The organism is Bacillus sp. TH50, from assembly GCF_016650565.1.
GTDB lineage: Bacteria > Bacillota > Bacilli > Bacillales > Bacillaceae_G > Bacillus_A > Bacillus_A mycoides.
Genome location: NZ_JAEKFM010000008.1, coordinates 57,672 through 288,357, shown reverse-complemented (window position 1 = coordinate 288,357; position 230,686 = coordinate 57,672). Strand labels below are relative to the sequence as shown.

The 230,686-nt window shown below is 32.2% G+C and carries 191 protein-coding genes, 39 pseudogenes and 1 riboswitch (1 of these 231 running past the window's edge); of the genes and pseudogenes, 161 read left to right on the top strand and 69 right to left on the bottom strand.

Translation table 11 applies throughout. The annotated features are described in order from the left end of the window. Positions 1-115 precede the first annotated feature (115 nt). A complete protein-coding gene (locus JFU23_RS29440) occupies positions 116-763 on the top strand; it encodes a lysozyme family protein (protein ID WP_002144315.1) in 648 nt (215 codons plus the stop codon). An 82-nt stretch (positions 764-845) separates the two neighbouring features. Here JFU23_RS29440 and JFU23_RS29435 read toward each other — a convergent pair whose 3' ends face one another. The 3 genes from JFU23_RS29435 to JFU23_RS29425 all read right to left on the bottom strand — a co-directional run bounded on the left by JFU23_RS29435 (position 846) and on the right by JFU23_RS29425 (position 4,316). After that, on the bottom strand, positions 846-1,553 hold the full coding sequence (locus tag JFU23_RS29435; RefSeq protein ID WP_201033464.1) for an IS6 family transposase: 708 nt from the start codon (positions 1,551-1,553) through the stop codon (positions 846-848). Then, positions 1,510-1,662: a hypothetical protein gene (locus JFU23_RS29430; RefSeq protein ID WP_193339773.1), complete on the bottom strand. Its 153-nt coding sequence runs from the start codon at positions 1,660-1,662 to the stop codon at positions 1,510-1,512. Before JFU23_RS29430 ends, JFU23_RS29435 begins: the two co-directional genes overlap by 44 nt. A gap of 944 nt (positions 1,663-2,606) precedes the next feature. Next, positions 2,607-4,316 (bottom strand): hypothetical protein, encoded by a 1,710-nt coding sequence (locus tag JFU23_RS29425; protein WP_201033463.1) that lies wholly within the window; start codon positions 4,314-4,316, stop codon positions 2,607-2,609. Between the two features lie 1,277 nt (positions 4,317-5,593). Between JFU23_RS29425 and JFU23_RS29420 the strand changes: the two genes are divergently transcribed. Continuing rightward, positions 5,594-7,291 (top strand): helix-turn-helix domain-containing protein, encoded by a 1,698-nt coding sequence (locus tag JFU23_RS29420; RefSeq protein ID WP_201033462.1) that lies wholly within the window; start codon positions 5,594-5,596, stop codon positions 7,289-7,291. A gap of 205 nt (positions 7,292-7,496) precedes the next feature. Here the strand turns inward: JFU23_RS29420 and JFU23_RS29415 are convergent. Beyond that, positions 7,497-7,637 (bottom strand): annotated as a pseudogene (locus JFU23_RS29415) (transposase); the annotation flags it as partial. Here JFU23_RS29415 and JFU23_RS29410 point away from each other — a divergent pair. After that, positions 7,615-8,934 (top strand): M28 family metallopeptidase, encoded by a 1,320-nt coding sequence (locus JFU23_RS29410; RefSeq protein WP_374101408.1) that lies wholly within the window; start codon positions 7,615-7,617, stop codon positions 8,932-8,934. The pseudogene JFU23_RS29415 and the gene JFU23_RS29410 overlap by 23 nt on opposite strands. Before the next feature lie 108 nt (positions 8,935-9,042). Then, positions 9,043-10,317: an MDR family MFS transporter gene (locus JFU23_RS29405; protein WP_201033460.1), complete on the top strand. Its 1,275-nt coding sequence runs from the start codon at positions 9,043-9,045 to the stop codon at positions 10,315-10,317. A gap of 182 nt (positions 10,318-10,499) precedes the next feature. Here the strand turns inward: JFU23_RS29405 and JFU23_RS29400 are convergent, their stop codons facing one another. After that, on the bottom strand, positions 10,500-10,967 hold the full coding sequence (locus tag JFU23_RS29400) for an RsfA family transcriptional regulator (RefSeq protein WP_201033459.1): 468 nt from the start codon (positions 10,965-10,967) through the stop codon (positions 10,500-10,502). A 425-nt stretch (positions 10,968-11,392) separates the two neighbouring features. On the opposite strand from JFU23_RS29400, the gene JFU23_RS29395 reads away from it, so the two are divergent. The 9 genes and pseudogenes from JFU23_RS29395 to JFU23_RS29360 all read left to right on the top strand — a co-directional run bounded on the left by JFU23_RS29395 (position 11,393) and on the right by JFU23_RS29360 (position 19,150). Further along, positions 11,393-13,033: a S8 family peptidase gene (locus tag JFU23_RS29395; protein WP_201033458.1), complete on the top strand. Its 1,641-nt coding sequence runs from the start codon at positions 11,393-11,395 to the stop codon at positions 13,031-13,033. Positions 13,034-13,391: 358 nt separating this feature from the next. Then, positions 13,392-13,715: a YxeA family protein gene (locus JFU23_RS29390; protein WP_241139209.1), complete on the top strand. Its 324-nt coding sequence runs from the start codon at positions 13,392-13,394 to the stop codon at positions 13,713-13,715. An 88-nt stretch (positions 13,716-13,803) separates the two neighbouring features. Continuing rightward, entirely contained in the window at positions 13,804-14,205 is a 402-nt protein-coding gene (tnpA, locus tag JFU23_RS29385) for an IS200/IS605 family transposase (RefSeq protein WP_201033457.1), read from the top strand. A gap of 5 nt (positions 14,206-14,210) precedes the next feature. After that, positions 14,211-15,290, top strand: a complete 1,080-nt coding sequence (locus tag JFU23_RS29380) for an RNA-guided endonuclease TnpB family protein (protein WP_201033456.1) — start codon at positions 14,211-14,213, stop codon at positions 15,288-15,290. Positions 15,291-15,445: 155 nt separating this feature from the next. Continuing rightward, positions 15,446-15,532 (top strand): annotated as a pseudogene (locus tag JFU23_RS31375) (YxeA family protein); the annotation flags it as partial. Between the two features lie 199 nt (positions 15,533-15,731). After that, complete coding sequence (mntA, locus tag JFU23_RS29375) at positions 15,732-16,139, top strand: type VII toxin-antitoxin system MntA family adenylyltransferase antitoxin (protein WP_201033455.1); 408 nt, start codon at positions 15,732-15,734, stop codon at positions 16,137-16,139. After that, on the top strand, positions 16,129-16,542 hold the full coding sequence (hepT, locus tag JFU23_RS29370) for a type VII toxin-antitoxin system HepT family RNase toxin (protein ID WP_201033454.1): 414 nt from the start codon (positions 16,129-16,131) through the stop codon (positions 16,540-16,542). The genes mntA and hepT overlap by 11 nt, the downstream gene beginning before the upstream one ends. A gap of 511 nt (positions 16,543-17,053) precedes the next feature. Beyond that, positions 17,054-18,790 (top strand): methyl-accepting chemotaxis protein, encoded by a 1,737-nt coding sequence (locus tag JFU23_RS29365; RefSeq protein WP_201033453.1) that lies wholly within the window; start codon positions 17,054-17,056, stop codon positions 18,788-18,790. Positions 18,791-18,948: 158 nt separating this feature from the next. Further along, positions 18,949-19,150, top strand: a pseudogene (locus JFU23_RS29360) (alpha/beta-type small acid-soluble spore protein). Between the two features lie 148 nt (positions 19,151-19,298). Here JFU23_RS29360 and JFU23_RS29355 read toward each other — a convergent pair. After that, positions 19,299-19,691, bottom strand: coding sequence for a hypothetical protein (locus JFU23_RS29355; protein ID WP_002204072.1), 393 nt, complete (start codon positions 19,689-19,691; stop codon positions 19,299-19,301). 1,392 nt (positions 19,692-21,083) lie between these two features. On the opposite strand from JFU23_RS29355, the gene JFU23_RS29350 reads away from it, so the two are divergent. Together JFU23_RS29350 and JFU23_RS29345 are read left to right on the top strand one after the other, a co-directional pair. Next, positions 21,084-23,453 carry a putative mucin/carbohydrate-binding domain-containing protein gene (locus tag JFU23_RS29350; protein WP_201033452.1) on the top strand — a complete coding sequence of 790 codons (2,370 nt, stop codon included), beginning with the start codon at positions 21,084-21,086 and terminating at the stop codon, positions 23,451-23,453. Positions 23,454-24,314: 861 nt separating this feature from the next. Continuing rightward, complete coding sequence (locus JFU23_RS29345; RefSeq protein ID WP_201033451.1) at positions 24,315-24,788, top strand: hypothetical protein; 474 nt, start codon at positions 24,315-24,317, stop codon at positions 24,786-24,788. Between the two features lie 329 nt (positions 24,789-25,117). Here JFU23_RS29345 and JFU23_RS29340 read toward each other — a convergent pair whose 3' ends face one another. Continuing rightward, entirely contained in the window at positions 25,118-25,330 is a 213-nt protein-coding gene (locus JFU23_RS29340) for a hypothetical protein (RefSeq protein ID WP_137058563.1), read from the bottom strand. A 101-nt stretch (positions 25,331-25,431) separates the two neighbouring features. On the opposite strand from JFU23_RS29340, the gene JFU23_RS29335 reads away from it, so the two are divergent. Further along, entirely contained in the window at positions 25,432-25,620 is a 189-nt protein-coding gene (locus tag JFU23_RS29335) for a hypothetical protein (protein WP_201033450.1), read from the top strand. 314 nt (positions 25,621-25,934) lie between these two features. Here the strand turns inward: JFU23_RS29335 and JFU23_RS29330 are convergent, their stop codons facing one another. Together JFU23_RS29330 and JFU23_RS29325 are read right to left on the bottom strand one after the other, a co-directional pair. Then, positions 25,935-26,348: a hypothetical protein gene (locus tag JFU23_RS29330; RefSeq protein ID WP_137058565.1), complete on the bottom strand. Its 414-nt coding sequence runs from the start codon at positions 26,346-26,348 to the stop codon at positions 25,935-25,937. Between the two features lie 656 nt (positions 26,349-27,004). Then, positions 27,005-28,099 (bottom strand): response regulator aspartate phosphatase, encoded by a 1,095-nt coding sequence (locus JFU23_RS29325; protein ID WP_201033449.1) that lies wholly within the window; start codon positions 28,097-28,099, stop codon positions 27,005-27,007. Between the two features lie 300 nt (positions 28,100-28,399). Here JFU23_RS29325 and JFU23_RS29320 point away from each other — a divergent pair, with 300 nt between their 5' ends. After that, positions 28,400-28,693 carry an ArsR/SmtB family transcription factor gene (locus JFU23_RS29320; RefSeq protein WP_201033448.1) on the top strand — a complete coding sequence of 98 codons (294 nt, stop codon included), beginning with the start codon at positions 28,400-28,402 and terminating at the stop codon, positions 28,691-28,693. Positions 28,694-28,962: 269 nt separating this feature from the next. Here the strand turns inward: JFU23_RS29320 and JFU23_RS29315 are convergent, their stop codons facing one another. From JFU23_RS29315 to JFU23_RS29305, 3 genes are all read right to left on the bottom strand, one after another. Beyond that, entirely contained in the window at positions 28,963-29,229 is a 267-nt protein-coding gene (locus JFU23_RS29315) for a hypothetical protein (protein ID WP_000404246.1), read from the bottom strand. A 71-nt stretch (positions 29,230-29,300) separates the two neighbouring features. Continuing rightward, positions 29,301-30,662 carry a YncE family protein gene (locus tag JFU23_RS29310; protein ID WP_201033447.1) on the bottom strand — a complete coding sequence of 454 codons (1,362 nt, stop codon included), beginning with the start codon at positions 30,660-30,662 and terminating at the stop codon, positions 29,301-29,303. 459 nt (positions 30,663-31,121) lie between these two features. Beyond that, positions 31,122-31,796: a hypothetical protein gene (locus tag JFU23_RS29305; RefSeq protein WP_201033446.1), complete on the bottom strand. Its 675-nt coding sequence runs from the start codon at positions 31,794-31,796 to the stop codon at positions 31,122-31,124. A 469-nt stretch (positions 31,797-32,265) separates the two neighbouring features. Here JFU23_RS29305 and JFU23_RS31295 point away from each other — a divergent pair, with 469 nt between their 5' ends. Both JFU23_RS31295 and JFU23_RS29295 read left to right on the top strand, forming a co-directional pair. Further along, positions 32,266-32,421: a hypothetical protein gene (locus tag JFU23_RS31295; protein WP_201033445.1), complete on the top strand. Its 156-nt coding sequence runs from the start codon at positions 32,266-32,268 to the stop codon at positions 32,419-32,421. Then, positions 32,421-32,599 (top strand): annotated as a pseudogene (locus tag JFU23_RS29295) (IS3 family transposase); the annotation flags it as partial. The gene JFU23_RS31295 and the pseudogene JFU23_RS29295, both read left to right, overlap by 1 nt. Before the next feature lie 62 nt (positions 32,600-32,661). On the opposite strand, the pseudogene JFU23_RS30775 reads toward JFU23_RS29295, so the two are convergent. Then, positions 32,662-32,959 (bottom strand): annotated as a pseudogene (locus JFU23_RS30775) (hypothetical protein). A gap of 681 nt (positions 32,960-33,640) precedes the next feature. Here JFU23_RS30775 and JFU23_RS30770 point away from each other — a divergent pair. Then, positions 33,641-34,366: a hypothetical protein gene (locus JFU23_RS30770; RefSeq protein WP_242483562.1), complete on the top strand. Its 726-nt coding sequence runs from the start codon at positions 33,641-33,643 to the stop codon at positions 34,364-34,366. Positions 34,367-34,445: 79 nt separating this feature from the next. Next, positions 34,446-34,699 (top strand): annotated as a pseudogene (locus JFU23_RS29275) (hypothetical protein). A 148-nt stretch (positions 34,700-34,847) separates the two neighbouring features. On the opposite strand, the gene JFU23_RS29270 reads toward JFU23_RS29275, so the two are convergent. Further along, positions 34,848-35,252 carry a DUF3221 domain-containing protein gene (locus JFU23_RS29270; RefSeq protein ID WP_201033443.1) on the bottom strand — a complete coding sequence of 135 codons (405 nt, stop codon included), beginning with the start codon at positions 35,250-35,252 and terminating at the stop codon, positions 34,848-34,850. A gap of 1,158 nt (positions 35,253-36,410) precedes the next feature. Between JFU23_RS29270 and JFU23_RS29265 the strand changes: the two genes are divergently transcribed. The 6 genes and pseudogenes from JFU23_RS29265 (at position 36,411) to JFU23_RS29240 (ending at position 42,385) form a co-directional block, all read left to right on the top strand. Further along, positions 36,411-37,031 carry a DsbA family protein gene (locus JFU23_RS29265; RefSeq protein ID WP_201033442.1) on the top strand — a complete coding sequence of 207 codons (621 nt, stop codon included), beginning with the start codon at positions 36,411-36,413 and terminating at the stop codon, positions 37,029-37,031. Positions 37,032-37,323: 292 nt separating this feature from the next. Continuing rightward, complete coding sequence (locus tag JFU23_RS29260; protein ID WP_201033441.1) at positions 37,324-38,145, top strand: MBL fold metallo-hydrolase; 822 nt, start codon at positions 37,324-37,326, stop codon at positions 38,143-38,145. Positions 38,146-38,149: 4 nt separating this feature from the next. Beyond that, positions 38,150-38,542: a nuclear transport factor 2 family protein gene (locus JFU23_RS29255; RefSeq protein ID WP_042889832.1), complete on the top strand. Its 393-nt coding sequence runs from the start codon at positions 38,150-38,152 to the stop codon at positions 38,540-38,542. 154 nt (positions 38,543-38,696) lie between these two features. Beyond that, positions 38,697-39,224: a nuclear transport factor 2 family protein gene (locus JFU23_RS29250; protein ID WP_201033440.1), complete on the top strand. Its 528-nt coding sequence runs from the start codon at positions 38,697-38,699 to the stop codon at positions 39,222-39,224. Between the two features lie 1,654 nt (positions 39,225-40,878). Continuing rightward, complete coding sequence (gene tnpA / locus JFU23_RS29245) at positions 40,879-41,277, top strand: IS200/IS605 family transposase (RefSeq protein WP_113937393.1); 399 nt, start codon at positions 40,879-40,881, stop codon at positions 41,275-41,277. A gap of 11 nt (positions 41,278-41,288) precedes the next feature. Further along, a pseudogene (locus tag JFU23_RS29240) lies at positions 41,289-42,385 on the top strand (RNA-guided endonuclease TnpB family protein). A 120-nt stretch (positions 42,386-42,505) separates the two neighbouring features. Here JFU23_RS29240 and JFU23_RS29235 read toward each other — a convergent pair. Further along, a complete protein-coding gene (locus JFU23_RS29235) occupies positions 42,506-43,084 on the bottom strand; it encodes a TetR/AcrR family transcriptional regulator (protein WP_016096849.1) in 579 nt (192 codons plus the stop codon). Positions 43,085-43,485: 401 nt separating this feature from the next. Here JFU23_RS29235 and asnB point away from each other — a divergent pair, with 401 nt between their 5' ends. Beyond that, entirely contained in the window at positions 43,486-45,309 is a 1,824-nt protein-coding gene (gene asnB / locus JFU23_RS29230) for an asparagine synthase (glutamine-hydrolyzing) (RefSeq protein WP_016096848.1), read from the top strand. A 218-nt stretch (positions 45,310-45,527) separates the two neighbouring features. After that, positions 45,528-45,956 (top strand): annotated as a pseudogene (satA, locus tag JFU23_RS29225) (streptothricin N-acetyltransferase SatA); the annotation flags it as partial. Between the two features lie 31 nt (positions 45,957-45,987). Here satA and JFU23_RS29220 read toward each other — a convergent pair. Then, positions 45,988-46,695 (bottom strand): IS6 family transposase, encoded by a 708-nt coding sequence (locus JFU23_RS29220; RefSeq protein WP_201033439.1) that lies wholly within the window; start codon positions 46,693-46,695, stop codon positions 45,988-45,990. Between the two features lie 657 nt (positions 46,696-47,352). Here JFU23_RS29220 and JFU23_RS29215 point away from each other — a divergent pair. Continuing rightward, positions 47,353-48,513, top strand: coding sequence for an HNH endonuclease (locus JFU23_RS29215; RefSeq protein ID WP_201033438.1), 1,161 nt, complete (start codon positions 47,353-47,355; stop codon positions 48,511-48,513). Between the two features lie 463 nt (positions 48,514-48,976). Next, positions 48,977-49,168 (top strand): annotated as a pseudogene (locus JFU23_RS29210) (tyrosine-type recombinase/integrase); the annotation flags it as partial. Between the two features lie 103 nt (positions 49,169-49,271). Here JFU23_RS29210 and JFU23_RS29205 read toward each other — a convergent pair. Beyond that, a complete protein-coding gene (locus JFU23_RS29205; protein WP_047387797.1) occupies positions 49,272-49,631 on the bottom strand; it encodes a helix-turn-helix domain-containing protein in 360 nt (119 codons plus the stop codon). Positions 49,632-49,783: 152 nt separating this feature from the next. Between JFU23_RS29205 and JFU23_RS29200 the strand changes: the two genes are divergently transcribed. Together JFU23_RS29200 and JFU23_RS29195 are read left to right on the top strand one after the other, a co-directional pair. After that, positions 49,784-49,981: a helix-turn-helix transcriptional regulator gene (locus JFU23_RS29200; protein WP_201033437.1), complete on the top strand. Its 198-nt coding sequence runs from the start codon at positions 49,784-49,786 to the stop codon at positions 49,979-49,981. A gap of 104 nt (positions 49,982-50,085) precedes the next feature. Continuing rightward, on the top strand, positions 50,086-50,496 hold the full coding sequence (locus tag JFU23_RS29195) for a hypothetical protein (protein ID WP_201033436.1): 411 nt from the start codon (positions 50,086-50,088) through the stop codon (positions 50,494-50,496). A gap of 842 nt (positions 50,497-51,338) precedes the next feature. Here the strand turns inward: JFU23_RS29195 and JFU23_RS29190 are convergent. The 3 genes and pseudogenes from JFU23_RS29190 to JFU23_RS29180 form a co-directional block, all read right to left on the bottom strand. Continuing rightward, positions 51,339-51,983 (bottom strand): hypothetical protein, encoded by a 645-nt coding sequence (locus tag JFU23_RS29190; RefSeq protein ID WP_201033435.1) that lies wholly within the window; start codon positions 51,981-51,983, stop codon positions 51,339-51,341. A gap of 103 nt (positions 51,984-52,086) precedes the next feature. Continuing rightward, positions 52,087-53,739 carry a pyridoxal phosphate-dependent decarboxylase family protein gene (locus tag JFU23_RS29185; protein WP_201033434.1) on the bottom strand — a complete coding sequence of 551 codons (1,653 nt, stop codon included), beginning with the start codon at positions 53,737-53,739 and terminating at the stop codon, positions 52,087-52,089. Between the two features lie 484 nt (positions 53,740-54,223). Beyond that, positions 54,224-54,601, bottom strand: a pseudogene (locus tag JFU23_RS29180) (aldo/keto reductase); the annotation flags it as partial. Positions 54,602-54,937: 336 nt separating this feature from the next. On the opposite strand from JFU23_RS29180, the pseudogene JFU23_RS29175 reads away from it, so the two are divergent. Then, a pseudogene (locus tag JFU23_RS29175) lies at positions 54,938-62,536 on the top strand (non-ribosomal peptide synthetase). Positions 62,537-62,645: 109 nt separating this feature from the next. Here the strand turns inward: JFU23_RS29175 and JFU23_RS29170 are convergent. Then, a pseudogene (locus JFU23_RS29170) lies at positions 62,646-62,867 on the bottom strand (DDE-type integrase/transposase/recombinase); the annotation flags it as partial. A 161-nt stretch (positions 62,868-63,028) separates the two neighbouring features. Between JFU23_RS29170 and JFU23_RS29165 the strand changes: the two are divergent. From JFU23_RS29165 to JFU23_RS29155, 3 genes and pseudogenes are all read left to right on the top strand, one after another. After that, positions 63,029-63,282: pseudogene (locus tag JFU23_RS29165) on the top strand (LacI family DNA-binding transcriptional regulator); the annotation flags it as partial. Positions 63,283-63,496: 214 nt separating this feature from the next. Next, complete coding sequence (locus JFU23_RS29160) at positions 63,497-64,582, top strand: RNA-guided endonuclease TnpB family protein (protein ID WP_201033433.1); 1,086 nt, start codon at positions 63,497-63,499, stop codon at positions 64,580-64,582. Next, positions 64,552-64,880, top strand: a pseudogene (locus JFU23_RS29155) (Rpn family recombination-promoting nuclease/putative transposase); the annotation flags it as partial. The gene JFU23_RS29160 and the pseudogene JFU23_RS29155, both read left to right, overlap by 31 nt. A 291-nt stretch (positions 64,881-65,171) precedes the next feature. Here the strand turns inward: JFU23_RS29155 and JFU23_RS29150 are convergent. Both JFU23_RS29150 and JFU23_RS29145 read right to left on the bottom strand, forming a co-directional pair. Continuing rightward, the gene (locus JFU23_RS29150; RefSeq protein ID WP_000721406.1) at positions 65,172-65,330 is read right to left on the bottom strand and encodes a Phr family secreted Rap phosphatase inhibitor; all 159 of its coding nucleotides are present in this window, start codon (positions 65,328-65,330) and stop codon (positions 65,172-65,174) included. Beyond that, positions 65,330-66,430, bottom strand: a complete 1,101-nt coding sequence (locus JFU23_RS29145) for a response regulator aspartate phosphatase (protein WP_002191475.1) — start codon at positions 66,428-66,430, stop codon at positions 65,330-65,332. Before JFU23_RS29145 ends, JFU23_RS29150 begins: the two co-directional genes overlap by 1 nt. A 364-nt stretch (positions 66,431-66,794) precedes the next feature. On the opposite strand from JFU23_RS29145, the gene JFU23_RS29140 reads away from it, so the two are divergent. The 5 genes from JFU23_RS29140 (at position 66,795) to JFU23_RS29120 (ending at position 69,530) form a co-directional block, all read left to right on the top strand. Beyond that, positions 66,795-67,013 (top strand): hypothetical protein, encoded by a 219-nt coding sequence (locus JFU23_RS29140; RefSeq protein WP_201033432.1) that lies wholly within the window; start codon positions 66,795-66,797, stop codon positions 67,011-67,013. A 414-nt stretch (positions 67,014-67,427) separates the two neighbouring features. Further along, positions 67,428-68,027 carry a hypothetical protein gene (locus tag JFU23_RS29135; RefSeq protein WP_002016593.1) on the top strand — a complete coding sequence of 200 codons (600 nt, stop codon included), beginning with the start codon at positions 67,428-67,430 and terminating at the stop codon, positions 68,025-68,027. Between the two features lie 161 nt (positions 68,028-68,188). Then, on the top strand, positions 68,189-68,416 hold the full coding sequence (locus tag JFU23_RS29130) for a hypothetical protein (RefSeq protein ID WP_002191478.1): 228 nt from the start codon (positions 68,189-68,191) through the stop codon (positions 68,414-68,416). Positions 68,417-68,689: 273 nt separating this feature from the next. Continuing rightward, on the top strand, positions 68,690-69,004 hold the full coding sequence (locus tag JFU23_RS29125; RefSeq protein ID WP_033713531.1) for a PadR family transcriptional regulator: 315 nt from the start codon (positions 68,690-68,692) through the stop codon (positions 69,002-69,004). Position 69,005: 1 nt separating this feature from the next. Beyond that, the gene (locus tag JFU23_RS29120; RefSeq protein ID WP_201033431.1) at positions 69,006-69,530 is read left to right on the top strand and encodes a DUF2812 domain-containing protein; all 525 of its coding nucleotides are present in this window, start codon (positions 69,006-69,008) and stop codon (positions 69,528-69,530) included. A gap of 361 nt (positions 69,531-69,891) precedes the next feature. Here the strand turns inward: JFU23_RS29120 and JFU23_RS29115 are convergent, their stop codons facing one another. Then, complete coding sequence (locus JFU23_RS29115; protein WP_201033430.1) at positions 69,892-71,148, bottom strand: ATP-binding protein; 1,257 nt, start codon at positions 71,146-71,148, stop codon at positions 69,892-69,894. Between the two features lie 1,292 nt (positions 71,149-72,440). Between JFU23_RS29115 and JFU23_RS29110 the strand changes: the two genes are divergently transcribed. Continuing rightward, positions 72,441-75,722 (top strand): VaFE repeat-containing surface-anchored protein, encoded by a 3,282-nt coding sequence (locus JFU23_RS29110; RefSeq protein ID WP_201033429.1) that lies wholly within the window; start codon positions 72,441-72,443, stop codon positions 75,720-75,722. Positions 75,723-75,776: 54 nt separating this feature from the next. Here the strand turns inward: JFU23_RS29110 and JFU23_RS30350 are convergent, their stop codons facing one another. Then, the gene (locus JFU23_RS30350) at positions 75,777-75,926 is read right to left on the bottom strand and encodes a hypothetical protein (RefSeq protein WP_207200026.1); all 150 of its coding nucleotides are present in this window, start codon (positions 75,924-75,926) and stop codon (positions 75,777-75,779) included. Between the two features lie 426 nt (positions 75,927-76,352). On the opposite strand from JFU23_RS30350, the pseudogene JFU23_RS29105 reads away from it, so the two are divergent. Further along, positions 76,353-77,000, top strand: a pseudogene (locus tag JFU23_RS29105) (IS6 family transposase). Between the two features lie 178 nt (positions 77,001-77,178). On the opposite strand, the pseudogene JFU23_RS29100 reads toward JFU23_RS29105, so the two are convergent. Then, positions 77,179-77,256, bottom strand: a pseudogene (locus JFU23_RS29100) (VOC family protein); the annotation flags it as partial. Positions 77,257-77,417: 161 nt separating this feature from the next. Continuing rightward, positions 77,418-77,488: riboswitch (cyclic di-GMP riboswitch) on the top strand. Between the two features lie 130 nt (positions 77,489-77,618). Between JFU23_RS29100 and JFU23_RS29095 the strand changes: the two are divergent. The 4 genes and pseudogenes from JFU23_RS29095 (at position 77,619) to JFU23_RS29085 (ending at position 82,479) form a co-directional block, all read left to right on the top strand. Then, complete coding sequence (locus JFU23_RS29095) at positions 77,619-79,871, top strand: putative mucin/carbohydrate-binding domain-containing protein (RefSeq protein WP_201033428.1); 2,253 nt, start codon at positions 77,619-77,621, stop codon at positions 79,869-79,871. 141 nt (positions 79,872-80,012) lie between these two features. Then, positions 80,013-81,995, top strand: a complete 1,983-nt coding sequence (locus JFU23_RS29090; RefSeq protein WP_201033427.1) for a DUF3472 domain-containing protein — start codon at positions 80,013-80,015, stop codon at positions 81,993-81,995. Positions 81,996-82,135: 140 nt separating this feature from the next. Beyond that, positions 82,136-82,267: pseudogene (locus JFU23_RS31290) on the top strand (recombinase family protein); the annotation flags it as partial. Then, the gene (locus JFU23_RS29085; protein WP_201033544.1) at positions 82,264-82,479 is read left to right on the top strand and encodes a DUF2187 family protein; all 216 of its coding nucleotides are present in this window, start codon (positions 82,264-82,266) and stop codon (positions 82,477-82,479) included. The pseudogene JFU23_RS31290 and the gene JFU23_RS29085, both read left to right, overlap by 4 nt. 775 nt (positions 82,480-83,254) lie before the next feature. Here JFU23_RS29085 and hfq (JFU23_RS29080) read toward each other — a convergent pair. After that, entirely contained in the window at positions 83,255-83,443 is a 189-nt protein-coding gene (gene hfq / locus JFU23_RS29080) for an RNA chaperone Hfq (protein ID WP_002144450.1), read from the bottom strand. An 838-nt stretch (positions 83,444-84,281) separates the two neighbouring features. Between hfq (JFU23_RS29080) and JFU23_RS29075 the strand changes: the two genes are divergently transcribed. Continuing rightward, a complete protein-coding gene (locus JFU23_RS29075; protein ID WP_201033426.1) occupies positions 84,282-84,476 on the top strand; it encodes a helix-turn-helix domain-containing protein in 195 nt (64 codons plus the stop codon). Between the two features lie 101 nt (positions 84,477-84,577). Further along, the gene (locus tag JFU23_RS30995) at positions 84,578-84,709 is read left to right on the top strand and encodes a hypothetical protein (RefSeq protein ID WP_274606758.1); all 132 of its coding nucleotides are present in this window, start codon (positions 84,578-84,580) and stop codon (positions 84,707-84,709) included. Here the strand turns inward: JFU23_RS30995 and JFU23_RS29065 are convergent. Continuing rightward, positions 84,697-85,284, bottom strand: a complete 588-nt coding sequence (locus tag JFU23_RS29065; protein ID WP_201033425.1) for a TetR/AcrR family transcriptional regulator — start codon at positions 85,282-85,284, stop codon at positions 84,697-84,699. The genes JFU23_RS30995 and JFU23_RS29065 overlap by 13 nt on opposite strands. A 434-nt stretch (positions 85,285-85,718) precedes the next feature. Here JFU23_RS29065 and JFU23_RS29060 point away from each other — a divergent pair. The 6 genes and pseudogenes from JFU23_RS29060 to JFU23_RS29040 all read left to right on the top strand — a co-directional run. Continuing rightward, a pseudogene (locus tag JFU23_RS29060) lies at positions 85,719-86,261 on the top strand (transposase); the annotation flags it as partial. Next, complete coding sequence (locus JFU23_RS31135; protein ID WP_151304230.1) at positions 86,204-86,386, top strand: CGEA protein; 183 nt, start codon at positions 86,204-86,206, stop codon at positions 86,384-86,386. The pseudogene JFU23_RS29060 and the gene JFU23_RS31135, both read left to right, overlap by 58 nt. Positions 86,387-86,605: 219 nt before the next feature. Next, complete coding sequence (locus JFU23_RS30990; RefSeq protein WP_201033424.1) at positions 86,606-87,916, top strand: collagen-like repeat preface domain-containing protein; 1,311 nt, start codon at positions 86,606-86,608, stop codon at positions 87,914-87,916. 529 nt (positions 87,917-88,445) lie between these two features. After that, a complete protein-coding gene (locus JFU23_RS29050) occupies positions 88,446-89,678 on the top strand; it encodes a glycoside hydrolase family 5 protein (RefSeq protein WP_201033423.1) in 1,233 nt (410 codons plus the stop codon). A 250-nt stretch (positions 89,679-89,928) separates the two neighbouring features. Further along, a pseudogene (locus JFU23_RS29045) lies at positions 89,929-90,129 on the top strand (SH3 domain-containing protein); the annotation flags it as partial. A gap of 93 nt (positions 90,130-90,222) precedes the next feature. Beyond that, positions 90,223-90,930 (top strand): annotated as a pseudogene (locus JFU23_RS29040) (IS6 family transposase). Between the two features lie 63 nt (positions 90,931-90,993). Here JFU23_RS29040 and JFU23_RS31285 read toward each other — a convergent pair. Next, positions 90,994-91,122, bottom strand: a pseudogene (locus tag JFU23_RS31285) (DDE-type integrase/transposase/recombinase); the annotation flags it as partial. 755 nt (positions 91,123-91,877) lie between these two features. Here JFU23_RS31285 and JFU23_RS29030 point away from each other — a divergent pair. Together JFU23_RS29030 and JFU23_RS29025 are read left to right on the top strand one after the other, a co-directional pair. Continuing rightward, on the top strand, positions 91,878-92,156 hold the full coding sequence (locus tag JFU23_RS29030; protein ID WP_201033422.1) for a hypothetical protein: 279 nt from the start codon (positions 91,878-91,880) through the stop codon (positions 92,154-92,156). 475 nt (positions 92,157-92,631) lie between these two features. Beyond that, the gene (locus tag JFU23_RS29025) at positions 92,632-92,793 is read left to right on the top strand and encodes an aspartyl-phosphate phosphatase Spo0E family protein (RefSeq protein ID WP_201033421.1); all 162 of its coding nucleotides are present in this window, start codon (positions 92,632-92,634) and stop codon (positions 92,791-92,793) included. 105 nt (positions 92,794-92,898) lie between these two features. On the opposite strand, the gene JFU23_RS29020 is transcribed toward JFU23_RS29025, so the two are convergent. After that, a complete protein-coding gene (locus JFU23_RS29020; protein WP_242483561.1) occupies positions 92,899-93,231 on the bottom strand; it encodes a hypothetical protein in 333 nt (110 codons plus the stop codon). A 312-nt stretch (positions 93,232-93,543) separates the two neighbouring features. Between JFU23_RS29020 and JFU23_RS29015 the strand changes: the two genes are divergently transcribed. From JFU23_RS29015 to JFU23_RS28995, 5 genes are all read left to right on the top strand, one after another. After that, positions 93,544-93,795, top strand: coding sequence for a hypothetical protein (locus JFU23_RS29015; protein WP_201033420.1), 252 nt, complete (start codon positions 93,544-93,546; stop codon positions 93,793-93,795). 26 nt (positions 93,796-93,821) lie between these two features. Beyond that, a complete protein-coding gene (locus tag JFU23_RS29010) occupies positions 93,822-94,958 on the top strand; it encodes a homing endonuclease associated repeat-containing protein (protein ID WP_201033419.1) in 1,137 nt (378 codons plus the stop codon). Continuing rightward, positions 94,933-95,166 carry a hypothetical protein gene (locus JFU23_RS29005; protein WP_149191295.1) on the top strand — a complete coding sequence of 78 codons (234 nt, stop codon included), beginning with the start codon at positions 94,933-94,935 and terminating at the stop codon, positions 95,164-95,166. Before JFU23_RS29010 ends, JFU23_RS29005 begins: the two co-directional genes overlap by 26 nt. Before the next feature lie 50 nt (positions 95,167-95,216). Continuing rightward, the gene (locus JFU23_RS29000) at positions 95,217-95,495 is read left to right on the top strand and encodes an AbrB/MazE/SpoVT family DNA-binding domain-containing protein (RefSeq protein WP_201033418.1); all 279 of its coding nucleotides are present in this window, start codon (positions 95,217-95,219) and stop codon (positions 95,493-95,495) included. 218 nt (positions 95,496-95,713) lie between these two features. Further along, positions 95,714-95,881: a hypothetical protein gene (locus tag JFU23_RS28995; RefSeq protein WP_187770561.1), complete on the top strand. Its 168-nt coding sequence runs from the start codon at positions 95,714-95,716 to the stop codon at positions 95,879-95,881. Positions 95,882-95,940: 59 nt separating this feature from the next. Here JFU23_RS28995 and JFU23_RS28990 read toward each other — a convergent pair whose 3' ends face one another. Both JFU23_RS28990 and JFU23_RS28985 read right to left on the bottom strand, forming a co-directional pair. Then, entirely contained in the window at positions 95,941-96,213 is a 273-nt protein-coding gene (locus JFU23_RS28990) for an HU family DNA-binding protein (protein WP_201033417.1), read from the bottom strand. A gap of 241 nt (positions 96,214-96,454) precedes the next feature. Beyond that, on the bottom strand, positions 96,455-96,634 hold the full coding sequence (locus JFU23_RS28985) for a hypothetical protein (RefSeq protein ID WP_201033554.1): 180 nt from the start codon (positions 96,632-96,634) through the stop codon (positions 96,455-96,457). Positions 96,635-97,089: 455 nt separating this feature from the next. On the opposite strand from JFU23_RS28985, the gene JFU23_RS28980 reads away from it, so the two are divergent. From JFU23_RS28980 to JFU23_RS28970, 3 genes and pseudogenes are all read left to right on the top strand, one after another. Then, entirely contained in the window at positions 97,090-97,797 is a 708-nt protein-coding gene (locus tag JFU23_RS28980) for an IS6 family transposase (protein ID WP_201033416.1), read from the top strand. 331 nt (positions 97,798-98,128) lie between these two features. Next, positions 98,129-99,254: pseudogene (locus JFU23_RS28975) on the top strand (IS3 family transposase). A gap of 336 nt (positions 99,255-99,590) precedes the next feature. Next, a complete protein-coding gene (locus tag JFU23_RS28970; RefSeq protein ID WP_149191289.1) occupies positions 99,591-101,273 on the top strand; it encodes a helix-turn-helix domain-containing protein in 1,683 nt (560 codons plus the stop codon). A 111-nt stretch (positions 101,274-101,384) separates the two neighbouring features. Here JFU23_RS28970 and JFU23_RS28965 read toward each other — a convergent pair. Together JFU23_RS28965 and JFU23_RS28960 are read right to left on the bottom strand one after the other, a co-directional pair. Next, positions 101,385-101,510, bottom strand: a pseudogene (locus tag JFU23_RS28965) (zinc ribbon domain-containing protein); the annotation flags it as partial. 226 nt (positions 101,511-101,736) lie between these two features. Further along, positions 101,737-102,690, bottom strand: coding sequence for a helix-turn-helix transcriptional regulator (locus tag JFU23_RS28960; RefSeq protein ID WP_088031227.1), 954 nt, complete (start codon positions 102,688-102,690; stop codon positions 101,737-101,739). Between the two features lie 102 nt (positions 102,691-102,792). On the opposite strand from JFU23_RS28960, the gene JFU23_RS28955 reads away from it, so the two are divergent. The 27 genes from JFU23_RS28955 (at position 102,793) to JFU23_RS28825 (ending at position 129,904) form a co-directional block, all read left to right on the top strand. After that, the gene (locus tag JFU23_RS28955) at positions 102,793-103,581 is read left to right on the top strand and encodes an ABC transporter permease (RefSeq protein ID WP_201033415.1); all 789 of its coding nucleotides are present in this window, start codon (positions 102,793-102,795) and stop codon (positions 103,579-103,581) included. 16 nt (positions 103,582-103,597) lie between these two features. Next, complete coding sequence (locus JFU23_RS28950) at positions 103,598-104,392, top strand: ABC transporter permease (protein WP_088031225.1); 795 nt, start codon at positions 103,598-103,600, stop codon at positions 104,390-104,392. A gap of 28 nt (positions 104,393-104,420) precedes the next feature. After that, positions 104,421-104,828 carry an ATP-binding cassette domain-containing protein gene (locus tag JFU23_RS30985; protein WP_201033414.1) on the top strand — a complete coding sequence of 136 codons (408 nt, stop codon included), beginning with the start codon at positions 104,421-104,423 and terminating at the stop codon, positions 104,826-104,828. A 23-nt stretch (positions 104,829-104,851) separates the two neighbouring features. Then, complete coding sequence (locus JFU23_RS28940) at positions 104,852-105,406, top strand: hypothetical protein (RefSeq protein WP_201033413.1); 555 nt, start codon at positions 104,852-104,854, stop codon at positions 105,404-105,406. A gap of 1,463 nt (positions 105,407-106,869) precedes the next feature. Further along, a complete protein-coding gene (gene sbnA / locus JFU23_RS28935) occupies positions 106,870-107,850 on the top strand; it encodes a 2,3-diaminopropionate biosynthesis protein SbnA (RefSeq protein ID WP_176280902.1) in 981 nt (326 codons plus the stop codon). Between the two features lie 19 nt (positions 107,851-107,869). Continuing rightward, positions 107,870-108,823: a PLP-dependent cysteine synthase family protein gene (locus JFU23_RS28930; protein ID WP_088031222.1), complete on the top strand. Its 954-nt coding sequence runs from the start codon at positions 107,870-107,872 to the stop codon at positions 108,821-108,823. Positions 108,824-108,840: 17 nt separating this feature from the next. Beyond that, positions 108,841-109,608, top strand: a complete 768-nt coding sequence (locus JFU23_RS28925; RefSeq protein WP_088031221.1) for an acyl-CoA dehydrogenase family protein — start codon at positions 108,841-108,843, stop codon at positions 109,606-109,608. Positions 109,609-109,627: 19 nt separating this feature from the next. Continuing rightward, positions 109,628-111,022 carry a class I adenylate-forming enzyme family protein gene (locus JFU23_RS28920; RefSeq protein WP_201033412.1) on the top strand — a complete coding sequence of 465 codons (1,395 nt, stop codon included), beginning with the start codon at positions 109,628-109,630 and terminating at the stop codon, positions 111,020-111,022. Next, on the top strand, positions 111,022-112,353 hold the full coding sequence (locus tag JFU23_RS28915; protein ID WP_088031219.1) for a nucleotide sugar dehydrogenase: 1,332 nt from the start codon (positions 111,022-111,024) through the stop codon (positions 112,351-112,353). The genes JFU23_RS28920 and JFU23_RS28915 overlap by 1 nt, the downstream gene beginning before the upstream one ends. Continuing rightward, entirely contained in the window at positions 112,346-113,329 is a 984-nt protein-coding gene (locus JFU23_RS28910) for an NAD-dependent epimerase/dehydratase family protein (protein ID WP_201033411.1), read from the top strand. The genes JFU23_RS28915 and JFU23_RS28910 overlap by 8 nt, the downstream gene beginning before the upstream one ends. Further along, positions 113,283-114,434 (top strand): glycosyltransferase family 4 protein, encoded by a 1,152-nt coding sequence (locus JFU23_RS28905; protein WP_088031217.1) that lies wholly within the window; start codon positions 113,283-113,285, stop codon positions 114,432-114,434. Before JFU23_RS28910 ends, JFU23_RS28905 begins: the two co-directional genes overlap by 47 nt. Further along, positions 114,397-115,140, top strand: coding sequence for a sugar phosphate nucleotidyltransferase (locus JFU23_RS28900; protein ID WP_201033409.1), 744 nt, complete (start codon positions 114,397-114,399; stop codon positions 115,138-115,140). Before JFU23_RS28905 ends, JFU23_RS28900 begins: the two co-directional genes overlap by 38 nt. A gap of 3 nt (positions 115,141-115,143) precedes the next feature. Then, positions 115,144-116,295, top strand: a complete 1,152-nt coding sequence (locus JFU23_RS28895) for a DegT/DnrJ/EryC1/StrS family aminotransferase (protein WP_088031215.1) — start codon at positions 115,144-115,146, stop codon at positions 116,293-116,295. A 3-nt stretch (positions 116,296-116,298) separates the two neighbouring features. Then, positions 116,299-118,119, top strand: a complete 1,821-nt coding sequence (locus JFU23_RS28890) for a beta-galactosidase trimerization domain-containing protein (RefSeq protein WP_201033408.1) — start codon at positions 116,299-116,301, stop codon at positions 118,117-118,119. Beyond that, positions 118,091-119,140, top strand: a complete 1,050-nt coding sequence (locus JFU23_RS28885) for an alcohol dehydrogenase catalytic domain-containing protein (RefSeq protein ID WP_201033407.1) — start codon at positions 118,091-118,093, stop codon at positions 119,138-119,140. Before JFU23_RS28890 ends, JFU23_RS28885 begins: the two co-directional genes overlap by 29 nt. 3 nt (positions 119,141-119,143) lie before the next feature. Continuing rightward, positions 119,144-119,395 carry an acyl carrier protein gene (locus JFU23_RS28880; RefSeq protein WP_201033406.1) on the top strand — a complete coding sequence of 84 codons (252 nt, stop codon included), beginning with the start codon at positions 119,144-119,146 and terminating at the stop codon, positions 119,393-119,395. Further along, a complete protein-coding gene (locus JFU23_RS28875) occupies positions 119,392-120,027 on the top strand; it encodes a nucleotidyltransferase family protein (RefSeq protein ID WP_201033405.1) in 636 nt (211 codons plus the stop codon). Before JFU23_RS28880 ends, JFU23_RS28875 begins: the two co-directional genes overlap by 4 nt. Continuing rightward, on the top strand, positions 120,017-120,487 hold the full coding sequence (locus JFU23_RS28870) for a (2Fe-2S)-binding protein (protein WP_088031210.1): 471 nt from the start codon (positions 120,017-120,019) through the stop codon (positions 120,485-120,487). The genes JFU23_RS28875 and JFU23_RS28870 overlap by 11 nt, the downstream gene beginning before the upstream one ends. A gap of 226 nt (positions 120,488-120,713) precedes the next feature. Further along, a complete protein-coding gene (locus JFU23_RS28865; RefSeq protein WP_201033404.1) occupies positions 120,714-121,760 on the top strand; it encodes an XdhC family protein in 1,047 nt (348 codons plus the stop codon). 4 nt (positions 121,761-121,764) lie between these two features. Further along, complete coding sequence (locus JFU23_RS28860; RefSeq protein ID WP_201033403.1) at positions 121,765-122,031, top strand: phosphopantetheine-binding protein; 267 nt, start codon at positions 121,765-121,767, stop codon at positions 122,029-122,031. A 2-nt stretch (positions 122,032-122,033) separates the two neighbouring features. Continuing rightward, a complete protein-coding gene (locus JFU23_RS28855; RefSeq protein ID WP_201033402.1) occupies positions 122,034-122,501 on the top strand; it encodes a peroxiredoxin in 468 nt (155 codons plus the stop codon). 58 nt (positions 122,502-122,559) lie between these two features. Then, on the top strand, positions 122,560-124,899 hold the full coding sequence (locus tag JFU23_RS28850; protein ID WP_201033401.1) for a xanthine dehydrogenase family protein molybdopterin-binding subunit: 2,340 nt from the start codon (positions 122,560-122,562) through the stop codon (positions 124,897-124,899). Next, a complete protein-coding gene (locus JFU23_RS28845) occupies positions 124,877-125,638 on the top strand; it encodes an FAD binding domain-containing protein (protein WP_088031205.1) in 762 nt (253 codons plus the stop codon). The genes JFU23_RS28850 and JFU23_RS28845 overlap by 23 nt, the downstream gene beginning before the upstream one ends. After that, positions 125,619-126,770, top strand: coding sequence for an acyl-CoA dehydrogenase family protein (locus JFU23_RS28840; protein ID WP_201033400.1), 1,152 nt, complete (start codon positions 125,619-125,621; stop codon positions 126,768-126,770). The genes JFU23_RS28845 and JFU23_RS28840 overlap by 20 nt, the downstream gene beginning before the upstream one ends. Before the next feature lie 4 nt (positions 126,771-126,774). Then, entirely contained in the window at positions 126,775-127,731 is a 957-nt protein-coding gene (locus JFU23_RS28835; protein ID WP_176280901.1) for a 3-oxoacyl-[acyl-carrier-protein] synthase III C-terminal domain-containing protein, read from the top strand. A gap of 12 nt (positions 127,732-127,743) precedes the next feature. After that, positions 127,744-128,712 (top strand): beta-ketoacyl-[acyl-carrier-protein] synthase family protein, encoded by a 969-nt coding sequence (locus JFU23_RS28830; protein ID WP_201033399.1) that lies wholly within the window; start codon positions 127,744-127,746, stop codon positions 128,710-128,712. 25 nt (positions 128,713-128,737) lie between these two features. Continuing rightward, positions 128,738-129,904, top strand: coding sequence for an AAA family ATPase (locus JFU23_RS28825; protein WP_088031201.1), 1,167 nt, complete (start codon positions 128,738-128,740; stop codon positions 129,902-129,904). Between the two features lie 160 nt (positions 129,905-130,064). Here JFU23_RS28825 and JFU23_RS28820 read toward each other — a convergent pair whose 3' ends face one another. The 8 genes from JFU23_RS28820 to JFU23_RS28785 all read right to left on the bottom strand — a co-directional run bounded on the left by JFU23_RS28820 (position 130,065) and on the right by JFU23_RS28785 (position 137,894). Further along, a complete protein-coding gene (locus JFU23_RS28820) occupies positions 130,065-131,249 on the bottom strand; it encodes a hypothetical protein (protein WP_201033398.1) in 1,185 nt (394 codons plus the stop codon). Continuing rightward, positions 131,246-131,485 (bottom strand): acyl carrier protein, encoded by a 240-nt coding sequence (locus tag JFU23_RS28815; RefSeq protein ID WP_088031199.1) that lies wholly within the window; start codon positions 131,483-131,485, stop codon positions 131,246-131,248. The genes JFU23_RS28820 and JFU23_RS28815 overlap by 4 nt, the downstream gene beginning before the upstream one ends. Positions 131,486-131,503: 18 nt before the next feature. Then, positions 131,504-132,484 (bottom strand): YpdA family putative bacillithiol disulfide reductase, encoded by a 981-nt coding sequence (locus JFU23_RS28810; RefSeq protein WP_149191271.1) that lies wholly within the window; start codon positions 132,482-132,484, stop codon positions 131,504-131,506. A 6-nt stretch (positions 132,485-132,490) separates the two neighbouring features. Next, the gene (locus tag JFU23_RS28805; protein WP_201033397.1) at positions 132,491-133,450 is read right to left on the bottom strand and encodes a cysteine peptidase family C39 domain-containing protein; all 960 of its coding nucleotides are present in this window, start codon (positions 133,448-133,450) and stop codon (positions 132,491-132,493) included. Between the two features lie 81 nt (positions 133,451-133,531). Then, a complete protein-coding gene (locus tag JFU23_RS28800) occupies positions 133,532-134,533 on the bottom strand; it encodes a BtrH N-terminal domain-containing protein (RefSeq protein ID WP_088031196.1) in 1,002 nt (333 codons plus the stop codon). Beyond that, positions 134,526-135,092, bottom strand: coding sequence for a hypothetical protein (locus tag JFU23_RS28795; protein ID WP_193657802.1), 567 nt, complete (start codon positions 135,090-135,092; stop codon positions 134,526-134,528). The genes JFU23_RS28800 and JFU23_RS28795 overlap by 8 nt, the downstream gene beginning before the upstream one ends. A gap of 126 nt (positions 135,093-135,218) precedes the next feature. Continuing rightward, positions 135,219-136,943 carry a ParB N-terminal domain-containing protein gene (locus JFU23_RS28790; RefSeq protein WP_201033396.1) on the bottom strand — a complete coding sequence of 575 codons (1,725 nt, stop codon included), beginning with the start codon at positions 136,941-136,943 and terminating at the stop codon, positions 135,219-135,221. Between the two features lie 69 nt (positions 136,944-137,012). Further along, a complete protein-coding gene (locus JFU23_RS28785; protein WP_201033395.1) occupies positions 137,013-137,894 on the bottom strand; it encodes a beta-ketoacyl-[acyl-carrier-protein] synthase family protein in 882 nt (293 codons plus the stop codon). A gap of 166 nt (positions 137,895-138,060) precedes the next feature. Between JFU23_RS28785 and JFU23_RS28780 the strand changes: the two genes are divergently transcribed. From JFU23_RS28780 to JFU23_RS28710, 15 genes are all read left to right on the top strand, one after another. After that, positions 138,061-138,984, top strand: a complete 924-nt coding sequence (locus tag JFU23_RS28780) for a 3-oxoacyl-[acyl-carrier-protein] synthase III C-terminal domain-containing protein (RefSeq protein WP_201033394.1) — start codon at positions 138,061-138,063, stop codon at positions 138,982-138,984. Between the two features lie 114 nt (positions 138,985-139,098). Beyond that, positions 139,099-140,274 (top strand): LL-diaminopimelate aminotransferase, encoded by a 1,176-nt coding sequence (locus tag JFU23_RS28775; RefSeq protein WP_201033393.1) that lies wholly within the window; start codon positions 139,099-139,101, stop codon positions 140,272-140,274. 93 nt (positions 140,275-140,367) lie between these two features. Continuing rightward, a complete protein-coding gene (locus tag JFU23_RS28770) occupies positions 140,368-140,742 on the top strand; it encodes a carboxymuconolactone decarboxylase family protein (RefSeq protein ID WP_088031189.1) in 375 nt (124 codons plus the stop codon). Positions 140,743-140,755: 13 nt separating this feature from the next. Then, positions 140,756-141,700 carry a hypothetical protein gene (locus JFU23_RS28765; RefSeq protein ID WP_088031188.1) on the top strand — a complete coding sequence of 315 codons (945 nt, stop codon included), beginning with the start codon at positions 140,756-140,758 and terminating at the stop codon, positions 141,698-141,700. Between the two features lie 29 nt (positions 141,701-141,729). Further along, on the top strand, positions 141,730-143,184 hold the full coding sequence (locus tag JFU23_RS28760) for a class I adenylate-forming enzyme family protein (protein ID WP_088031187.1): 1,455 nt from the start codon (positions 141,730-141,732) through the stop codon (positions 143,182-143,184). Positions 143,185-143,193: 9 nt separating this feature from the next. After that, positions 143,194-144,537, top strand: coding sequence for an ATP-binding protein (locus JFU23_RS28755; RefSeq protein ID WP_201033392.1), 1,344 nt, complete (start codon positions 143,194-143,196; stop codon positions 144,535-144,537). Between the two features lie 24 nt (positions 144,538-144,561). Beyond that, positions 144,562-146,397, top strand: coding sequence for an excinuclease ABC subunit UvrB (uvrB, locus tag JFU23_RS28750; RefSeq protein WP_149191262.1), 1,836 nt, complete (start codon positions 144,562-144,564; stop codon positions 146,395-146,397). Positions 146,398-146,420: 23 nt separating this feature from the next. Further along, positions 146,421-149,264 (top strand): excinuclease ABC subunit UvrA, encoded by a 2,844-nt coding sequence (gene uvrA, locus JFU23_RS28745; RefSeq protein WP_201033391.1) that lies wholly within the window; start codon positions 146,421-146,423, stop codon positions 149,262-149,264. Positions 149,265-149,292: 28 nt separating this feature from the next. Next, positions 149,293-150,159: an amidohydrolase family protein gene (locus JFU23_RS28740; protein ID WP_201033390.1), complete on the top strand. Its 867-nt coding sequence runs from the start codon at positions 149,293-149,295 to the stop codon at positions 150,157-150,159. A gap of 5 nt (positions 150,160-150,164) precedes the next feature. Continuing rightward, positions 150,165-151,430, top strand: coding sequence for a diaminopimelate decarboxylase (gene lysA / locus JFU23_RS28735; RefSeq protein ID WP_201033389.1), 1,266 nt, complete (start codon positions 150,165-150,167; stop codon positions 151,428-151,430). Between the two features lie 17 nt (positions 151,431-151,447). Further along, positions 151,448-152,182: an acyl-CoA dehydrogenase family protein gene (locus tag JFU23_RS28730; RefSeq protein ID WP_201033388.1), complete on the top strand. Its 735-nt coding sequence runs from the start codon at positions 151,448-151,450 to the stop codon at positions 152,180-152,182. Positions 152,183-152,187: 5 nt separating this feature from the next. Next, on the top strand, positions 152,188-153,339 hold the full coding sequence (locus JFU23_RS28725) for an acyl-CoA dehydrogenase family protein (RefSeq protein ID WP_088031180.1): 1,152 nt from the start codon (positions 152,188-152,190) through the stop codon (positions 153,337-153,339). Positions 153,340-153,370: 31 nt separating this feature from the next. After that, positions 153,371-153,625, top strand: a complete 255-nt coding sequence (locus JFU23_RS28720) for an acyl carrier protein (protein WP_088031179.1) — start codon at positions 153,371-153,373, stop codon at positions 153,623-153,625. 37 nt (positions 153,626-153,662) lie between these two features. Continuing rightward, entirely contained in the window at positions 153,663-154,082 is a 420-nt protein-coding gene (gene acpS, locus JFU23_RS28715) for a holo-ACP synthase (protein ID WP_187770560.1), read from the top strand. Positions 154,083-154,105: 23 nt separating this feature from the next. Beyond that, positions 154,106-154,828 (top strand): winged helix-turn-helix domain-containing protein, encoded by a 723-nt coding sequence (locus JFU23_RS28710; protein ID WP_176280899.1) that lies wholly within the window; start codon positions 154,106-154,108, stop codon positions 154,826-154,828. An 875-nt stretch (positions 154,829-155,703) separates the two neighbouring features. On the opposite strand, the gene JFU23_RS28705 is transcribed toward JFU23_RS28710, so the two are convergent. Further along, the gene (locus JFU23_RS28705) at positions 155,704-156,090 is read right to left on the bottom strand and encodes a RidA family protein (RefSeq protein ID WP_201033387.1); all 387 of its coding nucleotides are present in this window, start codon (positions 156,088-156,090) and stop codon (positions 155,704-155,706) included. Between the two features lie 212 nt (positions 156,091-156,302). Here JFU23_RS28705 and JFU23_RS28700 point away from each other — a divergent pair, with 212 nt between their 5' ends. Genes JFU23_RS28700 through sbnB form a run of 7 tightly spaced genes read left to right on the top strand, consistent with a single transcriptional unit; the run spans position 156,303 to position 163,658 of the window. Beyond that, complete coding sequence (locus JFU23_RS28700; protein ID WP_201033386.1) at positions 156,303-157,811, top strand: AMP-binding protein; 1,509 nt, start codon at positions 156,303-156,305, stop codon at positions 157,809-157,811. A gap of 5 nt (positions 157,812-157,816) precedes the next feature. Further along, on the top strand, positions 157,817-158,053 hold the full coding sequence (locus JFU23_RS28695) for a hypothetical protein (protein ID WP_149191255.1): 237 nt from the start codon (positions 157,817-157,819) through the stop codon (positions 158,051-158,053). 3 nt (positions 158,054-158,056) lie between these two features. After that, positions 158,057-159,322: a DUF6421 family protein gene (locus tag JFU23_RS28690; RefSeq protein ID WP_201033385.1), complete on the top strand. Its 1,266-nt coding sequence runs from the start codon at positions 158,057-158,059 to the stop codon at positions 159,320-159,322. Then, a complete protein-coding gene (locus tag JFU23_RS28685; RefSeq protein ID WP_201033384.1) occupies positions 159,315-160,538 on the top strand; it encodes an argininosuccinate synthase domain-containing protein in 1,224 nt (407 codons plus the stop codon). Before JFU23_RS28690 ends, JFU23_RS28685 begins: the two co-directional genes overlap by 8 nt. Beyond that, positions 160,531-161,556: a TauD/TfdA family dioxygenase gene (locus JFU23_RS28680; RefSeq protein ID WP_242483560.1), complete on the top strand. Its 1,026-nt coding sequence runs from the start codon at positions 160,531-160,533 to the stop codon at positions 161,554-161,556. Before JFU23_RS28685 ends, JFU23_RS28680 begins: the two co-directional genes overlap by 8 nt. A gap of 1 nt (position 161,557) precedes the next feature. Beyond that, a complete protein-coding gene (locus JFU23_RS28675) occupies positions 161,558-162,583 on the top strand; it encodes a hypothetical protein (RefSeq protein WP_088031170.1) in 1,026 nt (341 codons plus the stop codon). 52 nt (positions 162,584-162,635) lie between these two features. After that, positions 162,636-163,658 carry a 2,3-diaminopropionate biosynthesis protein SbnB gene (gene sbnB, locus JFU23_RS28670; protein ID WP_201033382.1) on the top strand — a complete coding sequence of 341 codons (1,023 nt, stop codon included), beginning with the start codon at positions 162,636-162,638 and terminating at the stop codon, positions 163,656-163,658. Between the two features lie 221 nt (positions 163,659-163,879). On the opposite strand, the pseudogene tnpB reads toward sbnB, so the two are convergent. After that, positions 163,880-164,962, bottom strand: a pseudogene (tnpB, locus tag JFU23_RS30750) (IS200/IS605 family element RNA-guided endonuclease TnpB); the annotation flags it as partial. 583 nt (positions 164,963-165,545) lie between these two features. Here tnpB and JFU23_RS30745 point away from each other — a divergent pair. Together JFU23_RS30745 and JFU23_RS30980 are read left to right on the top strand one after the other, a co-directional pair. Beyond that, entirely contained in the window at positions 165,546-165,686 is a 141-nt protein-coding gene (locus JFU23_RS30745) for a hypothetical protein (protein ID WP_242483559.1), read from the top strand. Next, complete coding sequence (locus JFU23_RS30980; protein WP_274606757.1) at positions 165,683-165,814, top strand: hypothetical protein; 132 nt, start codon at positions 165,683-165,685, stop codon at positions 165,812-165,814. The genes JFU23_RS30745 and JFU23_RS30980 overlap by 4 nt, the downstream gene beginning before the upstream one ends. A 491-nt stretch (positions 165,815-166,305) precedes the next feature. Here JFU23_RS30980 and JFU23_RS28650 read toward each other — a convergent pair whose 3' ends face one another. Beyond that, the gene (locus JFU23_RS28650) at positions 166,306-166,548 is read right to left on the bottom strand and encodes a DUF3937 family protein (protein ID WP_242483558.1); all 243 of its coding nucleotides are present in this window, start codon (positions 166,546-166,548) and stop codon (positions 166,306-166,308) included. Between the two features lie 590 nt (positions 166,549-167,138). Between JFU23_RS28650 and JFU23_RS28645 the strand changes: the two genes are divergently transcribed. Beyond that, positions 167,139-167,363 carry a hemolysin XhlA family protein gene (locus JFU23_RS28645; RefSeq protein WP_201033381.1) on the top strand — a complete coding sequence of 75 codons (225 nt, stop codon included), beginning with the start codon at positions 167,139-167,141 and terminating at the stop codon, positions 167,361-167,363. 149 nt (positions 167,364-167,512) lie between these two features. Here the strand turns inward: JFU23_RS28645 and JFU23_RS28640 are convergent. After that, positions 167,513-167,830, bottom strand: a pseudogene (locus tag JFU23_RS28640) (RNA-guided endonuclease TnpB family protein); the annotation flags it as partial. A 5-nt stretch (positions 167,831-167,835) separates the two neighbouring features. Continuing rightward, the gene (tnpA, locus tag JFU23_RS28635; RefSeq protein WP_201033380.1) at positions 167,836-168,237 is read right to left on the bottom strand and encodes an IS200/IS605 family transposase; all 402 of its coding nucleotides are present in this window, start codon (positions 168,235-168,237) and stop codon (positions 167,836-167,838) included. Positions 168,238-168,560: 323 nt separating this feature from the next. Here tnpA (JFU23_RS28635) and JFU23_RS28630 point away from each other — a divergent pair. Continuing rightward, positions 168,561-169,317, top strand: a pseudogene (locus JFU23_RS28630) (SDR family oxidoreductase). Positions 169,318-169,364: 47 nt separating this feature from the next. Here JFU23_RS28630 and JFU23_RS28625 read toward each other — a convergent pair. Next, positions 169,365-169,577, bottom strand: a complete 213-nt coding sequence (locus tag JFU23_RS28625) for a DUF3006 domain-containing protein (protein ID WP_088031164.1) — start codon at positions 169,575-169,577, stop codon at positions 169,365-169,367. A 2-nt stretch (positions 169,578-169,579) separates the two neighbouring features. After that, positions 169,580-170,452: pseudogene (locus tag JFU23_RS28620) on the bottom strand (ComEC/Rec2 family competence protein); the annotation flags it as partial. A gap of 583 nt (positions 170,453-171,035) precedes the next feature. On the opposite strand from JFU23_RS28620, the gene JFU23_RS28615 reads away from it, so the two are divergent. The 3 genes from JFU23_RS28615 (at position 171,036) to hfq (JFU23_RS28605) (ending at position 172,039) form a co-directional block, all read left to right on the top strand. Next, on the top strand, positions 171,036-171,314 hold the full coding sequence (locus JFU23_RS28615; RefSeq protein WP_201033379.1) for an AbrB/MazE/SpoVT family DNA-binding domain-containing protein: 279 nt from the start codon (positions 171,036-171,038) through the stop codon (positions 171,312-171,314). A gap of 173 nt (positions 171,315-171,487) precedes the next feature. Continuing rightward, positions 171,488-171,823: a transposase gene (locus JFU23_RS28610; RefSeq protein ID WP_201033542.1), complete on the top strand. Its 336-nt coding sequence runs from the start codon at positions 171,488-171,490 to the stop codon at positions 171,821-171,823. Positions 171,824-171,850: 27 nt separating this feature from the next. Beyond that, positions 171,851-172,039: an RNA chaperone Hfq gene (gene hfq / locus JFU23_RS28605; RefSeq protein ID WP_201033378.1), complete on the top strand. Its 189-nt coding sequence runs from the start codon at positions 171,851-171,853 to the stop codon at positions 172,037-172,039. A 257-nt stretch (positions 172,040-172,296) separates the two neighbouring features. Here the strand turns inward: hfq (JFU23_RS28605) and JFU23_RS28600 are convergent, their stop codons facing one another. Both JFU23_RS28600 and JFU23_RS28595 read right to left on the bottom strand, forming a co-directional pair. Next, positions 172,297-172,479: a hypothetical protein gene (locus JFU23_RS28600; protein ID WP_201033377.1), complete on the bottom strand. Its 183-nt coding sequence runs from the start codon at positions 172,477-172,479 to the stop codon at positions 172,297-172,299. Positions 172,480-172,579: 100 nt separating this feature from the next. Next, positions 172,580-172,780 (bottom strand): cold-shock protein, encoded by a 201-nt coding sequence (locus JFU23_RS28595; protein ID WP_012261563.1) that lies wholly within the window; start codon positions 172,778-172,780, stop codon positions 172,580-172,582. A 334-nt stretch (positions 172,781-173,114) separates the two neighbouring features. Here JFU23_RS28595 and JFU23_RS28590 point away from each other — a divergent pair, with 334 nt between their 5' ends. After that, positions 173,115-173,822, top strand: coding sequence for an IS6 family transposase (locus JFU23_RS28590; RefSeq protein WP_201033376.1), 708 nt, complete (start codon positions 173,115-173,117; stop codon positions 173,820-173,822). Positions 173,823-173,887: 65 nt separating this feature from the next. On the opposite strand, the pseudogene JFU23_RS28585 reads toward JFU23_RS28590, so the two are convergent. Next, a pseudogene (locus JFU23_RS28585) lies at positions 173,888-174,154 on the bottom strand (DUF5065 family protein); the annotation flags it as partial. 342 nt (positions 174,155-174,496) lie between these two features. On the opposite strand from JFU23_RS28585, the gene JFU23_RS28580 reads away from it, so the two are divergent. The 3 genes from JFU23_RS28580 to JFU23_RS28570 all read left to right on the top strand — a co-directional run bounded on the left by JFU23_RS28580 (position 174,497) and on the right by JFU23_RS28570 (position 176,317). Then, complete coding sequence (locus JFU23_RS28580) at positions 174,497-175,195, top strand: DUF1963 domain-containing protein (RefSeq protein ID WP_201033375.1); 699 nt, start codon at positions 174,497-174,499, stop codon at positions 175,193-175,195. A 278-nt stretch (positions 175,196-175,473) separates the two neighbouring features. Then, on the top strand, positions 175,474-175,836 hold the full coding sequence (locus JFU23_RS30740; protein ID WP_374191765.1) for a DUF6262 family protein: 363 nt from the start codon (positions 175,474-175,476) through the stop codon (positions 175,834-175,836). A gap of 253 nt (positions 175,837-176,089) precedes the next feature. Further along, positions 176,090-176,317, top strand: a complete 228-nt coding sequence (locus JFU23_RS28570) for a hypothetical protein (RefSeq protein WP_002136379.1) — start codon at positions 176,090-176,092, stop codon at positions 176,315-176,317. 616 nt (positions 176,318-176,933) lie between these two features. Here the strand turns inward: JFU23_RS28570 and JFU23_RS28565 are convergent. Next, complete coding sequence (locus tag JFU23_RS28565) at positions 176,934-177,044, bottom strand: YjcZ family sporulation protein (RefSeq protein ID WP_000540371.1); 111 nt, start codon at positions 177,042-177,044, stop codon at positions 176,934-176,936. Between the two features lie 394 nt (positions 177,045-177,438). Here JFU23_RS28565 and JFU23_RS28560 point away from each other — a divergent pair, with 394 nt between their 5' ends. The 6 genes and pseudogenes from JFU23_RS28560 to JFU23_RS28535 all read left to right on the top strand — a co-directional run. Then, positions 177,439-177,720, top strand: a complete 282-nt coding sequence (locus JFU23_RS28560; protein ID WP_088037994.1) for an LCI fold-containing protein — start codon at positions 177,439-177,441, stop codon at positions 177,718-177,720. Between the two features lie 494 nt (positions 177,721-178,214). Further along, positions 178,215-178,412 carry a hypothetical protein gene (locus JFU23_RS28555; protein WP_201033374.1) on the top strand — a complete coding sequence of 66 codons (198 nt, stop codon included), beginning with the start codon at positions 178,215-178,217 and terminating at the stop codon, positions 178,410-178,412. Positions 178,413-179,546: 1,134 nt separating this feature from the next. Next, positions 179,547-180,176, top strand: a complete 630-nt coding sequence (locus JFU23_RS28550) for a Holliday junction resolvase RecU (protein WP_201033373.1) — start codon at positions 179,547-179,549, stop codon at positions 180,174-180,176. 139 nt (positions 180,177-180,315) lie between these two features. Next, positions 180,316-180,687 (top strand): ArpU family phage packaging/lysis transcriptional regulator, encoded by a 372-nt coding sequence (locus JFU23_RS28545; protein ID WP_201033372.1) that lies wholly within the window; start codon positions 180,316-180,318, stop codon positions 180,685-180,687. A gap of 993 nt (positions 180,688-181,680) precedes the next feature. Then, a complete protein-coding gene (locus JFU23_RS28540; protein ID WP_085313165.1) occupies positions 181,681-181,980 on the top strand; it encodes an ArsR/SmtB family transcription factor in 300 nt (99 codons plus the stop codon). 808 nt (positions 181,981-182,788) lie between these two features. Further along, positions 182,789-183,406, top strand: a pseudogene (locus JFU23_RS28535) (IS6 family transposase); the annotation flags it as partial. Between the two features lie 207 nt (positions 183,407-183,613). On the opposite strand, the gene JFU23_RS28530 reads toward JFU23_RS28535, so the two are convergent. Genes JFU23_RS28530 through JFU23_RS28520 form a run of 3 tightly spaced genes read right to left on the bottom strand, consistent with a single transcriptional unit; the run spans position 183,614 to position 186,038 of the window. Then, positions 183,614-184,024, bottom strand: a complete 411-nt coding sequence (locus JFU23_RS28530) for a YvaD family protein (RefSeq protein ID WP_201033371.1) — start codon at positions 184,022-184,024, stop codon at positions 183,614-183,616. Positions 184,025-184,076: 52 nt separating this feature from the next. Next, complete coding sequence (locus tag JFU23_RS28525; RefSeq protein ID WP_201033370.1) at positions 184,077-185,141, bottom strand: acyltransferase family protein; 1,065 nt, start codon at positions 185,139-185,141, stop codon at positions 184,077-184,079. Between the two features lie 18 nt (positions 185,142-185,159). After that, positions 185,160-186,038 (bottom strand): class I SAM-dependent methyltransferase, encoded by an 879-nt coding sequence (locus JFU23_RS28520; protein WP_201033369.1) that lies wholly within the window; start codon positions 186,036-186,038, stop codon positions 185,160-185,162. Positions 186,039-186,454: 416 nt separating this feature from the next. Between JFU23_RS28520 and JFU23_RS28515 the strand changes: the two genes are divergently transcribed. Continuing rightward, entirely contained in the window at positions 186,455-187,657 is a 1,203-nt protein-coding gene (locus JFU23_RS28515; protein ID WP_201033368.1) for an MFS transporter, read from the top strand. A 95-nt stretch (positions 187,658-187,752) separates the two neighbouring features. After that, entirely contained in the window at positions 187,753-188,964 is a 1,212-nt protein-coding gene (locus JFU23_RS28510) for an aminotransferase class I/II-fold pyridoxal phosphate-dependent enzyme (RefSeq protein ID WP_201033367.1), read from the top strand. A gap of 246 nt (positions 188,965-189,210) precedes the next feature. Here the strand turns inward: JFU23_RS28510 and JFU23_RS28505 are convergent, their stop codons facing one another. Next, positions 189,211-189,918 (bottom strand): IS6 family transposase, encoded by a 708-nt coding sequence (locus JFU23_RS28505; RefSeq protein WP_201033366.1) that lies wholly within the window; start codon positions 189,916-189,918, stop codon positions 189,211-189,213. Between the two features lie 179 nt (positions 189,919-190,097). Between JFU23_RS28505 and JFU23_RS28500 the strand changes: the two genes are divergently transcribed. From JFU23_RS28500 to JFU23_RS30340, 6 genes and pseudogenes are all read left to right on the top strand, one after another. Then, the gene (locus JFU23_RS28500; RefSeq protein ID WP_201033365.1) at positions 190,098-191,483 is read left to right on the top strand and encodes an S-layer homology domain-containing protein; all 1,386 of its coding nucleotides are present in this window, start codon (positions 190,098-190,100) and stop codon (positions 191,481-191,483) included. Between the two features lie 2 nt (positions 191,484-191,485). Then, complete coding sequence (locus JFU23_RS28495; RefSeq protein ID WP_088030770.1) at positions 191,486-191,698, top strand: DUF3006 domain-containing protein; 213 nt, start codon at positions 191,486-191,488, stop codon at positions 191,696-191,698. A gap of 823 nt (positions 191,699-192,521) precedes the next feature. Continuing rightward, a pseudogene (locus JFU23_RS28490) lies at positions 192,522-192,961 on the top strand (hypothetical protein). 25 nt (positions 192,962-192,986) lie between these two features. Then, positions 192,987-193,214 carry a hypothetical protein gene (locus JFU23_RS31130; RefSeq protein WP_002187128.1) on the top strand — a complete coding sequence of 76 codons (228 nt, stop codon included), beginning with the start codon at positions 192,987-192,989 and terminating at the stop codon, positions 193,212-193,214. Between the two features lie 71 nt (positions 193,215-193,285). Further along, on the top strand, positions 193,286-193,564 hold the full coding sequence (locus JFU23_RS28485) for an AbrB/MazE/SpoVT family DNA-binding domain-containing protein (protein ID WP_201033364.1): 279 nt from the start codon (positions 193,286-193,288) through the stop codon (positions 193,562-193,564). A gap of 57 nt (positions 193,565-193,621) precedes the next feature. Further along, a complete protein-coding gene (locus tag JFU23_RS30340) occupies positions 193,622-193,801 on the top strand; it encodes a hypothetical protein (RefSeq protein ID WP_242483557.1) in 180 nt (59 codons plus the stop codon). Between the two features lie 273 nt (positions 193,802-194,074). Here the strand turns inward: JFU23_RS30340 and JFU23_RS31125 are convergent. Further along, positions 194,075-194,411, bottom strand: a pseudogene (locus JFU23_RS31125) (helix-turn-helix domain-containing protein). Between the two features lie 211 nt (positions 194,412-194,622). Next, positions 194,623-195,666, bottom strand: a complete 1,044-nt coding sequence (locus JFU23_RS28475; protein WP_201033363.1) for a tyrosine-type recombinase/integrase — start codon at positions 195,664-195,666, stop codon at positions 194,623-194,625. Positions 195,667-195,899: 233 nt separating this feature from the next. On the opposite strand from JFU23_RS28475, the gene JFU23_RS28470 reads away from it, so the two are divergent. From JFU23_RS28470 to JFU23_RS28455, 4 genes are all read left to right on the top strand, one after another. Continuing rightward, complete coding sequence (locus JFU23_RS28470) at positions 195,900-196,250, top strand: zinc-finger domain-containing protein (protein WP_201033362.1); 351 nt, start codon at positions 195,900-195,902, stop codon at positions 196,248-196,250. A 21-nt stretch (positions 196,251-196,271) separates the two neighbouring features. Further along, positions 196,272-196,784, top strand: a complete 513-nt coding sequence (locus tag JFU23_RS28465) for a helix-turn-helix domain-containing protein (RefSeq protein ID WP_201033361.1) — start codon at positions 196,272-196,274, stop codon at positions 196,782-196,784. Between the two features lie 528 nt (positions 196,785-197,312). Then, entirely contained in the window at positions 197,313-197,516 is a 204-nt protein-coding gene (locus JFU23_RS28460; protein ID WP_374191764.1) for an HNH endonuclease, read from the top strand. A gap of 2 nt (positions 197,517-197,518) precedes the next feature. Then, positions 197,519-197,962, top strand: a complete 444-nt coding sequence (locus JFU23_RS28455; RefSeq protein WP_201033360.1) for an SMI1/KNR4 family protein — start codon at positions 197,519-197,521, stop codon at positions 197,960-197,962. Between the two features lie 47 nt (positions 197,963-198,009). Here JFU23_RS28455 and JFU23_RS28450 read toward each other — a convergent pair whose 3' ends face one another. Continuing rightward, a complete protein-coding gene (locus JFU23_RS28450) occupies positions 198,010-198,390 on the bottom strand; it encodes a nuclear transport factor 2 family protein (protein WP_201033359.1) in 381 nt (126 codons plus the stop codon). A 565-nt stretch (positions 198,391-198,955) separates the two neighbouring features. Between JFU23_RS28450 and JFU23_RS28445 the strand changes: the two genes are divergently transcribed. Next, positions 198,956-199,255, top strand: a complete 300-nt coding sequence (locus tag JFU23_RS28445; protein ID WP_201033358.1) for an ArsR/SmtB family transcription factor — start codon at positions 198,956-198,958, stop codon at positions 199,253-199,255. Between the two features lie 186 nt (positions 199,256-199,441). Here the strand turns inward: JFU23_RS28445 and JFU23_RS28440 are convergent. Together JFU23_RS28440 and JFU23_RS28435 are read right to left on the bottom strand one after the other, a co-directional pair. Then, positions 199,442-200,623 (bottom strand): annotated as a pseudogene (locus JFU23_RS28440) (response regulator); the annotation flags it as partial. 48 nt (positions 200,624-200,671) lie between these two features. Next, positions 200,672-201,199 (bottom strand): hypothetical protein, encoded by a 528-nt coding sequence (locus JFU23_RS28435; RefSeq protein WP_201033357.1) that lies wholly within the window; start codon positions 201,197-201,199, stop codon positions 200,672-200,674. A gap of 939 nt (positions 201,200-202,138) precedes the next feature. On the opposite strand from JFU23_RS28435, the gene JFU23_RS28430 reads away from it, so the two are divergent. The 4 genes from JFU23_RS28430 to JFU23_RS28415 all read left to right on the top strand — a co-directional run bounded on the left by JFU23_RS28430 (position 202,139) and on the right by JFU23_RS28415 (position 206,790). Beyond that, the gene (locus tag JFU23_RS28430) at positions 202,139-202,825 is read left to right on the top strand and encodes a response regulator transcription factor (protein WP_201031345.1); all 687 of its coding nucleotides are present in this window, start codon (positions 202,139-202,141) and stop codon (positions 202,823-202,825) included. Then, positions 202,822-203,898: a HAMP domain-containing sensor histidine kinase gene (locus tag JFU23_RS28425; protein ID WP_201031346.1), complete on the top strand. Its 1,077-nt coding sequence runs from the start codon at positions 202,822-202,824 to the stop codon at positions 203,896-203,898. The genes JFU23_RS28430 and JFU23_RS28425 overlap by 4 nt, the downstream gene beginning before the upstream one ends. A 284-nt stretch (positions 203,899-204,182) precedes the next feature. After that, positions 204,183-204,944 carry an ABC transporter ATP-binding protein gene (locus JFU23_RS28420; protein WP_201031347.1) on the top strand — a complete coding sequence of 254 codons (762 nt, stop codon included), beginning with the start codon at positions 204,183-204,185 and terminating at the stop codon, positions 204,942-204,944. A 16-nt stretch (positions 204,945-204,960) separates the two neighbouring features. Continuing rightward, the gene (locus JFU23_RS28415; RefSeq protein ID WP_201033356.1) at positions 204,961-206,790 is read left to right on the top strand and encodes an FtsX-like permease family protein; all 1,830 of its coding nucleotides are present in this window, start codon (positions 204,961-204,963) and stop codon (positions 206,788-206,790) included. A gap of 376 nt (positions 206,791-207,166) precedes the next feature. Here the strand turns inward: JFU23_RS28415 and JFU23_RS28410 are convergent. Continuing rightward, a pseudogene (locus JFU23_RS28410) lies at positions 207,167-208,606 on the bottom strand (IS4 family transposase). 145 nt (positions 208,607-208,751) lie between these two features. Beyond that, on the bottom strand, positions 208,752-209,267 hold the full coding sequence (locus JFU23_RS28405) for a GrpB family protein (RefSeq protein WP_201033355.1): 516 nt from the start codon (positions 209,265-209,267) through the stop codon (positions 208,752-208,754). A 751-nt stretch (positions 209,268-210,018) separates the two neighbouring features. Between JFU23_RS28405 and JFU23_RS28400 the strand changes: the two genes are divergently transcribed. From JFU23_RS28400 to JFU23_RS28390, 3 genes are all read left to right on the top strand, one after another. Next, complete coding sequence (locus JFU23_RS28400) at positions 210,019-210,759, top strand: 2OG-Fe dioxygenase family protein (protein WP_201033354.1); 741 nt, start codon at positions 210,019-210,021, stop codon at positions 210,757-210,759. After that, positions 210,756-211,502: an SDR family NAD(P)-dependent oxidoreductase gene (locus JFU23_RS28395; RefSeq protein WP_201033353.1), complete on the top strand. Its 747-nt coding sequence runs from the start codon at positions 210,756-210,758 to the stop codon at positions 211,500-211,502. The genes JFU23_RS28400 and JFU23_RS28395 overlap by 4 nt, the downstream gene beginning before the upstream one ends. A gap of 144 nt (positions 211,503-211,646) precedes the next feature. Beyond that, the gene (locus JFU23_RS28390) at positions 211,647-212,534 is read left to right on the top strand and encodes a DMT family transporter (RefSeq protein WP_374191763.1); all 888 of its coding nucleotides are present in this window, start codon (positions 211,647-211,649) and stop codon (positions 212,532-212,534) included. A gap of 160 nt (positions 212,535-212,694) precedes the next feature. Here the strand turns inward: JFU23_RS28390 and JFU23_RS30335 are convergent. Beyond that, a pseudogene (locus tag JFU23_RS30335) lies at positions 212,695-213,267 on the bottom strand (serine hydrolase); the annotation flags it as partial. Positions 213,268-213,591: 324 nt separating this feature from the next. Here JFU23_RS30335 and JFU23_RS31120 point away from each other — a divergent pair. After that, complete coding sequence (locus tag JFU23_RS31120) at positions 213,592-214,353, top strand: hypothetical protein (RefSeq protein WP_201033350.1); 762 nt, start codon at positions 213,592-213,594, stop codon at positions 214,351-214,353. 363 nt (positions 214,354-214,716) lie between these two features. Here JFU23_RS31120 and JFU23_RS28370 read toward each other — a convergent pair. Together JFU23_RS28370 and JFU23_RS28365 are read right to left on the bottom strand one after the other, a co-directional pair. Then, positions 214,717-214,914: pseudogene (locus tag JFU23_RS28370) on the bottom strand (condensation domain-containing protein); the annotation flags it as partial. 80 nt (positions 214,915-214,994) lie between these two features. After that, positions 214,995-215,567 (bottom strand): recombinase family protein, encoded by a 573-nt coding sequence (locus tag JFU23_RS28365; protein WP_201033349.1) that lies wholly within the window; start codon positions 215,565-215,567, stop codon positions 214,995-214,997. Between the two features lie 312 nt (positions 215,568-215,879). Between JFU23_RS28365 and JFU23_RS28360 the strand changes: the two genes are divergently transcribed. The 5 genes and pseudogenes from JFU23_RS28360 (at position 215,880) to JFU23_RS28340 (ending at position 221,550) form a co-directional block, all read left to right on the top strand. Beyond that, complete coding sequence (locus JFU23_RS28360; protein WP_002187778.1) at positions 215,880-216,941, top strand: alpha-xenorhabdolysin family binary toxin subunit A; 1,062 nt, start codon at positions 215,880-215,882, stop codon at positions 216,939-216,941. Between the two features lie 173 nt (positions 216,942-217,114). Next, positions 217,115-219,412, top strand: a complete 2,298-nt coding sequence (locus tag JFU23_RS28355; RefSeq protein WP_201033540.1) for a hypothetical protein — start codon at positions 217,115-217,117, stop codon at positions 219,410-219,412. Between the two features lie 70 nt (positions 219,413-219,482). Then, positions 219,483-220,346 carry a hypothetical protein gene (locus tag JFU23_RS28350; RefSeq protein WP_201033348.1) on the top strand — a complete coding sequence of 288 codons (864 nt, stop codon included), beginning with the start codon at positions 219,483-219,485 and terminating at the stop codon, positions 220,344-220,346. 16 nt (positions 220,347-220,362) lie between these two features. After that, positions 220,363-220,605, top strand: a pseudogene (locus JFU23_RS28345) (hypothetical protein); the annotation flags it as partial. A 72-nt stretch (positions 220,606-220,677) separates the two neighbouring features. Continuing rightward, positions 220,678-221,550 carry a hypothetical protein gene (locus tag JFU23_RS28340; RefSeq protein WP_098785382.1) on the top strand — a complete coding sequence of 291 codons (873 nt, stop codon included), beginning with the start codon at positions 220,678-220,680 and terminating at the stop codon, positions 221,548-221,550. A 170-nt stretch (positions 221,551-221,720) separates the two neighbouring features. Here the strand turns inward: JFU23_RS28340 and JFU23_RS28335 are convergent. Together JFU23_RS28335 and JFU23_RS28330 are read right to left on the bottom strand one after the other, a co-directional pair. Beyond that, positions 221,721-224,703: pseudogene (locus JFU23_RS28335) on the bottom strand (Tn3 family transposase). Between the two features lie 131 nt (positions 224,704-224,834). Beyond that, a pseudogene (locus tag JFU23_RS28330) lies at positions 224,835-225,954 on the bottom strand (condensation domain-containing protein); the annotation flags it as partial. Positions 225,955-226,448: 494 nt separating this feature from the next. Between JFU23_RS28330 and JFU23_RS28325 the strand changes: the two are divergent. From JFU23_RS28325 to JFU23_RS28315, 3 genes and pseudogenes are all read left to right on the top strand, one after another. Beyond that, positions 226,449-226,721: pseudogene (locus JFU23_RS28325) on the top strand (alpha/beta fold hydrolase); the annotation flags it as partial. A 544-nt stretch (positions 226,722-227,265) separates the two neighbouring features. Further along, positions 227,266-228,855 carry a bifunctional metallophosphatase/5'-nucleotidase gene (locus JFU23_RS28320; RefSeq protein WP_201033347.1) on the top strand — a complete coding sequence of 530 codons (1,590 nt, stop codon included), beginning with the start codon at positions 227,266-227,268 and terminating at the stop codon, positions 228,853-228,855. Between the two features lie 622 nt (positions 228,856-229,477). Further along, a protein-coding gene (locus JFU23_RS28315) for an alpha/beta hydrolase (protein ID WP_201033539.1) crosses the window boundary here: on the top strand, positions 229,478-230,686 show its 5' portion. Its footprint extends 306 nt past the window's final position; only the first 1,209 of its 1,515 coding nucleotides appear in the window; it begins with the start codon at positions 229,478-229,480; its stop codon lies beyond the right edge, outside the window.

Genomic DNA, 230,686 nt, shown 5'->3' with positions numbered 1-230,686 from the left:
CCTAAAGGAAATGAATTTGAGTCTAAAAAGGGGCAGGGAAATAGATGATTATTACATCTTTTGTAAATAACCAACCACCATTGAAAAATGGAATTTCTTATACGAGGAGGAATATATGAAGAATACGAGTAAAAAACAAATTATTATATTATTCTTTATTAGTATTTTAGGTTTAGGAACAATGCTTGGAATACTATATTTTAATCATAAAACTAATATTCAACAAAATAAAGCGCTCGCTACCGAAAAACGTGTATTGCAATATGAGCCTACCTTGAAAAAAGAATTAGAAAAATATAATTTAGGAGGGAAAACAGCAGTTTTATTAGGAATTATGTACCAAGAGAGTAGAGGTGAGGGAAACGACCCTATGCAGTCATCTGAATCACTTGGATTAAAGCCAAATGAAATTCAAGAGACAAGCTTGAGCATTAAACAAGGGGTAAAACACTTTGCTAAAATGTACAAATATGGAACGGAAAAAGATGTTAGCATGGATACAATTATTCAAAGCTATAATATGGGGCCAGGGTATATTGATTTTATTGCTAGTCAAGAAGTTAAACAACACTCGGAAGATTCGGCCAAAAAGTTTTCTAAGATGAAAGTTAATCAAAACCCAGCGATGTACACTTGTGGTGGAAATAAAAATAATTTTAGGTATCCATATTGTTATGGTGATTTCACATATGCCACAAAGGTGAATGAAAAAACAATACTTATTGAAGAACTTCTTCGAAATGTACATGACTCTTCTAAATAAGCTGTATAATGATACCGTCGGTTTTGGTGCAAAAATAGAATAAAAGATAATAAAGCGCATAGATTCCTAACGGAATCGTATCTTATGCCGCAAGCCCAAACAATTGATGGATGAATTCTTTTTGATTTTGGACAGACTGGTCCCGTAAATCAACCTGTTCTTTTTTAATCATATGCATGACTTCTACTCCAGAAAGAATGGATGTAGCTGTGTCAAAACATTTGAACCCTAGCATAGAACGAATTCGCTTCTTTATAAAACGATGATCTTGTTCTACTATGTTATTCAAGTACTTTTGTTGTCTAAGTCGCATACCACCAGGTATGCTTTTTTCTTTTTTCAACTGTTCAATTGCAATAGGATAAGCTGGATTTTTATCGACTGTTATAACAGGAGGTTTTGAAACATGAAAAGACTGCAAGGCCTTCTTGAAAAAGTGCTTTGCAGCCTTCTGGTCTCTTGTTTTGCTTAGGTAAAAATCGATTGTATTTCCTTTTGAATCAACAGCACGATACAGGTACATCCATTGCCCTTTTACTTTGATATATGTTTCATCGACTCTCCAGGAGTCATTTGTTTGTTTAAGGTGACGTCGGATTCGTTTGTCCAATTCAGGACCGTACTGATGAACCCAACGCATAATCGTTGTATGAGAAATGGATAAGCCCCGTTCCTCCATCATTTCCACTAAATCACGAAAACTGAGGTTGTACCGTAGGTACCCTCTTACCGTTAACAAAATAATATCAGGCTGATAATGTTTCCATTTGAATACATATTCCTTTTCCATACCAATCACGCACCTTCTTTAGATTAGTAGTATCAGTATGTCCAAGATTTGTAGATTTATTGCAATTGTCCTGAAGTTTTTGCACCAGAACCTCTTTTAAGGCAGCCATGTTGAATCCTCCAATTATTAATTGTTTAATATAATGAAAAAAGGACAAACCTAGTCCTGTTAGGGATATATAGGTTTGTCCTTTAGTATGTGGGGTAATGATATGTTTAATTACCATTATTATAACTGAATTTACAAATATTTTCAATTAGGTCTGACATCGTATTAACAGGCATACTAGTAATATTAAAATCTATTATAAATATATATCTTATATATTAAAAAGAAATAAAGATAAAACTTTTATAGGTTATCAAAAATAGGGAATAGACTTACTCCCACAAGGGAAAATTTGATATAAGAGCATAAAAAATCATAAATTGTAGAAAATGTTTCCGTAGATTCAAGGATTAATAGACTTTCAATTCTACAAAAAAGCATAAAGAAAATTATATGTTTCTACATGAAATCGGAAAGAAATTGATACAGATTACATTATATTTATTCAACCATGTAAACAGGGCGGATTTTCATTATTTTGGTAAATGGAGTAGTATTCATCGAAGAAATATCCACAATTTGTCCAGATAAAGCTGCTATTTGTTAACATTATTCAGTATTTACACATAATCCACACTATTATTGATGATTTTTATTAGATGGATTGAACGGCACTAGTATTTTCAAGGCTATTGGGAAAATATTATTCACATTTGATCATATTTGTCCTCATATCCACTGTTTTTTATAATTTTCCTTCCGATTTTTTGTAGGTATAGTAGGATAGGTTTTACTTCAGAAGAAGAATACTCCCTAGTGTTATGTGGAGAGTTATGTATAGATAGAAGAAAATTTGTATAGAAGTGCATAAAAAAAGACTCCATTTTACATGAAGTCCTTCTGATTTGGTATTTATAAATAGAGTATTAGAAAAGGGTTACTAATAAAACAAACACGAATAGCCCTCTACTTTCGATTTTTTCAAAAATAGAGAGCTCGTTGCTATTATTTTATTTCCATTGCGGTTAGCACCTGATCTGGAGCTGTTATTGTTACATCAGCACGTACTAAACGTTCGAATGTCCGCATAAACTCTAGTAAATTAAACTGTTTTGGTAGCTCAATAACACGAAGTTTTTCTTGTGGCAGCTTATCAATTGCCTCGATAAACCATTCACGTACATCACTTGGAATCGTGCGTTCTTTATGGCCACGAACTTTTAATTTTTCACGCATTTCAATTTCTAAAGCGATATATGCATGGAGATTCACTCCCTGATCATATGCATATTTTCTAAATAACGTTTCTTCCTGGTATTTTAGGTAATTACGGTGATAAGATTCTTCCGTCACTGGTACCGCAAACTTCTGCTTTAGTAGTGCATGCACATTTTTAAACATCTTCTTAATGTTGCGAAGAGAGTACATGGAATAATGTAGACCAAAATTAAAGACAGCTTGTTCACGGTCACTATTTCTCTCTTTTGGTACATGTTGCACAATAAGAGGGTAGATGCCTTCTTTCGCCGCAGTATCAAGAATTTGATATTGAGATGTTTGATGCAATAATTTTTTCAATGTATATACAATTTTCGTTGGATATCCTTCTTTTCGATCAACCATGTCACGAAGTCCACGAATCACACCACGAATTTGACGATGACAAGTATGCTTTAAAACATGAACGAATTTATTCATGTCTGAAGACAGTTCACCGATATTCATTTCTTGTAGGACCGATTCAATAAATTTCGCTTTACGAGCATAGGTAGCTTTTGGTGTAAATGGATCCCTGTGTTGCTCTTCTCCAGATTCTTTCGTACATAAGAAGTCTGAATGGATAGATAGATATAAGGTTGTATATCGTTTTGTATGCTTTACACCTTTTTGCATTTTGCAAATTTTGAATAGGGGATTCTCCGTACACGGTAATGCAGTTGTTAATTCTTCGATAACCGCACGGATCTGGTGCGGATATTTTTTATGTAAGAAACGATACATCCCACCAAAGTGAGTTTTGTTACCTCTTTCATCCTGCTTGTCCAAAGAACGCTTTAACGTTGTTTCTGTATGTTGTTGCATAGCAATGTCTAAGAATAGTTTCTTAGCTGCTACAGATAGCTTGAAGAAAGCCTTTGTAAATACAACAGGACTAATATATACGTATGGATTTGTCTTTTCTGTTTCTTCATTCATAAAATGAGTAAGTTTGATTGTATAGCGGCCATCTACGCCATTTTCGATAGCGATTATGTTATGTATGCTTAATTTCTTTAGAGCGATATAGAATTGTGAGTGCTGGATATAAGCAAATTCTTCTTTATATTGCTTGTAATCTTCCCACATCATATGTATCGTTACATTTGGAATGACACCATTTGTATAACATTTCTTATGTAGATATAAGAACACTTCAAGATCTGCATTCGTAATACCATATAATTTATGTTTTCTTCCTGTTTTCTCTGCAAGTGCAGACATTGCACGACGTGAAAAAGATGGTTTAGCTTGTTCGACAAAGCCTTCTACATCCGCAATACGTTCTTCGTATGTCATGTGCTGCAGAATATCTTCTAAATATGTATCTTTATAGCTGTAGTACTTCTTTTCAAATGCTTCTACAAACTTTTGCCAAGACTTTAGTGTTACTAAAACTGCATTTGTTGTTTCACCATTTAAGCTACGCTGATTTTGAATAATAAATGATTTCCCCATCTTTTTCACCTCCGTTCTACAAATTCAGAAATATATGCTAAAAGACTATAAAATATACCAATTATGATTATAGCAAATCGAAAAATGGTGAAAGGTGCTCCTTTAAGAAGAAAAATAGCAACTTGCAACAGCCTCTAAAGGCAAGTGTATCAAGGGATTGGAGAATTCTACTGATTTTTTTTGTGTTAAGGATACCGCAAACGTGTTGCAAGTTGAATTATATGTAAATGAATAAGTAAAGAAACACCTAACCCCTTGATATATAAGGGATTTAAGTGGAAATGCCAAAAAAATAAGGGTAAGGATACCGCAAACATGTTGCAAGTTAAGAAGTACGCCTATTAACCGTAAATTATACCGATTATCGTTGATATGATAGGTTTTATTAGAGTTTTATGAATTGCGATAGGGTAAGGATACCGCAAACAGTGTTGCATCTTATGAAAAAATAAGGGTAAGGATACCGCAAACGTGTTGCAAGTTGAGTTATATGTAAATGAATAAGTAAAAAACATCTAATCCCTTGATATATAAGAGATTCGAGTGAAAATGCCAAAAAAGTTAGGGGAAGGATACCGCAAATATGTTGCGTTTTATTTGTATAACTTGTTGTAAATATAAAAAACACACTTAAAAATTTTAAACTAGAACGATTTTGTGTGTAATGTATTAGGTTGAGAAAAGATTGTACTGTTGCAAGTTGGACGAAGTAGGGTAAGGATACCGCAAACGTGTTGCAAGTTGTAGAGTTAAGGAAAGAAAAGCGCAAAAGGAATGCAAGTAAAGAGGAATAGGGAAAAGAAAGAGCAAACGTGTTGCAAGTTGTAGAGTTAAGGAAAGAAAAGCGCAAAAGGAATGCAAGTAAAGAGGAATAGGGAAAAGAAAGAGCAAACGTGTTGCAAGTTGTAGAGTTAAGGAAAGAAAAGCGCAAAAGGAATGCAAGTAAAGAGGAATAGGGAAAAGAAAGAGCAAACGTGTTGCAAGTTGTAGAGTTAAGGAAAGAAAAGCGCAAAAGGAATGCAAGTAAAGAGGAATAGGGAAAAGAAAGAGTAAACATGTTGCAAGTTGTAGAGTTAAGGAAAGAAAAGCGCAAAAGGAATGCAAGTAAAGAGGAATAGGGAAAAGAAAGAGCAAACATGTTGCAAGTTGTAGAGTTAAGGAGAAGAAACAGCAAAACCTTTTAATTATCTGTTACAATAAATTAAATATAATAGTAGTAAAGATTTTTATGATGAAAACTACTTTGTTGTGATCCATGGTTTAGGGAGGAATATAAAGTGGATAACTTATTACAAATGTTCCGAGATGCATTGCTAATCTCTGAGCCAATTTATAAAACGAATGAGCCATTATGGAATAAATGGAATGCATACTTTAAAGATGTTAAAAACAATAATAATAAAGTACTAACCTCACCCTATGCTTCTCCATCATTTACTGCATTAGTATCTTGGTTAGAGAAAAAGCAAGAGTCCGGAGTTACATTAGTACAAATTTATGCAAAAATTGATTCTTATAAGGAAGAAATATATAAAGAAATTGAAGGATTTATAGAAAAAGAATTTCAAGATGTAGGACCTTCAAATTCCATAATATTAGAAAATGATCAAAATATAGATAAGACAAATATAGTGAACCATGAGGATTATTACGAAGTAAATAATTCTGCTGTTTATTATAAACTAAGAGATGGAATTGCAAAGAATCAATTTGAAGAAGATGAAAAAAGTAAAGTCCTACAGTATCCCATTGAAACGAAGTCTTCTAATGGTGTAGCTCAACTTTCTTCACACAAAGACGAGGATTTAAGACTTACAAACACTGAAGAATCAGCTCGATGGAATACCCTTGTTGATGATGTAATGAGTAATATGGATGATTTAACGGCAGACTGTTTAGATGCAATTACAATACAGTGGATAAATGAGGCAAAATCTCCAGATGAATTCATTGATTTTTCATATGAGCAAGTTTTAGAGATGTGCAATATTCCAAAGACAGTCGTCAAAAATAAAGAATATTATCGAGCGGAAGATAAAATTAAAATAGCAAAGAGAATTGCGGCTTTAGCAAGTATTTTTATCTATTTAAATGATGATAATGAGGTCGTAGTACTAAACGATCGTGATGACGATGGAGAACGAGTAGAATTAAAGCGTGAGGTTATTAAAAGGTTATTTGTTTTAGATTCGGTTGTATTGTGGAGACATAGTGTTACAAACGAATATATGGGGATTGAATCTTGTCGTATTAAGCCAGGTAGTTTTTTAACGAATTATTTATACGGATCAAATAATACAACAGCATTATTGTCAAAAAAAGCACTTGAATACAATAGTTATAGACATAAATATCATAAAAGGTTAATTCGATATTTAACATGGCAATGGAGAATTAGACAAATGTATTCATCATTGAAAAAGCCATATTCTATAGGAGGGGACAAGGGTTTACTATCAGTAATGGATATTCCAAAAGATTGGAAGCCGAATCGTATTAGAGAACAGTTAGAAAATGTTCTAATGGATTTAGAAAATGAAAAAGTAATCTCTCATTGGCAGTATAGTGATCCTCTGGATGAACAACAAATTGGGAAACGTAACTGGTTTAAAAATTATTACTCTAACTTAGGAATAACTATTTTACCGCCTGAGGAAATGTTACAGTCAATGGATAGGGGAATAGGAAAGAAAGTTATAGAGGAACCACAAGAACAATTACCTGTAGTGACAGTTGTTGAAGAAGTTAAAGAGACTGTAGAACCAGTCGAACAAAGAGAGAAGAAAATCCGTGATCAAATATTGAAAGTGCATAATGAAAAACATGTAAGTATTCGAGAAATAGCTGATGAAGTTAGTATTTCTCCATCGACGTTATCTAGATTTTGTAATCATAAAACAAAACGATTGTCTAAAAAAGCATTAGAAAAGTTAACGAAATGGTGTGAGAGACAAGAAATACTAGAAAAAATGTAATGTAGACTAAAAACTACTCTTAGAAATAGAGAAAATGAAAATACACATACATTATGTATGTGTATTTTACAGAGTGTTGGGAAACCCTTTAGGGTTCCCAACACTCTGGCATCTTTTTTGGTTTTAGTGAAAGAAAACAACATAAAATAATAAAATTTAGAAAAATAGCCCTCCACCAACCCCTTTTTGGTTAAGTGGAGGGCTATTTTTTCATGTTTTGACAAGCGGCGGTGAGGTAAGCCTGCATTTGGACAGACTTCAGCCCTCGAAACCGAGCGTATCGATAGCCATGTAGTTCTTTAGCGTCTGCAAAGCTTCGCTCTATAGTTGAACAGCGTACTCCATATGGAGAACCAGTAAAAGTAAATGCTATGGTTAATAATAATCTGTATTCTCCTGTGACAGAACAAGTTCGTGCTAGTCGTGCCATTGAAAATATACGTTTTCTTTCTGAAAAAATTGGTCCACGGCCAAGTGGAACTATGCAAGAACATAGAGCAGCTAAATACATTGGAGATACATTGCAGAAATTAGGGTATGAGGTTGAATATCAAGCACTTCCTGTACCTGATCAATATATTGGAAGTATTTCTTTTAGTATGTATGGGGAAAAAGATTGGCAGGTTGGGGCAGCATCTAATGCATTTATATCTAAAAATCCAGTGGTTGGCTCGGTAGTTTTTATAGGAAAAGAGACCAATATTAATAGTTTATCTGAGTCAATCCATGGGAAAATAGTATTATTAGAACAAGCCGATACTATTGAAAAATATAATGAACAGGTTGAGCATGTAGCGATAAAGGGAGCAAAAGGTGTGTTGTTATATAGTACGATTGGGGATAGAGGGAACTATGGAGAAGCTTTTAATCCAGTTTTAAAAAAGAAACAATCGATACCTGTATTTGGACTTGCCTATAATCAGTGGATTAGAATGAAAGAAAAATTATTACATAATCAAAATGTAGTCAGTTTAAAGGCAAAGCAAGAAGTAAATTTACGCTCATTAAATGTTATTGCGAAAAAAAAGCCTAAACATACGACAGGTGATGAGGAAGTAGCAATAATGAGTGCTCATTATGATAGTGTTATCGGGGCACCTGGAGCAAACGATAATGCTTCTGGAGTAGGGCTTTTATTAGAGTTGGCTTACAATTTTAAGGATATAGAGACTAATAAAGAAATTCAATTTATTGCTTTTGGAGCGGAAGAAAATGAATCTTTAGGAGCTTATCATTATGTTAATCAGTTATCTGATAAAGACAAAACACGTATTCGAGGAGTGTTTAATGCAGATATGATTGCAACAAGTTATCATCAGGCTAAGGATTTATATGCAATGACGTTAGATGGCTCTCAAAATGAAGTAACAAATACTGCTGTAGCTACTAGTAAAGAATTGGGGAAATCGGTTGTATTAACTGGAAAGTTTGATTCTAGTGATCATGTACCATTTAATCAAGCTGGAATTCCCTCTGCTTTATTTATTTGGATGGATGTAGAGAGTTGGGATCCTCTTATTTATCATGTTGAAAGGGTTTTCCATACACCTCAAGATACCGTATTAGAAAACATCTCGGCTCAACGTATGCAAGATGCACTGGAGATTATTGGTACGAGTTTATATTATTTTATCAAAAGATAAGTATTTTTATGAATTGGTAGTTTATTTTGCTAAATTTAGATTTTGGTAAAAGTGCTATAAAGCTCTTTACGTAATAAAAAATATACAGTGAGCATAGGTGAGGTATATATGAGAAGTACATGGAAAGAGTTCAAGGGGATGGACCTTAATGTATGGATTCGCTTTATTGGAGAAGCTTTAAATGGTATTGCAATGATGATGTTAATGCCATTTTTCGCATTATATTTAAAGGATAAAGTAGATTCTTTGCTTGAGGTAGGTGTGATCATAGCTTTATCTCCAATTGCAGCAAGTATAGGCTCGTTAATTGGAGGGCATATAGCAGATACTTATGGCCGGAAACCAACTATGGTACTCTCTATGGCTAGTAATGGGTTATTAATGCTGTTTTTTTTGTTCATAGATGGTTTTATAGCATATGCAATCTTATCTATCGGTTTAGGGTTATGTAACTCTTTTTTTGAACCAGCCGCATCTGCAATGGTTACGGATGTAACAGAACCAGAAAAAAGAACTGAGGCATATGGATTACTTAGAATGGCTCATAATATAGGAGCAGCGATAGGTCCTATAATTGGCGCAGCAGTTGTAGTTGTATCAAAAGATGTCATCTTTTTGATTACTTCTGGAACCATGCTGTTTTATACAATATTAATGGTACTGTTTTTAAAGGAAACCAAACCTAAAAATGTCATGATACATGAAGAAACACCTGAAAATTCAATAAGATCCACATTAAGAGTTGTTATAAGGGATAGGATATTACTTTTCTATATAGTTACAGGAATCATTATATTTATGGGATTCTCGCAATCGGAAGGTATGTTACCGCTTCATTTTAGTAATGAGAAGACAATGATTTTTGGAAATAGTAATCCATTTCCATATTTAATGACGTTAAATGGCCTATTAGTTGTGTTTTTTCAATTTCCCATTTCAAAATGGTTAACTCACAAATCGATTGGGAAATCAATGCTATATGGCGCAATTCTTTTTGGTATTGGTCTTTTGGCAATAGGATGGTTACCAAAGTGGTTTCAAGTAATAAACGCAAATGATTTAGTTATTCTAAGTTCATTATTAATAACTTATACAGTTTATACAGTAGGAGAAATGATTATGTCGCCTGTCCAAATGACATTCGTTGCTAATTTGGCTCCAGAACATTTGAGGGGTACTTATATGGGAGCTGCTAATCTGCAGTGGATTACAGGTAATATATTAGGGCCTCTTTTAGGCGGTTTATTACTGGAGCATCTTCTAGGGCATATATTATTTACAATCTTAGGTGTGGGATGTGTTATGTCTGGATTTGTTTACTTATTATTAGATAGACTTGTTGAGAATAGAAGCAAACAGATACCTATAAAACAAACATCTTAATTTTAAAAGTGTTATCGAGTTGAAAAAAATTTCTATTTTATGAATTAAGTAAAGCGCACGTTTATTAACAATAAACGTGCGCTTTACTTATTATCATTTATAATGTATTGAAATTAATTCATACATAGTAATTTTGGCAAGCTACGATTTTAACATGATAAAAATTAATTTGTTTCTTCTTCTTATTTGACTACAATCAAGTTTCTTGTCTTATCGATATGGTTAAGTAACATACGATACTCTTCTTCGTATGTAGTTAACCGTTGTAGAAGGGATTTATTCTCTGCCGTTAAATATTCAATTTGCTGTTGTAAATCGTTCACTTCACTCACTGCTTTATAATTTTGTAGAAAGATAATAATGTCATCTAATGTAATAGATAAAGAGCTTGTTTCTTTTGTTTGTTGGATGGGGGACTTGTTATTTCCAGTTTTTTGATTTTGTTTAGCCTGTTGTATTTCTTCTTCGTATTGTTTTCGTACGCATGAGTTCCAACGAAATCCGCAAGCAGCAGGTGTCCTAGCTAATTGCTTAGCTACCTCTTTAAATGCAGCTAATTGTGTTCCACCGTCACGAATATTTTGAAGTACTATTGTTGCGAGAAGTGAATCGTTATCGTTAGTCCAGGAATCTTGTCTTGAAATTACCATTTTTCAATCCCCCTTATATGCCTTTAATTACATATATGCAATTACTTAAAATGATAGAAGCCCAACTTCTCTTAAAATGTAAAGGTTTTATACTTAAATAAGAGATCGGTTTAATATGAGGAGAATAAGACTCATATTAAAATAATTAGTAGTAAGTTGATAGAAGTATACACTCTTTAAAATGCGAAATTGCATAAAAAATAAGGTTGACTATTTATTATAGTTGTAACTATACTGGTTACGGTAATGCGACTAAAGTAATAGATTTGATGGTATGAACTAGTTGTATTAATGATATATAAGTGAATATAAAAAAATGAATGGAGTTGAAAATATAACCCTAAATATAAGACGCTTGTATAAAAAAGAAGTTAGGTAATCTATAGTTTTTTATAATCATATATAAATTAAAAGAGGTGCACGATTTGAAAATTTTTAAGGGAATTCTAGTTTCTTCAATTGCATTAACAGCATTTAATGGGGTGGGCGGACTACTCCCAAGTGAAAAATCAGAAATTGCCTACGCAGCTAGTTACGATTATTCAAATAAGCAATTGAATTCTATTGTACATAAGCAAGTTACTAAACAATTAATTTTGAAATTTAAAAATGCAGCAAATTTGCCATATCAGGATGGGATAGAAAAATTCATTAAAGAAGAAAAACAAGACCCTGAATTAATTGGAATTTTAGCCGAATATCCAAATGTAACTATAAATCGACTTTTTAGTTCTTTAAATCCTAAAGAAATTAAAAATCTAGGTAAAGAAATAAAAGACTCTGATCATATTTCTTCTAATTTGCTAAACTATTATATTGTAGAAACCCAAGGTGATATTGATGTACAAGCATTGCTTGTAAAATTTGAGAAATCATCTCTTGTTGAAACGGCATATTTACAGGAAGAAGAAGCTCCACCTGAAGAGCGTTTATCCAATTTATCAGTTAATCCATATGATGAACCTAGACTTACAAGGCAAGGTTACCTTGAACCAGCACCATTAGGAATCAATGCACCTTATGCCTGGAGTATAAAAGGTGGAGATGGAAAAGGAACAACTTTTGTAGATATGGAGTATGGCTGGTTATTTAGTCATGAAGATTTAGTGAATCAGAAGATCGAATTGATGTCCGGACAGAACAAGAGTGAACACCATGATCATGGTACCTCAGTCTTAGGAATTGTTTCTGCAGAAGATAATAACATAGGTGGAATTGGGATTGCACCAAAAGCTAAGGTAAAGGTTGTATCTCAGATTAGAGACAACGGTATGTATAATACAGCTGATGCTATATTAAGTACGGTTAACAATATGCAAGCTGGAGATATTCTTTTATTAGAAGCTCAAGCAACTTATGAAGGATATGGAGATAAGAACTATCTTCCTGTAGAAGTAAAACCGGATATATTTGATGCAATTCGTCTGGGAACAAATAAGGGAATTATTATTATTGAAGCAGGTGCAAACGGCGGAAATAACTTGGATCAATTTAGAGACCGTAATGGTAAACAAGTTTTAAATCGTAATAGTCCTGATTTCAAAGATTCAGGGGCGATTATGGTTGGAGCAGCTTCTGCAAGGGTCCCTCATAAACGTTCATATTTCTCTAATTATGGTAGTAGGGTAGATGTATATGGCTGGGGGAATGCAGTGGATACAACAGATGCTAAACCACGTGAATTTATGACAAATCTATATACTTCTAGCTTTAGTGGAACATCTAGTGCATCACCTATCATTGCTGGTGCTGCTGCATCAATTCAAGGAATTACAAAAACTAATCTGGGAAAAGTATATACACCAAGACAGCTTAGAGATATTTTAAGTGATCCTAGTACAGGAACGAAATCCAATGATCCAGCCTCTGATAAAATTGGTGTTTTACCTGATTTAAAAGCCATTGTATCTAAACTTGGCTTTTCACCAAACTTAAGCAATGATTCTTCCATTGTATTTCGAGAGGAACAAGAAATAAATAAAGGGAATGAAGGAACTACTATTACATTCCCGAAAGAGGATTCCGCTAATAGTGAAGGGAACTCTAGCTTCATTTTCCAAGAATAATTGTAGAGATACCTTTTATTTAGTATGAAAGAATCTTATATAACTAGTTGTTTATAATACTAGTCAGATAGGCTCTTATGTGTAATAGCATAAGAGCCTATCTGTTGTACTTTTAACTAAAAGAGAAAAATGATTTAATCAATCTTTTTTAAATGGTACTATTTATTTTTATGAGAGTTCACATAATCGTTAGCTCTCTTTTTAGCGTATATCTGTAAGTTGTTAAAAAACGTATCAGTGCTTAAGTAAATGATATTTATTATCTTACAAAAGCGTAATGTTAGTGTCACCTAAATGAATTTTGCTATTAAGAAGATTAGGAGATAATTTTTGTGAAAAGAGATGTGAGGTGAATAATATGGGACGAATTATGCTTATGTGTAGTGTTGTTGTTTTCTTTACAGTATTATTAACAGGTTGTAACTTAAACCATCTTGGTACAGATACATATTATGTGCAAATTACTAAGGATGGTGAACAATTAAAAGAGAAAAATGTAAATGGGGATACGACTTATCAATATAAATTACCTGGATTTGATAAGGATGGTAAAGAGAAAGCAATGGAGTTTACAGCGTTAAAAAACCTTCGTAAAGAGGCATTTTACAGCCCTTCCCGAACGAGAAAGCCCATCGTCTTTAGGCATGGGATGAAAGTGTGGTTGGATACGGAGAGCTACTAAATAACCGCAAGGTTTGTGGCACGTGGGTGTCCTTTATTTTTTCGCCTTTCATGTTGCAGTTTCGTTATTAAACTGATACGTTGTAAGTATGATAAATGATTATAGAAAAACCAAAACAACAGTTTCCTTAATTAACTACCATTTTGTGTTTTGCCCACGATACAGAAGAAAGATTTTTCTTAACGCAAAAGTAGAAGAACGTTTCAAAGCGTTGGTTCAAGAGCTATGTAACGAACTAGGTATTGTTATTATTGCAATGGAATGTGACAAAGACCATGTTCACTTGTTCTTACATGCACTACCAACACTTAGCCCTGCTGATATTATGGCGAAAATTAAAGGAGTGACGTCGAAGCGTTTAAGAGAAGAGTTTTCTCATCTCGCGCATTTGCCAAGTCTGTGGACACGTTCCTATTTTATTTCTACTGCTGGGAATGTATCAAGTGAAACAATACAATATTATGTTGAAAGTCAAAAAACGAGGGGGTGAAACTTGTGACACAAACCATCACGGTTAAAGTTAAATTGCTTCCAACAAAAGAACAAATTAGGCTATTGGAACAAAGTAGTTCCGATTATATTAAACTCATTAATACACTGGTATTTGAAATGGTTGAAGCGAAGAAAAGCACGAAGAAAAGTACAAAGGATATTGAAGCCAATCTTCCAAGTGCGGTTAAAAATCAAGCGATTAAAGATGCGAAAAGTGTATTTTCTACAAAAGTGAAAAAGAGTAAATATAAAATCGTTCCAATTCTAAAAAGACCTGTTTGCGTGTGGAATAACCAAAACTATTCATTTAACTTCACGCACATTTCAATGCCCTTTATGGTAAATGGAAGTTCAACTCGGTTAAAGATTCGTGCTTTATTAACCGACAAATACAATCGCAATTTTGAATTATTGAAACACAAGTTAGGTACAATTCGTATCACAAAGAAATCTGCTAAATGGATCGCTCAAATATCTGTCACAATCCCTACAAACGAAAAAACGGGAGCAAAGATTTTAGGAGTGGACTTAGGTCTCAAAGTTCCTGCAGTGGCCATCACAGACGATGATAAGGTTCGTTTCTTTGGAAACGGTAGACAAAACAAATATATGAAACGTAAGTTTCGTAGTATTCGCAAGAAGTTAGGAGAAGCTAAGAAATTGAATGCCCTTCGGCAACTTGATGATAAAGAACAAAGATGGATGCAAGACCAAGACCACAAAGTGAGTCGTAAAATCGTTGATTTCGCAACGAATAATAATATCTCTGTCATTCGATTAGAGCAACTAACGAACATTAGACAGACGGCACGAACAAGCCGTAAAAACGAAAAAAATCTACACACTTGGTCATTCTTTCGTCTAGCTCAATTCATCGAGTACAAAGCCACATTAGTTGGTATAAAGATCGAATATGTGAATCCTTCTTATACAAGTCAAACTTGTCCGAAGTGTTCTGAAAAGAACAAAGCACAAGATAGAAAATATAAGTGCCAATGTGGATTTGAGAAGCATCGTGATATCGTTGGGGCGATGAACATTCGCTACGCAACTGTGGTTGATGGTAATAGTCAATCAGCCTAAGAACCTATATGGTCTGTCTTAGGAGGGGTGATGGCACACCCTCATCTTGAAGGCTGTTCAAAACAGAAATGAACTGCGAACGGTTAGTCATTCAAGAATCCCATCCGTTACACCGTAAGGTGTAGGACTTGTGGCTTTAGCCGTGGGAGTGTCAATCTGAGGAAAAAGGTGTGAAATCTTGGGAAGAGGTTAAGAAAGACGAACTCCCTACAAAAGTAAAAGGAAAATTAAAGGTGAATTAACATATAAAAAGCACTATTGTTAGAGAATTATATCCCTATTTTTTTAGAGTTTCAAAAGCGAAAGACTGACAGTTATTGTCGGTCTTTTTCTTTTACAGGTATAAGCGCGTAATTTTGTTTATGTATTTGTTGTAGCTTAATGGATTTGGTAATGGTTATGATATAATAAAATTCAAGTATAATAAGGGGGATGAATTAAATGATTTTTCAAAGCATAATTACAGCTATTATAGAAAAATTGCAAGAGACCGTGAATCCCTATTGGATAATTGTATTTGGATCCACAGCAGAGGACAGAGAACGAGATGATAGTGATATTGATATAGCTTATTTAAGTGACATAAAATTAGGGAATTATGAACGTTTTTTATTAGCACAGGAGTTAGCGGATATTGTTCATAGAGATGTTGATTTAGTTGATTTATCAGAAGCTTCTACAGTTTTCCAAGCTCAAATTATACATACAGGAAAGACAATATTTTGTTCGGATGAAGAGAGAAAAATAATTTTTGAAATGAAGACTTTAAAAATGTATTCAAAATTGAATGAGGAACGCAAAATCGTATTTGAGGATATAAAGAAAAGAGGTTCTATATATGAAGAATGAAGTTATTTTGAATAAAATTTCTACAATAGAGCGTTGTATAAAAAGAATACAAGAGGTATATGGAAATAACCCTGATAATTTAGAGGATTATACAAAGCAAGATTCAATAATATTGAATATACAAAGAGCTTGTGAAGCGAGTATTGATTTAGCAATGCATATTGTTGCAGGGGAAAAATTAGGACTACCCCAATCTAGTCGAGAGGCTTTTGATTTATTGGTTACAGCAGGATTACTTAGCGCAGAGCTAGCAAATAAGTTAAAGGCAATGGTGGGATTTCGAAATATTGCTGTTCATGATTATCAAAGTGTAAATTTGGACATTGTTCGTAAAATTATTGAAAAACATTTAACTGATTTTAAACTATTTACGAAAGAAGTTATGGGGATTTTGGAATTATAGGGAGACACGTTTTAGGAAGATCGCTATATAGGTGAGGAGAGATTGCTATGCTCTTTTCTAATATTAACATAACAATTTAGTTGTTTGCCTACTTGATTTAAAGATGAAAGAAGCAAGTATTATATGGCTGCACAGTGGAAAGATACTCTTTAAAGAGTGTCTTTCTTTGATTTACTGCGTTTACATCTAAAACACTAATGTTTCTTTAATTAACTCTGAGTTTTATGTGTAAACAAATCCTGAAAAGTAAAGATATTTATTATGCTAAATTGTCAGCATTAAAATATATATAGGTTTAAGTTTTAATTATTTCAAAATAAATCTAAGGCATAAAATAATATAGAGAAATATGAGGAATTACCATAAAATAAAAAGCGGACCAGATTGTCCGTTTTTTATTTTATCAGGAGAGAATCCTGAACATTACTTTATACTAATAAAATGAATAGAGTGTCTTTTAAATGTATTACTAATTTGTTTTTTATTATGGAAAATTAGAAAGGTGATGTTAATGAAAAAATATTGGCATAAACTATCGTTGCTTCAAAAAAATATATTACTAACGGTATTAGTAATTTTGACGCTTGTGGGAAGTATGGGGGCGTTAAGTTTTAATATGTTTCAAAATAGTATGATGTCTATATTTGAGAGGCAGTCTTTTGAAACAGGAGATACAGTAAGGAATCAATTAGATGTAGAAATAGTGAGAGGGGTAGCAAAAGATCCCACAGCACAAAGAGTGAAGAAAGAAAAGCTGACAGAGCAATTAGATAAATCTACAAAAGATTTGAAAAGTGTCGGCCAAACATATGTTACAGGGGCAAAGCTAAATGATAAAGTTGAATTACAAATAGTAGGTTTGGATACAGAATTAGCAAATGTAGTTTCTGTAAAACCAGGTGACTATTATGAGCAGCCTACTCATTGGATGAAGACATACGATAAAGTAATGAAAACGAAACAGGCACAAATGACAGAAGTGTATGAAGATGAATTAGGTTTCTGGGTAACAATTTTAGAGCCAATTACAGATGAAAATAAAAATATAATTGCAATTGTTGCAGCGGATTTGGACGCTTCTGTTATTCCACTTACAAAGGAAAAATTTATAGCGCAAGGGTTACTCTTTATTATAATTTCATTAACAATCGCAACCACGATTCAAATATTTATCTCACGAAATTCTTTATCGCCCTTGAAGGATTTACAGGAAGGTTTACGTATAGTTGGTGAAGGGGACTTAAGTATTAAATTGAATGAAAGATCTGATGATATAGGGATAACTAATTCCCATTTTAATAACACTATTGAAAAGTTTAATAGAATTATAGATAAAGTAAGGCAGACTGCTGAACAGGTTTCGGCATCTTCACAGGAATTGTCGGCAAATACAAAAGAGAATAGTATGGCATTTCAAGAAATTGCAAGGTCTATGACAGGATTGAAATTAGGAGCACATTCTCATGTAGTGCATAACTGTTTGGTGATTGTTCAAGAAATGGAAAGTAAGATGAAAGAAATTAAGGGAGCTGCAAAACAAGTTGCTACTGCTTCGGAAGGCATGGAACAGCATTCTATAGAAGGGAAAGATTTGATTAAGCAAATTGTTAATCAAATGAAAATAATCCGAGATAGGGTTCAAGATGTATCTTCTATTATTTATGCATTAGAAGAACGATCTAATGAAATTAATGAAATTATTACTGTAATTACAACCGTTTCAAATCAAACGAATCTATTAGCTTTAAATGCTACTACTGAAGACTCATGTGCTGGAAAAATCGGTAAAGAATTTTCAATTGTTGCGGAAGAGGTACGTATAGTAGCGGAAAAGACTGAGGTATCTGCGAGAGATATAGCTAAATTAATTGATGAAACCAAAGCTGCAACAGAAGAGGCTGTAAAATCCATGCAGAAGAGTTTAAAGGAAGTAGAATCAGGAATAATACTTGTTCAAAGTAGTGGCGCTTTCTTCGAAAAAATTTCAAAATCTGCACAATCTGTCACAAATCAAATTAAAGCGATTTCGAGTAATTCAAGAGATATTTTAGAAAATAGTCAATCTATTGTTCAGGTTGTAAATCAATTATCACATATTGCAAATACATATGAGAGTAGCAGTAGTAATGTTGAGATAAGTATGAAAGAGCAAGAAATGTATGTACAAGATATTGCAGAGCTAGCAAATTCTTTAAATTGGCTCTCCCAAGAGTTACAGGAGTTAATAGGAGGATTCAAAATCAAGTAGGATAGGAGAAGGTATAGATATGGTCTATGCCTTTATTTTTTCCCACAGAAGAGGTGAAAGTATAGATATATATGTAAAATAGTTAAAAGAATAATTTTTTGCATATTTTACTGGAAATAGAGCATGATATTACCAAAATCAACGGAGGTGTGTAAGAAATGCAAATTCGCGAAAATAATAATTCAAATGAAATCCTGATAGCAGCTGCAGCAAGTGCCATTGAGAATTGCTCAGGAGTTTGGTGTTACACTTGGAGCGGATTCAACAGCACGAGCAAATAAATCAGTAGGCGGAGAGATTACGAAACGTTTAGTTCGTATGGCGCAAGAGCAGTTATCTGGTCAATATAAATTTCATTAAGAGTGGTTTTTGCCCATCCCCTCGAAAAGGGGGAATAAGAAAAAAGCAAACTTCCCTTTTAAGAAGATTTGCTTTTTTCTAAGCTATATTCGTATTCTTTGACTCTTCTATATTTGTTATGGTAAGCACTTTTATAAATACAACGTATTTATTGATTAACAAAAATATAAAATCCTTTTTCCCATCGATCTTTGAGCCATTGCAATTCTTCTTTCATATTGGGAACGTATTCATTTGTTCGTTCCATCAATTTATAGGTTTCCACTAGTTCCAAACATCGATTTGGACTAGTAAGAGAATGTATAAAGAGCATATCACGTTTTGTTACCGAACCAAAAGAGATCCCTTCACGGCTCACCGATAATAACTCTTGAATTTCCTCTTGATCCATATTTGTTTTCTTTAGGTAATTATTCATATCAATGAATGTGGTGTAACTCCATTTCATATTGTCATAATCATTTTCTTGTAGGATCATTTCACGATAAGATTCCATATCATGTATGAGGAAATTACGAATCGCGTCTATAGAAAATTGCATGTACCAAACTTCCTTTACTGTATAGGGTATGTGTGAGTTTTGAGGTTCCTTTAAAATCAGAACCGTACCTCAATAAGTCTTCAAGTGTTAATAAAAGAAAACTATAAAAGCTGAAGGAATAAAGATTCAACACCAATGATTATCAATAATTGAAATGCTAATGATTATAATAAAAAAGAACCTTCAATAGGTTCTTTTTTATAGTTAGTAAATATGTTATCAACAATAGATGGTAATAAAGATAGAAATTCAGACACTTTTTATTAATTGGCTAAGTTTTCTTAGGAAGAAATCTTTTTCTCATGACTGATCGCTAGATATAACAGGCCATATCATTTATTAATTTGGGTGGGTGATTTAGCTTTTTGAGTTTACCACGCTAAAATGTAAATTTTGCTTAGGGAGAAAATGTTAAAGTTCTACATTCTTAATTAACAGAAAATTCAGGTGGTAAAAATCCCATTGAATCTTTTATCAAGTAACTCATATTTCTTTGGCCTTATTTTCATGGTATTACCGAACGTTTATATGTCTCTAAGGGAAAGAAATACTTTAAGTTTTATTAACATCTAATGTTTGATTAAGATGGTAACATGAAAATAAAACGTTTACAACTAGAAAATAAAGAATAAATATAAAAATTCGACTTTTTTCGACATGATGACTATGAGAGAAAGAATCTAAATTAAGTAAATCTTATATTTAGAGGGGGTATTTATCTTATAAGTAATGGTTAACACATTTGCAAATGTTTCACGAGTAATTAAAAAAGTCGAATATAAAATTATATTGTGACAATTTTAAACGAACATACTTAATAATTCATACTTAGACTAATAAATTGATTAATAATAAATTAAATACGCTATATTTAATAGAGTATAATATGGGATATTTAACTATAATATTCCATATTATATATAATTATAAATCATTTAACATATTTGTTGCAGGGAATTTTGACATAAGATATTTTAAATATTAAGCACAGAAACATTTCAAAGAAAAAGAGCTATTTTAAAATGTACCCTAAAAACGTTTTTCCTAAAAAGTAGTAAGATTTTTTAAACTGTTTCTGTGCCTAATTAGATGAAAATAATATAATAAAATTGTTCGGTTGTTTATAAGTGGATTTTCAATATTTTTGACGTATTTCAAATAATTTTCATTTATTTTTTATATAAAGAGGACATTTGTTGTGTTGTTTGAAAAGAAGGGCATAGGCGTTAACAGTTCATTTGTATATAAAAGATAAACAGTTGAGTGTATAATAAATGATCTTTTAAAATACTTCATGTATACACACAAGTGTTGTTGAGTTATTTATTCAAAGTATAACCCTAAATAATCTGTAAATTATTATATATAAAAATAAAGATAGGAGTATTCATTATGAAATTTATAAAAAGGATATTTGTTTCTACGATTGCACTTACAGCTTTTACAGGATTAGAGTTCATTAAATTTCATGAAAATCCCAATGTAGTGTATGCAGATTCGAAAGATTCTGTAAAAAATACAAGTCAATATGAGGGAGATATTAAAGAAGGAGATCAAATTATTTTAAAGTTTAAAAGTGAAGTGAATTTCCCGTATACGGATGGACTTGAAGCACAAATAAAAAACGAAGGTAGCGATCCGGAATTAGAAAAAGTTTTCTCTGAATTTCCACAGCTAACATTAAAGCGTTTATTTACATCTGTGAATCCGAAAGAGATTGAAAATATTGATAAAGATACGAGGGAAACTGAAAAAAAATCATCTTCTAATTTACTAGATTATTATATTGTAGAAGTGCCTAATAAAGTAACAGCTGAAACATTGATGGACAAGTTTAAGAAATCTCATCTTGTTGAAGAAGTATATATGCAAGAAAAACCAACTCTTTTACCAGAAATACAATTACCTACTGTATCGCTTAACCCTTACGACGATCCAAGATTTTTAAACCAGGGATATCTTAAGGAAGCACCATATGGGATTAATGCATCTTATGCATGGAGCATTAAAGGTGGAGATGGAAAAGGAACTACTTTTGTAGATATGGAGTATGGGTGGTTATTAGACCATGAAGATTTAGTAAATCAAAAAATTGAGCTTATATCTGGTAGAAATATAGATCAACACGTTGGTCATGGAACCTCTGTCCTTGGAATTGTTTCTGCTGAAGATAATAAGGTTGGTAACATAGGAATTGCACCGAAGGCTAAGGTTAAAGTAGTATCCCAAATAAGAGGTGATGGGTCATATAATACGGCTGATGCGATAATAAATGCTGTACATAATTTACAAGCTGGGGATATTTTATTATTAGAGGCACAAGCTTCTTATGATGGATATGGAGATAAATATTTACCTGTTGAAGTACAGCCAGCTATCTTTGATGCAATACGAGCTGGAACGGATAAAGGAATTATTGTGATAGAAGCCGGGGCAAATGGTTCTAATGACCTTGATCAATTTAGAGATCGGAATGGAAAACAGGTATTAAATCGCAATAGTCCGGACTTTAAAGATTCAGGAGCTATAATGATTGGAGCCGCATCGTCAACTGTTCCTCATAAACGTTTATGGTTTTCAAATTATGGTAGTAGAATTGATGTTTATGGTTGGGGAGAAAACGTAGATACAACTCGTGCTGAGCCTAATAGGATTACTAAAAATCTCTATACAACTGGCTTTAGTGGTACATCTAGTGCTTCTCCAATTATTGCCGGAGCAGCGACTTCAATACAAGGTGTGGCTAAAGAACATTTAGGTCGTCCATATAAACCAGCTGAATTAAGAACTATACTTAGTAATCCAAATACAGGTACCAAATCTCAAAATCCGTTAACAGATAAAATTGGTGTTTTGCCAGATTTAAAGTCAATCTTGTCAAATTTGGGATATAGCCCAGATATATCGAATAATGCTAATGTTTTAGAGGGAAACCAATTTGTATGGTCAATGAAAGGAATAGGAGATTTTGAATTTGCAAAATTAGATTTTAATAAGACAAAAGAAGAAATGCAAATTCAATTAAAAGCAGGTGTACCACATCATTACTTTGATAGTACATATGCGAGTGTGAAAGTCCAAAATCCATCTGGAAAAGTGGTATATAATAAAGATATTTATGGAAACAGGCAACAAAATGCTGAAACACAAAAAATTCAGGTGAAAGTCGGAGACTATATTGAATTTACACATTTAGAGGGTGGAAACCGTGCGACTCTAATAAATGTGGATAAAAATATACAAGAGAGCTTTGGTAAGAAGATAGTGTATCAAGTTACAGTTAATGGTCTTAAGATAGTTGATCAAATTAGTAACCCTAACCCAGATATAGAAGCTCCTACACAGCCTCAAGGATTACAAGCAACCAACATCACTGCAAATAGTGTAGAGTTAAAATGGAATTCATCAACAGATAACGTAGGTGTGAAAGAATATCAAGTATTACGTGACGGGAAATTCATTCAAACGGTACAGGGAACCACATTTACTGATAGTAAACTGACTGCTAACATAGAATACAAATATACTGTGAAGGCTATAGATGCAGCTGGAAATCAGTCTATTCAAAGTAGTGTTCTTAGTATAAAAACAAAAGAGCAAAATACCTCTTATGAAAAATGGGATCCGAGGAAAGCATATACAAAAGGGGATAGAGTAGAGTATCAAGGGAAAATCTATGAAGCTGTTCAAAGTTACCAAGGAAATGGAGATTCGAATTGGCTATTCTCGTTATCCTTATGGAAAACAATTTCAATAAGTTGATGATATCGTCTGATATAAATATAGTCTATTTGAGAGAATAATTATTTCATAACTAGCTAAATAATTTTTATCTCATAAGAAGAAGGCACCTTTTAGGTGCCTTCTTCTTATGAACTATATTATTCCTTAATAGTGAAGTTTCTCATTTTAAGTAGTTCTTTAAGATATTGAGTGGAAGGTATTTTAAAATGCTAAATAGTATCAATATCAACATTTAAAATGTTTGCTTTTTGCTAAAATATCATATTTTTGTAAAAAACTTACATTGTAGTATTAATATTTAGGATTTTACAATAACAAACTGGATATTCCATAAAATAGAATAAATTAAATGTTATTACATGAGAGCAAAGGAATTATTCTAAAAATAAAGATACATTTTTATTTTTAAACTGTGTAGAAAATTAATTTTCAGCCAGTATGTTAGTTGGGATTTTTAATATTGCTAGAAACAGAAATTTTATAGATTTGGAAGAAGATTCATTTGATACAGGGCTTGATAATAAAAGGGCAAGCACACTAATGTCTATTTGACTTCTTACTACTACCTTAAGAATAAGTAGAATTCAACCCTGCATGACAATCTTTATATACATAAAAAAAGATCTATGACCTGAACATGTCAGTAAACTGCTCGATAAATTACTTAAATCTGAAAGTAACACAAGTAAAGATTTTTTATCTTTCTCCGACAGAACGTTAAGTCGAGAGTAATTCAAGTTTTATTATCACGTTACAAAACACTACAAACCAAAGTAGTATGTGGAAGTGAATATTTACCACTAATTACACAAAAGAAAATTATGAAAATGTTTTAAAAATTAACGGCGAATATTTAATGATTAATAGGAGGAATTTTAAATGAAAACATTTGGGGAAATATTGTTAACAGGAACTTTAGCTCTTGGTGGATTAACAGTAATGAACGTGGAAACACCTAAAGCTCAAGCAGAGGGAGCGAGCGAATTTTGCCGATATATTTGTGGTCCTAAAGAAACATTGAACGATTTTACAATTCAACTTTCAGATACGGAATACAGAATGGGACAAAATATTATCCTACGAGCAACAAATGATAACACATATGATGTAACATACAAAGCAACTGTAGAAAAACAATATGCTACTGGCTGGGGTTATGTTGAAACTGACTTCAATTATCAATCAATGTTGCCTGCTGGAACAAATGAAGATTTCAATGTTTGGACTTTTGACGGTAACAGCGCAGGTAATTTGAATGAGGCAGGAACATATCGCATGAAAATTGAAGTAACACATGCTGATGGGAAAACTGACACAGTTTACACTGCGCCAATTACATTATTAGCACAATAATAATGTAATTGGCAGGAATTTAAAGTGTAGTATTGATAGTGAAGCTATCGATTTTATAAAATGCTGGATTGATCTTAGTAGTAAATGTTCCTTTTATAAAAAGATGTTACCAAAGTTGATTAATCTTATTTACCTTATAAGAATTATAAGGTATGATAAATGTAGGTGCAAAGATGCACTATTTGAAAAAGAGTGTAAGACAAAAAAGGAATCTATAAAAGATTTCTTTTTTTTATTGCTTGTAGGTTCGCTTCATAAAAAAGAACAGCTAGCAAAAGCTAACTGCTCCAATCATGGAAATGAGATTGTATAGAGTATTGACGGAATATTTATTTTAAATTCAATTTCTTTAAAGTAAACATTCCAGCTGATATAATGGCTGCACCAACTACAGAACCTAACCAGTCTCTCCAACCTAAGGTATTAAAAGGTGTATCTGTTAAGCCTATAATTAAGAAGATAGCAAACGTCAATACACCGAATGCTAAGCATCCCCAAAATGTTTGTAAAGATTTTATCATCTTCTTTCGAAAATTTATCATATAAATCATCCTTATTAGTATATATTATTTTCATAAACAAATTATCACATGTATAAAGATTGATATTACATATCCTATAATATCATTATTGAAAAAAATAGATGGAACGAAGGGGAAACGTATCAGCGAGTACTAATGAGGTTCTTTCTCCGACATTGCTTGCTAAAGAAAAATTAATAGGGTATAGAGACAAAGAGCCTAATAATGCATCATATAATGCAGATGAATTTGGAGTGAATAGCGTTGTATATGGAAACCATAATTTAATTGACAAAGAAGGAGTAGACTAATTTGAATGTACACCTAAACGTACAAATGTAGCATATTTACTAGATAATGATGGAAATGAACTAAATCGATCAGCGAATGCTACTAATATCTCTGAGAATATTGATTACAAAGTAAAAACGGGGTTAACTTATTATATAAAAGTACAAGCGGTGGAACGTAATCATCCTGAGGGTGATTTTAATTATGTTTTAAGAACTTATGGAGAAGAAAAATATTAAAAGAAATATAGGAGGATAATGGAAAAAGGCTTATTCTATTAATGGAATAAGCCTTTTTATTTTATTTTTTATAGAGCATAAACAAGTTATTACAATTAATTTAATTTAGAAAGAGCAAATTTAGCTGTAAAATTCATTTTTTTCATGAACGAAGAATTTGCACCTGCTTGGAATTGTACTGAAATATTACCATCTTTTTGTGCTGTAAATATGCGGCCATATGGCGAATTAGCATTGTATGTGCCAATTACTTGGTTATCTGCGTCAAAGACTGTATAAGAGATTGGGAATCCTGAATTTGTTACAAAGACAGTAAGTTCTTCACCCTTTTTAAGATTAAAAGATTCCTTTTGAGACACTTCATAAGAACTCATAGAGTAATATTTTGTAATCTCTTGAATTTCTAAATTCGTAGATGCTGCACTCGCTTTTGTTGCTTCTACCCCTGGAAAATTCATACCTGAAAGTACTGCAATTCCTAATGCGCCTGCTAAAATGACTTTTTTCATAACGTTAAATCCTCCTTTAATATTTTTGAAATTTGAAAGGTAAATGAAAATATCACCTACTGAAACCATTATAGTTACAACGATAATTATTATCAATACGAAATACTATGCAATTTTGCATACATGAAGTACAGCAAAAGGCCAATCAATTTAAATTTTGAATTATTCTTAAAAGAGGAAGTACATATTTTTAAGGTTCTCCGTAGGAATGTAGTTAATTTTTGCTCCTTATGGCAAAATGCATAGTTGAAATTTAATAACAATGTAAGATAGGTGAGAGAAAAAGCCTTAGATGAGGCGTAATAAAGGCAGCTTTTAAGGTAAAACCAAATTAAATGAATAGGGACTAATACGAATAAATGGCACTTTAAGAAGAGAAAATAGAAGAAGGCATGTATATGTATCTTGATGAATCTCATGGTGTTTTTTGAGAAGCATGTTTTTTACGTAAGGACATTAAAAGATGAGTAGTTTTTAATAGATTTTTAAGGGGAAAATATAAGAAAAAGGAAGGTGTAATCCTTCCTTTTATTATCCAGTATGTCCATGTGAATATTTGATAATATTTACCGTACTTTGAGTACCTGTTGAAGAACTCGATCCAAAAGTTACTGTGACAACAATTAAGATACCAAGTAAGCTAACCGCTAATTTTCTCATTTTAATGCTCCTTTTTTATAGTTTTTTTCACTGGCTTTGCTAGCTTCATAAAAGTAATAGCTTGCTTTTACATGATTATTTTCTTTGTAAAATTGGGTTGCTAATTTTTCAGTATATTCATTTATATATTCATATAGTTCTTCGCGTTCAAAATAGGAAATTCCTTCTAAAATAGCTTTTTCTACATCAATTGCACAACTATTTAGGTTCATTTTTTTCAAAATATTAAAGTGATGTATATAACTTTCAATACCTAACTGAGTGGAAAGTTGTAGCCCTTTTTCGATTAGCTCTTGAGCTATTTGATTTTCTCCTAATTTATAATGTTCTCTTGCCTCAATAAATAAAGCTTTATAATCACTGGCTAGCTTTTGATTAACCTCAGATAAATATCGTAATGCTAACTCAGAGAGGTTTTGTGTAGCATACATAAATCCTAGGTTATGACGGACAATTAAAATATTGTATTCTAAATTTTCTTTCTGGAATGTATCCATCGCTGAAATATAATGTTCCTCTGCTAATTCCCACTCCCTTAAATGAGTACATGCCAGCCCGTATAAGTTATTGCAAAAGGCAACTTTTAATTCATATCCCATGTGTTTTAAAAAAATATCTTTAGCTTTCATAACATGATTAATACATAGGATCGATTTATGTGTATGGCAGTAGAAAACAGCCAATTCATAATGAAATTCAGCGTATTCAATTTCGTCAGGTATTGTCGATAATAAACTTTCAGCTTTATCAAAATGTATTCTTGCAAGACTATGATTACCCATAACATTTGAATGGATTGCTTTAAAGAAGTGATAATAGTATGAAAGGAAGTCATCCGTAGGAGTCTCGTAAGCATCACTTTCTTTAAAACTATCTTTAGAAATACTCAAACTATCAATTAGATATTGGTGTCTAAAATCTAGAAGTGAGTAGTATAATAGTATGGTTTGATTTTCTTCTATATCGTGGATTTTGTTTTCAATTTCTTGCTTAAGTAAGTGAGCGGCGTCTACATGCCTAGCTCTAATTTCTTGATACCATTCATTTAATAAATGCGTTATTTGTTCGTTCCCCTTTATTTGAACATTCATTGTTCAGTCTCATCCTCTCCATAGATACTATACAGTAATTAGTATCATAGCAGAGTTTTACTCTATTAAAATCTATCAAACAGCATTTTTCAATATAAGACGGAATATTCCATTAATTAAATTTGGATTAATTTTGATTTAAATAGTATTTATTATTGTTATTTTTGTAAAAATAATCTCTTATTTAGGCTACAAAGCAGATAAGAAATATTTTCTCAACAGGATAAAAGGTATTCATCTATAAGTACTATGTATAAGGATAATAGGAAAATAGAAATAGATAATAAAGGGGAATGTGAAATGATAGCATTAAAAAACGATTGGGATATAAAAGAAATTTCGGAAGAGAATGTAGATTTGTTAAAGGTTATGGCTCATCCAGTAAGATTACAAATTGTAAATGAATTAATGCATCATAAAAAATACAATGTTACACAGTTAACGGAAATATTAAGGCTCCCTCAATCCACTGTTTCACAACATTTATCAAAATTGAGAAGAACTGTACTCTATACAGAAAGAAGAGGATTAGAAGTATATTATTATATTGGAAATGCTAAAGCTCGTCAGATTGTAGAAATTTTAGGTTTGTAGGTTAATAATATGCAAAAAAAGTTCCTTTTATAAAGTAAGGGACTTTTTTTATTTATATATAATAATTTCATTTTGTAAGAATTACTGTGTAGATAAGAAAATATTGCTCATATAATTTCTGTACATTTCAAAGAATTGTAATGAAATAAGGTTTACTTATTTATTTTCAATAGAACTTATCAAAAGCCCCTGAAAAGCAGGGGCTGGTTGTATAGATAAAGGTACATTTATTATAGGAATATATGTAAAATTAATTAATCATTAGTTTATTATTTCTGAATTAGTTGTAAAGCTTTCATCTGTTCTAAAAGAATTAAATTGTTTTGTTCAATCATCTTTGCCACTGCTTCAAAGTATGCTTGATTCTCAAGAACCTCAATCCGCTTCTCTTTAGGAAGTGATTGAAGTATTTCTTTCATTTCTTTACACTCATATATGCTATTCTCTGAGTCGTCTATTAATTTATTGCGACGATTTGTGTATTCAAGTGCACCTAACGTCGCTAATGCGCGGGTATCTAGTCCTAGGATTTCCATGCGTACATCTCCTTTCCTCTAGAATAATTCGATAGGGGAAAGGAGATTCCTTTAGTGATTTGGTGGGGTTTTTATATTGCAATGCTTATAGGTGATGCTCCTACTGTTACTACTGTATTTACGGTATAGTCAACGGAGTTAAGAATTGTAACTGTATTTTGTTCCGGCTGAGCAATATAGATAAATTGCCCATCAGGTGTAAATGCAGCGTCTGCTGGATCATTTATGAAAATAGTTCCTGTGGATTGTCCTTGTACTGTATCAATAATATTGATTTCATCGGTTGTTTCTTCTCCTAACAAAGCTACAGGCTGATTAGGTGAAAGAGCAAGGAACGAGTTGTAATACGCTCCGGTAAGAATAAACCCAATCTCTTGGAAGGTGGACAAGTCAATAATTGTAAAAATGGTCCCAGACGCTACCAACTCTTCTGTAACATAAGCGAATCCGTCAAGTAAACTGGTTTCTATGATGTATGGATAATCGTTTGAAGTAGGAAGATCTACTACAATTTCTCCTGTATTTAGAGCCACTTTAACAATACTCCAAGTCGTATAATTTACGATGTAGGCGTATTGTCCATTCGGATCAATTGCTATACTTGAAAATCCAAATCCCCCAAGTGAGATAGTATTAGAGATGGTTTGAGTTAGAAGATTAAGTGTAGTAATATCCATTGAGTCAGTTGAAATATTTAGTATATACGCAAACTGACTATCCGGAGAAAATCCAATATCGATCGGTTTGTTTATTGAGAAAGTAGAGGTAATGGTAAGTGTTTCATTTTTAATCGTAGAGACACTATTATCATTGGAGTGTAAAACTAAAGTGTACGTTTTGTTGGGGTTAACAGCAACCTTAATTGGCTGATAGGGAAGGTTAATGACATGCTGAATAGTCTGTGTTGCTGTATTAATTACTGAAAGAGTATTATCATCTTGATTTGCTGTAAAAGCATAAACAGGAGGATTTGGTAGCACTGGTAAAACAGAAAGGGTGCCATTTAAGATAAATGTATTTTCATCTTGTGGCGTGACTTTTAAACTCTTAAGTTTAAAGCTACTAAAATCAAAGCAGCAATTCGGATCAGTTGTATAATAAACAATCTGATTGATGGAGAATTTATGCCACATAGAAAAGGCTGCATCTCCTTGCCCATATTGATTTTGAACAGGAGAAATACTAACAAGCATAGAAAGTACGCCATATATGCGAACACTGTGTACTGGATAGGAACCATCAGGTAAATCGGTTTGTAGAAGGCAAGGGTTTGGTGTTTGCAGCGTACATGGTTCAAATGCACATTTTAATCGATCTGTATTCCATGTAACGGCACCGGTGTAATTCGTATTATTAATTATATATCCTTCAGGAGCTGTAATTAAAACCTCAAAATCTACATGTTGATTGCACGTACCTTGGCAAGATAACATGGGCTTCACTTCCTTTATCAAAAATTATGTGTTTTTTCATGGAGTCTATAAAGTTGATTACATACTGTATTAAAAAAAATTTTTAGAACCTATGCCTTTTAAAGAGATAATCATGTTTGAAAGGCTTGTCTTCTTTGATACAACATACAATTAGGTGGCAATGCTCTATATTATGATTCTTATTTCCTAATGCTTGTACATATTGTGGTTATTTTAATCGTTAGAAGGTATAATCCAATAATGGTAAAACATATTGAAGTAAATAGAAGGTTAATCTCGATACGTTAAGTCTAATGATAGGGCATGCGATAAAGTGCTATTAAATTCGAGGAAGCCAGAGTATAAAAGGGGCATATATTGCAGCTCGAATATCTATTCCTGATTTATTGCATATAAAAAGTAGCTGCACAAAAGTACAGATACTTTTTTCTTAAAAACATTATTATGCAAATAGCATCCTTAACGTAAACTTGCGCTTAATGGTACTTGTGAATAAATTGTGAAATTGTTACCATAAGTACCGTGTCTGGAAAATGAAGAAGAAATTGAACTGCTCCAATTTTTATAGGTAGATCCAGATGTATCTGCTCTTAGAAGGACGTTTGAAAAGCTAGCTTGGCTAAAAGAATTACGCCCAGTATCTTCAACACCCTGAACCATTTTTACTGGTTCATATTGAGAAAATGTACCATATACAGGCTGATTTGCGTATCTAGGGCTTCCATTTACATACATAGTAACCGTACCATTTCCGTTATTAACTAACTTAAGATTTACTCGATTACCATCTTTAATTGATGTATCATACTGTGTATTCCAATACTTACTGTTTTGACCGGATTCATTATATCCTGAATTAAGAAATACTTTATACCCACTTGGTGTTTTTGAAATACCACCTTCAACTTTAGATGCTCCAATACCTAAATACCAATTTACATATCCATCCTTAACAACAACTGACTTTGGTAGATTTATATCTGCTGCAATCCCGGTATAATTACTATTTGTAACACTTTTTACAGCACCTTCTGTAGCTGCAAAGCTTGTAGTTGAAAACATTGATAGAGAAATTAGAAGTGAACCAACTAGATACATCATTTTTTTCTTACTTTTCTTTAATGCTTGATTCATTTTAGGTCCTCCTTACTTTTTATTGTTAAATTGCATTGAAAGTTGGCCAACTAACTATGACTTACAAAGCAAAGATACATCAGGTTTTATTGAATGTATATATTTTCCTGTTATAAGTCATTGAAATGTCAAATATATTAGGTGTTTCATATTTATCAATATAGATGGAGTTGACAGTTTAAAGTGGCATGTCTATTTAAATTCAAGAAGATTTTGTTAAAAATACTATTAAGACCTATAAATGTGTTGGATATAATATGTACTACGATTTATTTGCGAGAGATAAATATGGAATGAATACAGAGAGGATTTTTCAAAGAATATATCTGAAATTTTTAGATATAGAATAACGATAAATGAAATAAATAAACAGTTTTTGTTAAGGAGTTTATTGGTTCGTAGGTGGAAGGAAATATTTGATTTAAAAGGCGTGGATTTCCTATATGAAGAGAAGAAGGGAGGTCCAGCTATGGAAAATATAAATACAAAATCAAAGTTAAATATTGAAGTAGAGGCATTACAAGAAGAAAATGAACGTTTACGTATGGAAATAGATTATTTAAAAAAGTTAAAGGCCTTAGTTCAAAAAGAGAAGAAATTACAGAACACGTCTAAGTGTAAGTAATTTATTTTAGAGAATTCGAAGTATGGAACATTATAAGCTGGAATCAGATAACTATATAGATTTTTATAATTACAAAAGAATTAAAGCGAGGTTAAAAGGAATGAGTCCAGTACAATACCCGGACTCACATTTAAATAGCCGCTTAATTTTTTATCTAAATTTTGGTACCAGTTCATAATAGGTGGTCGGTTGTTTGCTACGCTTAGCAACTTTTATCCTTTAACTCATCTCATATTGCGTTTAGTTTAAGTACTGGGAATAAAAGAATAGGAATAGAAAAATTAATGTTTTGCTAAATAATCTGTTAAAGAAACTTAAAGGAATAACAAGTTCTCCTATTGTAAGGTTTTTGAGTTTATCACTTATTCGGTCTTTTTATTAATTCTTTAAATGTTTGGAAGTTTATTCTATTAACGAAAGACCAACTTGGCACAGCTTTTGTATCTGAACCTATTTTGAAAATGATATGAATACTATGTGCATGAAAACCGCTTATAATTAAAATAAGCAAAAATCCTAAGATAATAAACCAAGTCATTTTTCAGCACCTCCTTGCAGTATTTAATATTAAGATATTAAAACTGCTGAGAAAGTGTGCTATTGTCCATGAAAAATATTGAGAAATTATTGAGGGAACGTTGAGAATGTTGCAATGCTATTGATCGTTGAGGCGTTAATTATGCTTTTTCATTTGATATTTATAGAAAATGAAAATAAAAAAGAGAACAGTTGCGTGGACTGTTCTCTTAAGGAGCGGAAGTGCTGAACATTTTCAATGACAATGATTCAAGCATTCCGATAATAGTATGTGCATATATTTGCAGTTCATACAAGAAGGTAGCTAAAAAATAGCTACCTTGCCTCAGGGAGAATTCAAGAAAATCAGAGATTCATTATGGATACAGATTGGCTGTTACCAATCTATTTGTATTATTGGAAAAGATTCCACAAATTATTCATAAGTTAAAATCTCACTTCATTATAGGTTCAGTGGCTGGCAAAGTAAAAAGAGCAGTTAGAATGAACTAACTGCTCAGTTTTAGAGGATTTTGGGGTACTATTCAATTATAGTATTGAAAATCTATTCAAATAAATTATAAGTTTTATTCTGTTATTTTTGAATATTCTGTAAAAATTTTATAAAAACAAATCAATTTACAAATATATCCATTAAGGATATGTTTAATATGTGTTAAAATTTTACAGAAGGGGTGGTTTTGTGAAGAAAAATAGGGGTTTTCTTTTTAAGTTTGTGCCGCTGTTAGTATGTTTCATTTTTATTTTACAGACATCTTCAGTAAGTTTTGCAGATAGTTCTTCAGATTTATTAGAAACTACTAATTTTAATAGTTGTGATAAGCTATTGGACAGTGTTTCTGTTGAAGAGCTTGAGAGAACTGTATCGTTGGAGAATAATACCGAAACTATTAAAATTACAAATCCAGACCTTGTCAAAAAATTTGTAGAAGAAAATAATTTTGAAAAGCCGTCAAATCTTTTGCCATCTGAACTTACTTTTGTAAGGTCTTTATCAAACGAAAATAATCAAAGCGATTCCTCACAAAGTTTAGCACCAGCTTCATACTATCTTAAAAATAAAACAGCTACTTCAGCTTGTGGAAGTTCTGTATTAAAAAAGGTAAGTGGTAATTCTGGTTCTTTAACATTAAGTTTTTCTTCAAAAATTGCGGCTTCATGGAATGCAAGTGTAGGTGTAAGTGCTAGTGTGGTTTCGGCAGGAGTTGGGTTTAATGTGTCAGCTGAGTATTCTGTAACTCAAAGTAATACAATTGATACAAATGGAAGATATGCTGAGATTAGAGCTTATGCAGAATATACAGGATATCGTTTTGATGTATGGGAGTCTGGATGGTTTGGTGATAAAAAAGTTGGAAACGGGACCGCATTAAGACCTGTTGGAATATGTTTCGTGACATATCGTTAATTTAGTAAAAAAAAGAATCCTTAGAATTAAGGATTCTTTTTTCATAGTTTGATAATATGGTAGAAAAGGGGTGAATTGTTTGAAAAATATAAAAGTACGTAATGTTGTTTTAACATTTATCATATTGATCGGCATTGTACTTCTTGTGAAAAGCTTGGACTTTGCGAATAATCTTACTCATTCTTGGGTGCAAAGTGTAGGTGGTGATGTAGATGCATCGACATATAATATTATGCTAAATAATTATATGAATGTTTTCCAAATATCAGGGGGTATTTTATTTGGAATCGGAGTTTTTTATTGTCATATTCAGTATTATTTTATAAAGAGTAAATCAATTGTTAAATGAAGGTTGTAGGATATACTTGCTGCAATCATTTTCTTATTTAACAATAGACTGCGTTATTAAAAAGGGGAAACGTTGGTGAAATAAAGGGCATCGTTCTAATAAGAATGATGCCCTGCTTATTTTAAACATGATCTACTGAGCTACTTTTTCAATTGTAGGCATAACAGCAATTGGTGGTAGAGATTTAGTCCATGCAGCTGCATATATGTTTAACTTTTCACCTAAAGTGTAATCTTCTCCATTGGAAACAGGAACTCTTAGAATCTTATTCTGGGAAACTAGTTCCCACCAATCAGTTTGATAAGCAAGTGCTTCATCTTTTGTAGAAGTAGCTGCAACTACTAAATAATTGTTGTCTACCGAGATAACATATCCAGTAAAAGGTTCTTGCTCTTGGTTTTGAATAGAATGAACAGGTGTAGCGCTTCCAGAAGAATTATTTGAATTTGCAAAGGCTGGTGTTAATCCGAAAGTGAATCCACATCCTAATGTTAAAGCTGTTACGGTTGTTACTAATTTTTGTTTTTTTGTAAACATTATATATCCCCTTTATATTTTATCCTTACACTATTCACTTTCTAGTTATATACATATAAAGCCTTTTAATATTATGATGTTTAACAATTCTGTCACAAATATCCTATAAATGTTAATATTATCTATTAATGGGAGTGGATTCGTGTTATAATTCACTAGGTGAACTATTATTGTTCCTTTCATCTCTTGATGAATGTATGCTCTTCCTTAATTGTAAATATGTTCGATTTTATTGGTGAAGAGGGAGGAAATCCCTCTTCTTTTTTTATTAATATGGGATTTTATGTAATGAACAGAAAAAGAACCCTATAGGGCTCTTTTTCTAGGCATATTAACAGTAAGGAGAGTAATGAAATGCTAATTTCAAATCTTTATTAGGTGAAAGATTTTGAAAAAGCTTGTCATGTTATTATTTTTACACATATGTAAGATATAGTAAATTGATAACATTTAGACTTACTATTACTAATATTCAATTAAGATAGTTAACACTATTTTTATGTTGTTAACTATCTGGTTCGGCATGGAATACTTAAAAGAATGTAACAAAAACTTTTTTTGGGGAATTTATTGTTGGTTATAAACGATTTAAAAATAAAACTAATCAATAAAGACCCTGTAGAAAATACAGGGGTAATGGATAACATAGCTTCTTATCAACTCAGTAGCATATATTTTTTAAGGGCTTTACTAAGTTTTTTGAAAGATTTAAGAACAAGAAGAAAGTTTTTAATGCTAGAATTCTGGAAACGTTAGGGTAGAAATTTAATGTTTTTGGAAAAAAGAATTGACTTCTACATTAGTTGTAACTAGAATGGTTACATGAAGGTGTAATCAATAAAGTTACAACTAATGTCTGCTTAAAAAATATCATTTATATATTTAATTAAGGATGGTGGTCCACACGTTGCCACCCGGTGTAGAAAGTTACTAACGCATTCAAATTAATGCATAATCCCAAATTTAGTATTTTCTGATACGGGGCAATAATGTGCAATGTTATCTTTTGTTAAAAACCTTGGTTAATCTTTCTTTGGAAATATTAGTTTTTGGGGAATATAGTAAGGTATCTCCAAAAGAACAAGGTAAAAAAGATGTACTTATATAAACCAAAAAGTTAGCTGAGCTGGATAATAAAAATAAAGGTAGGAGATTTAAATGGAGACGAAACAAGATAACCTTATTTACGTATGGGACGCATATTGTGGATGGTGCTATGGCTTTTCAGAAAGTATTAAAGAATTTTACAAAAACCACACTGAAGTGCCATTAACGGTTTTATGTGGAGGGTTATTTTCAGATAATTTATCAATGAAAAACTTCTCATATATAGAAGAGGGAAATAAAAGAATTAATCAACTTACAGGTGCAGAATTCGGGCCTTCATATCAAAAATTGGTGGAAGAAGGTACTTTTAAAATGAATTCGAAAGATGCTGCAATTGGTTTTTCGGCATTACGCTCATTAGCGCCAGACCGTTTGTTAGAATTCACTTCGGCTATGCAAAAAGCGTTTTATTTTGAGGGACAAAGTCTAAGTAATCCTGAAACATATCGTAAGATCGCAATTGAGCATGGTTTGGACCCTGAACAAGTGCTAGAGCGTTTAAACGCTCAAGAAACACTAATAGATGTCCAAAACGATTTCAATAAAGTTCGACAGCTTGGTGTTAATAGTTATCCTTCATTACTTTTACAAAAGGATAATCAAATTATTCCTATTGGTGGTGGGGTGATGACACCAGATAAAATCGAAGCGCGTTTTAAAAGTTTATATTAATGAATCTTAAGCTACAGTATATTGCATTTTAACGTTTTAAAAAAGACTTGAAGTAAATGGGCTTAAACCTTTTTATAACAGTTGGTTTCAATTTGTTTTTTAAAGAGTCCAATTTTAATTTTATTATAGGCCATAGTAGCAAACATGTTAGCTTACGCCAACGGACATTCATCTCTCTCCTATTTGCTGGTGTTATCACACTTTCAGGTAAATTGAAGAGGGAGCTTCTGGCGGAACAAGATAAAAATATGTTAACTAATTAATAACTTTAACAAAAGGAGAATAACATTCTATGTTTAAGACAATCGATACAAATCAAAAAGATGTGAAATTGACGGTGTTTAGTTCAGACGAAAAAAGTTTTATGGTCACTGCAACCTTAGTTGAGAAAGCGGGACATGCATTTTTAATAAACTCAAAATTTACTCAGTCTGATTCGAAAGAAATTGTAGAGTATTTGAAAAAAAACGACTTATCTTTAGATAAAATCTTTATTATTCATGGAGATCCTGATTACTACTTTGGATTAGAAAGTATTAAAGCTGCTGACCCAGAAGCTATAGCATATGCTACAGAGTCTACTGTTGAACATATCGTTCATTCTGTCTTAGGGAAATTAAAAGTTTGGAAAGACACCCTTGGAGAAAATGCACCAAGTAACGTGGTATTACCTCAAGTGTTTAAAGAAAAAAAGATTGATTTTCAGGGGTTAACATTTGAACTAGTAGGCTTAGATCATTACAGAACTAACCTATTTAATAAAGAGCTAAAATTATTAATTGGTGGTATTGATGTATTTAACGAAATACATGTATTCTTAGCGGATACTAGCTCAAAAGCGACTATGGAGGCATGGATTGAGAACTTGAAAGTATTACAAGCATTAAATGCTGACATAATTGTACCTAGCCATGGATCAATCGAAAAATCCTTAAATAATCAATCCCTTACTGCGACAATGGATTATCTAAGAACTGCGATTCAAGCTTCTGAGGAAAGTAAAACTTCAAAAGATTTTGTAGCGAAACTTGATGCAGCATATCCAGGCTATGCAAATAAAGGTGTATTAGAATTAAGTGCAAAAGTTGTAACAAAAGAAATGCCTTGGGGTTAATGCTATGAATAAATATCAAAAACTATTACATGAAACGTATGTGTTAACTGGCGAGGGAAAAATGGATGCTTTCAAAACATATTTAAGTGAAAATGTATCTTGGACAGAAGCTGCTGGGTTTCCATATGCGGGCACTTATATAGGTCCTGATGAAGTAGTGAAAAATGTACATGAACGTCTTGGTACTGAATGGGATAACTATAGCGCTAAAGATGAAATTTATGCTTTTAATAACAATACTGTTATCGTGTATGGAAAATATAGTGGAACATATAAAGTAACAGGGAAATCATTCATAGCAGATTTTTGTCATCTTTATGAGTTTGATGAGAACGATAAGGTTAAGAAGTTTATTCAAATTGTGGACAGTGCAACTGTTAATGAGGTATTAAGTTAGAGTTACCAGTTTCAAATATGCCTCGTATAAGGAGTATTGTTAGGATAGATGGATTTTCCTAACAATATTTCTTACATCACATTCTGGGAAAGATTTTTCCTTTATTAAGCGTGTTATCGAAGGTGAATTATAAAATTAAAAGAGGTAGATATATATGAAATTAGAGAAAAATTTAATAATAATAATTATTTCTGTGTTTATTTTAGGAATTGTGTCGACTTTGACATTTCAATCCTTCACTGGTAATGCCAAAGGTAACTCAATAAAGAGCGAGAATGTTGCACCAGTATCGAAAGATGATGTGGCAGAAAAAGAAAAGAATAAAAAGATGGTAGTTGATTTCTATAATGAAGTTTTTAACAAATATAATATCGATATCATCCCTAAATATGTAAGTGAAGGTTATAAGCAACATAATCCTTTTGTGGCTGATGGACGAAAAGCTTTCATGGATTTCTTTAAGGAGGATTTTGTTAAAAACCCTAACTCCTCTGCAGAAATTAAACGTGTAGTAGCTGAAGGAGATACAGTTGCTCTTCATGTACATTCTCGTGCTAACTCTCAAGATAAGGGAGTTGCTATAGTGGATATATTTCGTATAAAGGATGGTAAGATTGTCGAACACTGGGATGTAATTCAAGAGATTCCAAATGAAACAGCTAATAATAATACTATGTTTTAGATAGGAGATATATCTAATTATTATTTAATTGATAGAGATGTATAGAATTTAGAAATTTAGAGAAGTTATGTATATATGATTAAAATGAAGGGGTGTCCTAGTAGATATGGTACTAGGACATCTTTTTTTGCTTGAACTAGATTTGTTTAAATTAAAGGTTTGTTATTAGATTATTAAAATGAAATTGTATGTTTATAAAAGTCTTGTTTCTTTAATTTTTTAAACGCACATTGTAATGCCGGTGATTTGCCTATTCCTAAAACGTTTTCACTCATCTTTTTATATGGGTAATTGTGGATGTGAAAAACGCAATTGAAAAAGGAATTTGAATGATTTTGTCGAATTTATTTAATATAGTACTTTTGCGAGAGCAAACTAAATAATCTCATATTGAAACTTCACCCTTAATAGAGCAATCTATTTCTAATTAAGGTCAAAATCTTGTTATTAAAATAAATAAGAAGTATAACGCGAACCTTAAATATAGATATGTAGCGTAGTATCAACAATTCAATTATATACTTCTAATTTGCCAAGAATGGTTGATTCACATGAATCATTTTGGTTTGATGGGAAGGATGAAGACAGTTTCTATTTCATGTTTATCGTAGGCAAATTAACTGTTGAACCAAAGAATATTATCAAATCTTTCATGATTTATCTACACAATGAATTTAAGGAGAAAATGAAGTTATATTTGCGATAAGTAAATTTAAAGTTTTATACTGCATTACATATAAACCAAACAATAGCACTCGATGGTCTTTATTAAAATCTAATGGGGTGAAGTTAATAAATCATGGTAATTTAACTATGAATGGACAGAATGTAATATCTTTAATTTCTTTCAAAGAATTAGAAATGGCTTCAAGTATAGCTGAAATACCTAGTGGAGTAAAACTGATACATGATCTGGCAGCATGGGAGAAAAGTAAGAAAGGAGGGACATTGTTATTGCGGTTTTAGATACGGGTTGCAATACTGATATAAAGACGTTATCCTTTCCTATGATTTCTCAGAAAGAATAACGCTTTAGGGTTTGTTTTTTCTTGTTAGCTTGATAGCGATAGGGTAGCGCCATCAAAACGCGAATCGCGTACGCTAAGAGAATTTTGGGAGAGCTAAAAAGGCCTGATTCCCTTAAAGGACGGAACGAAGGAGAATTACTAACAGTAAAGTTGTACTCACCTAGGAAATTTAATATGCTCTCAACCAAGAGGTGAGATATTTGCCAACCTTCTTCATATGTTTAATAGCTGGATATAAATACACAGTATTACATTACATTGATAATTAGGTTTAGCTCACTGGCGCGCAGTAATAGGTCTTGTAGTATCCGTTTTTTCCAAAAGAATTGCGCGTGCTACTGCATTCATAGCTTCTTCTTTATCATTTTAGCCAAGATGGTTTTTAAAACATTTTATAGATAATCAGTACGATTAAATGGGAGACATTAGTAATTGCTTATCGATAGTAAAGTAGACGTATATAATTTAACGAATTCCTCGAAAGAATTATCCTTCCTCAAGCGCGTGAAGGGCGTAGCCCAGCGGTAGGTGGGAGATGAATTTCGGTTTGGCGTAGCCAAAAGGCTTTGCTTTTTATTTTGCCTCTGATATAATCAGTATTATAAAGTAAAAAGGTTGGTATATCAATGAAATTAGACAGCAATAATCATTCAGTGTTCTTGTTATATTATCATCTTGTGTTGGTCGTAAAATACAGAAGAAATGTGTTTGATGATGATATGTCAGATTATGCAAAAGACATGTTTATCAGGTTATCCGAGAATTACAACATAACACTGGTAGAGTGGAATCATGATGTAGACCATGTTCATATTTTGTTCAAGGCACATCCGAATACAGAAATGACAAAATTCATCAATGCTTATAAGAGTGCAAGTTCTCGACTAATCAAGAGAGACTTTCCACAAGTGAAAACGAAACTTTGGAAAGAGATGTTTTGGTCAAGAAGTTTTTGCTTACTAACTACTGGTGGTTCGCCAATAGATGTAGTAAAGAAATATATTGAAAATCAAGATGAAAAGTGAGGTGAAATGATATGACAAAGCATAATAAAGCATATAAATTCCGTTTGTATCCAACAGAAGAACAAGCATATCTTATGCGTAAAACCTTCGGTTGTGTACGTTTCGTGTATAATAGAATGTTAGCAGAACGGAAAGAAGCGTACGAAAAATACAAAGATGATAAGGAACAACTAAGGAAACAAAAGCCTCCAACTCCCGCGAAATATAAAGCAGAATTTGAGTGGTTAAAAGAAGTTGACTCATTAGCTCTGGCAAATGCTCAACTACACTTGCAAACTGCCTATAAGAATTTCTTTAGTGGTCAAAATGACTTCCCAACATTCAAAAGTAAAAAAGACAGAAAGTCTTATACAACGAATGTAGTAAACGGAAATATTATGTTGCTTAATAGTCATATCAAATTGCCAAAACTGAAAATGGTACGTATCAAACAGCATAGAGAGATACCACAAGATTATATGATCAAGTCATGTACGATTTCTATGACACCTACTGGTAAATACTATGTGTCCATCTTGACTGAATACGAAAAAGAGATTGTACAAAAAGAAGTAGAAACAGTTGTTGGATTAGACTTTGCGATGGATGGATTATATGTTAGTTCTGAGGGTGAGAAAGCCAATTATCCTAAGTTCTATCGTAAAATGTTAGACCGATTAGCAAAGGCACAACGAGTATTAGCAAGACGCATTGGAATAAACAACGTATTCGTGTAGCTAAGTTACATGAGAAGGTAGCTAACCAACGTAAGAATTTCCTTCATCATGAGTCTAAAGAGTTGGCTACTCATTTTGATGTTGTAGCTATTGAAGACCTAAACATGAAAGGAATGTCGCAAGCACTTCATTTTGGAAAAAGTGTCGCTGACAATAGTTGGGGAATGTTCACTACTTTTTTAGCTTATAAACTATACGAACAAGGAAAACAACTTATGAAAATAGACAAATGGTTTCCTTCCACAAAAACATGTAGCAGTTGTGGAAATGTAAAAAATATGTCATTGTCTGAACGAGTCTATTCTTGCATATGCGGTGTAAATCTCGATAGAGATTATAACGCAGCTATCAATATCAAAAATGAAGCAATACGTCTATTAGTGTTAGCGTAAATAGCAATAAAATAACCTTTGGAACAAGGGAGTTAGCTCGGCTGTCTTAGGACGAATTCGTTAGCTATCAAAAGTAACGACTAACCGAGAAGCCCCCACTTCAAACAGTCCGTTAGGACGTTAAGTGGCGGGTAGTTCACGAAGCATATGCTTTAGTAACTGCAGAAATTCTTTATCACTTTTATCATCTTTTATATAATCCTGTTCATAGTTAAAAATCATTCGTACTAACATAAAAGCTGTAAGTGGTAATGGTACCTTATGCAAAGCTCCTTGCTGATAACCTTTTTCGAGCAAATTACTTATCATTTTAATTGCTTCTTCTTCAGACTTTTTAAAACAAGCTGTAATTTCAGGTGAATGGTACTCTTTATATTCTTGAAAGAGTGTAGAAACAAACGGATCTTGATGATATTCTAGGCTGATATAATGAAGGATTTTTTGTATTCGAAGTAAAACATCTTTTTCCTCTTTATATAAATCAAATAATTGTGAACGTATAAGCTGAATATGACGCATATAGCAGTCACATAATATTTCAGTTTTATCTGTATAGTAATAATAAATAGTACCTTTACCAACTTTAGCTTTCTTTGCAATTTCATCAACCGTTGTGTTACGGACACCACGCGTAGAGAACAGTATTGTGGCAGATTGAATGATTTTCATTTTTTTATTTTCTTTTTCTAATTTGATCATTGTCTACACCCTATCCTTGAAATATTTAGCGAAGTTTTCTTTTATTACATTCTCTATCATTCTATTTTTCATTTTTTAAAGCTTAATAGAAAGTCCCCTAGTTGCTTCTTATAGAATAACATACACCATTCTTATTTCTAGTATATAACTATAATAGAATGCAACTTTATAACTTAGGATGAAAATGAAAGTTTAAGGTAATAACTTTTTAATCGGACGATGAAAATTCAAGTGAAAGGAGACAGTGATTTCTTTCTTGATTGAATTATTTGATTTTTTATTCAATTCATTTTATTATATAAACATGACTAAAAGATGTTTTTAGTCGGATTTTTTTACGGAAAACCGACTGATATTTGATTTTAGTCGGTTTCTATACTATTTGAGAGAAGGTAGACACTATGTGTGGAATTGCAGGGTGGATAGACTGGTCTAAAGACCTGTCTAATGAACAAGAAACGTTAAAAAAAATGACAGATGCTATCATTCACCGAGGACCTGATGCAGAGGGGCATTGGTTTTCAAAACGGGCGGCATTAGGTCATCGACGTCTCATCGTCATTGATCCTGAAGGTGGCCTTCAACCTATGCTGTATAAAGATGGAAATGATACGATTGGTCTTACGTTCAATGGAGAAATTTATAACTATCAAGAATTACGTAAAGAACTTGAGGAGAAAGGTCATGAATTTCAGACAAAGTCTGATACAGAGGTATTACTACATGCTTATTTAGAATGGCAAGAAGATTGTGTTCAACACTTAAATGGGATTTTTGCTTTTGGTATTTGGGATGAAAGATTTGGGAAATTGATGCTTGGTCGTGATCATCTAGGTGTGAAGCCTTTATTTTTCGCTCAAAGAGGGAGTGCAATTCTCTTTGGTTCAGAGTTAAAAGTTTTACTTTCGCACCCACTTGTAGATGCAGAAGTAGATAAAGAAGGACTTTCTGAGATATTTTGTCTTGGACCAACACGTACTCCAGGTCATGCAATTTTCAAGGATATACACGAAGTGCGTGCTGGCCATTATATGACGTTTACCTCTAATGGCTCGAATACGACACAGTATTGGAAACTTGAAAGTAAAAACCATATAGATGATATTGATATGACAGTGGAGACAATCCGCTCCATTTTACAAGATACGGTTAAACGTCAGTTAATTGCTGATAGACCCGTGGTATCTATGCTTTCCGGAGGTTTAGATTCAAGTGGTCTAACAGGTTTAGCAGGAAACGAATTTGGGAATAAAGGGGAACACCTTCATACATATTCCCTGAATTTCATCAATGATGAAAAAGACTTTGAGCAAGACTTCCTTCGTTTTGATCGTGATGAACCTTGGGTGAAACGTGTGGCTGAATATGTAGGAACAAAGCATCATTCTATAGAGTTGGGATCAGATAGTTTAATAGAGCATTTATTAATTCCAATGCGAGCGCGTGATCTACCTGGAGTTGGAGAACTAGAAACATCACTTTATTTGCTATTTAAGGAAATGAAAAAAGACGCAACAGTTGCACTTTCAGGCGAATCCGCAGATGAAGTGTTCTCAGGATATCCATGGTTCCATCAAGAGAAGTTTTTAGATGCAGAGATATTCCCTTGGAGTGTTAATTTATGGTATAGTACAGAAATTTTATCAGAGGATTTTAAAGAAAAGATTAGCCCTGAAAAATATCAAAAACAAAAATTTGAAGATGCGGTTGCTGAGGTTCCTTTTTTAGAAGGTGAAAGTGATCTGCAAATGAAGCAACGTCAAATGTCTTACATGTTTATTACACGTTTCTTGCCATTTATGCTAGAACGAAAAGATCGTACAAGTATGATGAATGGCTTTGAAGTGCGAGTTCCATTTTGCGATTACCGGCTTGTAGAATACTTATGGAATGTTCCATTCGAAATGAAAAGCATAGACAATATTGAAAAAGGTATTTTACGTCGAGCTTTTGAAAATGTACTTCCAGAGGATGTACTTTATCGCAAAAAAAGTGCATATCCAAGCACAAAGGATGCTTCTTATCTACAAGGTATTAGTGATTGGATGTTACATGTGTTGAACGATCCTCAATCACCTATTTTACCATTAATAAATGTAGAAAGAGTTCGTGCTATTGCAGAAGGAAAAGACAAAGTAATTTCTGGTAATGATGCACGAGGTATAATAGATTATTTACTTCAAGTTAATAGTTGGCTTCAGGAATATAATATTAAATTAGTATGATAAATGTAATCTTCGAATAAAGAGGATAGATGAATCCTCAATGACCTAAGTGAACCGCATCTCCAATGTATTAGATAGTTATCTAACATTTGGAGATGCGGTTTTATTATCTTGATTTGCAATAACGCTAATCAGTTAGTAAATTAGAATTGAATAAGGGACATGGAAAGAACTAGGGGGAATAATATGAATTGGAGGTCCCACGTAAAGAGAATACGATGAACCTTTTAATTAGAGAATTAGAAGTAGATGATTTAGACAATTTACCGGAGATTGATGATAGTTTTATAGTAAACTCTCGGTTAATTCTTTCTCTTTCAAAAGTAAATAAGCAAATAGAATATACAGTAGAAGACGTTCCAAGTTATGAGAAAAGTTATTTACAAGATCAAGATGATGATGAACTAGCATACACTGAATATATAAATAAGCCTGATCAAGTAATTTACATAGCAATTTTACATGACCAAATTATAGGAGTAATGGTATTGAAAAAGAATTGGAATCACTATGCTTACATAGAAGATATAAAGGTGGATAAAAAATATCGTTCACTTGGAGTAGGTAGGAGGTTAATTGAGCAAGCAAAGCAGTGGGCAAAAGAAAGCAATATGCGGTTCTGGTGCAAAGATTGTATTTATTTGAAAGAGGTATATAGATTCCTAATGGAATCTATTCTTATGCAGCCATTCCGAATAGTTGATGAATAAACTTCACTTCATTTTGGACAGACTTGTCCCGTAAAATAAGTTGGCCTTTTTTAATGATATGCATCGCTTCTATTCCTGAAAGAATAGATTTAGCTGTACGAAAAGATTTCAATCCTAGCATTGAACGAACTCTCTTTTTAATAAAACGATGATCTTGCTCTACAATGTTATTAAGGTATTTTTCCTGCCTTATTTGGATGCCCACAGGCATCTTTTTCTCTGTCTTCAACTCTTCAATCGCTATAGGATAGGCCGGGTTTTTGTCCACTGTAATCACACGGGGCTTTGAAACATGAAAAGACTGCAAAGCTTTCTTGAAAAAACGCTTTGCAGCCCTATGATCTCTTGTTTTGCTTAAATGAAAATCAATTGTATATCCTTTTGAATCAACAGCACGATATAGGTACATCCATTGACCTTTGACTTTCACATACGTCTCATCGACTCGCCAAGAATCATTGGTTGACTTAAGATGACGTCGTACTCGCTTATCTAATTCGGGACCATATTGATGAACCCATCGCATGATAGTTGTATGAGCCAGGGATAGCCCGCGTTCTTCCATCATTTCGACTAAATCACGAAAACTGAGGTTGTACCGTAGGTACCATCTCACGGTTAATAAAATAACATCCGGTTGATAATGTTTCCACTTGAATAGATTTTGCTTTTCCATACCAATCACATCCTTTTTTAGAGTAATAGTATCAGTATGTCCAAGTCTGAAAGACTTTTTTTAGATATTTTGAAGTTTTTGCACCAGAACCCGTATAATTATATTATCAATACAAATGTACTTACAGGTTTCTTTGTACTTAGTGCGTCATTCTTTGTAGCAGGTACGATGTTAATAGCAACTGGTTCAATTCTAAGAGCTATCAAGGAAAAGTAAGTGAAGAACAAATACTTGAACCGTCAATAACACTATATAATTAAAAATGGACTTCCTTAGGGAGGTCTTTTTTTATCTTTACTTTTGTTTCTACGAAGCAGGACATGACTTACGGGATAGTACAGATTCAACTCTCTGCTCATTATAAGGAGAAGAATGGAGTCTCTAGAATTGTTTGCTAAAGGGGCTAAGCTAAGAGTGTTTTTAATAAAATAAAATGTATCTGTTATTTGCTTGTGTATCGTTATATCATACTTAGTAGGTTGGGATTTAAAAGTATCAGTAAAACATTATAAAAACGGATCAAACCATTGGTATCATTGGGTTTGTAGCTTTTTAATGATATTATGATAGTATATCAATTGAGACAAGTCTCGCTCTTCTATTTAAACCTTAAAGACTTATTTGATTCTAAATATAATCAAGAACAGGAGAATGATGATGAATCTAAATAGTATGGTTAATTCAGCCTTAAAAGAAAAAGAAATAAGTAAACATTCATGGGCTTTAAAATCAAATAATATTGCTATGAAAAAAATGGATAAATCCTCTTTTATTAATAATGAAACAGGTATTCCTATTGATATAAGGTCTTTTTTTGAGATAGATGTAATGAAGGAAAATAGCAATATTCAAATAACTCTAGAGTTTATGAAACAAGACTATCTTGCTAGGATTAGAAAAGGATTGGGAGAAAAAGCTAGGACAAAATTATTATGGCCTAGTAAATTAACCGAGTATGTTCAAATGAAGAATCCTAATATATATGAAGAATTTAGAAAGGATAATAAAGTTGATGATAACGTACCGTATATGATTTTTAAAAAGATAGATAAGAAATACTATAAGGTTTCTTTTTCTACAAGTTTGGAAGAATATGAAGGAATAGGTTCTGTTCAAGTTACTTCAACTTCAAAGTTAGAACCAGTTAAAAGAAATCGAGAGTATAGTTCTTATGGAGAGGAAATAAGAGATTCTGTTGTATATGAGTACTTATTCAATGCGAAAAGTCACCACTGGATTGATGAAAATATCCTTGGTTTAGATTCGAAGGAGAGCAAAGGTTATCAAGCTATGGGTATTCTACATCATATTGGGATAAAGAATGACCATAAAGGAATCTTTGAAGGAATAAATATTTCTGATGCTCTGTCTCTGTTACAAAAAGAAATGGAAGATTTTAATCCTATTAAGGATGTTCTAATACGATTGAGTGAAGAAGCTATAACAATAACTCTTGATACACATGTGGATGAAGAAGATGATTTTCCTGAAGGGAAAGAAAAGTTTAGATTACACAGATATAGAGAACGTAATAATAAATTAATTAAACAAGCTAAGGAACGCTTTATCCAAGTACACGGGAGGCTTTATTGTGAGGCGTGCGGAATGGACTTTGAACAAGTTTATGGTGATAGAGGAAGGAATTTCATAGAGGCACATCATAGAAAACCGATATCTGAAATGAAAAATGATGAAACGACTAAAATTGAAGATTTAGCAATGCTTTGCCCTAATTGTCATAGTATGATTCATCGTAAGCCACTGGTTACTGTTGAAGAGCTGAGATTTTTAATTCAATCGAAAGGGAAATTTATATAAATAGATTAAAAAATTTAACAATGTAACACATAATGGTATGAATAAGCCCTTAATATGATGTTTTATCGTAAAGGAATAGGTGAAAGTTATGCTGCACGTGAAGTTTGATTTTTAAAAAGGTGTGATATTACACCTATATATAATAAAGGTACTTAAATTTGGAATTTATATCAGGAGAAGTTATTCATTTAAGATAATGAATTAATGTTAATTTTGTTTAAGAAAACTGTGAATTAGATGGAGCAACGTGTTTTGATGAGTTATATAATCTCATATTTAGACCCGAAGATACATAATCGAGAAGAGGAACCGCTATTCTCAGAGTACACTTATGGAGATGGTGAGAAAAATGGGAGGATTTTGAAAGCTAAAGTTTCAAAGGAAGGCTTCCTTTTTTATAAAAGTATAGAAAATATCCTCTGTATTACCGCATTTTACAAAATGGGAAAAAACGGATATTCATAAAACGGCCGCCGTTCCTAAGGTTCGCTTTCATGATTTACGTCATACCCATGCAACGCTACTACAAGATAAGGATGTGAATATTGAGATTATTTCTGAGAGATTAGGACATAATAACATTAAAATCACATTAAATACATACTCGCGTGTGCTGCGAACAATGCCAGAGGATGCAGTCAACAAAATTGAGTAGATCTTGTAAGTAATGTGACCAATTCTGTGAACATTGGTGTTATAAAGTATGAAAGTAATCAAATAAACCTCCACCCTATCAAGGTGGAGGCCTTTTAGCTAATTTAGTCTTCCTTTTGTATTAAAAACTCCCAAAACTTCTTTAATTCCTCCTGCTTTTGAGGAGAGGCACTTTTAATAGCTTTAAACCACTGTTCTAATTCTGTATCAGTTACCTCAATATTATCTCTTGTAATGAATCCTATTTCTTCTAATAAGGATTTTGTGCTTATATTCATGGCATTTGATATCTTTTCTATTACTAAAAGCGTGGGTTCTACAGGTTTTCCAGTTCTTGAATCTACACCTTTTTCAAGTTTGTCTATATAAGTATGACTAACATCACATTTTTGAGCAAACTCGCGTAAGGATAGTTTATTTGTTAAACGATAATTTTTTATAATTTCACCAAGAGTTTTCTTCATATATAATCCTCCTAGTACAATTGTAAACAATAATTTACAAAAAGAAACTAAAATAGAGAAAAAACATGTAAAACATTGTTGACGATTAAGTAAACTATGGTTTACAATTGTTTTGTAATCATATGAATACAAAATTGGAGAGGAGTATAGAAATGAATAAGATAGCTGAATTAAGGAAAGAAAAACGAATATCACAAGAAAAGTTAGCGGCACAAGTTGGTTTATCGCGCACTTATATTTCTGAGATAGAGAATAATAAAAAACAACCTAACGTTAAGTTAGCTATAAAAATAGCAAAAGTTTTAGGAACAAGTGTGGAATCTATTTTTGGGTCCTTTTGTAAACTATAGTTTACAAAAGGAGGGTAGAGAATTTGAATAAGATATATATCAGTTCCATCATAATTTAGATAGTCAAATTAATAGTAAAAAATACAGAAGAGGAAGTGTTCAATATGAATATGAAAACATTTGAAATGCGTGAAAAACGATTAGCAGAACTACTAGGTGCAAAAGTACTATGGGAATTTATTAGTGCTGTAACAGAGGAAATTGAAAAGCAAGAACTAGAGTCTACTCCAGGTTTATTAGAAGATCTATTCGTACATGTGAAAGAAACCATTCAAATTCAAAATATGAACAAGAGCATAACAAAAGCCCCTGTAAAAACAGAGGCTGATGGTATAAATAAAGATACATTATTTATGGAAGCGTATGTAGAATTAATTAATCATAAGTTTCTTATTTCTGAATTAGCTGTAGAGCTTTCATCTGTTCTAAAAGAATTAAATTGTTTTGTTCAATCATCTTTGCCACTGCTTCAAAGTGAGCTTGATTCTCAAGAACCTCAATCTGCTTCTCTTTAGGGAGTGATTGAAGTATTTCTTTTATTTCTTTACACTCGTATATGTTATTCTTCGAGTCTTCGATTAATTTATTGCGACGATTGGTGTATTCAAGTGCACCTAATGTCGCTAATGCTCGCGTATCTAGTCCTAGGATTTCCATGCATTCATCTCCTTTCCCTCTACAATAATTCGATAGGGGAAAGGAGATTCCTTTAATGACTTGCTAGAGTGTTTATATAGTTATATAAGATGCTATTTATTAGTGGGAATGTAATTTAGCAGAAATACAATAGAATTAGACTTAAAAGAGCTTCTTAAAAGGATGAGAAGAAAGGGTAACCCAGTAAGTCTCACTCCTTTTCCTTAAATGCTCTACATATGACACGGTTGTTTCCTTTTATCATGAATTTTACATTGGATTCTTTGGGGAAGATTAGGTAGATATAGGATATGGGGGATGAATGAATAGATAAACAAAATGAAAGAGAATTGTAAGAATTACAGGGATTGTTAAGGGGTTATTAGGTGAAAATTTTCAAGTACTTAAGAGTGGGAAGATGTGTATCAATCGTTACTTAAAAAGTAAAAGATTAGTTATTAAATAGGGAGAAGTGTCTAAGTTACTTGTATAGATGAAATAATGGAACATATGAAATTAAAGCATGATGAAACATGTTGAAATAAATAGAAGGGGATCTTTAGGTAGGCTAAGCTGAGAGATAAGGTATGCTGAGAAAGTGGCTATTGAATTCGAAGAAGTTAAAGTGTGAAAGGTATCACTTATGTAAGAATATCTATTACTAATTTACTCTATATAAAAAAACAGCTGCACAAAAGTACAGCTAGTCTTCGTCGTAAATTTATATAGCCTGAATGACAAATTGAGATTGAGGTATATATAGTAATTGAGCTGCTAAGGAAGTTGTTGTGTTAGCAAATGGATATGCTTCCTTATAAAGAAATTTACTATACACTATTTCATTCATTTCAAAGGTCGTATATAGTTTTTTAAGGATATTTTGAGAAATTTTATTTGTACAAGCAGCAATAAAATCAAAATCTTTTTTACTTATCTCTTGAATGGCATGTGAAAGAAGGGTGGTGATTATCCCACTCCCCATCCAATCTGGATGACAAGCGCCCATATCTAGATAGACCAATTTTTCTTTATCTAAATGAGAAAACTCAATAGATTCTGTCTCTAATGTATCTAAAAGTTGAAAAATAGGTTCCATTTGTGGGCATAGTTCAGTCGCTTTATCTGTATCTATTAGTGGCTGGGTTACTTTTTTTGTTAAAAGAACTCCAACAATTTGAAAATTTTCTATTGCTACAAATGACATGGCTTGAGATACAGCTTGTTTCATCATTTCTTCGCACATTTTGTGAAAAGAAGCAAAAGGAATTTGTAAACTGCTTACAAGAGGTTCATTATTCACAAAAGAATGTGCAAGTAAATGTGCTGCATCTTTCACGTGGTGTGTATCAAGTAGCTCTATATTCATATGTTTTTCCTCTTCCCTGATATAGTTAATAGTAATTAAAAGGATTAAAAATTTTATTTAATTTAGTTAAGTTTAACTATTAAAGCGCTAACAAAAATGGTTATTAAACATATGAATAAATCTGTTTAGTAGCAATCGAAATATGTTTATAAAGAAATTCTACGATCTCATCTATACATTCAACAGTTGTATATGGAGAGATTGAAAAGAATTTTAATGTAGAAATCGGATTTCTATCATAACTGTTTATTACATCTACTACACAAGAACGAGTTGTATCACCAAAAAATACTTGATCGCGATTTTTTCCTAGGTAATTAAATAGTTCTATATTTAATCGGTTTGTACCCTCAATCTCTTCCTTTGTTGCAAGGCCTATTCGTTCTTTTTCCCAATTTTCTTGGCCATCTCCATTCATATAAAAACGGAAAGTTGTAATTGGTCCATATGTAAAATCATTTGTGATTGCGACTTGAGGTAGGACCTTGCGCAACTTTTCTCTAAATAATAGATTTACACGAATATAATTTGCTAATAATTTTTGGTATCCTTCAATTCCAAAGGCTAATAGATTGATATACATCGGAATAGCACTACCAGCTCGTGAACATTCTAAAGTATAGCCTGTATGATAACTCCCATATGATCTATTACCAAGATAAGGTGTATCATCTTGTTCAATGTCCATCAGTTGTAAATCAGTATGATTTTTTACGATTAAAATACTTGAAGCATAAGGTGTTTGTCCTAATTTATGAAAATCAAAACATACACTATCAGCAAGTGCCATGTATTGCATTTTATCTTGTACGTATTGTAAAGCATTTTTTAAGCTAGGTTCAAATGAAAGTGGATTTTCTTCGAAACTATAATTATTAAAGAAACTATAGAATCCGCCCATTGCAGAATCAGCATGGATATAAATAGGTTTTAATTTATATTTTTTCTGTATTGTTTCAGCGCTCTCTTTAATTTTTTTTATATCATCAATGGTAAATGTATCTGTTGACCCCATAGTAGCTAGAATATAAAGAGGGATACCGTCATTTTTAATAACTTGTATCATTTTATTCTCTAAATCTTCTATATCCATAGAGTTTGTATAAGGATCAGTTTTCACTTTTATTAAGTGATTTGTCCCAATGCCAGTTGCTTCAGCTGACTTTAATAAACTATAATGTGCATTTTCAGAAGCAAAGCAATATACATTTTGTGGAGCGCCATGTTCTTTTGCTGATGGGAATTGTTTAGAAATTGCTAAACGTAAGCTCGAAAATACACAACCTTGTCCACCCCATGTTGTATAACCACCGCTATTATGTGGATTATAACCAATCAGTTTTGAAAGCATGGATACAACTTTTACTTCTGCTTCAGCTGCCCCTGGACCATAAACATCCCAGACGCCATTACCATTTAAAAGTGCCATGGTTAGTATACCCAATAGTGATGGAATACTTGGTAGTGGTACAGCGTTAGACAAGTAGTATTTATTTGGATAAGGATGGCCATTCATAAATTGGTTTAGCTCTTCTATAACCTCAGACATAGTGATTCCAGCCAGTGGTATATGGCTTTGTTGAATTAAGCTATTGTAGTATCCTTCTGACTTTTCCTCACATTTACCTAAAGTAGCTCGTCCTTCATCTTTTAATCGGTCAAGATTTTTAATTATTTTCTGCATAGATTCTAATAAAAGTTGTTGTTTTTCTTCATTTCCGTCAACGCTCGGAAATAGTTTTAAAATATCTTGCATGCAGTCACTTCTCCTTGTGAAAATCTGGATTTTTATTTTACTTGGTTAAACAAAAGAGTATAATAATTTGTAATTATCCTTTCAAATATTTAGAAATGAGGAGATATTTAGAAAAAAATGTAATTCCATAGAAGATTATATGAACTATGGAATTTAAAGTAAAGAAAAATTTTTTGATTGATTTTAAAAAAAGTAATTGTGAGATAATAAAGTTTCTAAAAATATATCTGAATTAATTGTTTATTTAATTTGTATGTTGTCCTAACATGTATTCAACTAGTGTAGTAGATATTTTAATATAATGTAGAACTATTATAAGGTAGTTGAATATAAGGGCTCAACTACCTTATAAACTGTAGATATTGTTGGGAAAAGAAAAAAAAATAGGGTGGAAGTGTTAAAGATATGTTCTAGTGGAGAAGAAGTAGTAGTATGGATTTGGTAGTAAAATCAGCATAATTTTTTTGGAAGAATAATTATTCGATCAAAGTTTTTTAATGAATTCAATTTCATTATCTAATAATAATGGGCGAGTTAAATGTGAAGAGTTTTCTTCAACCTGATTAGAATTTTTTGCACCAGGAATAGTAAATGAAACGGCTGGGTGACTTAAAACATAACGTAAGGCGATTTGCGCGAGACTTCGATTTGATCGTATAAGTGAACGTAATTTCTCTACTTTATTTAAGCTATCTTTAAACCAATTTTCTTTTGGCCAATCTTTTCTTAAATCGTCGTCTGGAAATTGAGTTTCAGGATTAAATTTCCCAGTTAAAATCCCCATCTTAAGTGGACCTCTAATCACAGCACCTAAATTATGTTTTTCAATATAAGGAAGGATGTCTTTTTCAGGTTCTTTATGTTATTAGCAATATATATAGTGATCAGTTGGAATATTCTTGAATTTATTTTCGGGATATAAATTAGAGTGTATATTTTAATAAATATATATGAGATTACTTTATAAAAAGTAATTAGAATTATTAGTGAAATGATTTTTTATGCTTGAATTGAATAAAAGTATGAACTTTTACGGTATAAATATGAATTTTATTCATCATTTTAATAACTATGCAATAAGCGAAATAAATGTTGAATTTAGTCGGGAAAAATACATTTACAAATCGTAGAATATGTACATATAGTTGTAACTGTAAATATTATCCGTTTTGAAATATTTATAAAAGGAGAAATTCATATGAAGAAAATACAAAAGCAATGTGAAATTGTAGAAGAATTGGATGCAACAGTAGGGCAAGAAGCATTATGGATAGCTCATCAAATGGAATTAGAAAATGGAATGAACAATGAAGCTACCATAATAAAGATAAAAGAAAATCTTCAAATAGATACTTTTAAGAAAGCGCTTACTTTAATAGTGCAATCTCATCCGGCGCTACGTACACTATTTATTAAAAGGGACGAAAAAATTAAACAATTCATTCAAAAGAGTATAGATTTTGATATACCAATTAAGGATTTAACTGCTTTTAAAAACACAGAACAAAAATTTATTTTTAAAAAATTCTTAGACTCTATAGTGAATGAGAAATTTGATTTAGAAGAAGGGCCTTTGTTTAAATTCCACATCATTAAATTGTGTGAAGATGAATTTATTTTACATATGATTTTTCATCACATTATTTATGATGGATGTAGTTTAGGGATTTTTATCCAACAATTGTCTCATACGTATTGTGAATTACTTCAAGAAAATACGGGTTTAGTATTAGAATCTCCGTATAAGAGCCTTGTAGAATTTGAGGAAGGTTTTATTGACAGTGCAATATATAGAGAAGGATCATCCTATTGGAAAGATTATTTACAAGGTGAATTACCTCCTATAGAGTTTCCAGCTACTATTAATAAAATGAATGAACCGATATATACGAATGAAAATATAAGTAAGAATATTGATGCCGATCTATTTTATCAAATACAATGTTTTTCTAAAAGAAATAACATAAGTGTCTATCGGGTTATGTTAAGTACTTATTGTGCCTTGCTTCATCAAATGACAAACGCTGAAGAAATTATTGTAGGTATTCCAATTAATACTAGACCACACACGGAAGAAGGGAATGCTTTTGGTTATTTTGTTAATACATTACCAATACGTATAACAATAGAAAAGGGGGATACATTTAAGGGGATACTTAACAAGGTGAACAAATCTGTTCATTTGGCTATTAAGTATAAACATAATCCATATTCACATATAGTAAAAGATTTAAATCTAAATAATAATACACATCATAATATGATATATTCAACAGCATTTAATACGGTAAGGATACCTCAATTGAAAATTCCAGATATTGAGTCCACAGTTTTAACAGATTGTAAAAGAGTAAATCCTTTTAACATGACCTGGAGAATAATGAGATATGAAGGGGAAACAGAGAATAAAATTGAGGTTGACTATAATTCAGCGTTATATAAGGCAGAGAGTATTAGTGATTTAGTTGAAAGATATATATATTTGTTACAAAAACTAATGAAGAATGTAAATGAGCCTATCCATTCATTGGATTTACTTTTAAAAAAGGATCATCGTTTATACAAAGATATAAACTCAAATACTCTTGCATATCCTAATTCAAAAACACTAGATCAATTAATCGATCTACAAGCATTAAAATCGCCAAATCAAATAGCGATTTCAATGGGGGATAAATCGATTACCTATTATGACTTGCAGCAAAGGTCAAATCAAATAGCGAATTATTTACGTGAAAATGATATAAAAAAGGGACAGCGTGTAAGTATTACTATGGTGAGAGAGATTGATACAATTGTGTGGATTCTAGGCATACTAAAATCAGGTGGAGTTTATGTACCAATCGATCCAAAGTTTCCTGAAAAAAGAATAGAATATATATTAAAAGATAGTGAAAGTCAAATGATTATTACAAAGAAAGAATTCAGGGGATTAATTGAAAGTTTTGCGATTCATACAATTTATCTAGAGGATTTTCATTACGCTAATTCTATAGAAAATATTGTACCTACACATACCATAGAAGATACAGCGTATATTATCTACACGTCAGGTTCGACAGGTTTTCCAAAAGGAGTAGGTGTACCACATAAAGGAGTAATTAATTTATCATATTCATTAATGAATCAATTTAATTTAGACAAAAATGATGTATTTTTACAATTTGCAACGATGATTTTTGATGCCTCCATTATGGAAATGTTTCCGGTTTTGTTATGCGGAGGGAGAATGCATTTAATTTCTGAAATGGAAAAACGTTCTGCAGAAGAATTTATAAATGCAATTAACAAGAATGGTATTACATATGTTCTTTTACCAACTGCATTTTTTAAATTAATAGCTGATATGCCAAAAGAAATGTTACTTACATTAAATTCTTTAAAATGTGTATTTGTGGGAGGGGAAACCCTACCTGCTGAATCAGTTCGTAAATGGCAAAGTAAATTAGGGTTAAAGATTCCAGTTCTTAACGCATATGGTCCTACTGAAGCTACTGTATGTACAACCATTTATGAAGTAAATCATGAGATAAAAGAAGAAAGTTCTAATATCCCAATAGGTAAACCAATTGCTAATAGTAAAGTTTTCGTGGTCAGTCCGTTCAACACGTTATGTCCGTCAGGAGTAGTAGGTGAGTTATTCATTGGTGGTGATGGGGTTGCCAAAGGATATATAAATCAAAAGGAAAAAACAGAAGAGGCATTTATTTCTTTAGAAGAATCCTATAATCGCGATAAAAAAATGTATCGTACTGGGGATTTAGTACGTCTTTTACCAAGTGGGAACTTAGAATTTATCGGAAGGAAAGATAATCAAGTAAAACTACGTGGGTATCGAATTGAGCTTGATGAAATTGAAAGAGCATTATTTAAACACCCAGAGGTAAAAGATGCAGTAGTAGTAACTTATCAAAATGACAAAATCGCTAGCTTTTATTTATCAAAAGACAATACAGAGATAAAACAAGAGGACTTAAAAACATTCTTAAGTGAAAGTTTACCAGATTTTATGACTCCAAATTATGTATTTCACCTTAAAACATTTCCATTATCACCAAGTGGTAAGATTGATAGAAAAAAATTAGAATTACAAATCCCATCTTTACTTGAAAATATGAAGAATCAATATGTACCACCAATAAGTGAAACAGAAAAAAGGTTGGTAAAAACATGGTCAGAGATTTTAAATTTAGGGAAATATAGAATCAGCAGAGATGATGACTTTTTTAAACTTGGGGGACATTCATTAATTGCTGTGCAAGTGTTAAATCAAATTCAAAAAGAGTTTCATTTGAAAATAGAAATTAGAGATATTTTTGAGCATACAACAATTGCTAGTCTATCTGCTTACATTGATAAATTAATGGAAGTAAATACGGATAGAGAAGAACATGATATGCAAGTATTAAAGGTTGCAGATAAGGAATGTTATAAGTTATCCAGTGCTCAAAAAAGAATCTGGTTTTTAAATAAGTATAACGCTATTAATAGAGTATATGATACACAACTACACATAAATATTGAGCCAAGTTTAAAAAAGAATATTTTACAAGACGCCATAAGATTTTTAGTTGAACGACACGAGATGCTACGAACAGTGTTTATTGAAAAAAACGGGGAGCCTAGACAGGTCATATTAAAATCAATATCTATTGACCTTATTCACGATGATATTGAACACATAACTAAAAAGGAACAACAAGAATATATACGTAGAACAATAAATCAAACGGATCATACACCATTTGATTTGGAAAATGGACCACTTTTCCGGATTAGAATTTTTAATCTTGATAAGAAAAGATCCTATTTATATATCAATTTACACCATATTATTACCGATGAGTGGAGTGTAAGGAATTTATTAGATGAATTAATGAAGGTATATAATGCCTTTGCTAATCGGAGAAATCCTGATTTACCAACTATCCCCAATCGATATGTGGATTATGTTGAGTGGGAACACAAGCAGCTAAAATTAGGCCGGTGGGATACAGAAAAATCTTATTGGATGACCGAGCTTTCGGCGCCTCTTCCCATACTAAATCTTCCGTTAGATTTTAGTAGGGATCGTCAAAGTACAAATAAAGGTAAAGTCTTTGAAATGAAGTTAGATAATAAAATGAAAGAGTCTTTGAAACAAGTATGTGAACAAGAGAATGTGTCTATGTATATGCTATTTTTGGCAGCATATATACAATTGTTACACTATCTAACGGATCAAAAAGATATTATTGTAGGTACACCGGTTGCTGGAAGGAATTATCAGGAATTTGAACAAATACAAGGATTTTTTGTAAATACTTTAGCTATTAGAACACAATTAAATGATGTGAAAAATTTAAAACAACTAGTACAAGTCGTTAAAGAAAAATGTTTGAATTCTTTCCAAAACCAATCGTACCCATTTGATAAAGTAATTGAGCAAATAAATCCTGATAGAAGTTTTGGAAATAACCCTATCTTTTCTACAATGTTTAGCTATCAGAAAGATATTTTGCAACAGCATGATGCGTACAAGCTTCAATTGTTACCTATTAAACAAGATGTTAGTAAGTTTGACATTTCTTTAGCTGTTGAAGAAGGATCGGATTATGTAGAGATTTCATTTGAGTATAATATTAATCTTTTCAAGGAAGCGTCAATTAATAGGTTTACTCAAAATTTACTTAATATACTGGACGCATTTATTCATCAAAGAACAGTGGCATATGAGAATCTTTCATTCCTATCACTGGAAGAGGAATCTCTATATAGAAAGGTAAATCATACAGAAAGACCGTATCCTTATTTTCAAAATATACAGGAGCAATTTTATAAGCAAGTTGATAGACAATCAAATCGGATTGCTATAGCTACAGAAACAGAGTCTTTAACATATAGACAATTAAATATGAATTCTAATCAAGTAGCTCAACATTTACTCGAAAAAGGTATAAAAACAGGTGACAAAGTAGCCATATTTTTAGATAGAAGTATCAATAGTATTGTCTCTATGATTGGAATATTAAAAGCTGGCGCTGCCTATATACCAATCGATGTAAAATACCCCGAGGATAGAATTAATTATATAGTAAGTGACAGCGAGGCATGTAGAATTATAACGAATAATAAATACAAAAATCATTTGAATTTAAGTAATTATAAGGTTTCAATAATAGAGGATATATATCGTACGACAATAAATGATGATGTTAAAATTTAAAATAAATCAGATGACTTGGCATATGTGATTTATACTTCAGGATCAACAGGCAAACCAAAAGGTACATTATTAACCCATAAAGGAGTATTGAATTTAGCTGAATGGAGAAATGAAGTGTTTCATATTTCCCCAGATGATAAAGTAACACAGTTTTATTCTCATAGTTTTGATTCTTCTGTATCAGAAATTTTTTCTACTTTGTTAAATGGGGCAGAATTACATTTATTAAGTGATGAACAGCGCTATTCAACTGTAGCATATGCCCAAGCTGTCCAAGAAATACAAGCAACTATTTCTGATTTACCAACAGTATATTTCAATGAATTATCTACTTCATTAACTAAACTAGATAGCGAGAAGATACGTTCTTTAAGATTTATGATAATGGGAGGAGAAGCTGCATCAACAAATGCTATTAGGAGTTGGCAAAATGCTTTTAAAAACCAAGTGCAACTGGTAAATGAGTATGGCCCTACTGAAGCAACTGTTTCAGCAATGTATTACTTCATACCAGTCTTAGAATGCGAAAATAACATTTTAGGTAGTATACCGATTGGTATTCCAATTTCTAATACAAAGGTTCATATATTGAACTCATATATGCAACATTGTCCGGTAGGTGGCATGGGTGAATTATATATTGAGAGTTTAGGATTGGCCCAAGGGTATTGGAAGCAGGAAGAGAAAACAAAACAGGCATTTATTTCAAATCCATTTTCAGAAGATAATAGTAAAAGGTTATATCGAACAGGTGATTTAGCAAAGTGGTTACCAAATGGAAATATAGAATTTATGGGGAGAAAAGATAAGCAGGTTAAAATTAGAGGGCATAGAATTGAATTAGGGGAAATAGAAGATGCAATATTCCAATTTGAGGGGATAAGTCAGGCTGTTGTAACACAAACAAAAGATGGAATGCTATTGCAAGCTTATTATAAAACAGTGGACGGTATAGAAATAGAGAAAAATAAGTTAGCAATACATTTATCAAATGTATTGCCAGAATATATGATCCCTAAATATTACTCTCATGTATTAGAAATACCAATAACAGCTAATGGGAAAATTAATTTCGAAAAAATTCCAGAAATAGACTTTGATAATGGGCAAAAGGATGTTTGTATACTTAAGCCTCAAACTAAAGTGCAAAAAAATATTGCAAAAGTATGGTCTGAAGTTTTAAACATAAAATCTATAGGTTTAAAAGATGATTTCTTTAATTTGGGTGGACATTCTTTAAAAGTTATGCCGGCATTAGTTAAATTAAAACCGTTATATCCTAACTTAAAAATTCAAGATTTTTTTAAGTATAGAACAATAGAAAAATTAGCCTATCATATTGAAGAGATGGAAAATATGCCGTTAAAGAAAGAGAAAGATATTAATGTAGCATGCATTGAAAATGAAACGAAAACGCCCCCTGTTTATAAAAGAAATAAATTGGAAGAATGCGGGATAGATATGGTGAATTATCCACAAGCAATTTTTCTTACAGGAGCAACAGGATATTTAGGAGCTCATGTTTTAGAACGATTATTACAGTTGCCATCTACGACTATTTACTGTTTAGTAAGAAAAAATGAGAATCAAGTAATTGATGAAAAGTTAAAAGAAAGAATGAGATTTTATTTCGGTAAAGAAATTATTCAAAAGTTGGAGGAGAGCGTAGAATTAATTGAAGGAGATTTATCTTTGATAAATCTAGGTCTGGATTCAAAGCAATTGGATCATTTAAAGAGTAACGTAGAGTCAATAATACATTGTGGTGGAGAAGTTAGACACTATGGAGAACGTGAGCATTTTCAAAAAGTAAATGTTCAGTCTACAAAATACTTATTGGAATTAGCTAAGAATACAAATGCACGTTTTCATTATATATCGACTTTAAGTGTAGTAGGGCAGGCTGAAAGCGATCCAAAAGAATTTAAATTCTTTGAGTCTAATTTTGATAGAGGGCAAAATTTAGATAATGTGTACTTAGAAAGTAAGTTTCTAGGCGAGAAAATGGTCAGAGAGGCAATGGAAAAAGGAGTGCGTGCTACGATATACCGTGTGGGAAACTTAGTGGGTAACTCTAAAACGGGTAAATTTCAATTTAATATTAATGAAAACGCTTTTTATAGATTATTGAAAGGGATATGCTTATCTAACATAGCACCTGAAATCAATACGTATGTAGATTTAACACCTGTGGACTATGGAAGTTTAGCTATTACTGAACTATCTTATAAGGCCAATACAGTAAATAAAACCATGCATATTTGTAATCCAACTCAGCTTAAATGGGACCAATTTATTAATAGTTTACAAGCTTTTGGATACGATATAATGTTAATGAAGCAAGGAAAGTATGTAGAGAAGGTTTTTAATACCAATCTAACTACTGATGATCAACAAGCTTTAGAGCTCATAATGCCTTTGTTAGAATCTGTAGAAGAACTATCGGTAGCTATTCCATCTTGTTCGTATACGCAAGGATATTTGAAGAATGTACATTGTTTAGAACCAAATCAAGAGTATATCAATTTGTTATTAAATTATGCCATGAGTATAGGGTATTTACCATTAATTAAAGAACCAATACTGTTATAGCATATACTATCGATTTTTAACAAAAAAGAAAAAGTATTTCTCTTCGGGTTCTGGTGCAAAAAGATAATGAAGAGTAAAAAGAATGAGTCATTCCTAAAGGAATGACTGTTTATGCGGTAAGACGAAAGAGAATATTAATTAGTTGTATCTGACTTTGGACAGACCTTCCTCCATGGAAAGTCTGTCCTTTTCTAATCATATGCATAGCTTCAATTCCAGCAAGTGTTTTGGTTGCTGTGTGAAAAGATTGAAATCCTAGCATATATCGGGTCCATTTCTTGATAAAACGATGGCCTTGCTCGACAACGTTGTTTAGATATTTCAGCTGTCTTCACTTGAATAGCCACTTGGAATAAGGATCGACGTAAATGAGAAGCACTATGCTTGAAGATGAAGGTACCTGTAAAGTTAAAAAATTCCCTTTGTGTACCAAGGAGCAAAATATATTTATGATAAAATATAGAAAAAGATGATTAAGAAGGGACAATTAAAGTGAAACCAACAATTTATGATGTTGCTGAAAAAGCAGGTGTATCAATAGCGACTGTATCTAAGGTAATTAATTAAACAGGGCGTATTAGTGAAAAAACAATAAACAAAGTAAATAAAGTAATGGATGAATTAGATTACCAGCAAGTAGTGTAGCAGTGTTAACAGGTAAAAAAACATACACGATTGGGGTACTTGTCCCAGATATCTCAAACTCCTTTTTTGCAGAAGTAGCAAGAGCTTTTGAAAATAGTGCATGAGAATCAGGGTATACACTCATTTTATCAAAGATAGGCAAGAAAACCTCCACCTCAAAGAACGGTAGGGACGGAGTCCAGTGAGTAGGTGGGGGATGAATTGCCTTCGGACAACGGGTAGCGTTAGCTACCTAATATGCCCGATCTATAGGATTTCCACATGGTAAGATAATAGAAAGGAACATTGAATGTAGGTAAGGGAGGTGAGATGTAAATGCCAGTCAAGAAGGCATACAAGTTCCGTTTGTACCCAAACGAGAGGCAAAAGGAGCTAATAGATAAGACTATAGGGTGTGCGAGATTTGTATTTAATTTTTCTCTAGCAGAACAGAGGAAGAAAGAAAAACTGTGGTTACAGGTTAAAGAACTTGTGCAGGCAGGTATTTCCCTTTTTGAAGAGTACAAAACGGGCCTGTTTAGTAAATACCAAGCGGTTCCGAACATTCCGAAACTAAAAAAGAATTACAGTTGGTTAAAGGAAGTGGACAGTACTGCCTTACAGTCTTCTATAGAGGATTTACACGAGGGGTACGCAAGATTCTATAAGAAGCAGGGTGGGAAACCTCGATTTAAGTCAAAGAAAAACCCTGTACAGTCTTTTACTTCTAAGAGGGTCAGTAACAATATAGAGGTTATAGAAAAACGAATTAAACTACCTAAACTGGGGTCTGTTAAGTTCGCTAATTCTCGGGAGGTAGTCGGAGATATTAAGAGGGTAACGGTACGTAAAGCACCTTCTGGACGTTATTACATCTCAGTCCTTACAGAAACGGAAGTGGCTCAATTACCTAAAACGGGAAATACCGTAGGTATAGACGTAGGGTTAGTCCGATTTGCAACCTTATCTAATGGAAAAGAGTACGTTCTTCCTACAAGTCCAAAGTTAGAACAAAAACTTATACAATTACAAAAAGTTCTTTCCCGTAGAAAGGTAGGGTCTTCTAACTGGGAAAAACAACGTAAAAAGGTCGCTAGAGTCTATGAAAAGATAAAGAATATGCGAACAGACTACTTACAGAAATTCTCTACCATGATTATCAAAAACCACGATAACATAGGGGTAGAGGACTTGAAAGTAAGTAAAATGGTTAAAGATAGAAACTTCTCTAAAGAGATAGGTAAAAGAGCCTGGTACTCTTTCAGGGTCATGTTAGAGTATAAAGCCTTGTGGTATGGAAAGAAGGTCATAGCAGTAAACCCACGCTGTACCTCACAAACATGTAGTAAATGTGAACATGTCTCTAAAGAGAATAGGAAAAGTCAATCAGAGTATTACCAGCAAATGAAGATGAACATTTAACTCAAACATTGGAGGAGATTGCGATGAATCAAGATCCAATTTTACAAAAGGCAATAAATGGGAAAATATGAGCCGTGATTCTTCTTTCCGAACGGCATATGAAGCTCGAGAGAAACTACTTCTAGATGAACAAGCTAAGCTAGCACATGCAGAACAAGAGGGTATGGAAAAAGGTATTGAGCAAGGTAAGATGCAAATGATCCGAGGAATGCATGAAATTGGCGTACCACTTGAAACTATTGCAAAAGCAAGTAAGTTAAGTCTGAAGGAAATAGAGCGTATCTTGAAGTTAAAATAAATATATATATGTCTACAGAACTCATGAGTAGAAAAAATTAGACGTTCATTATCATATTACGTCTAATCGTAAAGCATTGCTGAAGATTTTAACAGTGCTTTTTCTCAATCAACTTTTTGATATTTTTCATTCTGCTCACAATTATATAGAAAAGTTGAAAGAAGAACGTGAATAGTCCGAAACAAATGTGTTTCGGACTAGGGATTCGATATTTTATCCATTTTATTCAACATTTTTTAAGAATTAAAAGGCTGAATTTTCTGATTCATAAAGCGAGAAAAATGTATTACGTTAATCAATAGATACCCCACTAGAGACAATCGGTTTTGTTGGTGCTGGCGTATCTCCACCATTAAACGAAGAGTGTTGTGATACATTTAAACTAATCATGCTACATGCTAATGCACTTACTACTACCATACTTAATAACACTTTTTTTATTTTTTTCATTACTTTAACGCTCCTTTTCTCAAATGTTTCTTATCAGCATTATTGCTAATATAGAAATATTTGCTCGCTTTAACATGATTATTTGCCTCGTAAAATTGGAGTGCTAAAATCTCTGCATATTCTTTTACACAATCCCACATGTCCTCTTTTTCAAAATAAGAAATTGCATCAGTAACTACTTTTTCTAATTTAATTCTAGGTAGTTCTGTGATTAGTTCATTTAAAACTGCGAAACGATGCTTATATTCCTCATTCCCTGATTCATTTGTATACTTTATTCCTTGCTCGATATATGCTTTTGCTGTTTCAACGCCTTCTAATTTATAATATGCTCTTGCTAAGACAAATAATGCTTTAAAATGGTTCGGTATGGTATTTATAATTTCAGAACTCTGTCTAATCGCCAATGGATATAAGTCTTGAATATTATATAACCAGCCTAAATTGGATCGTACTCGTAATAATAATTGTTCTTCATCATACTTCTTAAAAACATCAATAACCGTATTGAGACATTCTTCCGCTCTTTCAAATTCTCTTAGGTCTATACAAGCCAGTCCATATACATTGTCGCATAAAGCAATATTAATTTCATAGCCTACATGATTCCGGTATATTTCTTTGGCTTTTACTACATGTTGAATCGCTTTAAATGGTTGATAAGATTGATAACAGTAAGTTGAAAATCTATACTCAAACTCGGCTTTTTCTACTTCATCAGGTATATCAATTAAAAGTTCTTCTGCCTTTTCATAGTGTGTTTTCGCTTCAGTATAATTTGCTAAAATTGTAGAGTGGATTGCCTTAAAGAAATAATAATAGTAAGCTAAAAATGAAAATTCCTCTTTGATATTAGGGAGTTTTTCTATTTGATTAAAAGAATCTTTTGTAATACTCATTCCATCTACCAAGACTTTATATCTAAAATTCAGTAGGGAATAATAGAATGATACATATTGGTCTATTTCTATTTCCTTTAAACGTTCTTTTACTTGTAGATATGTCTGTTTTGCTTCTTTTACATGATATAAACGAATTTCTTCATACCATTCATGTAATAATTCCATCAATTGCTTATTACTTTTTTCTTGAACAGTCATAATATCCCCCATTTCTCTGTAAAGGCTTATTCTGATAATAACAGGAAATAGATACATTAAATTTAACTACGATTTTTTTCATTAATATACAGAATATTCTTAATCATTTGATTATCTATGCTTTTAAATTTCAAATAGTAAAATTAAGGAAATGAAAGTTTCGTTAATGGATTTTTTGATTTTTTAACTGTTGTCTATTGAATACTTCTTATAAGCGGTGGCGTAGCACTATAGTATAAAAAGAGAGAGCTTATACTATTATGGTATTGAGAAATATATAGGGCTTATTAAGCTTCAAGGGATTCCCCGAAAATAAATAGAAGTATATCCATATCTATTTACATTGAAGAGGGAGCGTTGGTTTATGATAAGTTTTGGGGTTAATTTACGCACTATTATTAGTTATACACAAGAGAGTAGGGATCTTAATAATATACGTATTTTAAGTAAGTTGGGTATAAGATTATTTGATATATATGGAGAACGATTACCTGTATCAGATGTTAATCGAGAACTGGTAACGGCATTAAAACGCCAAGACATAAATACGCAAAGATATATATTAAGTCATTTACAAGGATAGAAAAAACGATATTATGCCGTGTTTACTCATACATATGTACTATCCGATAAACCAAGAGGCTATAATCGTAGGTTTGTGAAATTTCGTTTTCCTAGATTTAATTATATACTATAGCATGTATTACTATGAAATGTATAAACCTCGTGTGTGTAAGTAAGAACAGAATAAAGCATGTGTAAAAAGTACCCATCCAATTATTATGTGTATCACAATTGGATGGGTACTTTTTTACTTATTCTCAAATAGGGAAAAAGCTAAATGCAATGGATAGTCATCAAAACGCGAGTGTACAAATGTAACAAATGAAATTTCTATTCATAAGTGTGGTTCTTCTATTTAATCAAGTATGATTTAATACTTTCTTAGTTTTGGTTAAGGAAATTTATATACTTAAAGTAAAGGGGAGAATTTTTAATGAAGGGGGAGGAGAATTTGAAAATTTTCAACTCAGTTGCTCCTACACAAATAAAAAATGAAGATTTACCATTTGATATTTCCTGGATGACCGATTGGATTGTAGACTGGTTTGGTTCTTTGTTTAATGGCGGCAGTGATGTAATAAAAGATGGGGGAAATAAAGTAGATGGTGCAGTCCATGTGAGTGTGCCTGCATTTTTTGATGTTATTTTCCTTATTCTTTCTGTAGTAATTTTAATTTCATTATTAGTTTTTGGAGCTTCTTTATGGTTTAAACATATAAAGTGGAAAAAAAGATCTATCTATTTTGGAGTAGGTTCGTTTATTCTCATTCTATTAATAAGGATTCTACCAGTGTTAATGTTGACAACACGTTCTTTTGATTTTCAAACCTTTATGAGTAATATGGTGGGTTTAATCACTTCTATAATTTTAGGGACAGCTGTATTGATGTTTTTAATATCTTTAGCATTAGGTATGCTTTATAAGAAATTTGAACATCCCAAATATGGAAAATGGAGTTCAAGTTTGAGATATAGTTCAATTTTTATATTTGTAATGACATTGCTAGTACCGGCCTTACTGCGTCATTTATAATCTTGGTTTATATAAGGAGAAGGAGGAATAGTGCAGGTAGTATCTATAATGTTTCTGTGTAATTATGCTAGTACTTGTTCTCCTCTAGGTTGCTGATTTAAGTCTTAAACATTAAAAAGGATTTTGTTGTACGAAGTTTTGGCAAAGGAGGAGAGGTACTAGTGACCACTTTTGTTGTAATGGTGAGTATATTCTTAATTCTGTTCGTAATTGGTCCCAAAGCGACTAAGAGAAAAGAAGAAAGAGATAGAATAGAAAAAGAACATAAGGAGAAAATGGAGATTTTAGAGGAAGAAAAGATTGATTTAGATATTAATGGAACCAATGTAAGGTTACACAAGAAGCCTAAATTAAAGAAAAGTATATATAAAATAAAGAGTGATAGATAACTCCTCAATAGTAACTGTCAGCTAGAAATGAAGATACGGCGCTGTAATGGAGGAAAGATCACAAAAAATGATTAATCTTTATGTATAAAAACTTAAGCAATCCAAAATTTAAACCCATATGAATTGTGGATTTGAATTAAAGTTTAATAAGGATCTTATTTCAAGATGGAATGGATGTATATATTCATTCCATCTTTTTTATTGTTTAATATATCACTTAATGATATATTATTTATAGATATATCATTAAGTGATATAGAGAGTGGGGATAAAATGAAGTCACTAGAACAATTAACCGATTCAGTATTTTATATTATGGCAGGGTTTACAAAGCCTAGACATGGCTATGCGGTGATGAGTTTGATTGAAGAATTAACGAATGGAAAAGTAGTAATTGGGCCTGCATCACTATATACAATCATTAAAAAGTTAATAACCCAATCATACATTGAATTATTTGATGACTCAGATTCACGTAGAAAGGTATATGTTTTGACGGATAAAGGAAGAGAAGTGTTAGAGCAAGATATCTTGAGACGTAAAACGATGCTTGAATTTGCTGAAAATGGATTAAAAGGGGAGAACTAAAATGGGAGAAACAAAATATATAACATCATTTGGAATTGCTTTTTCTGAAAATAAGGATTTTAAAAAGTTAAGAAAGTATGCTGCAAAAGGATGGATTGTGAAGCGCTTTAAAAGAATGGGATATGAATTAGAAAAAGGAAATGCTGAAGATGTTATTTTTAGTCTTGATATTAGAGAATTAGGTGAGAATGATTTAGAAGAGTATGTCGAAATGTTTGAATTGGCAGGTTGGGAGTATGTTTGTTCAAGCTATAATATGCACCTATTTAAAGCGAAACCAGGTACAAAGCCGATTTATACAGATGCAGAAACAAAAAGGGAAAAGATTAAAAATGTTAGAAAACCAGTTATATCAACAGTTGCAATCAGTACGGCCTTAGTGATTGTAAGTTATATAGTTTCTTCGATGAGTTCGGGATTATTAAGTACAATATTTGAAATAGTTTTCATGTTTTCGATTGTCATAACTATTCCAATGTTAATGACATTAATAGCGACTTACTACCATTCGTTGCGAACAAGATAATATAGAAAGTAAATTTTTAAGTTTATAAAAAAGGTGGGTGTTAGAAGTTATTCGCCTACCAAAATGATCCGATTTTTTAGAGATAAGTTATAAATCCCTTACATTTGAACAATCTCTGCTCAAATGTAAGGGATTCTTTTTATAATAAGATGAATCTTCTCAGTATCTTTTTATCTGAATTCATTTTAATTGTTGAAAATTTTGTAAAAATACTGATTCCAATAGGAATATATGTGCTTTATTCTCCTGTATTTTATTTTTGCACCAGAACCATATAAAAAGAGGACGAATAGTTACGTCCTCTTTTTATATGGGTATATTAGCCACAAAATAATATCATTTAAATAAATCTTCTATTATATTAGCAGGGGATAGTGATAGAAAAGTGTGTACCTTTTCCTAGTTCACTTTCTATCTCTATATCTCCGTTTAATTCTTTAATAATACTGTACGCAATCATAGTACCAAGCCCAGTACCTTTTTCTGTTGTTGAATAAAATGGCAAGGCAATACGTTTTATTTGTTGGGAAGACATTCCTATTCCTGTATCAATAATATCAATTACAATAGTATCTTTTATTTTTTGTATATTTATTTGTAATACGCCACCATTTTTCATAGCCTCAATTCCATTTTGTATGATGTTGGCTAGACATATTTTTAATTTTTCAGGATTAGCATATATGTAAAGGGAACCTGTTGTAATATGCTGTTTTATTTCAACATTATATGAAAGAGCGAGTGGTGAAATATTATCTTTCACTTGATTTAATATGTAATTAATATCTAGTTCCTCTTTTATAATGTTTTGTGGTTTGGTTAAAGATAAATAGTTATTAATAGTAGATTGTATTTGTTGCATTTCAATTAACATGATTTCCAAGTACTTATCTTGAGGTACCTTAGAACTTTCATTTTCATTTAATAACTGAGTGAATCCCTGTACCGTGGTTAGTGGATTATGGATTTCATGCGCAATAGATGCAGCTAGTTCGCTAGCTATATAAAATTTTTCTGCTCTTTGCATTCTTTCTTTTATTTTATATTTCTCGATCATTCCTTCTATTAAATAAACTGATAATAATAATGTGAAAATATTTATGACTATATAATTAAATGAAAATTCGATGAGAGTAGAGTCAATTTTACCACCTGTATTTATTTGCGTTACAATACCGCAGATAGAAAGGGAAGTTGTACATATCAAAATAAGTATAATGCTTAATAATATCTTCTTTTCCTTGAAAAAAGTAGGTGATAAGTAACGAAACATGATTGTAATAACAGAAATAATAGTAAAGATAATAAATGATGGGAAAACTCCGCTTCCACCTAAGTAAAATCTATAAGAAAGATATAAAACTCCAATACAAATAACGCACTTTGTATTTCCATATAGAAAAACTAATATGATGGGAATAAAACGTAAATCATAAATGAACCCAGCATGTAAATAAAAAGGAAAAGTCATACAAAAAATAATTGAAATGGAGGAAAGAACAGAAATTAATATAGTATTACATACCATTTTTTCTTTATGTTCTAGCCAAAATACTTGGTAACTAAGGATACAAATTATAATAATAAAGGTATTTAATAATAGTGTAGGAATTCCCATAGTTTATGCCTCTCTGCGAGTTTGTAAGCAGGATTATGAATGTGTTTAATCTAGGTGTTTGGTTGTATTAGATTTTCTAACTTTAAAAAAGAAAAGGAAGGGCACTTGAAAAAGTGCTTTTTTACTATTTATATTAGAACCGATGAGGAAGATAGAAATAAAAAGTTACTTTTACTTATGAACAAAAGAACTGAAAGTAGCCCTTATATAAGTAAAACAAGAAGTAAATTACTGAAATAGGTACGTTTTTCTGGAGTGAATATTCCGAAAAAACATTGTATATGACGAAATCCATTTTATAGCCTTCGCCATATTAACATGTAATTTAATAAATTACAAAGAAAAAATTAAAAATTATTATTTTTTTGTTAATTTAATTTATTTGAAAACGAAAAAGTCTTCAAGAGGTCACGATTGAGATACTAGGATACTTAGACCAATAGTCGAACTTCGTCATAACGTTGTTACTTTTTTACTCATAGTCTTCCTACTAATTTTAGTATAATTTATTATCTGAAAGTTCTAATAATTAATTACGTAAAACCTCCTTTTTCATTTCATTTTATATTAAATACAATGATATTTATTGACACATAATAATGCAAATTTCCAGTAAACTAATAGTAAAAATCCTATAATAACATAATTTACTAGTTTCGATATAAATATTGCAGGTGCAAATGCAATAAAAATTCATTATTAATCCTTATATTCAAGCAAAAAATATCTGTTTACATATTAAATAACTAAATGTTTTTTCGGAATTTTTAGTTAGGATGCGATTGTTTTTATAGTATTATTCTTTAAAAAGTTCATTTGAAGAAAAGAGCTTTGAAGGGTACTTCATAGGTGGTCAGGAGCTAATTTTGTAGATTTAGAAGAAGAATGGTTACTAAACCATTAAGATTTTGGAAATGAAATTATTGAATTTATGTTTGGGAAAATGAGTGATGTTGTTTCATTTGTTGTTAAGTGTGTGTGAACTATATCCCTCTCTTAAAATATCTTTGTAGTAGTCTTTCATACCCAGAATCGTTTCCGTACTTCAACTACTGTTATTCTAGTATTTTACCCAGCTTCTAATTTTGTTAAGGTATCCCGAATATTGTTGCTTTTATTAAATTATATATTTTAATATCATAATTTATAATGGGTGTTGAGAAAATAAATAATTTGTAAAAATAATATAATATTTGTAACTTTATGTCTTATAATATGAAATATCTTCGTTGTGATTATTTTAAATATTTGAATAATACATCAGGTTCATTTTATCTAGGGAGGTTTTAAAATTGGGGAAAAGAGTTGTTAAAAGAGTTCTTGCATTATTATCAGTACTAGCATTATTCTTTAATGTGTTTCTACCGAAGGCAAATGCGGAGGTTATGACGCATGAAAAGTATTCAATGAACTGGAGCTATAGCAACAGTTTAGGAAAGGATATCCGAACTGAAATTATCAAAAATTCAAGCGGTCAAATCGCTTATTGTTTAACTCTAGGTTTAAAATCACCAAATGGAGAAGATCTTCCTGAAATGGGGAAAACAGATAATGTAGTATATAGAGTCCTATTAAATGGTTTCCCGCAAAAAAGTGTAGAACAGCTGGGAGTAGCTAATAAGAATGAAGCACATTACGCGACACAACTTGCCGTTTGGAATGCATTAGGTCAACTTGATGTAAATGAATTAAAGCATACGAATAAAAATGTCGAAAAAGCAGCTAAAGCTATTATTGATGGTGCTAATAGAAGTGAAGATACTCAAGATATTTTTATGAATGTGATTCCTGCTGAAAAGCAAAAAGCAGAATTAAAGGGTGAGTTCTTTGAAACAAACCTTTACACAGTAGAAACAAATGCTAAAAGTGGTTCTTATAAGGTAGTAGCGAAAAATGCACCTAATGGAGTAAAAATTGTTAGTGAAAATGGAGAAGTGAGAGATCAACTTTCAGTTGGGGAAAAATTCCGTATCCAAATTCCTAAAGATACAAAAACAGGTGAATTTAATCTAAGTGTTGCTGCTAACTTAACAAAAGTTCAAGCAATTGCTTACCGCGGTACTGATACTGTCCAGAATGCTACAGTACTACTAGAAAGAAATGAGGAGAAGCTTAGTAGTGACCTTGCAGTAAATTGGGAAGCTGCTGGTTCTTTAAAAATTAAAAAGGTTGGAGAAAATGGGGAAGCTTTAGCTGGTGCAGTATTTGAAGTCTTTAATGCAAATAATGAATCAGTTGGAAAAATCACGACTGGTGCTAATGGTATTGCAGAATTAAACAACTTACCAATTGGTACCTACACAGTAAAAGAAATTAAAGCACCAACAGGTTATGTTTCAGGTGATAAACCACAGACTATTGAAGTTAAGACAGGGGAAACAGGAGCTGTTCAAGTAGTAAATAACAAAGTGAAAGGTAACATCGAAATTAAAAAACTTAGTGATTCAGGAAAGGTTTTACCAAATGTTGAATTCACGGTCTTCACTGAAGATGGTAAAGAAGTGAAAAAAGTAGTAACAAAAGAAAATGGAATTGCAAATGTTGATGGTCTTACGTATGGTAAATATTATTTCTTAGAGACAAAAACACCTAATGGATATATTGGAAATAAAACAAAGTATCCTTTTGAAATTAAAGAACACAATAATACACTTACTTTTACAGTGGAAAATACAGAAGTGAAAGGTAGTGTAAAGTTACTTAAAGTAGATAATGAAGATATCGGTAAAAAATTAGAAGGTGCAGTATTCGAGCTAAAAGATGCAAGCGGGAAAGTAATTGGCGAATATAAGACAGATAAAAATGGTGAAGTTAACGTCAAAGATTTAGCGTATGGTAAATATTCATTTGTAGAAAAGGCTTCTCCAAATGGTTATGTTCTTATTACAGAACCAATCGTGTTCGAAATAAAGGAACATGGGAAAATTATTGAGCTATTGGCAGTCAATCATCTTATCAAAGGTGATCTAGAAATTACAAAAGTTGATGTAGCTGATGGAAACAACAAACTTCCAAATGCAGAGTTTACTATTTATAACGAAGCAGGAAAAGAAGTAGTAAAAGGAAAAACAGACGATAAAGGTATCGCGAAGTTTGAAAAGTTACCATTTGGAAAATACACATATAAAGAAACTATTGCACCAAAAGGTTATGTATTGAATGAAGAAACGTTTTCTTTTGAGATCAAAGAGAATGGTCAAATCATTAAACATATTGTCAAAGATGAAAAGATTCCTTCAATAAAAACAACAGCTACTGATAAAACAGATGGTACAAAAGAAATGCACACTTCTAAGTCTGTAACAATCCAAGATAAAGTGGAATACAAAGACCTACAAGTAGGTAAAGAGTACACTTTAAAAGGTAAATTAATGGATAAAGAAACTAATAAACCATTAGTTGTAAATGGTAAAGAAGTAACAGCTGAAACTAAGTTTACACCAAAAGAAGCAAATGGTTCTATTACATTAGACTTCACATTTGATGCAACTGGCTTAGAAGAAAAAGAAGTAGTAGTATTCGAAGAGTTACTGAAAGACAGAAAAGTTGTTACTACACATGCTGATATCAATGATAAAGGTCAAACTGTTAAGTTTGTTAAGCCTTCAGTAAAAACAACAGCTACAAACAAAGCTGATGGTGGAAAAGAGATTCATGCAAACGATTCTATCACTATCCAAGATAAAGTAGAGTATATTAACTTAGTTGTTGGTAAAGAGTACACTGTAAAAGGTAAACTAATGAACAAAGCTATTAACAAACCATTATTAATTGATGGTAAAGAAGTAACAGCTGAGACTAAGTTTACTGCAAAAGAAAAGAATGGTTTTGTAACATTAGACTTTACTTTCGTTGGCGCTGAACAGCAAGGAAGAGAAGTAGTCGTGTTTGAAGACTTATTACATGAAGGTCAAGTAATTGCAACTCACGCTGATATTAACGATGTAGGTCAAACAGTTCGATTTGTAGAACCTTCTATTAAAACAACAGCTACAAACAAAGCTGATGGTTCTAAAGAGTTAGACGCTACAAAATCTGTAACAATCCAAGATAAAGTGGAATACAAAGACTTAATCGTGGGTAAAGATTACGTTGTAAAAGGTAAACTAATGGATAAAGCAACAAACAAGCCATTATTAGTTGATGGTAAAGAAGTAACAGCAGAATCTAAGTTTACTGCAAAAGAGAAAAATGGTTCTATCACACTAGATTTCACATTTAATGCTTCTGCATTACAAGGTAAAGAAGTAGTCGTGTTTGAAGAACTGTATCAAGATAATGTCTTAGTAGCTATTCACGCTGAATTTGAAGATAAGGGTCAAACAGTGAAATTTAAAGAGGTAAAACCGGAACAACCTAAACCAGAACAGCCGAATCCAGATAAAAATACTCCAACATCAGAACAACCTAAAGAGCAAGTAAAAGAGCAACCACAACCTAAGAAAGAAATTCAATCTAAAATTGGATGGTTACCGCAAACAGGTACTAACCTTACAAGTTGGATCTCTATGGCTGCAGGTGCATTGCTGTTAATTGTTGGTGGAGTGATTTTCTTAAAACGTAAAAATGCATAGGAATTAAAAAATAAGCACATCTGTTTTTTAATAAGATGTGCTTATTTTCTTGCATTATTTTTGATTTAAAATGAAATTTGTATTTACACTTTCAATTGCGCTATAACTTTTGTTCATTCTATCTTTCCAGGCTTGCGTTTTTGAAACTTGATTATCTTGTTTGTTTGCATCGATTTGATTTTGCAGATATGGATTGAAAATCAAAATGTGCTTAGTATGATTTTTTTACGAAGTGCTTGTAGTCCACTTATTATAAAATCATAGAATCTCTTTAAGTTAATACAAACTAAAGCCAATTTCCTTAACTTACAGGAAACTGGCTTTTTCTTTGTTGAAATTTGCTTAGCGTATATTTTCGTTAAAATGTTGGTGGTACGCCTATAAGGGATAGCAACTCGAAAATAATAATTCGATTATATATATATATATCACTATATGTAATGCTGCATATGTTATAGACATAATATGCTGAAATATGGAACAATTGGAATTGTTATTTATATAAAAAAATTTGAAGGAATTATATGGTTCTGTTGCAAGGTTTTTAAAACTAAGTTAAACTTTTGCAAAATAGATTGAGGAGAATCATAAATGGAATATTTTAAGGGGAAACAATTCAGGTAGGATACTATTTTAGTAGCTGTCGACTACTACTGTCGTTTTTCTTTAAGTTATCGAGATGTATCTGAAATTTTAAAAGAATGTGGTGTGTCGGTCCATCCCACAACCATCATGCGATGGGTTCATGAATATGGAAATCTCATTTATTAGATTTGGAAAAAGAAAAATAAATCTGCGCAACTATCTTGGCATCTGGATGAAAACTATATCAAAGTTAAAGGGGTATGGCGTTACCTATATCGTGCAATTGATAAGGAAGGGTACACATTGGATATTCAACTTTGTAAAAAACGGGATCATCAGGCTGCATATGCCTTTATGAAAAGGTTAGTAAAAATATTTGGAGAACCAACGGTTCTAACAACAGACAAAGCACCGGCATTACTTTGTGCATTTAAAAAATTAAATGAACAAGGCTTTTATAAATATACTGCTCATTGTACAGTCAAGCATTTGAATAATATCATAGAACAGGACCATAGACATGTGAAACGCCGCTTTGTCAAATCCACAGGATTTCAAAACCTTCAGCATGCTTCACGTACAATCAAGGGAATCGAAACCGTTTATGCTTTATATAAGAAAAACAGGAGTTTTACATCAGACTCCTGTCTTTCGACGTGCAGTGAATTACAAAAACTATTTATAATTGCATAATAGTTAGTGAAAAATACCTCATTTAATTTGATGTTAAGAAACTTTGCAACAGAACCGGTATGATAATAGGGGGCCATCATACATGCCCATCAACTTAAACAATTATTTGTTCCCAAAAATGAACTGAATTAACTAGTTTCTTCCAATCTACAAATGAATACTTATCTGTATTATGGTTTCATTCATTAGGAACTTCAACATAACATATTAATTCTAAACTGTTACCATCTGGGTCTTTGAAGTATACTGGAGCATTGTATTACTTTGGTGTAGACGGATAAAAGGGTTCTGGTGCAGAAAATTTAAAGTGACTGAAATAGTCTTTCAAACCTGGATATACTGATACTATTACACTATAAAAGGTGTGTGATTAGTATAGAAAAGGAAAATTTATTTAAATGGAAACTGAAAATGAAATTCGATAAAGGCAAAATTAGTGAAAGCTATAGGGACTAAGGTGCATTCCACTATGTCAGCCAGTTGCGAAAGGTTAGGAAACTACCAAATTATATTCATTTTGGCTGTTTAATTCCTTATGCCTTTAGGCGTGGGAAGAATTATATATAAAGGAGAATCATGCAGCAGTCAAAGTTCAAAAACAAAAAAGGGGGAATTATTTTGAAAAGGATTTCATCTTTATTATTAACTATGCCGATTATTTTAGGCAGTATTGCTACGATTCCGCATACAAAGGTTTCAGCTGAAACAATGTCATTCAATCAAGAAACATTCACTTTAGAAACATTGAACCAACAGACGGATCAGGCAATTGCAAAGGGTAATTTTGAAGCTCATTTGAATAATCTCACAGCATATCTGAATGGAAATATTGGAGGTATGACTGAAGAGAGTTTAAAAAAGAAGCTTACAGACCCAGTATTTGCAGCAGCTTTGGCTCAGTTTCAATTCATATTACAAACAGGTGCTGCAACAATGGATGCATTTGCAAAAAAAGATGCTGACCATCAGAAATTTCTTAGCTGGGCTATGAAAAATACAAGTGTGATGAATACCTATCTTGAAGGTGGTAGTCCAACGGGAAAAAATCCTGTAAATGCACTTGAGATATGGAATACAATCTGGAATGTGGATGCAGATTCTCATGAAGGATTGTATTTGAAATTAGCGATAGCTACATCGTTAGCTCATGCTGAACCTATAAAATATTGGACAAACAATCAACCTATTAATCCATTAACAAGGTACCAACATTATAAATCAGCAGATCAAAATAATGAGTTACTTCCTTCCTTTAGAACATATAATGTTTGGCATTTAAGATTAGTAGTGAATACTTGGTCACCAGAAGAAGATTTAACTTGGGCAAGAAATATGATTAATACGGAACATCCAGAACTTAAAAATCAAGATAAGGTAGGGGAAAGTGCATATTTGATTAATTATGTAACCCATAACAAAGATGGCGTTAGTATTCACGCTGGAAATGATGCATTCTACGGTTTAGGTTGGAATCTTTCTTCCATTTACAGATTTGGCGGGGTATGCGGTAATATTTCGAAGTTTGGTACGCAAGTAAGCCAAGCCTTTGGAGTGGCAGCTATGCCTGTTGGACAACCTGGACATTGTGCACTCATATGGAATAACAAACCATCTTCTTGGAATTTAGGAAATGATATATCCGGATGGAGTAAATCGAGCCGTCATGATGCAACTGTTATTCCTTGGTCAGATAATAGCCCGACAAATCAAGTACCGTATATGCTACTATTTGAAAATGCTGAACTTGACCCAGTAAAACTAGATCAATCAGAGCGATTACGCTGGTTAGCGAAAGCGATGACTTCAGCAGATAATAAAATTGCAATTTATAAAATATCCACCAATATTTTACCAATCAATTTTTTAGTATGGACAGATTACGTTTCTCTTATGTTACAAAATCCAAATGTAACAGATGCTGAGTGGAAAGAATTAAATAACAGTATCATTTCTGTTTTTGCGAATGAACCGCGACCGATGATGGATCTTCTTACTCAAATAAAAAGCGATGTACCAAATACAGAAGATATCTTGGAAGGAAACCAGTTTGCATGGTCGCTGAAAGGGATTGGAAATTTTGAATTCGCAAAAGTAAATTTAAATAAATCAACAGAAGAAATGCAAATTGATCTAAAAGCAAGTGTACCACATAACTACTTTGATAATATATATGCAAGTATTAAAGTGCAAAACACATCAGGTAAAGTGATCTATAACAAAGAAGTTTATGGGAATAAACAGCAAAATGCTGAAACACAAAAAGTTCCAGTAAAGATCGGCGATTTTATTGAGCTTACACATCTAGAAGGCGGAGAGAGGGCAACATTAATAAATTTAGATAATAATAAACGTGAAAGCTTTGATAAAAAAGCAATGTATGAAGTTACAAAGGATGGCCTGAAGAAAGTAAATCGAATTGTTAATCCTAAGCCAGATACAGAAGCCCCCACACAGCCACAAGGATTATATGCAAGCAACGTTACTTCTAACAGTGTAGAGCTAAAATGGAATCCTTCTTCAGATAATGTAGGTGTAAAAGAATATCAGGTATTACGTGATGGACAATTGATTCAAAAGGTACAAGGAACGACGTTTATTGATCAAAACCTAACAGTTAATGTGGAATATAAATATGCAGTGAAAGCTGTAGATGTAGCTGGAAATACATCAATTCAAAGTAACCTTATTCCGGTAAAAACAAAAAATCAAAATGAATTTTATGAAAAATGGGATCCGAAGAAGGCTTATACAAAGGGAGATAAAGTAGAACATCAAGGGAAAGTGTATGAAGCTGTTCAAAATCATCAAGGAAATGGTGACCTGAATTGGATATTTGCGTTATCGTTATGGAAACAACTTACAATCAATTAATTATGTAAGAATCAGATGTGGATATAGAACATCATAGATTTGGGCGGTATTTTCAAGAATTATGGGATGTTGCTTGAATCTTGATAGATTTCTCTATTAAGTTATTATTTAATAATAAAAATTAGAAAAGGAAGTAGATTAATGATTAGACAGAAAACGAAAAAAACATTTAATAAAGTTATTATAATTACCGCAGCATGTAGCATATTTTCTATGTTTGGAACGTCTATTTCGCACACTAAAGCAGTAACACGTTCAGCTGCTCCTTCAGTTTATGTGAGTCCACAAAATACAGCTTCCTCAGATATTATTAGTATAGACTGGTCACCAGTTCAGACTGCACCTTATACGTATTGGGCTGTACACAACTGGAATGCAGGTGGTGAAGCTGGGGGATACGCTGGTTTTCAACAACAAAGTGGGTTTGATGAAAATGGAAAACGTACTTTACATTTTGCCTTATGGGATCCAATTGCCTCTAAAGAAGCTATAAAGGCCGAATACTTATCTCTGAATTCACAAGCTGGACTCTTTGGAGGAGAAGGAACAGGACTGAAGGTTCAAACAACTTATGGATGGAAAGATTACAATTGGTACAGAATGACAATGCGTTCATGGCAAGAAAATGGTCATACTAAATTTGGACAATGGATGAAAGATGTAACAAAGAATAAATGGCATCTAATTGCAATTATGGACTTTCCGGTTGCTAATGTTGCATTTAATCATGGATTAGGAATGTTTCAAGAAGACTGGGCTGGTAATGGACAGGATGTTCGAGAAGCGCGCCTAAAAAATGGTTATAGCCGAAAGTTAGTAGATAAACAATGGAGTTCTTGGAATAATCAAAGTATTTCTGGACAGCATGATACTTCTCATCAATATGATGGAGGAGCTACTTCAGAATATCTATGGGTCAAAGCAGGAGGTAATACGCAGTCTACCATTGGAACAGGAAAAATATTCGCGCTAACTCAACCTACTCAACCTGAAATAGGAAAAATAGATTTTGATATACAATCTATATATTATGAAAATGAAAAATTAAATGTATCTTGGAAACTAAAAGAAAATAGCACACCACAATTTAAAGGTAAAATTGAAATTTATAATGATGAAAATATGACAGGACAACCAATCGAGATAATTGATAATATTAAATCTTATCAAAGTCAGGTTAGTCAATCTACACTATTATCTACAAATACTTATGCAAAAATTATATTAACTGATTTATTTGATCAAACTGTTGAGAAAAAGGTACAAATCAAAAATGAATCTCCAAACATTTTTGAAGGTAACGAATTTGCATGGTCTCTGAAAGGGATTGGTGATTTTGAATTTGCGAAAGTAAATTTAAATAAATCAACAGAAGAAATGCAAATTGATCTAAGAGCAGGTGTACCACATAACTACTTTGATAGTACATATGCAAGTATTAAAGTGCAAAATACATCAGGTAAAGTGATCTATAACAAAGAAATTTATGGAAATAAGCAACAAAATGCTGAGCAAGCAAAAATTCCGGTAAAAGTAGGCGATTTTATTGAATTCACACATGTAGAAGGTGCGAACAGAGCTACCATTACAAATATAGAAAAAAACATTCAGGAAAGTTTTGGGGATAAAGTGGTGTATGAGATTACAAAAGAAGGAGTGAAGAAAGTAGATAACATTGTTAATCCGAAACCAGATACAGAAGCTCCCACACAGCCACAAGGATTATATGCAAGCAACGTTACTTCTAACAGTGTAGAGCTACAATGGAATGCTTCTTCAGATAATGTAGGTGTAAAAGAATATCAGGTATTACGCGATGGACAATTGATTCAAACGGTACAAGGAACGACGTTTACTGATCAAAATCTTACAGTTAATAAGGAATATAAATATGCAGTGAAGGCTGTAGATGCAGCTGGAAATACATCGATTCAAAGTAACATTCTCCCAATAAAAACAAAAAATCAAAATGAATCTTATGAAAAATGGGATTCGAAGAAGGCATATACAAAGGGAGATAAAGTAGAACATCAAGGGAAAGTGTATGAAGCTGTTCAAAATCATCAAGGAAATGGTGACTCGAATTGGATATTCGCTTTAGCATTATGGAAGCCACTTACATAGGAGACTGATATATATTGAAACTACGCCCAAATGTTTATGGTAATTATGGGGGGCCTCGTTTCGAGTAATGAGATAGTTTGATTCACCTTTTATACATTATTTGAAAAAGAACTTGTAGTGATTTCTACAAGTTCTTTTTGTTTTTCTTATTGTATTTAGAGTGGAAATTTTTAAATATAGAAGCAATGAAGAAATATGATATTAAGTGTTCTTCATTTTATAGACTTGCTAAACAGTATGAAGAAGTAAAAAAAGGGAAACCTAACGAATAATTAAGGTAACAATTGGGGATTACGTTCTATTTTTATATCGTAAAAATCCTAATTTACAATTAACTGGATATGTAGTGAGTGTTCTACAGAATACAATTGTTGTAGATATTACAGAGATAATGGGAATTGAAGTAGATGATGTTAGGCAAGTAGTAAAACACGGTTACTATCATAAAGTGGATCAAAGGCAAATAAAAAATAATGTTTCATAAAAAGTGCTCCTAGATTTATCTAGGAGCACTTTTTATGATGAAGTTACTGAATTTTTTGAGATGATGAATACCAGCTGTTAGATAGTAACATATTCATTTAGCAAAAGCATCTAAATAGAGCCCTTTTTTCGAGCATGTTTAATATTTACAAATTGAGAACAAGTTTTACAAAGGATACAAAATGTTAAACTCATAAAAACCCATTGATATCATACACATATGCTGATATCAATGGGTTTTTATTTGGATATTTATTGACGTATTTAACAAATTATAAAAAGATGTAAACTAATGGGTAAAAGTTTACTTTCGCTTTTTAAATCATTTACAGTTAATTTTGTAATAAATTTCTCAATATAGATATACTTGTTAATTGTGTTTCTAATATTCAAAATCAACAAAAAATAAATTATAATAAAAATATGATGGTTATCCTTTTGTTTACTCCTTGTGCTAAAGATAAGATCGTGTTCCCGGATCTTATCTTTTTATTTTTGGATTTTAGATACAAAAAAGGAATCCTTAATAGCTTAAGGATTCTGCAACAAGAAAGAACAAACATATAATAATAAAAAGAATTACTTATATTATAATTTAATAATAAAACAAAAATATTGAGAAAATTTAGAATGAATTGAATGTCACTACACGCTTAATTATAATTGATTAGGAGTTGGAGTAGTAATCTGTCATCTGTTCCTTTTTTAAAGAAGATTGATCTCAATCTTCTTTTTTTTTGGTGTTTTTTCCTCTTCCCTCGAAAAAGGAAAAAGAATTACTTAAGAATTGTGGAAATTGCTTGCTTGTAGACTAGTTGTTGCTTACCATGAACCATCATAAGAACAGTAAATTTATCCGTTGTAAGGATCTGCCCACGTATGGGGACCCCATTCTTTAAAAATATAGTGATATCCCCTTTTTTCTCTTTTAATTGTTCATACATATCTTCTTGTAAGTTATACATGAAATGCGCCCCCTATTTTTATCTGCTTTTCTTTTAATACTTGCTACTATACAACAATCGTATCACATTTAAATTTAAATACCGCTCTAGGTACATATTTCGCAAGAAATCTATCAAAAATATAAATAAAATGTCCATTTTACATGAAGTATTATCCCTAAAAAGTAAAACTAAGTTCATGTTTTTTTATAATTAGTAAAATAGACAGTTAAATATTCATATAAAAACCCGTTATATCAGTATATACACATGATACAACGAGTTTTTATGGGTTTAACATTTTCATACATTTGTAAAACTCGTTTTCACTAAATGAATATTAAATATGTTTTAAAAGTTGTACCTTTTTGGAATATGAAAATTCAGGTGAATACGATGTGAATGCCATTTTGTCACATCTATTCCTTTTTTTAAAGGGTGTTTTAAACCTTATTAATAATAGGGATGATAGTAGTGTGTAAAGGTGATAGTGGTATGTATGGTTGATAATGAATGCGTAGAGGAATAGAAGTTTGTTAGATACGCTCTATAACATAGTGGAAGATTAATAATCTTTACTATGTTATAGAAGGGGTTCTCAAGGTGAATAAAAAACTTAAAAAGCAGAAGAGCAAGAAGAATACTAAAAATGTCAAAAAAACAAAAAAGACTTCCAAACTGGAGACTTTGATCCGATGGGGAAAGTTTGTAAAATTAGTAATTGAAATAATTAATATGTTCTTTTGAGATTTTAGTTAAATCAAATATACAAGTTCTCTCATAAATAGAACTTGTAGTAATACCTGTGAATATACCTAAAAATTTGTTTGTTACTTATAAGTAACTAGGGGTGGTTAGGATGTTATTTATGCTAGATGAAATTATGACACCGAGAGAAGCATGTGATCGTTGGAGAATAACACAAGATGCGCTGCGGATGAAATTAAGGAGAGCTAAAAAGGAGGGACTAGTGGGTAGATTGATTGAAGAGGGGAAAATGAAATACTATAAACCTGAAGGGAAACAAAGGGGAGATTGGATTTTAACAGTTTAAGCAATGAATGTACTATTCCCTAAAAATATAACTGAAGATTGATGTCTTATATAATAGAAGAAACAAGATGAAGTAAGAAAGAGAAGAAAGGGTGTATATTTTTGTTTAAGAAAATTGCTGGAGTTAATTCAGATATAGAAGGTAATGCTAAGCTATGGCGCTATATGGATATCACACCAATGCTTTCTAAAGAAACTAACCATCTCTATCACCCACTGTCTCAATTTTTATAAAAATAGCGTTCAAATAGGAAATCAATCTGTTTTTCTACAGGCAGTACTCTTATATCTGCCCCTGATTCAAGAATTGGCATCATTAATGCTGGAAGAAAAATGGATCCAAATATTTGCACTGTCATCATCATTAAAATTTCCTGATCCGTTTCATTTGTTATTTCGCTCAAAATATTCTTCACTTTACTAAAACCGAGCCTCTTCAAAAAATCTCCATATTCGTATTGAGATGTAAATCCCGTAGTTCCCATTGCAATAATTTTCCTAACTAACTCAGGGTATTGCTGAATTACTAGTACATAATCCAATAAAAATATTTTTAATCTTTCTTTCGCTGGCACTTTAATATCATCTAAAATAGAAAAAGTGCCTTGAAAGCTAATTAATAAGACTTTAATCGTCTCACTAATCAATTTTTCTTTTGAACCAAAATGGTAATTTACAAGCGCGATATTTGTATCTGACAATGCCGCAATTTTTCTTATTGTTACACTTTCGAAACCTTCGTCTTTAATTAACTCCAATGTTGTATTTAAAATCTTTTCTTTCGTTGATATTTTTTCATTTTCCCTCAACTTATCTCCCCCTCTAGAATTTATTAATTAAACAATGTTTTAAACGTTGTTTAATTTTATGGTATCACCTTCAATTTTTAAAATCAATTTAATCCTTTCGACATTTCCCTACATTTTTTATGATTTATTCCATACAAAAAGCGTGAAAATGCTAAACTGTTCACGCTTTTTGTATTTGTACTGTTATACACCAGCTCCTACTTTATATTCCACACATAAAATAAATTTCTAAAAATAATTTAAAACTATCCATATACCAATACGTAAAGAAAAATATATTGTAACTTCCTCCGAAAAAAGCTTAAATAATAATTTCTTAAATATTCTAATAGAGGTCACCATACATCGCTATCAATCTAAGATAAATTTGTATCCATATAATCAAAAAAACGCTATTCTTTTTGTAGAAAAATACAGAAAGGATGGCGTTTTGTATGACTCTATCGATTCAAGTTGAGTTTCATTTATTCGCTGAAGACTACAGCGATATCTATCTCCAAGTATCCTTCAACAGCTCGCACAGGAAACGGGTTTCGTAAAACGTAAAAGTAAGTTTGGTGCACGAGATTTGGCTGCTTTATGTATTTGGATTAGTCAACATGTAGCAAGTGATTCTCTTACGTAGTCAGCTTTATGCAAATACAGCTACACTCATGAGTCCAGAAGGACTGAATCAACGCTTTAATCCAGCAGCTGTCGCATTTCTTCGAGAAGTCTTTACTTCTCTTCTCACACAAAAACTCTGTTCAAATCCCTCACTTTCTGCACATATAATCTCTACTTTCAATCGTATCCGTATTCTAGATGCAACAGTGTTTCAACTACCTGATCAATTCACCACTGACTATCAAGGTTCAGGTGGGAGTAGTAATAAGGCAGGCGTGAAAATCCAATTGGAATATGATTTACTTAGTGGTCATTGGGAACTGTGGTTACAATTACAACTAGATCAGGTCAAATTATTGGACCTGCTATATTACAACAATTCATTTCAACACTTTGTATAGTTATATTAGAGGAGGAAGGTATAATAACACCGGCATCTTCTAGTTTTATCTTCATAAGTTGTGAAGATATAGAAAGTGTTACATTAAATACTTAATAATAAAAAAGGTTCACTCCTATATAAAAATAGATAAGGAGTGAGCCTTTTTTGTAATTTATAGATGTTTGATAGGTTCAAAAGAAATTATTGATTCATTAAATATATTGTATATGTATGTATAAATTTAAGGACGTGATAAATATGGTAAATTGCAGGAGGGGTTGCCAACCTAACTTTTGTAATTGTCCTCCAATTCAAAGACAAGATATAATTCCTTTGACATTAACAGCATTGACTAATTGGACCAATATTCTTAATGAGCTCATTGTATCAATACCAGCAGTACTTACAGTACCCACACCGCAAAATATAGGGAAATTAGTTGTTATTCTAAATCAATTATTAGCATTTGCACAAGCGGGATTTTTAAATCAACAACAACAAGCAGATCTTATATCTATTACTAAGAACTTAATTACTATTTTAAATATATCTCAACTAAATTTTATTGTTTTAACAACTGAATTACAAACATTAGTAAATAATTTATTATCCCTTATTAATTTATTTGTTATTGATAACACTACAAGACAGGCACAAATACAATTAATACAAAAGATTATTTTGCCCTTGGCTCAGTTAGGCCCGACAGGAGCAACAGGTCCAACGGGAGCAACAGGTCCGACAGGAGTAACAGGTCTAACAGGAGCAACCGGTTCAACGGGAGTAACAGGTCCGACAGGCCTGACAGGAGTACCAGGTTCAACGGGAGCAACAGGTCCGACAGGAGACATAGGTCCAACGGGAGCAACAGGTCCGACAGGCCTGACAGGAGTAACAGGTTCAACGGGAGTAACAGGTTCAACGGGAGTAACAGGTTCAACGGGAGCAACAGGTCCGACAGGCCTGACAGGAGTAACAGGTTCAACGGGAGTAACAGGTTCAACGGGAGTAACAGGTTCAACGGGAGTAACAGGTTCAATGGGAGCAACAGGTCCGACAGGAGACATAGGTCCAACGGGAGTACCAGGTCCGACAGGAGTAACAGGTTCAACGGGAGCAACAGGTCCGACAGGAGACATAGGTCCAACGGGAGCAACAGGCCCGACAGGAGACATAGGTCCAACGGGAGCAACAGGCCTGACAGGAGGAGTATTAGATTTTGCGGATTTTTATGCGTTGATGCCCCCTGATAATGCTGCAACAGTTGCAGTTGGTGGAGACGTAGATTTTCCAAGAGACGGACCTTTTAGTGGAGCGGGGATTGCACGTACTGGTGCTGATACATTTAATTTGTCTGCAATCGGTAGTTATCAGGTCTTGTTTCAGGTGAGTGTGACCGAAGCGGGTCAACTAGTTTTAACTCTTAATTCCGGAGCAGGAGCTGTTGAATTAGCTTATACGGTAGTTGGTCGAGCAACTGGTACTTCTCAGATAGTAGGAATGGCTCTTGTGCAAACATCAGTCATCAATTCAATACTTACTGTACGTAACCCTGCTAGCGAATCCACAGCACTAACCATTACTCCTCTGGCTGGAGGAACAGAGTCTGTTTCAGCACATCTTGTTATTACGCGACTTAGATAAAAGCGAAAAATAGAATTGCATAGGTTGTAGGCTATAACTATGAAGTTAAGGGAAATGTTATAAAAGTCCCTTTAAATCTTTTGAGGGAATTTTTATAGGTTTTTAGATATAGTGATTTCTTCTAAAGAAAACTATGTAAAAAAAGCTAGCGTAGATCTGGTTTTTTAGATGTTCTAATCTCTTTATTTTTCATATTTTGAATGTAAACTAATGATAAAAAGTTTACATTAGAACTTACAATTTAAATTTCAGCATACAATGCTATGAACATTTACAATATAACCTTGGTCGGTTAATAAGAAAAAAAAGAACATGTAGAAATTACTACCTGTTCTTTTTGAGGCGATTCATTTTTAAATATTCCGTATCTTCTAGACTTTTCTTAGTGTATATATCCTTGGTCTTTTTTATGTATAAATAGACTTCCGCTTTATAAACTTAAAAGGTATTTTTGGAAAATTGCCATATTCCTGTAACAAAACAAAGGTATGTTATGTGTGTAAAATATATATAGAAAGAAGGAAAAGTTGTGAAAAAAGTTTTGCCAATTGTTGCGTTATTAGGAATGATGAGTTTTGGAGTACAGGAAATGAATGTGAAAGCTGATACTTATCACAAGAGTGATTCCAAAATTCATTTTTGGGATTCCAAAAGAAAAGGTACTAATTTTATGAATAGTACTTCATTACCTGAAAACTATAAAAGTGCAAAGGAAGCTAATATTGAATATGTCCGTTTAGCACCTGATAAATGGGCGAAAGATAAAGATTTCTTATTTGAGGATAAACCAGATACTTCTGGAAAGGATTTTCTGATAGGGAATGCAGATAACTATCAGGGATTGGTAAAGGAAGATTTGGAAAAATTAAAAGCGGATTTAGATGCCGCACAATCGCAAGGAATGAAAGTCGTTCTTACAATGTTATCCTTACCTGGTGATCGATGGCGCCAATTCAATAATAATAAGAATGATGATAGAATCTGGGAAGAAGAGAAGTATCAAGAACAAGCAAGTGAATTTTGGAAGGACCTTGCTCTTGAACTAAAAGATCACCCTGCAGTGGTTGGTTACAATATTATAAATGAACCGCATCCAGAAACAGCTAAAAATAATAGATATAATGATTTTTGGACGGAAGATTACGAGAAATGGTATGAAAAAGTGAAAGGAACGACAGCGGATTTAAATAGATTTAATCAAAAGGTCATTAATTCCATTCGTGAAGTGGACCAAGAAACACCGATTATTTTAGATTCAGGTTTATATGCTACTCCATGGGCCTTTAAATATTTAAAACCAGTAAAGGATAAAAAAACACTTTACGCATTTCATATGTATGAACCATATGAATTAACGAGCCAAGGTGAAAAACAAAACAAGGAATATCAATATCCGGGATTTGTAAAAGTAGGGGATTTAGAGAAACCTGTAATGTGGAACAAACAGGGATTAGAGAAATTTTTAAAGCCAATCCAACAATGGTCTAAGAAAAATCATGTACCATCTAATCGAATTATTGCGGAGGAGTTTGGAATTAACCGTACTGTCCCTGGTGCTACCCAATACATGCAAGATCTTATTTCTATCTTCAACCAAAAAGGTTGGCATAAATCATTCTATGCGTTTCGTGAAGACACTTGGACGGGAATGAATTATGAATTGGGAACAGAAAAAATAAAATGGGGCGAAGATGGTAAACCGATACGTCAAGATAATTCGCTCTGGGATGTGATAAAAAAGGATTTACTGTCGCATAAATAGTTTACAATGTTAGGCTCAAGGACTATATGAAAGCATCTAATTAAAATAGGATTAGATGCTTTTTGTATTGGGTTATTTTAGTGGCCATTTATTTTTTAAAGCTTGGATTAGAAAGAGACTCTGATAAAAACGATATATTAAGTTATATTAATATATCGTTACAAATGTGTTGTTATTCTGTGAATTCACCTAATTTTACAGAAACATTTAATATAATAGAATTTAAAAAATAAACGTAATGGAGGAAATTATGAAAAAAATAATTGGTGCAGCAACAGCAACAGTTTTGGGATTGGGGGCTTTTACAACATCTGTTATCGCAGAAACTATCGTAACAGCGGATGTACTCAACGTACGTGAAAAGCCAACTACGGAATCAAAAGTTGTCGATAAAGTAAAAGATGGACAAAAGTTAAATGTCATACATACCGAAGGAGGTTGGTCAAAAATTGGGTTCTGGTGCAAAAACTTAAGGACAATTGCAATGAATCTATAAATCTTGGACATACTGTTACTATTACTTTAAAAAGGGTGCGTGATTGGTATGGAAAAGGAAAATGTATTCAAATGGAAGCATTATCAGCCTGATATTATTTTGTTAACGGTAAGATGGTACCTACGGTACAGCCTCAGTTTTCGGGATTTGGTGGAAATGCTAGAAGAACGGGGTTTATCCATTTCTCATACAACGATTATGCGTTGGGTTCATCAGTATGGTCCTGAATTGGACAAACGAATCCGCCGTCACCTCAAATAAACAAATGACTCTTGGAGAGTCGATGAAACATATATCAAAGTAAAAGGTCAATGGATGTATCTGTATCGTGCTGTTGATTCGAAAGGAAACACAATTGATTTTTTCCTAAACAAAACAAGAGACCAAAAGGCTGCAAAGCGCTTTTTCAAGAAAGCTTTGCGGTCTTTTCATGTTTCAAAGCCACGTGTTATAACAGTCGATAAGAACCCGGCTTATCCTATAGCAATTGAACAGTTGAAAAAAGAAAAAAGCATACCTGATGGTATGCAACTTAGACAACAAAAGTACTTGAATAACATAGTAGAACAAGATCATCGCTTTATAAAGAAGCGAATCCGTTCTATGCTAGGGCTCAAATCTTTTGACACAGCTACATCCATTCTTTCTGGAGTAGAAGCTATGCATATGATTAAAAAAGAACAGCTTGATTTACGGGACCAGTCTGTCCAAAATCAGAAAGAATTCATCCATCAATTGTTTGGACTTGCAGCATAAGATACGATTCCGTTAGGAATATATGCGCTTTATTCTCTTTTATTTTATTTTTGCACCAGAACCGAAATTTTTAATCACCGCATTATCGTAACAGTTCCCTTTTCGAGACATACTTTGTGTAATTTGATGCTTTTGTAAGGCACCACGATATTTCTTCATCTGATAATGCCAACCTTGATCAGAATGAAGAAGGGGCTAGAACAGCAGATTATTAATTTACGTGATGTGATGGGATTCAATTAAAAACAGTTTGCTAGTGAGCTAGGTTATAGCTATGACCATATTAGAAGAGTGAGCAGAGGAATGAAAAGAAACCACAATCATGCCACAACGATGACACACTGTTCTTGATATTTAGGTGATACACTATTATTACTGAGAGGTAGCGGAAACTACTTTCAAGGTCTTGATTTCGAGATGGATTGTTTTACAAATGTGGTGATGGTTCGTTCGATTGGATGAACTGTATCGTTATAAAAATATAGGTCTAAACGAGCAGAGAGCTTCCGCTCTTTGTTTGAGCCAATACAGCGGAACATTCCCCTCCGTCTTATGTATAGGTTCAAATAAGGCGCCGGAAGAAACATATGTGTCTTATAGATTTAAAGATATTCCTAAACGTTGTGTAAATGAGAGAGTTACCCCATAGCTCTCGAAGTCTACGGACTTAAAACGAGAAGATTCTTAGTCTTCTCCCAGTCACCGAACGTAAAGCTCGTAGCTAAGGATAGTTAAAAAATTATATGATGCGGTGGCTTGGAGAAGGTTGAGGATAGTCTTGACCTTGAAAGAAGGAACTTTACCATTTGTTTTTTTCATTTCTCTCTATTGGAGATGTGAACTATGGATGATAGTTTTATAAAACATATTTTTTGAATTATTTAATACAAATATATATAATTATATTAATACAAAGATGTTAACTTATTAAAAATGGGGAAAGAAAAATGAAGATTAAATTTGATGTGGTTAAGGATGAAAATTTTGATTTTACTTTATTAGAAACAAGATTGCTGAAAACTTTTAAAGAAGTGGATAGTGAAGCAATAATTGAAAAGGTTGAAGATAAAATTTTTGAAAAAGATGATATGAAACCCCATTTAGCGGAGATTACTATTAATGTTACAGGAAAGAATATCGGATATAGATCAGTTTCAGCTAGTATATTTATTGTTCTAGAAAGTTTATCAATAAAGCTATTCAATATTAATATTAGTATACATTAAACATCCAAAACTGGTGCTTTTTTCTTTGTTATATAGAAATTACACATTAAACCAGTGAACATTCTAATAAAACAATCATATGATGGATCCGTGTGGGGACGAGTTATCATATGAGGTGAAACTTGGAGCGCCATACTTACTTGTTGAAGAGTACCTAATGGCGGGTACTCTTTTTATTGCACCTTTAGTTCTATCCTAGTATTAGGCTCAAAACGTATAAAAAGACACTACTTAAAGTGTCTTTTTATACGTTGACATGTTATTTAAGAAAATGTAGTGATTAATCAGATGCTTCTCGATTAATATTAGTATAACATCAATATAGAAGATTTTAAATGCAATTATACATATATCTTGATTTTTATATATTAATTAGTCTGCTCTAAAACTCAATTACTAAAATTTCTAGTTCCCTTATTTTTGTATTTATACTATAATTTTACTGATAAATAGTATTAAAGGAGCTTTTAAAGATATGGAGATGGGAAATGTACATAAACTAATTGAAGAAAAGAAACAAGAACTAATTAAGCTTGTAGAGAAGTATGGTTTTACTCATAAGCAAGTTTTGTATTTAAGTCAAGACATCGATATATTAACTAATAAATTTATATATATAAACAAAAAAGGTGAATAAAATTACAGTTTATATAGGGGTCTCACCACATCCATCAAGCTATTATATTAGATTCTCACAAAAATGAAAATTTTATTTTTCTATAGTGGTCTATTAGCCCTTAACTCATTTTTCTCGTTTTGGGGAACAATGAATTTCTGAGCTTGATGGGTATGTGACTCTATCCCTTATTAAAGTAATGGCATTAAATGTTTTTCGTAATTCTAAATTTTCTCCACTTACTTTCGCAATATATTTCAAACATTCTACCACTGGATACTGAATTAACGATTTAGGTTGTGAGAACTTGATTTCTTCTTTTTCAAGAAAATTGACAAGTTGTTCAACAGTCATCTCTTTGCGTTGTATCCTATTGAAATGTTGTACCACAATGTTTTTCCAGTAATAAGATGGACTCTGGAAATAGCCTTCTCCCTGCACTGCATGATTATAAATCATATCCAGCTTTTCTTGTTTCCTCTTCTTTTGTAAATACCCTTTTGAAATAAGATAGTAAAATTAAGATAGGGGGTACTGTCTAATTATACACGATATAAAGTTAATTCCCTTCTAGTTTGAAAAATCTAGTCATAACCGATACGCTGTTTAATGTCTACAGTGTGTATTTTTCCTTTTCAGCAAAAGTCAAATTTAGCTTGATGCGCATGTATAGAGATCCCTAATTTATTTTTTGAGGAAACAAGATACGTAGACGTTCGTCTACGTATCTGTTATTATAAATGTAAGAATATAATTAAGGGGTGTGTAGGAATGAGAAGTTTAGAAGAAATCGCAAAGGAATATGTTTCAATTGAAATGTGTGAAGGAAGTCATAGCAAAAACAAAGATGAATATGATAATGAATTAGATTTTTATCTTGAAAATGTAACTAATTTAGAGGGTTCCTATGAAACCTACTTAACTAATAGTCTTTCAAAAGAAGGGTTAGATCACTACGATGTAATTGAAGTATGGAATGCTATCGAAAAAGGAATAAAAGAAGCTGTTGAGAAAAGAAGATAATATTCTTTTATGTAGGTGAGTGACGAATGCAATATACAAAAGAAGAGTTGATCTTGATTATTCAGTATAAAGCGAAAGAATTGGGGAAGATTCCAACCAAAAGAGATATTAAACAACAGACGCCCATTAAAAAAATATTTGGGAGTTGGAATAATGCCCTTGCTGCGGCTGGTTTTGAACATCTAAATCAGAGAACTTTTACAGCAGAAGCAATTATCGAGATATTTCATATGTGGATTCGTAAGAATAATAGAATCCCGACAACAAATGATTTGATTACAGACAAAACATTGCCAGATTCCAAAGTAATTAAGCGGTATCTTCATATGGGGTATAGAGATTTCATTATTTCATTAGGCTATGAGCCTTTTGACGGGACTGTCTACACACAAAGTGATAAAGAGCTACTACAGTTACTTAAAAGTGAGATAATGCGTCTTGGAACGACTAAAAAGAATGTATTTATGAACGAAAGAAATAAAGAAATAGTGCCATCCGTAACGTATTATGAGACTCGTTTTAACATGCGCTGGAATCGCATACTTTTGTTATCTGGTATTTCTAAAGACGATTTGTGTGGATTTCACTATACAAGAGAAGAACTCATTCAAATACTGCAAGAGTTGTATAAAAAATTTGGGGAAGTACCTTCTCAAAAGAAGCTTGAACAGTTAGGATATAGTCGTAATATCTTTATAAACATGTTTCAAAACTATAATAATGCGTTAATTGCAGCTGGTATTACACCAATTAATAAGACACCCGAGGTTGTGAAAGAAACCGATGAAGAATTACTTCAAATGTATATTGATTTTTCTAATTGTTTAGGACAAGCAGCAACACCAAAGCAGTTAAATGAATCTCATGATATATATAATGCAGATGTCTTTGCTCTACGATTTGGTGGTATGCTTGAATTGCATAAAAGAGCAGGACTTATTTCAACGTACGGTACTCGAAAAGTTTATACCAAACAAGGATTAGCAGATAAATTAAAACGTGTATATAAAGTAAATGAGGGATGTATTCCAATACGTCGTTTCAAAGAATTCGGATTATGTGCTAGCACACTCATGCGGTATTTCCAAACAACAAAGATAAATGAAATATGGGAAGAAATAGAGAAGGAGATTAAGCATGACAATCAAAGCTTACGGGAATAGGGACATCAGCAAAGTAGTTTTCTCAGGAAATCCTACAGCATTATCAGTATGGCTTAAGAGGCGAAATGATCGTACAAAAATACTCGCAGCACTTCCAAATCCGTATGTAGAAATAGGAACAAGAAAAGGATGGACACAAGAACAAATAGAGAACTGGGCTAAAGAAAATGGCCTAAAATGTGATTGGTCACAAGTTGAGGAATTATAGTAGAGAGTGAATTCCACTGAAAATATAACAAGTGAAAGGATTGTAACCAAATGAGATCTATAGGAATAACTAGGAAAATAGATGGATTAGGACGAGTAGTACTCCCAAAAGAATTAAGAAGAACTTTTGATATTCATGATAAAACACCAATGGAAATCTTTGTGGAAGGGGAGGCAATTCTATTGAAAAAATATGAACCTAATCATGCTTGTATGATTACAGGTGAGGTTGCAGAACATAATCTCTCATTAGCAGATGGGGAAATCAATGTTAGCCCACAAGGGGCAAAATTCTTAGTAGAGACATTGCAGCAATTTCTAGTAAAATAATTAATATATTTACACGTGTATGAACTTCCAAATTTGATAGTAAGTTAGTTCTTTCTGTTTAATTTAGTTGTGTTAATAATCAGTATTATAAAAAGATAACAAATATGATACAATTTTCTTTAAGCGATGTTTCTTAAAGGTAAATGGTAGTTCAAGTTAGGGGAAGGGCACTCATACGGGTGCCTTTTTCTTTGGAAATCATTAAAGGAGAGTGCAACATGACTATTATCAACTTGGATACTTTTCGAAAACAAAAAGAAAAACAAATGGTGACGATACCAATCATTGAACGGATATACAAAGAAGATGGCGAGGTTAAGATTGAAGTATCTGGGGAACAAGAAGTTTCTAAAGCCTGGCTAAACAGACACGATAAGAAAGTATAATATGTTACTAAAGAAAAAGGATCTGTTATTCATATCAGATCCTTTTTCACTATGTATAATTATTTCACTGCTGTTTTTAATTCTTTTCCGGCTTTAAAAGCAGGTGCTTTAGATGCAGCGATTTGCATTTCTTCACCTGTTTGTGGATTACGTCCTGTACGTGCAGATCTTTCACGCACTTCAAATGTACCAAAACCTAGAATCTGTACTTTCTCTTCATTTGCAAGCGCATTTGTTATAGCGTCTAATACAGCTTGTGTAGCTACAGCTGCATCTTTTTGTGTAAGCTCTGCTTTTTCTGCTACCATTTTTGTTAATTCGGTTTTATTCATTTTTTGCACCTCTTTAAATGTAATAAGAGATTATTATAACGTACCTACGTTTCTTATGTAAATAAAGATTTATAGAAAAAGCCCTAGCAAGGCTAGGGCAATTCTGTGTGATAGTAGTACCAAGGAAACTAATCTCATCGTACAGTTAATATTTTAACATTTTGATTAAACAATATAAAGCGGTGTTTCAGAGTATATGTTTGTTGCTGCATATTCTAAATTTAATAATATCCTTCCAAACTCATTTCATTTTAGAAGGATATTTCCAATCTTTTTCTGTTTCTGCTTTTGGAGTAAGGGTTTGTTTTTCTATCTTATCTAATCGATCTTCTACTTTTTCAATTGCTTCTTTTGTTTTTTCCAGCTCTAATTTAATTTCCGTTAACAAACGCAGTATAGCGTCTCCTTTTGTCATGTTCAAAGCCAAGTACCCCTTCTTATATTCGTGCAAAAGATCTTATACAGATAATATTTTATCATATTTAGTTTAAATTCAAAAAATAAGCATTAATGCACATATCCATCAACTTAAGGATTTAGACTATTTTTGAAGTTAATATCAATCACAAATATTTGTGATTGATATTAACTTCAATACTTCTAACATTAACTAAGCCCATTTCTGGAAATATTTATCTAAATTTTTTCGTTTTAGTTAGAGCTTATAAAATACATTGCAAAGATTTATAATGAAAAAATTGGAATAAAGTCCTGTTTAGGGATTCAGCCGCACATCCATCAACTTAAGGTATATTTTTATACAAAATGCGGTCTTTCCATATAGTTTTTATGGTTCTGGTGCAAAAACTATAAGGCTCATGTAACGAATCTCTGAAACTTGGACATACTAGTACTTTAAAAAAGGACGTGATTAGTATGGAAAAGCAAAACTTATTCAAGTGGAAACACTATCAGCCCGAACTAATCTTATTAACAGTAAGATGGTACCTTCTGTACAATTTAAGCTTTCGTAACCTGGTGGAAATGATGGAAGAAGGAGGAATATCAATCGCTCACACAACCATTATGCGTTGGGTTCATCAATATGGGCCTCAATTAGAAGAGAAAGTACGATATCATCTTAAATCAACAAATGACTCATGGAGAGTTGATGAAACCTATATCAAAGTAAAAGGTCAATGGATGTATTTATATCGTGCTGTAGATTCCGAAGGGAACACCATTGATTTTTATCTTAGTAAATCAAGAGATAAACAAGCAGCCAAGCGCTTTTTCAAGAAAGCTTTGGCTTTTTCGTATGTTTCTAAACCTCGTGTGATAACAGTAGATAAGAACCCTGCCTACCCTATAGCGGTGCAAGAGTTGAAAGAGGAGATCCATATGCCCGAAGGCATACAACTAAGACAAGTTAGATATCTTAATAATATAGTGGAACAAGATCATCGTTTTATCAAGAAACGTGTGCGTTCTATGTTGGGATTTAAATCATATAAAACAGCAACTTCTATATTGAGTGGTGTGGAAGCCATACATATGATAAAAAAGGGACAAATTGATTTACAGAATCAGTCTGTCCAAAATCAGAAAGAGTTCGTTCACCAAGTGTTTGGACTTATAGCATAAAATACGATTCCGTTAAGAATCTACCATCATCCATGTTCTTCTTCATATATTTGCACCAGAACCGTTTATTTCGTATGCAAATCTTTCAATCACCTACACTTGCCCTTTAGAAAAAAGAAACAATCTCGCCTAAAATTGACATTGCATAAGCTTAGCTTGATAGCGATGGGGTAGCACCACACATCCATCAACTTAAGAAGAATAAACGCCACCAAAACAAAAAAAGCCCCAAATTTTTCTTGAAAATGAAGTGAAGCCGAATAGTGGTACATGAAAAAAACACCTCCTGAATTCGCATACTAAGTATGCAAATTCAGGAGGTGTTTTTCGTTTGAAGACAAGAGTTCATTACCCAGAAGAAATAAAGTGGAAAGTGATTGAAATGAAAAAGGATGGTTATTCAAATCACACCATTATGGAGAAGCTCGGCATTAAAAATGTTTCCCAAATTAAGACATGGATGAAATGGTATCGTACAGATCAAACGTATCGTTTTCAACAACTTGTAGGAAAACAATATTCTTATGGAAAAGGGCCAAAAGAGCTAAGTGAATTAGAACAACTACGTTTAGAAAATAAACATTTAAAAACAAAATTACTTGTATGGGGAAAGTATCTGGAAATCGAAAGGAGTTGAAACCAGAAACTGTAGTTACTTTATGGAGAGATGTAAAAACAAAAATAACTGTAAGAGAATTATGTAGCGTATTAGAATTACCCCGTTCCACATTTTATCGCTGGTTACAACGAACGGAACGTCTTAAAGATGATATAGAAGAGAAGATAAAGGCCGTCTGTCTTAGGCACAAATTACGGTATGGATATCGAAGAGTGACCGCCACTCTTCCAAAAATGGGACTGTGTGTGAATCATAAAAAAGTATTACGGATTATGAGACAATATCATATACTCTCAAAGGTGCGGAACCAGTGGTAGCTCCTCATCGATTGGAACGTCAATTTGAAGCATCGGCCCCAAATGAAAAGTGGTTTACAGATGTGACTTACTTATTATTTGGAGAGCGTACCTTGTATTTATCAACGATTATGGATGCCTTTAATCGTGAAATTATTAGTTATGTCGTCAGTGAGTCACAAACACTGACATTAGCGATGAAGACATTAAAACAAGCAATGAGAGGAAGAAAAGTAAAAGATGTCATCCTTCACTCGGATCAAGGGAGTATTTATACAGCGAAGGAATTTCAAGCATGTGCCAAAGAAAACGGCATTATCACCAGCATGTCCCGGAGAGGAAATTGCCATGATAATGCCGTCATGGAAAGCTTCTTTGGTCATTTAAAAAGTGAAGCTTTCTACTCATAAAAGATAACAAAAGTATCCAACACAACTGTGCGAAAGATTGTGCTAGAATACATTCATTACTACAATTGTGTGCGAATTCAAGAAAAATTAAACCCCCTATCCCCTAAAGAATATAGGGAACAGATGGTTTAGGTGTTTTGATATGTGTCCCGCTTTCGGGGTTCACTTCAAAAGCAGTGGGCTTTTACTTTAAATATGTTGAAAATCATTTGATATTACGACAGTATGTTTATTTAACGCTAATTTTATGTTAAAAATTAATTTGGTTTTATATAATCAATGTCAGAGATCGCTATCAATATATGTAAACATCTATGATAAAAAAAGGTGATTTTCCAAGATTATAAATCTATAATTTAAAAATCATCTAATAAATCCTCAAATTTTGTTAGGAGGGGAGTTCATGTAGCAATTAAAATTTCACTTTTATAAATCCTCGACTAAAATTTACAATGAAGGAGGGTATACATGGAGAATGTTCTACAATTATTTCGAGATGCAATATTGATATCAGAGCCGCTCTATAAAAATAATGCGGAGTTGTGGCAAAAATGGAATTCTTATTATGAAGAAGTTAAAGAAAATAATAGTAAGATTGTAACCTCGTTTTATTATTCTCCTTCATTTTCAATGCTTGTGAAGTGGCTTGAACAAAAGCAAGGAAGTGGCCTCTCTTCTTTGCAAATATTCACAAGTATAGAGAAATATAAAATTGAAATCAACGAAACTATTGGTAGATTTGTTGAACAAGAATTTCCGAAAGACAACAAAGTTAATAATATAACACCTAAAATTTTAATTGAATCTAATCACAAAAACGTGCTTGAAAACTACCTTGAAGTGAATAACTCTGCAGTTTATTATAAGTTAAGGGATGGAATAGCAAAGAATCAATTTGAAGAAGATGAAAATACAAAATTACAGTCGTATCTAATTGAAACGAAAGATAGTAGTGGAGTAGCAAAACTCTCTTCTCACAAAGATGAAGATTTAAGGTTAGCGAACATTGAAGAAGCAGCGCGATGGAATACATTAATTGATGGTGTAATGAGTAATATGGACGATCTTACCGCAGACTGTTTAGATACAATTACAATACAGTGGTTGAATCAAGCAAAATCTCCAGACGATTTTATTGATTTCAGCTATGAAAATGTACTAGATATGTGTAATATGCCAAAAGCAACAGCAAACGGTATAGAGTATTATCGTGCAGAAGATAAAATTAAAATTGCACAACGGATAGCTGCCTTGGCGAGTATCTTTATTTATTTAAATGATGATAATGAGGTCGTGGTTTTAAATGATCGTGCAGAAACTGGTAAGCAATTTGAAATGAAACGTGAAATAATTAAAAGACTTTTCGTTTTAGATTCTGTAGTTCTTTGGAGAGATAAAAATACCAATGATTACGTAGGTATTGAATCTTGTAGAATAAAGCCAGGTAGCTTTTTATCGATGTATTTATACGAATCTAGTAGCACAACAGCGTTATTATCTAAAAAAGCATTGGAGTATAATAGTTATCGCCACAAATTCCATAAGCGACTCATTCGCTACTTATCTTGGCAGTGGAGAATTCGACAACAGTACAGTAATTTAAAAAGACCATATTCAATTGGTGGAGAAAAAGGACTATTATCTGTTATAGGGATTAATATAGCTAAGGGGCGTCCACACCGTATTCGTGAGCAATTAGAAAATGTGTTAATAGATTTAGAAAAAGAAAAAGTTATTTCACATTGGGCGTACACTAAAGATTTAGATGAGACACAGTTTACAAAGAAGTATTGGTTTGAAAATTATTATTCACAGTTAGGAATTGTGATTTTACCACCAGAAGAATTAATTAATTCTGTGGGGAAAATGAAAACAAGAAAAAATATAGATGTAATACAAGGGGAAAATCAAATTGTAAAAATAAATAGTAAACCTTTGAATACGGATGAGAATGAAAAATTGATTCGAGAGAAACTAGTTTTTTTTCATACTAAAAAGAACATAAAAATGAGAGAACTTTCGGAAGAAATAGATATTTCGCAACCTACTCTTTCCAGATTCTATAATCGAAAAACAAAGCGTCTTTCTGAAAATGCTAGAGACAAATTAAGTCACTGGTACAATAGACAAATTATTATTGAAAAAATGTAAAGAAAGAATATCTATTTTATTGAACTACTCACCACTTAACATCCTCACGGACTGTTTGAAGTGGGAGATTCCTAAGTACGGAAACCTAACGGTTTCTAATTCATTAGGAGATCCCGTAGTTCCTACGGTTAAGAGACGAATTGCTTGGTTTCTAAGATTGAGCGCTGCATTTCGATCTCTATCGTGATGTGCGCCACAAGTAGGGTAATCCCACTCACGAATTGATAAAGTTTTTAATCGGTATAATGAAAAATTTCAATTGTTCATTATACCGATTAAGTGAAACAGTGTAAATGAAATCCCTTTAAGCAAAAGTTTTTTAGAGGCTTGTTTAAGGTTTGTCTCTATGTTTTTTGAAAATTATGTCTTTATAAAAGTATCTTAATTCTAATTGAATTGGACTATATATTAAAATTTATGACTAACAAAACTGATGGAATGTTAGAATATCCTTGTATATACTTTACGCATATTTATTTAATATAGCTGAAGCTTTTTCTTTGATTAGTGTAACTATTTCTATAGGATGTTTAACTTCAACGTCATCTCCCAAACCTAAAAAAAACTCACTCATATATCCAATTTCATTTTTATTTAGGTATGTATCAATTAGACCTGTTCCATCATCAAGTATTTTAATTTTTTCACGTAACCAGATGTTAAAATCACATTTAAGAATACCTTCTCTTGTTAAAATTACATATAATTTTATAAGTTCTTTGGGTTTTTCTTCTGTTTTTTTAAACCATGTATTTAAAGTTAAATTAGAAAAATCTTTCTTTTGCGGGAAGTTATTTTTAACTTCTAGCATCCTTATTCTATCTATTCGAAACAATCTATTTTGTTGCCTATTAAAGCAATATGCGGGCATATACCAATACCCATTAGACGAATAAATACCTATGGGCTGTATAATTCGTTTTGAGAAGCCTCTTTTTGATTCATACTCAATTTGTATCACTTCTTGATCAATAGCAGCATCCATTATATTTTTTAAAAGAGGGGTCTTTTCCTGTCTTGTTGGAGTGATAAAGAGCACCCTTTCACTCATTGAATCAATTTTTTTTTTTAGTTCTTGTGGAAGATAATTATAAAATTTATTTAGAGCGGATTTAGATTCATGTTCAAATGGTATGGAATCATAATATTGTAAAGATTGACAAGCGAAAAACAAGGAGATTGCTTCATTTTCAGAGAATGTAATGGGGGGTAATAAGCCATTTTTATTTATTAAACGATACCCCCCATGAGGACCTCGTTCAGAATAAAGTGGAATTCCAAGGGTAGATAATTCTTCTAAATCCCGTAGAATCGTACGTTTAGATACATTAAATTCATCTGCAAGCTCTTGCACAGTAAATTTATTTTTTGTGTTGATTTGCAGCAATATATTAAAAAGTCTATTTATCTTGCTCATCAGTTTTCATCCTTTTTAAAAATTTTTCTTTTATACATGACAAAAATTGTCACTATTAAATGTTACGATTAAGTTGTTCAAATAAGGAATGGAGGCGAATATATGTACAGTAAATTGATGCGAACTACCTTTAAGAGTGCAACAGTATACAAGTTTAATGTATTAACAAAGATTATAGCAACGCTTATAGCCGTGTTTGCTGTAAGGCAGGTTTGGACCGTCTTATATGAGAATCCCCCAGCGAATGGGGTTAATGTTACTTTAGACGTAATGTTAACATATATGACAATCTCAATTGTACTACAATCCCTATATACTCCTACAATTGTATGGGAAGTAAGTCAAAAAATTCAAAATGGACAAATAGCACAAGAATTTCAACGTCCATGGAATTTTGAGTTTGCAATGCTTTCGCGTTCGTTCGGACTGATTCTTGCGAATATTATGACGGTTGTTATTCCTATTGGAGTTATTACCGTGTTTATTTTCCCAATTAGTATTAGTAGCTCATGGATAATGTGGTGTGCTTTTTTATTTAGTATTTTTGCTGGTATTATAATAAATTTTTGTGTTCAGTTTTTTATTTCTCTTCTTGCATTTGTTTTTGTAGAAGTTTGGGGATTTGAGATTGTTATAGGATTAGCTACTGCGTTTTTATCCGGACAATTAATACCACTGTGGTTTTTCCCAGAGTTTTTGCAAAAAATCGCTCAATTTCTACCTTTTAGAGGAATGTACGATATTCCATTATCTATTATAACAGGGCAAGTTAATTTTCAGAATGTTTTAGGTTTATTGGCTTTTCAAATAATGTGGGCTGTTGGCTTAATAATAATCATCCGTTTAGTTGTTAGATATTTTCAAAGAGTGCTTGTAGTTGCTGGTGGTTAAGAAAGGAGAGAAGTATATGGAATACTTAAGACTTTATTTAAAAATGCAGAAAGCTAATATTCGTTCTAGAATGGCATATCCATTTAATTTTTTCTTAGGCATTATTTGTGTTACATGTTTCGGAATATTTTCTACCCTATTTATATGGGTACTAACAAGAAACTTTCCAAGTATAGCCGGATGGAATTTTTACGAAATTTTATTCATTTCGTCTTTTAACATGCTTTCCTATTCGTTGGGCTTACTATTATTTATACACATTATGGACATTGATCATTATGTAAGAAATGCGGAGTTTGATAGAATCCTTGTCCGACCAATGAACGCACTTTTACAGTTTGCAAGTAAGCAAATTAATATTAACAGTTTAGGAACAGTAATTTATGCAGTAAGTGCGTTAATTTACGCAGGTGTCCATATTAGTGGATGGAGTGCTGTATCAATTTTATATACCGTGTTACTAATTATTTGTGGAACTATAGTTTCTATATCTATCCATTTAATAATAGGATCAACAGCCTTTATTACTTTACAAAGTGGAGGATTGTTTCAAATGTTAGACAATATCTATACGAATGTTGATAACTATCCAGTCACAATTTTTCCGAAATGGGTACAATTTTTCTTAACTTTTATACTTCCTATTGGGTTTATAGGCTTCTATCCAAGTGCCGGTTTATTAGGAAAAGGTTCTTATTTATTAAATGACAATCTTATTTTGATCTGTTTGGCAGTCTCACTTATTTTATCTATTTTAAGTTATATTATTTGGCACGTGTCTATTAAGTTTTATTCGGGAGCCGGTTCTTAATTTTTAAAAAATTTTGGGGGTGTCTGTATTGATTATTGAAGCAAAAAATTTATCGAGAGAATTTACAGTATATTCTAAAGAAAATGGTTCTTTCTTTATGTTGAATCAAATTTTAGGAAGGAAAGGAACTAAGAAAAAGGTTGTAGATAATATAAATATGGACATTGCTGAAGGTGAAATGGTAGGGTATTTAGGACCCAATGGGGCAGGGAAATCTACAACAATAAAAATGCTTTCAGGAGTTTTAACACCTACTTCAGGAGAGTTAAAAGTTCTGGGTAGGGAACCAGGGAAGTATCGTAAAGAAAATGCTAAAGATATTGGCGTTCTATATGGACAGAGAACACAGTTATGGTGGGATCTAAAATTAAAAGATTCCTTTGAACTATTAAAAGCGATATATAAAGTTGATTCTAAGGTATATAAAAAAGATTAGATAACTTTATTGAAATATTAGATATGGAGGAATTTATAAATCGACCAGTCCGACAATTATCTTTAGGGCAGAGAATGAGAGGAGAAATGGTTGCTACACTACTACATTCACCACCAATTTTATTTTTAGATGAACCAACTATTGGCTTAGATGTTTTGGCTAAAAATAAGATACAGGAGTTTCTTAAATTTTTAAATAAAGAAGAAAAAACAACGGTATTAATAACATCTCATAACATGGACGATATTGAAAAATTATGTGACAGAATTGTTCTTATTGATCAAGGAAAGATTATGTTTGATGGTGCAAAAAATAATTTAAAGAAAATGACCACAAAAAAAGATACGTTAATCGTGGAAATTGCGCTAGAAGACATGAATAAGATACCATCTTTGATTCCTCTAAAAAAAGAAGATAATAAAATGTACTTTGAATTTAGTGATCATGAAGAAGTACCAAAGATTATTAATGAATTATCTAAACAATTCAGGTTAATTAAAATAGAAATTGAAACACCTGAAATAGAGCAAGTATTAAGGGAATTATATGAAAATAAACAATATGGGATGGTTCTTTAACGTACTGTTAACAACAAAATTACTATTAAATAATGGAATGATAAGAGTAGATTATTATATTATAAATATGCCAAGCGGCAATATATTATGAGAGGAGGGAAAGACATGACAGATTCAAATACAAAAATGTTTGTTGGTGGCGTAAAGATTTAATATTGTTCTAATTTTTCAGGTAGAACTATTCAGATGTACTTTTTTAGTACTTCTGGATGGTTCTATTTTTTTATATAAGAAATTATTATTTTATATTAATGTACAAACATTTTTTAGACGTATTGTATAAAAAAGTCATAAGGAAGGCACTAGAAGTCATTAACATGACGTTAACATGTTAATGATTTTAAAGTAATGGAACAGTACAAGTGTATATGAGATGATAACTATGAAATAAGAAAATAAGAAAATAAGAAAATAAGTATATAAAGGAGGTGATTAATATGACAAACCCAAAAGTTCTTGTTGGAGGCGTAAACGCGTAATATTGTTCTAATTTTTTAGGTAGAACTATTCAGATGTACTTTTTTAGTACTTCTGGGTGGTTCTATTTTTTTATATAAGAAATCATTATTTTATATTAATTTACTAATGTTTTTTAGATGTATCTTCTGAAGAAGATCAGAAGGAAGGTACAGGAAGTCATTAACATGACGTTAACATGTTAATGATTTTAAAGTAATGGGACAGTACAAGTGTATATGAGATGATAACTATGAAATAAGAAAATAAGTATATAAAGGAGGTGGTTAATATGACAAACCCAAAAGTTCTTGTTGGAGGCGTAAACGCGTAATATTGTTCTAATTTTTTAGGTAGAGCCATTTAGACTTACTTTACTAGTATTTCTGAGTGGTTTTATTTTATATGTTCATTCAACCTAATATAACTATGTGTTAATACTTAAATGTTATTTGGATATGGTTTATGAAAAAACTTTAAAAGGAATATGTTAGTAGTTCTTAACATGGTATTAACATGTTAAGAACTCTAAATTGATGGGACAGTACAAGTATATATATGATTATAACTGTATAAAGGAGGTGATAAATATACGAGATGGAAAATCAAAAGTTCTTGTGATTAAAGTTATTTAATTGTTTCAGTAATAACAGACATATAGAAATGTTTAAAATGCCTTCTTTTTTACTTTAGCAGTTAAAGCTATGTGAACCATACTTAATTTATTTTATTAATATGCATTATGAAAAGGTTAAATTATTTCCATGTATAGTGACTACTTTTCCTCACTAAGCTCTTACTATAAATTATTACATTGATTATGTTAAACACTTTAATTTCTCCGAAAAATCCTTAGGCCTACTACTAAGGATTTTTTATTTAATAAAAAATTCATACTTTAATGTTTTTTCTGTAAATAACGCAAAATTAACTGTGTATTTATGTCATTACTTTTAATCAATTTGTATTCTTTTATTTAAGGAATAAAAAATATGGAGAAGAAAAAGATGAAAAATTATAAAGTTAACAATTCAATACTAGACTTGGTAGGTAGTACACCATTAATGTTATTAGAAGCATTTTCTGATAATGATGTGAGAATTTTTGCGAAGATAGAAGGGTTTAACCCTGGGGGAAGTATGAAAGATCGTCCAGGATTAAATATGATTAATATTGCTGAAGAAAAAGGAATATTAAAGCCGGGTGGAAGAATTATTGAGTCGAGCTCAGGGAACTTAGGAATTGCTCTAGCTATGATTGGTGCAGTTAAGGGATATCAGGTACATTGTGTAGTCGATCCTAGAATTAGTACGACTAACTTAAAGATTATGCGAGCGTATGGAGCAACAATAGATATGGTCTCTCGACCAGATAACTATGGTGGCTATCAACAAGCAAGGATTGATAGGGTAAAGGAATTATTAGAAGTATATGAAGATGCTTACTGGCCGAATCAATATGACAATAAGGGGAATCCAGAGGCACATTATAAAGGAACAGCTTTTGAAATCTATAATGCGTTAGGAGAAGATATTGATTACTTAGTAATACCTGTTAGCTCCGCAGGATTAGTAACAGGTTGTGGTTTATTTGTTAAAAAGCATATGAAAAAAACAAAAATTATAGCGGTTGATGCAAAAGGATCAACTATTTTTGGTGGCTGTCCTTCTGCTCGTAGGATGACGGGGATTGGTGGGAATGTAACACCTCCTAATTTAAAAAGAGAACTTATAGATGAAGTATTTCATGTGAATGACGATGAGAGTGTTCAAATGTGTGAACAGATTATTAAAAATGAAAGTCTTCTTGTTGGTCCATCTTCAGGAGCGGCACTTTTTACAGCACTTAAGTTAAAGGGAAATATAAAAGGTAAAAAAAATATAGTAGTAATATTTCCTGATAATGGCGATAGATATTTGGATGGTTTATTGGATGTATTTTGTTCAAAAAGTAATCGGAAAGTAAATATTGAAAATCTAGCTTATTAGCAATGAAAGGAAGCTAACAATGGATTATGTAAGATCTGTATTTGATTTATGTGGCGATACCCCAATTGTACAACTAAATAGAATGGCTAAATATCAGAATGTATTTTTAAAGCTTGAAAGCTTTAACCCTGGTAAGAGTGTCAAGGATCGACCTGTTATAGAAATGCTGAAAGATGCGGAGGAATCGGGCAGATTGAGGGCAGGGATGACTATTGTCGAATCCACTTCGGGTAATACTGGCATAGCGTTAGCTTTATATGGGAAGAAAAAAGGTTACAGAGTTATATGTGTAGCAGATGAAAATATCCCGAGAGAAAAGCTTAACTTACTTAAAGCATATGGTGCAGAGGTAGAGATGGTGGAAGGAACCATAAATTTGAAAAATGCAGATTTAACAGAATATCGTATAAAATACATTCGTAATTTAATTGCAGATAATAAAGATTATATTAATTTGAGTCAATATGATAATGTGATGAATCCTCATGCTCATGAAATACATACTGCAGAAGAAATATTAAAACAAATTAATCAAGATATTAAAGCGATAGTTATTAGTGTTGGCACAGGTGGAACAATAACGGGTGTCTCTAAAGGTATCAAAGATAAAAGGCCAGATTTGCTAATATATGGGGTGGAGCCAGTTGGATCTACTTTATTTGGTGGAGAAAAAGGCCCATATTTACAACAAGGTCCTGGAAATTATTTTAAGCCTAAAATATTTAATACAGTACATGTAGATAATCATGAAAAGGTTAATGACTATAATGCCTTTAAAACAACAAGGGATTTAGCTACTAAAGAAGGTTTATTATTAGGAGGATCTTCGGGAGCTGTAGTATATGCTGCTATCAAAATTGCCGATCAATTAAAAGAATCAGGTGGAGTTTTAGCAGTTTGTCCTGATAATGGGACCAAATATTTAGACACAATTTTTAATGATGAATGGCTCAAAGAACATAATCTGTTTTAATCAAGGAGGTGAGTTTAATGATAATGAATAAAAATAAATCTAATATGGTTCAAATGATTGAGTATTTTTGTAATAGAAATACTACTGATGTTGAGCAGATTATTAAAATGGTACATGAAGTTGGGTATGATTTAACTCAAATAGAGAATGTTAATTTTTTATTTTCAACAGGTGTAAATAGACATCGGTATATAAGTATAGTAGAAAAGAATGCTAATCTTGAACAAAGTGTAAAATTTATACACCAGAATTTAATTTATGAAATAGAGTCTAGTTACATTACGCAGCGACTTGAATTGACTCATTATCAAATTGTGGTAATAGAGATCAATCTGAAATATGCGAGAATATTAAAGGAATTAGAAATAGATAATGAATCAATACTTTACCAAAGAATAAATTATTTCCTTATACCAGTGTTACAATTATTATCTTTAAAGCAAGTACTAAAAATTTGTATTGACTACTCGAAAAAACGCGTTGCTTTTGATGTACCTATTCATAAACATCAATTAGTGGGCCAAACATTAGCAGATAGTTTTACAGAGTATACAACCAATAAATTATTATTAATAGAACTAGCAAAGAAATTAGATAAGAAATTAATTACCATGAAAGAATGTGTTAGATCAATAATATTTCTTATAGAAAGTCAACAAGAAATTGTAGATAAGTTAGTTCCTACAACTGGCGCATATGGATTAATTGAAGAAGCAGGTATAAATAGCAGGTTTTTAGAAATTCATGGAATTGGTTCTGTATTCCACTACATTAACTACGTATAACTAAGAGGGTTTGATAAATGTGGGTTATATTAAAACTTTGTTAAAAAAACAAATAGCGTTAAAAAAAGAAGCAGCAGTTATCAATGAAGAATTTATATATTCTCCTACAAAGGTAATAAAGGAAATGAACGTTATTAGTAATAACTTTAAGCATTTCAAAAAGGGAGAAAAAATTGGTTTAGTAGTAGATCATTCTTTACGATCATTGATGATATTGTTAACAATTATAGAGCAAGAATATAGTTTACTACCATTGGATAGTAAATGTACAGTTTCTGAAATAGAAAGAGTTAAAAAAATTACAGAAACAAGTGTATGGATTATACCAGATACCTATAACTATGAATCTCTATCAACCAGCAGCTGTTACACTTACTCGGAAGTTTATAGTGAACAATTGAAAAGACCAAATAATAACAATGAAGCAGAAAGTAAATCCTTATATATGCTTACTTCTGGAACAAGTGGTATTACTAAAATTGCCAAGATTCCTTACCATAGTTTATGGAGAGGTGCGGAAAGCTATCGAGATTGGTTTGATATTAAAAATACCGATACTATAATTTCAACCGTTCCATTAACTCACTCATACGGTTTAATAGGTGCATGTTTAACTTCAATTTTTAGTCAAGCTACTCTGTATCTATGTAAAAACCCTACCCCCAGAAAAGTCATTAATGCAGTTCATGCATCAAAATCTACAATTTTATTTGGAGTACCTGTATTTTATAACATACTTACTCAAGCCCAAAAAATAACAAAAATAGATTTAGAAACGCTAAGATTAATAATTTCATCAGGAGGTCCTCTAGATAAGATAGTTAAGGGGGAATTTTTCCAAAAGTTCGGTCTGCCTATTCAACAAGTATATGGAAGTACAGAAACAGGTGCCATAGCAGCGACACATCCTGTTAGAAAATCAAGTTTAAATGCGGTGGGTTACATATTACCTCACGTTAAAGTAGAAACAAGTAATAATGGTTGTTTAAAAGTGCAAAGTCATACGGTTTTTAATGGATATTTAACTGAAGTTGGTGAGCATTCGTTTGTTATTAACAGAACATTCGAAACAGGAGACTATGGATACGTTAAAAATGGAGAGGTTTTTTTAAAAGGACGGGCAAAAACATTTATAAATGTTGGAGGTAGAAAAATAAATCCAACCGAAATTGAACGTGCTTTAGTAAATCATCCTTATATTACAGATTGTAAAGTTTTAGGAGAAGTGGATACATTATATGGAGAGAGAATTGTTGCCTATGTTCAAGCACAAAGTGAGTATCTAACTATTGAATGTGTTAAAGAATTTTTAGAAAGAAGATTAGCAGAATATAAGTTACCCCACCAAATTAAAATTGTACAAGAAATTTCGAAAAGTTGGAAGGAAAAATATATAGAAGGGGATAGATACTAATGAGATACGTAGAAGAGAAAGAACAGAACGATAGTATTTGTATAATTGGATTAGGTTATGTTGGTGTTACACTAGCTAGTGCATTTCTTGCTAAAAAACAGAATGTTGTAGGTATTGAGGTGAAAAAAGAAGTTAGGGATCAATTGAGTAGAGGGGATATGCATCTATTTGAACCTGGAATAGAAAGTATATTAAAAGAGGAAATTAATAATAGACTTACAGTTCAACAATATATTCCGGATAATTTAAAGAGTGTAATTATTTGTGTAGGTACTCCGTACTCACAAAAAGATAATAAGCCAGATTTAAGATATCTCAAGGAAGCTATTGAGGCTGTAAAAGATAAAATGACATCCGATACTTTAATAGTTATTCGAAGTACATTACCAATTGGTGTCACTAGGGAATTTGTTTTACCTATACTTCAAAATAAAATTAAAAATCCTAAAGTTGTATTTGCACCAGAAAGAACAATTCAAGGTAAAGCATTAGAAGAGTTATTAAATTTACCACAGGTTATTGGAACATCCAATGATGAACATTTTGAGCAAGCTAAACGACTTTTTGAGAAGCTAGGCGTAGAAGTAGTCAGGGTACGATCGTTTGAAACAGCAGAGATGCTGAAGTTAATGTGCAATGCACATACAGATATTTTATATAGCTTTGGGAATGAGATGTCCAATATTTCAACAAAATTTAATATAGATATACATGAGATGATAGAAGCTGCAAATCATAATTATCCTAGACCAGATATTGCGACTCCGGGTTATGTAGGGGGATCATGTTTAACTAAAGACCCTTATCACTTAATTTATTCTGCTAAGCAAAAAGGATATATGCCGCATTTAGTAAAAGCAGCAAGAGATACAAATGAGAATTTGCTTAAAGGTATTATGTTACAAATAAATGATATTTTGGAGAGTAAAGGGTTAGATTGGAATACCACTAAAATTTTTGTTTCAGGGTTGGCATACAAGGGACGGCCTGAAACAGATGATTTAAGAGGAAGTGCAATATGGGAGCTCCTTAACCTTTTAAAAGGAAAGAAAGTTAAAGAAATCATGTTACATGATTTTGTGATTGATGCTCAAAAAATTGAAGAGGAATTTGGACTAAAGGCTGTCACATTCGAAGCTGGAATGAAAGAAACAGATATTGTGATTATTTTAAATAATCACCCTAAGTATCAATTATATTCAGATAATATAATTGATACTCATGAGAAGAAACAGAAAATTATTTATGATGTATGGGGTATTTATAAAGAGGTTCTAAAAAATGTGACAAATAAAAAATGTGATTACTTAGGAGTGGGATTTAATGGCTAAAATTTTGGTAACTGGTGGAGCAGGTTTTATAGGTTTTCATTTAGTAAAGTATTTACTATCCCAAGAACATAATGTAACGGTTATTGATAACTTTTTTAGAATTAAAGAAGATGATGAATTTAGAAAGCATGAATCTAAATTTAACTTTATACAAGGTGATCTAACTAAACCTTTAGATGATCTACTAATGGATAAGTCATTCGACTATGTATTTCATTTAGCTGCTATAAATGGTGTTAAATATGCGAATGAAATGCCTGAAAAAGTATTAAGGACCAATATTTTGAGCACGATTAATGTTTTAGATTGGTGTGCAAATCATCCACCTAAGTCATTTGTTTTTTCTTCATCTAGCGAAACGTATAATGGGTCAAAAGAATGTTTTGATATACCAATCCCGACATCCGAGGGCGTACCTGTAGCAATTAGTGATGTAACTTTACCAAGAAATTCTTATGCGGGTTCGAAGATTACTGGTGAATTATTAACTATTCATTACGCAAATAAATATAATTTTGCAGGGAAAATTGTTCGCTATCATAATATTTATGGACCAAGAATGGGAAAAGACCATGTAGTTCCAGCTTTAATTGAAAGAATTTTCAGTAAAGAAACCCCTTTTAAACTATATGGTGCTGAACAAACAAGAGCGTTTTGCTTTATTACAGATGCAGTGGAAGCAACATATGAGGTGGCTTTACTAGAAGATGAAAAATGTCAGATAGTTCATGTTGGTAACTCAGAAGAAGAAATCGAAATTAAAGATTTATGTAAAAAAATATTTAAGATAGCTAATTATGATGTGGAAATTGAAAATCTTCCAGCACCAGCAGGTTCACCTGCGAGAAGATGCCCAAGTACAGAAGAACTTAAAAGAATAATTAACTATATGCCTAAAGTCTCATTAGAAGAAGGATTGTTCCGAACTTATGAATGGTACAAACAAGAATATAAAAAAAATATTGATGTTGTTTAGAAGTAGTTATCCAATGGTATCAGGTGCTGATAACATGGCAAGTTATACTGCCAAATTTTTATCTAAACACAATGAGGTAGATATAATACTGGTACAAAAAAGCGATGCGCATAAAAAATATAAAATAATAAGAGATGAACTAGGAACAAGGATTTTTATCCCTAGTTCATCATCCCTTGACGATTATATTGATTATTTAGAAAAACTGGAACCAGATTTAATACATTTAGTGGATTTAGTAGATGAAGAGTTTTGTGATGTTGTTCAAAAGTTAAGTTATAAAGCTCCAGTTGTAGTAACTCCTGCAACAGATATTCGCTTATGGGAAAATCGAAGGAAAGGGCTTAATATATGTCGACTTGCAAAAAATATAGTTACTTTAACAGAGTACGAAGAAAAGAATCTTATACAAGAATTGGGATCAAAATATCTCAATAATATTGTTAGGATTTCCCAGGCTCCTGTAATAAGTGATGAAGAAATATTTGATTTTCGGGAAAAATATAATATTTCAATGGATGATCAAATAATTTTATTTCTTGGAAGAAAAATAAAATCAAAAGGCTATCATCTTTTATTGAAAGCAAGTAGTGACATAATAAAGAAACATCCTAATAGTAAATTTATTTTCATTGGACCTCATTATAAAGGATCTAAATTGATATTCGAAAGGTATAAAGGTAATAAAGCAATATTAGATTTAGGTCAAGTTTCAGAAAGAGAAAAACTTTCTGCATTACAAGCTTGTAATTTACTATGTTTACCTTCTACTGCAGATGTATTCCCATTGACATTCCTAGAAGCATGGCTGTGTAAGAAGCCAGTAGTTTCAGCTAACTTTCCAGGTGTTAAGAATATCGTTAACCATGGGGAAAATGGGCTGATAACAAATACGGAAATACAATCTATCTCAGCGAATATACAGTTTTTATTAGAAAATAAGTATCTCGCTCAGTTGTATGGGGAAAATGGGTATCAGAAGGTTATCAATCAATATTCATGGGAAAAGGTAACAGAAAATATTCAAGTGTTATATGAGAAAATTATTGAAAGGGAGGTAGAAACATATGAGAGCAGTAATAATGGCAGGGGGGAAAGGGATTAGATTACACCCATATACTAAAATCATCCCTAAACCACTTATTCCTTTGAATGAAATACCAATCTTAGAAGTTATTTTGAGACAACTTCAATACCATGGATTTACACATGTGACTCTAACTTTAAATTATAAGGCTCGTTTAATTCAAACTTATTTTGGAGATGGAAAAGAGTTAGGGTTAAATATTGACTATACAGTTGAAGATAAAGAAATGGGAACAATTGGACCACTAACATTAATAGAAAATTTGAATGAGCCTTTTTTATTAATGAATGCAGATATATTAACAGATTTGGACTTTGGAAAATTTTACAAAGAACATATTAATTCCAATGCAATTGGTACGGTCATGTTATATAACCATTCATTAAATGTTGATTTTGGTGTGGTAGAAAGAAATTCTATTGGTGAGATTACCGATTACCTTGAAAAGCCGTCTTACGATCTACTAATTTCTTCAGGGATTTATATGCTAAACCCTGAATCGATATTTTATTTAAATAAAGGTGAAGAAATAGGTGCACCTGAATTTTTAAAAAAATTAATTAAATCGCAAAAAATAGTTAAATCATATATTCATGAAGGTGTATGGATGGATATTGGGACAAAAAGAGGGTTAGACTTAGCTACCGATTTCTTTCAAAAAAATAAAAATCAATTATTGAATTTAAGTAAAGAAAATTTAATAGAAAAAGATAGGGTTGTATAAATTATGGATTGGAAAATACCTTTATATGATTTAACAATTGGTAAAGAAGAAATATCGGCTATAACTAAAGTATTAAAATCTCAATGGATATCTATGGGGGAAGAGACTAAAAAATTCGAGGTTTTATTTTCTGAAAACTTAAATATTAGTTTGCCAGGATTAGCTGTAAATAGTGGGACGGCTGCTCTACATACAGCTATGAAAATTTTAGATATTGGGCCAGGTGACGAAGTTTTAGTACCTTCAATGACATTTGTGGCGTCAGCTAATGCAGTAAAGATGGTGGGGGCTACACCAGTTTTTATAGATTCTACAAGCCACTATGATTTTAATTTAGATCCGGAAGTAATAGAGAGAAAAATAACTTCAAAAACAAAAGCTATAATTGTGGTGCATTATGGTGGTTATAGTGCAGATATGGATAGAATTATGCAGATAGCACATAGTTATGGAATAAAGGTTGTTGAAGACGTAGCACATGGACCATTTGTAAAGACTCCTAAGGGATCTTTAGGAACCATTGGAGACATAGGGTGCTTTAGTTTCTTTTCAACAAAAAACATAACTACAGGTGAGGGTGGAATGCTTGTTACTTCCGACTCTAACTTACATGAGAGAGCACGCTTATTTAGATCCCATTCTATGAGCGTTAGCTCATGGGAAAAACATAAAGGGAGACCTACAACATACGATGTTAAGGAAGTAGGTATGAATTATAGGACTACAGATTTAGCATCTGCGATAGGGATTCAACAGATATATAAGTACAAAGAAAATCAAAAAATAAGAGAAGCACTAGCTTCAGAATATAGGATAAATCTAAGACAAATAAAGGATGTGACAATACCTTTTGAATCCGTAAGTGTCTCAAAAAGTAGTCACCATATTTTTCCTATAATATTGCCTGGAAATATAAATAGGGATCTCGTTATTAGTAAGTTAAAAGAGGAAGGAATTCAAACAAGTGTACACTATCCCCCATGTCATTTATTTACACTATATAGACAGACACAAGGAACAAAAATAGGTGATTGTCCTATAGCTGAAGAAATTTCAGATAGAGAACTAACTTTACCTTTACATCCTAACCTGAATGTAAGTGATATTCATAGAGTTTGTTGTGTTTTAGAGCACACATTAAAGGAGAATATATAAGTTATGTATATAGGTTTCAACTATCATCCATCCAAAAGTGGCTGTCAATATTGGCATGAATGGGATGAAGATGAAGTAAGAACTGATTTGTTAAAAATGTCTCGTGAAGGGTTTAATGTAGTCAGGTTTTTCTTGTTTTGGAAAGATTTCGAACCTCATGAAGGAGTCTATGATTATCTTGTTGTAGAACGGTTACATCAGTTTATTAAATTAGCAGATGAGGCTAATTTGTATTGTATTCCTTCAATTTTAACAATATGGATGAATGGACAAATATTTAAACTACCTTGGGATAATTCAACGGATGTATGGGGAAATATTAAACTTAAAACTAGAGCAGAGTGTTTTCTAGAGTTTATAGGTAAGGAACTAAGAGAGTATAAAAATATTTTATATTTTGACATAGGTGATGAAATAATATATGCAAATGAAAAAGCGGTTTTATCGCTGAAAAGTGAAGAAGCAAATATATGGTTAAGAGATATGATTACTGCATTAAAAAAGGGGAATCCACAAAGTAGTGTAATTATGGCAAGTGATCATTTATCAGTAGTAGGAGAACATCCTTTTGTTTTATCTAATATTTCTAATGAATTGGATGCGGTTGCAATACATGGATTTCCTCTATGGACAAAATTCAATATTGAATCCAATAATTCATGGAAATCATCATTATATGTATCATTTCTAGTTTCAATAGCAAAATTATATGGTAAGCCCTTAGTTGATGAATTTGGTTTGTATGGTTGTTCCGATGATATAAGAGCTGATTATATGTTGACGAGTGGATTAAGTAGTATTTTACATGGAGCAACAGGAATTATTTCATGGTGTTGGAAAGATTTTGAGACTGTTAAAGAGCCTTTTAATTTAAGACCGGGAGAAAGGTTTGTTGGTTTTTATAGCTCTTCTGGAAAGCCTAAAAAGAGTGTATACAGTTTGAAAGAATGTGTAAAAATTTCCAATAAGATACGAGATGGAAAGTTGAGTGAAAAAAAGGTAGGGATTTTTTTACCAGAAGAGCAGTTTAAAGAAAATGATAAGAATTTAGATTTTACACAAAAATCAATATCTCAATTCTACGCATTTTTATTGCTAAAAAAGACGCAAATCCCAACAGAATTTTGTAGGGAAAATCTAGAACAGTATAAAGCAATTCTATTCCCTTCAAACCTACATTTGACAAATGAAGATTTAGAAAATTTGAAAAAATATGTATACCAAGGTGGAATATTGATCTATAGTACAGGGAATTACTTATACGGACATGGGATATCTGACCTATTTGGAATAGAATTAGAAGATTATACATTAAACAATGAGGATTTTAGAAGTTTTGAATATGAAGGGACTTCATATTACGTCGAATGGGAAAATTTAAAAGATAATCAAATTCCAATTATAAGAGAAAATCAAGCAGAAGTGTTAGCAAGATTTAATGAATCGAAGAAGCCTATTATAACAAGAAATTCATATGGAAAAGGGAAAGTTTACTATATTAATATCCCAATAGAGTCGCTATTAAATAAGCCTTACGCTATGGAAAAAGAAAATTTTTATAAAATTTATAAAAATATCCTTTATGCAGAAGGAATTGATGCACCAGCACAATTCTCATCGCCTTTTGTTGATGTACACATTTTAAATTATCATAACCATAATAATTGCGTTTTAATTAATCACTCCCCAAGAGAGCAAAATGGGAAGTTATTTATTAATAACACTTATATAGATATAAAAATGCAACCTAAGTCAGTAAAAGAAATAAAAGTATTCAAGGATAAGGAGAATGGCGATGAAAGCAGCTCTGTTAAGAGGACCTAGACTCATCCAGATTCAAGATGTTCCAGTTCCAAGTATTTTACATCCTAAAGATGCTGTTATAAAAGTTACTTTAACTTCTATTTGTGGTACAGATATGCATCCGTATAGAGGAGAACTTAATGACTTTATACATAATACAATAATGGGACATGAATTTACAGGAATTGTAGAATCTGTAGGTAATGAAGTTGAAAATATCCAAGTAGGGGATAGAGTTGTCGTCTCTGATATTGTTGCGTGTGGAGATTGTTGGTACTGTCAAAAAGATATGCATTACCATTGTGAACATGTTTCATTATTTGGCTATGGCGAAGTTGTGGGAGAGTATATCCCAGGTGGACAGGCTGAAAAAGTTAGAGTCCCATACGCTGATAAGCTTTTATTAAAAGTTCCAGAGAATGTATCTGACGAAAAGGCTATTTTTGTTGGTGATATATTATCTACCGGATACGCCTGTGCTATGGAGGGACAAATAAAAGAAGATGATTGCGTAGTAGTTATCGGTGGTGGACCTGTAGGACTAATGACAATTTTGTGTTCAAAGATGTTTACAAAGTCAAAAGTCTTTTTAATTGAACCTAATGAAAATAGACATTTAATTGCTAAGAAATTAGGAGCGATACCTCTCAAGCCGAATGAGTTAAATCAAATTTATAATTTTACAAATCAAAGAGGTGCCGATGTGATACTTGAGGCCGTAGGGACAGATAATACACTTCAAACAGCTTTAGATCTAGTACGTCCTAAAGGTAATGTAGTATGTGTAGGAGCGCATCATTCAAAGGCTATGCCATTTAATACTGAGAAGTCTTTTGCAAAAGAGTTATCATTAAAATTTGTGGTTGGGGACCCTTTAAAATATGGAGAGTTACTTTTAGAAAAAATCAAAGATGGGGAAATAGACCCTAGTGTTATTATTTCCCATCGTATGTCTTTTGGGAACATTGAAACAGCTTATAAAATGTTCGAGAGTCAAGAAGCTTTGAAAATTGTTTTAAGTCTAGGAGAATCGAGGGTATAAAAAATGAGTAGAGAAGAGATTTTAACGAAGTTAAAACTCGTATTATCAGATAATAATATTTCTACACAGGAATTAAAGATGGGGGATAGGATTGGCTATGGAAAATTAAAAATTGATTCTATCAAATTTATGAAATTAATGGTTGATTTAGAGAATGAATTTAATATTGAGTTAGACTACCGAGAAACTTTTGATGAACATAGTAATACGATTGAACATCTAGTTCAATATATTGAACATGGAAATAGGTCTTGAAAAAAATTAATAAATCCAAGAGGTTTGGTGCATTAATTTTAGCTGCGGGTGAATCAAGTAGAATGGGAAAACCTAAGCAACTTTTATCAATAAATAATGAAACTATGATACAGCATGTCATAAAACAAGTAGTACAAGCAGGATTCAATCAAATTATTTTAGTGTTAGGTTTTATGGACAAGACAGTAGAGAAGAGCATTTCAATAAAGATAAGAAAGAAAGTTGAAATTGTTCGAAATGATCAATACAAAAAAGGAATCTCATCATCAATAAAAATAGGTATAGGTAGCTTTAAAGGTGACATACCTGTTTTTATTTTCTTAGGAGATCAGCCTATAATTTCTCAAAAATTGATACTTGAGATGAAAACATGCTATCTCAAGTATCAATACGATGTGATACGTAATAATTATAATAATACCCCTGCACATCCCGTGTTGTTAGGACCAAAATTACTTAAAAAAGTCGATGAACTAGAAGGTGACAAGGGATTCAACACTTTAATAAATAAAAATAAGATATCGGTTAAAAATATAGATAATTCAAATGATTTTCCAATAATAGATATTGATACTCAAGAAGACTATTTTAAATTTATAGAATTAAAAGAGGGGTATGAATGTGACCAATAAAGTCCCTATTGAAATAATGGTGAATGGGGAAAAAATTAATACTGCTGTTTCTTCTATTCAACCGTTAGTACATTTTTTAAGAGATAATCTAAAACTAACAGGTACTCATATAGGCTGTGATTGTGTTTCATGTGGTGCTTGCACGGTGCTACTGGATGATGAACCCGTAAAATCATGTGCTATCTTAGCAGCACAGTGTAACCAAAAACAAATAACTACAGTAGAAGGTTTGGAGACAGATCAGGGATATAGTATATTACAGAAAAGTTTCCAACAGCAATATGCTCTCCAATGTGGATATTGCACGCCAGGTTTTTTGATGATTGGTACTTATATTACTAAAAATTTTACAGAATTAAAGGATGAAGAAATCGCAGAGCTATTAAGAGGGAATTATTGTAGATGTACTGGCTATACTCCTATTATCAAAGCAATAAAAGAAAGCTTAGGGAAAGAATAGATAACACTCTTCCGAAAGTGAGGATGCTGACAGATATATAGTATAGAACTTAAATATATTCTTGCTACAGGATGTGTATGATAACGAGAGTGAAGTTTGTATTTTAAAACTTAAATAAATACGGGACCGTTAAAGAATGGATTATGCATTTAATACTATTTATGTTTTGTTCTAATAAAATAATTTCATGTATTTATCTAATGAAAAATTTTTAAGGGGTTAATAGATGGAAACCATAGAGAAATTATTAAGTGAAACAATAAAGGGGCGAAAAACTGCATTAGCTACAGTTATAAATACTAAGGGTTCAACGTACCGTAAGCGGGGAGCTCAAATGGTTATTAATGATAAAGGAATAGGATATAGCCAGTTAAGTGGGGGGTGCATAGAAAATAACATAATTGATAAATCCTTAGACGTAATGAATAATCAAACAGGTTTTGATATTGGCAGTTATTTAAATCTTTCACAACCAGATCCTATTTTTGGTTTTGATAAAGGTTGTAAAGGCGACATGGATATTCTGATTTTAGATACTAAGCAATTACAACCACATCTTCATACTATATATAATAGTTTAAATAAAAACGAGACTGTACTAGTTGGTACCATTATTAATCATATTGATTTTAGGCTAGTAGGGGAGAGTTTTATCAAATATGAAAATTCTGATCTGAAAATTCTGAATAATTACGATTTACTAGATCCCAAAATCAAAGAGGCTTTGAAGAATGTAGAAATTAAAACAGGTTTGTATCATGATGAGAACAATAAGGTAGGCATATTTATTCAAGCGTTTTATCCCCAAAAAGAAATAATTGTTATGGGGGCAGGAAATGATGTATTTCCTATTATGGAAATAGCAAAAAAATTAAATTTTGAACTAAGAATAAATGATTTTAGGGAGAGCTTAATTAAAAGATTTACTAACAGATGCAAAGAAGTTACTTTACTTTCTAATAACATAGAGAATGTTGAATCCTATTTAATAAATATGAGTAAGAATACACCAGTTGTTATTATGAGTCATAATTTTTCGTTTGACTGTTTATGTTTAAAAAGTGCTATTGATCTAGGGTTTAAGTACATTGGTGTAATGGGACCAAGACATAGATTAAATAATTTAATGACAGAAATTGATGCTACGGAAACCAATTCTATTCATTGTCCAATTGGGCTAAATATAGCTGCACAAACACCTGAAGAAATTGCAATAAGCATTTTAGGAGAAATTATAAATTACTATAATGATCAAACAAATACATGGAGGTAATAAAATGGATCAAATTAAAGAGAGAATAGTAAAAACTTTAATTGTAGCTTCTGAAGGAGCATTAGATAAAGAAACTATTATGGAAGTTAAGGATGATATAAGTGCTTTATCTTTAAATTCGTTAACTATTATTAGATGGTTGGTAAGTATGGAGGAGGAATTTAATATTGAGTTAGATATGGAAAAGGTATTGCTAGAAAATAAATTAATTTGGTCATTTGAAAAAATAACAAAGTATATAAATACAAAAGTTAATGGGGAGGCTGTTTAATTATGATACTGGAAAATAGAATTCTAGATTTTAAACTTTTAACTTCGAATGGGAAAGAGCTACGTTTAAATGATTATTTAGGTAAATATATTGTTTTGTTTTTCTATCCTAAAAATGGAACACCAGGTTGTACAAAAGAAGCTTGTTCATTTAGGGATAATTATAGTGAGTTTCAACAACTCGAGGATGTAGAGCTATTTGGAATTAGCGCAGATAATTTAGAATCTCATCAAAAATTTAGTGATGATTACAAATTACCATTTCAGTTATTAAGTGATGAGAATTTTGAAGTTGCTAAACGATATGGTGTGTTTGAAGAGAAAAAGTTTCTTAATAAGGTTATTAAATCAATTAATCGAACCACATTTATTTTAGATAAAAAAGGTATTATCCAAAAAATTTTTACGGATGTTAATCCAAGTAATCACGCAAAAGAAGTGTTGGAAGAATTGGATAAAATTAGAAAGTAAAATACGTGGTTTTACTTTCTAACTTTTACAAATTAAATGGGGGGAATGAGGTGGTTATTTGAATACTAAACCTCTGCGGAAAGAAGATAATAGATTTATTACTGGTAAGGGGAGATACGTATGCGATATTAACCTTTCTGATATGCATTATGTTACTTTTGTCAGAAGTACAGTCCCGCATGCGTTTATTGAAGAAATTGATAAAACAGATGCCCTCATAGAAGGGGTAATTGGTATATTTACAAGTGAGGAATTAGATCCTAACCTGGGAGAGATTTCAATTGTATGGCCTGTAGAGAACCTGAAAAATCCAGGACATCCCTTGTTAGCAAAAGAAAAGGTAAGATTCGTAGGAGAGCCTATTGTCATAATAATTGCTGTAAGTAGAGAAATAGCTTTATTAGCAGCTAGTAAAGTTAAGGTAAGATATAAAAAATTAAAAGCTATTACAAATCTATTGGAAGCAATAGATAACAAAGATGTATCTGTACATGAAAATATTAAGGAAAACGTAGCTTACAATATAAAAAAAACATTTGGAGATAAGAAAGAGATTGAAAATGCAGTACATTCTTTTGAACAGAGAATCATAATTCCAAGGGTAGCACCTCTACCAATGGAGACTAGAGGAGTAGTAACTTACTATGATGAGTATCAGGATACGCTAACAATGTGGACTTCTACTCAACTTCCCCATGCTTTACGATTATCTTTATCAATTGCTTTAGGACATCCGGAAAATCGTTTGTATGTGAAATGTCCTGATGTAGGTGGGGCATTTGGTTCAAAAATGAATGTTTATAGGGAAGAAGTTCTGTTAGCTTACTTTGCTAAGAAAATAAAAAGGCCTCTTAAGTTTATAGAGACAAGAAATGAAAATTTTTGTACGACTACCCATGGTAGAGATCAAATACATGATGTAAAGGTCTACTATAATCCTGCAGGAAAAATCCTAGGAATAGATTTATTATTACATGCAAATATGGGAGCATATTTGCAAGTAGCTACACCGGGAATGCCTATCTATACTTCAAAGATGTTATCAGGGTGCTACAATATTCCTTATATAAATGTTGAAATAAAAGCATATTATACTAATCAAGTAGCCATAGATGCATATAGGGGAGCAGGAAGGCCTGAAGCAATCTATTTATTAGAAAGAATTATAGATATCATAGCTCTAAAATGTGGTATAAATCCTGTAGAAATAAGAATGAGAAATTTCATAAAATCTTATGAATTTCCTAAAAGTGTAGTTACTGGATTGACTTATGATAGTGGTGACTACCATAAATCTTTAATAAAATTAATAAAAATTAGTGAATATGAAAAATGGAAAAAAGAGCAGTTAATGAGAAGGGAAAATAAAAGTAACTATCAGTTAGGTATAGGCCTTTCGAGTTATGTAGAATTTTGTGGAACTGGTCCATCTAAGGAACATAAGGCAATCGGTTTGATGACGAGTGGTTTTGAATCTGCTGTTGTTAGGATTCATCCTTTAGGTACTGTAACTGTTATTTCTGGATCATGCCCGGCTGGTCAAGGACATGAAACTGCATGGTCATTAATAGTATCACAAGAACTAGGAATAAATTTTGAAGATATTGAGGTAATTACCGGTGAGACAAGCAATGTACCTTGGGGGGGAGGGACTTATGGTAGTAGGAGTGCTGCTGTTGGTGGAAGTGCTATATACAAGGCGTGTCAGCAAATTATTAATAAATCAAAGATATACTTATCTGCGATTTGGGACAAAGATATTCGTTCCATTCAATTTGAAAAAGGATTATTCTTCATTAATGAAAAACAGACTATGAGGATTGAAGAAGTGACACAAAAATTATACTTAGCCCATGATCTTCCAGAAGGTGTTGATCCAGGTTTAGAGGCAACGGTATTTTTTGAACCCTCTAGCCTTACATTTCCTTTTGGTTCGCATTTATGCATTGTCGAAATTAATATTTTAACTGGTGAACCCAAAATATTAGAGTATTTTGCAGTGGATGACTGTGGACATATACTTCATGAAGAGCTTGTTGAAGGGCAGATTAAAGGAGGTATAGTCCAGGGGATGGGACAAGCACTATTAGAAGAAGTATGTAATGACGAAGATAATGAAGTCCCTTTTTCACAATCTTTTCGAACATACCAATTACCAAGAGCGATGGATATTCCTAAAATCACACTAGAAAAGACAATCACCCCATCTCCCGTAAACCCTTTAAAAGTTAAAGGAGTAGGTGAAGCAGGTACAATAGGAAGTCCACCGGCTATAATAAATGCAATCGTAGATGCAATATCTATATTTGGTATAGAGCATATTGATATGCCTGCAACATCAGATAAAATTTGGTCATTAATACAGGAGGCTAACAATGGTGGAATACATGGCACCTAAAAGTCTTGAGGATGCAATAAAAGCATTAACTGTAAAAAAGGGAAAAAAAGTAATATTAAGCGGTGGACAAGTTGTAACAAACCAAATAGTAAAAGGAACTCTCTTCCCAGATACAGTTTTAGATATAACAAGAATTCCGGAACTTAAAGAAATTAGAGTAGAAGAAAATGGTGTGTTTTTAGGGGCGTGTCTTACACATACCGATATTTTAAATAATCACATAGTAGTAGAATCTCTTCCAGCTTTTTATCAAGCAGCGGGCACTATAGGAGATTTACAAGTCCGGAATAGAGCAACAATTGGTGGAACAATTTGTGATGCTAATTTGTCAGGAGATTATTGGGGGGGATGGTACCTTACTAATGCTTTAGTTTGGATAAGATCTAAAAATAACTTGAAGAAGGTACCTATAAAAGAGTTAGTAAAGGGACAAAATAAATTATATTTAAAATCAGATGAACTTATTTTGGGAATAGAAATTCCTAAAATACATAATAGTCTATATATTAAATTTTACTTAAAGAGTAGGCAAATGCTTGGTGTCACCATTGTTAATGAAAAAGCTGCTATTACAGGAATTAATGAGTATCCAATAATAATAGATTTATATAGAACTAATATTACTGAGTTATTTGATTATACTAGCATCTCGAAATATAAAAAATATAAAATTTCTATGGTTCAACATATACTAAATCAGTTTAAAGGGGGGCTTAAGGATGAAAATAGACTTATTTAAAAAATGGTTAAACCCATATGCTACAGTTGTAAGAGATCTGGCTTTAGAAAGTGATAGGGCTGGTAAACCTGTTAATACTTTTGTTGAGGATTCCTATTTCAAGCCTCTTCATTTTTTTAAAACACCTTCTAGATATTGGGATGGAATTACTTTAAAGGATGGAAATAAAGTATTCGGTACAACGGCATTAGAGAATGTCATCTTTGTAGAAGAAATAGCTTATGGAGATCCAAGTTTATATTTATCCCTTCCAGGTCCGAATCTTTCGGGAACAATAGTGGATAAAATAGGAACGCAAGAACAAAGGGATAATTTTTTTGAATATTTCATCAATAAAAATTCTTGGTCAGCTTTTGCATTAACAGAGCCAACCGCGGGGTCTGATGTAGCCAATATGCTAATGACTGCAGAAAAAGGAGAAAACAATACTTATTTATTAAATGGTCAAAAAAGATATGTAGGAAATGGGGCTATTGCAGATTATATGGTTGTTTTTGCTAAAAAGACAAAGAAAGATTTACCAAAAAATAAAAGTATTTTTTTAGATGCTTTTTTAATTAATAAAAATAATAATTTATCCAATATTAAACAGAGTGTCGATAATACACTCGGATTAAAATCGGCTCGTTTAGGAAAGATTGAGTTTACTGATTTTCTAGTAACGGAGCAAGATATTTTGGGACATGACAAGAGTTCGTTAAAAAGAGGGATAAGAGGAGCGATGGAAACATTTTTACACATGAGACCGGCAACAGCTGCAATTGCTATTGGATTAAGTAAAGCTATTATAGATTATGTACAAACATGCGTGAATCATGAATATAATAAATTTATTTTAGACAGGTTGAAATGGGAAGTTGAAAGAGGAAGAGTATTAACATTGCAGGCAGCTATTACATGTGATGCTGGTAATTTTAACTCATATTATTCATCAATGGCAAAGCAGTATATGAATGGTGTAGTAGTAAAGGTAGTTAGAGAATGCTCAAAATTAATGGGGGACTACGGATTGATAGAGCATCCTCTTTTGGAAAAGTGGTTAAGAGATGCAAGAATGATAGAGTTTATGGAGGGTTCAACCAATATATTGAAAATGGATATCAAAAATAAAATGATGAATGGTAGGTTGTAAGACTATGAATCCTATTGCCTTATCACATATATCTAGTTATATACCTAGTAAGAAAATTGATATTCCTGAAGTTGCAAGAATGATAAATGCTGTTGATTATCCGTTTAGTAAAAGCGATATTGATAGATTTGACAGCAATTTAGGTTTTAAATGTGTACCAATAGAGGAAAAATTAAGTTTGGAGGAGATGCTTTACAAGGCTTGTACTCCAACAATATGTAAATTACAAAAAGAGGGTAAAGCGATAGATAGAATAATATTGACTAGGACTTCTCAGATATATTGGCATGAGCAAAATATATTTCGTAAACTGATGCATGATTATGATTTATTGGACATACCCACATTTTCTGTTGCTCAACAAAATTGCGCTTCTATTCATACTTCTTTATTATTAGCACAACAATTACTTAATTCCAATGAAGAAATGGAAGGGATATTATTAGTAAGTGGAGATAAAGCCTTTCATCCAAGCCTACGACGTATCCCTGATTCATTATTAGGTGATAGTGCTAGTTGTTGTTATTTGAGTAAAAATCTTAAAGGGAACCACCATACAATTCAAATTATAAAAAATAATGTTGATGCGGTAACGTATAATGGCGTGAATTCTACCCCAAATCAGTTAGAATGGTTTAATACAACGTACTATTTTGCTATTAGACAAATAGTGAGGGAAGTATTAAAAGAGGCAAATCTTACATTAGAACAGATCAGCCTTATAATTGGGAGCAATGCTAACTATAAGACGTGGCTAAAAGTATCAGAAATACTTGATTTTCCTATAGAAAAATTCTATACGGACACTATAGATAAGGTAGGACATTTATACTGTTCAGATATTCTATTTAATTTACAAATGATTGATATAGAAAAAAAAATAAAACCAGGTTCTTATTATCTAACTATTACAGTGGGGCTAGGAGGTACATATGGTTGTGCTTTACACCAGTATCTATAAGGAGGTCATAGTGTGAATAGTTTTTTTTTATCAATTTTAAATGTTGAAAATCCCTTATATGCTAATAAGGCAGACTATTTGCAAGATTTTAATAAAAAGCAAACGAACGTAGACAGCGCTTTGGATTGGCTGTTCGAGGATAATATTCATAACATACCGTCAATTCATGATTCAAAAAAACAAGAAGAGTTTCTTTCAAAAACAATCAAAGTACCTACATTCAATGCTCCTCATTCAGATATTTTACTAAAATTAATAAGTGAATCTAATATACCCGCTGATGAAATAGATGTATTATGTTACTGTCATGAAACGTTAGAACAAAGTCATAGTATGTTACCTGTACTTAAGGCTAAGAAGGAATTAAAATTAAAAAAAGCTTTGCCATTTTCAATTGGGCAAGCAGGCAGCTTAAGTAGTATTATGGCTATGGACATAGCGAAAGCTCTATTGAACAATGGGTATAAAAATTTTCTGGCTACTATTGTAGATTCGATGCATGCTCCTTTTTCACGTTCTGCTTTTAATGGCTATACAAAAGGGGATGTGGCAATTTCTTTGCTATTAAATAACCAGAATGGTGATTACAAAATTAAATATTTTAAAGTATATCCTACCTGCCATAATATAAGTCCTGCGCATTGGAGTATCAATGATTATTTAACTGCTGAGGATTTACTAGTTGCAAAATATAGAGAATTATTGGATGATATTAATAATAAAGAACATTCAATTAAATGGACAGTATATCAGAACGTATCCAATAGATTAGATAATATGTTTAAAGAGATAGGATTTAACAAAGGATTAAATTCTTGGAATCGAATAAAATCTCAAGAGATAAATCTATTAAGTAGTGATGTTTTTTTATCACTACTAGATTTAGAGTCTAATAAGAAATTAAAACCAGGAGATGATATATTGCTTGTATCTGCAAGCATTGATCATGGGATTGCAGGGGTAGTTTTAGAAAAAATGTGAGAGAGTTAGAGTGGGGGAAAAAGTAATGGTAAAAATATTAACAGAATTCCTTAGACCTAAAAGTATGGAAGAGGTCCTAGGACAGTCTCATTTAAAAAAGAAAAATCATCCTATTATGAAAATGCTAGAGAATAAAAATCTTAAATCTATCCTACTATATGGTCCCCCAGGTACAGGTAAATCGAGTTTAGCAAAGATTTTAGCAAAATCATCGGATCTGCCTTTTGAAGAGATGAATGCAACAGTAAATTCAACTGGTGATATTCGAGAAGTAATCGAAAAGCACTCCAGTTCTTTTGTGCTGATATTAGATGAGATTCACTATTTAAATAAAAGGTTGCAAAGTATTTTATTATCGTATATGGAAGAAGGGAAAGTTATTTGTATTGGTACAACAACTGAAAATCCATATAAAACAATCGCGGATGCTATTCGGTCCAGAATGTTTTTAACAAAAGTATATCCTCCAAACAGAACAGAAGTGAAGTTATTAATCCAGAAAATAAAAAAAATTTTTAATAATATTGAGATTGAGCCTGAAGCAGAAGAATTAATAATGGGTGCGTATGAGAATGATGTTAGAAAGTTTATAACGACCTTAGATTTATTATTTAATATAGAAGAGAATATTATAACCTTAGAGGATGTACAATCAGTTTTAGGAATTACTCAAGGGGATGATCCTTCAAAGTTAATGTCAGCTTTTATTAAATCTCTACGTGGGAGTGATGAGAATGCGTCACTCTACTATCTATGTCGTATGATACGCGTTGGAGTTCCAGGTAGCCAAATATTTAGAAGGCTGTCTATTTTTGCAGCTGAAGATGTAGGACTTGCAAAACCTGATGTTATGCAGTCTATTGCAAGTGCGCAACAATTATATAATAATCTAGGCGATGAAGAATACGACTCAATATTAATATTAGCAAATTTGGTAGTGTATCTTTCTTTAATTCCAAAATCAAGAAGTATTGTTGAAGCTGTACAAACAACATTTAAGGAAATTGAAAGTGGATATTTACCGAGTGTGCCAGAATATTTGTTGAACTATTATAAAGGAAATAAAAAAGCGGGGGAAATAGACACTCCTTTTCTGCCTGAATCGTGTAGAAACAGAGTATTTTTTACGCCATGGGATGTGGGACAAGAGGCAAGTGTAAGGAAGTTTTTGGAAAAGAGAAGGAATAGCTAGATAGATAATTATTAAGGAGGAAATTTTTTAGTTAAGTACAAACATAACAAATACCAATCTAAACTTAGATTGGTATTTGTTATGTTTGTAAAAATATATTAATGCTCATTTTTATATTGAGAATGATAAGGTTGTAATGATAAATATTTAAAATGCATTATTATCCCTTTAAATACTTTGAAAATAATTCTTTAATTTTTTCGGGCCATAGTTGGGTATCTAAACCATACTGAGCCAAGAATGCAAATATCCATCTCTCTAAACCAAATGCCATACAACTCGTAGAGGCAAATTCATTATTATTTTTAATTGAAAAAGCTTGTCCAAAAACATTACCATGGTAATTAGATGAACTTACTGAAATAGAACTATTTAGATAAGGAATCTTGAATTTTAACTCATACTTCATATCCAGATCTCTTTGGAAAAAAGATTTAACTTTATAATCATCTGTAAAAAATGGATCATTAGCATTTTCAAGGAAAGAATCAATTTCCCATATGTTAAGAAATTCTTTCAATAATATAATTGATTTTTCACGCATTGATTTTACGTATTCGTCACTACCGATAAAGATAATTTCTCTCATTGAAAAATCAAGTAATCTGCCAAAATCTGAATGATTATTTGATTCATATCGGCTACATCTTCCAACAGATGTTATTGTACTCCCCTCATTAGGGACTTCTTTATTTTCTAAACTTTGATAACAATGGTAGCAAACAGCTGGATTTTTAACAAGGCTAGTTGTTCTGACGTCATTAGGTTTAATCATATCTGCATTCAAACCATCGTTCGCTCTTACATTTTCTGTGAACTTATCTATATTCGTTAACTCTTCTTCTAAATGTTGAGTAAATAGTACATGATGCGGGAAAGAAGTGAAGTGATTGGTTTTATTTAAAGTATCCATTGAAATTAATGTAGGATAATATTCATTTACAGCACCTAGTGGTTTTGCAACATAATCAACAATTAATTGGTCTAAAAAAAGGATTAAGTCTGAGAAAGGGGGACGGAATGTGAAGATTCCCTCATGATTTTTCACAATAATATTTTGATCTATAAGTTGTGTAAATATGTCATTTATATAAGGTGGTTGTACCGAATGCTCATGAATAATTTGACTTTTAAAAGGAAGATTCCTTCCTCCTGAAATTCTTTCTGTTAACTTGTGGACTAGTTTTTCTAGATGAATAGTAATTTTTTCAGTATGATCAATCTTAATTTTATCATGATCAATTTTACAAGAGATAATATTATTATTTAAAAAACGAAGCAGGTACTGGAATTGTTGGAATTCTTCTTCATTTTTTGTGAAATTATCAATAATTAGCTCATTCATTTCAAAACAACTCCTTTTTTATTTTGTACAAAAGTTATTATTTTATTAATAGTAGTAAAATTATCTAGTGTTAATTCTTCATCAAATACTTCAAATTCAAAATAAACTTCTAAGTCTACAATAAAATGCATAAATGCAATAGAGTTGAAACCAACGAATAATAAGTCTTGATCATCGTCTGTATTACTATCAATGTGAATTTGTTTTTGAAGCAACTCAATAATAGAATCTCGCATAAAATCTTCTCCCTAATTTTAAATATATAATTTATTTTTATTTAAGATACTCTGAATTATTTTTTCGCCATGAAAGCGTCCGTCTGAAATAGTGATAGTATTAACATCGGATCCTCCAGCGACCACACCACAACAATATATACCTTGGATATTTGTTTCTAAAGAGTCTTTGTTGTATTTTGGTATATTTGTAACTTCGTCGAACTCAACCCCAAGTGATTGGAGTGGAACATAGTTAGGTTGGAATCCAATGAGCTTTAACACAAAATCATTTTTAATATGTTTTACGCCATCTGGAGTATTGATAGTTACAGTATTTTCTGTAACCTCTTGTATGTTAGAATTAAAATAGGCAGTAACTTTTCCTTCATCTATAGCCTTTCGTACAGATGCCAACATCCACCTTTTTGGTGTATAACTGAGATTCGATCCTCTGTGGACAAGAGTAACCTTTGCATCCACAGTTAGTAAATCCATTATGGCCTCCAAACCAGAGTGTCCTGTTCCAACAACAACAACATTTTGATTAGAATATGGATGAGATTCTGTAAAATAGTTTTTTACTTTGTTCAAGTCTTCTCCAGGGATATTTAAATTTCTAGGATTATCAAAGAAGCCTGTGGCAAAAACAACATTTTTTGTATGATAGATTCCTTTATCCGTACGGATTTCATAAGACGTTTGAGTCATTTTATTAACTGAAGAGACATCTAAAACCTCTTCATATTGTTTAATATTCAAATTAAAATATTTGGAAACCTTATAGTAATATCTCATCGAGTCTTGTTTTGTTGGGGGACCATACTTTAAAGAGAAAGGAATAGAATCTATTTCAAAATCTTCAGGAGGTCCAAAAAGCGTAACATATGTAGGGAATTTAGAAATAGTGTTTACAATACAGCCTTTTTCAATAACTAGGTAATCAAGTTTAGATTTATGAGCTTCTACAGCTGCAGCAAGACCACAGGGGCCAGCTCCAATGATAATAAGATCCTTCATTTATAATTACTCTCCTTTAGTTAGTTGTTCATATAAGGGTAATATTTCTTTTTTTATTTGGATGATTTCTTGCAAAGTATTTAATGAACGACTAATTAGTGTATCGTTCTTAGTCAGATGGGCTTTTAATATATAATTTGCAACCAATTTCCATTTGTGATCTAATTCGTGGAATGCATTTTCTAATACAGGATGTCCAAAATAAGTATTAATAAAATCTGCATGTTGAGCTCTATAAGATCCCATATGCTTTAGTTTAGAAAAAAGATTTATTACCTTTATATAATCTTGCAAATAGTCATCTCTTTTCTCCAAATCCGTATATAAACTTTCAACTCCTAATAAGCCAGAAGAGTTAGAATTTTTTTGTGTCATATGTTTGTAGTTTGATTGAATTAATTCAGTTAGTGTATTTTGGTTAAAAGTATGTTCAATTTTTTCGATGCTAGCAATAATTATAGGGTGTTCTATATGGAATGCCTTTTTTATAGATTCTTCAATAATATTACGATTAACTTTAGTAAAGGAAGGTGTAGTGAAAAAATCTACAATATGATACTCCTGATTAATAGGATCATATCCTCTAATAAGTAAATAGTGATTTTCATGAAACTTTTGAAAGCATATATTATCATGTGGCAAGTCAAACCTATCAATAAAAACCATTGGTAATCTAGTTTTACTAAGAGAGGAAATAATTATTTGATGATAGTCTACTATAGGTTCCTCTATAGCCGTAAGTTGAATATTAAAATAATCATTAAGAAGTCTATTTCTTTCAAATGGTGAATTAAATAGACTTAATGAGAAGAAAATCAGGGGATCTTTTTTATAATTAAAACGCCAAAAAGATCCTGTTACTTCTTGAAAATTAACTTTACCCAAACCTTTTAAGGCAGCCATACAATATACTGTAATACAATCTGCGAGCTGATTATCCATATGTGCTATTTTTAATTTCTTCATTTTATACTCCTTTTACAGCTTAGTCATATTAGATAGTTTTAATGAAGAGGGATAGAGAACTAAGTAATCAAATATATAGTACTAATTAATACTACTGGATAATTTTATAAGCTGTTTAATATATTGTTCTTCTTTTTCTTTCAATTGAGATACCCTATCAAAAACCTTTTGTGAGAAGTGATCATTACGTACAACATTACGAAGTGCTAGGTTAGCACAAATCTTGTATTCTTGTGCTAAATCTGTAAGGATTTGTACCAGAGTAGTTGTTTCTTTTGAGGTATCATATTTCTCGAGAAATTCTCCAAATACATATCGAGAATTTCCCAATTCATTAAAGTCTTCATAGAGCTCCTCGAGAGTTGCTTGACGTAATTCTTCGTCCATATCTTGATTGATTGAATTTAACTTATGATAAATATCTTTAAAGACGTCTAATCCTTGTGAGAAGATATAGGATTCATCAAAAATCTTATATGACACGGGCAAACCAACTTGGTCAGTAGAAAGAAGGCTCGTTAGGTTTATATTTATAGATTTTTGATATGATTGCTTAGCAAAAGACTTATAATTTTTAGTACTTAAAGAATAATACTGATAACTTGATGGTTGTAACAGTTCTTTAGATCCTTCGACAGCTTTTTGAAGATCTTCTTCACTCAGATCGCCTACGAAATGATAGTAATGATCGATTAATTTATAATTAGACTCTTCTTTTTTCCAAATTTCCATCCAGTGAAAATTATGTTGAACTTGGTATCTAGATGAGTAAGGGAGAAAGAAAGTATCGACTGGCGCAATTACTTGTATCCCCTTATCGAGGGTAGAATCTAAACTTTCCCTGTAATCATTAAAGTTGGAAAATGTTTTATGTTCAGGTACTAGGTTAGAAAATTCAGAAATCTCTTCATTAAAAAAACTCATTCTAGGTATAAACCTTACCGAGTTATCTGGACGTTTAATAGTATAGAGTTGACTAAGAAACCACAGGCCTTCAATTTCTACCTCTTCATGAATTACTCCTGTAACCGTCATAGTTAAGCAATTATGATAGGGATGAGTAAATAGTTTGGATTTATTCAATTGTTTCACCTCTTAATGTAATTGAGAATATATGGATAAAGGGATTGCTACCTAATTTAATTTCATCGAAAGCAATATTAGAAGGCAGTTGTTCCTGATGACAATATATCTTGGGTTGTAAGCTGAATAAATCAAGATTTTTGTTTCTAGTAAAAGGACATTCTAAAATAATTGGATCCCCAAACCAGGAGGTTTCTGAAACAAATTCTGTTAATGCTAATTTAAATGTATAAACTGTTTTGTTATTAAATAGGAGTTGAACATCATCATAAAAGTTACCATTATTTGAAGAACCAAGTATATAGAGGTCAGTAAATTTCCCTTTAGGAACTTGAATAGTTTGATAATCTAAAGTTAAATTATCGAAACCCTCACTAGTCTTCGTTGGAAAAAGAAATGAAGTATTTTCCCAATGGAATTTTTCTCCGTATTTAGGGAGATGTTCTGCTGGATAAAATGAAATTCCTAAGCTAAAACTACTATCATTAATAGGTTCATTTTCACCAAGAATACCATGATTATTAAATAAATCACTTAAATTAAGGTGGTAATCTTTCAATATAAATCCCTCACTTTTTACAATAGTTATTAACATGAGCTTATAATACTTTTGTCTATGTGGACCATAAATCATTTGTTAAGAAAACGTTAGCGTATTATTCAATTAAGAAATGTAAAAGTAATTCTATTCGAGTATATAGACATCTTCTGTATATTTTCTTAGGCGATGTTTATAAGAAAGTATTTTCTTTTGGAAAGATTCGTCATCTTTTTGATCTAAAAGATGTAAGGGCATTTTTAGGTTTAATAATCGATCTGGAATTAATAATCGAGTCATTCCTGGTGGGGTAATATAATGATAGTCTCTCAATTCCTTAAATTCTTCTAATGTAAAAGGCTGAAAAGAAAGATACTGTTTACCAGGTTCTAAAAAGTCTGGCGGTTCTGGAAGTCTTTCAATTTCATCTTTATTTAAATAACTTGAAGATATTTTGTGAAGTATTTCTAAACGTAATTTTAAAGATTTTGGTCCTAGAAATACTGTAGTTTGATTAGAACGAAATAAAGTAAACATCGGAACCTCTTTAGCATAATAATTATTATTAATGATTTCTATATAATCAGGTATGACATGTGTCCATGATAGAATTTTAAGTTTAGGATGATCCAAGTCTACTTTTTGTACTATAATGTTATTGATATTCATCTCTATTAAAGATTTAGCCCTGTGTAATCCATCTAATATTAAATAGGTATTATCATGACAGACAGTTACCATAGGAGGATTATTTAAATATTTTAGGCTATGAATGTCATTTGTAATACGTTTCAATCTATGTGGGTCGTGATCTTCATGAAATCGTAAAGAATCTATTGGAATTAAATCTAAATTATTTAAGATAGACAAAATTATCAGCTCTCTCTTTTTTAATAGTAATAGTCCAATATGTGAAAGCGGACCAACTTGTAGTAATAAAATGTTATCATTAGCATCTAAAACGCCAGTTTGTTCAGCTTGCTCTAATGAAACTAAACAATCACTAGTCAGAAGATTACTGCTAGTAGCAATGGTCCTTTTGAAGAGTTTTAGTTCGTTTTTTTGAGTATACATTTCTAATGCTTCAATGAAATATTCACTCAAATTTTGTGCGATTATCCATTTTATGGCATGGGTATTAATAAATTCATCTAATAATTTGCTTGTAATAGAAATCAATTTTTCTTCAAATAAATTATAATCTGTTATACTCCACCTTAGCGGTGTAGGAGTTGAAGAAAAAGAATGTAAAGTGTAGTCAATAATGCGATACTGTCCATTGTCTTTACTAAAAATACAGGAAGCAGAACTATCTCCCTTAGGATAAGAGTTGAAAAAAATTCTAGGGTGGGGTGGACATACTTGATCAGTAGTAGTAATGATAGAAAATGTCTTTTTTGAATTTTGCTTGTGCAAAGTATCTAACAGAAATATAGAACTAGTAAAAGCAGCAGAACCTTGGTGACTTATCGAGAAGGGTATAGAACCTTTTAACTTCAGTTTTTTTTTCACTTTTAAAGCAGGAGTTAAATAGATACTAGGCTCGTTTGTATCATGACAATATGCAAAGTATAAGGGGTCTCTTTTTGATGTTTTACCCACTAATTTTTTTGTTGCTTCTAATGCCAAATCAGAAGAAGTTTCATTTAAAGATATTGGCAGTGAATTATTTGGAAGAATAAACTGTAAATTTGTTCCATCATAATTATTATCTAATCCGTATTCTTTGTTCAAAGAATATAATGGGAATTTCCGTTTTTGAGATTCAAATTTCTTAATAATATTCTCTTGATTTATAAGATTATTTTTTTGTATTTTGCGAGAATTGGGAACATAAGTTGTTATGTTCGAAATGAATATATTTGAGTTCATGAATTACACCTCTTGATTAACATTTGAATAAGGTACATCCAAAAGTACCACCTATTCCAGCAGTTAATGTTACATAATAATCTCCTGGATGAATTTTTTTGAATATATTGCATGGTGAAGATTAAGAATAGGATCAGAATTATGTGCATGTCCAGTATTAGATAAAGTAGGGAAATAGAATTTCTCAATAGGTATTTTTAAAATTTTTCCTATGTTACTCCAAGTTGGGAAGTTTATATTACTTGGAATAATTAGAGTGATATCATCTGAATTGAAATTAGCGTCTTTTAAAAGGGACTTTAGATTTTTTATTATTCCTGTTGAGACACTTTTTAGAAACCAATCAAATTCCTCTGGAGCAGATGCTTCCCCATTAAAAATAGTAGCATCTACATTAATATTAGATGCGATGATTTGATTTTGCTGTGAACCTTTTGAAACCAAGACGGCACAAGCAGCATCTCCCATTACAGAACTTTCCTTGAGATACCTAAAGTCTTTTACAAATGTTTTATCACTTGTTAAAATTAAGACACTTTTTGCGTGATTATTATTTAGTAGCCATGTATGGGAGAGAGATAGTAAAAAATCCATTCCTGCACAATTCAGATTTGCTACTGACATACTGTGTGCATTATGAAAGCCAAATTGATCTTTAATAGCTAGAAGTGGTTCAGATAGAAAAGGTGAAAATTGCAAGATTGTATGGGTAAATAAAATTAACCCAACATCTGTTGAATCAATTTTATTGTGCAACATAAGGTTCTCTATAGCCGCAATTAACATCTCATTAGCATTTTTTTCAGTTTCAACAGCTACTTCTTTTAAGTGATGAGTATTCATTAGTACATCAAGTTCATTTTCAGATAAATATAAGGTACTTGCTAATTCTTTTAAATTTACGCGATTGTTAGGAACGTAAATACCGATTCCCTGAATGCCTATCCTCATCTAGTTCCTCCTAATAGTATTTATTATTAAAGCTAAGGTACAATAAATACCATATTTAACTACATCAATCTAAAGTTAATGACATGTTAAAAATACTGAATATTCTTAAAAAAATACATTTATTGAGTTATTATAAGTTTAAATTTTATTAAAAGAGGTGTATTTAATGTATTTGCATAAGATTTCCACGTATAGACCAGAAAAGAGAGTAGATATTTATGATATTAAAGAATCAGTTGGACTAAGTGATAAAGAATATGAGAGAATAACGGATTTTCATAAGTTAAGATATATTATGGATTCTGGTACAGAGACCTCATATAGTATGGTGAAAAAATCAGTTAAAGATTTATTTGAAACTAACAAAATAATCCCTGATGATTTAGGGGGAATTATATATGGACATGCCATGCAAAGTCATCCTGATGGTAACGTGTTTTTAGAGAAGTTAAAAAAAGAATTTGATTTAGGGGATATCCCAGCATTTACAATTTCAGATTTGAATTGTGTAACACCAATAACAGCTATTGAAATAGCGACTAAATTACTTGAAAATTCCAACAAAAAATATATTTTGCTACTATTTGCTGAGAAGATGTATACTGATTCAATGCGAAAAATTGAGGACATGACTGTATTCTCCGATGGGGCAGCAGCATGTTTAATATCTTCTCAGGGTGATAGTAATAAAATCATATGTGTTAATCAATTTGTAGACTCTAAAGTATCAAGTTTTGGGGAATGGGATGATCAATCATACCGTTGGTTTCAAATGTCATATTTTTTGGGTATAAAGAAAATACTTAAATTGACAGAGAAAAAATCCAATATTAATTTACAAGATATTAAACTCATAATCCCGCATAATGTGAATTTTGATACTTGGGAGTTAGCCTCACGTTCTTTAAACATCCCGTTTGAAAATATATATACAAACAATATAGCTAAATTAGGGCATGTTAGCGGTTGTGACTTATTACTTAATCTTCAGGATTCCTTATATGAATTTGATATCCCAAAGGATTCATATTATTTAATGTTAAGTGTGGGCCTTGGAGGTGCTTATGGTAGTGTTCTAATGAGAAAATAATATTAATATATAAATCACGTGGGATTAACATAGATTTTATGTATTTTGGTAAAATATACTATTATAATTTTACTAAAATAACATAAAAAAAATCTAAAAATTCGGAGGAGTTAGATGAATTTCAAAATTTCGAATAGAGTATCTAATTTACCTAGTTATTTATTTGCACATCTTGAGAATATGAAACAAAAGAGAGTAAAGGAAGGATATCCTGTTATCGATCTAAGTGTGGGAGATCCTAATTTTCCAACACAAAGTCACATTGTCGAAAAAATGAAAGAAGTTTTATCTGAATATGAAACGCATCGATATCCTCCATTTCGCGGTATTGATCAGTTAAAAATCACAATTTCCGAGTGGTATAAAAGGCGGTTTGGTGTGGATATAGATCCGGAGAAAGAAGTATTGATTTTAGTGGGTTCAAAGGAAGGATTATCTCATATATCGCTTTCATATATAGATCCGGGAGAAATAGCATTAGTTCCTAATCCTGGTTATCCAGCATATGCAGGTGGAGTGGCTCTTGCTGGAGGGCAAGTAGAGGAGCTACCTTTACTAGAAAAGAATAATTTTTTTCCGGATTTCTCTAACGTTTCTCCTAGGATAGCTAAAAAAGCAAAATTAATGTTTTTAAACTATCCTAATAATCCTACTGGTGCGGTGGCAGGTGTTGAGGATTTTGAGCGAGCAGTAGAGTTTGCAAAGAAAAATAATATCATAGTCGCACATGATGCTGCATACTCAGAAGTTTCTTTTGGTAATTATGTAGCGCCTAGTTTTTTAAAAGCAAAAGGAGCTAAGGAGATAGGGGTGGAATTTCATTCCTTTTCAAAAACATTTTGTATGACTGGTTGGCGCATTGGAATGGTGGTTGGGAATGCAGAAGTTATAGATAATATAGCCAAAACGAAAGCATTTGTAGATTCAGGTGTATTTGGAGCTATCCAAAAAGCAGCTTCATTTGCACTAGATTCTTATAACGAAGTTCCTAAAGAAATCAAAGAGCGTTATTTAGAGCGTATGAATATCCTTAAAAGAGGATTAGAGCCTCTTGGTTGGGAAATTCAGGTGCCTAAAGCAGGGTACTTTATTTGGGTGAAAGTACCAAATAATAATAGTTCTATGGAATTTTGTAAGATGTTATTAGAAAAGGCGGGGGTTTTGATGACTCCAGGTGTAGGATTTGGAGGTTATGGAGAAGGATTTATAAGGATTTCCTTAAATGTTGAAGAAGAACAGCTCCATAGAGCAATTAAGTCAATTAATGAAAATATCTATATTCAAAAATAAACACTATAAAATAGTTTTATTAATATTTAATACCAATATAATAAAAAATACAACTCATCTATTTCTAATTATTAAAAATTTGGAGGGTTATATATGAATATGAATGATATTAATCAAATTTATCAAAATCTATTTGGTTTTATTCCAGCTCCAACTGAGGCTAGGCATGAGGTGACTCTTCAAGTTAGGCCAGAAGAGCTTGAATTACATGAAATGTTTAGAAAAAATAGCATGGAATCAAAGTATATTCCAGAAAAATATGTACAAATAATGTTATTTGGTATGTTACTTATGCTAGCTGCACCTGGGGCTAAGGTGCACTTAATTGCCTCAAGAAGAGCTGGCGCTAGTTGGGACGAGTTATTTGATGTAGCTAAGCTAGCATTCTTATTTAAAGGATTATCTGCATTTAATTTTGGTATGTCTTTAATTAAAGAAGTAATGGAAAGTGAAAAAAATAATAATTAGGAGAGACTATAGAATGGAGTTATATATTTCTAACTTAGAAGTACTTTATCTAGATAAATATAAGACTGTAAAGGATTATTTGTGCGATATAAAAGGAGCAGAGGTTAATCCAGATTTTAATGGAATGTTTGAAGCGTATAAAAAGAAGTCTAGTCAAGACAGCAGAGATTTGGGACTAGATTCCTTTAAAAAATATATGTATACAATCCCAATTAGTGATAATAATATTGCGGAAATGTCAGGGGATGTGGTGAGAAAATCTTTAAACGGAAAATCTAAGGAGAATATTAAACATCTCGTTTACTGCCATGAATTTTTAAATCTCCCACAACCTATAACTGTAGCAATGAATATAAAAAGACATGGGGATTTATCTCAAGCGCTACCTTATGCTATCAAAGATCAGGGATCCGTTGTATCTTTAACAGCTATAAATATTGCAAAAATGTTTATAGAAGATAATAAGCAGGAATTTCAAATAGTATGTGCTGATAAATGTAATCTTCCACAAATGCGTGTTAAACATAATCAATTTCCTTATGGCGATGGAGCTGCTTCGTTTACAATTTCTAGAACTACTGGACAATTTAAGATTGTTTCATGGGATCTTCATTCATGGCATGTTAGGGAAGAAAATAATTGTGAAGATGAGCTAATTGTACATATTCAAGAGCAGTTAAAGCACATAAAAGAAGAAAATTTAAATATTATGCCCTACCATGTGATTTTACAAAATTTCTCTTCGAACTTTATAGATAAAATTAAATTAGATTGTAAGGGTTTTTATTTTTATCAACGTGAATATCGAAATACTGCTAACTTAACTACTTCAGATCCGTATTATAGTCTAAAAGAGATGCATCAAAAAGGACAAATCAAAAAAGGGATGCATATTCTACTAATCTTTGCTGGTTCTAAAGGTACTATTGGGACGCTTCATCTAGAATGTATGCAATAACATTATTATATGACAGAGGTGATTAGAAAGTGGAGATATTGGAATACATATATAAATCTGCAGAGAAGTTTCCGGATAAAGAAGCTTTAATGTATAAAGATTATAAATTAAGCTATAAACAATTTGTAAATGAATTTGATAGTATTGGTGAAAAAATAGAGCAAGATATAAGTGGTTTTTCTTATCCAATTGGTATTTATATTAAAAATCATCCAGATTTCATCATTTCTTATTATGCACTTATTAAAGCTAAGAAAGTTGCTCATTTAGTCGATCATAAATGGCGAGAGAATGAGTTAGACAACTTAATAAAGCATGTTCATCTTGGCGGATTTATTGTTAGGACGGAAGAAATAGATGATTTTCCTTTAGTAGAAAAGATAAAACATATTTATAAATATGGAAATATATCACTAATTATTCTTCAACAAAAATATTTGTCTAATGAGATTGCGACGGAGAGATTAGAAAATATAATATCATGCCGTTATTCATCGGGAACGACAGGTATTCCAAAATGTATGATGTACGAAGAGAAAAATGTAATCGCAGCATCTACAAATTGGTTAGAATCAGTTAATTTAAATTCGAATGATATAGTATATTGTGCCGCATATTTAACGCACGGCTTAGCTTTTAATACCTCAATACTTGCTCCATTGAGAGTTGGTGCTACAATTTTACTCCATGATAATATAACCCCAAGAAAAGTAGTTGAAATTATATTAGATAAGAAACCTACTATATTTGTGGCTTTTCCAGTTTTGTATGATTTAATGACTAGAATAAAAAATACAAAGCAATTTAAAAATGTAAGAATGTGTGTATCTTCAGGTACAATTCTTCATGAAAGTATAAAAAGAAAATTCAAAAGGCTGTTTAGTATTAATATTTCAGACTTATATGGCGTAGCTGAAACTGGACTATCAATCTTAAATCAAACGGATGACTATAACAGTGTAGGATATCCACTCCATAATGTTAAAGTGAAAATTTTGGGTAATGATGGTGAAGAGTTACAAAAAGGAGAAGTAGGAGAAGTAGCGTTATATACGGAGTCAAGGGCGAAGGGATATTATAATCTTCCAGGCGAGTTAGAAAAAAGGTTATCTCAAAATTATTATTTGACTGGGGATTTAGGTGAAATGGAGCTAGATGGAAAAGTATATATAAGAGGAAGAAAAAGTGATGTTGTAGATGTAGCAGGTAAAAAAGTAGATCCAGTTGAAGTAGAGGATGTCCTACGACAACATCCCGAAATATATGATGTATCTGTATTTGGGAAAAAAAATCTAGAAAAAAGAACGGAAATTTTAGCAGCAGTTGTAGTTGCTAATGATTATTTAAAAAGGGAAACTGTGGTGAAATTTTGTGAGGAAAGATTAGTTAGTTACAAAATACCACAAATTGTTAAATTTGTATCCGCTATTCCCCGTAATAATAATGGAAAGGTTTTAAAAAATGAACTGCAAAATTTAGTCTAGGAGGAAACTATGTCTTTCTATAAGGAACTAAAGAACAGTCTTAGTGAATCGGGAAAAAATTTTATATGGTTGGGTAATGTTGAAGTAGAACAGCATTGGAAAAAAGAAAACATCATTACAATACCGGGTAGTAATATTTCGAAAGCGCAACCATTGGTTAATAAAATAGGTGAAATGGCATTATTTCTTGCTGGAAAAGAAGACATTGTTTGTCTTAAAGAAGACATTGATGAGGATTATGTACAATATATAGAAGAAACTCGAGGATTTGTTCCGAATGTAATGAATTTCTATTCTGATAACTCGGCAGATAATATTTCGGAAACAATTTTATCTAGCACTAAAAATATTAATAGGCTTCAAAATATTAATAGAGATAATTCGTATTCATTACTACCATATGGTACATCAAACATTGAGGAAAAGGTATCTCAACAAACTTCAATTTCTTTATGTACTCCTGCATCAACTATATGTCGTGAGGTTAATAGCAAGATTTATAGCTGGAAGTTAGCAGATGAATTTGATCTTCGCCAAGTAGCAGGAAAAGTGAGTCATACTATCTCAGAACTTGAGTTTAATTATCATGAAATTAGAAAAAGATATTTAGAAAATCCATTAGTTTTAAAAGACTCTATGGGAGTATCTGGAAAAGGAATGGTTCTAATTGATTCAGATAGTAAATTTGAAAATATTTTAAACTTATTAAAAAGGATGTCCGTAAAAAAGGGACATGAAAATATAGAAATGATTTTAGAAAATTGGATTGAAAAAGAAAGAGACCTTAACTATCAATTCATCATAGATAAAAAAGGGAATGTCAAATTTACATCAGTTCGAGAAGCGTTGGTACATAAAGGTGTACATTTGGGGCATAAATTACCAGTTCAATTAACAAAAGTTCAGGAAAAAGAACTTCTAGAAAGTTATGAAATTATTGGGAAAATATTAGCGAGAGATGGATTTTATGGTGTAGTTGGTGTTGATGCAATGATTGATAGGAAAGGATTTTTGTACCCTTGTGTCGAAATAAATGCTAGATTCAACATGGCAACATACCAAAATAATATTATTGAAAGATTTTTCAATCCCCATGCGTTCTTTATGGCTATACCTTTTGAGGTTGTCTTGGAAAAAACAGTACCTTTCAAAATAATTAAAGAGGAGCTAAAAGATATTTTATATACCAAGGAAAAAGAGCATGGTGTAATTATTAATGGCTTTTCTACGTTGAATTTGGGAATTAATAAGAAAGGGAGGCTATATACAATTATATTTGGTGAAACTATCAATCAATGTGAAGATATGGTGAAAATTTTGAAGAATAAATTAGGAAATTTAAATGTTACTTAGAGGAGAAATAAAAGGAGATACAATATGAGAAAATCGATAGATTTTCAGATCCAATCATCTATGGAACCTATGGGTGATCAGCCACAAGCCATTGAAAAGCTAGTAACGGGAGTAAAGAATGGCAAAAGTAGGTTGTTATTAAAAGGGGCTACAGGTACCGGAAAGACATTTACTATTGCTAATGTAATTCATCAACTTAATCGTCAAACTTTAATTATCGCTCATAATAAAACATTAGTGGCTCAACTATGGAGCGAATTAAAGGAATTATTCCCTAATAACGCAGTAGAGTATTTTGTAAGTTATTATGATTATTATCAACCAGAGGCTTATGTTCCACATAAAGATCTCTTTATAGAAAAGGACTCTAAAATTAACAGTGAAATTGAAAGAATGAGGCATTCTGTTATGGCCAGTCTATTAAAACGAACAGATGTCATTGTAGTAGCCAGTATTTCATGTTTGTATCCAATGAGTGCCCCCGAGGACTTTAATAGTACTTCTTTCGTTTTATCTGTAAAACCAGATGGGTATTTTGTTTACACATATGAGCAAGTTATTAAGCATCTAATTGATAATCAGTACAAAAGAAATGATATAGAGTTTGAGCCTGGAACATTTAGAATCCGTGGGGGATCAATTGATATCTATCCAATGGGTAAACAGGAAGCTATCAGGTTACAATTTTTTGGAGATGAACTAGAGGAGATCCTTACTATTCATCCTGTTACTGAAGAGATAGTGGATAGTCTAGAGGAAGTTCATATCTTTGCTGCTACAAGTTTTATTACAACAACAAAACAAATTGAAACAGCTCTACCTTTAATTGAAAAGGATTTAGTTGAGCAGTTAAAGTTTTTAAGAGGTTTAGGTAAATTTCATGAGGCAGAAAGGTTGGAACAACGTACATTATATGATCTGGAATTGTTAAAGAATACAGGTCATTGTATGGGAATCGAAAATTATTCTTTATATATGCAAAATAGAGAAAAAGGGTCGAGATGTTTTAACTTGACGGATTATTTTGAAGATGGATATTTAACAGTAGTTGATGAATCTCATGTAACATTACCGCAGTTTCACGCTATGTATGCTGGAGATCAGTCTAGAAAGAAAAATTTAATTGACTATGGATATCGTTTACCTTCATCACTAGACAATAGACCACCTAAGTTTGAAGAATTTATGAACAATACGAAATGTATGGTGTCTATGTCGGCAACTCCTGGAAAACATGAAGTAGATTCTAAAGAGGTTTTTGTGGAACAAGTAATACGCCCTACTGGGCTTATCGATCCAGTTATTGAAGTGAAGAGTAGCGAAAATTACTTTGAGACTTTAATAAATGAAATAAAAAATACTATTAGTCGAAATGAAAAGGTATTAGTTATTGCGTTAACCAAAAAACAAGCAGAAGAAATAACGAAAGAAATTAATAACTTACAAATAAAAGCAGAATACTTGCATTCTGAAGTGGAGAATATAGAGAGATCAGAAATTATTAGAGATTTTAGAATGGGTAATTTTGATGTGCTTGTAGGAATTAATCTTTTAAGAGAAGGGTTAGATTTACCAGAGGTATCGCTAGTAGCTGTAATTGGAGCAGATCAAAGGGGATTCCTTCGATCTAAAAGTGCATTATTACAACTAATTGGTCGTGCTGCTAGAAATATTAATGGAAGAGCACTTCTGTTTGCCGATAGTATAAAAGATAATATTGAAGGTGCTATTGAGGAGACCGAGCGTAGGAGAGAAATTCAAATACAATATAACAAAGATAACAATATTGTACCTAAAACAATTGTAAAAAAAGAACCTGTTTCTTTGAAAAATTTATTAGGTATCCCTGAGGAGCGTTAAGTGGGAACAAGGAGGATTAAGGTATGTCTGACCGGGTAATCAAAGTTCGGGGAGCAAGGGCTAATAATCTGAAGAGTGTAGATATAGATTTAGACTTTAATAGCCTTACTGTGTTTTCAGGTTTAAGTGGCTCAGGAAAATCATCCTTAGCATTTGATACAATCTTTGCAGAGGGACATCGTAGGTATGTTGACTCTTTATCATCGTATGCGAGGCAGTTTTTAGGACAAATGGAAAAACCAGATGTAGATTCTATTGAAGGCCTTACACCATCAGTATCTATTGAGCAAAAAGTTATACATAAGAATCCTCGATCTACAGTTGGAACGATAACTGAGATATATGATTACATGAGAATATTGTTTGCTTCTATTGGTATTCCTTATTGCCCAGAACATAATATTCCTATACAACCCCAATCAATAGATCAAATGATGAATCAGCTTAAAGATTTAAAAGATGGGACAGAGTTGTATATATATGCCCCTCTCATTAAGGGAAAAAAGGGAGAGTTCAAGAGTGTAATTGAGAGAGCTATTCAGAAGAGATTTATTCGAATTAGGGTTGATGGCGAATTATTAAAGATTACTAGTCCCATCGTTTTAGATAAAAATAAACAACATACAATAGAGGCTCTTATTGATAAGGTCACTTTTTCACATGCTAATAAAAGAAGGGTTACAGATTCGATCAAAAAAGCTGCGTTAGAAGCAAAAGGACAAGTATTAATAGAGACGTTAGAACAAAATGGAAAAACAAACAAATACTTTTTTAATAGCTTACAAGCATGTTCCGAATGTGGTTATTCTATTGATGAGCTAACACCTAGGAATTTCTCGTTTAATAGTCCATATGGCGCGTGTGAACAATGTCATGGGTTAGGGGCTACTTTACAAGTGAATCCAAGACTGTTAATAACAGATTGGAATAAGTCTATAAATGAAGGCGTGTTTGAAAATTGGGCTACGAGTACTGCAAAATGGTATCACAATATAATTGATATAGTGTGTAATCATTATGGTATTTCTAAAGAAACGCCATTTAAAAACCTTTCTGATCAACATAAGAATATTCTTCTTTATGGAAGTGGAACAGAGGAAATCCTATTTCAATATGAGTCAGAGCGTAAACAACGAACACATTCAGCGCCTTTTGAGGGAGTAATTCCTAATATAAATCGTAGATACAATGCTAGTAATTCGGACAGTGTGAAGGAAAAATTAGAAGAAGTAATGTCTAGCATTACATGTCAATCTTGTAGTGGTAAGAGATTAAAACAAACAAGTTTAGCTGTATATATTGGTGATACAAATATTGCACAATTATCTAGCATGTCTATTGATAATGTAGCTAATTTTTTTAAGCATATCAATCAAATTCTTACTGAAAAACAAATAGAAATTTCCGAAAGGTTACTTAAGGAAATTAATAGTAGATTACAGTTTTTATTGGATGTAGGCTTAGAATATTTAACCTTAGATAGGGAAGCAAAAACACTATCTGGTGGAGAAGCTCAGCGTATTAGATTAGCTACTCAAATAGGGTCGGCTTTATCTGGAGTGATATACGTTTTAGATGAACCCAGCATTGGATTGCATCAAAGAGATAACATTCGTTTAATAAATACTCTAAAAAAGTTAAGAGAATTAGGTAACATGGTAATAGTTGTAGAACATGATACAGATACAATGTTAGCAGCGGATTATATAGTTGAACTAGGACCTGGAGCAGGGAATCAAGGTGGAGAAATTGTAGCAGCCGACACTCCTGAAGCGTTTAAAAAAGGAAATGGTTCGTTAACTAGTCAATATTTATCTGGTGCTAAAGAAATAAAGATTCCTAAAGAAAGAAAAAAAGAAAATGGGAAATATTTATCTATTAGAGGTGCTAAAGAAAATAATTTGAAAGATATTGACGTCGATATTCCCTTAGGGCTACTGACTTGTATTACTGGTGTTTCAGGTTCAGGGAAAAGTACCCTAATCCATGAAATATTATATAAGCATTTAGCTAGAAAAATTCACAGAGCATATAAATTGCTGCCAGGTGATTTTGATGAGATAAGTGGTTTAGAACACATTGATAGAGTAATTAATATTGATCAATCACCGATAGGAAGATCACCTAGATCTAATCCAGCGACGTATACAGGTATGTTTGATGAAATTAGAGATTTATTTGCAAAGACACCAGATGCTAAAGTAAGGGGATTAACTAAAAAGGCATTTAGTTTTAATGTACCTGGAGGAAGATGCGATACTTGTAAGGGCGATGGGGTAGTTAAGATTGAAATGCACTATTTACCTGATGTTTATGTTGTTTGTGATGATTGCCAAGGGCATCGATATAATCAAGAAACCTTAAATGTTCAATATCGAAATAATAATATTTCCGATATTTTAAATATGACTGTAGCAGATGCAACAGAATTTTTTAAAGATCATCCTAAAATAATAAAATATATAAACAGCTTAAATAAAGTTGGTTTAGGTTATATGAAAATTGGACAACCAGCAACAACTTTGTCAGGTGGAGAAGCACAACGTATTAAACTAGCTACAGAATTATCAAGGACATCTACTAGTAAAACCTTATATATCCTTGATGAACCTACTACAGGTCTACATTTAGAAGATATAAACCGACTTTTAAAAGTTATACATCAACTAGTAGAAAAGGGATCATCAGTCTTGATAGTAGAACATAATTTAGAAGTTATTAAAACAGCAGACTATATTATTGATATGGGGCCTAATGGAGGGGAAAATGGAGGACAGGTAGTAGCTGCAGGGACTCCTGAGGAAATATGTAATGTACCCCGTTCGCTTACAGGGGAATTTTTAAAGGGATTTTTAGAACATAATTAATAAATATTTTTGGAAAGGGGGTGATTGTTTGATTGATTTTCATGTTCATGTTGGAGAATTAAAAAGTGAGTACACTGAAGAGTTTGCCCAACAAATGATGGATTCATGTAATAAATCTCATACAAATATGGAAGTAAGAATAGAAAATTTAATCAAAGAAATGGAAGGAGTAGGAGTAAAAAAAGCGGTATTACTTGCTTTTAATGCTAAACGCACATTAGGAGTACATGTTACAAATGAGTATGTTTCAAAATTGTGCACAAAATATCCAAAATATTTTGTAGGTTTTGCTTCCTTTGATGCTTATGAAAAATCCTTGTGTAAAAAGAGTCTAGAACAAGAGTTAACTAATTATAACCTACATGGATATAAATTAGCTTTTGGATACTTGGGCATTTCACCTAATGATCCGGGCTGGTATCCTCTGTATGAAGATGCAGAGGAGCGTAGCCTACCAGTTTTAGTTCATATGGGGTTTACTCCGATAAAACAAGCAAGTTTACGTTATTGTCACCCTATACTACTAAATGATGTACTAATTAAATTTCCAAATCTTAATATTATAATAGCACATATGGGATGGCCGTGGATTAACGATACATTATCTCTTCTTAAAAATTTTAAAAATGTATATACTGATTTATCAATTGTATCTTTTTATCAACCAATTGATGAAATGTGTAATATTTTTAAGATGGCAAAAGAACAGGGGGTTATTAATAAGTTAATTTGGGGTACGGATTATCCAATGTGTACAATGGAGGAAAGCATTAATCGCTTTAAGAATATAAAAAAGCGCTTAGAAGAACAAGGAGTTCATATCACAGAAGAAGAATGGGATCAGATTTTTTATAAAAATGCAGAAAAATTATTGCAGTTGAAGAAGGGAGTTTAATATAAATGATTACCACAAACAAACTGAATATTGAAAAAAATAACCTTTTAGAAGTGGTAAAAAAGATAGGTACACCAGCTTATGTATATGATGCTAGTGTTATTCAAGAGCAAGTATACAAGCTCTTGAACCTTCACAAGGCAATTCAACTATTTTATTCCCTAAAAGCAAACCCTAATCCATCTATTGTAAAGTTAATTTATGACTTAGGGGCCAATTTAGAGATTTGTTCACTAAAGGAATTAGAGATAATAAAAAAAATAGGAGTTTCTCCTGAACGAGTTTTATATTTGGGACCAGGAAAAACTGAAGAAGAAATTAGAAAAGTATTTGAGTACGGAGTTAAATATTTTATTGTAGAGTCACTACAAGAGATGCAAAAAGTAAATAATATAGCTCAAGAAAAAGAAGTAACCGTTAGAGTTGGTATTAGAATTAATCCAAGTGTATCAGCAAAAGGTTCAAAATTAACTATGGGTGGAAAACCAAGGCAATTTGGTATGGATGAAGAACAGCTGGAAAATATATTTGAGTTAGAAGAAAGATTATCAAATCTCAAGATTGTAGGGATACATGTATATAATGGCACACGCATTCTATCTAGTGATGTGTTCATAGAAAATACAGCATATATTTTAAATTTGGCAAAGAAAGTTCAAGAACAATTTCATGTTAAATTAGATTATGTAGATATCGGTGGTGGAATGGGAATACCGTATTTTTCTAATGAAAGCACGCTTGATTTGGATGATATTTCTGATAGATTACATGCTATGATTCAGGAGTTTTATAGTAGCTTTGGTGAAGAAATCCCGATATTTTTAGAGTCAGGTAGATATGTTGTAGGTGAAAGTGGGATTTATGTTACAAAAGTATTATATGAAAAAAAATCTAAAAATTGCGATTTTTTAACGGTAGATGGAGGAACACATCACCATATGGCCGCTGGTGGAATGGGGAATGCTCTAAAGAAAAATTTCCCAATCAAGGTTCTTAATAAATGGAGTGATGAACCTAATACCGAATATTATATTTCTGGCCCTTTATGTACCCCAAACGATTTAATTGCAAAGAAGATAAGCCTTCCTAAATCCCAGCCCGGTGATTATATTGGCATTTTGAATGCTGGAGCATATGGATTGACTGCAAGTCCTGTATTATTTTTAAGTCATCACCTTCCTACTGAAGTATTGGTGAAAGATGATAAGTATATAGTCATTCGTAAGAAAACAGAATATGATCTGCCAGTAGTACAAACATTTGAAAGTTAATAGGAGGTAGTTTATACATGAAAACACTGAAATCTCCATCTTTTTCAACAAGAATAGATAGCATAATAGATAATATAGATGAAAATACTCTTTATAATGAACTACTTAAAGAAGAACAAAAATTATTACAAGAATTAAAAGAAGTCAAAGTAAGCTTGGGATGGAAAAATCGAGATTTATATTTGTTTGCCGGAAAGCATCAGGATGGTTCTATTCTATACCTAGACAACAATGTCTGGTGGAAAATGAGTTTTGAAGATAGTGTGAAAGTTTACAGTTTAGATGAGGAGGAGTTGTCCCTTAAAAAGGTTGAACAGTATAAAAACGTTATAAAAGTTCCCTCTCATCAACAAAAGAAACTATGGATTTATGGACTTCGATATAAAATAATTTTAGCATCTTTTGTTTTGAAATTCAGTAAATTGATATTACAATTTTGTAAAGATTATATTAAAGAACGTAAAACTTTTGGCGTACCAATAGCTAAACACCAAATGGTTTATGATACATTTGTCATTGCAAGTAGTGAAATTGAAGGGAATATACTGTTTTTAAGGGAACTATCAACAAAATCTATTATAGATGAAGCAGAATATAGTAAGTTCTTTAAACAGATTAATTTTATGTTGGAAAATAGTACTCAAATTATAGATAAGATATTACCTGTTTTGGGGGCATTTGGATTAGAGGATCCTTTCATTATAAAAAACTTTCTCAAAATACACCATATTTCAATGTTGAAGGGGGTCTAATTAATATGTTTGAATCACTTAGAACTGAATTAAGAGTATACGGGGAATCATTAAGGGAATTTGCATTAGAAGCAGATAAGAGTCGAGGATTACCACCCACTTATCTTCAGCAAGACTCATTTTACCAGCCTTTATGGCGTTTAGGTGTCCCAAAGGAGTATGGTTATACTGGTATCAGTGGACGAGATAATCAAATCTATTATGGAGATTCCTCTTTGGAGTTAGCGATATGGACTGAGGAGTTAGCATATGGAGATCCAGCGATGATGTTATCTTTACCTGGACCACAATTATTAGGACCAATATTAAAAGAGCTAGGGACTCAGGAACAACAGGATAAATTCTTCAACTCCTTTATGGGGAGGAATCCGGTTTGGACGGCTTTCAATTTAACGGAGCCTAATGCTGGATCAGATATAGCAGCTATTGAAACGGTTGCAACCAAAAAAAATGATAGAACGTATCTATTACAAGGAGAAAAAAAATATATAGCTAATGCAGAAAGAGCGCAATGGGCACTTACTTTTGCTAAGATGGGCCATAAAAATAACACGTTTGCAATTCAAAGTTTTTTAATATATGAAGATCAATTTAAAAATTCGGATACTGTAAATAGAGATTATGGTCGGACTTTAGGAATGCATGCAGCTAGGTTAGGTCATACAGTCTATAACAATTTAGAAGTAGATAAATCTCAAATTATTGGTTTAAATAAACCACCTCTTCAAAGAGGATTACGGGGAGCTATGAAAGTGTTTTTTAGAATGCGACCTTCGACATCTTCGATTGCAATTGGAACATCGAGAGCCATGGTAGATTACGTGAGAGAAAATATTAAGTTGAATTTAAATGAAGAAATTATACTCGATGAACTTCAATGGAAAATTGAAAGAACTAGGAGATTAGTTTATCGGGCAGCTAAAGAAGTTGATAGGGGTATTTATAATGCAGGTACTTCTTCCATGGGAAAATGGATGGCAAATAATTTGGTATATGAAGTAACCAGACGAATTAATCAGGTTGTAGGATCGGAAGCTATTATTGACCATCCATTATTAGAAAAATGGCTAAGGGATGGAAGAATGATAGAGTTTATGGAAGGATCAACAAATATTCATAAACGGGAAGTTGCTCAAGAACTACTGGGAATTAATTAATAATAAAATTAAATAATCGGGGGTTAAGTATATGAATAAGCTAAATAATTTAATGGATGTAGTTACTGAAATTCTTGCACAGCAATTAGAACTTGCTGTAGCAGATGTGAAAGTAGATGCAAATATTTTTGAAGAACTAGGGCTTGATTCAACAGGTATAATTGAACTTTTATTAGCTCTTGAAGAGAAATGTGAAATTGAATTTGATATGGAAGAGTTGGATCCTTCATATTTAGAAAGTGTTACTACCATTGCAAATTATATTATGGAGTTGAAAAATAGCTAGAATAATAAAAAAATTTATTCGGGAGTCGATGTATACCATGAAACAGGGAAATTCAATCTTATCCGTGCCTAATGTATATGGTATAGGGATTGATATTCAAGATATTACTGAGATTCAATCTGCAATAAAAAAATATGACCTCAAATTTTTAAATAAAATTTTCGTTCCAGAAGAAATTGAATATTGTAGAAAAAAAAGTAACCCATCCCAACATTTTGCAGCAAGATTTTCTGCAAAGGAAGCCCTTTTTAAAGCATTAGGTACAGGGATTGGTAATGGATTCTGTTTTACAGATGCTGTTATACTTAAGAAGAAGACGGGCGAACCGTATTTTAAATTCTATAATACGACTGAACAAACGATTAAGAAACAAAAGTTGGAAGCTTTTGTATCACTTTCTCATTCCAAAGACTACTCTATCGCACAGGTAGTCTTGATATCTAATTTTACCAAATAAAAAATATTATGGAGGAATGGGAAATGAAAATTGTCGTTATTAGTCCTGAATTATTTTTACCAAAGTTAGCTCGGAGATCTGCATACTATCCCAATTGGGAAATTATACATGTGGGAGATATTACTTCTCTAAATTATATTTTAAAAGATAAAAGAAACCATTTTGATGGGATAATATGGAGATTAAAAAGCTTAGATTTTGAAGAGGTAAAACAATTTCGAAATATAAAAAAAGAGTTAGAAAATATCCCAATATTAATATTATTTGATGAAGATATTAGTACTAATAAGGCAGGATTAGAACTTTTGAAAAAAAATTCTACAATGTCTTTTGAAATTCATACTCATCAACAAATACAGGAGTGCGTGAGTCATTTTTATAAACATATTGTCCAATTGAATAGAAATAAGCAGCACAACAAAAATATTGTTGAACTTTATCCAGGTATATTTGTGAATGTAGATATGCATTATCTAGATAATGCAGGTGAAATTTTTCCTTTAGCTGGAAAAGAGTATGAAATGCTCATGTTCTTTATAAACATGCGAGACAAATTTGTCACAACAGAAGATATCCTACTTGCTATTTGGGATGAATATACAACTACTGAAACAGTTAGACAATATATTTATAAGCTCAGAAAAAAATTATATACTAGTCAGAAAAATTTTAATCTTATAGTCCACCGAAAAGGAGTTGGTTATACCTTAATTGGTAAAGGAAACGAATTTCTTGTAGGGCTTTAATAACTTATTAAAAAGAGGCGTGTTAGAATTGCTTATTTAAAATAAGAAGAATTCTACATGTCTCTTACGTATGTATAAAATTAATTTTTGAATTTTTAAACCTTTTAGATACTATTCTCCTTAGGTTGAATTATATCCTTCTAATTTGACTATTTTTTTGAATGATAGTAATATTTTTGAACTTAAATTTATATTATTATATATGACTATTATGATTTTTTAAGCGAGTTTAATTTCCACTTCGAGTACTGTGAAAGTCATAATTCGGTGATAAAAGTGGGATGAAAGTTACTATTAAACCTTTTTGGATTTAATTTATTATCAAATGGAGGTAAGGTAAGTTTTCAGCCGAACTAAAATGATTAGTTAAATCTTGAATTTTTACCATGATTAAAAAAGTGTATCCTTATCATCAAATTCGACAAAAAGAGTTATAAATGCTAATTAATGTATGAAAACAATTAAAGTTGCTTCCTTATTTAAATTTCTGACAAAGGAAAAACCTATGATAAGTTATACATTATTAAATGCCTTACTTAAGGATATATTTGATACAAAATAATGTGTTTGAATTTATATATTTATAAAGTGATTATTAATAAAAGTTTCTTTTCTAAACTGAAGATCCTATTCAAAATCACGTAGAATAGTGATTTTGAGGAAGACTTGTAAATGAGAGGTGTACAGAGCTAAGAGAAAACTTTCAAACACTAATAATCCGACTGAAAGATTTTATATAAAGTAGATTCAAATACATTTGCAAATGGAACAAAGGGATTGCTGCAAGGGAATTTTGTGAACCAACTTGAGTTGATTTTTTCGTGGACAATCCATAAAAATCTCCCACCTTAAGTCTATGCTTAGGTGGGATAGTATTATAGCAGACAGTCAGCTTCAACTTCTACAAGCCACTCTTCCTTTATAAATCTATTTACTTCAAAAACTGTACAAGCTGGTTTGATTTTTGAAAAATATTCTTTATGGGCTTTAGCTGCTTCATGCCACTTATTCATATCTGTAATATAAATTTTTGTTCTAACAACATCCTCTAAAGAAGAACCCATTTTTTCTAAAGAACTTTTGATTACATTAATACAACTTTTTGTTTGTTCATAAACATCAGAGGTTGTGGTCTCTCCATTAGCATTTAAGGGGGCTGTGCCTGCAACTACAATGATATTTCCTTTTTTAATTGCCCTAGAAGATCCTAAAAAGTCTTCAAATGGGGAATTAGAGCTTACTACTGTTTTTTCATTTGACATAAAAATCAACTCCATAAAATAGTTTCTTTAATTGTAATACAAGCCCTTACATTTCTACATATCGTATTTGTATAAGAGGGGTTAGTTTAACGTTACTTAACAAATATGTTTTTTAATTTTATTACAAACTAATGTGAATTTAACATTGGTTTTATTCTGAAAATTAAAACTTCGTGAGAGGATATATATAGGTATTAAAAGGGGGAGATGCTTTGAAAGTATGCCTTAAAACAATGCTTAATAATACGATTGAAAAATATAAAGATAAAATAGCTTATAAAACAGATACAGAAAATTATTTGTATAAAGAAATTGATAATGTATCTGGTCAATTGGCCAATGCTCTATTGTCAAAAGGTATTACCGTTGGAGAAAGAATTGGAATTTTAAGTACAAATCCAATACACAACGTAATAACTTATATAGCAGCACTAAAAATAGGGGCTGTAAGTGTGCCGCTAAATCCAGATGAACAAGTGAAAATCTTTGAAGATAGTATTAAAAGCGCTCAAATAAAATGCTGTATAGTTAACAAAAAAAATGCTATAGATTCTAAATTGAATTTTGTAGAAGACCTATTATTATTCTCATTGGATCTATGTAAACCTCAACAAAATTTGTTTGATCTAGCATATGTTAAGTCTATGGAATCAAATGTTGATGTTGGTAGAATAGATGATAGTCTTGAATCTTTTATATTTTTCACTTCAGGTTCGACAGGTATGAAAAAAGGGGTAATTTTAGCAAGAGAAAGTTTTCGTGCCTTTATTAGCTGGGGAAGCGAGTTTGTTGGAGCCACAAATGCGGATAAATTTTTATGTCATGCGCCTTTATATTTTGACATGTCTATATTCTCTTTATTTATCCCTTTTGCTGTAGGTGGTTGCTGTGTACTTCCTTCAAGTGAAAAGAGGAATAATCCGCGATATATTAATCAATTGATTGGAGAGGAAAAAATTAACATTTTGCATTTGGTTCCTTCATCAATTAAATTGCTTCTAAATGAAAAAATCAAAAATTATACTTCTGTTCGTTTTTTGGGATTAGCGGGTGAAGCTTTACCTTTCGGCGATGTGAAATTGGTTAGAAATTGTTTTGAAAATGCTAATATTGTGAATTTTTATGGTAATACAGAGGTTAATGAGGCATTATCTTATTTGTTTCCTCAAGACATAGAGGCATTAAAAATTCTTCCTATTGGCAGACCATTAAAACATGTACAATTACAGGTTTTAGATGCTGATTTGCTACCATGTGGTGAAGGAGAAGTTGGAGAGTTATATGTGCATTCTTCGACGATGTTAAAAGGGTATTTGAATAAAACAGACAATGAGACCTTTAAAATGAATGATTCAAATAACTTAAAATACTTTCCAACTGGTGATTTGGTTAAAAATGAAAATGGTCTGTATTATTACATGGGCCGTATGGACGACATGGTTAAGATTCAAGGGAAAAGGGTTTATCTTTCAGAAGTCAGGAATGTAATTTCTAAACATAATCTTATAGATGAGGTGTTTATTGTAATGAACAATGATGGTCTTACTTGTTATATTCATTCTAAAGCAACTTTAAATTCCTTAGATATTAGAGAGTATTGCTCTGAGTTTTTAGATGCTTATGCAATTCCTAGTAAGTTTATTTTTACAGAGCATAAATTACCTAAAACTAGTACTGGCAAAATTGATCGAAAGAAACTAATGGGATATACGGAGGAATAAAGTGCATGCTGGAAACGGAATTAGAAGATTATATAAAAAGAGAATTATTACAGGATGGAAGTATTGAAAGTATCCCACATGATCTAGATTTAATAGGGACAGGTATACTTAATTCTTTAAAAATTATGGAGTTAATTACTTATTTAGAAAATGTACAACAGGTTCAATTCATGGAGTCTGAAATTTCATTTGAAAACTTCAATTCAATTAGTTCGATAACACAATTATTAAATAGGAGGTAGTTTATGTTAATTTCAAGTGATATGGATAATTTGAAAAATTTGTTATGGTATAACAGTGCAGAAGAGTTAGTTTTAGAAGTTGAAAAATTAAGAGTACATCAAAATTATTTAGGTCAAATTAATAAAGAAGATTCATATTGTGAAGAAATTATTGAACGTATTATACTCATTTTAGAAAAGTTAAAGATCCATTTTGATGAAGGCTTAGTAAAAGCAATTATAAAAGATTTGATTGCATGGAAAGAATCTGGTATTAATAATACACCCAAATTTGATTTTACTTTTGGGAAATACAATAAAATTGAGAATAAAGAATTTGGTATGTTCTTTTTCCCTGTGAAAAAAAATAAAATTATTAATTTTGAAGCATGCTTTTATTATCGGAATGAACCAGAAGCTATCACACATTTAAGAGAAGAGTTACCATTTGATACTTTTATGGGCGTAGAATTAATCTTGGGAACGAAGGGTATTTTAGAAGCTAATGTATTTAGCTTTTTCCCAGAAGCAATTGTAACAAATAGTAGCATAGAACAAGATAAATTTTCTTTGTTCTTTATAAACAAGTACTTACAAGTGTTCCATCAGATTACTAAACCTATTAGTGAAGAGGTCTTAAAAACACCTCTATCAATATTTAAAGCTAATCTTAATGATATTTATACGGCAAGAATGCTACTTTCGTACTTACATGATTACTATCATTACAAAGGAGTATTACCTTTAAATGTATTCTTTAAAGAAAAAAGTTCACTGCTAGGAAGTTCATTTGAAGAAGTTAGAGTAGATATATCAGCATATTTGTATTTATTAAATAAGGACTCTTATATTGATAAACTAGCAAAAGAGATATTTCTTGTGGAAAGACTATTTCGTTATAGCTATGCTGATGATCCTGAAAAAAGTTTTGACTGTCTAACAAATTATATTTTATTTGAGTACCTTTTAAAGGCTAGAGCAATTACATTTAAAGATTTTAAAATTGAGTTGGATATTATGAAAATCAAAGAAAATCTAAGTATGTTATTAGATGATATTACAGACCTTGAGATACGTATCTTAAATTCTCCAAAAGATGCAGTTCCGGATGTAATCAAAGAATGGTTCAGTGTTAACTTCGACTTTTATAGAAATTCAGAAATTGTCACCACAGTATTTGCTAAATGGATTATAGAATTTGGAAGGGGATTGAATATTCCTCGTAATATAAGATATTTTAACAATAAATTAATCGCAAAAAATGAAATAGGGACTAATTTATATGAGTAAAATATATGGTCAATTCCAAGAACTATTGCCTTTTAAAAATGAAAAAGCTGTACTCTTGTTTTCTGGTGGACTAGATAGTTTTTATACAGCTTATGAATTGAAAAAATACGATATGGATATACATGCCGTTTTAATTGATGTTGGACAAAACATTTCTGATGAAATTATGGAATTATCTCGAAAATTAGAATTGAAACTTCATATTATTGATGCTTCAGAAGATTTGTGTAATAGCTATATATCACATGGGATAATGGCCAAAGCTTTATATAACAACCATTTCCCTATTTCTTCTAGCTACACACGTCCGTTACTTGCTAAATTGGCATGTGAGTATGCTAAAGATATTGGAGGATCACTAATTGTTCATAATTCAACACCATATCAGAATTCTGCTATGAGATTTAACCTTTCTATAATGGCCAATTATCCAAATGTTAATATATTTTGTCCGGCTATAGGAGAATATACTACACGTGAAGATAAAGCGAGAATATTGAAGAAAGAATTAGGTATCGATTTCCCTACCACATCTAAATATTCTATTGACGAGAACTTATGGTGCAGAGTTATAGAGAATGATACTTTAGAGTATACTGAGTTAGAAATTAGAGATAACGTATTTGAGTGGACAAATAAAATAGAAGAAAAAGAAATTCTATACCTAGATATAACGTTCAAAAATGGTATTCCGTTTAAGATTAATAATGATAAGAGGAGTTTAAAGGAGATAGTGATTTTATTAAATGATCTCTTATCGGATTATAAAATTGGAAGATATGCAGGTTTAGAAGATAGTTGTTTTGGTGTTAAGAATCCAGAAATTCGAGAAGCTCCAGCAGCAATGTTAATACATCAATCTCATTTATTATTAGAAGAAATGGTATTAACTAGAGATGAACTAAGAGTAAAGTCCTATATTGATAGAGAATGGACTAATCTAGTAGTAGGTGGAGGATGGTTTAGTCCTCTTAAGTCCTGCTTAGATGAAAGTATAAGAGCTTTTAATAAAAGTTTAAATGGGACTATCAAATGGAAAATTACAAAAGGAAATATTTTTTGTATTGCTAAAACTGCAAGTAACAGCCTTAGTTTTTCGAATTTTGAGAACTTTATAGATGAATTTAAACCATATTCTATTAATAGTTTTTTTCAACAAAAGGCTCGGGAATTAAGGATCGGCATAGGAAAGGAAGGAGATGAGTTTTATGACTAATTATTCCAGTAATTGGGAAGTGCATTTAACCGAGGAGGAGAAGAAACAATTAAAGCATTTAATTAATGAGCTTCCATTACTTGATATAACCAAGATGGATGATAAATTATTAAACGAATTAGATATTATTAAAAGTAAGTTACCTATACGTATTTTAAAGGAATTAGTTACATTTAAAAGGTTTTCTAATTTATTTGGGACTTTAAAATTCTCTAATTTACCAACAGATCCAATTCTTCCGAATACACCAGTAAAGGGTCAGTTAAGTGAAGATAAGCAAACGGCCATTAGTGAGTATATCTTATTTTTATTTATGCTTTGTTTAGGGGAACCACTTGCATATGAAGATGAAAAACAGGGGTTATTAGTTCAAAATATTTGCCCGGTAAAAGGACAAGAAAAAAAGCAAGAGAATACAGGATCTGATATCTTAGAGTTCCATACTGAAGATGGGTTTCATCCATATAAACCTGACTTTTTAGCTTTATACTGTGTAAAATCTGATAAAGAAGCTAAGGCAAAGACAATTACTTCCTCAATCCGAAAAGTTTTATTTAACTTATCTAATGATGTAATAGAGATATTAAGAAAACCTTTATATAAAATTAATGCACCATCATCATTTTTAGAAAATGGGGATGAAGACAGTTATCATACTACTATACCTGTGTTAAGTGGACCTTTATTAGATCCGGATATTTGCATAGATTTTTATCTAATGGAACCTCAAACACCTATGGCTAAGTGGGCGCTAGAATATTTGAAAAAGCAATTGTTAGAGAACTGTATACAAGTCGCTCTTAAACCAGGTGAATTATTAGTTGTGGATAATAAAAAAGCTATTCATGCTCGGACAGGTTTTACTCCAAAATACGATGGAAATGATCGGTGGTTACAGCGAATGTTTGCAGTAAGGAACATTAAGACGTCTGAATTATCAAGACATCCAGGGAAATTAGTATGCTCTCCTGTAAATGTTCTTTTTGAGTTTAGTGAAAACGCAAAGGAAGTTTTATGACATGCTTAATGAAAGGTATAGCTATTTGAGAAGAGGTGTCAATTGTTATTGGAATAGTATGTCTTTGTTATTGGAGCAATTTGGTTTAGAGCCATTAATTTTAAAGCATTTAAATTTTGGATATGTATATAGTAATCCTAGTTTAGATATTACTTTTGAGCTTGAGGCGGAACAGCCTAATACTCTTGGATGGTTGCAAAATTATATTGGCACTAGTAAATCTAAGGTAGCTCCTCATAAATTAAGAGAGTTTCTTCATAATAATACTGAATCATTTTTATTATGCGTAGATGTTAAGGTTCTTTCAACTATGTATCCAACCTTTCCACCAGTTCATGATTATCATTATTTGAACATAGTAGGAGTAGAGAACGAAAATGTTCATGTTAAAGATCAATATTTTGGTTATCATGGTCCGATACCTATTGACTTAATTAATAATTCTATTCAGTCTAAAAAGATTAAACAAGCAGGCGAAGTTATTAAGTTAAATATAGAAACTGCACGAATTAATAATTTTAATGATGAAATGATAAAATGTTTGAAATATGAGTTTTTATTGAAATTATCTCAGTATTTACAGGGGCATTTTCAATTCGACGGTGTTAGTTATTATACAGGGACAACAGCAATTTCTAAACTATATATGGAGATAGATCAAGTATTTTCAAATGCAATGAGTAGACAAGAAAGTATACAGGATAATTGGAATTTTTTAATTCGTAGATTTAATACTTGTTTTCTTTATAGTAGAGAAGGGATGCTATATTACTTAAATAAATATCACCATATAGTTTCTCTTGATATGGAAAAGTTGATTAATTATTTGGGATATTCCCTTAGCATTACACGGAAAATTTCTTTTATTATAATGCAGGCAAATTTAAAGAATAAAGATCCTCAACAAATTATACCTACCCTTCAATTGAAATTGGAAGAGCTAATGTCTGTTGAGAAGGATATTCATAAGGAAATAGATACTGTATATCAAAAATTAAACATAATGGAGAGAAGTATTACAGATTGACTAGTACTTATAATATTAGTAATATATGAAAATACAATAAAGGGTGATATGAATGACTAATAAAGCTGTTGAGCCGAAAATTCTTTATCTTAGTAGAGCAGATGTTCATAAGTTAGAAGAAAATAGTTCTGATATTTATATTAAGGGCGTAGAACGTGCATTAATCCTACACTCTCGTAAGGATTTTAGTCAACCACTGAAACCATACTTAAAAACTAACAAAAAAGATGAACATATTGCTGATAGGATTATCGCTATGCCTGCACATTTAGGTGAGCCGTCTATCTCTGGTATTAAATGGATTGGAAGTAAGCATGATAATCCATCTTTGAGAAACATGGAACGGGCAAGTGCATTAATTGTTTTAAATGATCCTCAAACAAATTTCCCGATTGCTATTTTAGAGGGAAGTTCTATAAGTGCAATGAGAACAGCAGCTGTTTCTGTAGTTGCTACGAGACATTTAGCCAATAAAGACTTTAGAAATCTATCTATTGTTGGTTGTGGCTTGATTGCTAAAATGCATGTAATGTCTATGTTAGAAAATTTCAAAAGTATTAAGAATGTTGTACTATACGATGTGGAGCTAAATAAAGCACAAGAACTAATAAAAGAGTTTCAGTCAAAATATAAAAATATATCATTTCGGGTTGCCGATAAAGTTCAGGATGCTGTTGAAAAAGCAGAAGTATTAGTTACATGTACAGTAGCGAATAAGCCATATATTAAAGCAGAGTGGATTCAAAAAGGAACATTTATTAGTAATGTATCTATTATGGATTTAGAAAGTGAATTATTTATACAAGCGGATAAGGTAATTGTAGATGATTGGGATCAAGCAAATAGAGAAAAAAAAGTAATAAATCAATTGGTTTTAGAAGGTAAATTTTCTAAAGAGATGCTACATGCTGAATTAGGGGATATTATTACTGGATTAAAAGCAGGGAGAGAACATAAGGATGAATTAATTATCCTAAACCCCATGGGAATGGCTATTGAGGATATTTCATGTGCATATGAGATTTATGAGAATGCTCTAAAAAATAACATTGGTAAATACTTGGATTTATATTAATTTGAAAATATTATAATTTTTTAGTCAGTGAGATGCTTTCGAGCATCTTTTTTTATTTCAAATGTTTTTTGAATAAGATAGATTAGTATTATCCTTGGTAATGTAATGAGATATAAGTGTATTTCAAAACTGTATTTGAACCACTCACTACTTAACGTTCTAACGGAATGTTTGAAGCGGGAGATTTCTAAGTATAGAAACTTAACTAGGTTATCACCGTAGTTTCTAAGATTTAGTCCTGTGTTAATATCTCTATCGTGATGTGTGCCACGAGGAGGAAAATGACACTCACGAAGATTTATACTTTTAATATCTTTATTTTGGTAACCACAACTCGAACATAGCTGACTAGCAGTAAATATTTTTGAGACAACTACAACTTGCTTCCTGTACCATTTTGCTTTGTATTCCAACATATTTTGAAATTATGACCAAGATACTTCACTGATTGCTTTGGCAAGTTTCCCGTTTTTTAGCATATTGCTTACTTGTAGATCCTCAATACCAATTACATCGTGGTTTTTGATGATTTCGGTAGAGATTTTATCCAAGTAATCTTTTCTTGCATTAGTAATATGTTCATGGACTCGTGCCACTTTCACACGTTGTTTACTCCAGTTCGAAGAACCTTTCGTTCTTCTGGAAAGGATGCGTTGTGCTTCCGCTAATTTTTTTTCTAATGTACGAAAGAATTTAGGGTTTTTGTATGTAGTGCCATTTGAAAGAATAGCAAAATCCTTTAATCCCATATCAATCCCAACAGAAGATCCTGTTTTCGATAATTCTTTTACTTCTGTCTCAACTAGCAAAGATACAAAGTATTTACCACTTGGATTCCGTCTAATGGTAGCATTTAGAATACGTCCCGTTACCTCACGGCTCTTTGCAAACCTCACAAGTCCGATTTTAGGTAGTTTTATTCGATTACCTATCACAGCGATATTTTTATTTGTTTCTTTCGTTGTGTAAGATTGGATTTTATTTCGTTTGGACTTGAATCGTGGAGGATCATTCTATTTCTTAAAAAAGCGTGAAAAAGCATCTGCCAGATTTTTTAATGTAGATTGAAGCGCAATACTATCTACTTCTTTTAACCATATCGTATCATTCTGTTTTTTTAATTGAGTGAGCTCGGCAGAGCAAGAATTATATGTTAATCCTTTCCCTGTTTCTTTGTAAGTATTGTTCCACATAGTAAGGAACCGATTGAACACAAATCGACTACAATCAATCGTTTTCGCAATTAAGATTTCTTGTCTTTTATTCGGGTAAATACGAAATTTATATGCTTTATTTATTAACATTGATTGCGCCTCACTTTCTAGCATTCTTCTTAATAGTATACAAAATAAGTAGGCTTACGCCTACCGACATTCATCTCCCACCTAAAATTGGTGTTTCACACCTTCACATTTTTGAGGAAGGAGTCTTCTGTCGGAAAATGATAAATTTAAGGGTCCAGTTTGTTCAAAATCAGAAGAATTCATCGATCAATTGTTTGGAGACTTATGGCATTAAATTCGAATCCGCTGGTAATCTGCTATTAATCGTTTTCTTCTGTAATTATTTACAGAAGAACCCTTTTCTTTATTCATAAATTATGTCTTTAATTTTCCATAAATAGTTTTATTTTTCATTTTCAAAATCTAATTAATTATTTTTTGATTATCTTTGTTATACTTAAGTCAAGAAGAGGATGTATACTTTTAAAAAAAGAACATAGTAGTAATTTAATATATTGAGGGATAATATAAAAAGAAATAAGTTATCAAGAGTATTGATTATAATATTCTTTAGCAATTGAAAGATAATAAGTAAATGGCAGTAAATTTAATAAGGTTATTCTGAAGTAGTTATTTAGATTAATATCTGAAGGAGTTGTTTATAGTGTGGCAGGAAAAGGTATTAAAAGAACTCATAATTAAAATGATAGAAGCAGATAGAGAAAATTTAAAACTTATTTCAGCTTTAATGGATTTGGATATACACGTAGAAAATAAAGCTTTTTTTCTATTTATAAAATCTTGAAAGAAATAATTGATTTAGAGTTTCTATTACAAACTACAGAGAGTTACGAGAAGGAAGAAATAACAGTACAACAGCTAGGAGATATTTTATATGGACATATAGAAAAAAATAAAGCTAATAAAGTATAAATATACGTATTAGAAAAGAGCTGTTGTTGATGGATGATCAACTCTCTGTCAAGTAGGTAGCGAAAATATCTTTATATAATTTTTTATTTACGTGTAGTACGTTCACTGTTAGCAATAATAACATTTGTATTGTTATTATTAGTGAGTAGGGATCTGTTGTGGTGATAGTAAATTTTCTGATTTCCAGTATACGTAATTAGAAAGTAAATATAAGGCGTATTTCTATCGTGTATTTTACTTGTACTTTAACACTATATCTTTTGTTTGTCACAGTTTATACACGTTCTTTGGAAATATAGTAGTTTTACATATATACCAAAACTTCTCTGATAATGTTCCTTCAGTTTTTTTTGTAAAGCAATCAGTAATAAGAGAAGCATTAGAAAGTAGTCATAAATGTTGAATTTGGAAGTGTCATATTATTTCAAGAAATAATAAGGGACTATAGTCACATTTAGTGAAGATTTATGTGGATTTCATTTATCAATAGTTCACCGAAAAAAAGCACCTACAAAGATGCATTTTCGTTCGGTGATTTTTTTGTGAATTGATATATGAAAATTGCACCTGAAATAACAAAATATTCCTTCAGTGACATCTAGTAATGTTATTCGCAATGTTTTAGAGATTAACACCTCATTGCCTGTAGTAGGTCTATAATCTCTTTGATTATAACTAATAGTAAATTCAACAACATTTAAAGTAACAAATAACCATAAACAAAATAGAATCATTTTTTGCTTTTAAACATAAAGCACCACTGTACATCTAATTTAACGTTGGAGAAAAAGAGGATGTTAGATTGTGAGTATGACCTTAATAATTCGGATTGGCAAAATATAAATGGAGATATAACTCAGAGGAAAATAAGAACCATTTCGAAACAGCATATAAAGAGTGTTCTAGATACTAGGATTGGAAGACGTAATTAAAGTAGAAAAATCCGTTCTTTTTTCATATCAAATAGAAAAAGGAATCACTAAGGATTCCTCTTCTAATTCCGACTTATCTAAATCACATATAAGCAAAGATTTAAACACTCATATATTTATATGTAGATAAATATATGAGTGTTTTAGGAAATACAGTGGAGTAGCTAAATATGGATAGGAGAAGAGGCCCAGATTGTGAAAAAGAACTTGCAAGACTGCGGATTATCCTACTAATGATTTTAATATGTAAGCACGGAAAGATGTAAGTAATTCAATTAGGTTTTACCAAAGGATTTGGCGTGTGAATATGTGGAATGCATTCACAGTTAAGAGGGTTGTCTCATAATATACATATAGATTTCTCTATTAAGATGAACAGAGGGTGTGAATATATGGAAGATGTATACGCTAAAATTGACAGTCTAAAAACGGAACAAAAAGAAATCATGAGAGATATTCGTAATTTAGAGAAGCGTACAACTATTAATGAGAAAGACATAGCTACAATCAATAAGCAATTAGAAAAAATAAGTACAAACACAACCTGGATTTTGCGAATCATTATTAGTGCGATAGTTATGTCAGTTTTAGGATTGATATTAAAAGGTATTATTTAACCTTGTGAAATAGTGATATGTAATTGTAAGAGGGGCATTTGTCCCTCTTTTTATTTTGTGAACGAGAAGATCCCCTCCTCTAAGCGCGGAGTGAAGGTGGAGGATGAATCATTTTTTTCTGATAAAAGGAGCTAAAACAATGTGCTAAACGGAATTGAGATGTGTGTGAAGTCAAATGAATAATTTTGGTTATTCCATACGCAAACGAGTTTCTTTAAAATCGGAACGATTTGGTATTTACTTTTTTTCACCTTTGTAGAAAACACATTTTTCGCATCTTTAATCGCTTGATTCTTAACCGCACTTAGTAGGTTAGCAAGAACATCTTTTGTACTTTTCTTTGCTTCAACCATTTCAGATACAAGTTCATTAATGACTTTGATATATTCGTGGCTACTTTGTTCCAATAAACAGATTTGTTCTTTTGTTGGAAGCAATTTAACTTTAACTGTTATGGTTTGAGACATAAGTTTCACCCCCTTGTTTTTTGATTTTCAACATAATGTTTTATTGTCTCACTTGATACATTTCCAGCAGTAGAAATAAAATAGGAACGTGTCCATAGACTTGGCAGGTTCATGAGATGGGGAAATTCTTCTCTCAAACACTTTGATGTCACTCCTTTAATTTTTGCCATTGTATCGGCGGGACTAAGTGTTGGCAGTGTATTTAAAAACAAGTGAACGTGGTCTTTTTCACATTCCATTGCGATAATAACAATATCCAGTTCATTACATATTTCTTGAACCAACATTTTGAAGCATTCTTCTACTTTTGTATTTAGAAAAATCTTTCTTCTGTATCGTGGACAAAACACAAAATGATAGTTAATGAATGATACGGTTGTTTTAGTTCTTCTATAATCATTTATCATAGTTACATTGTGTTAGTTTGTTCAATTAACTGCAACAAAAAGGATGAAAAATAAAAGATACCAACACTTTGGATACTTAAAGTACCACAAACCTTGTGATTTTTAGTGGTACTCCTTATCCAACCTCACTTTCATCCCATTCCTAAAGGCAATGGGCTTTCTCGTTCGAAAAGGGCTGTAAAGCCAATGTATGTGTGAAGTGAAAAGGCCGACTCTTATGAGATGTTTTTTTTGCTGTTTTATGGATGCCAAATAAGAGCGCAACATTTCAAAGGTCATCTTGTGATATAACTAGGATGAGTTTTAAACAAGGGGCTGAAGAAATGAATACATTAAAGGGAAAAGTCGCGTTAGTAACTGGTGCAAGTAGGGGGATAGTGCGAAATATTGCGATAAATTTGGCACAGGATGGTGCGTTGGTCGTAGTTCACTATGGAAAAAGAAGAAGCAGAAGAAGTGGTGCATAAAATTAAAAAAGATGGTGGTTCCGCATTCATAATTAGTGCGGATTTAAGCACTCTTAACGGTATCAATAAATTGTATCCAATGATGGAGAAATCCCTTCAAAAACATATAGGCGATAATACGGTTGATATTCTTGTAAATAATGCTGGAATCGGGCGGATTTTAACATTAGAAGAATCCACAGAAGAGTCTTTTGATGAGATTATGAATATTAATGTTAAGGCTCCATTTCTTATTATCCAACAGGCTTTACCACGATTAAAAGATGGAGGACGGATCATCAATATTTCATCGTTTGTTACATGTGTCACCTCGACAAGTGTTTTTGCTTACAGTATATCTAAGGGGGCAATTAATAGACGCACTCATACTTTAGCACAACAAAATTGGTTACCGCGGTATTACGGTAAACGCCATTCTTCCTGGCATAATTAATGCAGAAATGAATGCTGGAACATTGGGAAATCAAGATGGACAGAAATATGCTGCAAGTTTTTCGACCTTTAATAGATGGAGCCTAAAGATATAACTGATATTGTAGCTTTTCTTGCTTCATCAAACAGTCGCTGGATAACTGGGGAATTAATCGATGCAAGTGGCGGATCTTGTTTATAATAGCAATGGAAAAAGCCAGCTTATATTGAGCTGACTTTGAAAATCTATTATTCAAATAGCTTATCCATTAAATTTTGAATTTCACATCTTCTTTTATCTGTTTCATGATTATCAATTGTATACGTATCATTTTCAATTATAAGAACGTCCCCTTCTTTTACATTAGAAGGAAGTTTGGATCTGGGTACATCAATTGTTATGTTATTGATTTCAATAACTGCTAATGCTCCTTCAAAACGGTCAATAATACCTCTTTGCATCGTTATCTCTCCGTTCTTACTGAAATATCTGAACCATCACTATTAATAACTACAGTTCCATTTAAATCAGTTCTATATACCTTAACAGACATTGAAGATAACTTGGCTAACGTTTCTTGTGTAGGATGTCCATATCTGTTACCTGCACCTGCACTGATAACAGCGATATTTGGTTTAACTGCATCTAAAAATGGCTGAGAAGAAGAAGTCTTGCTTCCATGGTGACCTGGTTTTAATACATCAGATTTTAGGTTTGAACCATGTGCTGCAATCATATCTTTTTCGCTTTTTGCTTCAGCATCACCAGTAAATAAGAATGATTTGCTGCCGTGCGTTACTTTTAATACAGCGCTCCATTCGTTTAAGTCATCACCATATTCTTTAACAGGGGCTAAGAATTGTGAGTCTAAACCATTGATTGGTAAATTTAAACCAGATTTTGCTTCTTTAATTGTTAATCCTTTGTTGGCTACCGCAGTTAAAAAGTCTTTAAATGTTTGGGTAGTATGGCTTACTTTAGGTGCATACACATTTTTTACGTTCATAGAATTTAGGACTTCATCTAATCCACCTACATGATCAGCATCAGGGTGTGTAGCAATCATATAATCAATGGTTTGGAATTCTAGTCCTTTTAGATAATTTGCCACTACCTTACCTTTGCCATTGTTTCCTCCGTCAATGAGGATTGTTTCTCCACTTGGAGATTTTATAAACGTTGCATCACCTTGTCCTACATCAATATAATGAACTTCTAAATTGCCCTCTGGTTGAGGAAGGGGAGGACGGAAGCTTGGTTCTAATACGCGAGCCAAGAATGCAGCAGACTGCTCACTTGTTACTTTTACGTCTGCACCAAATGTACCATCAGGGAAAGATTTAGCACTTGCAAGATTAGGGATAAATAATGCAGCAATCATTAGAAATGCCGTTAGTAATAAACTGAGCTTTTTCAAAAATATCGCCTCACTTTGTATATTTTTTTAACTTATTTAACTTTAGCATTTCTTACCAATAATTCAAAGCCTAATAGAGTAATATATTTGGTTACACTAGTAACAGAAAATGAGAGGATTAAAGTATGTATTAAAAAAATAAGGTTTAATTTAAAAACGACTCTTCAGATTTGTTTATTTTGTGTTTCGATGGACAAGTTAATGCAATAGGTCTTGTTCATTTTAAAAACATATGAAAAGGCAGATAAGGACTTTACATGTGTTTTTTTGGGTTTTTAGGGGGAATAAAAAGGATAGTCATTATTTAAGACTTAACGCTTTCTCTACGAGCTGACGAATTGCTTCATTTCAATTACTTATCTTGTTATCGTGCCAAAAATCCTCTATTTATTTTACTTGTTCTTTTGTAAATGCAAATAAATTTTCATGTATGGGAAAAGCTTGTTACAATAGTAAAGAATAACTTGGGTACAATTGATAATGAAATGGGGAAAGATATTAGATGAAAGCAACCGGAGTAACTAGAAAAATAGATGAATTAGGGCGTGTGGTAATTCCAAAGGAACTTAGAAATACGCTAGGTATTAAAAAAAAATCACCATTAGAGATCTTTGTAGAAGGTGAAGATATTGTTTTACAGAAGTATCAGCCGGGTCGTGTTTGTGCATTAACAGGAGAGGTGTCAAATCATAACATAGCATTAGCAAATGGTAAGATAACATTAAGTCCAGAAGGTGCGGAACTATTAATAAAAGAAGTAAAACAGTACCTTGTAAAATAAGTGGCTCCTTAAAAGGGGCTTTTTTAAAGATCAATAAAATAATTTCACATACCGTATTTATTATAAAAAATAACAACACAACGAACTAGTCTACATTTAACTTTTGCGACATATATATCTTTGATGTTACGATATTTATATATTCGTTCTGAAAATAAAAGGGCTGAATGAAGATGAAAAACCATATAAAAGTAAATGAAAAATTCCTTCAAACAAATAAAAAATGGTCACATCTCAAACAAAAACAAAAAGAACATATTTCTAATTGGTTACGTAGAGAATATACACAGTTTGTAAAAACATATCAAAGAAAACCTAGAAAGTATGAACATGATGAGATTCTTCATGAAGTGATGAATCAAATACAGGAACGTGAAATTCGGATTCCTTATGGTGAAGTAAAAAGATATTATCTAAGCAAAATAGGAAAATGGTTTAGAAAAATAGAAAGTGAATGGGAATCACAAATATCCAACAGTGAAAAGCTTCAGGTATTAGAAGAAAAATAAATACAAACAAACCAGGGGGCGCATTTCATGTTTAATTTACAAGAAGATATGTATGAACAATTGAAAGAGAAAAAAGGGGAAGTTACTTTGTTTTTAAAGAATGGCGTTCCATTACGTGGGCAGATCCTTGCAACAGATAAATTTACCGTCCTAATGATGATTCATGGTAAACAACAACTAATCTACAAACAAGCAATCTCTACACTTGCTATGTAATACATACTGGGGTACCGCCAGCATTTCGGAAAAACACCAAGCTAAGAGCATGCAAGATTTTATACAATTTTTCGGATAATCCAGTAACAAACAAGAACCCTAAAACCGCACCAGGATAGGAATGTATAAAAAAATGCATAGATCCATAGAAAAAAAAGAAGGTTCCCTTGTGAGAGTAGGGTTCCTCCCTTTTCCTTGCTACCGATAATGATGTGTTATGTTAACTTGACGTGTATGAGATATACAATCAAACAAGGTTATTTTCCATTTTCATTCTTATTTTGAAATAGATGCACAATCAAAAGTCCACCAACAAATAAGATTGGAAATCCTACGACTATATATAATCCGTTTTTTGGTATTCCTAATATAATTGCAAGATAACCAAAAGAAAAAGCCCATAATGCTAAAATTATGATTTCTAACATCTTCTTTTTCATTAAAAGTTAAGCACCCCAAATCCCCTTAAAAAAGTTGTATTCGGAATATTGTAACAAAATCAAAAAAAGACCCTACAAGAGGGTCTTTCATCAGCTAATATTAAGCTTTTTGAACATTAGTAGCTTGTGGACCACGTTGTCCTTGTTCTACTTCAAACGTTACACTTTGTCCTTCGTCTAAAGATTTGAAACCGTCGATTTGGATAGCTGAGAAATGTACGAATACGTCTTCTCCACCTTCACGCTCGATGAATCCAAAACCTTTGTCTGCATTAAACCATTTTACTTTACCTTGTTCCATAATTGTTGCCTCCTAGTGTGGATACCCACACATATGTTACTACTCTTGCTCAAATACCTTAGACGAAAAACAAAATTTATTCTCAATCTCAAACCGAACAAAAATAGGTCTTTCTTAAATTAACATACTTTCTAAAAAATAGCAAATTTCAAAAATAAGTCCTTATGGTAATTAGCCACTAGGGGTACCGCCACATCGCTATCAAGCTAAGAAAAAGAAAAGCCCCCTAAAATGAAAAAATAGGTTCTGGTGCAAAAACTTTGAAGTATATGAAAATGGTCTATCAAACTTGGAAATACTGATAGTACTACTCTATAAAAGGTGTGTGATCAGTATGGAAAAGGAAAATTTATTTAAGTGGAAACATTATCAACCAGACATCATCTTGTTAACTGTACGTTGGTACCTACGGTACAACTTAAGCTTTCGTGATTTGGTGGAAATGATGGAGGAGCGAGGGTTATTCCTGGCTCATACAACTATTATGCGATGGGTACATCAATATGGGCCGGAGTTTGATAAACGAATTCGACGTCATCTCAAACAAACGAATAACTCATGGAGAGTGGACGAAACATATATAAAAGTAAAAGGACAATGGATGTATTTATATCGTGCCGTTGATTCGGAAGGAAACACGATTGACTTTTATTTGAGTAAATCTAGAAATCATAAGGCTGCAAAGCGATTATTCAAGAAAGCCTTGCGGTCTTTTCATGTCTCAAAACCTCGTGTCATCACGGTTGATAAGAACCCTGCTTATCCAATTGCAATCGAACAGTTGAAGAAAGAAAAAAGGATATCAATAGGCACCAAAATCCGAAGGATAAAATATTTAAATAACATAGTAGAACAAGATCATCGTTTTATTAAAAAACGTATACGCTCTATGTTGGGATTTAAATCATACAAAACATCAGCATCTATATTGAGTGGTGTTGAGGCCATGCATATGGTCAAAAAAGAACAAATTGATTTGCAGGACCAGTCTGTCCAAAATCAGAATGTTTTTATCAACCAGCTGTTTGGATTAACTGCTTAACAGGTGATTCCGTTAGGAATCCTTGATTCTTTTTTTATTTATCATCTTTTTGCACCAGAACCCTTAATCGGTATATCTTTACCACCTGTATAAATTGTAATGTCAAAAGTATCTCCATGCTTCAAATCACCAACAGCTAATTCTTGTAGAAAGTCTGCATTATGATGGAGTAAAAAATAGTTTTGCCATTGCCAGTTATCAAAAACCGGTGATGCTTTCTGTATAAATTGAGATTCAGCAGAAGCAGGTGTACTGCCTCCTACAGTATAGGAAAATACACTTCCTCCAATAGTTAATGCTCCAATAATAGCTACTTTTCCTAAAAGTTTCATTTTTAAGCCTCCTAGTTTATTAAGAACTTTAAAATCTTACTCATGAAAAACAGCTGTCTAATTATCAGATGGGAATATTTTCTATTTTAATTTTAATATATACAGATTTTCCTGACAATCAATCGATAAAAAAGAATTTTTAACTAGTTATTTATGACTTATTTATAAACAGTACAAATTTGTTTTAAATCGACAGTAAAACCACAGAAAGATAAGTGAAATTGTTGCCTAACAACAGCTTTCAAAAGAATCGTTATAACAAAAAACATACATTATTGATACAATATAATTATCCATCAAAATAAGGAGAAAACAAAATATACATTTAGGAGGAGAGTTACTTTGGAAATAGATCAAATAAAGAATATCCTAAGAAAAAGAGCAACTATCTTTCAAACTGGCGGAAAAAGACCCGATTTATCTATAAATGAAAGTTGGATTGGAAAGATCCCCTATTCATTACCAAATGAAAATTACCCAATCGACCGCTATCAAGACAAAATGTATGCAACCATGATGATTAATTTAACTCAAATACCTTTTGTTCCAGAAGCAGTAAAAGATATGAAAGCCATCGCAATATTTCTTTCTCCAAACTTTGCTAAAGACTTGTCCAACTTATCAGGAAATTTTTGTATTAGAGAATATGATTCTTTAGAGGAACTAGTACCGAATGAGATGTCACTTACGTTTCCGAATCTAAAACCTTTTCCCTTAATACCTAGATTAGTAACTGATGAGTTTCCACAATGGGATACGGAAGATTTTCCAAACAACATGCAAGATGGAATTTTAGAACTTGAAAACACAATTGATATTGACTACTACGAGGATATTTTTGAAGAAAATCATTACATACATAAATTAGGTGGCTATGCTAGTTTTGCCCAATCAGGCATTCAATGGCCCGCGGGTTATGAATTTATTTTTCAAATAACAGACGATCCAAAAGCACATTTAAAGATTATTCATGGTGGCGGAATTTATTTTGCTAAAAATAGTAAAACAAATGATTGGATCGCACATTGTGATTTCTTATAGGGGTCCCGCAAACATAACGCGATTATCTTAACTAGTCATTACGTATGACTTTACAGTATTCATTGTAAGGTCATACGTTTTTTTTTATTTCTTTAAAGACTATTTAACTATATTGATGTTTATAGTGTGTATAGTAAACAAAGAAGGGGAGATATTTTGGAGTTGAAAGTTTTCTATATTCAACAAAATAATAAATTTCAAAAGGAGTGAGTTCATGAGAGTAATCACATCATTTGGCTGAAAAAAAGGACGTGAATATATCGGAGAGGAACGTAATTATCAAAAGTAAGCATATTAGAAATAACGATGGTATAAAGAAACACGCAGTACTGAAAAGCCAGAAAGCATCCCAAAAGGGAGATCAGGCGATACAAAATCTTATAAAAACAAATACTAAAATCAACTTTAATCAGGTTGCGATGGAATCGGGCGTATCTAAAGCGTTTCTCTATAAGGGGTCCTGCCGCATTATATTAGATAATGTTATTGGTTATAAAAAAGGGAAAACTAAAAGCTATATTCGGAATGAAATTGAATTTGTAGTGATAAATGAGACAAAGGGTAGCTATGAATTGTATAAAATAGAAAAGGCTTCAGAAAAGGATATAGAACGGCTGAAAGAAATGAAGAAATTAGAATAAAAGAGACTATCTGTAAGGTAAAAATGTACACTTGTTATTGTTAGATCTAAAAAATGGTTTAGACTGATAACTGGGTTTTATTTTATGAAAAGAATTATTATTAAAATAAAGCATTAGGGGTTCAGTCCCATGCCCTCAAGCTAATATTTTGAAGTGTCCTCAAAACGAAAATTTTCTTCGTTTTGGGGAACTACCAATTTCTTAAGTTGATGGGCATGCGGCTGTACCCCTATTTGTTAAAACTTATATCTTAATGAGACACGATGTAGGAATTATGAGAGAGAAAAGACCTAAAAATAAGATATATATTAGACCTCGTTTACGCATTCATGGATCTACAGATATCTTGGAACATTTAAATGAGTTTATGTTTGAGGAGTTAGACATTAAAAAGAAAAAGTTGCAGACTGATGGAAAAATACCAAAAGCAAAAACGGTATATTTCCAATCATATAAAGATATTGAGAATATTTTTATATGATCGGAGCTTCAGAAACATTAGAAACGTTGTATTCATTTGATATTGGTTTTCATGATGCTGATGAATTTGCAGAGACCCACCTTCGGGAATAGGTGGGTCATTAGGGTACTACTATCTCATTGCACAAAAGGGAATTTGCATTTAAATAATAGCATACTCTTAAAGTTCTTATATTGAGAAATAAAGAAAAGACACCCTAAGGTGCCTTCCTCCGACTTGAACCACTTAACTTTTAATAATATGTATTGGACATCAAGTAAACACGACCTATAAAACAGAATCATTTATTTTCACCAGATTGTTAGTGTACAAATACAAGAGAATCGAGATCGTTTGTTTGGCTAGATTAAAGAAACGCCACATCTATATGGTTGAGATGTGTTACGCCTTCTAATCGGAGAATCTGCTTTATAGAACGTGTCCACGAATTATATTTTACTACATATAATATTTATTTGGTGTAATTTTGCTGAATATGTATAATTGCATTAAGTTTACGAGAAAAAGAGAGTATACTTTGGTATTGTGTAATAAAGATAAAGCCCACCTACGGAAATAGGTGGGCTTTTTAACGCATAAAGAAAAGACACCCAAAGGTGCCTTTTCCAATAGTTTTTTAGCAGAAGCAACTGCATCCGATAATGATTAATAAAATAAATAATACAACTAATAAAGCGAATCCTCCAGCAAAACCGCAGCCTTCGCCGCAACTACCACCATATCCCATAATAATAGTTCCTCCTTTAGATAAGAGGGTAAAACTAGGGTTCATTCCATGTATTTTAACGGATTCACTTTACCTTATGTTTTTACGCCTGAATTGAGCAGGTCCTAAAAAAAAGACGCCATAAGGCGTCCCCCACAATTGGGTAGATAAGGTTTAGTTTTCCAATTTGAAGAAATTATGTATCACACATTGAGAGTATATCATAATATTTGGTTGATTTATTATGCATTACTACATACTCTTCTAAAACCCTCTATTTTCCAGTTGAAAAAATAGAATCCCAATATTATCAAAATTTAAATAAATATTTCTACATATTCAAAATATTTACAAAAATTACAAAGATGATACATTTAAGTTGTAAGCTATAAAAACTATTAAAGGGGGATTTATTATGTTCAAGAAATTAGTAGTAGGAACATTAGCAACTGGTATTGCATTAACAGGAGGAATTGGAGCAGCTTCAGCTGATACGCAACAATCTGTGAGCTCTCCGAAGCAAGCAACATGCTCAATTCCTTATGAGTATTCTAATGGTAAATTCAAAAGAACTCTTTATTACTCAAATGGAGTATATGCTAATAGTTTTAATGAAAATGTTTGTGGCGGGACGATTACGTGGTATTTAAAACATGTTCAAAATGGAGTTGCTTTTTACGAAGGTAATTTAAAATAGTAAATTTTTTGAACCTCATTTATTGAGGTTCTTTTATTTTTAATTTTTAAACGGATTCTCCATAAAAAAGACACCCAAAGGTGCCTTCCTCCAACTTGAACCATCCTAATTTTAATAATATGTATTGAACTCCTATCCAAATCTTTTTTTACATGTTAAGTAATATTGCACATTGAGAAATCTGGTATACCTCTTTATTTAAACGTAAAAAGCCCTAGAGGGGACTAGGGCTTTTTGACAGAATGAATATGATTCAAAAAAGGACTTGTATAACGTAACATATAAATGTTTCATAAATGTATCGAAAAAGTGAAAAAAATCAAAATTTGAATAAAAAAATAGCTCTTACAATTATGTAAGAGCCCCATAAACAGAGAAAAAGTCGTATGTGAAACCATATGGGAATCGCAATAACATTTTAACACCCAAATATATAGTTGTCTATATGTCTTGGTGTGGTAGAACTAAACAAAAACGCTATTTGGTGGAAAAGGATGTGCAGTTTGAAATCTGAAGAAGTTAAACAGCTTATTACTAATTTAGAACGTAGAAAATCAGGTTTAAAACGGATCCAAAATGGCTTTTCGAGAATCCATAGTGAGGAATATCGCGATGGTGTTAATAATCAAATAGGTATCCTGGACCACGTACTTATGAAGTTGAATTGGATTATGAGAGATGAAAGTAATTAGTATAAAAATTTCATTTGGTAGAAATAAAAAACCTAGTTTCCTAGGGTAATGGTATAACAGCTCAATATATTTTATTCTTTTATATTTTAACGTAATATTACGTTAAAAAAATCAGATGAATGTAACCAATTACAGAAAATAAGAGCAGCTAACAAAAGCTAACTGCTCATATAAGGAAAACAGAGAAAGGATAACCATGTGTCTACAGTATTGACGGAATATTGAATTTTAATCAAGGGAGATTATATTTTACAAATTAGATTATGATAGCCGATATTCTCCATATTGACCAGAAAAGAACCAAAAATTCTATTGAAATTCCAAGTGTTCTTTTCCTAGTTTTTTGAAATTCTTTTATTAAATAGCCAACAGCACTAATTGCTATAAGAATGAAAAGAATAAGTTCTAGTGTAACTGGCATTTGATCTACTCCTAATCCATTGGTTAATTTAGCATATAACGATTATAAGATGTTTTTGTGGTTAATGGTGAAAAATTAAACAAAACTATTTCTATATGAAAAAAGGCCCCGTTGTCTCCAACAGGACCTTTCCTAAAATGGCAAAGAGTAACTCTTACCTTACTCTTTGTTCATACACTACAAGATTATTAACGAAAATCCAAGGCTCCTTATATTGAGAAATAAAGAAGAATCATTATAAAGGATTTTATCTTTTTTCATAAATAAAAGAGCAGCTAGCAAAAACTAACTGCTCGGCTGGTTCTCCAAAAGGGGGAAAGGAGAAAAGTTAGGGACTTCATTAAATGAGTTATGGCCATCGCCTATCTATATTATTGACAAAATATTAAGTTTTATTCAGGGAGGAACTCATAATCTATAAATTAGATTATGATATTCACTATTACCCATATCGCCCAGAAAAGAACTAAAAATTCAATTGTAATCCAAAGTGCTTTTTTCTCAGGTTTTTTAAACTCTTTTATTAAAGAGAAAACAGCACTAATTGCTATAAGGATGAAAAGAACGAGTCTTATTGTATCTGGAATTTTAACCACTCCTAATTTCAAATTAAATTCATTATATAACGATTTTTTAATTTTTAGATAATTATTGGTGAGAATTAAGCAAAATTTAAACAAAATAATCCTTTAAATAGAAAGCGAGGAATAACAATGGGACTAGGAAACCGCGGAATGGCATTTGAAATGCTTATCAATCTGGCGAATGAAATGTATCAAAGAGGGGGAGTGGCACTTATAAACAAGCGTCCGACTCCTGTGAAGGTGTTAAAGAGTAAAGGTGGCCGTGTACTAAATGGATTCTATGAAGCTAAGAGTACAGTAGACTATGATGGCGTGTATAAGGGACGGGCTATTGCATTTGAAGCGAAGTCTACAGAGAATGCTACACGATTTGATTTAAAGAACATTGCGCAGCATCAATTGGATTATCTGGAGAAAGCAGAGAAGATGGGAGCGATTTGTTTCTTCCTTATTGGGATTAGCAAGGACAAGTCAGTATTCGCAGTACCGCTATCAGTCATTCAATCTTATGTAAGGATGTCGCAACAGCCAAAAGGTAAGAAGTCTATACCAAGAGCGGACTTTGATATTTACGGGTATTTAGTAGATCAGACAGAACGAGCACCAGTTGATTATTTACAATACATTGATGAAGTAGTAACTCCAGTTATGATTGATGGCATGATTCAATTTGATCAGGACCATAAGAAAGTAATGAATAACATTGAAGCAGTGAAAGAGAAGATGGCTAACAAGAAACGAAAATTATTAAAGGCTTAATGGATAATGGAACCATAGAGGCTGGATGGTGGGGGCTGCTCGCTATGCATGGTTCTCTTATTCAATAAAGAGATATTAAAATTTCACGTACCTGATGTGAATATAAGAAAATAAAATACAGAAACAGGGCGATTCCTTCGTGGAGAGACAATTAACTTTATTACCAGTTATCGATGATAAAAAAGTACAGAAGGAAGTAGTGAGCGTATTAAAGGAATACAGAGCACTCAAGATGCGATTCAGTAATGAAGTGGAACAGGAAGGAATCAGCTTGTTTCCGGAACTACGTGATTCAAGGAATACGAGTAAATGGAAGGTGCAGCAGGTTGAAAAGGCTCTTAACAATTTATTAGATGAAGATGAGCGTAATATTGTTGAGCGGAAGTTCCTGACAAATGAGAGAGTGAAGGATTCAGATGTTTATCACGATCTACTACTCAAGAAAACATACTTCTATGAGAAGAAGCAGAGTACCGTTAAATTGATTGCTACAGCGCTTGGAATCATTTAAAAATGGCGAACAAAACGCGAATTTTTTGGGGGACTAAATAAAAACATGAAAATTATAAGCTATTCCTATAAACAGTTCTTTGGAAAAAGAATACGTTTTGGGGATAGCGTTCCCATTATAATAACGTTACTCGGTGATGCTGAGGTTAGAGGGAATAAGAGCTTCCCGAAATGATTTATATTTACTATTCAGCTCGGAATGCGTCCTCTGGGTTGATAATGAATATAAGTCTATTACTCTGTTATGTCGGTTCTTGAAAATGGAAATGGGTTGGTTGTTCTTGATTGAATGAACATCGCGTTTCTGGTACAACGTTGTATACGTGATCTCGCTCATTAGTAATTACTCACGATTCTTATTAATGACCAAAACGAGAGCAAGGAGCTTCGGCTCTTTGTTTGAGCCAGTACAATGGAACCTTCCCCTCCGTCTAATGTGCTGGTTCAAACAAGGTGCAGGAAGAAATACACGCGTCTTGATATAAATTCTTTCAACGTTGTGTAAAGGAAATTGGCGAAAATTACATTGTTATCTTTGTTAACTTTTCATAAGATCATATCCATTGACAAGAAAAAGCCTTAAGCTTTCCCTTGAAAACGAATTAAAAAATTCAACAAAAAATAATCCTTATAAATTATAATACGGTTCCCAAAGATTAAACTCTAGATGAATTTTATTCAGGGAATAAATACCTTTGATATCCTAAGCTAGTTTATCTAAAGTGTAAATGGGTATATTGATGGCACTAGTATTTTTATACTGCATAATTCATTAATTCAAAGCTACAAAGAAATAAAATTTCTTTGTAGCTTTTTTAATTACTAAACACATCTAAAAAATTTCACGACAAACACATATTAACTTCGCACATAGCACAAGTTGAAATTATATAATTAACTTATATTTAAACGAACAAAGAATTTTAATATAATAATATTAGGAATATACATTAAAAAATTCGAATAAAATATAAATTGAATGCGAGGTTGTATTATGAACAAATTTAATAATGATAATGTACAAGGTTTAGTTTCTGAAGAAAACGTTGAACTATTAAAAGTTATGGCTCATCCAATACGTCTACAAATTGTTAGTGAATTGGCTAAGAGCAAGAAATTAAATGTAACACAATTAACTAATATTTTGGATATTCCACAATCAACAGTATCGCAACATTTATCCAAAATGAAAGGGAAAGCGCTGAAAGCTGAAAGAAAAGGGTTAGAGATGTACTATCATATTCAAAACTCCAAAGCTGATAAAATCATACAAATACTAGGCCATGCTAATTAAATTAAAAAAATAGGTGGATGTATACCCAAACAGGGAGTACAATTCACCTATTTTTTATTTTATAAAAACATAAATACGATATAGTATAATGTCTATAATTATAGTCCTTGTTCTAGGTATTAAAGGTTTTAAAGCGTATGTTATAGAATTTAAGTCTTTTAAAAATGAAAGAATGAGCTTACTTTATAGTGTGAAATGCTGAATTATCAACGGAGACAGTTTATTTAGTACCCATTTTCTTGTCTGAAAAGTATCCAGTTTCATATCTTTTTACATCTTAGATAGAAAGGGGGATATAATACTAATATGATATACGAATTGAGTAGATAAGTTTAGAGACAGCTATTGAATTAGGTGGCATTGGGCTTAGAGAAATCCTCACGTGAAAATAGTTCTGCAGGTGGAGAAATTAAGAGATATTTATTTCGAATTAGAAATAAATAATTATCAGATGAAAAGACCTGGAACTGTCTTCCATATAGCAATAATAAAGATGTTTAATTTCTAATATAGAAAACAATAGGGTTACTACATTCAATATGTAGTAACCCTATTTTTAAAAAATTATCTATCAAAAATGATACTCAATTAAATTCGTAAGTTTATCCTTTATTGTATCTTGTAACTACATTTTCCCTTGCTGTAAAGAAACAAAAAAACATTTTTTTATTCAATAATTCCAATTTCTAGAGCCTTGTGGACAGCTTCTTCCTTGTTTCGCACTCCGGTTCTGGTGCAAAAACTTAAGGACAATTGCAAGGAATCTATAAATCTTGGACATACTGTTACTATTACTTTAAAAAGGGTGCGTGATTTGGTGGAAATGCTAGAAGAACGGGGTTTATCCATTTCTCATACAACGATTATGCGTTGGTTTCATCAGTATGGTCCTGAATTGGACAAACGAATCCGCCGTCACCTCAAACAAACAAATGACTCTTGGAGAGTCGATGAAACATATATCAAAGTAAAAGGTCAATGGATGTATCTGTATCGTGCTGTTGATTCGAAAGAAAACACAATTGATTTTTTCCTAAACAAAACAAGAGACCAAAAGGCTGCAAAGCGCTTTTTCAAGAAAGCTTTGCGGTCTTTTCATGTTTCAAAGCCACGTGTTATAACAGTCGATAAGAACCCGGCTTATCCTATAGCAGTTGAACAGTTAAAAAAAGAAAAAAGCATACCTGATGGTATGCAACTTAGACAACAAAAGTACTTGAATAACATAGTAGAACAAGATCATCGCTTTATAAAGAAGCGATGATCTTGTTCTATGCTAGGGTTCAAATGTTTTGACACAGCTACATCCATTCTTTCTGGAGTAGAAGCCATGCATATGATTAAAAAAGAGCAGCTTGATTTACGGGACCAGTCTGTCCAAAATCAGAAAGAATTCATCCATCAATTGTTTGGACTTGCAGCATAAGATACGATTCCGTTAGGAATATATGTGCTTTATTCTCCTATATTTTATTTTTGCACCAGAATCCTTATGAATCAACTCTTAAATTTTAAGATTAGTATGTATATGAAAAGAGGATAACCAGCCTCTTTAATAGGCCAATTATCCTCTATTCCTATACCCTTATATAATGTTAAGCTGCGCCTCCTTCTTTTAAGTGAATTTTAGATGCTATATTTTGCGACCAAAATTATCATCATCTTTTGGGGCAACAACGGTTTTAATGAAGAACAATGGATAGATAAGTAAATATCCGTTAAATACCCACCAAGTAATATCAAAATCATTGTTATAAGCCCAAAATGCAATGGCTTGTAAACCAGAACAAAATGTTAAAATCAACGATATTAAAGCAAGGGAACTCCAAGAAGAACGTTTTTTGTTATATAGGTATATGCTGGTAAGGCCAGTAATAGAGATTAATATATCCAGAGGGAAAAACGACCAATTCCATGCCACGATGATTGGATTATCATAATCCTTAAACGCCCAACTCTCCGGTATAAGGTGGAAAATAGTAACTAGCCAATAAATAATAAACCCAATATCAGTTACGAAGAAAAACGGTTTTAAATATTTCATTCGTTCCTCCTATACAAATTTAGTATAAAGTGTGCCTTATCTAGGATGTGAATTATATTATTTTGTTTATTCTAGGAATCCGAAGCAATAACATGCTTATTCCTAGTGATAAAACAAAGGTTAATATTGTTACTAATATTGTTTTTAAAATAACATTCAATTCAAATGAACTAAACATAAGTTGCAAACCAACAATAATAGGGCCCTGAATTATATATATAGAATAACTAGAACGGCTAATTTTACTAAGAAGGGGAGTCGTGTAGTTTAATTTCTTCTTGAACAGAACTAATAGTTTTAAAATTATGCCTACAAAAGTAAATGCTTCCCAAAAAGAATAATATAGCGATTCTATAGTAACTCCGCCGAAAAAGTAATTTATGCGATCCCCATCTAAAAAGAATACAATAGGCATTGTTAAGAAAGAAACTATTGAAATTCTAAAATAGATGGAAGCAGCTCTTTCGTTTATTTGATTCAGCCAATTATTTCTGTATGCAATGATTCCGATTATAAATAATACGATGTACTGAGGAAAATATCCAAGTGTGAAGTCATGTATGTATAGTCGATCAGTTGGAAACAGTAATCGAACAACAAAGTTACAGATACCCATAAATATAATAAAGACGAATATTTTCTTTATGCTTGGGAAACTAATCTGTGGTATTTTTATTGCCGTAGTTTTTCTTATAATGGCATACATTACAGTAAAGTAGAATAACGCCATAACAAACCATAAATTATAAAAGCCTAATGACGAGAGATAACTTTGTTTCTTTACAAGGTTGATACTCAAGGGGTTTAAAACAAAGAAATAAACAAAAGCAGGGATAAGTAGTTTAGGAACTCTATCTCTCAAAAAATTGAAAAAGCCTTTGTCGTCAAAAGACCTAGGTGAAAAATATGCTGCGATAAAAAAGAAAAGGCCCATAAAAAAGCTTTGGCATAGAGCGTTTATTAGAGTAAGGACAGATGTGGAAATGGTATCATCCGACGGTTCTATATAATACCATCCTCCAGCTCCCCCGTAGGCACTACTCGTATGAAATAAGACAACTAAAACAGCAAGAAATGCTTTTAAGTTGTTTATATAATGGAGCTTCTCATTGCCCATTTACTCGTCTTCCGCCTTTCATATACTACTACCTTTAGATGCCACCCCAGCAACAAATGTATGGCTTAATTTAAATTCATTGCCCTGTTGAATAAGTAGATTTATTTGTTCTTTAATTTTATGTAATATTTCTTCTTCTCTATCTCTATCGAGTACATCTAAGAAGCCAGCTGCGGCACCAGAACGAAAAACCCATTCCATCGCATCTTCTGCATCTTTACAAGGCAGGATTTGTTCCCCTTCCCAGCGATCAATTGTATTTAAATTCCCTTTATTAAACCATTTTTGTAGGGTAAGAGAATTCGGTGGCAAGTTAATACTGATGTAACGTTTTAAATATGTAGGGTCATTACTAAGAACCCGTTCAAATGCTTTCATAAGAATTTCTTCTGAATCACATCTTGTTTCTATTATTCCAACTTGGCCATTAGATTTTAGAACACGATGGACCTCTTTGAGAAAAATAGCTGGATTTGTATAGCAAATAGCCCAACCGCACACCACCGTATCAATGCTTGAGCTAGGGATTTGTTTTAAAAATTCCACCATATCTCCTTGGTGCATAGTGAATTTCAATCCAGAATATTTAGATATTTTTTTCCGTGCAACGTCTAGCATACCAGCAGATTGATCGACAGTTGAAATTGTACCTTCACCATTTAGACGATTGGCTACCTCCGCAGTAATAAAACCAGTTCCACAAGCTAGTTCTAATACGTGTTGTCCAGGTTGTATATTCATTTTGTTTAGTAAACCTAGTGAATGTATTCCCATTGTACTAGAAAAGAAAGAATCATAATCATCACTAGCTTTATCGTAATCTTTGGAGCTATCTGCATATTGATTCGAAACTTTAAACCATGCTACTCGTGCTGCTAATTTGACTTTGTTTAACATGAATTTCCCTCCGTAAATAGTTAATTAGTAATTAAAACGGCTACCTACCAACAATACTAGAGTGACCTAATGAGATGTCATTTGTAAAAAAACGGAATTTACAAACCCAGAATTCATGCTATCACTGAGAAAAAATTTCGTCAAGTTATATTTTATGTACATGATATACAAATTATATAAATAAAATTAAGCGGAGTTTCTCAGGATAAGGTTGCAAAATTTACTAAGATGTTAATAGAAAGTGGCAATTAATCAGAATTATTTAGCACAAAATGACATAGAGTCATATCCTAATTTTTAGATAAAATAATTAGAAGTATTTGACAGAAGGTACCATATTGTCATATCATAATTTTCAGACGAGTTAAAATCGTCAATCATTTCCGGAATCTAAACGGAAAGGAGGATAATACTGAGTGACAAGATTTCAAAGTCTGAAAAAAAATCCGCTAACTGGATTACTTGTAATTTCTATGGCTGTATTTATCGATATGTTGCTATATAGTTTAGTGGTTCCTATCGTCCCTTTATATGTTACGAAATTTGGAGCTTCTCAGACTACTGTTGGGATTTTAATAAGTTGCTATGCTTTTACTTTTATAGTTTTTACCCCGATTTTAGGTGTAGTATCTGACAAGTTCGGAAGACGTGGCTCAATGCTTTGGGGAATGGTAGTACTAATAGCAAGCACTTTAATGTTCGCTTTCGCAAGTAATATGTACATATTAATTCTAGCAAGGCTATTACAGGGGATTGCCGCCGCTGCCACATGGACTGCTGGCTTAGCCCTTATTACCGACCTATACCCAGCAAATAAAAGAGGTAAGGCTTTAGGGACCGTTATTACTTTCATGTCAGCTGGAACACTTTTAGGGGCGCCTGTTGGTGGATTGTTATATGAATGGGGAGGATATCAACTACCTTTTCTACTTGCAGCCGGTATTGCGTTATTAGATGGTTTAGCAAGGATGTTTTTATTAGAAGATCCACCGAAAGATAAAGAAGCAAGTAGTATAGACATCCTGAAAATATTTAAGGACTTTGAAGTGTTAAAAATCTTTGGAGTTGTTTTACTTGGGTCATCCGCAATAAGCATTCTAGAACCAACATTGCCTATTTATCTTATGGAACATCTAGGCGCAAATACTGTACATATAGGTTTTCTGTTCGGGATTACAACTCTTGCATATGGATTGGCAAGTCCAATTGCCGGTTGGTTATCAGATAAAAGTGGGACTTTTTCTATTATGATGATTGGTTTAATCATTCTGGCTGCATTCTTACCTTTAGTAACGATTCCAAATTCATTGGTATTAGAAGGAGTTATATTGTTCTTTTTAGGGGCAGCGGCTGGTTTGGTTTTGACACCTACACTTCCAGAACTAGCGAATTCTGTTGATCGCTTAGGAGGGGGAGCATATGCTACTGCATTTGCCGTTTTCAATGTTGCGTACTCTGTCGGAATGATGATTGGTCCAATATTCGGTGGCTTTTTTGCAGATATGTTTAATGTATCAACAGCTCTTTATATTCTAAGTGCTATTTTGGTATGTTACAGCATTGCATTAAGATTTTTGAAGGGCGAAACAAAAAAGACCGAACATAAAAATTATTTATAGAATAATAGCCTTATAACTTAGTTTTTATTGTGCTTAAGGAAATTGGAATTAGCAATTATAAAATAAATGATATCAGGGATATTTGGAGGAAAACAATGGACATATTTAAAAAGTGTTATGATTGGGATTTTGTTAAGGGATTACGAGAAAATAATATGTATCCTTATTTCAAAAAGATACAAAATAAATTCGGAACAGAGATAGTTGTGGATTCCAATAAAATGTTGATGGTCGGTTCTAATGATTATTTAGGTCTATCTAACGATGTACGTTTAATAGAAGCTTCTGCGGAAGCAGCCGCAAAGTTTGGAACTTCTTCATCTGGTTCAAGGTTTTTAAACGGAACTTTATCTATTCATGAAGAACTAGAGGAACGGTTAGCAAGATTTTTACATAAAGATAGAGCATTGGTATTTTCAACAGGATTTCAGACAAATTTAGGTGCGATTTCCCCTCTCTTAGGACGACATGATATCGCAATTATTGACCGAACAGTTCACGCTTCTATTGTAGATGGTATACGTCTAGGATACGGAAAAATGAAACGTTTCCGCCATAATGATATGGAAGACCTTGAAAAACAACTTAAAAGTTGCCCGGAAAACGTAGGGAAACTAATTATCGTTGACGGTGTTTTCAGTATGGAAGGCGATTTAGCAAAACTCAAGGAAATAGTAGAATTGAAAAAGAAATATGGTGCACGAGTGTTAGTTGATGATGCACATGGAATTGGGGTTCTTGGAAAAAATGGCCGTGGTACATGTGAGCATTTTGATGTCGAGCCTGATATTGACCTGATTACTGGTACGTTTAGTAAATCATTTGGTAGTTTAGGAGGATTTGTTGCTGGTGATGCCGATGTTATTGATTACATTCAGCACCAGGGAAGAAGCATGATTTTTAGCGCGAGTATGACTCCTTCAAGTGTAGCTGCCACAATAAAAGCATTGGATATCATAGAAAGTGAGCCAGAAAGACGCGATAGATTGTCTCAAACTACCCAAAAAGTGTGTGGTGAATTAACAAGATTAGGTTTCAACATAGGTGAAACAGAAACACCAATTATACCGATCATTATAGGTGATACTACAAAAGCATTTTCATTTTGGCAGGGCTTAATGCAAAACGGTTTATTTACAAATCCAGTTATTTCTCCAGCAGTACCGGAAGGAAGCGAATTACTTCGCACATCATTTATGGCTACGCACACGGATGAGCAAATTGATGAAATACTAAATATTTTCGAGAAGGTTGGCCGTGAGTTTAACATAATTAAAAATGAAGTAGGTGTATTATCTACTAACTAAGTTAATGTTAATCGTTCTGTTATTTATTGAGTTTACTGCCTCTATTTTTCTTTTTAAAAAAGCATTGCAAAATATGTAAAATCTTGGTAACGTATATATTAACTTGTCCTACTACTTACACAGTAGTAGAAAAAAACTAGAGAACTTTTCTCTAGTTTTTTTGTGTGAAGCTATTCTATATTTGGTTCTGGTGCAAAGATTGTATTTATTTGAAAGAGGTATATAGATTCCTAATGGAATCTATTCTTATGCAGCCATTCCGAATAGTTGATGAATAAACTTCACTTCATTTTGGACAGACTTGTCCCGTAAAATAAGTTGGCCTTTTTTAATGATATGCATCGCTTCTATTCCTGAAAGAATAGATTTAGCTGTACGAAAAGATTTCAATCCTAGCATTGAACGAACTCTCTTTTTAATAAAACGATGATCTTGCTCTACAATGTTATTAAGGTATTTCACCTGCCTTATTTGGATGCCCACAGGCATCTTTTTCTCTGTCTTCAACTCTTCAGTCGCTATAGGATAGGCCGGGGTTTTTTCCACTGTAATCACACGGGGCTTTGAAACATGAAAAGACTGCAAAGCTTTCTTGAAAAAACGCTTTGCAGCCCTATGATCTCTTGTTTTGCTTAGATGAAAATCAGTTGTATATCCTTTTGAATCAACAGCACGATATAGGTACATCCATTGACCTTTGACTTTCACATACTTCTCATCGACTCGCCAAGAATCATTGGTTGACTTAAGATGAAGTCGTACTCGCTTATCTAATTCGGGACCATATTGATGAACCGATCGCATGATAGTTGTATGAGTCAGGGATAGCCCGCGTTCTTCCATCATTTCGACTAAATCACGAAAACTGAGGTTGTACTGTAGGTACCATCTCACGGTTAATAATATAACATCCGGTTGATAATGTTTCCACTTGAATAGATTTTTCTTTTCCATACCAATCACATCCTTTTTTAGAGTAATAGTATCAGTATGTCCAAGTCTGAAAGACTTTTTTTAGATATTTTGAAGTTTTTGCACCAGAACCCTCTATATTATCCTATTAAACTTTGAAATATTGGTAAGAAATGCTAAAGTTAAGTAGGTTAAAAAACATATAAAGTGAGGCGATATTCTTGAAGAAGTTAAGCTTGTTACTAACAGCATTTGTAATGGTTTTATCATTGTTCATCCCTAATCTTGCAAGTGCTAAATCTTTCCCGGATGTCCAAGCTGGCCATTGGGCAATTAAAGAGATTAACTATTTATCAGAAAAAGGCATTATTAATGGTACTCCAGAAGGACATTTTAAGCCAAGTGACAATGTAACTCGCGGACAAATGGCATTAATGCTAGATTTATCGTTAAAATTAGAAAAACCATCTAGCTATAATCATATCTTTTCTGATGTAACCAAAGGTATCTATTACTATGATTCTGTACATAAGTTAGCACATAATAACATTGTACAACGTGAGAAAAACTACTTCCCTGACCGCTCATTATCTCGTGCAGAAATGGCAGTAGTTCTTGTTAAAACTTTTGATTTGAAGCCTACAGGTGCGGACGTCAATTTCCCTGATGTTCCATCTACTCATTGGGGTTACCAATACATCAAAACGCTAGCTCAAAACAATATTACTGCTGGATTACCTGACGGTACATTTGGTCCAGACGTAAAAGTAACTCGTGAACAATTCGCTGCATTCTTGGCTCGTGTATTAGAACCAAGTTTCCGTCCTTCTCTTCCTAAGCCTCAGGGTAACTTAGAGGTTCATTATATTGATGTGGGACAAGGTGATGCTACATTTATTAAGTCACCAAGTGGAGAAACAATCCTCATTGACGCAGGTAACAATGGAAAAGGTAAAGTAGTGGCGAATTATCTAAAAGGATTGGGATTCAACACAATTGATTATATGATTGCTACTCATCCTGATGCCGATCATGTAGGCGGATTAGATGAGGTCCTTTATTCTATGAATGTAAAAAATGTTTACGCTCCTAAAGTAAGTCATACGACACAAACGTATAAAGACTTTTTAACTGCAGTAGCTAACAAAGGATTAACAATTAAAGAAGCAAAAACTGGTGTAACTTTACCAATCAATGGTTTAGACTCACAATTCTTTGCTCCTGTTAAAGAATATGGTGACGACTTAAACGAATGGAGTGCTGTGTTAAAAGTAACGCATGGTAGCAAATCATTCTTATTTACTGGCGACGCTGAGACAAAAAGTGAAAAAGATATGGTTGCAGCGCATGGTTCTAACCTAAAATCTGATGTATTAAAACCTGGTCATCATGGAAGTAAGACTTCTTCTTCTCAACCATTTTTAGATGCAGTTAAGCCAAGCATTGCTGTAATCAGTGCCGGTGCAGGTAACCGATATGGACATCCAACACAAGAAACTTTAGCTAAGTTATCTGCAATGTCTGTTAAGGTCTATAGAACTGATTTAAATGGAACAGTAGTTGTTAACAGCGATGGTTCGAATGTTTCTGTAAGAACGGAGAGATAATTATGAAAAGAGGTATTATTGACCGTTTTGAAGGAGAACTAGCAGTTATTGAAATTAATAACTCCACAATTGATGTACCTAAATCTAAACTCCCTTCTACTGCAAAAGAAGGTGACGTTCTTATTATTGAGGATGATAAGTATACAATCGATAAGAACGAAACAGATAAAAAAAGACGTGAAGTCCAAGATTTAATGGATAAACTATTTGAATAGCAAAATTAAATATTAAAATGAGAAGAGCCGCCCGACAGGACGGCTCTTCTTTCACATATACATAGGCTTTATTTACAATTAAGCAAATTTTATTTTATATAAATGTTAAAAATCTGAATCTACGTAAATAGGACTGCCCTTCTTATCGTACACATCATGATAGGGATATTAACGCAAGTATTAATTTAAAGAATGAAGCGATAAGGCTTCTAACCGTAAGGAATCCCCCACTTCTAAACGAAGTGAATGTGGAGGTAATTCAAACTGTTTCTTTTTAGTCATATTGAACACCCTTTAACTTATTCATAGTTATATAATAACCTTAATTGATTTCTATAAATTTATATATAAATTTTTTGATATTGATGTATAAGAACTATTACTTTAAAATGAAGATGCTGTGACTATCGGAATTTTATCTCTTATCATGTCTATCTTCATCTTTTCTACAACTGTCATAGTGATGAGTATTGTCTTATGGTTAAAAACTAACCAGCTTTATACTCCCGACATCATAAGATTAACCGGCGCAATTATATGTTTAATTAGTTCTGTAATTTTACTTATTTTTAAGAATAAATTCGAAGTCACTTATAACAAATTCACTGAAATATTTAGTCAGTATACAGGGGTCTCGTTGCATGTAATAGTTTTAAGTTTATTTGATTATTTCTGGTGTTTGCTATTGTTAAAGTGATTAGGCCATAATTAAATTTAATACGTTGTTAGGCGAAATTGTGGCGTACTAGCATAGTAAGGTAACGTATGAAAAACGAGCATTTAGCAAATGGACCTTTGTAAACTATTTAAAAGGAGATTATACATGTTAGAGACTCTTGAAATGAGAAAAAAGCAACACGAAATAAAAATACAAAAATATAAAAATATACAAAAATACTACAATCCATTTTTGTGGGTAATCTCAATTATTTATTTTCTCTATTTCATGTTCATTAATAATTCTCTCTCAGTATATCTATTACTTTCTTTCATTATCGGTTTAACCCTATGGAGCATCGGTATAGCTATAAATTTAAAACTCATACATGAGCTAAAAGGAAAAGAAAAAATCTTAAATATAGAAACAATAAACGAAATGAAAAAAATAAATATATGAGTCCAGGAAGAAAAGAACGTTATATCACAGATTATAATGCGAAGAAAGATGAACTAGAAAAGATAATGATTTACGCTAAATTTATGTTAGAAGCTAAAGAAAGAGAAAACGAAATAAAAGATGATAATAGCAATTTAGATATATAAATTGTAGTGAGAGGAATATAAAAATATATCGATAGAACAGTATATAAACATTCGTAAAACAGGGAAAGAAATTGATGAAATTCAAAAACAATATCTGTTAAGTGAGGCTACGGTTTTAACTTTGGAACTAGGCTATAAATGTTATGAAAAAAATATTTCGTTGGATAAAGCTATTAATCTTGTAGATAAAATTGTAGTATTAAACGCAAATGATAACAAACATACATCATTTAGTCCATCTGTCCATATGTGATTTATAGCTAACATGAAAATTTATTAAAAGAATTGAATGATTTAGAAAAACAAATAAAAGGGTGGTATAACATGAAATCAACAGGTGTTACACGTAAAATAGATGAATTAGGGCGTATTGTTCTTCCGAAAGAGTTAAGAAGAACATTAGGAATTGCAGAAAAAGATCCTATAGAAATATTTGTTGACGGTGAGATGATAATATTACAAAAATACAAGTCATATGATGCTTGTATAATAACTGGTGATATTTCAGAAAAGAATATTTCATTAGGTAATGAACAAATTGCTCTTAGTCCTGAAGGGGCTGAACTTTTAATTAAGGAGATTCAGCAACACTTAGTGAAATAAGATCATTTTACTTAGCACTAAACCATATTAAAAGCTGACGTTGGAACTCTCATAAAAATGGCTGAAGAACAATCTTTCTTACTTCAGAAAATAATCCTGGTATTTGTCTTTATCGGAACTATATTTACATCTCTTTACAATATCACTCTTCATAAAGAAGAAGCAGATGAGAGAAAAAAAAGCAAAATCTTTATTACCTATGTATATAATCGTTACATTTATGGCATTGTTTTCTAGTGACATAGCTAATTACATTAAAAATTTTATTTAACCTAATTATATATATTCATCCACAAAAAGAAAAAAGACATCTTTAACGATAAGATGTCTTTTTTCTTCAACTTGAAACACCATAACTTTACTAACATTACTTTCACAATAACAAATATATCAGCAATCTTTCATATCACAATCATTCTAACATAATAAATCGTATTTTCGATATATATAAATTTAAATTAAAATACAATAAAAGTTCACAAGTCATATAAAAGGTGCTATATGAAAAACTTAAATCCATTTAGTGAAATGTTTTTTAATGAAATTAGTATAATCAATAAGAACATCAAAAACTTCCTGTTGTTTTTGATGGGATAGATCTGACGCTGCTACTTTAATTGATTCTAATTTACTTTCTAGAGGTGCGCTTCGTCCAAACAATTCATCAATGGATACATTGTATAAGTCTGCAATACTCATGATTGAATCTGCGTCTGGGTCTGGGTCAGTTTTTCCATCTTCCCAATTGGCATATGTGGTACGTGCGATATTCAGGCGATATGCTACATCGAATTGAGTATATCCCTGTTTTTCTCAACTCAGCAAGTCGCTTACTTAGTTGAGACATATCATCACATTTCCTTTCTGATTTATAACGTTAGTGTAAAACAGAAAAGTTAAATTGCATCCTTATGACTTATAATAAGTCATAAATTATTTTTATTTGTAATAGTTAGTCTTGATGTTGTGATAATAGAAAGCCATTTATAATTCTATACGCGAAAAAATAGGAAGAAATCGATACATCAAATCGAGAATCTTCCTATTATATATGTTTACTAAAACAATGAATTTCCTATATCTATTGTGGCCAAGTTTTGACGTCTTGTACGTTCCCTTAAATAGCGTTCCGTCGTCATAATAGATTCGTGTCCTAAATAGTCACGTATTTTCTTAAGTTCGACACCTTTTCCCATCAAATGATTCGCAAAGAAATGTCTGCAGGTATGGGGGGTAATTCTATCCTTTCGGTAACGTAAAAATGGTAAGTTTGTTTCTTCAATCTTTTCTGCTACATATTTTGATAAGTAGTCGGCCCTATAGTAAGAGCCATCGGCTTTAGGTAGAAAAGCAGATGTACTAGAGGCGTCCAATTCACTTGTTTGTTTACGCAATTGACGAAGGCGACAGATATCGTCGAGTACATCTTCAAAAATACGAACTTCCCTGGCTTTATTTCCTTTCCCAACTACACGCAAGAGATAAGCATTTAATGAGGAATGGAATACAAGATCTGCCCATTTTGCGTTTGCAACTTCCTCAATCCGGAGTCCAGTAGTCGTAAGAAGGAAAAACAATGTATACATAAAGAAATTTGTTTTCTTCAGTGCATCTAGTATTTCATTTACTTCTTCAGGAAAGAGGTCACGATTGACCAGCTCTTCTTTTTTTACAGATACTTTTTTGAGACGACTACTATAGTCATCTGAGAGACCAGTGTTATCATAAACGTATTTTAGAAACTGCTGGACTACCGTTTTCTTTCGACGTAATGTAGTGGCAGCATACTTCTTACTTAGTTGATAGAAGTAGATTTCCATCTCATTATGGGATAAATCGTGAATGGTTCCGATTGTTTCTTTTATGTAGTGAAGAAAATGAGACAGGTCATGCAGATAAATTTTTTTTGTTCGTTCACTTCTTTTTTTCGTTAAAGAAGGTTCATCGTGTAGAAATAAATAAACCAATGATTCTTCACTTAATTTAGAATAGTCAATATTCCTGATGCCCATACCCATAATTTTTTCAAAATGACTGCTATCAAAAAAATCTGATTTTGATTTTACAAGTTGGTTACTATGTTCGTAATTTATAATATTCAAATTTAAACACAACCTTTAGTAGAATGAAATATTTAAACAAATAATTTTTATATAAATTTTTATGATTCTAATTATACCACAATAAATGCATTATTTATTGTGGTATAAAATGAAATGGTTAAATATATATATTTACCTTAATATTTAATGTTTCTGTTTAGATGATGTATAATGGAAATGTTTAAATTGTTTTTTTGTACATTTCAATCCAAGTGCGGTAGGAGGAGATTTTTTTGGCTAATCTTCGTCGGAAAATTTTACATGAAATCTATAATTTAGAAGATACCCATTGTTCAATTTGCCCTCTGAACAACCTATCAGTGAATTGTACAGATGAGCAAGAACAGGCAAAACAAAGAAACTACAAACATTGCAAAGGTTGTCCCATTTTCGATTCCATCCGAGAGAAAGGAGAGAAATTGAATTCTTTATCGAAAAAGAGTACATTTAATAAGGTACGAGAACGTTATATGGAAAATCCACTTAAGTATCTGCAGTATAAGGAGTATTCAATCACAGATGTAGTAAAAGAAACAGGTTTAACAAAGTATCAACTAAGAAAATTTAAACAACAGCTAGAATGAAAGTTTCGGATGAGGTGAGAAATGGACTATTTATCTTTAGAAGAGGTATGCGATAGGGTAGGTCTAACAAAAAATCAATTAGGCTATCTAATTAAGTATAAACACATCGAACCTATCAATCTGGATACCTGGAAAGCAGATGGTGGATATCGTTTTGAGCAAGAAGATGTAAAAAGGTTAGAGGAATTATACAAAGACTCTTTAACATTAAAAGAAGCGGCTGAATTTCTAAATAAATCTAAGACTTACGTTCATAATGCAGCTAAAAATGGGATATTGCCCTTTAAAGAGATTGCTAAAGGGAAATCTACTGAACGATTGTACTTAAAAAACGATCTGGAAATTTTCAAAGAAAGAATTGAAAATAGATCAAAAGAGGAGTCGAAAGAAAAAAAGCAGCATTTAAGTCTATATCTTGATGAAAAGGTAGTAGAAGCAATAAAGAAAAAGGCTGCAAAGAAAGGATATAATGGCTACAAGAAGTTTGCTGAAGACATTTTATCCGCAGAAGTAAAAGAAGACATAGAAGAATAGAAATTCTAGTGAGAATAGACCCCTAAAAAACACAAAAACGTTATAAGGGGTCTATTTTTATTTTCAAGAGACTTTTTAACTATCAGGTATAAATGCATTACCTAAGATGATAATGTTATTTACAGATGAATTTGAGAGGTCGTTTTTTTTTGGGTCCGTTCCGGAAAAAATTCATTGTAGTTACAAAAAAGGGTTTATATATATAATATAGAAAATAGAGGGAAATATTACAGATAATTTTAAGAGCGTTTTATTTAAGTTGAAAAAAGTTTAAAGAAAGAAATGAGAGGTAAGGATCCCAGGATTATAAATACAAAGACTTCATTTGGAACTTGGTAGGCCTATGAGAATGCTAGAGAGTTCGGGCAGACATATATCACGGAATACATCAAAAAGCATACAAGCTTTATTTGAAATTTTCATAATAAAAAACAGCATATCAAACTATAATAAATTATGAAAAAACAAGAAATGTAGTATACATATTTAGATTATAGTAAACTAAAAACTTTTCAAAATCCTAAACTAATAGATTATGAAAAGACTGAATTAGCTTTAAAATTTACGGATGAAGAAATTCAATTATTTAAAATAGGAAAAACTCCAGAGCATTATACATGGCATCATCATCAAGACACTGGAAGGATGCAACTTGTAGATTATCAGACTCATCATGATACTGGTCATACAGGTGGATATAAAATTTGGGGAAAAGATAGGGGAGGTACTTAGCCATGAGTCACATTACATGGATTAATGTAAATGAAAAAAGAGTAACAGATGACCAAATTAAACAATTGGAACAATACTTAAATATTAAATTTCCTAATGATTTTCTTGAGTGTGTACAAGAATATGATGGTGGATATCCAACGCCAGATACATTTAATATTCCAAATCAAGATGAAAATTCACTTAATAATCTTTTAACCTTAGATTCTGATAGAAAATATTCATTGCTAGAAACATATAATAATACGAAAGATAGATTAGCTGACAAAATATATCCTTTTGCTAGAGATCCATTCGGCAATCTTCTATGCTTTGATTATCGAAACAACACTGATTTACCAACAATCGTATTCTGGGATCATGAGGAAGAAGACATAGAGGAAGCAATATATCCTGTTTGCTCAACACTTACAGAATTACTTGCTAGTCTACGTGATTTCGAATAAGAAGATTGAGGAAACTAAAAAACGGCCTAGAATTCTAGACCGTTTTTTTATGATTTACTAATTTTCCAACCATCATCCGTTTTCTCTAGTTCAATTACGATTACTTTTTTAGGATTACCTTTATATACAGCATCAACAGTTACTGTAGCAATTTCATTTTTCTCTTCGATTTTTCGAATTTTATAGCTTTTAAGATCCTTGCTAACGGATTTGATTAGTTCTGCATTTCCGCCCACAAAGGCAACGATTTTCATCGCTTCAGGAGTGAATAACTCTCCAAAATCTTTTACATTTCCTTCTTTTACATCTTCGAAATACGCTGTAGCAACTTCTTCGGAATCACGATTATTTCCACATGCTGCAAGTGCTGTAACTGATAAGGCCATTACCACCATTAACATGATCATACGTGTAAATTTGTTCTTCATTCCAACCATTCCTTATATACAACTTATTTTCAACTCTTAAAAAGGGCTAAATTACTTGTATAAGTATATAACCAAAACTATAAAACTATATATTTCTAGATATTACTTTCATGATATAAAATGCATAAAAACGAAGGAGAGCAGGGGAGTCTACTTATTACTATAATATTGATTTCCGTTATATACATTAGTATAATAATAAAGTCAGAGCATGATCTGATGAGTCAGTGTTATAGGGGAATTACAGGCACATTCATTTTTAAAATCATAAAATCAGATTCACTTATCTTTACTTTAAAAATGGGTATATTGATGGCACTAGTATTTTTATACTGCATAATTCATTAATTTAAAGCTACAAAGAGATAAAATTTCTTTGTAGCTTTTTTAATTACTAAACACATCTAAAAAACTTCACGACAAACACATATTAACTCCGCACATAGCACAAGTTGAAATTATATAATTAATTTATAGTTAAACGCACAAAGAATTTTAATATAATAATATTAGGAATATACATTAAAAATTCGAATAAAATATAAATTGAATGCGAGGTAGTATTATGAACAAATTTAATAATGATAGTGTAAAAGGTTTACTTTCTGAAGAAAACGTTGAACTATTAAAAGTTATGGCTCATCCAATACGTCTACAAATTGTTAGTGAATTGGCTAAGAGCAAGAAATTAAATGTAACACAATTAACTAATATTTTGGATATTCCACAATCAACAGTATCGCAACATTTATCCAAAATGAAAGGGAAAGCACTGAAAGCTGAAAGAAAAGGGTTAGAGATGTACTATCATATTCAAAACTCCAAAGCTGATAAAATCATACAAATACTAGGTCATGCTAATTAAATTAAAAAAATAGGTGGATGTATACCCAAACAGGGATTACAATTCACCTATTTTTTATTTTATAAAAACATAAATACGAAATAGTATAATTTCTATAATTATAGTCCTTGTTCTAGGTATTAAAGGTTTTAAAGCGTATGTTATAGAATTTAAGTCTTTTAAAAATGAAAGAATGAGCTTACTTGATTCAATAATTCCAATTTCTAGAGCCTTGTGGACAGCTTCTTCCTTGTTACGCACTCCTAACTTTGTGTAAGCTGTTGAAGCATAGTTCCTGACCGTACCATTCGATAAATATAGCCTTGAAGCTATCGTATTGTATCGAAGTCCTTTTGCTACTAACTGCAATGTTTCTATCTCTCTAGCTGTTAGCTCATAAGCAGTTGCTTTTGATTGTGGTGTCTCGATTTGCTGATCAAGCTTCTCAAATATTTTGTGAGACATTCCCTGATCAATCAGTGTCCCACCTTTGTGAATAAGTCGGATTGTATTAGCTAGCTCCAATGTTTCAATAGATTTGAGTAAAAAACCATCCGCACCGTTGCGAATTGAATCAAACGCCTGTTCGGTATCCTGGGAAGTTGTAAAAATCAATACACGGATATGTGGCCATTGTTGCTTAATCTTTTTGGTTGCTTCGACTCCATCCATGTGCTACATATCTAAATCCATAAGTATAACATGGGGTTGAAGGCGCCCACACAAATCGATGGCTTGATTGCCATCCTCAGCCAAACCGACTACACTTAAATCTTCATATCTATCGAGTAGTTTCCTCAAACTTTCCCGAACAAATGGCTGATCATCTACAATTAACAAACGAATAAGTCCATCTTTTATTTCAGTTTGTCGCGGTATGGTACATGTAACAAGCATTCCTTCCTCTGGCTTTGTACATACAGACAATTGACCTTGCAAATTCACTGCCCGTTCTTTCATCGCATTCATACCGAAGCCTTCCTGCCATTCTACATTTCCTTTTCCGTTATCTTGAACTTCTAACCTCGTATATTGTTGTTCAAACTGCAATGAAACTATAATTTCAGTCCCCTGACCATGACGTACTGCATTCGTTAGGGACTCTTGTAAGCAACGAATGAATGCGATCTTCGCTTGCCGAGATAGTTGATATTCCTCTCCGAACATCCTAAAACTTACATTTACCTGAGCGTGCTCCTTAAATTCGGCTCCAAGATTTTGTAGAGGTTGAATCAAGGAAGGCGATTGACACGGAGAATCCATTTGATGTAGGTAACCTCTCACGTCCTCGATGCTTTTACGTCCCATTTCAAGCAGAGAATCTAGCCTCTGTATACCCATTTCAGTAGCAAGTTCGGTACGCAACGTTTCCTTCCCCATAATAATGGCCTGAATCGTTTCCGTACCCCTGGTTAACATAACCCCACATCATACATTTCAATTAGATTTCACAATTGCTGAAGAGGCCTCATCATTCCAAGTTCTAGCCCCATCCCCCAAACTAAAACTAGTCAAATTAATATATCCACCGTTATTTACAATAGCAAGTGCATGTCCTTGGGCGTTATTATGTTCATAGATAGTTGTATAATCTCCAAAAGAATGTGTAAGTACAGAGGAAACATTATCATTGTTTGAACCACCAAAGTTTGCAATAATAACTGGGTTTCTACTTGCATTTACAGTAAAACTTGAACCTTTCAAATCGTTATCGTAATAAAAAGTAGAATAAATTTGAGCTAAAGGTTGAATCTTGAAGTTTTTAGGAACTGGATGTGCAGTTAAAAAATTTTCAAAATCTGACTTTTCGTCAAAACCAATAGTCGCTTGTTCACCATTAATTCCAGGTGTTACTACCTGGTATGGCTTTGATGGGGACTCCGCATACGCCTGAGGGCTTGAAGTACCAAATAACATTGCACCTGCTAATAAACCTGTGGAAAGTACACCAATTACTCGTTTCACAATTATCACTCCTTAATAAAATTTACTTACAAATTAATCTTACATCTATTTCCATTAATTTGGTATTGATGTGAAATTTTATCAATAAAATAGATTTTATTAGAATAATGAGATATGTGTATTTTGATAGACCTATATAAAAAAACAAGCAATTAGGGGTCACCATACATCCGTAAACCCAGTGGTACTATTTGGTTTTGCAGTAACTTGCGGACCAGCTCCGGCATCTATTACACCTAATCCTCAGGAATAATTAGCCTGGTACCTTAATGGTTAAATAGTCTTTAAAGAAATAAAAAAACGTATGACTAGTTTAGATAATTAGTATCCCATTGTAACTGATAATATTCAAACCATTCATCGTGTCCTGTATTATACCTCTTAGCTTTCTCAACAATATAATCATCTATATGGATAAGTATTATATTATCTAAGATATTTTTTAGTTGATGTACTAGTGTCGTTTTCCCAGCACCACTTAAACCATCTATCGCAAGAACAAAGGGCCTATCTACATTATGCTTTTTATACTTTTCTTTTATTTGTTGCTTTAAACATTCCCATTTATCCAGTCAATTCATTATCCTTTCTACCTTTTTTAAACTAAGACAACTTAATTTCCCTTTCACCACATATTCTTATGACAAAGTGCTGTAGAAAGCTTAAGAATTCTTAAGAACTTTTTCCCCTTTTTCTTAAGATTTGGATGCTAGTATATGATTATGAATTCAAACCTGTGAGGGGTTAAGTATGAAAATAGTTAACCTTTTTAATTTTATGTATATAATGAACTAGAAATCAGTTGTTGCAGCCCTTCCAAATTCAAGGTTTATTGGAAAAAAATAATTGAAGGAATTAATTTGAAGAAAGTAAGATAGAAATGTTTCCCCTGCTTATGTCTTTAGTTGTTCAATACGAGAAAAAATGTTGAGGAATCATATGGAGTCAAAAATTCTTATTGTTGATGATGATAAAGAGATTAGAAATCTTATCTCTGTATATTTGGAAAATGAAGGACTGAAAACTCAAAAGACAGAAGATGCTATGGAAGCTTTACAACTGTTAGAAGAAAAGGAGTTTGATCTTATTATTTTGAATATTATGATGCCGGATATGGATGGTATTGAAGCTTGCATGAAGATTAGGGAAGACCGCAATATGCCTATCATTATGCTATCTGCAAAATCAGAGGATATAGACAAAATTCAGGGTCTAGCCTCTGGTGCCGACGATTATTTATCAAAACCGTTTAACCCATTGGAATTAATCGCTAGGGTAAAATCCCAATTAAGAAGGTTTAAAAAATACAATACGTCAATAGATCATAATAAAAGCATCCTAGAAATTGGTGATTTAGCCGTGAATACAGATACACGTCAAGTATGGGTAAGGGGAAAGGAAACAAGTCTAACTCCAAAAGAATTTGATATACTCGAACTACTTGCCCGTAACAAAGGGATTGTCCTGAGTGTAGCAAAAATATATGAAGCAGTTTGGAAAGATGCTTTTTATAAATCGGATAATACCGTCATGGTGCATATTACAAAAATAAGAGACAAAATTGAAGAGGATTCTAAACATCCTATTTATATTAAAACTGTTTGGGGAATTGGATATAAAATATGAAGAATGTTAGTTTTAGAAATAAGATCATTATAAAACTTCTTGGTGCTGTTGCAGTTAGTTTTTTTATTTCATTTGGTTTAACAATCCTCATTTTGGCATACGTCATAGATCCATTTTTTGTAAAACACGAAGAATTTGGTATGTTTGAATTCAATTTGGCATTGTTGTTCTTATTCGCGTTCGCAATCTTTAACTTTATAATAATTTTTTTGATATTGGTTCGAAAGAAAATAGTATATTTGAAGCTCATTTCGGATAATGTAAATGATATTGCAAATGGAAAACTGGGTTTGACAATTGGGATTAAGGGGAAGGACGAATTGACCCAACTTGCTCAAAATATCAACTATATGTCCAAGGAATTGGAAAATACATTTGAACAGGAAAGACGATTAGAACGTACAAAAAATGAACTTATAACCAATGTATCTCATGACTTACGCACACCGTTAACATCTATTATTGGCTATATAGATTTATTAAAAAGAGGGCAATACAACAGTAAAACACAATTACAGGAATACCTTGAAACCACTTATTCAAAGTCACAGAGACTGAAATATTTAATTGATGAGCTGTTTGAATATACTCGTTTATCAGGCATAGATGCTAAGTTAAACTTTAATGAAGTTGATTTATCAGGTTTGTTGGAGCAAATAGTTGGAGAATACATTCCTATATTTGAAAAGGAAAGTTTAATCGTTCAAAAATCAATAACAGAAGAAACAATACCTATTTTCATGGATGTAGAAAAAATGGTACGTGTATATGAAAATCTGTTTATGAATGCGATAAAGTACAGCATGAAACCTTCCGAATTATCCGTATGTCTTGAATTAATAGGTAACAAAGCAATTTTGAAAGTATCAAATAAAGTCGAGAAGCCGCCTGTTAGCGACCCTAATAAATTGTTTGAAAGATTTTTCAGGGGTGATAAGGCAAGAAAAAATGATCAAGGAAATGGACTGGGACTTGCTATCTCAAAAAGAATTGTTGAACTTCATCATGGTAATATACATGCAGAATATAAAGAAGGTTGGATATCCTTTATTGTTGAACATCCAATCAAATAGATTGGCTTATGGAATTACAGGTTCCATAAGCTTTTTTTTATAAAACTTAAGAATTCTTAAGGATTTTACAGGGTGTTTCCTAATTTTCATAGTTTATCATGTATGTATTCAAAGCAATGAGGTGAGTGGAGAAATTAAAAATAAAATTTTCTTTACAGCTTTCAATTGGATACATCGTGACAGCCTTATGGAAAAGGTAAATGCAACATGACTATTTTGTTAGTAGCAAATATGAATAGCAGCTTATTTTAAAGAAATGAAAAAGCAAACATAGGAGGATATATATGATAAAACCAGTTGTAGATGTAAAAAACATTCAAAAATTGTACGGTAAAAAAGGTGAGAATCAATCGTACGCGTTAAAAGGTGTATCATTCTCAATTCAAGAGGGGGAGTTTGTCGGTATTATGGGGCCATCTGGTTCTGGTAAAACAACATTATTAAATGTGATTTCAACGTTAGATAAAGCGACAGGCGGCGTTGTTGAAATTGCAGGAACGGATATTACGAAAATGAAGCAAGGTGAGCTTTCTGATTTCCGTTCGCAAAAATTAGGATTCATCTTCCAGGATTTTAACTTGTTAGAAAACCTGTCTATTTATGAAAACATCGCACTTCCACTATCTCTTCAAGGTGTTCCATCACGTAATATTGGACCCAAAGTCGAGAAAGTAGCGGGTATGTTAGGAATTACAGAAATACTTCAAAAGTATCCATCTGAAGTATCTGGTGGACAAAAGCAACGTTCGGCAGCAGCACGTGCGTTAGTGCATGAGCCAGCAATTATTTTAGGGGACGAGCCAACAGGAGCGCTTGATTCTAAAAATGCAGCAAGTTTACTGGATGCGATGACAAACTTAAATAAAGAACAAGGTGTATCCATTATGATGGTTACGCATGATCCATATAGTGCCAGTTACTGTCAGCGTATTTTATTCATTCAAGATGGTGAGTTATATAAAGAAATTCATCGTGGTGGTACCCGTGAAGAATTCTATAAAGAAATTTTAGACGTGCTTGCAAACTTAGGCACACAAAAAGCGTAAGGAAGGAAGTTCAATCATGTTATTTAAGCTTTCCATGTCAGGCCTAAAAAGTAAGTTGCGAGATTATATTGTTTTACTTGTTGGTCTTATTGTCTCTATTTCGACTTTTTATATGTTTCAAACGCTAGCATCCAATAAAACGTTCCTTGAATCTAACTCTTCTATTAGGGATATTGTGTCTGTATTTAAAATTGGTTCCTTTTTGTTAGCGGTTATCACATTTTTCTATATTTTATATGCAAACTCTTTCTTATCAGCTCTTCGCCAAAAAGAATTTGGTATGTATATGATGTTAGGAGCAAAAAAGCATAAAGTTACCTTACTTATGTTTATCGAAACAATCATATTAGGTGCCACATCTCTTTTGATTGGAATTACAATTGGTGTAGGACTTGCAGAAGGTATCGGTCAGTTATTAATGAAACAACTCGAGTTTACTGGTGAAGGTTATAAAGCATTTTATCTGCCATCTATCACTATTACTTGCGTCTTCTTCTTTGCACTATTTATAGTATCAGCAATTATGAATAGTATTAAATTATCGCGTATTTCTGTACTGCAACTTGTACATGCAGATGCACAAACAGAACGTGTCGCCGTAAAAGGAAAAATGACAGTTGTAGTTGCATTCCTTGGTATTCTTTTATTAGGTATTGGTTATGCATCACTGATTTATATTTCTCATGCAAATTCGCTAATTGTTTTGGGATTAATGGCCGTTGGATTAATCACAGCAACCGTTGGTACTTACCTTATATTTGGATCACTTCTCCCAGTTATGATTAACAAGCTAAAGAGTAATAAAAAACATAGTGAAAAAGGCCTAAATGCTTTTACTTTTGCACAATTAAATTTCCGCATTAATGGTCTAACAAATGTGCTTGCAACAGTAGCAATCTTAGTGGCTCTTGGTGCTGGTGGAATTGCTTGTGGTATGGCATTTAAAAACAACATCCTAAAAATGACAGATCAAATGCGAATTTACGATTCAGTCATTCATAATCCAACAGCGGAAGAAAAGAAAATTTTGGGTGGTATCTTATTCCAAGAAAAACATGAATATCATTACAAAGTTGATGATAGGTATGTTTATTATCTTAAAGAAGATGTAGAAAAAAATCGCCCTTTCTTGCAAGGTATGAAAATAGAGAAAGTTTCAGAGGAAATACCCATTGGTGCATTTTCAATAAAACGGGTTCAAGGAGAGACGAACACAAAACAATGGATCCAGGCTTTCAGAACGATCCAGCCAGATTATATGTATCCTGATTATGAAATGAAAATTGTAGATCAAAACATATACGATGGGTTGAAGGGTAAAGAAAGTACTGTGTTTATGGGGAAAACAGATGATTTTGGATCATACATAAAAGAATGGAAAAAACTTGATGAATTACAGATAGCAAAATATAAAAATGTGAAAGCGGAAGAATTGGATAGTAAGTATCAAGCGTATATTGTGAGTCATAATTTTGCCAGCGGACTAATGTTTATGGGTTTTTTCGTTGGAGTTGCATTTTTAGCAATGATGGCAAGCTGCTTAATGTTTAAAATTCTATCCGGTGCATCCAAAGATAGTACACGTTATCAAATGCTTCGTAAAATCGGTGTTCGCAGGGAGTTATTAATACAATCGATTTATAAAGAGTTATTCTTCGTATTTTTAGTCCCAGCAATTGTGGGTATTGTTCACGTATTAGTTGGTATAAACATGTTCAGCGTTCTTTTGGCTGATCCGTACTTTCGTATTTGGCTACCAATTATTATTTTCGTAGTGATTTATTCGATTTACTACTTGATTACAGTTCAATTGTATAAAGGGATTGTACTTCCGAAAGAAAATTAATGTAATGATATTATTTATACGGAATATCAACATAATCTGCCCCCATTTATTGAACATTCTAAATGGGTTTGGAAATAATAAATGGACTAGCACTATGATCCATAAACAATTGGTTCTAGTGTATAAACTCTAAAATTATATCATTTACCTTAAGAACAGACTATTTCAATAGTCTGTTCTTTTGGGTTCGTAAAGAAATGTGTAAGTAGGTTTATGCATGGATCTTCACTAGGAGGGGGCATTATACATGCCCATCAAGCTAAGGTTAGGTATTTCATGAACTTCCGTTCTTGTTGCCTACATCCTTGATATTTTGTTTATTTGTTTCTAAAAATACGCATTCCAAATAAACCTTGATAAGGTGTATTTTTAAAGGTTATGCAGTTTTCTGCTTTAGATTGGATATAGTGCACTGATAAACAACACCTAAAATATCAAAGACTGTCTTTTTCTCATATCGATGGGATTTCCGTCCGTTTTTCTGTAAGAGGTCAAACAGACGAAGAAAAATTTTTGATACTTCTTGGGTGTCTTGTTGTATAGCTTCATATACTAAGTACAGATGATCTTGAATCATATAAATTGCTTTATATTCACTTAATTCTTTTTGTTTTTTCTGTAGTAACAGCTGTCGCATTTTGAACATAGTGGAAGAACAAAGAAAAATAGCGATTAACTGTCCATAAAGATGACATTCTAGACGCTCTCGCTTAATATTGTGACAATGATTGATACCAAAAAGAGATTTCCATGTTTTAAATACAATCTCTATTTGCCAACGTAGAGAGTAAATCTCGTGAGCATGTTCCATCGGAACAATTTCCCATGGGATGTTGGTAATATAAACATTGATTTCTGTTAAACGTTTACTTTTTTCAGAGTAAGTAACCCCTTTTTTCTTTTCAACATAAGTTTGCTGTTTCCTACGTTTATGAGCTTGAGTTGATGTGAGTCTGTATATTACAACTCGTGAGGGTAATTTTTGTTGTCCAACATAGGCATTTCGAATTTCATAAGTATCTCCTGGTTTTATCTGATGCATGATATGTTCAAGGTCAAGGTCAAGTAAAGCATATAAAGATTGCTTTTTTACTGTCCCATCCCGAAAGAATTCTGGAGATTCATTTTTCACATATACTCTATTATTTAATTTCAACCGTGAAACATAGAACACCCCTCGTTGATCCATCTGGTCTAAATCTTTTAGAGAAAAGTATCCTAAATCTCGAATACATAAATCTCTTGGTCGTAAGGTATCCAAACATTCTGTACCAAAGGTTTTATCATTATTTTTACCTGGTTCCATTTGAAAATTGAGGGATTTTCCACTATGTAAATCATACTCTAGCTGAATCTTAATACCAGCTGTTTGTGCACATCCTCCTGAACCAGGATAAATAGGAGCCAAATGATTGGGTACTTGAAAAATAGTAGCATCTAAAATACGTATACGCTGAAAATAAGAAATGTATTGGTTTGAGATTTGAGAAGAATCGTTCAGTTGGCTTTTAATTAAAAGGGAAAATACACGCTGTAGAAATAAAACAGCGCATCGGTTAAAACGTTGATTAAGTCCTTTTGGACTTATAAGTGTAGCTGTATTTGCATAAAGCTGACTACATAATCGAGTAAGAGAATCGCTTGCTACCTATTGACTAATCCAGATACATAAAGCAGCCAAATCTCGTGCGCCATACTTACTTTTACGTTTTACAAAACCTGTCTCTTGTGCAAGTTGTTGAAGAATATGAGGAGATAAATATCGCTGTAGTTCTTCAGCGAACAAATGAAACTCATCCTGAATCGATAGATTCATACAAAAACGCCATCCTTTCTGTATATTTCTACAAAAAGAATAACGTCTTTTTTACTTAATGGATAGTGTAAAACTTTATCTTTATGGTGATGCGACGGTACCTCATATAGTCGTTTGATAACTTTATATATTTACATGATATTCGTTAGCGGAGGTTAATTTCATTTTTAGCTTTGTGAATAATATCTGTTATAAATGGCGCTTTTTCATTTGTGTATGCGACTCTATCATGATGATGTTTTTCAGCTAATTTTTGTTTTAATTGATAATACTGTTGGAGTGTATCAGGATGGTTTTTTAGATAATCTCTAAATAAGATATTACTGTTCCATTCTTCACTCCCTAGTTCATAAACGTGCAAATGATGTGTTCCCGCTCTCCATAATCCCTTTCTAAAAACCCTTCTGTTTGGAAACTCTTTATGAAATACATATTCATATGCAATCTTTTTTAAAGGTTCAATAAACTCATCTACTTCTATTAAATTATGAACTCCAATCATAATATCTAATATTGGTTTAGCTCCTAATCCTTCAACAGATGTACTTCTAATATGTTCAATTGTAATAGCTTTATCTCCCATTGTACCTAGCCTTTGTTCTTCTTTAAATTGTAGTGCCCAATCCGGTGTATACTCCTCAATAACAACTGGTCTTTCCATATTCCTAATCCCCCTTATGTATTTTGCACTTGAACATAATATCAAATTTAGATTACATGGAAATATATTTAAGGGTGATAACACTACATACAACTGAATATTAAATTAGCAAAAGATTGTTGAAAAAAGAAGATAAAAAGAGAAGGCATTCGAAATAAGGGTTCAATGTTTTGCTAATAGATTAGCGCTGGACTAGGATGACGGTGGTCATGCATAGCGTTCCATTTAGCAGTGGTGGTTCTTTATATTTTATAATCAAGAAATAACGATATGAATATTTGCATTTGATTTAACACTTAGTTTTTTCAATAATAAAAATATGGAGATAAAACATTCTACTAATAAAAGGTAATATTTTACCTTTTTAAAAAATCAATTCTCGTCTTTATATACATGTATTTATACAGATGGATTAATCGACGTTATTTGAAAAGAATTTATTTGAATGATACATCTGACATTTTGGAGAGGACAAGCAAAAATGGGGAATAAAGAGAAAAAGCCTAGCGAGTCAGAATAAAAAACTAATTAAAATAAAATTTCATACAATTCGAAAGAGTTTGCAGAAATTATCTAATATGGTTTATACTGTAATAGGAGTTATTAATAACCAAATAGTTAATGGATAGTTAATGTTGTGTATTAATTTAACAAGTTATATTTAAGGTTATTAAACATATTACTCCTCAACCCATGCTTCATGCTGAATATACAGTGGGGAAAATATAATTTGAAAGTTTGAGGTGCTCTTATGCTAACAACAGTTTCTAATAAGACAAGCAGTTTTGACGTAGAACAAAAGGTACATGAATTCGAATCAAATGGATACATTCAAATCTCTAATGATATTTTTTTACAAGATCAAGAAGATCAAGCATTACTAACGAAAGCACAGTTAGACTACTACAGCTTACAAAACGACGCATATGGCGAATGTCGCGCTAGAGCCTATTCAAGATATATAAAATACGCTGGTTCTTCAAATTATGTTCTAGATACAGACAATGGGTATTTCCAATCTGAAGAATATAATTATGACGATGGTGGGAAAATTAGAAATTTCAACAGTATAACAGATGAATTTTTACATAATTCATTAATTGAGAAAATTGTTCGCTTTGATAGTGAATTTGCATCTAATACAAATATACTTGATACAAGTAAGGATTTGGTTATAGGTCTACATCAAGTAAGATATAAGGCAACTAGAGAAAATCCTTCTTTTAGCTCTCCAATTTGGCTACATAAGGATGATGAGCCGATTGTCTTTTTACACCTCATGAATTTAAGTAATACAGCTCTTGGCGGAGACAATCTGATTGCAAACAGCCCTAGGGAAATTAACAAGCTTATTAGCTTGAAGGATCCCCTAGAAACTTTAGTATTTGGACAAAAGGTATTCCACGCTGTAACACCACTAGGAACAGAGTGTAATACAAAAGCCTTACGTGACATTTTATTAGTAACGTTTTCTTATAAGGAGCCAAAATGATAAAAAATAAGACTATTATGATCTCAGGCGCCAACAGTGGTATAGGAAATGCTTGTATTGAATATTTTTTAGAAAAATCATTCAATGTAATAGCTCTTGATATTAATACAAATAAATTAGTAGACTATACAAAAACACATAAGTCTTTTAAGTTAGTACAAATAGATTTAAGTAACAGCAATGAGATTAATAATCTTTTTATACAATTGGATACAGATACCCTTTGTCCCGACATACTTATAAACGCGGCTGGTATCAGGGAAATAACACCTGTATTAGAACTCTCTGATGATCTATTTAAAAAAGTAATAGATGTTAATTTAGTAGCACCATTTATTCTTTCAAGGGAAGCTGCTAAGCGTTGGTACAAGTCTAAAACAAAAGGTTGCATAGTAAATATAGCATCTGTTTCAGGATTAATGGCTGAACCTGAAAGAGCAGCTTATGTTGCATCAAAACATGCTCTAATTGGACTTACTAAACAGATGGCTATGGAATTTGGTAAGCAGAACATACGAGTGAACAGTATTTCTCCCGGTGTCATTAGGACAGAGCTTACAGAAGAATATTTTAGTGATGAGCGTTTGGTATCCCTTATAAAAAGCAATCAATCCTTAGATACGTGGGGACTACCGCAGGATATTGTTTCGTGTATTGAATATTTAATTTCTGATCAGGCTCGCTTTGTTACAGGTTCCAACTTTGTCATAGATGGTGGTTGGACAGCTGGGAAGAATTTATAATTAAGTGTTTTTTGAAGATAAATTAAAAGCACCTGCCCTTTATAGAAGGACGGTGCTTTTCTTACTAAAAATTAGATATTTAACGGAGGGATTAAATTGATTCAACAAAATTCTATTGAGAAAAAATCATTACCGGCTTTGAAGATGATAATATCAATGGTTATTTTCGGTTCAGTCGGCTTTTTTTCCGTACAAACAAATTTACCTTCATTTGAATTGGTATTTGTACGATGCATTTTTGCTACAATATTTTTAAGTCTATGCTGGCTAATTACTGGACAGTACAAACATGATAAATGGGAACGAAAAGAAGTTATTCAAGTCTTGATATGTGGATTTTTCCTTGTATTTAATTGGGTATTTTTATTTAAAGCGTTTGAAAATATGTCAGTCACAGTTGCAATATCAGTCTATCACCTTGCTCCAATAATTGTACTTATCATTGGAAGTATTGTTTTTAAAGAAAAATTAACAGTATTATCTGTTATCTCTATCATTATCTGCTTTGTAGGAGCGTTATTAATCGCTGGCATAAACAAAAACTTCTCTTTCGACTCGTTAATGTCTTCTGGCATGGTTTGGGGACTTCTCGCAGCTCTGTTTTATGCATTTACAACTTTATTTGGGAAAGGTATTAAGAACATGAGTGCTTATGCAATGACCTTTTTGCAAACATTTTTAGGGATTTTTCTTCTAATACCCTTTATAGATTTTGATGCATTCCATGGACTGACTCAAAGTAATTGGACGTATATTATAGCAACCGGCCTTATCCATACAGGATTGGTATACTACTTATTCTTTGATAGCTTACGTGATTTATCAACAAAATTAATCTCGATATTAGTTTTTTTAGATCCAGCTGTAGCAATTTTATTGGACACGGTGCTTACAGGATTCCGACCAACTTTAATGCAAGTATCAGGGATTACTCTAATTTTTGTTGGTATGGCTCTAACTTTCAAAAAATCTAAAAATAAGACCCAAAAATTAAAAAAAAAAACTATAGAAGACGACGCTCGTGTATTGTAAAAGAATCAAATCATAAAAAAACACTTGCTACATAATTGGGGTAGCAGGACATGTCCATCAATCTAGTGAAAAGAAACACCCCAAAACAGTAAAAATTCACGAAATTCTTGTTTTAGGGGCATCATGAAAACTTAGCTTGATTGTCATGTATGGTGACCCCTAATAGTTCACGTTTATCAAGTGGAAGTGCAGTTCCTAATGTAAAAGATTGAAGCGTCTTAGCTATCGCTTTTGGTGTACTGGTATCATGTGTTTCTCCTGGATTCACTTCATTTAATTCAGGTTCAAATCGTTCTGAAGTAGTAACAGTATCACCAATTTCTCTTAATATTTTTTCAAACTCAGAGGGACCACCTAATTGTTTAAGAATCAAATTATGTGCCGTACTGTCACTATATCGAACAGAAGCATCAGCAAGTTCTTTTAACGTCATTCCTGTATCAACATGCTTTTCTGAAATTGGATTATAATTAGAAAGATCTTCACGAGTATACGTAATCCTTTAATCAAGAGCTTCTATTGAGTTTTGACGTAAAAGAGCTCCCGCAGCTAATGATTTGGATGTAGATGCAAATGTAAAACGATCATCTGATCGATAAGAAACAGTTAATGCATAAATACCGAGTTTAGCATCAAATTCTTTTTCAAGGTTAGCAAATGAATGATTACCTGTATTTTCTTGTTTGGTTTGTTTAGTTTGTTTAGTTGGTTCAGATTGAGTATTAGTTTTATTAGTGGGGTTGAAGAGAGAATGAAGAAATAGTTCTTGATTTATCAATTAGAACTACCTGAAAGATAAAAATGAGCACTTTGAAATAACCCGCATAACCAATATGATGAAGTATTAATTAGTTGATATATATAATAAAGGGAGCATCCAAAAGGGTGCTTTTTTTCTTTTGGAATAGAAATCCCCTTGTTAACTATATTTTAAATATAATCAATAATTACGGTACGTGAAGTTTTATAAAATGTGCATGAGATTACATTTTATAAAAGTAGGAAAGAATGGAGTGTTAGTCAAATGTATTTACCAATATAAAAATGGAGGGGTGTTATGAACGCATTTTTTAGAGAGTGTAAGCGGTCTTTAAACGCGTTTAGTGCTGCAAATACATACTTAGATTGCTTAGTGCAAACTAAAACGTATTTGCAGCTCCTAATACTAATCATATTTTGTATTGCTACAGTTTACATACCTTTCCCTTCATTTACGCTTAATTATATAAATAAAATAGATATACTGCTGCAATACATAATTAAAGCACTATATTTTTCGTTTCCTATCACGTTTGTATTTCTACTTATAATGTGGGATCAAAGATATTTATTTTCTAAAAAAATCACTTTCCATCAGCTGAAAATATCTTTCTTCACTGCTTTCATTATTTACATTATAATGTTGTTGTTTTTGTCTGTACTAATATCTTTTACAGCATTCAATGGAACATCTAACCCCATTGAAAATGAAGGGACGACCAATATGTTCCTTAAAACGCCTGGTATTGCAATTCAATTAATTGGTGAGAACATTATGTTTGTATCTATATTATTCTTTTGGCACAAAATCATACGTTCTTTCATAATAAGTCCTATTACTTCAATTACAACCTCTTTAATTTTGTCTGGAAGCTCATTTGGACTACTCCATCTTTCTATATATAATTATAATTGGGTGCAATGTTTAACCATCATCGGTATACCAGCTATCGCTCAAATGATTTTCTTTCTAATATTTAAAAATATTCATATGGGATATATGCTTCACTTCAATTACAATTTAATCATCATACTTTTTAACTACATAGTTTCTAATTAAACTATTTTATAACTAAAAATAAAAGAAAAGGTACCCCTGCTGCAAGGTACCTTTTCCAAGGGGTATAACTCATTGCCTGAGCGATCGTTGATCAAATAACGCTTAGACTCTTACATGAGTTATAATTTTATTATACATTGATCATACCAAAAATATTATCAATGGTGAAATTAGCTTCAATTATTTTTAAACGACTTTATTTAGTAATACAAATTTAAAGAAGAAGGATGTGAAAATTGAAACCGGATAGGGTTTATTTGGAATGCAAATCTATAATGAAATTATACTGGAACTTTTGAAAAAAATTTCATTATAGATTATACTTATATAAATTTAGCGTATTGAGCGTGGGGGATACTCCTATTACAATTGCGATAGTTGATTGACCACACTTTCCAAAAATTGCTCTACCTTTTCTTTTGTTGTATCTGGCGAATGATAGCCAATCGTAAATGTAAGTCTTTCATTATAAGAGCTTGCTCCCATTGTAAAGAATGGTGCATACATAATAGGTGATGTCATATACCCGTCCTGAGCCTGAACTTCACCAAACTTAATAGGCCTAGTGACAGGGTTCCTGCTCTAGTCCGCAATAATATTTCCATAATAAGTAAATGTCGTTAGGAATATAATATATTCGTTTATTTTAAATCGTGTATCTTCCTATATAAAGAGGATCTAGATACACTCGTAATTTCACAAATCTGTTTTACTGTCATATTTCCCTCTTGATAAAGCTTCATTGCATAATTCATTCCTGCATGTTTTTCATGATACTTTTTTACTCTCCCTTGATATTTTCCCTCTTGTTTAGCTAGGTTAATTCCTTCACGTTGACGCATTCGGATTAAGTCCCGCTCTAATTGATTTACTCCTCCCATTACTGTCATTAAGAAATGACTATATGGATTTTCTTCAGATAAGTCTAACCAAGTATCTTTTAATGATTTTAAGTTTGCTTGTTTACTTTTTATATAATCAACCAATTCAAATAAATCTCTTGTACTTCGAGTAATTCGAGTTAAATCTGTCACATAAATGGTGTCTCCTTCTTTAAGGTCACCTAACATATTTTGAAGTTCAGGTCTATCTTGGGTAGCGCCGGATACTTTTTCTTGATATATGATATCTACTCCGATTTCTTCCATTTGTTGTAATTGCCTCTTCGGGTTTTGATCTACAGAACTTACTCGTACATAACCTATATTTCTCATATTTCACGCTCCTATTTTGAAACAAGTCATATGGGACACTCTGAGATACCATTATACCAGACTTATAGAAATATCCCAATAGAGTAGACTCTATTGGGATGAAAGCGTATTACACGGAATTGCACCCGACAATTGATTGAATAATATGAATTTTCGTGAAAAAATACATACCTCTCATATCATAGATATATTTCTCTTCGAATTCATATATAATTTTCATTATCAAATATTTACACTGGAGGTAATTATATGAATTTGTAAATAGAAAGTTTATATATATATTATTTCATAAATTAGAGAGGGTGTATTGTAATGGTAAAACGAGATATTTCTCCAAGAGATCTTGGAGGTAAAGAAGATTCCCCATTCTTACTTTCTAAAGAGGAATGGATTACGATTCAAAAATATACAGGTGATGGAGCATATGTACCCGTGAATGAAGCCGAAATGCGTAAAGCTTTAGCACTTTCAGCCTCAGACGAGATGCCAGATTTTAATGAATTATATTCTGTTTATACAAATGTTAAAAATCACTGTCAAAACTGGACAGATAACACATATAGAGAAGTTCTTGGAGTTGCTAATGAAATTGTAAATTATGCAAGAAGAGCAAAAGTTTACTACAAACCATTAATCGATTATTTACCAGCTATTATAGATGGCGATACTGAGGCTTTAGAAATGTTTAAGAGAATTTGTGAGAGGCTAGCAAGGGAAGCAGCCGAATTTCGTGATCATGCCGGTGCATTGGCAACGATGATTGGAGCATTTGCAACTGATACGGCAAATGATTATCAGAGTTTAACAGTGGTTAAGGATAAATATGATAAAAAGTATGGAGAACATAGTGAAGAAGTAAAACAGCTTAGAGCTTCGGTAGAGCGATTAAGAGAAGATTTAGAGGAATATATGGATGAGTATGAGGATTATCAATCTCAATCATGGTTATCGCTGTTACTTGGACCTGTTTTTGGATTTGTGTTAAAAGGGATTCTCGACAGCACAAAGGGTAAAGCATTAAAAGCTAGAATTGATGCTACAAAACAACAAATTGAAGAATCTGATAAAATAATTCAAAGAAATGTTTATCTGATGTCTTTACTTGATAAAACTGATACAGGAACGGATAAAATCCAAGAGCGAATGGCTGCTGCGTTACCTATCATACAGAAAATTCATGGCATTTGGAATTCTCTTCATAGTGATCTTGATGAACTATCTAAAATTGTTATGGAAGATATTCATGATGATCCAGAATTTGCTGATCTTGGGGTTGAATTGGCTATTATGCAGTGGGAAGCTGTTGGAAAACAAGCGGATGACTTCCGAGTTAATGCAGATGTTGGGTTTGTTGTTGAACAATACACAGCTTAAGTATGAAATAATAATGTCACCTATAATATAAACTGCTCTAATATAGGAATAAATGAAATAAATACAGTTCGGTCTATAAATCTAGAGACAAAAGAAGAATAAGAAGGATAAATTTTCATTTATTCCATACATTCTTTCTTTTGTCTCTCATTTTATAAATGGAGGAATTCATGATGGTTCGTAGTATTGATTATAAAGCTTTGTATGAGGAATTATTAACAAATCAACAAATTCCAGGAACATCTTACTTAAATACAACAAGAACAAAATACGAAATTCGAGATTTATTCGTAGACTTAGGTGAAGTATATAAGTCTATTGAGGACGGTGAATTAGCACCAAGAATGATTTCAATCTTTGCGGATGTTGTTCGAATTCCTGACAAATTTAGTTGTACTTTACAAGATATACAACTAGTTATTAGAGCAAGAAGAGTGGAAATACAATCAGAAGGGACCGCAGAGATTTTACTAGACTATAAGAATGGAGGCAAGTTAGCTCAGTTGACGATATATGGTATTGAACTTTCTGGAGTGTTACATGCAACTCCAATTTATAATCAAAGTTCTCCACCTCCTTATTCTATAGAGCTCAAAAATAAAGGCGTAAGATTGTCCGATAAGGATGGAATATTTACTGCAGAAGAAATTACACACGTAGTCCCAACACCACAACTTCCAAAGCTTTTTACTTCAGTTTTCCAAGTAGCATGTCTATTTTTTGAATCAAGACCTGATATTGCAGCCAATCAGTTAAATTGGTTAAAGATATTTACTACCCAATATGACGGACTAACTTCATTGTGTGTACAAAGCACTTCATTGTTGGCTATTTTAACTGCTAATCGTGGTGATAATACGTTTGTGCCCCTTTTAGATAAAGAACTCTACAGAGATGAAATTAATGCTTTTTTGGGAGCTGCGCAGCAATTTGAGGCACAATATCATCGTTACTTAGATAAAAATTTGTCAATTGATGACCGTAAAAATGCAGCCTTGCTCATGCTAAAGCATGAACAAGATACCCTATTGTTTAAAGAAACATTAATTAATCAAGCAAAAAACAATTTAAAAAATTCTCGAGATGCCATTGAGACATCTTTACGCCAATTTGAGAAACAACAGCATGTCTTAACATTAGCTAAAATTGAGTTCGAGTATGGACTTAAGAAATATGAATATGAACAACAGATGAGATTAGCTTTTAAAATGGTAAGTACTGTACTAAATTTCGCACAATCTATGGGTTCCATAATTGCTTCAGGAGGAGCTTCTGCCCCTGGAGAAATAATAGGGATAATTAATGCTTTAAAGGAAATTATAGAAGCTGGTGGTGAGCTATCAGCATTAGCTCAAGCATTAAAAGAAAATATGGAGAAACTAAATGACCTCGTTGAATTAATTAACAAGGTATATGCATTAGCAGAAGATATATCAGAGGCATCTGGAGATATGCAATTCCCAGATGATCTATTTGAAAAAATTAAAGATACGGAATGGGATATTCCTCAAGAAGATTTAACTGGTAAAGCAACTTGGGACATATTTAAGTTAAAGACAGCTGCAGCTTTAGACGATGCAATTAAGAAAGAAATTGAAGGTGCTAGTGCATATCTACTAGAGTTAGACATTTTAGCTGTTTATGGACAAACACTTGCTTCAATTCAAGTAGCTGTCATTCGTTGTGGTCAAGAACTATTCCGTCTGTTAATTGAAAAACATATCCATCAAGCTGACCTTGCAAGATTAGAAGAGTATATTAGAAATCTAGAGGGACAAGAATCTGAAAATGAAGAAATGGAACAAAAGTTGTATCAACGTTATATAGACATGAAGCAAATTCTATTTGTGGCATTAGCAAATTACAAACATGCTTATAAATATTGGGCTCTCCGAGACTCAGATGTAAACCCAAATATCTTAAAAGATGTATCCGAACTAAAAGTGGATGTGGCAACAATACAAACTGATTGTATGCAGGCTTTAAAACAATTTAATCCACCTCCTCAACGCTTTCAAAATAGAATAGTAGAAATTACAGATTCAAAAGTTCTAGAGTCATTGAAGGAACAAAGAGAAGCTTCGTGGGAAATCAATTTAAACGATACTCTTTTTGAAAATGAGTATCGTGTGCGCCTCAAATTAATGCGAATTTGGTTAGATGGAATTGACGCTACTTCTAAAGTACAAATACGGATTACGAATTTAGGCCATTATTATGATAATTATATGGAGAAAAAGTTTCAATTTAATTCGGAATCCTTTAATCGAGGATTTAGTTATCAAGGAACTACCATTATTACTGATGGAATCATTGCGGACGAATTTGCTTACGATTACTTTATTCCAAACCCTTACACAACTTGGACAATTAAAGTTCAGGATGGGCCAGACCTTTCTAACGTAACAAAAATCAGAATGGAATTAGCAGGTTCTCTTGTTGCTAATTATAAGAAAAATAGTCCAGTTTAAATGATTTAATAAAATCTGTTTAAAAGGCAATGAGTAAATACAACTAACAATTATCTAGAGAGGTGTTCATATGAACCATTTAGCCTTTTCTCCACGAGAATTAGGAGGGGAAAATTCTCCTTTTCTCCTTACGATAGAAGAATGGCGTTCATTCGCTAATTATTTAAACAAATGGATCTCAGCACCGACTAGTATCGATCAAGTGAAGGAAAGAATATACCTCATACTCGACGGAAAAGTCAAAAGTAATTGGGATAGACTCATCACAACTTCTACTTTTCGTAGATTAGTTGAAGAAGCAATTACAACGAAGTTAAACGTTATAGAAAAATGTAGGTTCTGGGACAATGGAGGGCATAAAGATATACTTATCATTGCTCAAAATATGGTTGTCTTTGCGGATTTAATTTCTATTAAATATCATAATGATCTTAATCAAGTAATATCGGAAGCACAAGCTGGGAAATTATCCCCAAATACAAAATCTAAATTCGTAAATATATGTAAAGATCTATCTAGTCACGCACAAACATATTATCAACAGTCTCAATCTATGGAAACATCCCTTTCCGAATTTTATTCAGAGATTCAAAAATACGAAGAAACAGTACAAACTTGGTCATATCTGATGTCACAGTTACCATTGCAAAATTCAAATGATTTCGTTGTCGCACAAAACACGGTTGTCTATTTAGTAGCTCCAGTCATGAGTTTGGTTCAGTATAAAGATTCCGTGTGCACTGTTATTCGAAAAGTCCATAGAATATGGAGCGCTATATCTTATGATTTAAAAGAACTAGCAGATAATATTGAGGATATCGAAAATTTGGAGGAGTTCATTGCTGCTTTAGAGCTTGAATTGGCCTTTGAAGATTGGAAAGCAATTCGGGATGAAGCGGAAAATTTTTATAAAAATGCAGAGAACTTTTCTTGAAGAAAAACATTTATAAATGGAGAAAAAGTTTCAATTTAATTCGGAATCCTTTAATCGAAGATTTAGTTATCAAGGAGCTACCATTATTACTGATGGAATCATTGCGGACGAATTTGCTTACGATTACTTTATTCCAAACCCTTACACAACTTGGACAATTAAAGTTCAGGATGGGCCAGACCTTTCTAACGTAACAAAAATCAGAATGGAATTAGCAGGTTCTCTTGTTACTAATTATAAGAAAAAATCCCTAATTTAATTAAACATGTACAGATAAATTTTTAAAATAAAATGATCCATTAATCAAAAAATGAATAGTGAGGGGTTTTATATGAATTATGCTGCAGCCTTTTCAACACATGAATTGGGAGGGAAAAGCTCTCCATTTCTCCTCTCAGTAGAAGAATGGAGAAATTTTTCTAATTATATGAAAAAATGCATCTCACTACCAACTACTCAAAGCATTCTACAGGAGAGAATATCTAATATAAATAACGGACAATTAACACAAAGTTGGTTTAACCTCATAGAAAGAGATACTGCATATTCTACATTGGTATTAACAGGTACAGAAATGACTACTAGGGTAAAAGAAGCCTCTGGATTTTGGGGCACTGGAGGACGTGCAGCAATAATTGCTCTCGCTCAAAATATTATAGCTTATGCAAATCTGATTTGTATTAAACACCGTGATGATCTTAATCAAGTTCTATTGGAAGCACATAATGGAAATATGTCTCCAAGTACTAAAACTAAGTTTATAAATGTATGTAAGGATTTATCTGAACACGCCCTAAGATATCATCTAGAGTCTCAAACGATGCTGACATATCTATCTGATTTTTATACAGTAATTGGAGATTGTAAAGATACACATCAAAGTTGCCTAAATCTGATTCCACGCATAGCAATAAGAGATCATCTTGAATATGCCGTTGTACATAATACGGGAACTTTTTTATTAGGTGCAATTAGCAGTGTAATTCCTTCTGAAACAAAGATTTTACCTGTAATTCGAAAAATCCATCTAATATGGAGTGCTATCTCTTATGATTTAAAAGAATTAGGGGAGAACATGAGTGAGGATTTAGTTAGTCTTCCTGATATTATTGCTGCACTAGAGCTTGAATTAGCATTTGAAAATTGGAGTGTAATTCGTGAGGAAGCTGAAGAATTTCACAAAAATGCAGAGAACTTTTCTTGAAGAAAAGCATTTATAAGTAGATATTGATAGTTACCATATATACGATTTTTTTAATAGAAGTCACATTATAAAAAAGCTCAGAAACCTCTGTTTTTGAGCTTTTTTGTTTTTTCTATTTATTTGGCTTAGGTGAACGATTATCATATCGAACCGTTGCATCTTAAAAAAATTCATGCTATTTTCAGTTTAATAGGGATTCTTTGATTCATATTTAATTTAAAGGTGCCGTATGGATTAATATGATTATAAAATAATGGTGTTAACCCTCGGAAATCTTCAGGAGTCATTTTGTTAAGTAAATATTTATTATTGTCATACAAGACTTCTTGAACCATTAATGTATTCATAAATACCAAACAATTTTGTAATAATTGAAGTGATAATGCAGATACTTCTTGGTCTTCTAAAGAATTAGACCGAATTTCGCTATTTTTCCCATAAAATATATAGCTATTAACGGAATTCCAATGTTCAACAGTGTTTAAACCTTCATGAATTTCTCGACGAATTTCTTCAAAATGTAAATAATCACACAAGAAAATCGTTTTCATTGCTTTTCCTAATTCACACAGTGCTTGATAAGTTGGATGTTGTGTATCTCTAGTAAATCTTTTTAAAATCGACTCTGCAGAAGCTGTTCCTAACCGTAAAGCAGTTGCAAACTTAATAATCTGTTCATATTGTTGACGAATGAGATCCCAATTAATTGGTCTACTTAAAACCTCTTGTAATTGAGGATAGGCCTCATTCATACCAGCTTCCGGCCGATATTTTTAAAACGTGGCATCAGTTTAAAACCAAGTAAATGACAAAAAGCAAAAGCAACAACACTTTGTCCGTGTGTATCCACATAATTACGATCAATTTCCATGTCTGTACAATGACGGAGAACCCCTTCCATCATGGAGGCTACTTCAGATGATAGACAAGATTTCACCTGAGAGTAAATACATGCAGATTTTCGATCGGTATGCCAATAAATCATAATGCCACGCCCCTTATAACGAGGATGCCATTCGGTAAGTAAATTTTGATCCCATGTACCAAATTTTTTTGAATCTGATGCACAAGCTGTTGTAGCTGACTCCCATACTTCTTGCATTCGATGAGAGATAATATGATTTGTTACAGTTGCATTTGCTTTGCGTAAATGATCTTTATGTATAAATTTATGCCGAATGTAGCGTAGTTCTCGATAACTATCCTTATGGCTACCAGTCGATACAGCTTTCAAACCTGTATTGGTACCTAAACCAAATAAACTAAGAAGAAGTCGTTTTTGAACAGTTTCTCTATCTAATATCTCCCGATTCGCTGTTGTTTTAAAGTGTTTCGTAAACCCTGTATGAAAATCTGTTTCTTTTACTAAATCCAGTAAATTCATATCAGACCAACGGTCTTTAATTTTATTTTTAATTTGCACTAAAGATTGAGGTTCTGGCTGTTTATCTAATGGGGTAACTCGAATCCATCCTTTCTTATTTTTGTAATAATCTTTATTTTCTGGTTAATTTTATCTTCTAATCCTTGGTTTAGCATATTTAGTTTTTCTTTCATGGTTTGTACGACCTGTGAAATAAAAGGTTCTACATCAAGTGGCATTTTGAGAGCTTGAAAATAGTTCGTTTTTTGTTCTTCAAAATCTTGAGGTAAGTCTTCATCAGGATTACGATAACGATTTGCACCTTCGATCCAAATCTCTTTACAACCAAGACGAATGCGAAGAGATTGTAAAACAGCAATTTCATATCTCATCTTATTTATTCTTTCTATGCCGTTATTATCTTTTTCGATAATAATATCTTTCCATTTTGGCTGGATTACACCATCTATAGGAACTTCATCTTTTACTAAAAAATATCGTTGACCACTTTTTTCATGATCACAAATGAATTGAATTGCCTCAATAATTGGTTGATGAGATGGATTGTTCGAACGGAAAGTAAGATTTGTTAAAATAGCAAAAAAGGCATTTCTATAATGTCCCCGATAAGAAGAATGCATCTTCATATAAATTTTCTTCTTATATTCTTGTTTCGTTCTTTTCATTTCTTTAATAATATCCTGAATGGTTTCAGAATTTACAATAGGATATAAAATATCTTGAATGACGCCATTTGGATTTTCTACAGTTGCTTCTAAAAGATTGATAATATATTTATTTTTTCCTTGAACTCGCTGTAGCTCTTCTATCACTTCTGTATGAGTTTTATTTTTCGCCCGATTCCCAAACTTATGAGTCATTTCATCAAGTAGATCTGTTAAATAATCGATCACCTCAGCAAGGCGCTGCCAAAATAAAATTGCAAGCAAGGTATAACGAATATGTTTGGGATGAGTACGTAATTCAGTAACCGTCTCAGTAGCTGCACGGAGACTATATTTTATTATTAATTTAGGGGGGATTTGTTTAAATAAACCCGAAGGAATTTGAAGATGTTGAATGGCCAAAAGTTTTTTAACTTCTAACTCCATTGTATTTACACTTCCTTTGCCTGGTGAAGATAACAATTGCCGAAATGTCAAGATAGCGTCTTGTTCCTCAGCATAGTATTCTGATTTCCCCACCTTATGAGATTCTTCATCAAAATGAGAGTGTAGTAAAGCATCTAATCTGGAACATGAGGTGGGAGATAGTTGCTTGTAAGTGGTTGTATATAAATCTTTTTCAAACATGTCAATGGCAGATTCAATCATTCGTTTTAAGCTTCCTACAGAAGGAGGTTCAACTTTCCACATACGAAATAAACTGTACGCTTGCGTTTGTAAGTATTCTGTATCATGTGTAGATTGAACTTGTTCTCTTAACCACTCAAAAAAACGTTCTTTATCTTTCGCAGTAAGTTCTCGAAACTCAAATAGATTACGTATTTCTTTTCGATGAGCTGTGTAGCTCCGCTCCTTGCCACCCCAACCGTATGTATCAAAAAAATCAGTAACAGCAGCATTAATTTGATTCGCTACATATTGTACAACAACTGTGGGTACATCATGTTTATCATTAGGAAATCGAGCTTCTTGTTGAAAGTATTTAAGTAGAATTGCAAAACCTAGCCGGTTAGCATTGGTTCGTTTATTCATGATTAAGTTAATTTCATTTGGGAATAAGGAAAATTGTTCTTCTAGTTCAATTTGGCTCCAGTTTCTTTTCAATGCTTGAACCCCTTTTCTCTATATTGTTTTTAAACAGTATAAACTCCAATATAGGAAATGGACAATTAACGCTTCAAAACACAAAAAATCCATTATTAGGAAAAGTTACTGCGGACTAGAGCAGGAACCCTGTCACTAAGCCTAATAGGTTCATTTGCTATCGATCCGATATTAGTAAGTAACGGTAAAGCCATTCTCATCTGTAAAGCCTGTTCGTATTGCTGTTTATACATTTCCTTCACTTCAGATAGCTTTATACTTGCCAGTAATTCCATTCCTGCCGCTGAAGAAAGACCTGGATTTTGAGATTTTATTTTATCCATTGATTTTTTGACTCGAACTAGGATTTGATTAAATAAGTCATCATCTTCCATTTTAATCACTGGCATTTCCATACCGGATAAGTTGCAAATTGAACCAGTTGTATGATTAGGAAGATATCGGCGTAAATCAATTGTTATTCCGATTATTTTTTCTGCGGTGCGAGGTTCTGCATACACAGTGAAATGTGATAAAGCTCGGAAGTATGCAGTCATGATTACATCATTCAAGGTAGCCTGTTGTGCTTTTGTCCATTGGATTAGACGTAGAGTTTGCCCATGGCTTAACCGCCGCACGGACATTTGTGGATAAGTATTTTTGTTCGGTTGAGATGGAAAAGACCATAACGCTGCTTGTTGTTCTTGGCTGGGACGATACGCACTTTTTACGTCTGTTATTCCAGCATATTTGAAAACAGATGATTGATCCCGAAACCCCTCATTTCCTGCACCAAATCCCTTTATAATTTGATCCTTAGACTGCCCCAGAGAAAGTTGAGTATAAATTGCTCCCAGCAAATTAATATATTCCTTGACTCCTGCACCATCTGAACAAAGATGGGATAATTTAATAACTAATATATTTTTTGTAGTGCCTCGTAATAATTTTGTTTGAACCATAGGCCCCTGAATAGGCTCTCCAGATTCCTTGATAAAATCTATTTTCATCATTTCAAGTTCTTGATCATTTCCTTCTGCAAAAAAACAAATTGTTGAGTTAATACTAGATGAATGTTCCTCCCAGTAAGGTATATCACTTTCTACAAAACGACTGTAATTGTAACGTTATCCTTACTGATTGTTCGAGTATTTTCTTTGATATACCTATAGGGAAATAAAGAACGGCATTAATTTGTTGATTTGCCGAATAAAGACCTAATATATAATTCATTCGATCTTGAGGTGTTACTGGATACTTTCTTTTTTCCATAATTTTGTCTCCTTTTTAAGACTATTTTTGGTTGTAATCTCGTTCCTCATATGGTTGTAACTTTTCTTCAAGAACTAATCATGCTTCGTTTTCAATTTTGTTAGTATGTCAGTTTTGAAAGCCTCTTTTTTGTACTAGTTACATATTTTTTTGGTATTAACATTCTCTATCGGTTTCTTTTTTGGGATAAAAAACAAACTCATAGAAAATTTGTTTGGATATTTATAAACATTTTATGATAACGTTTATTTATAATCAATAAAAATAATCCAATTAATTTTATCTTTTTCCGACATTTTTCTCCCATCTATTTACTCAAGAATTTCAAAGCTTTTTATCTCCAAATATCTTACGAAATCTTGCCAGAGAGTTTGGTTTCGTGCAACGAACCTGTAAATACCAAACAAAAGATTTACTCAATTCAGGAGTACGGATAGAAAAAAGAAAGAGATTCTATAATATCTTATTTAATATTAATTTATACAGAAATACATGTTGCAGCTAGTGAATCCCCTAAAGGAACGCTCGATTGTATTACCGCCTTTAGTATGACCGATTTTAGAAAAGACTTGGAAAAGTTCAATATACCTACTCTTATTATTGACGGTGACTCTGATGCAACTGTACCTTTTGAGTTAAGTGGAAAACGCACATATGATTCCATTCCTGGTAGTAAACTCGCTCTTATAAAAGGTGGTCCTCATGGATTAAACGCAACTCATGCAAAAGAATTTAATGAAGCATTATTAACATTTTTAAAAGACTAATCTTTGATGAACTACCGGAGGCGGCTCAACAGTAATATCAAGAATAATAACATGAACTTATCGATTAGAGGTTTTTTAGGTCTCTTAGGGGTATTGCTACATTGCTATCAAGATAATATTTTGAAGAATCCTCAAAACAAAGAAATGTACATTTCATCTGGAGATGTACATTTTGTCGTTTTGGGGAAGAATGTATTTCTCAACATCGAAAGATTCATAAAAAACGTCATCCTTTCTAGTTAGCTTTTTAGAAAGAATAACGTTTTTTTACTTTTGGGGGTAGTTAAGTTTCTTAAGTTGATTGGCATGGGGGGTCCCTTTACATCCTAATCAAAAAACGTAGGCTCAAGCCTATCAATATTCATCTCCCACCTAAAATGGACGTTTTACACCTTCACATTTTTGAGGAAGGAACCTTTTGTCGGAAAACAATAAAATCTTATTAATTTTTATAATTAGTAGAATTTTTATAGAAATAATCCTCTTAATCTATTAAAATTATATCGTATGATGTCAGATTTGTAATAAGGAGAGAGAAAATTTTATGTTAAAAAAAATCATTCCAGTTGCTTTAGCATTAAGTACAGTTACTTTTTCAAGTGTATTTGCTGCGCCTTCAGTTCAAGCAAGTACAGAGCCAAACCGCTACATAGATGTACAAATGCTCGGTATTAACGATTTACATGGGCAACTAGACACAGTAAAGAAAATTAACAATAAAGATGCAGGGGGAATCGAGTACTTAGGGGCTTATTTACGTGATCGTGAAAAACAAAATCCGAATACATTAAAGGTTCAAGTTGGCGATGCTGTTGGAGCAAGTCCTCCTGTTTCAGCATTATTACAAGACGAACCCACGATTGAATTTCTAAATGATTTAAAATTTGATGTTGGAACCATAGGGAATCATGAATTTGATGAAGGCATTGAAGAAATGAAGCGCCTTATTTATGGTGGATACCATGAAAAAACAGGGAATTTTAAAGGAGCAAAATTCCCATATGTAGCCGCAAATTTCTATAATAAATCCACCGGTCGCCTATTTTTACCACCATTTACTATCAAAAAGGTCCAAGGAGTTCCTGTTGGCTTTATCGGAGTCGTAACAACAGATGTTCCTAACCTTGTTATGCCTACTATGCTAAAGAATGTAGAAATTACAGATGAAGTTGAAGCCATTAACAAATCCGTAAAGCAATTGAAAAAACTAGGCGTTAAATCTATCGTTGTTCTTGCGCATAACGGAGGTACAACAAATGAGAACGGTGTAACAAATGGTGATATCGTCCGATTAGCAAATGAGACTGATCCAGAAGTCGATGTTATTTTTGGAGGGCATAGCCACACCTATGTAAATGGAACTGTTAATAATAAACTTGTCGTACAAGCAAATTCTTATGGTATGGCTTTTGCTGATGTTGATGTAAAGATTGATCGTAAGACACAAGATATTGTTGAGAAAAAAGCAGAAATTGTTACAACTTACCATGAAGGCATAGAGCCTGATAAAAAAATAAAGAAGAAGATGGAGAAATATCAAGAAAAAATCGCACCTCTTGTCAATGAAGTTGTTGGTAAGTCTACCGCTCCACTAGATCGCAAACTAAATACGGCTGGTGAATCTAATCTCGGTAATTTAGTTGCTGATGCCCAACGTGCAACAATGCAATCCCAAATTGCTCTTATGAACCCTGGTGGTATTCGTAATGACTTAGATGCTGGTGATATTACATGGGGAGAGGTATATGGCATTCAACCATTCGGAAATCAATTAGTAAAAGTTAATTTAACAGGTCAAGACATTCGTGATATTTTAAATCAACAATGGCAAAAAGACATAACAAGAATGCTTCAAATTTCCGGGATCCAATACACTTGGGATGCGAACAAGCCAAATGGAGAAAAAGTCACAAGTATTCGCTTAACAAATGGAGAAGAAATTATTCCTTCTAAAACTTATAGCGTCGTTGCGAACGCATTTCTAGCTTCAGGTGGAGATGGTTTTGTGTCCTTTAAAAACGGGAAAGACGCTGAAACAGGACCAACTGACTTTGAAGCATTAGTAGATTATATAAAACAAGCAAAAGAACCAATTCAGACTATTATTGATGGGAGAATTCAAAAAACAAACTAGTTTTTTATTAATCTCAAAACACCTAGATTACCTGTTCACTATACTTTTTAGTGTGCAGGTAATCTATTTTTTTGTGTGGATTCGAAATAAAGTCTTAACGTAGTCAATGGATTTAGCGTCTTGATGCAGAGTGCCGAAAAAAAGTGAAGTAAACAAAAAATGACAACGTAAAAATTATTGATTGGTTGATTCTACCTCAAGAGTTATTCGTGCAGATCTATATCGAACATATCTATTGTATTCACATATTTTATAGCAAAATCTAGAAAACAGTGCAAATAATATAACTAATGTTTTTCATATTACTCTCTTTATCTTTGTATATGGAAATTATAGTGAATTTTTTATAGTGAAGAAATTGATTTTAGTGACATTAATATTACAAAACTGCAATGTTCATTAGGGGTGACATCCACTCAAAAAAACCAGTCATAAAAAAAGAGGGAGAAGGCATCTTTTATTGAAGTTTGTTTATAATAGCTTTTTAACCTGTTAGGGGGATCGTAAAGTAGATTAGTAATTTCTTTGATAATTATTATTTTCCTTATAGTACATGGCATGCTGTATTAAAAATTTTTAATTTTGAAAGGAGAATCAATAAATATGAGCACGAAAAAAAAGAATAAGGAATAAGTTATTACTTGTCAGTGCAATTTGTGCAATAGCTATTCCTTCAGTTTCATATGCGGAGGAAGTAATTTTACCTAAAAATTTCGCGAATTCTTCAAGTTTGTATGAGGGGCGGAATACGGATGTATTGAAAGCAAGCTTATATCCTGGTACATATAAAAATCCGTTCAATTACCAATTTATTTCGACATTAAAGGAAACAAACAAAAATATAAAAAAAATAGACAATACTGAAGATGAAAACCCTGTTATAGCTACTATCCTTTCATTTATCCATTATATGGATAGAGAAGATTATAAATCTGCAATTGATTTAACTTCTCGATCATTACAGAAAGTAATATCCGAAGAATGGCTGAAAAGCTATTGGAAGGGACTCCCTGCGCAATTACAAGCAGGTTCTTTTAAGGGAATTGGAGAGGTAACCCAAAAAGAGACAAATTCTATTCATACAAATGTAGAGATTAAATTAGTTTTTGAACAATTTACAGTACCTTTACTAATTAAGCTAGATCCATCTGGAAAAATAGATGATTTTCAACTCAGCATGTCGTTTAGTCCTGTTGCAGAGCGTCCATCATATAGTAAGCCTGAATCATTTGTTGATAAAGAAGTAGTAGTTGGAAGTGGTGCGTTTCCATTACCAGGAACATTATCTGTTCCACTGGGAAAAGGTCCTTTCCCAGTGGTTATTCTTGTGCAAGGATCTGGAGCAACCGATCAGGATGAAACAGCGTTTGCTTTAAAACCATTTCGCGATTTAGCTGAAGGTCTTGCATCGAAGGGAATTGCTGTCCTTCGCTATAATAAACGAACTTATGAACATGGATTGAAAACACAATTCAGTCCTTTTTATACAGTTGATAAAGAGACAACAGATGATGCTCTTCTTGTGACTCATTTTCTTCAAAATGAACCTCTGATAGATAAGAATCAAATTTATATTCTTGGTCATAGTCAAGGTGGAATGATGCTTCCGAAAATGATTGAAAAAGACCAAAATCAAAATATTGCTGGGGCAATTGTGATGGGAGGACCAGCCCGTACGATCCAAGATGTTGTTTTAGATCAATTTAAGTATCTTTTTTCTATTGGAGCAATGAAACCGGATGAATATAAATTTTACAAATCGCAATTTGAATTATTAAATGATCCCAATTTCTCTAATCAGAATCCTCCAAAAGATTTTTATTTAGGATCA

Coding starts and splice junctions, on each gene's coding strand:
- JFU23_RS29440 (WP_002144315.1), top strand. CDS start 116: ATGAAGAATACGAGTAAAAAACAAATTATTATATTATTCTTTATTAGT.
- JFU23_RS29435 (WP_201033464.1), bottom strand. CDS start 1,553: ATGGAAAAGGAATATGTATTCAAATGGAAACATTATCAGCCTGATATT.
- JFU23_RS29430 (WP_193339773.1), bottom strand. CDS start 1,662: ATGGCTGCCTTAAAAGAGGTTCTGGTGCAAAAACTTCAGGACAATTGC.
- JFU23_RS29425 (WP_201033463.1), bottom strand. CDS start 4,316: ATGGGGAAATCATTTATTATTCAAAATCAGCGTAGCTTAAATGGTGAA.
- JFU23_RS29405 (WP_201033460.1), top strand. CDS start 9,043: ATGAGAAGTACATGGAAAGAGTTCAAGGGGATGGACCTTAATGTATGG.
- JFU23_RS29400 (WP_201033459.1), bottom strand. CDS start 10,967: ATGGTAATTTCAAGACAAGATTCCTGGACTAACGATAACGATTCACTT.
- JFU23_RS29390 (WP_241139209.1), top strand. CDS start 13,392: ATGGGACGAATTATGCTTATGTGTAGTGTTGTTGTTTTCTTTACAGTA.
- tnpA (WP_201033457.1), top strand. CDS start 13,804: ATGATAAATGATTATAGAAAAACCAAAACAACAGTTTCCTTAATTAAC.
- mntA (WP_201033455.1), top strand. CDS start 15,732: ATGATTTTTCAAAGCATAATTACAGCTATTATAGAAAAATTGCAAGAG.
- hepT (WP_201033454.1), top strand. CDS start 16,129: ATGAAGAATGAAGTTATTTTGAATAAAATTTCTACAATAGAGCGTTGT.
- JFU23_RS29365 (WP_201033453.1), top strand. CDS start 17,054: ATGAAAAAATATTGGCATAAACTATCGTTGCTTCAAAAAAATATATTA.
- JFU23_RS29355 (WP_002204072.1), bottom strand. CDS start 19,691: ATGCAATTTTCTATAGACGCGATTCGTAATTTCCTCATACATGATATG.
- JFU23_RS29350 (WP_201033452.1), top strand. CDS start 21,084: ATGAAATTTATAAAAAGGATATTTGTTTCTACGATTGCACTTACAGCT.
- JFU23_RS29345 (WP_201033451.1), top strand. CDS start 24,315: ATGAAAACATTTGGGGAAATATTGTTAACAGGAACTTTAGCTCTTGGT.
- JFU23_RS29340 (WP_137058563.1), bottom strand. CDS start 25,330: ATGATAAATTTTCGAAAGAAGATGATAAAATCTTTACAAACATTTTGG.
- JFU23_RS29335 (WP_201033450.1), top strand. CDS start 25,432: ATGGAACGAAGGGGAAACGTATCAGCGAGTACTAATGAGGTTCTTTCT.
- JFU23_RS29330 (WP_137058565.1), bottom strand. CDS start 26,348: ATGAAAAAAGTCATTTTAGCAGGCGCATTAGGAATTGCAGTACTTTCA.
- JFU23_RS29325 (WP_201033449.1), bottom strand. CDS start 28,099: ATGAATGTTCAAATAAAGGGGAACGAACAAATAACGCATTTATTAAAT.
- JFU23_RS29320 (WP_201033448.1), top strand. CDS start 28,400: ATGATAGCATTAAAAAACGATTGGGATATAAAAGAAATTTCGGAAGAG.
- JFU23_RS29315 (WP_000404246.1), bottom strand. CDS start 29,229: ATGGAAATCCTAGGACTAGATACCCGCGCATTAGCGACGTTAGGTGCA.
- JFU23_RS29310 (WP_201033447.1), bottom strand. CDS start 30,662: ATGTTATCTTGCCAAGGTACGTGCAATCAACATGTAGATTTTGAGGTT.
- JFU23_RS29305 (WP_201033446.1), bottom strand. CDS start 31,796: ATGAATCAAGCATTAAAGAAAAGTAAGAAAAAAATGATGTATCTAGTT.
- JFU23_RS31295 (WP_201033445.1), top strand. CDS start 32,266: ATGGAAAATATAAATACAAAATCAAAGTTAAATATTGAAGTAGAGGCA.
- JFU23_RS29270 (WP_201033443.1), bottom strand. CDS start 35,252: ATGTTTACAAAAAAACAAAAATTAGTAACAACCGTAACAGCTTTAACA.
- JFU23_RS29265 (WP_201033442.1), top strand. CDS start 36,411: ATGGAGACGAAACAAGATAACCTTATTTACGTATGGGACGCATATTGT.
- JFU23_RS29260 (WP_201033441.1), top strand. CDS start 37,324: ATGTTTAAGACAATCGATACAAATCAAAAAGATGTGAAATTGACGGTG.
- JFU23_RS29255 (WP_042889832.1), top strand. CDS start 38,150: ATGAATAAATATCAAAAACTATTACATGAAACGTATGTGTTAACTGGC.
- JFU23_RS29250 (WP_201033440.1), top strand. CDS start 38,697: ATGAAATTAGAGAAAAATTTAATAATAATAATTATTTCTGTGTTTATT.
- tnpA (WP_113937393.1), top strand. CDS start 40,879: ATGAAATTAGACAGCAATAATCATTCAGTGTTCTTGTTATATTATCAT.
- JFU23_RS29235 (WP_016096849.1), bottom strand. CDS start 43,084: ATGATCAAATTAGAAAAAGAAAATAAAAAAATGAAAATCATTCAATCT.
- asnB (WP_016096848.1), top strand. CDS start 43,486: ATGTGTGGAATTGCAGGGTGGATAGACTGGTCTAAAGACCTGTCTAAT.
- JFU23_RS29220 (WP_201033439.1), bottom strand. CDS start 46,695: ATGGAAAAGCAAAATCTATTCAAGTGGAAACATTATCAACCGGATGTT.
- JFU23_RS29215 (WP_201033438.1), top strand. CDS start 47,353: ATGAATCTAAATAGTATGGTTAATTCAGCCTTAAAAGAAAAAGAAATA.
- JFU23_RS29205 (WP_047387797.1), bottom strand. CDS start 49,631: ATGAAGAAAACTCTTGGTGAAATTATAAAAAATTATCGTTTAACAAAT.
- JFU23_RS29200 (WP_201033437.1), top strand. CDS start 49,784: ATGAATAAGATAGCTGAATTAAGGAAAGAAAAACGAATATCACAAGAA.
- JFU23_RS29195 (WP_201033436.1), top strand. CDS start 50,086: ATGAATATGAAAACATTTGAAATGCGTGAAAAACGATTAGCAGAACTA.
- JFU23_RS29190 (WP_201033435.1), bottom strand. CDS start 51,983: ATGAATATAGAGCTACTTGATACACACCACGTGAAAGATGCAGCACAT.
- JFU23_RS29185 (WP_201033434.1), bottom strand. CDS start 53,739: ATGCAAGATATTTTAAAACTATTTCCGAGCGTTGACGGAAATGAAGAA.
- JFU23_RS29160 (WP_201033433.1), top strand. CDS start 63,497: ATGCCAGTCAAGAAGGCATACAAGTTCCGTTTGTACCCAAACGAGAGG.
- JFU23_RS29150 (WP_000721406.1), bottom strand. CDS start 65,330: ATGAAAAAAATAAAAAAAGTGTTATTAAGTATGGTAGTAGTAAGTGCA.
- JFU23_RS29145 (WP_002191475.1), bottom strand. CDS start 66,430: ATGACTGTTCAAGAAAAAAGTAATAAGCAATTGATGGAATTATTACAT.
- JFU23_RS29140 (WP_201033432.1), top strand. CDS start 66,795: ATGATAAGTTTTGGGGTTAATTTACGCACTATTATTAGTTATACACAA.
- JFU23_RS29135 (WP_002016593.1), top strand. CDS start 67,428: ATGAAGGGGGAGGAGAATTTGAAAATTTTCAACTCAGTTGCTCCTACA.
- JFU23_RS29125 (WP_033713531.1), top strand. CDS start 68,690: ATGAAGTCACTAGAACAATTAACCGATTCAGTATTTTATATTATGGCA.
- JFU23_RS29120 (WP_201033431.1), top strand. CDS start 69,006: ATGGGAGAAACAAAATATATAACATCATTTGGAATTGCTTTTTCTGAA.
- JFU23_RS29115 (WP_201033430.1), bottom strand. CDS start 71,148: ATGGGAATTCCTACACTATTATTAAATACCTTTATTATTATAATTTGT.
- JFU23_RS29090 (WP_201033427.1), top strand. CDS start 80,013: ATGATTAGACAGAAAACGAAAAAAACATTTAATAAAGTTATTATAATT.
- hfq (WP_002144450.1), bottom strand. CDS start 83,443: ATGTATAACTTACAAGAAGATATGTATGAACAATTAAAAGAGAAAAAA.
- JFU23_RS29075 (WP_201033426.1), top strand. CDS start 84,282: ATGTTATTTATGCTAGATGAAATTATGACACCGAGAGAAGCATGTGAT.
- JFU23_RS29030 (WP_201033422.1), top strand. CDS start 91,878: ATGAAGATTAAATTTGATGTGGTTAAGGATGAAAATTTTGATTTTACT.
- JFU23_RS29025 (WP_201033421.1), top strand. CDS start 92,632: ATGGAGATGGGAAATGTACATAAACTAATTGAAGAAAAGAAACAAGAA.
- JFU23_RS29020 (WP_242483561.1), bottom strand. CDS start 93,231: ATGATTTATAATCATGCAGTGCAGGGAGAAGGCTATTTCCAGAGTCCA.
- JFU23_RS29015 (WP_201033420.1), top strand. CDS start 93,544: ATGAGAAGTTTAGAAGAAATCGCAAAGGAATATGTTTCAATTGAAATG.
- JFU23_RS29010 (WP_201033419.1), top strand. CDS start 93,822: ATGCAATATACAAAAGAAGAGTTGATCTTGATTATTCAGTATAAAGCG.
- JFU23_RS29005 (WP_149191295.1), top strand. CDS start 94,933: ATGACAATCAAAGCTTACGGGAATAGGGACATCAGCAAAGTAGTTTTC.
- JFU23_RS29000 (WP_201033418.1), top strand. CDS start 95,217: ATGAGATCTATAGGAATAACTAGGAAAATAGATGGATTAGGACGAGTA.
- JFU23_RS28995 (WP_187770561.1), top strand. CDS start 95,714: ATGACTATTATCAACTTGGATACTTTTCGAAAACAAAAAGAAAAACAA.
- JFU23_RS28990 (WP_201033417.1), bottom strand. CDS start 96,213: ATGAATAAAACCGAATTAACAAAAATGGTAGCAGAAAAAGCAGAGCTT.
- JFU23_RS28980 (WP_201033416.1), top strand. CDS start 97,090: ATGGAAAAGCAAAACTTATTCAAGTGGAAACACTATCAGCCCGAACTA.
- JFU23_RS28970 (WP_149191289.1), top strand. CDS start 99,591: ATGGAGAATGTTCTACAATTATTTCGAGATGCAATATTGATATCAGAG.
- JFU23_RS28960 (WP_088031227.1), bottom strand. CDS start 102,690: ATGAGCAAGATAAATAGACTTTTTAATATATTGCTGCAAATCAACACA.
- JFU23_RS28955 (WP_201033415.1), top strand. CDS start 102,793: ATGTACAGTAAATTGATGCGAACTACCTTTAAGAGTGCAACAGTATAC.
- JFU23_RS28950 (WP_088031225.1), top strand. CDS start 103,598: ATGGAATACTTAAGACTTTATTTAAAAATGCAGAAAGCTAATATTCGT.
- JFU23_RS28940 (WP_201033413.1), top strand. CDS start 104,852: ATGGAGGAATTTATAAATCGACCAGTCCGACAATTATCTTTAGGGCAG.
- sbnA (WP_176280902.1), top strand. CDS start 106,870: ATGAAAAATTATAAAGTTAACAATTCAATACTAGACTTGGTAGGTAGT.
- JFU23_RS28930 (WP_088031222.1), top strand. CDS start 107,870: ATGGATTATGTAAGATCTGTATTTGATTTATGTGGCGATACCCCAATT.
- JFU23_RS28925 (WP_088031221.1), top strand. CDS start 108,841: ATGATAATGAATAAAAATAAATCTAATATGGTTCAAATGATTGAGTAT.
- JFU23_RS28915 (WP_088031219.1), top strand. CDS start 111,022: ATGAGATACGTAGAAGAGAAAGAACAGAACGATAGTATTTGTATAATT.
- JFU23_RS28910 (WP_201033411.1), top strand. CDS start 112,346: ATGGCTAAAATTTTGGTAACTGGTGGAGCAGGTTTTATAGGTTTTCAT.
- JFU23_RS28905 (WP_088031217.1), top strand. CDS start 113,283: ATGAATGGTACAAACAAGAATATAAAAAAAATATTGATGTTGTTTAGA.
- JFU23_RS28900 (WP_201033409.1), top strand. CDS start 114,397: ATGAGAGCAGTAATAATGGCAGGGGGGAAAGGGATTAGATTACACCCA.
- JFU23_RS28895 (WP_088031215.1), top strand. CDS start 115,144: ATGGATTGGAAAATACCTTTATATGATTTAACAATTGGTAAAGAAGAA.
- JFU23_RS28890 (WP_201033408.1), top strand. CDS start 116,299: ATGTATATAGGTTTCAACTATCATCCATCCAAAAGTGGCTGTCAATAT.
- JFU23_RS28885 (WP_201033407.1), top strand. CDS start 118,091: ATGAAAGCAGCTCTGTTAAGAGGACCTAGACTCATCCAGATTCAAGAT.
- JFU23_RS28880 (WP_201033406.1), top strand. CDS start 119,144: ATGAGTAGAGAAGAGATTTTAACGAAGTTAAAACTCGTATTATCAGAT.
- JFU23_RS28865 (WP_201033404.1), top strand. CDS start 120,714: ATGGAAACCATAGAGAAATTATTAAGTGAAACAATAAAGGGGCGAAAA.
- JFU23_RS28860 (WP_201033403.1), top strand. CDS start 121,765: ATGGATCAAATTAAAGAGAGAATAGTAAAAACTTTAATTGTAGCTTCT.
- JFU23_RS28855 (WP_201033402.1), top strand. CDS start 122,034: ATGATACTGGAAAATAGAATTCTAGATTTTAAACTTTTAACTTCGAAT.
- JFU23_RS28845 (WP_088031205.1), top strand. CDS start 124,877: ATGGTGGAATACATGGCACCTAAAAGTCTTGAGGATGCAATAAAAGCA.
- JFU23_RS28840 (WP_201033400.1), top strand. CDS start 125,619: ATGAAAATAGACTTATTTAAAAAATGGTTAAACCCATATGCTACAGTT.
- JFU23_RS28835 (WP_176280901.1), top strand. CDS start 126,775: ATGAATCCTATTGCCTTATCACATATATCTAGTTATATACCTAGTAAG.
- JFU23_RS28825 (WP_088031201.1), top strand. CDS start 128,738: ATGGTAAAAATATTAACAGAATTCCTTAGACCTAAAAGTATGGAAGAG.
- JFU23_RS28820 (WP_201033398.1), bottom strand. CDS start 131,249: ATGAATGAGCTAATTATTGATAATTTCACAAAAAATGAAGAAGAATTC.
- JFU23_RS28815 (WP_088031199.1), bottom strand. CDS start 131,485: ATGCGAGATTCTATTATTGAGTTGCTTCAAAAACAAATTCACATTGAT.
- JFU23_RS28810 (WP_149191271.1), bottom strand. CDS start 132,484: ATGAAGGATCTTATTATCATTGGAGCTGGCCCCTGTGGTCTTGCTGCA.
- JFU23_RS28805 (WP_201033397.1), bottom strand. CDS start 133,450: ATGAAGAAATTAAAAATAGCACATATGGATAATCAGCTCGCAGATTGT.
- JFU23_RS28790 (WP_201033396.1), bottom strand. CDS start 136,943: ATGAACTCAAATATATTCATTTCGAACATAACAACTTATGTTCCCAAT.
- JFU23_RS28785 (WP_201033395.1), bottom strand. CDS start 137,894: ATGAGGATAGGCATTCAGGGAATCGGTATTTACGTTCCTAACAATCGC.
- JFU23_RS28780 (WP_201033394.1), top strand. CDS start 138,061: ATGTATTTGCATAAGATTTCCACGTATAGACCAGAAAAGAGAGTAGAT.
- JFU23_RS28775 (WP_201033393.1), top strand. CDS start 139,099: ATGAATTTCAAAATTTCGAATAGAGTATCTAATTTACCTAGTTATTTA.
- JFU23_RS28770 (WP_088031189.1), top strand. CDS start 140,368: ATGAATATGAATGATATTAATCAAATTTATCAAAATCTATTTGGTTTT.
- JFU23_RS28765 (WP_088031188.1), top strand. CDS start 140,756: ATGGAGTTATATATTTCTAACTTAGAAGTACTTTATCTAGATAAATAT.
- JFU23_RS28755 (WP_201033392.1), top strand. CDS start 143,194: ATGTCTTTCTATAAGGAACTAAAGAACAGTCTTAGTGAATCGGGAAAA.
- uvrB (WP_149191262.1), top strand. CDS start 144,562: ATGAGAAAATCGATAGATTTTCAGATCCAATCATCTATGGAACCTATG.
- uvrA (WP_201033391.1), top strand. CDS start 146,421: ATGTCTGACCGGGTAATCAAAGTTCGGGGAGCAAGGGCTAATAATCTG.
- lysA (WP_201033389.1), top strand. CDS start 150,165: ATGATTACCACAAACAAACTGAATATTGAAAAAAATAACCTTTTAGAA.
- JFU23_RS28730 (WP_201033388.1), top strand. CDS start 151,448: ATGAAAACACTGAAATCTCCATCTTTTTCAACAAGAATAGATAGCATA.
- JFU23_RS28725 (WP_088031180.1), top strand. CDS start 152,188: ATGTTTGAATCACTTAGAACTGAATTAAGAGTATACGGGGAATCATTA.
- JFU23_RS28720 (WP_088031179.1), top strand. CDS start 153,371: ATGAATAAGCTAAATAATTTAATGGATGTAGTTACTGAAATTCTTGCA.
- acpS (WP_187770560.1), top strand. CDS start 153,663: ATGAAACAGGGAAATTCAATCTTATCCGTGCCTAATGTATATGGTATA.
- JFU23_RS28710 (WP_176280899.1), top strand. CDS start 154,106: ATGAAAATTGTCGTTATTAGTCCTGAATTATTTTTACCAAAGTTAGCT.
- JFU23_RS28705 (WP_201033387.1), bottom strand. CDS start 156,090: ATGTCAAATGAAAAAACAGTAGTAAGCTCTAATTCCCCATTTGAAGAC.
- JFU23_RS28695 (WP_149191255.1), top strand. CDS start 157,817: ATGCTGGAAACGGAATTAGAAGATTATATAAAAAGAGAATTATTACAG.
- JFU23_RS28690 (WP_201033385.1), top strand. CDS start 158,057: ATGTTAATTTCAAGTGATATGGATAATTTGAAAAATTTGTTATGGTAT.
- JFU23_RS28685 (WP_201033384.1), top strand. CDS start 159,315: ATGAGTAAAATATATGGTCAATTCCAAGAACTATTGCCTTTTAAAAAT.
- JFU23_RS28680 (WP_242483560.1), top strand. CDS start 160,531: ATGACTAATTATTCCAGTAATTGGGAAGTGCATTTAACCGAGGAGGAG.
- JFU23_RS28675 (WP_088031170.1), top strand. CDS start 161,558: ATGCTTAATGAAAGGTATAGCTATTTGAGAAGAGGTGTCAATTGTTAT.
- sbnB (WP_201033382.1), top strand. CDS start 162,636: ATGACTAATAAAGCTGTTGAGCCGAAAATTCTTTATCTTAGTAGAGCA.
- JFU23_RS28650 (WP_242483558.1), bottom strand. CDS start 166,548: ATGATTCTATTTTGTTTATGGTTATTTGTTACTTTAAATGTTGTTGAA.
- JFU23_RS28645 (WP_201033381.1), top strand. CDS start 167,139: ATGGAAGATGTATACGCTAAAATTGACAGTCTAAAAACGGAACAAAAA.
- tnpA (WP_201033380.1), bottom strand. CDS start 168,237: ATGATAAATGATTATAGAAGAACTAAAACAACCGTATCATTCATTAAC.
- JFU23_RS28625 (WP_088031164.1), bottom strand. CDS start 169,577: ATGCAAAGAGGTATTATTGACCGTTTTGAAGGAGCATTAGCAGTTATT.
- JFU23_RS28615 (WP_201033379.1), top strand. CDS start 171,036: ATGAAAGCAACCGGAGTAACTAGAAAAATAGATGAATTAGGGCGTGTG.
- JFU23_RS28610 (WP_201033542.1), top strand. CDS start 171,488: ATGAAAAACCATATAAAAGTAAATGAAAAATTCCTTCAAACAAATAAA.
- hfq (WP_201033378.1), top strand. CDS start 171,851: ATGTTTAATTTACAAGAAGATATGTATGAACAATTGAAAGAGAAAAAA.
- JFU23_RS28600 (WP_201033377.1), bottom strand. CDS start 172,479: ATGAAAAAGAAGATGTTAGAAATCATAATTTTAGCATTATGGGCTTTT.
- JFU23_RS28595 (WP_012261563.1), bottom strand. CDS start 172,780: ATGGAACAAGGTAAAGTAAAATGGTTTAATGCAGACAAAGGTTTTGGA.
- JFU23_RS28590 (WP_201033376.1), top strand. CDS start 173,115: ATGGAAAAGGAAAATTTATTTAAGTGGAAACATTATCAACCAGACATC.
- JFU23_RS28570 (WP_002136379.1), top strand. CDS start 176,090: ATGAGACACGATGTAGGAATTATGAGAGAGAAAAGACCTAAAAATAAG.
- JFU23_RS28565 (WP_000540371.1), bottom strand. CDS start 177,044: ATGGGATATGGTGGTAGTTGCGGCGAAGGCTGCGGTTTTGCTGGAGGA.
- JFU23_RS28560 (WP_088037994.1), top strand. CDS start 177,439: ATGTTCAAGAAATTAGTAGTAGGAACATTAGCAACTGGTATTGCATTA.
- JFU23_RS28555 (WP_201033374.1), top strand. CDS start 178,215: ATGTGCAGTTTGAAATCTGAAGAAGTTAAACAGCTTATTACTAATTTA.
- JFU23_RS28550 (WP_201033373.1), top strand. CDS start 179,547: ATGGGACTAGGAAACCGCGGAATGGCATTTGAAATGCTTATCAATCTG.
- JFU23_RS28540 (WP_085313165.1), top strand. CDS start 181,681: ATGAACAAATTTAATAATGATAATGTACAAGGTTTAGTTTCTGAAGAA.
- JFU23_RS28530 (WP_201033371.1), bottom strand. CDS start 184,024: ATGAAATATTTAAAACCGTTTTTCTTCGTAACTGATATTGGGTTTATT.
- JFU23_RS28525 (WP_201033370.1), bottom strand. CDS start 185,141: ATGGGCAATGAGAAGCTCCATTATATAAACAACTTAAAAGCATTTCTT.
- JFU23_RS28520 (WP_201033369.1), bottom strand. CDS start 186,038: ATGTTAAACAAAGTCAAATTAGCAGCACGAGTAGCATGGTTTAAAGTT.
- JFU23_RS28510 (WP_201033367.1), top strand. CDS start 187,753: ATGGACATATTTAAAAAGTGTTATGATTGGGATTTTGTTAAGGGATTA.
- JFU23_RS28505 (WP_201033366.1), bottom strand. CDS start 189,918: ATGGAAAAGAAAAATCTATTCAAGTGGAAACATTATCAACCGGATGTT.
- JFU23_RS28495 (WP_088030770.1), top strand. CDS start 191,486: ATGAAAAGAGGTATTATTGACCGTTTTGAAGGAGAACTAGCAGTTATT.
- JFU23_RS28485 (WP_201033364.1), top strand. CDS start 193,286: ATGAAATCAACAGGTGTTACACGTAAAATAGATGAATTAGGGCGTATT.
- JFU23_RS30340 (WP_242483557.1), top strand. CDS start 193,622: ATGGCTGAAGAACAATCTTTCTTACTTCAGAAAATAATCCTGGTATTT.
- JFU23_RS28465 (WP_201033361.1), top strand. CDS start 196,272: ATGGACTATTTATCTTTAGAAGAGGTATGCGATAGGGTAGGTCTAACA.
- JFU23_RS28455 (WP_201033360.1), top strand. CDS start 197,519: ATGAGTCACATTACATGGATTAATGTAAATGAAAAAAGAGTAACAGAT.
- JFU23_RS28450 (WP_201033359.1), bottom strand. CDS start 198,390: ATGAAGAACAAATTTACACGTATGATCATGTTAATGGTGGTAATGGCC.
- JFU23_RS28445 (WP_201033358.1), top strand. CDS start 198,956: ATGAACAAATTTAATAATGATAGTGTAAAAGGTTTACTTTCTGAAGAA.
- JFU23_RS28430 (WP_201031345.1), top strand. CDS start 202,139: ATGGAGTCAAAAATTCTTATTGTTGATGATGATAAAGAGATTAGAAAT.
- JFU23_RS28425 (WP_201031346.1), top strand. CDS start 202,822: ATGAAGAATGTTAGTTTTAGAAATAAGATCATTATAAAACTTCTTGGT.
- JFU23_RS28420 (WP_201031347.1), top strand. CDS start 204,183: ATGATAAAACCAGTTGTAGATGTAAAAAACATTCAAAAATTGTACGGT.
- JFU23_RS28415 (WP_201033356.1), top strand. CDS start 204,961: ATGTTATTTAAGCTTTCCATGTCAGGCCTAAAAAGTAAGTTGCGAGAT.
- JFU23_RS28405 (WP_201033355.1), bottom strand. CDS start 209,267: ATGGAAAGACCAGTTGTTATTGAGGAGTATACACCGGATTGGGCACTA.
- JFU23_RS28400 (WP_201033354.1), top strand. CDS start 210,019: ATGCTAACAACAGTTTCTAATAAGACAAGCAGTTTTGACGTAGAACAA.
- JFU23_RS28395 (WP_201033353.1), top strand. CDS start 210,756: ATGATAAAAAATAAGACTATTATGATCTCAGGCGCCAACAGTGGTATA.
- JFU23_RS28390 (WP_374191763.1), top strand. CDS start 211,647: ATGATAATATCAATGGTTATTTTCGGTTCAGTCGGCTTTTTTTCCGTA.
- JFU23_RS31120 (WP_201033350.1), top strand. CDS start 213,592: ATGAACGCATTTTTTAGAGAGTGTAAGCGGTCTTTAAACGCGTTTAGT.
- JFU23_RS28365 (WP_201033349.1), bottom strand. CDS start 215,567: ATGAGAAATATAGGTTATGTACGAGTAAGTTCTGTAGATCAAAACCCG.
- JFU23_RS28360 (WP_002187778.1), top strand. CDS start 215,880: ATGGTAAAACGAGATATTTCTCCAAGAGATCTTGGAGGTAAAGAAGAT.
- JFU23_RS28355 (WP_201033540.1), top strand. CDS start 217,115: ATGGTTCGTAGTATTGATTATAAAGCTTTGTATGAGGAATTATTAACA.
- JFU23_RS28350 (WP_201033348.1), top strand. CDS start 219,483: ATGAACCATTTAGCCTTTTCTCCACGAGAATTAGGAGGGGAAAATTCT.
- JFU23_RS28340 (WP_098785382.1), top strand. CDS start 220,678: ATGAATTATGCTGCAGCCTTTTCAACACATGAATTGGGAGGGAAAAGC.
- JFU23_RS28320 (WP_201033347.1), top strand. CDS start 227,266: ATGTTAAAAAAAATCATTCCAGTTGCTTTAGCATTAAGTACAGTTACT.